General features: G+C 74.2%; 208 protein-coding genes, 5 tRNA genes and 1 pseudogene (2 of these 214 cut by a window edge). 90 read left to right on the forward strand and 124 right to left on the reverse strand.

Annotated features, from left to right (window positions below):
• The 3 genes from NLX85_RS02770 to NLX85_RS02780 all read left to right on the forward strand — a co-directional run.
• On the forward strand, positions 1-51 hold the end of the coding sequence (locus NLX85_RS02770; protein WP_254331449.1) for a polysaccharide deacetylase family protein. 942 nt of this gene lie to the left of the window's left edge; 51 of the gene's 993 nt are visible here — the last part of the coding sequence; its start codon lies off the left edge, out of view; it ends in the stop codon at positions 49-51.
• 111 nt (positions 52-162) lie between these two features.
• The gene (locus tag NLX85_RS02775; RefSeq protein ID WP_254333573.1) at positions 163-555 is read left to right on the forward strand and encodes a YciI family protein; all 393 of its coding nucleotides are present in this window, start codon (positions 163-165) and stop codon (positions 553-555) included.
• Positions 556-621: 66 nt separating this feature from the next.
• Positions 622-1,812, forward strand: a complete 1,191-nt coding sequence (locus NLX85_RS02780) for a DUF6596 domain-containing protein (RefSeq protein WP_254331450.1) — start codon at positions 622-624, stop codon at positions 1,810-1,812.
• 70 nt (positions 1,813-1,882) lie between these two features.
• On the opposite strand, the gene NLX85_RS02785 is transcribed toward NLX85_RS02780, so the two are convergent.
• Entirely contained in the window at positions 1,883-3,250 is a 1,368-nt protein-coding gene (locus NLX85_RS02785) for a cellulase family glycosylhydrolase (RefSeq protein ID WP_254331451.1), read from the reverse strand.
• A gap of 385 nt (positions 3,251-3,635) precedes the next feature.
• Here NLX85_RS02785 and NLX85_RS02790 point away from each other — a divergent pair, with 385 nt between their 5' ends.
• Together NLX85_RS02790 and NLX85_RS02795 are read left to right on the forward strand one after the other, a co-directional pair.
• Positions 3,636-4,598, forward strand: coding sequence for a TIGR03557 family F420-dependent LLM class oxidoreductase (locus NLX85_RS02790; protein WP_254331452.1), 963 nt, complete (start codon positions 3,636-3,638; stop codon positions 4,596-4,598).
• A complete protein-coding gene (locus NLX85_RS02795) occupies positions 4,595-5,440 on the forward strand; it encodes an alpha/beta fold hydrolase (protein WP_254331453.1) in 846 nt (281 codons plus the stop codon). The genes NLX85_RS02790 and NLX85_RS02795 overlap by 4 nt, the downstream gene beginning before the upstream one ends.
• 151 nt (positions 5,441-5,591) lie before the next feature.
• Here NLX85_RS02795 and NLX85_RS02800 read toward each other — a convergent pair whose 3' ends face one another.
• The 6 genes from NLX85_RS02800 to NLX85_RS02830 all read right to left on the reverse strand — a co-directional run bounded on the left by NLX85_RS02800 (position 5,592) and on the right by NLX85_RS02830 (position 10,892).
• The gene (locus NLX85_RS02800) at positions 5,592-6,395 is read right to left on the reverse strand and encodes an endonuclease/exonuclease/phosphatase family protein (protein WP_254331454.1); all 804 of its coding nucleotides are present in this window, start codon (positions 6,393-6,395) and stop codon (positions 5,592-5,594) included.
• 10 nt (positions 6,396-6,405) lie between these two features.
• Positions 6,406-7,896 carry a phosphatase PAP2 family protein gene (locus NLX85_RS02805; RefSeq protein ID WP_254331455.1) on the reverse strand — a complete coding sequence of 497 codons (1,491 nt, stop codon included), beginning with the start codon at positions 7,894-7,896 and terminating at the stop codon, positions 6,406-6,408.
• A 68-nt stretch (positions 7,897-7,964) separates the two neighbouring features.
• Positions 7,965-8,966: a YihY/virulence factor BrkB family protein gene (locus NLX85_RS02810; protein ID WP_254331456.1), complete on the reverse strand. Its 1,002-nt coding sequence runs from the start codon at positions 8,964-8,966 to the stop codon at positions 7,965-7,967.
• On the reverse strand, positions 8,959-9,966 hold the full coding sequence (locus tag NLX85_RS02815) for a diacylglycerol kinase family protein (protein WP_254331457.1): 1,008 nt from the start codon (positions 9,964-9,966) through the stop codon (positions 8,959-8,961). Before NLX85_RS02815 ends, NLX85_RS02810 begins: the two co-directional genes overlap by 8 nt.
• 114 nt (positions 9,967-10,080) lie before the next feature.
• Complete coding sequence (locus NLX85_RS33250) at positions 10,081-10,656, reverse strand: Clp protease N-terminal domain-containing protein (RefSeq protein WP_148431650.1); 576 nt, start codon at positions 10,654-10,656, stop codon at positions 10,081-10,083.
• Positions 10,656-10,892, reverse strand: coding sequence for an HTH domain-containing protein (locus tag NLX85_RS02830; RefSeq protein ID WP_073836364.1), 237 nt, complete (start codon positions 10,890-10,892; stop codon positions 10,656-10,658). Before NLX85_RS02830 ends, NLX85_RS33250 begins: the two co-directional genes overlap by 1 nt.
• 107 nt (positions 10,893-10,999) lie before the next feature.
• On the opposite strand from NLX85_RS02830, the gene NLX85_RS02835 reads away from it, so the two are divergent.
• The 6 genes from NLX85_RS02835 (at position 11,000) to NLX85_RS02860 (ending at position 17,572) form a co-directional block, all read left to right on the forward strand.
• Positions 11,000-11,800, forward strand: a complete 801-nt coding sequence (locus NLX85_RS02835; protein WP_254331458.1) for a PP2C family serine/threonine-protein phosphatase — start codon at positions 11,000-11,002, stop codon at positions 11,798-11,800.
• 77 nt (positions 11,801-11,877) lie between these two features.
• Positions 11,878-12,444: a TetR/AcrR family transcriptional regulator gene (locus tag NLX85_RS02840; protein ID WP_254331459.1), complete on the forward strand. Its 567-nt coding sequence runs from the start codon at positions 11,878-11,880 to the stop codon at positions 12,442-12,444.
• Entirely contained in the window at positions 12,441-13,265 is an 825-nt protein-coding gene (locus NLX85_RS02845) for an oxidoreductase (protein WP_254331460.1), read from the forward strand. Before NLX85_RS02840 ends, NLX85_RS02845 begins: the two co-directional genes overlap by 4 nt.
• A 67-nt stretch (positions 13,266-13,332) precedes the next feature.
• Positions 13,333-14,166 carry a universal stress protein gene (locus NLX85_RS02850; protein WP_254331461.1) on the forward strand — a complete coding sequence of 278 codons (834 nt, stop codon included), beginning with the start codon at positions 13,333-13,335 and terminating at the stop codon, positions 14,164-14,166.
• A gap of 128 nt (positions 14,167-14,294) precedes the next feature.
• Positions 14,295-16,697 carry a phosphoketolase gene (locus tag NLX85_RS02855; RefSeq protein WP_254331462.1) on the forward strand — a complete coding sequence of 801 codons (2,403 nt, stop codon included), beginning with the start codon at positions 14,295-14,297 and terminating at the stop codon, positions 16,695-16,697.
• Between the two features lie 8 nt (positions 16,698-16,705).
• On the forward strand, positions 16,706-17,572 hold the full coding sequence (locus NLX85_RS02860) for a universal stress protein (RefSeq protein WP_254333575.1): 867 nt from the start codon (positions 16,706-16,708) through the stop codon (positions 17,570-17,572).
• Between the two features lie 124 nt (positions 17,573-17,696).
• Here NLX85_RS02860 and NLX85_RS02865 read toward each other — a convergent pair whose 3' ends face one another.
• Positions 17,697-20,066 carry a heavy metal translocating P-type ATPase gene (locus NLX85_RS02865; protein WP_254331463.1) on the reverse strand — a complete coding sequence of 790 codons (2,370 nt, stop codon included), beginning with the start codon at positions 20,064-20,066 and terminating at the stop codon, positions 17,697-17,699.
• Positions 20,067-20,249: 183 nt separating this feature from the next.
• Here NLX85_RS02865 and NLX85_RS02870 point away from each other — a divergent pair, with 183 nt between their 5' ends.
• Together NLX85_RS02870 and NLX85_RS02875 are read left to right on the forward strand one after the other, a co-directional pair.
• Positions 20,250-21,257, forward strand: coding sequence for a nitroreductase family protein (locus tag NLX85_RS02870; protein ID WP_254331464.1), 1,008 nt, complete (start codon positions 20,250-20,252; stop codon positions 21,255-21,257).
• A gap of 90 nt (positions 21,258-21,347) precedes the next feature.
• The gene (locus tag NLX85_RS02875; RefSeq protein ID WP_254333577.1) at positions 21,348-23,018 is read left to right on the forward strand and encodes a GAF domain-containing sensor histidine kinase; all 1,671 of its coding nucleotides are present in this window, start codon (positions 21,348-21,350) and stop codon (positions 23,016-23,018) included.
• 24 nt (positions 23,019-23,042) lie between these two features.
• Here the strand turns inward: NLX85_RS02875 and NLX85_RS02880 are convergent, their stop codons facing one another.
• Positions 23,043-23,681 (reverse strand): response regulator transcription factor, encoded by a 639-nt coding sequence (locus NLX85_RS02880; RefSeq protein WP_091311481.1) that lies wholly within the window; start codon positions 23,679-23,681, stop codon positions 23,043-23,045.
• A 188-nt stretch (positions 23,682-23,869) separates the two neighbouring features.
• Here NLX85_RS02880 and NLX85_RS02885 point away from each other — a divergent pair, with 188 nt between their 5' ends.
• Positions 23,870-24,844, forward strand: coding sequence for a nitroreductase (locus tag NLX85_RS02885; protein WP_254331465.1), 975 nt, complete (start codon positions 23,870-23,872; stop codon positions 24,842-24,844).
• 41 nt (positions 24,845-24,885) lie between these two features.
• Here the strand turns inward: NLX85_RS02885 and NLX85_RS02890 are convergent, their stop codons facing one another.
• Complete coding sequence (locus NLX85_RS02890) at positions 24,886-25,887, reverse strand: NAD-dependent epimerase/dehydratase family protein (RefSeq protein ID WP_254331466.1); 1,002 nt, start codon at positions 25,885-25,887, stop codon at positions 24,886-24,888.
• A 549-nt stretch (positions 25,888-26,436) separates the two neighbouring features.
• Here NLX85_RS02890 and NLX85_RS02895 point away from each other — a divergent pair.
• Complete coding sequence (locus tag NLX85_RS02895; RefSeq protein WP_254331467.1) at positions 26,437-26,982, forward strand: hypothetical protein; 546 nt, start codon at positions 26,437-26,439, stop codon at positions 26,980-26,982.
• 64 nt (positions 26,983-27,046) lie between these two features.
• On the opposite strand, the gene NLX85_RS02900 is transcribed toward NLX85_RS02895, so the two are convergent.
• The 3 genes from NLX85_RS02900 to NLX85_RS02910 form a co-directional block, all read right to left on the reverse strand.
• Complete coding sequence (locus NLX85_RS02900; RefSeq protein WP_254331468.1) at positions 27,047-28,693, reverse strand: PKD domain-containing protein; 1,647 nt, start codon at positions 28,691-28,693, stop codon at positions 27,047-27,049.
• A 251-nt stretch (positions 28,694-28,944) separates the two neighbouring features.
• Positions 28,945-29,019 (reverse strand) — tRNA-Val (locus tag NLX85_RS02905).
• A gap of 51 nt (positions 29,020-29,070) precedes the next feature.
• Positions 29,071-29,143 (reverse strand) — tRNA-Gly (locus tag NLX85_RS02910).
• A gap of 183 nt (positions 29,144-29,326) precedes the next feature.
• Here NLX85_RS02910 and NLX85_RS02915 point away from each other — a divergent pair.
• Positions 29,327-29,566 (forward strand): DUF6458 family protein, encoded by a 240-nt coding sequence (locus NLX85_RS02915; protein ID WP_254331469.1) that lies wholly within the window; start codon positions 29,327-29,329, stop codon positions 29,564-29,566.
• A gap of 91 nt (positions 29,567-29,657) precedes the next feature.
• Here the strand turns inward: NLX85_RS02915 and NLX85_RS02920 are convergent, their stop codons facing one another.
• Positions 29,658-30,473, reverse strand: a complete 816-nt coding sequence (locus NLX85_RS02920) for an isocitrate lyase/phosphoenolpyruvate mutase family protein (protein ID WP_254331470.1) — start codon at positions 30,471-30,473, stop codon at positions 29,658-29,660.
• A gap of 69 nt (positions 30,474-30,542) precedes the next feature.
• Between NLX85_RS02920 and NLX85_RS02925 the strand changes: the two genes are divergently transcribed.
• The gene (locus NLX85_RS02925) at positions 30,543-31,514 is read left to right on the forward strand and encodes a helix-turn-helix domain-containing protein (protein ID WP_254331471.1); all 972 of its coding nucleotides are present in this window, start codon (positions 30,543-30,545) and stop codon (positions 31,512-31,514) included.
• Between the two features lie 52 nt (positions 31,515-31,566).
• Here NLX85_RS02925 and NLX85_RS02930 read toward each other — a convergent pair.
• The 3 genes from NLX85_RS02930 to NLX85_RS02940 all read right to left on the reverse strand — a co-directional run bounded on the left by NLX85_RS02930 (position 31,567) and on the right by NLX85_RS02940 (position 31,833).
• Positions 31,567-31,641: transfer RNA gene (locus NLX85_RS02930), tRNA-Val, on the reverse strand.
• 14 nt (positions 31,642-31,655) lie between these two features.
• Positions 31,656-31,726 (reverse strand) — tRNA-Cys (locus tag NLX85_RS02935).
• 34 nt (positions 31,727-31,760) lie between these two features.
• Positions 31,761-31,833 (reverse strand) — tRNA-Gly (locus tag NLX85_RS02940).
• A 283-nt stretch (positions 31,834-32,116) separates the two neighbouring features.
• On the opposite strand from NLX85_RS02940, the gene NLX85_RS02945 reads away from it, so the two are divergent.
• Positions 32,117-32,719 carry a TetR/AcrR family transcriptional regulator gene (locus NLX85_RS02945; protein ID WP_254331472.1) on the forward strand — a complete coding sequence of 201 codons (603 nt, stop codon included), beginning with the start codon at positions 32,117-32,119 and terminating at the stop codon, positions 32,717-32,719.
• On the opposite strand, the gene NLX85_RS02950 is transcribed toward NLX85_RS02945, so the two are convergent.
• Positions 32,640-33,881 (reverse strand): alkane 1-monooxygenase, encoded by a 1,242-nt coding sequence (locus NLX85_RS02950; protein WP_254331473.1) that lies wholly within the window; start codon positions 33,879-33,881, stop codon positions 32,640-32,642. The genes NLX85_RS02945 and NLX85_RS02950 overlap by 80 nt on opposite strands.
• A gap of 84 nt (positions 33,882-33,965) precedes the next feature.
• Positions 33,966-34,802 (reverse strand): hypothetical protein, encoded by an 837-nt coding sequence (locus NLX85_RS02955; protein ID WP_254331474.1) that lies wholly within the window; start codon positions 34,800-34,802, stop codon positions 33,966-33,968.
• Positions 34,803-34,998: 196 nt separating this feature from the next.
• Here NLX85_RS02955 and NLX85_RS02960 point away from each other — a divergent pair, with 196 nt between their 5' ends.
• The 4 genes from NLX85_RS02960 (at position 34,999) to NLX85_RS02975 (ending at position 38,660) form a co-directional block, all read left to right on the forward strand.
• Complete coding sequence (locus NLX85_RS02960; RefSeq protein WP_254331475.1) at positions 34,999-35,667, forward strand: methyltransferase; 669 nt, start codon at positions 34,999-35,001, stop codon at positions 35,665-35,667.
• Positions 35,668-35,676: 9 nt separating this feature from the next.
• Positions 35,677-36,840 (forward strand): cytochrome P450, encoded by a 1,164-nt coding sequence (locus tag NLX85_RS02965; RefSeq protein WP_374628049.1) that lies wholly within the window; start codon positions 35,677-35,679, stop codon positions 36,838-36,840.
• 69 nt (positions 36,841-36,909) lie between these two features.
• Entirely contained in the window at positions 36,910-37,842 is a 933-nt protein-coding gene (locus NLX85_RS02970) for an ABC transporter ATP-binding protein (protein ID WP_254331476.1), read from the forward strand.
• A complete protein-coding gene (locus NLX85_RS02975) occupies positions 37,839-38,660 on the forward strand; it encodes an ABC transporter permease (RefSeq protein ID WP_254331477.1) in 822 nt (273 codons plus the stop codon). Before NLX85_RS02970 ends, NLX85_RS02975 begins: the two co-directional genes overlap by 4 nt.
• Positions 38,661-38,676: 16 nt before the next feature.
• On the opposite strand, the gene NLX85_RS02980 is transcribed toward NLX85_RS02975, so the two are convergent.
• From NLX85_RS02980 to NLX85_RS02995, 4 genes are read right to left on the reverse strand one after another with little or no spacing between them, the layout of a single operon-like run.
• Positions 38,677-39,354 carry a response regulator transcription factor gene (locus tag NLX85_RS02980; protein WP_148427838.1) on the reverse strand — a complete coding sequence of 226 codons (678 nt, stop codon included), beginning with the start codon at positions 39,352-39,354 and terminating at the stop codon, positions 38,677-38,679.
• Entirely contained in the window at positions 39,351-40,988 is a 1,638-nt protein-coding gene (locus NLX85_RS02985) for a sensor histidine kinase (protein ID WP_254331478.1), read from the reverse strand. The genes NLX85_RS02980 and NLX85_RS02985 overlap by 4 nt, the downstream gene beginning before the upstream one ends.
• Before the next feature lie 54 nt (positions 40,989-41,042).
• A complete protein-coding gene (gene bioD / locus NLX85_RS02990; protein WP_148427842.1) occupies positions 41,043-41,771 on the reverse strand; it encodes a dethiobiotin synthase in 729 nt (242 codons plus the stop codon).
• A gap of 55 nt (positions 41,772-41,826) precedes the next feature.
• Complete coding sequence (locus NLX85_RS02995; RefSeq protein WP_254333580.1) at positions 41,827-42,963, reverse strand: 8-amino-7-oxononanoate synthase; 1,137 nt, start codon at positions 42,961-42,963, stop codon at positions 41,827-41,829.
• A gap of 168 nt (positions 42,964-43,131) precedes the next feature.
• Between NLX85_RS02995 and bioB the strand changes: the two genes are divergently transcribed.
• From bioB to NLX85_RS03010, 3 genes are read left to right on the forward strand one after another with little or no spacing between them, the layout of a single operon-like run.
• Positions 43,132-44,127, forward strand: coding sequence for a biotin synthase BioB (gene bioB / locus NLX85_RS03000; RefSeq protein WP_254331479.1), 996 nt, complete (start codon positions 43,132-43,134; stop codon positions 44,125-44,127).
• Between the two features lie 7 nt (positions 44,128-44,134).
• Positions 44,135-44,359: a hypothetical protein gene (locus NLX85_RS03005; RefSeq protein WP_254331480.1), complete on the forward strand. Its 225-nt coding sequence runs from the start codon at positions 44,135-44,137 to the stop codon at positions 44,357-44,359.
• A 1-nt stretch (position 44,360) separates the two neighbouring features.
• Complete coding sequence (locus NLX85_RS03010; protein ID WP_254331481.1) at positions 44,361-44,867, forward strand: GNAT family N-acetyltransferase; 507 nt, start codon at positions 44,361-44,363, stop codon at positions 44,865-44,867.
• Position 44,868: 1 nt separating this feature from the next.
• On the opposite strand, the gene NLX85_RS03015 is transcribed toward NLX85_RS03010, so the two are convergent.
• The 4 genes from NLX85_RS03015 to NLX85_RS03030 all read right to left on the reverse strand — a co-directional run bounded on the left by NLX85_RS03015 (position 44,869) and on the right by NLX85_RS03030 (position 51,624).
• Positions 44,869-45,393 carry a GNAT family N-acetyltransferase gene (locus NLX85_RS03015; protein ID WP_254331482.1) on the reverse strand — a complete coding sequence of 175 codons (525 nt, stop codon included), beginning with the start codon at positions 45,391-45,393 and terminating at the stop codon, positions 44,869-44,871.
• A gap of 43 nt (positions 45,394-45,436) precedes the next feature.
• Positions 45,437-45,967: a DUF488 family protein gene (locus NLX85_RS03020; RefSeq protein ID WP_254331483.1), complete on the reverse strand. Its 531-nt coding sequence runs from the start codon at positions 45,965-45,967 to the stop codon at positions 45,437-45,439.
• A 140-nt stretch (positions 45,968-46,107) separates the two neighbouring features.
• Positions 46,108-48,531, reverse strand: coding sequence for a non-reducing end alpha-L-arabinofuranosidase family hydrolase (locus tag NLX85_RS03025; RefSeq protein WP_254331484.1), 2,424 nt, complete (start codon positions 48,529-48,531; stop codon positions 46,108-46,110).
• Between the two features lie 225 nt (positions 48,532-48,756).
• Positions 48,757-51,624, reverse strand: coding sequence for a glycoside hydrolase family 9 protein (locus NLX85_RS03030; RefSeq protein ID WP_254331485.1), 2,868 nt, complete (start codon positions 51,622-51,624; stop codon positions 48,757-48,759).
• A gap of 367 nt (positions 51,625-51,991) precedes the next feature.
• Between NLX85_RS03030 and NLX85_RS03035 the strand changes: the two genes are divergently transcribed.
• The 3 genes from NLX85_RS03035 to NLX85_RS03045 all read left to right on the forward strand — a co-directional run bounded on the left by NLX85_RS03035 (position 51,992) and on the right by NLX85_RS03045 (position 55,220).
• Positions 51,992-52,762 carry an LPXTG cell wall anchor domain-containing protein gene (locus NLX85_RS03035; protein ID WP_254331486.1) on the forward strand — a complete coding sequence of 257 codons (771 nt, stop codon included), beginning with the start codon at positions 51,992-51,994 and terminating at the stop codon, positions 52,760-52,762.
• A gap of 100 nt (positions 52,763-52,862) precedes the next feature.
• Positions 52,863-53,387 carry an isochorismatase family protein gene (locus tag NLX85_RS03040; protein WP_254331487.1) on the forward strand — a complete coding sequence of 175 codons (525 nt, stop codon included), beginning with the start codon at positions 52,863-52,865 and terminating at the stop codon, positions 53,385-53,387.
• A gap of 267 nt (positions 53,388-53,654) precedes the next feature.
• A complete protein-coding gene (locus tag NLX85_RS03045; RefSeq protein WP_254331488.1) occupies positions 53,655-55,220 on the forward strand; it encodes an aldehyde dehydrogenase family protein in 1,566 nt (521 codons plus the stop codon).
• Positions 55,221-55,400: 180 nt separating this feature from the next.
• Here NLX85_RS03045 and NLX85_RS03055 read toward each other — a convergent pair whose 3' ends face one another.
• Positions 55,401-56,486 (reverse strand): GNAT family N-acetyltransferase, encoded by a 1,086-nt coding sequence (locus NLX85_RS03055; RefSeq protein ID WP_254331489.1) that lies wholly within the window; start codon positions 56,484-56,486, stop codon positions 55,401-55,403.
• 80 nt (positions 56,487-56,566) lie between these two features.
• Positions 56,567-57,271: an amino acid-binding protein gene (locus NLX85_RS03060; protein WP_254331490.1), complete on the reverse strand. Its 705-nt coding sequence runs from the start codon at positions 57,269-57,271 to the stop codon at positions 56,567-56,569.
• Positions 57,272-57,421: 150 nt separating this feature from the next.
• Here NLX85_RS03060 and NLX85_RS03065 point away from each other — a divergent pair, with 150 nt between their 5' ends.
• Together NLX85_RS03065 and NLX85_RS03070 are read left to right on the forward strand one after the other, a co-directional pair.
• Complete coding sequence (locus tag NLX85_RS03065; RefSeq protein ID WP_254331491.1) at positions 57,422-58,495, forward strand: phosphotransferase family protein; 1,074 nt, start codon at positions 57,422-57,424, stop codon at positions 58,493-58,495.
• Positions 58,495-59,706: an acyl-CoA dehydrogenase family protein gene (locus NLX85_RS03070; protein WP_254331492.1), complete on the forward strand. Its 1,212-nt coding sequence runs from the start codon at positions 58,495-58,497 to the stop codon at positions 59,704-59,706. The genes NLX85_RS03065 and NLX85_RS03070 overlap by 1 nt, the downstream gene beginning before the upstream one ends.
• A gap of 4 nt (positions 59,707-59,710) precedes the next feature.
• Here NLX85_RS03070 and NLX85_RS03075 read toward each other — a convergent pair whose 3' ends face one another.
• The 6 genes from NLX85_RS03075 to NLX85_RS03100 all read right to left on the reverse strand — a co-directional run bounded on the left by NLX85_RS03075 (position 59,711) and on the right by NLX85_RS03100 (position 66,388).
• Positions 59,711-60,757: a LacI family DNA-binding transcriptional regulator gene (locus NLX85_RS03075; protein ID WP_254331493.1), complete on the reverse strand. Its 1,047-nt coding sequence runs from the start codon at positions 60,755-60,757 to the stop codon at positions 59,711-59,713.
• Positions 60,758-60,840: 83 nt separating this feature from the next.
• Positions 60,841-62,274 (reverse strand): GH1 family beta-glucosidase, encoded by a 1,434-nt coding sequence (locus NLX85_RS03080; protein WP_254331494.1) that lies wholly within the window; start codon positions 62,272-62,274, stop codon positions 60,841-60,843.
• Entirely contained in the window at positions 62,271-63,134 is an 864-nt protein-coding gene (locus NLX85_RS03085; RefSeq protein ID WP_374628063.1) for a carbohydrate ABC transporter permease, read from the reverse strand. Before NLX85_RS03085 ends, NLX85_RS03080 begins: the two co-directional genes overlap by 4 nt.
• A gap of 41 nt (positions 63,135-63,175) precedes the next feature.
• Positions 63,176-64,159 (reverse strand): carbohydrate ABC transporter permease, encoded by a 984-nt coding sequence (locus NLX85_RS03090; RefSeq protein ID WP_254331495.1) that lies wholly within the window; start codon positions 64,157-64,159, stop codon positions 63,176-63,178.
• Positions 64,160-64,284: 125 nt separating this feature from the next.
• Entirely contained in the window at positions 64,285-65,598 is a 1,314-nt protein-coding gene (locus NLX85_RS03095; RefSeq protein WP_254331496.1) for an extracellular solute-binding protein, read from the reverse strand.
• 244 nt (positions 65,599-65,842) lie between these two features.
• Positions 65,843-66,388: a plasmid pRiA4b ORF-3 family protein gene (locus NLX85_RS03100; RefSeq protein WP_212837329.1), complete on the reverse strand. Its 546-nt coding sequence runs from the start codon at positions 66,386-66,388 to the stop codon at positions 65,843-65,845.
• A 150-nt stretch (positions 66,389-66,538) separates the two neighbouring features.
• Here NLX85_RS03100 and NLX85_RS03105 point away from each other — a divergent pair, with 150 nt between their 5' ends.
• Complete coding sequence (locus tag NLX85_RS03105; RefSeq protein ID WP_254331497.1) at positions 66,539-67,324, forward strand: pyrimidine reductase family protein; 786 nt, start codon at positions 66,539-66,541, stop codon at positions 67,322-67,324.
• Positions 67,325-67,409: 85 nt separating this feature from the next.
• On the opposite strand, the gene NLX85_RS03110 is transcribed toward NLX85_RS03105, so the two are convergent.
• A complete protein-coding gene (locus NLX85_RS03110) occupies positions 67,410-68,459 on the reverse strand; it encodes a sigma-70 family RNA polymerase sigma factor (protein ID WP_254331498.1) in 1,050 nt (349 codons plus the stop codon).
• Positions 68,460-68,531: 72 nt separating this feature from the next.
• On the opposite strand from NLX85_RS03110, the gene NLX85_RS03115 reads away from it, so the two are divergent.
• A complete protein-coding gene (locus NLX85_RS03115; RefSeq protein ID WP_254331499.1) occupies positions 68,532-69,362 on the forward strand; it encodes an alpha/beta fold hydrolase in 831 nt (276 codons plus the stop codon).
• Between the two features lie 121 nt (positions 69,363-69,483).
• Here NLX85_RS03115 and NLX85_RS03120 read toward each other — a convergent pair whose 3' ends face one another.
• On the reverse strand, positions 69,484-71,022 hold the full coding sequence (locus tag NLX85_RS03120; protein WP_254331500.1) for a M4 family metallopeptidase: 1,539 nt from the start codon (positions 71,020-71,022) through the stop codon (positions 69,484-69,486).
• A 341-nt stretch (positions 71,023-71,363) separates the two neighbouring features.
• Between NLX85_RS03120 and NLX85_RS03125 the strand changes: the two genes are divergently transcribed.
• Positions 71,364-71,774 (forward strand): hypothetical protein, encoded by a 411-nt coding sequence (locus tag NLX85_RS03125; protein WP_254331501.1) that lies wholly within the window; start codon positions 71,364-71,366, stop codon positions 71,772-71,774.
• A gap of 9 nt (positions 71,775-71,783) precedes the next feature.
• Here the strand turns inward: NLX85_RS03125 and NLX85_RS03130 are convergent, their stop codons facing one another.
• Positions 71,784-73,391 (reverse strand): hypothetical protein, encoded by a 1,608-nt coding sequence (locus tag NLX85_RS03130; RefSeq protein WP_256566329.1) that lies wholly within the window; start codon positions 73,389-73,391, stop codon positions 71,784-71,786.
• A gap of 263 nt (positions 73,392-73,654) precedes the next feature.
• Here NLX85_RS03130 and NLX85_RS03135 point away from each other — a divergent pair, with 263 nt between their 5' ends.
• The 9 genes from NLX85_RS03135 to NLX85_RS03175 all read left to right on the forward strand — a co-directional run bounded on the left by NLX85_RS03135 (position 73,655) and on the right by NLX85_RS03175 (position 84,437).
• Complete coding sequence (locus NLX85_RS03135) at positions 73,655-75,403, forward strand: ATP-binding protein (RefSeq protein ID WP_254331503.1); 1,749 nt, start codon at positions 73,655-73,657, stop codon at positions 75,401-75,403.
• 10 nt (positions 75,404-75,413) lie between these two features.
• A complete protein-coding gene (locus NLX85_RS03140; protein WP_254331504.1) occupies positions 75,414-76,562 on the forward strand; it encodes an exonuclease SbcCD subunit D in 1,149 nt (382 codons plus the stop codon).
• On the forward strand, positions 76,562-79,036 hold the full coding sequence (locus tag NLX85_RS03145) for an AAA family ATPase (protein WP_254331505.1): 2,475 nt from the start codon (positions 76,562-76,564) through the stop codon (positions 79,034-79,036). Before NLX85_RS03140 ends, NLX85_RS03145 begins: the two co-directional genes overlap by 1 nt.
• Positions 79,037-79,105: 69 nt before the next feature.
• The gene (locus tag NLX85_RS03150; protein ID WP_254331506.1) at positions 79,106-80,086 is read left to right on the forward strand and encodes a hypothetical protein; all 981 of its coding nucleotides are present in this window, start codon (positions 79,106-79,108) and stop codon (positions 80,084-80,086) included.
• Positions 80,086-80,943: a spermidine synthase gene (locus NLX85_RS03155; RefSeq protein ID WP_254331507.1), complete on the forward strand. Its 858-nt coding sequence runs from the start codon at positions 80,086-80,088 to the stop codon at positions 80,941-80,943. Before NLX85_RS03150 ends, NLX85_RS03155 begins: the two co-directional genes overlap by 1 nt.
• Positions 80,944-81,026: 83 nt before the next feature.
• Entirely contained in the window at positions 81,027-81,725 is a 699-nt protein-coding gene (locus NLX85_RS03160; RefSeq protein ID WP_305885012.1) for a sigma-70 family RNA polymerase sigma factor, read from the forward strand.
• On the forward strand, positions 81,722-82,510 hold the full coding sequence (locus NLX85_RS03165) for an anti-sigma factor (RefSeq protein ID WP_254331508.1): 789 nt from the start codon (positions 81,722-81,724) through the stop codon (positions 82,508-82,510). The genes NLX85_RS03160 and NLX85_RS03165 overlap by 4 nt, the downstream gene beginning before the upstream one ends.
• A 204-nt stretch (positions 82,511-82,714) precedes the next feature.
• Positions 82,715-83,359 carry a hypothetical protein gene (locus NLX85_RS03170; RefSeq protein WP_254331509.1) on the forward strand — a complete coding sequence of 215 codons (645 nt, stop codon included), beginning with the start codon at positions 82,715-82,717 and terminating at the stop codon, positions 83,357-83,359.
• A 163-nt stretch (positions 83,360-83,522) separates the two neighbouring features.
• Positions 83,523-84,437, forward strand: coding sequence for a DNA-3-methyladenine glycosylase (locus NLX85_RS03175; protein WP_254331510.1), 915 nt, complete (start codon positions 83,523-83,525; stop codon positions 84,435-84,437).
• Here NLX85_RS03175 and NLX85_RS03180 read toward each other — a convergent pair.
• Positions 84,431-84,976 (reverse strand): DUF1990 family protein, encoded by a 546-nt coding sequence (locus tag NLX85_RS03180; RefSeq protein ID WP_254331511.1) that lies wholly within the window; start codon positions 84,974-84,976, stop codon positions 84,431-84,433. The genes NLX85_RS03175 and NLX85_RS03180 overlap by 7 nt on opposite strands.
• A 68-nt stretch (positions 84,977-85,044) precedes the next feature.
• Between NLX85_RS03180 and NLX85_RS03185 the strand changes: the two genes are divergently transcribed.
• The gene (locus NLX85_RS03185; RefSeq protein ID WP_254331512.1) at positions 85,045-85,536 is read left to right on the forward strand and encodes a GNAT family N-acetyltransferase; all 492 of its coding nucleotides are present in this window, start codon (positions 85,045-85,047) and stop codon (positions 85,534-85,536) included.
• A 15-nt stretch (positions 85,537-85,551) separates the two neighbouring features.
• Here NLX85_RS03185 and NLX85_RS03190 read toward each other — a convergent pair whose 3' ends face one another.
• Positions 85,552-85,974, reverse strand: a complete 423-nt coding sequence (locus NLX85_RS03190) for an SRPBCC family protein (RefSeq protein ID WP_254331513.1) — start codon at positions 85,972-85,974, stop codon at positions 85,552-85,554.
• A 67-nt stretch (positions 85,975-86,041) separates the two neighbouring features.
• Positions 86,042-86,254: a hypothetical protein gene (locus tag NLX85_RS03195; protein WP_254331514.1), complete on the reverse strand. Its 213-nt coding sequence runs from the start codon at positions 86,252-86,254 to the stop codon at positions 86,042-86,044.
• A 136-nt stretch (positions 86,255-86,390) separates the two neighbouring features.
• Here NLX85_RS03195 and NLX85_RS03200 point away from each other — a divergent pair, with 136 nt between their 5' ends.
• Entirely contained in the window at positions 86,391-87,503 is a 1,113-nt protein-coding gene (locus NLX85_RS03200; RefSeq protein ID WP_254331515.1) for an ATP-dependent DNA ligase, read from the forward strand.
• A 34-nt stretch (positions 87,504-87,537) separates the two neighbouring features.
• Positions 87,538-89,124, forward strand: a complete 1,587-nt coding sequence (locus NLX85_RS03205) for an alpha/beta hydrolase (RefSeq protein WP_254331516.1) — start codon at positions 87,538-87,540, stop codon at positions 89,122-89,124.
• Positions 89,125-89,201: 77 nt separating this feature from the next.
• Here the strand turns inward: NLX85_RS03205 and NLX85_RS03210 are convergent, their stop codons facing one another.
• Positions 89,202-90,488 carry a YncE family protein gene (locus NLX85_RS03210; RefSeq protein ID WP_254331517.1) on the reverse strand — a complete coding sequence of 429 codons (1,287 nt, stop codon included), beginning with the start codon at positions 90,486-90,488 and terminating at the stop codon, positions 89,202-89,204.
• A gap of 173 nt (positions 90,489-90,661) precedes the next feature.
• Between NLX85_RS03210 and NLX85_RS03215 the strand changes: the two genes are divergently transcribed.
• A complete protein-coding gene (locus NLX85_RS03215) occupies positions 90,662-91,798 on the forward strand; it encodes a helix-turn-helix domain-containing protein (RefSeq protein WP_254331518.1) in 1,137 nt (378 codons plus the stop codon).
• Positions 91,799-91,817: 19 nt separating this feature from the next.
• Here the strand turns inward: NLX85_RS03215 and NLX85_RS03220 are convergent, their stop codons facing one another.
• Positions 91,818-92,321 (reverse strand): potassium channel family protein, encoded by a 504-nt coding sequence (locus NLX85_RS03220; protein WP_254331519.1) that lies wholly within the window; start codon positions 92,319-92,321, stop codon positions 91,818-91,820.
• Between the two features lie 73 nt (positions 92,322-92,394).
• On the opposite strand from NLX85_RS03220, the gene NLX85_RS03225 reads away from it, so the two are divergent.
• The 3 genes from NLX85_RS03225 (at position 92,395) to NLX85_RS03235 (ending at position 93,933) form a co-directional block, all read left to right on the forward strand.
• Entirely contained in the window at positions 92,395-92,847 is a 453-nt protein-coding gene (locus NLX85_RS03225) for a GNAT family N-acetyltransferase (RefSeq protein ID WP_254331520.1), read from the forward strand.
• Positions 92,848-92,865: 18 nt separating this feature from the next.
• Positions 92,866-93,324 carry a hypothetical protein gene (locus NLX85_RS03230; protein WP_254331521.1) on the forward strand — a complete coding sequence of 153 codons (459 nt, stop codon included), beginning with the start codon at positions 92,866-92,868 and terminating at the stop codon, positions 93,322-93,324.
• Between the two features lie 75 nt (positions 93,325-93,399).
• Entirely contained in the window at positions 93,400-93,933 is a 534-nt protein-coding gene (locus NLX85_RS03235) for a hypothetical protein (protein WP_254331522.1), read from the forward strand.
• On the opposite strand, the gene NLX85_RS03240 is transcribed toward NLX85_RS03235, so the two are convergent.
• From NLX85_RS03240 to ligD, 5 genes are all read right to left on the reverse strand, one after another.
• Positions 93,923-94,639 (reverse strand): ABC transporter ATP-binding protein, encoded by a 717-nt coding sequence (locus NLX85_RS03240; RefSeq protein WP_254331523.1) that lies wholly within the window; start codon positions 94,637-94,639, stop codon positions 93,923-93,925. The genes NLX85_RS03235 and NLX85_RS03240 overlap by 11 nt on opposite strands.
• Complete coding sequence (locus tag NLX85_RS03245) at positions 94,636-95,628, reverse strand: ABC transporter ATP-binding protein (RefSeq protein WP_254331524.1); 993 nt, start codon at positions 95,626-95,628, stop codon at positions 94,636-94,638. The genes NLX85_RS03240 and NLX85_RS03245 overlap by 4 nt, the downstream gene beginning before the upstream one ends.
• Positions 95,628-98,339: an FtsX-like permease family protein gene (locus NLX85_RS03250; RefSeq protein ID WP_254331525.1), complete on the reverse strand. Its 2,712-nt coding sequence runs from the start codon at positions 98,337-98,339 to the stop codon at positions 95,628-95,630. Before NLX85_RS03250 ends, NLX85_RS03245 begins: the two co-directional genes overlap by 1 nt.
• Positions 98,340-98,382: 43 nt before the next feature.
• Positions 98,383-101,556, reverse strand: coding sequence for an ABC transporter permease (locus NLX85_RS03255; RefSeq protein WP_254331526.1), 3,174 nt, complete (start codon positions 101,554-101,556; stop codon positions 98,383-98,385).
• Positions 101,557-101,666: 110 nt separating this feature from the next.
• Entirely contained in the window at positions 101,667-102,695 is a 1,029-nt protein-coding gene (gene ligD, locus NLX85_RS03260) for a non-homologous end-joining DNA ligase (protein WP_254331527.1), read from the reverse strand.
• A 47-nt stretch (positions 102,696-102,742) separates the two neighbouring features.
• Between ligD and msrB the strand changes: the two genes are divergently transcribed.
• On the forward strand, positions 102,743-103,153 hold the full coding sequence (gene msrB / locus NLX85_RS03265) for a peptide-methionine (R)-S-oxide reductase MsrB (protein WP_254331528.1): 411 nt from the start codon (positions 102,743-102,745) through the stop codon (positions 103,151-103,153).
• A 37-nt stretch (positions 103,154-103,190) separates the two neighbouring features.
• Here the strand turns inward: msrB and NLX85_RS03270 are convergent, their stop codons facing one another.
• Entirely contained in the window at positions 103,191-103,466 is a 276-nt protein-coding gene (locus NLX85_RS03270) for an isoamylase early set domain-containing protein (RefSeq protein ID WP_212837356.1), read from the reverse strand.
• Positions 103,467-103,622: 156 nt separating this feature from the next.
• On the opposite strand from NLX85_RS03270, the gene NLX85_RS03275 reads away from it, so the two are divergent.
• From NLX85_RS03275 to NLX85_RS03285, 3 genes are all read left to right on the forward strand, one after another.
• Positions 103,623-103,883: a Prokaryotic metallothionein gene (locus NLX85_RS03275; RefSeq protein ID WP_254331529.1), complete on the forward strand. Its 261-nt coding sequence runs from the start codon at positions 103,623-103,625 to the stop codon at positions 103,881-103,883.
• A gap of 31 nt (positions 103,884-103,914) precedes the next feature.
• Positions 103,915-104,364: a GNAT family N-acetyltransferase gene (locus NLX85_RS03280; protein WP_254331530.1), complete on the forward strand. Its 450-nt coding sequence runs from the start codon at positions 103,915-103,917 to the stop codon at positions 104,362-104,364.
• A 128-nt stretch (positions 104,365-104,492) separates the two neighbouring features.
• The gene (locus tag NLX85_RS03285; RefSeq protein ID WP_254331531.1) at positions 104,493-105,572 is read left to right on the forward strand and encodes a lytic polysaccharide monooxygenase; all 1,080 of its coding nucleotides are present in this window, start codon (positions 104,493-104,495) and stop codon (positions 105,570-105,572) included.
• Positions 105,573-105,618: 46 nt separating this feature from the next.
• Here NLX85_RS03285 and hemQ read toward each other — a convergent pair whose 3' ends face one another.
• From hemQ to hemE, 3 genes are read right to left on the reverse strand one after another with little or no spacing between them, the layout of a single operon-like run.
• Positions 105,619-106,320: a hydrogen peroxide-dependent heme synthase gene (gene hemQ, locus NLX85_RS03290; protein ID WP_254331532.1), complete on the reverse strand. Its 702-nt coding sequence runs from the start codon at positions 106,318-106,320 to the stop codon at positions 105,619-105,621.
• On the reverse strand, positions 106,317-107,726 hold the full coding sequence (gene hemG, locus NLX85_RS03295; RefSeq protein ID WP_254331533.1) for a protoporphyrinogen oxidase: 1,410 nt from the start codon (positions 107,724-107,726) through the stop codon (positions 106,317-106,319). Before hemG ends, hemQ begins: the two co-directional genes overlap by 4 nt.
• A gap of 13 nt (positions 107,727-107,739) precedes the next feature.
• Complete coding sequence (gene hemE / locus NLX85_RS03300; RefSeq protein ID WP_254331534.1) at positions 107,740-108,831, reverse strand: uroporphyrinogen decarboxylase; 1,092 nt, start codon at positions 108,829-108,831, stop codon at positions 107,740-107,742.
• Positions 108,832-108,992: 161 nt separating this feature from the next.
• Here hemE and NLX85_RS03305 point away from each other — a divergent pair, with 161 nt between their 5' ends.
• Positions 108,993-109,565 (forward strand): DUF3000 domain-containing protein, encoded by a 573-nt coding sequence (locus NLX85_RS03305; RefSeq protein WP_254331535.1) that lies wholly within the window; start codon positions 108,993-108,995, stop codon positions 109,563-109,565.
• Positions 109,566-109,684: 119 nt separating this feature from the next.
• Here the strand turns inward: NLX85_RS03305 and NLX85_RS03310 are convergent, their stop codons facing one another.
• A complete protein-coding gene (locus tag NLX85_RS03310) occupies positions 109,685-110,542 on the reverse strand; it encodes a hypothetical protein (RefSeq protein ID WP_254331536.1) in 858 nt (285 codons plus the stop codon).
• A 124-nt stretch (positions 110,543-110,666) separates the two neighbouring features.
• Positions 110,667-112,148, reverse strand: a complete 1,482-nt coding sequence (locus NLX85_RS03315; protein ID WP_254331538.1) for a S1C family serine protease — start codon at positions 112,146-112,148, stop codon at positions 110,667-110,669.
• Between the two features lie 227 nt (positions 112,149-112,375).
• Between NLX85_RS03315 and NLX85_RS03320 the strand changes: the two genes are divergently transcribed.
• The 4 genes from NLX85_RS03320 to NLX85_RS03335 all read left to right on the forward strand — a co-directional run bounded on the left by NLX85_RS03320 (position 112,376) and on the right by NLX85_RS03335 (position 118,304).
• Positions 112,376-113,698 (forward strand): ribonuclease D, encoded by a 1,323-nt coding sequence (locus NLX85_RS03320; protein WP_254331540.1) that lies wholly within the window; start codon positions 112,376-112,378, stop codon positions 113,696-113,698.
• A gap of 104 nt (positions 113,699-113,802) precedes the next feature.
• Positions 113,803-114,999, forward strand: a complete 1,197-nt coding sequence (locus NLX85_RS03325; protein WP_254331542.1) for a thiolase family protein — start codon at positions 113,803-113,805, stop codon at positions 114,997-114,999.
• Positions 114,996-117,062 (forward strand): 3-hydroxyacyl-CoA dehydrogenase NAD-binding domain-containing protein, encoded by a 2,067-nt coding sequence (locus tag NLX85_RS03330; RefSeq protein WP_254331544.1) that lies wholly within the window; start codon positions 114,996-114,998, stop codon positions 117,060-117,062. Before NLX85_RS03325 ends, NLX85_RS03330 begins: the two co-directional genes overlap by 4 nt.
• Positions 117,063-117,383: 321 nt before the next feature.
• A complete protein-coding gene (locus NLX85_RS03335) occupies positions 117,384-118,304 on the forward strand; it encodes a hypothetical protein (protein WP_254331545.1) in 921 nt (306 codons plus the stop codon).
• A 64-nt stretch (positions 118,305-118,368) separates the two neighbouring features.
• Here the strand turns inward: NLX85_RS03335 and NLX85_RS03340 are convergent, their stop codons facing one another.
• From NLX85_RS03340 to NLX85_RS03355, 4 genes are all read right to left on the reverse strand, one after another.
• Positions 118,369-118,755, reverse strand: a complete 387-nt coding sequence (locus NLX85_RS03340; protein WP_254331547.1) for a VOC family protein — start codon at positions 118,753-118,755, stop codon at positions 118,369-118,371.
• Positions 118,756-118,959: 204 nt separating this feature from the next.
• Complete coding sequence (locus tag NLX85_RS03345; RefSeq protein WP_254331549.1) at positions 118,960-121,500, reverse strand: malectin domain-containing carbohydrate-binding protein; 2,541 nt, start codon at positions 121,498-121,500, stop codon at positions 118,960-118,962.
• A 236-nt stretch (positions 121,501-121,736) separates the two neighbouring features.
• Positions 121,737-122,810 carry a cell wall metabolism sensor histidine kinase WalK gene (locus NLX85_RS03350; protein WP_254331551.1) on the reverse strand — a complete coding sequence of 358 codons (1,074 nt, stop codon included), beginning with the start codon at positions 122,808-122,810 and terminating at the stop codon, positions 121,737-121,739.
• On the reverse strand, positions 122,807-123,475 hold the full coding sequence (locus tag NLX85_RS03355) for a response regulator transcription factor (protein ID WP_107078369.1): 669 nt from the start codon (positions 123,473-123,475) through the stop codon (positions 122,807-122,809). Before NLX85_RS03355 ends, NLX85_RS03350 begins: the two co-directional genes overlap by 4 nt.
• 159 nt (positions 123,476-123,634) lie before the next feature.
• Here NLX85_RS03355 and NLX85_RS03360 point away from each other — a divergent pair, with 159 nt between their 5' ends.
• Entirely contained in the window at positions 123,635-124,870 is a 1,236-nt protein-coding gene (locus tag NLX85_RS03360) for a peptidase C39 family protein (protein WP_254331553.1), read from the forward strand.
• Positions 124,871-124,894: 24 nt separating this feature from the next.
• On the opposite strand, the gene NLX85_RS03365 is transcribed toward NLX85_RS03360, so the two are convergent.
• On the reverse strand, positions 124,895-126,184 hold the full coding sequence (locus tag NLX85_RS03365) for a PQQ-binding-like beta-propeller repeat protein (protein WP_254331554.1): 1,290 nt from the start codon (positions 126,182-126,184) through the stop codon (positions 124,895-124,897).
• A complete protein-coding gene (locus NLX85_RS03370) occupies positions 126,181-127,467 on the reverse strand; it encodes a PQQ-like beta-propeller repeat protein (protein WP_254331555.1) in 1,287 nt (428 codons plus the stop codon). Before NLX85_RS03370 ends, NLX85_RS03365 begins: the two co-directional genes overlap by 4 nt.
• A 95-nt stretch (positions 127,468-127,562) precedes the next feature.
• Here NLX85_RS03370 and NLX85_RS03375 point away from each other — a divergent pair, with 95 nt between their 5' ends.
• Complete coding sequence (locus tag NLX85_RS03375) at positions 127,563-129,398, forward strand: hypothetical protein (RefSeq protein WP_374628064.1); 1,836 nt, start codon at positions 127,563-127,565, stop codon at positions 129,396-129,398.
• A 6-nt stretch (positions 129,399-129,404) separates the two neighbouring features.
• Here the strand turns inward: NLX85_RS03375 and NLX85_RS03380 are convergent, their stop codons facing one another.
• On the reverse strand, positions 129,405-131,192 hold the full coding sequence (locus NLX85_RS03380) for a hypothetical protein (RefSeq protein WP_254331556.1): 1,788 nt from the start codon (positions 131,190-131,192) through the stop codon (positions 129,405-129,407).
• On the reverse strand, positions 131,150-132,949 hold the full coding sequence (locus tag NLX85_RS03385) for a hypothetical protein (protein WP_254333597.1): 1,800 nt from the start codon (positions 132,947-132,949) through the stop codon (positions 131,150-131,152). Before NLX85_RS03385 ends, NLX85_RS03380 begins: the two co-directional genes overlap by 43 nt.
• A gap of 239 nt (positions 132,950-133,188) precedes the next feature.
• On the opposite strand from NLX85_RS03385, the gene NLX85_RS03390 reads away from it, so the two are divergent.
• Both NLX85_RS03390 and NLX85_RS03395 read left to right on the forward strand, forming a co-directional pair.
• A complete protein-coding gene (locus NLX85_RS03390) occupies positions 133,189-134,373 on the forward strand; it encodes a hypothetical protein (protein ID WP_254331557.1) in 1,185 nt (394 codons plus the stop codon).
• A 440-nt stretch (positions 134,374-134,813) separates the two neighbouring features.
• Positions 134,814-135,458, forward strand: a complete 645-nt coding sequence (locus NLX85_RS03395; protein ID WP_254331558.1) for a hypothetical protein — start codon at positions 134,814-134,816, stop codon at positions 135,456-135,458.
• Between the two features lie 85 nt (positions 135,459-135,543).
• On the opposite strand, the gene dxs is transcribed toward NLX85_RS03395, so the two are convergent.
• From dxs to NLX85_RS03415, 4 genes are all read right to left on the reverse strand, one after another.
• Positions 135,544-137,490 carry a 1-deoxy-D-xylulose-5-phosphate synthase gene (dxs, locus tag NLX85_RS03400; protein ID WP_254331559.1) on the reverse strand — a complete coding sequence of 649 codons (1,947 nt, stop codon included), beginning with the start codon at positions 137,488-137,490 and terminating at the stop codon, positions 135,544-135,546.
• Between the two features lie 70 nt (positions 137,491-137,560).
• Positions 137,561-138,721: an anhydro-N-acetylmuramic acid kinase gene (locus NLX85_RS03405; RefSeq protein ID WP_254331560.1), complete on the reverse strand. Its 1,161-nt coding sequence runs from the start codon at positions 138,719-138,721 to the stop codon at positions 137,561-137,563.
• 13 nt (positions 138,722-138,734) lie between these two features.
• Entirely contained in the window at positions 138,735-139,973 is a 1,239-nt protein-coding gene (locus NLX85_RS03410; RefSeq protein ID WP_254331561.1) for a class I SAM-dependent RNA methyltransferase, read from the reverse strand.
• On the reverse strand, positions 139,970-142,033 hold the full coding sequence (locus NLX85_RS03415; protein ID WP_254331562.1) for an APC family permease: 2,064 nt from the start codon (positions 142,031-142,033) through the stop codon (positions 139,970-139,972). Before NLX85_RS03415 ends, NLX85_RS03410 begins: the two co-directional genes overlap by 4 nt.
• 158 nt (positions 142,034-142,191) lie before the next feature.
• Between NLX85_RS03415 and NLX85_RS03420 the strand changes: the two genes are divergently transcribed.
• Both NLX85_RS03420 and NLX85_RS03425 read left to right on the forward strand, forming a co-directional pair.
• Complete coding sequence (locus NLX85_RS03420) at positions 142,192-142,857, forward strand: TrkA family potassium uptake protein (RefSeq protein ID WP_212837381.1); 666 nt, start codon at positions 142,192-142,194, stop codon at positions 142,855-142,857.
• Between the two features lie 2 nt (positions 142,858-142,859).
• Positions 142,860-143,549 (forward strand): TrkA family potassium uptake protein, encoded by a 690-nt coding sequence (locus NLX85_RS03425; RefSeq protein ID WP_148428321.1) that lies wholly within the window; start codon positions 142,860-142,862, stop codon positions 143,547-143,549.
• 18 nt (positions 143,550-143,567) lie between these two features.
• Here the strand turns inward: NLX85_RS03425 and NLX85_RS03430 are convergent, their stop codons facing one another.
• From NLX85_RS03430 to dut, 4 genes are all read right to left on the reverse strand, one after another.
• The gene (locus tag NLX85_RS03430) at positions 143,568-144,242 is read right to left on the reverse strand and encodes a DUF3159 domain-containing protein (protein ID WP_374628050.1); all 675 of its coding nucleotides are present in this window, start codon (positions 144,240-144,242) and stop codon (positions 143,568-143,570) included.
• The gene (locus NLX85_RS03435) at positions 144,239-144,619 is read right to left on the reverse strand and encodes an OB-fold nucleic acid binding domain-containing protein (RefSeq protein WP_091311801.1); all 381 of its coding nucleotides are present in this window, start codon (positions 144,617-144,619) and stop codon (positions 144,239-144,241) included. Before NLX85_RS03435 ends, NLX85_RS03430 begins: the two co-directional genes overlap by 4 nt.
• A gap of 311 nt (positions 144,620-144,930) precedes the next feature.
• Entirely contained in the window at positions 144,931-145,584 is a 654-nt protein-coding gene (locus NLX85_RS03440; RefSeq protein ID WP_254331563.1) for a DUF3710 domain-containing protein, read from the reverse strand.
• Between the two features lie 25 nt (positions 145,585-145,609).
• Positions 145,610-146,107, reverse strand: coding sequence for a dUTP diphosphatase (gene dut / locus NLX85_RS03445; protein WP_254331564.1), 498 nt, complete (start codon positions 146,105-146,107; stop codon positions 145,610-145,612).
• Between the two features lie 86 nt (positions 146,108-146,193).
• On the opposite strand from dut, the gene NLX85_RS03450 reads away from it, so the two are divergent.
• Complete coding sequence (locus NLX85_RS03450; RefSeq protein ID WP_254331565.1) at positions 146,194-146,685, forward strand: DUF3093 domain-containing protein; 492 nt, start codon at positions 146,194-146,196, stop codon at positions 146,683-146,685.
• A 22-nt stretch (positions 146,686-146,707) separates the two neighbouring features.
• Here the strand turns inward: NLX85_RS03450 and NLX85_RS03455 are convergent, their stop codons facing one another.
• Both NLX85_RS03455 and NLX85_RS03460 read right to left on the reverse strand, forming a co-directional pair.
• Positions 146,708-147,415: a hypothetical protein gene (locus NLX85_RS03455; protein ID WP_254333605.1), complete on the reverse strand. Its 708-nt coding sequence runs from the start codon at positions 147,413-147,415 to the stop codon at positions 146,708-146,710.
• 303 nt (positions 147,416-147,718) lie between these two features.
• Complete coding sequence (locus tag NLX85_RS03460; protein WP_091269374.1) at positions 147,719-148,015, reverse strand: DUF4193 domain-containing protein; 297 nt, start codon at positions 148,013-148,015, stop codon at positions 147,719-147,721.
• Positions 148,016-148,448: 433 nt separating this feature from the next.
• On the opposite strand from NLX85_RS03460, the gene NLX85_RS03465 reads away from it, so the two are divergent.
• Positions 148,449-148,961: a LytR C-terminal domain-containing protein gene (locus tag NLX85_RS03465; RefSeq protein WP_254333607.1), complete on the forward strand. Its 513-nt coding sequence runs from the start codon at positions 148,449-148,451 to the stop codon at positions 148,959-148,961.
• A gap of 76 nt (positions 148,962-149,037) precedes the next feature.
• Here NLX85_RS03465 and NLX85_RS03470 read toward each other — a convergent pair whose 3' ends face one another.
• On the reverse strand, positions 149,038-149,859 hold the full coding sequence (locus NLX85_RS03470; RefSeq protein ID WP_254331566.1) for an inositol monophosphatase family protein: 822 nt from the start codon (positions 149,857-149,859) through the stop codon (positions 149,038-149,040).
• Between the two features lie 287 nt (positions 149,860-150,146).
• On the opposite strand from NLX85_RS03470, the gene NLX85_RS03475 reads away from it, so the two are divergent.
• Both NLX85_RS03475 and NLX85_RS03480 read left to right on the forward strand, forming a co-directional pair.
• A complete protein-coding gene (locus NLX85_RS03475; RefSeq protein WP_254331567.1) occupies positions 150,147-151,769 on the forward strand; it encodes an RNA polymerase sigma factor in 1,623 nt (540 codons plus the stop codon).
• A 245-nt stretch (positions 151,770-152,014) separates the two neighbouring features.
• Entirely contained in the window at positions 152,015-152,248 is a 234-nt protein-coding gene (locus NLX85_RS03480) for a hypothetical protein (RefSeq protein ID WP_107074857.1), read from the forward strand.
• A gap of 105 nt (positions 152,249-152,353) precedes the next feature.
• Here the strand turns inward: NLX85_RS03480 and NLX85_RS03485 are convergent, their stop codons facing one another.
• From NLX85_RS03485 to NLX85_RS03495, 3 genes are all read right to left on the reverse strand, one after another.
• Positions 152,354-154,087, reverse strand: coding sequence for a DEAD/DEAH box helicase (locus tag NLX85_RS03485; protein ID WP_254331569.1), 1,734 nt, complete (start codon positions 154,085-154,087; stop codon positions 152,354-152,356).
• A gap of 185 nt (positions 154,088-154,272) precedes the next feature.
• Entirely contained in the window at positions 154,273-154,923 is a 651-nt protein-coding gene (locus tag NLX85_RS03490; protein ID WP_254331574.1) for a trimeric intracellular cation channel family protein, read from the reverse strand.
• Positions 154,924-154,963: 40 nt separating this feature from the next.
• A complete protein-coding gene (locus NLX85_RS03495) occupies positions 154,964-155,182 on the reverse strand; it encodes a DUF3039 domain-containing protein (RefSeq protein ID WP_254331576.1) in 219 nt (72 codons plus the stop codon).
• Between the two features lie 88 nt (positions 155,183-155,270).
• Here NLX85_RS03495 and NLX85_RS03500 point away from each other — a divergent pair, with 88 nt between their 5' ends.
• Entirely contained in the window at positions 155,271-156,206 is a 936-nt protein-coding gene (locus NLX85_RS03500; protein WP_254331578.1) for a pseudouridine-5'-phosphate glycosidase, read from the forward strand.
• Positions 156,203-157,099, forward strand: a complete 897-nt coding sequence (locus tag NLX85_RS03505) for a carbohydrate kinase family protein (RefSeq protein WP_254331579.1) — start codon at positions 156,203-156,205, stop codon at positions 157,097-157,099. Before NLX85_RS03500 ends, NLX85_RS03505 begins: the two co-directional genes overlap by 4 nt.
• A gap of 36 nt (positions 157,100-157,135) precedes the next feature.
• On the opposite strand, the gene NLX85_RS03510 is transcribed toward NLX85_RS03505, so the two are convergent.
• Positions 157,136-157,492, reverse strand: a complete 357-nt coding sequence (locus NLX85_RS03510) for a DUF3099 domain-containing protein (protein ID WP_254331580.1) — start codon at positions 157,490-157,492, stop codon at positions 157,136-157,138.
• Positions 157,493-157,598: 106 nt separating this feature from the next.
• On the opposite strand from NLX85_RS03510, the gene NLX85_RS03515 reads away from it, so the two are divergent.
• Both NLX85_RS03515 and NLX85_RS03520 read left to right on the forward strand, forming a co-directional pair.
• Positions 157,599-157,910 (forward strand): hypothetical protein, encoded by a 312-nt coding sequence (locus tag NLX85_RS03515; protein WP_254331581.1) that lies wholly within the window; start codon positions 157,599-157,601, stop codon positions 157,908-157,910.
• Positions 157,900-158,211 carry a hypothetical protein gene (locus NLX85_RS03520; protein ID WP_107074827.1) on the forward strand — a complete coding sequence of 104 codons (312 nt, stop codon included), beginning with the start codon at positions 157,900-157,902 and terminating at the stop codon, positions 158,209-158,211. The genes NLX85_RS03515 and NLX85_RS03520 overlap by 11 nt, the downstream gene beginning before the upstream one ends.
• 4 nt (positions 158,212-158,215) lie before the next feature.
• Here the strand turns inward: NLX85_RS03520 and NLX85_RS03525 are convergent, their stop codons facing one another.
• The 7 genes and pseudogenes from NLX85_RS03525 to NLX85_RS03555 form a co-directional block, all read right to left on the reverse strand.
• On the reverse strand, positions 158,216-159,448 hold the full coding sequence (locus NLX85_RS03525; protein WP_254331582.1) for a low temperature requirement protein A: 1,233 nt from the start codon (positions 159,446-159,448) through the stop codon (positions 158,216-158,218).
• Positions 159,449-159,519: 71 nt separating this feature from the next.
• A complete protein-coding gene (locus NLX85_RS03530; RefSeq protein ID WP_254331584.1) occupies positions 159,520-160,719 on the reverse strand; it encodes a low temperature requirement protein A in 1,200 nt (399 codons plus the stop codon).
• A gap of 62 nt (positions 160,720-160,781) precedes the next feature.
• A complete protein-coding gene (locus NLX85_RS03535) occupies positions 160,782-161,366 on the reverse strand; it encodes an HhH-GPD-type base excision DNA repair protein (RefSeq protein WP_254331585.1) in 585 nt (194 codons plus the stop codon).
• An 87-nt stretch (positions 161,367-161,453) separates the two neighbouring features.
• Positions 161,454-161,921 (reverse strand): hypothetical protein, encoded by a 468-nt coding sequence (locus tag NLX85_RS03540; protein ID WP_254331586.1) that lies wholly within the window; start codon positions 161,919-161,921, stop codon positions 161,454-161,456.
• 152 nt (positions 161,922-162,073) lie between these two features.
• On the reverse strand, positions 162,074-163,453 hold the full coding sequence (gene tnpB / locus NLX85_RS03545) for an IS607 family element RNA-guided endonuclease TnpB (protein WP_254331587.1): 1,380 nt from the start codon (positions 163,451-163,453) through the stop codon (positions 162,074-162,076).
• A complete protein-coding gene (locus NLX85_RS03550) occupies positions 163,450-164,028 on the reverse strand; it encodes an IS607 family transposase (RefSeq protein WP_254333609.1) in 579 nt (192 codons plus the stop codon). The genes tnpB and NLX85_RS03550 overlap by 4 nt, the downstream gene beginning before the upstream one ends.
• A gap of 169 nt (positions 164,029-164,197) precedes the next feature.
• Positions 164,198-165,412 (reverse strand): annotated as a pseudogene (locus NLX85_RS03555) (S8 family peptidase); the annotation flags it as partial.
• Positions 165,413-165,596: 184 nt separating this feature from the next.
• On the opposite strand from NLX85_RS03555, the gene NLX85_RS03560 reads away from it, so the two are divergent.
• Both NLX85_RS03560 and dtd read left to right on the forward strand, forming a co-directional pair.
• Positions 165,597-167,081 carry a methyltransferase gene (locus tag NLX85_RS03560; protein ID WP_254331589.1) on the forward strand — a complete coding sequence of 495 codons (1,485 nt, stop codon included), beginning with the start codon at positions 165,597-165,599 and terminating at the stop codon, positions 167,079-167,081.
• Positions 167,081-167,503 (forward strand): D-aminoacyl-tRNA deacylase, encoded by a 423-nt coding sequence (gene dtd / locus NLX85_RS03565; RefSeq protein WP_254331591.1) that lies wholly within the window; start codon positions 167,081-167,083, stop codon positions 167,501-167,503. Before NLX85_RS03560 ends, dtd begins: the two co-directional genes overlap by 1 nt.
• Positions 167,504-167,584: 81 nt before the next feature.
• On the opposite strand, the gene NLX85_RS03570 is transcribed toward dtd, so the two are convergent.
• Entirely contained in the window at positions 167,585-168,373 is a 789-nt protein-coding gene (locus tag NLX85_RS03570) for a sporulation protein (RefSeq protein ID WP_254331592.1), read from the reverse strand.
• Between the two features lie 225 nt (positions 168,374-168,598).
• Between NLX85_RS03570 and sigB the strand changes: the two genes are divergently transcribed.
• Entirely contained in the window at positions 168,599-169,585 is a 987-nt protein-coding gene (gene sigB, locus NLX85_RS03575) for an RNA polymerase sigma factor SigB (protein ID WP_254331593.1), read from the forward strand.
• 127 nt (positions 169,586-169,712) lie between these two features.
• Here sigB and NLX85_RS03580 read toward each other — a convergent pair whose 3' ends face one another.
• The 3 genes from NLX85_RS03580 to NLX85_RS03590 are packed head-to-tail and all read right to left on the reverse strand — an operon-like array spanning position 169,713 to position 174,381.
• On the reverse strand, positions 169,713-172,268 hold the full coding sequence (locus NLX85_RS03580; RefSeq protein WP_254331595.1) for a bifunctional GNAT family N-acetyltransferase/acetate--CoA ligase family protein: 2,556 nt from the start codon (positions 172,266-172,268) through the stop codon (positions 169,713-169,715).
• Positions 172,269-172,293: 25 nt separating this feature from the next.
• Positions 172,294-173,475, reverse strand: a complete 1,182-nt coding sequence (locus NLX85_RS03585; RefSeq protein ID WP_254331596.1) for an acetoin utilization protein AcuC — start codon at positions 173,473-173,475, stop codon at positions 172,294-172,296.
• Positions 173,476-173,523: 48 nt separating this feature from the next.
• A complete protein-coding gene (locus tag NLX85_RS03590; RefSeq protein ID WP_254331597.1) occupies positions 173,524-174,381 on the reverse strand; it encodes a sulfurtransferase in 858 nt (285 codons plus the stop codon).
• Positions 174,382-174,479: 98 nt separating this feature from the next.
• Between NLX85_RS03590 and NLX85_RS03595 the strand changes: the two genes are divergently transcribed.
• Positions 174,480-175,166 (forward strand): metal-dependent transcriptional regulator, encoded by a 687-nt coding sequence (locus tag NLX85_RS03595; protein ID WP_091311877.1) that lies wholly within the window; start codon positions 174,480-174,482, stop codon positions 175,164-175,166.
• 27 nt (positions 175,167-175,193) lie between these two features.
• Here NLX85_RS03595 and NLX85_RS03600 read toward each other — a convergent pair whose 3' ends face one another.
• The 5 genes from NLX85_RS03600 to NLX85_RS03620 all read right to left on the reverse strand — a co-directional run bounded on the left by NLX85_RS03600 (position 175,194) and on the right by NLX85_RS03620 (position 179,177).
• Positions 175,194-175,742: a hypothetical protein gene (locus tag NLX85_RS03600; protein WP_254331599.1), complete on the reverse strand. Its 549-nt coding sequence runs from the start codon at positions 175,740-175,742 to the stop codon at positions 175,194-175,196.
• Positions 175,743-175,828: 86 nt separating this feature from the next.
• Positions 175,829-176,071, reverse strand: a complete 243-nt coding sequence (locus NLX85_RS03605) for a DUF5522 domain-containing protein (protein ID WP_254331602.1) — start codon at positions 176,069-176,071, stop codon at positions 175,829-175,831.
• Positions 176,072-176,107: 36 nt separating this feature from the next.
• Entirely contained in the window at positions 176,108-177,085 is a 978-nt protein-coding gene (locus NLX85_RS03610; RefSeq protein WP_308210648.1) for an asparaginase domain-containing protein, read from the reverse strand.
• On the reverse strand, positions 177,082-177,723 hold the full coding sequence (locus tag NLX85_RS03615; protein WP_254331603.1) for a class I SAM-dependent methyltransferase: 642 nt from the start codon (positions 177,721-177,723) through the stop codon (positions 177,082-177,084). Before NLX85_RS03615 ends, NLX85_RS03610 begins: the two co-directional genes overlap by 4 nt.
• 11 nt (positions 177,724-177,734) lie before the next feature.
• On the reverse strand, positions 177,735-179,177 hold the full coding sequence (locus NLX85_RS03620; RefSeq protein WP_254331605.1) for an alpha/beta hydrolase: 1,443 nt from the start codon (positions 179,175-179,177) through the stop codon (positions 177,735-177,737).
• Between the two features lie 165 nt (positions 179,178-179,342).
• Here NLX85_RS03620 and NLX85_RS03625 point away from each other — a divergent pair, with 165 nt between their 5' ends.
• The 3 genes from NLX85_RS03625 to NLX85_RS03635 all read left to right on the forward strand — a co-directional run bounded on the left by NLX85_RS03625 (position 179,343) and on the right by NLX85_RS03635 (position 182,289).
• On the forward strand, positions 179,343-180,599 hold the full coding sequence (locus NLX85_RS03625; protein ID WP_254331606.1) for an MFS transporter: 1,257 nt from the start codon (positions 179,343-179,345) through the stop codon (positions 180,597-180,599).
• Between the two features lie 95 nt (positions 180,600-180,694).
• Positions 180,695-181,036 carry a YciI family protein gene (locus NLX85_RS03630; RefSeq protein WP_254331607.1) on the forward strand — a complete coding sequence of 114 codons (342 nt, stop codon included), beginning with the start codon at positions 180,695-180,697 and terminating at the stop codon, positions 181,034-181,036.
• Positions 181,037-181,101: 65 nt separating this feature from the next.
• A complete protein-coding gene (locus NLX85_RS03635) occupies positions 181,102-182,289 on the forward strand; it encodes an RNA polymerase sigma factor (protein ID WP_254333613.1) in 1,188 nt (395 codons plus the stop codon).
• Positions 182,290-182,351: 62 nt separating this feature from the next.
• Here the strand turns inward: NLX85_RS03635 and NLX85_RS03640 are convergent, their stop codons facing one another.
• The 4 genes from NLX85_RS03640 to nrdR form a co-directional block, all read right to left on the reverse strand.
• Positions 182,352-183,071: a nucleotidyltransferase domain-containing protein gene (locus NLX85_RS03640; protein WP_254331608.1), complete on the reverse strand. Its 720-nt coding sequence runs from the start codon at positions 183,069-183,071 to the stop codon at positions 182,352-182,354.
• A gap of 153 nt (positions 183,072-183,224) precedes the next feature.
• Positions 183,225-184,160, reverse strand: coding sequence for a DUF2332 domain-containing protein (locus tag NLX85_RS03645; protein ID WP_254331610.1), 936 nt, complete (start codon positions 184,158-184,160; stop codon positions 183,225-183,227).
• A 112-nt stretch (positions 184,161-184,272) separates the two neighbouring features.
• On the reverse strand, positions 184,273-187,170 hold the full coding sequence (locus NLX85_RS03650; RefSeq protein WP_254331611.1) for a vitamin B12-dependent ribonucleotide reductase: 2,898 nt from the start codon (positions 187,168-187,170) through the stop codon (positions 184,273-184,275).
• A gap of 34 nt (positions 187,171-187,204) precedes the next feature.
• Positions 187,205-187,699 carry a transcriptional regulator NrdR gene (nrdR, locus tag NLX85_RS03655; protein WP_254331612.1) on the reverse strand — a complete coding sequence of 165 codons (495 nt, stop codon included), beginning with the start codon at positions 187,697-187,699 and terminating at the stop codon, positions 187,205-187,207.
• A 545-nt stretch (positions 187,700-188,244) separates the two neighbouring features.
• Here nrdR and lexA point away from each other — a divergent pair.
• Complete coding sequence (lexA, locus tag NLX85_RS03660) at positions 188,245-189,027, forward strand: transcriptional repressor LexA (protein WP_254331613.1); 783 nt, start codon at positions 188,245-188,247, stop codon at positions 189,025-189,027.
• Positions 189,028-189,077: 50 nt separating this feature from the next.
• Here the strand turns inward: lexA and NLX85_RS03665 are convergent, their stop codons facing one another.
• The gene (locus NLX85_RS03665) at positions 189,078-190,655 is read right to left on the reverse strand and encodes a hypothetical protein (protein ID WP_254331614.1); all 1,578 of its coding nucleotides are present in this window, start codon (positions 190,653-190,655) and stop codon (positions 189,078-189,080) included.
• Between the two features lie 50 nt (positions 190,656-190,705).
• Entirely contained in the window at positions 190,706-192,169 is a 1,464-nt protein-coding gene (hflX, locus tag NLX85_RS03670) for a GTPase HflX (RefSeq protein WP_374628051.1), read from the reverse strand.
• A 196-nt stretch (positions 192,170-192,365) separates the two neighbouring features.
• On the opposite strand from hflX, the gene NLX85_RS03675 reads away from it, so the two are divergent.
• The gene (locus tag NLX85_RS03675; RefSeq protein ID WP_254331616.1) at positions 192,366-193,838 is read left to right on the forward strand and encodes an NAD-dependent malic enzyme; all 1,473 of its coding nucleotides are present in this window, start codon (positions 192,366-192,368) and stop codon (positions 193,836-193,838) included.
• A gap of 91 nt (positions 193,839-193,929) precedes the next feature.
• On the opposite strand, the gene dapF is transcribed toward NLX85_RS03675, so the two are convergent.
• From dapF to NLX85_RS03690, 3 genes are read right to left on the reverse strand one after another with little or no spacing between them, the layout of a single operon-like run.
• A complete protein-coding gene (dapF, locus tag NLX85_RS03680) occupies positions 193,930-194,775 on the reverse strand; it encodes a diaminopimelate epimerase (protein ID WP_254331617.1) in 846 nt (281 codons plus the stop codon).
• 7 nt (positions 194,776-194,782) lie between these two features.
• A complete protein-coding gene (miaA, locus tag NLX85_RS03685; RefSeq protein WP_254331619.1) occupies positions 194,783-195,694 on the reverse strand; it encodes a tRNA (adenosine(37)-N6)-dimethylallyltransferase MiaA in 912 nt (303 codons plus the stop codon).
• A 49-nt stretch (positions 195,695-195,743) separates the two neighbouring features.
• Positions 195,744-196,463, reverse strand: a complete 720-nt coding sequence (locus tag NLX85_RS03690) for a hypothetical protein (protein WP_254331621.1) — start codon at positions 196,461-196,463, stop codon at positions 195,744-195,746.
• Between the two features lie 202 nt (positions 196,464-196,665).
• On the opposite strand from NLX85_RS03690, the gene NLX85_RS03695 reads away from it, so the two are divergent.
• Positions 196,666-197,874, forward strand: a complete 1,209-nt coding sequence (locus NLX85_RS03695; RefSeq protein WP_254331623.1) for a DUF349 domain-containing protein — start codon at positions 196,666-196,668, stop codon at positions 197,872-197,874.
• Positions 197,875-197,943: 69 nt separating this feature from the next.
• Here NLX85_RS03695 and NLX85_RS03700 read toward each other — a convergent pair whose 3' ends face one another.
• Together NLX85_RS03700 and NLX85_RS03705 are read right to left on the reverse strand one after the other, a co-directional pair.
• On the reverse strand, positions 197,944-198,177 hold the full coding sequence (locus NLX85_RS03700; RefSeq protein ID WP_254331625.1) for a VCBS repeat-containing protein: 234 nt from the start codon (positions 198,175-198,177) through the stop codon (positions 197,944-197,946).
• A complete protein-coding gene (locus NLX85_RS03705; protein ID WP_254333615.1) occupies positions 198,174-199,895 on the reverse strand; it encodes an FG-GAP-like repeat-containing protein in 1,722 nt (573 codons plus the stop codon). Before NLX85_RS03705 ends, NLX85_RS03700 begins: the two co-directional genes overlap by 4 nt.
• Before the next feature lie 348 nt (positions 199,896-200,243).
• Here NLX85_RS03705 and NLX85_RS03710 point away from each other — a divergent pair, with 348 nt between their 5' ends.
• Entirely contained in the window at positions 200,244-201,854 is a 1,611-nt protein-coding gene (locus NLX85_RS03710) for a cellulase family glycosylhydrolase (RefSeq protein WP_254331627.1), read from the forward strand.
• A 51-nt stretch (positions 201,855-201,905) separates the two neighbouring features.
• Here the strand turns inward: NLX85_RS03710 and miaB are convergent, their stop codons facing one another.
• From miaB to selD, 3 genes are all read right to left on the reverse strand, one after another.
• Positions 201,906-203,405: a tRNA (N6-isopentenyl adenosine(37)-C2)-methylthiotransferase MiaB gene (gene miaB / locus NLX85_RS03715; protein ID WP_254331629.1), complete on the reverse strand. Its 1,500-nt coding sequence runs from the start codon at positions 203,403-203,405 to the stop codon at positions 201,906-201,908.
• Between the two features lie 173 nt (positions 203,406-203,578).
• A complete protein-coding gene (locus tag NLX85_RS03720; RefSeq protein WP_148428061.1) occupies positions 203,579-204,058 on the reverse strand; it encodes a hypothetical protein in 480 nt (159 codons plus the stop codon).
• A 223-nt stretch (positions 204,059-204,281) separates the two neighbouring features.
• A complete protein-coding gene (gene selD, locus NLX85_RS03725) occupies positions 204,282-205,271 on the reverse strand; it encodes a selenide, water dikinase SelD (protein ID WP_254331630.1) in 990 nt (329 codons plus the stop codon).
• A gap of 198 nt (positions 205,272-205,469) precedes the next feature.
• Here selD and NLX85_RS03730 point away from each other — a divergent pair, with 198 nt between their 5' ends.
• The 4 genes from NLX85_RS03730 (at position 205,470) to NLX85_RS03745 (ending at position 208,789) form a co-directional block, all read left to right on the forward strand.
• Positions 205,470-206,225, forward strand: coding sequence for an amino acid ABC transporter ATP-binding protein (locus NLX85_RS03730; protein ID WP_148428065.1), 756 nt, complete (start codon positions 205,470-205,472; stop codon positions 206,223-206,225).
• 56 nt (positions 206,226-206,281) lie between these two features.
• Positions 206,282-207,148, forward strand: coding sequence for a glutamate ABC transporter substrate-binding protein (locus tag NLX85_RS03735; RefSeq protein WP_254331632.1), 867 nt, complete (start codon positions 206,282-206,284; stop codon positions 207,146-207,148).
• Positions 207,149-207,227: 79 nt separating this feature from the next.
• Entirely contained in the window at positions 207,228-207,902 is a 675-nt protein-coding gene (locus NLX85_RS03740; RefSeq protein WP_254331633.1) for an amino acid ABC transporter permease, read from the forward strand.
• Positions 207,902-208,789, forward strand: coding sequence for an amino acid ABC transporter permease (locus NLX85_RS03745; protein ID WP_254331634.1), 888 nt, complete (start codon positions 207,902-207,904; stop codon positions 208,787-208,789). Before NLX85_RS03740 ends, NLX85_RS03745 begins: the two co-directional genes overlap by 1 nt.
• Before the next feature lie 117 nt (positions 208,790-208,906).
• On the opposite strand, the gene rny is transcribed toward NLX85_RS03745, so the two are convergent.
• The 8 genes from rny to NLX85_RS03785 form a co-directional block, all read right to left on the reverse strand.
• Positions 208,907-210,673 (reverse strand): ribonuclease Y, encoded by a 1,767-nt coding sequence (gene rny / locus NLX85_RS03750; protein ID WP_254331635.1) that lies wholly within the window; start codon positions 210,671-210,673, stop codon positions 208,907-208,909.
• 749 nt (positions 210,674-211,422) lie between these two features.
• Positions 211,423-212,127, reverse strand: a complete 705-nt coding sequence (locus NLX85_RS03755; protein WP_308210653.1) for a 3-keto-5-aminohexanoate cleavage protein — start codon at positions 212,125-212,127, stop codon at positions 211,423-211,425.
• Positions 212,128-212,222: 95 nt separating this feature from the next.
• Positions 212,223-212,921, reverse strand: a complete 699-nt coding sequence (locus tag NLX85_RS03760) for a regulatory protein RecX (RefSeq protein ID WP_254331637.1) — start codon at positions 212,919-212,921, stop codon at positions 212,223-212,225.
• Positions 212,922-212,932: 11 nt separating this feature from the next.
• A complete protein-coding gene (gene recA, locus NLX85_RS03765) occupies positions 212,933-213,979 on the reverse strand; it encodes a recombinase RecA (RefSeq protein ID WP_254331638.1) in 1,047 nt (348 codons plus the stop codon).
• Between the two features lie 183 nt (positions 213,980-214,162).
• Positions 214,163-214,363, reverse strand: coding sequence for a DUF3046 domain-containing protein (locus NLX85_RS03770; protein WP_254331639.1), 201 nt, complete (start codon positions 214,361-214,363; stop codon positions 214,163-214,165).
• 3 nt (positions 214,364-214,366) lie between these two features.
• Complete coding sequence (locus tag NLX85_RS03775; protein ID WP_254331641.1) at positions 214,367-215,710, reverse strand: MFS transporter; 1,344 nt, start codon at positions 215,708-215,710, stop codon at positions 214,367-214,369.
• 70 nt (positions 215,711-215,780) lie between these two features.
• Positions 215,781-216,923, reverse strand: coding sequence for an acyl-CoA dehydrogenase family protein (locus tag NLX85_RS03780; RefSeq protein WP_254331643.1), 1,143 nt, complete (start codon positions 216,921-216,923; stop codon positions 215,781-215,783).
• Between the two features lie 50 nt (positions 216,924-216,973).
• On the reverse strand, positions 216,974-217,690 hold the full coding sequence (locus tag NLX85_RS03785; RefSeq protein ID WP_254331644.1) for a GNAT family N-acetyltransferase: 717 nt from the start codon (positions 217,688-217,690) through the stop codon (positions 216,974-216,976).
• A gap of 93 nt (positions 217,691-217,783) precedes the next feature.
• Here NLX85_RS03785 and NLX85_RS03790 point away from each other — a divergent pair, with 93 nt between their 5' ends.
• A complete protein-coding gene (locus NLX85_RS03790; RefSeq protein WP_254331645.1) occupies positions 217,784-218,437 on the forward strand; it encodes a 4a-hydroxytetrahydrobiopterin dehydratase in 654 nt (217 codons plus the stop codon).
• Here the strand turns inward: NLX85_RS03790 and NLX85_RS03795 are convergent.
• The gene (locus tag NLX85_RS03795) at positions 218,434-219,132 is read right to left on the reverse strand and encodes a UdgX family uracil-DNA binding protein (RefSeq protein WP_254331646.1); all 699 of its coding nucleotides are present in this window, start codon (positions 219,130-219,132) and stop codon (positions 218,434-218,436) included. The two genes, NLX85_RS03790 and NLX85_RS03795, sit on opposite strands and share 4 nt — an antisense overlap.
• Before the next feature lie 221 nt (positions 219,133-219,353).
• The gene (locus tag NLX85_RS03800; RefSeq protein WP_254331647.1) at positions 219,354-220,691 is read right to left on the reverse strand and encodes an aminotransferase class I/II-fold pyridoxal phosphate-dependent enzyme; all 1,338 of its coding nucleotides are present in this window, start codon (positions 220,689-220,691) and stop codon (positions 219,354-219,356) included.
• A 38-nt stretch (positions 220,692-220,729) separates the two neighbouring features.
• Here NLX85_RS03800 and NLX85_RS03805 point away from each other — a divergent pair, with 38 nt between their 5' ends.
• Entirely contained in the window at positions 220,730-221,977 is a 1,248-nt protein-coding gene (locus NLX85_RS03805) for a bifunctional pyridoxamine 5'-phosphate oxidase family protein/GNAT family N-acetyltransferase (protein ID WP_254331648.1), read from the forward strand.
• Entirely contained in the window at positions 221,974-222,642 is a 669-nt protein-coding gene (leuE, locus tag NLX85_RS03810; protein WP_254331649.1) for a leucine efflux protein LeuE, read from the forward strand. The genes NLX85_RS03805 and leuE overlap by 4 nt, the downstream gene beginning before the upstream one ends.
• 16 nt (positions 222,643-222,658) lie before the next feature.
• On the opposite strand, the gene NLX85_RS03815 is transcribed toward leuE, so the two are convergent.
• The 7 genes from NLX85_RS03815 to NLX85_RS03845 all read right to left on the reverse strand — a co-directional run.
• Positions 222,659-223,588, reverse strand: coding sequence for a sporulation protein (locus NLX85_RS03815; protein WP_254331650.1), 930 nt, complete (start codon positions 223,586-223,588; stop codon positions 222,659-222,661).
• A gap of 115 nt (positions 223,589-223,703) precedes the next feature.
• Positions 223,704-224,768, reverse strand: coding sequence for a hemolysin family protein (locus NLX85_RS03820; RefSeq protein ID WP_254331651.1), 1,065 nt, complete (start codon positions 224,766-224,768; stop codon positions 223,704-223,706).
• Positions 224,765-226,120, reverse strand: coding sequence for a hemolysin family protein (locus NLX85_RS03825; protein WP_254331652.1), 1,356 nt, complete (start codon positions 226,118-226,120; stop codon positions 224,765-224,767). The genes NLX85_RS03820 and NLX85_RS03825 overlap by 4 nt, the downstream gene beginning before the upstream one ends.
• A gap of 161 nt (positions 226,121-226,281) precedes the next feature.
• Entirely contained in the window at positions 226,282-226,611 is a 330-nt protein-coding gene (mnhG, locus tag NLX85_RS03830; RefSeq protein ID WP_254331653.1) for a monovalent cation/H(+) antiporter subunit G, read from the reverse strand.
• Positions 226,612-226,732: 121 nt separating this feature from the next.
• Positions 226,733-226,996, reverse strand: a complete 264-nt coding sequence (locus tag NLX85_RS03835; protein WP_254331655.1) for a monovalent cation/H+ antiporter complex subunit F — start codon at positions 226,994-226,996, stop codon at positions 226,733-226,735.
• The gene (locus NLX85_RS03840; protein WP_254331656.1) at positions 226,993-227,649 is read right to left on the reverse strand and encodes a Na+/H+ antiporter subunit E; all 657 of its coding nucleotides are present in this window, start codon (positions 227,647-227,649) and stop codon (positions 226,993-226,995) included. The genes NLX85_RS03835 and NLX85_RS03840 overlap by 4 nt, the downstream gene beginning before the upstream one ends.
• A protein-coding gene (locus tag NLX85_RS03845) for a Na+/H+ antiporter subunit D (protein WP_254331658.1) crosses the window boundary here: on the reverse strand, positions 227,646-229,107 show its 3' portion. 44 nt of this gene lie beyond the right edge of the window; 1,462 of the gene's 1,506 nt are visible here — the last part of the coding sequence; the start codon falls outside the window, past its right edge — the gene reads right to left on this strand; its stop codon occupies positions 227,646-227,648. Before NLX85_RS03845 ends, NLX85_RS03840 begins: the two co-directional genes overlap by 4 nt.

Here is a 229,107-nt window from a genome sequence, read left to right on the forward strand (position 1 = left end):
CAGCACAACGGCAACCGGACCTGGCCCACCGTCTCCTGTGTGGGAGGCTGACGCCGGAAAAATCTTCCCGGCGGATGTCGAGCGGCGGGGTGGCAGCTTCTACCGGAGGGTGGAAGCACCGACAATCGGTGCTCGGGCGTGAAGGAGCCAACCGTGAAGTACATGCTGCTGATGCAGTTCAGCGCCGCCGGGACCGACTTCCCCTCGATCGACACCTGGACGCCGGAGGAGATCCGGGCGCACATCGGCTTCATGCGGGAGGTCAACGCGAAGCTGGCCGCGGACGGGGAGTTCGTGCAGGGCGAGGGCCTGGGCGGGCCGCAGCAGGCGCGGATCGTCCGGGCCGGCGAGAACGGCGCGCCGGTGGTCACCGAGGGGCCGTTCGCGGAGACCAAGGAGTTCCTGGCCGGCTGGTGGATCGTCGACTGCGAGACGCCGCAGCGGGCCGTGGAGATCGCCGCCCACATCTCCACCGCGCCCGGGCCGGGCGGGCGACCGCTGAACATGCCGATCGAGGTGCACCCGGTCATGTCGGCGCCGTCGCAGGAGCTCTGACCCCTGGGCGTCCCGGACCGCACCGTCGAGGACCTGCTGCGCGAGCTGGCGCCGCAGGTCCTCGGCGTGCTCGCCCGCCGGTTCGGCGACTTCGCCACCGCCGAGGACGCCGTGCAGGAGGCGCTGCTCGCGGCGGCCACGCAGTGGCCCGTCGAGGGGCTGCCGGACCATCCGCGCGGCTGGCTCGTGCAGGTCGCGTACCGCCGGATGATCGAGCTGGTCCGGGCCGAGGCGGCCCGCCGGGACCGGGAGGACCGGGCCGCCCGGCGCGGCGGCGACGACCGGCGGACCGCGCCGGCCGCCGACGAGCCGCTGACCGCCGAGCGGGACGACACCCTGGTGCTGCTGTTCCTCTGCTGCCACCCCACGCTCTCGACGGCGTCGGCCATCGCGCTGACCCTGCGGGCGGTCGGCGGGCTCAGCACCGCCGAGATCGCCCGCGCCTTCCTGGTCCCCGAGGCCACCATGGCGCAGCGGATCAGCCGCGCCAAGCAGCGCATCAGCTCCTCCGGCCTGCCGTTCCGGATGCCGGCCGAGGAGGAGCGGCAGGCCCGGCTCGCCGCGGTGCTGCACGTGCTCTACCTGATCTTCACCGAGGGGCACACCGCCAGCCTCGGCGCCGACCTGCGCCGGGTCGACCTCTCCGAGGAGGCGATCCGGCTGACCCGGGCCATGCACACGCTGCTGCCGGCGGACAGCGAGGTGGCCGGGCTGCTCGCCCTCATGCTGCTCACCGAGGCACGGGCCGCCGCCCGGACCGGCCCGTCCGGCGAGCTGATCTCCCTGGCCGACCAGGACCGGTCCCGGTGGGACGCCGCCGCGATCGCCGAGGGGACCGCGCTGGTCACCCGGGCGATGGCCCGCGGGCCGGTCGGGCCGTACCAGCTCCAGGCCGCCATCGCCGCCCTGCACGACGAGGCGCCCACCGCGGAGCGGACCGACTGGCCGCAGATCCTCGCCCTCTACGAGGTGCTGGAGCGGCTGGCGGAGAGCCCCGTGGTGTCGCTCAACCGGGCGGTGGCCACCGCCATGGTGCACGGCCCGGCCGCCGGGCTGGACGCCCTCGCCGCGCTGGCCGCCGACCCCCGGCTCACCGACCACCACCGCCTCGACGCGGCCCGGGCCCACCTGCACGAGATGGCCGGCGACCGGGACGCGGCCGTGGCGCACTACCGCGCCGCCGCCGGCCGCACCACCAGCCAGCCGGAGCACGAGTACCTGCTCATGCGTGCGGCCCGCCTGGCGAACCCGGGCTGACCGCCGGGGCGTACCCGGAAAGTCGGTGGCCGGGTCCGCGCGGACCCGGCCACCGGTGGTGCGGCGGCGGTCAGCTCGCGGTGCAGGTCACCGCGGGGACCGCGTTGCTGCCGTTCCAGCTGCCGATGAAACCGAACGAGGTGCTGGCTCCGGCGCCGAGGCGGCCGTTGTAGTCGACGTTGCGGGCGGTGTACGCCGAGCCGCTGCTGCTGACCGTGGCGTTCCAGGACTGGCTGACGGTCTGGCCGTTGGCGAACGTCCACTTCGTCGTCCAGCCGGTGATCGCGGCGGCGCCCGCGGTCACCTTGACCTCACCCTGGAAGCCGCCCTGCCAGGAGTTGACGATGGTGTAGCTGGCGGTGCAGCCGGCCGGCGGCGGGGTGGGTCCGCCGGTCGGGCTGGTGGTCGGGCTCGGGCTGGTGGTGGGGCTCGTGGTCGGGCTCGGCGAGGTGCCGGCGAAGACCGACGCCTCCCGGGCGGTGGCCTTGATGCCGTTGGCCCCGTTGAAGATCCGCTGGCCCCAGCTGGTGAGCTGGTTCGGGTCGAAGTTGGTGACCATGTCGAGGTACTCGACGCCGCCGCCGTTGCCGCTCCACGACCAGCCGAGGTAGCCGATCCCGTTGGCCTGGCTGTAGGCCAGGATGGTGTCCTCGTCCGGGTTGCCGTCGGAGTGGTTGAAGCCGAACTCGCCGACCACGATGGGCAGGCCGGCGGTGCGGAACCGGCCCAGGTAGTCGGTGATCTCGGCGGCGGTGTCGAAGACGCCGTACATGTGGATCGAGAAGACGGTGTTCTTCTGCGGGTCGGCGGCGAAGACCGAGCCGGCGTTGTCGCGCATGGTGAAGGACCAGTCCTGGCCCCAGTTCGGGGCGTCCACCATGATCGTGTGGGTGAGGCCGCCGGCGCGCAGCCGCTTGATCGCGTTGGCGGTGTCGGTGGCCCAGGTGCCGTAGCCCTGGTTGCCGTACGGCTCGTTGCCGATGTTGACGATGACGTACTTCTCCTGGCCCTGCAGGGCACTGGCGATGCTGAGCCAGTAGTCGACCGCCCGGTCCAGGGTGATGGCGCCGCTCTGCTCGCCGTACCCGGTGGTGTCGTGCACCTCCAGGACGCAGATGAGCCGGTTGGCCTTGCAGAGCGAGATGACGTTGGCGACGTCGGCGGCGCTGTTCTTCGTCCAGCGGTCACCGCTGGCCAGCACCACCCGGACGGTGTTCGCGCCGAGCGCCTTGATGTTGGCGAACGAGGAGGTCTGCTGCGGGTACCACGTGTGCGCGTGGTTGACCCCGCGCATGACGAACTCGGTGCCGTTGGCGTCGTAGAGCTTGCCGCCCGCGACGGAGAAGCCGGCGGCGGCGTGCGCCGGCTGCCCGAAGGCGAAGACGGCGGCGAGGACCGTCAGCAGGGCGGCGCCCGCGACGGAGAGCAACTTCTTCATGGTTGTCCTCAGGGAGGTCTCCCCCGTGCCCAGGTGGGGGTGCGGTGATGGTGACGACGGCGCGTGGCGGCTGAGCCCGACAGCCGCCGCCCGACTCCCGGCGGACGCAGGCATCAGCGTAGGGCGATGGAACGCGGAAGGCAACCGGTTAAGCTGATCGGCCGTCCGGGGCGGCGTCCTGTGACGGCCCATGTCGCCACGGGCCGCCACAGGGGCGGTCATCCCCACCACAGGATGGTGCGCCACCCGGGTCTGAACCGGTTAAGCCGGACTGTAGGCAGCATCCCCGCCGGCGTCAAGGCGCCCGACCACCCGAAGCGGACACCAGGGTTGACCGCCGCTGCGCGGGGTATCCGGTGACGATCCGCCCGGAAGGAGATGTGCCATGGTCAACGTCGGCTACACCCTCATGTGCGAGCAGGCCGGCCCCAAGCAGCTGGTCGACCACGCCGTCCGCGCCGAGGCCGCCGGCTTCGACCACCTGGTCATGTCCGACCACTACTACCCGTGGCTGGACTCGCAGGGCCACTCCCCGTACGCCTGGTCGGTGCTCGGCGCGGTCGCCCACGCCACCAGCCGGGCCGAGCTGCTGTCCTTCGTGACCTGCCCGATCCGGCGCTACCACCCCGCCGTGGTGGCGCAGAAGGCCAGCACGGTCGGGGTGCTCTCGGACGGGCGGTTCACCCTCGGCCTCGGCGCCGGGGAGAACCTCAACGAGCACGTGGTGGGCGGCTGGCCGCACGTGCAGCAGCGGCACGAGATGTTCGAGGAGGCGCTCCAGATCATCCGGCCGCTGCTCAACGGCGAGACGCTCACCTTCTCCGGCAACCACTTCGACGTGCCCGACGCGTACGTGTGGGACCGGCCGGAGCGGCCCGTGCCGATGGCCGTGGCCGCCTCGGGCCGGCAGTCCGCCACCCTCGCCGCCGAGTACGCCGACGCCATGATCGCCACCGACCCGCTGTCGCACCTCGTCGAGATGTACGAGGACGCCGGCGGCGCGGGCCGCCCCCGCTACGGGCAGGTGGCCATCTGCTACGGCCCGGACGAGGCCGAGTGCCGCAAGATCGTGCACGACCAGTTCCGCTGGTTCGGCCTGGGCTGGAAGGTCAACGCGGACCTGCCCGGCCCGGACGCCTTCGCGGCGGCCACCCAGTTCGTCCGCGAGGAGGACGTGGCCGAGGGCATCCCCTGCGGGCCGGACACCGACCGGCACGTCGAGGCGTTCAAGAAGTTCGTCGACGCGGGGTTCACCCACGTGGCGCTGGTCCAGGTCGGCGGCGACACCCAGCCGGTGTTCCTGGACTGGGCCCAGGAGGAACTGCTGCCCCGGCTGCGCGAGCTGTGACCGGTCCCGCCGTGCGGCCGTCGCCACCGGGGCGCTTCGGGCCGGCGGAACTCCGGCTGGCCCTCGCGGCGCCCCGGCCGGCCGCCGGCCTGACCAGCGAGTTCCGGCTGGTCGGCGGGCTGCGGACGCACACCCGCCGGTCGGCCGGCCCGGGCGGCGACGCCACCCCGGTCGTGCTGGTGCACGGCCTGGCCGTCTCGCACCGCTACCTCACCCCGCTGGCGCTGGCCCTGTCGGACACCCACCCGGTCTACGTGCCGGACCTGCCGGGCTTCGGGCTGACCGAGCGCCCCGGCCGGGCGTACGACGTGTCCCGGCACGCCGCGTTCCTCGCGGAGTGGCTGGCCGCGTACCGGCTGGGGCCGGTCTGCCTGCTCGGCCACTCGTTCGGCGCGGAGGTGGCCGCGGCCCTCACGGCCCGCCGGCCCGACCTGGTCCGCGCGCTGGTGCTGGCCGGCCCGACCAGCGACCCGGCCGCCCGGTCCCGGCGCGGCCAGTTCGGGCGGTGGCTGGTGGGCACCCTGCGGGAGGCGAAGTGGCAGGTGCCCATCCTGCTCCGTGACGTCCTCGACGCGCGCCCGTGGCGGGTGTTCGCCACCCTGTCCCACTCGGTACGCAACACCATCGAGGCGGACCTGGTCCGAGTCACCGTGCCGACGCTGGTGCTGACCGGCGCCCGGGACCCGGTCGTCCCGGCCGGCTGGCGGGCGGAGGCGACCCGCCTGGTCCCGGACGCCCGGACGGCCGCCGTGCCGGGGGCCGCGCACAACGTCGCCACCACCGCGCCGGGCCCGGTCGCCGACGCGATCCGCGACCTGCTGGCGCCCGTCCTGCGAAGGTGAGTCCATGCGCATCGGAAACACGGAGATCCGGCCCGTCGGCGGTGGCCTCGGCTGCCTGCTGATGATCCTCTTCTCGATCCTCGCCTCGGTCGTGCTGACCGTGCTGCTGAACCTGCTCGTCTGAGGTCGGCGACCGCACGCCCGGGGCGGTTCAGCCGGGGGCCAGCGCCAGGTCGGCGACGACCGGGTAGTGGTCGGAGGCGCTGTCCGCGTCCCCGCCGCGGACCACCCGGACGGCGCGGGCCGTCGCGGCCAGCGCCGGGGTGGCGAGCAGGTAGTCCAGCCGCATCCCGGCGAACTCGGCCCCGCCGTGCCGGGTGGGCACGGTCAGCCCGTCCGGCTCGCCGCCGCCGGTGTGCGGCCAGAGGTCCACCAGGCCGGCGTCGCGCAGCCGGGCCACCGCGCGGGTGTCGACGGTACGGCCGTCGCGGCGCAGGTGACGCCGCCGGTAGAGGGCCGCCAGCCCGGCCAGGCGGGCGGTGTGGTCGACGGCCGGCTCCAGGGTGTTCAGGTCGCCGGCGAGCAGCGCCAGCTCTCCCCCGGTCCGCCGCACCGCCACCGCCAGCCAGTCGGCCTCCATCCGCCGCCGCCCGCCCGAGTACGGGTTCAGGTGGGTGCTGAACAGGGTCAGCGGGCCGGCACCGGTGGCCACCTGGACCCGGGCCGTGGCGTGGTGGAACGGGCGGCGTACCCGGCCGGAGCGGAGCACCCGCAGCGGCGGGCGGACCAGCACGGCCACCGGCTGCCCGAAGCAGGACCGGGCCAGGTGCGGCACCATCTCCGTCCGCTCCGCGAGGTCGGCCAGCCCGCCGCCCCGGTCCAGGCCGCGCAGCTCCTGGAGGGCCAGCAGGTCGGGGCGCTGCGCGGCGACCACGGCGACGATCCGGTCCCGGCGGTCGGTGCCGTCGCGGTCCCGGCCGCCGGTCCGGATGTTCCAGGTCATCACTCGCAGCATCGGCGCCCGGTCAGTCCTCCCGGCCGGCCTTCGCCAGCTCGTCGTCCAGCTCGTGCACCTGTTCCGACTCGATGGCCGGCCGGTTGCCCTGGGCCACGTCCGCGTTGGGGCGGACCACCCACCAGAGCAGCGAGAGCCAGAGCGCGCCGAGCAGGATCGCGCCCATGAAGTCGGTGGGGTGGTGCATGCCCCGGTACATGCGGGAGGTGGCCACCCCGACCGGCATGATCACGGCCATCGCCACGAAGAGCCAGCGCCACCAGCGGTCGGTGCGCGGCAGCACGATGATCGCCATGGCGGTCCAGAGGCAGATGGTCGCCGCGATGTGCCCGGACGGGAAGGACGAGGTGGGCATCTGCCCGTCCAGGTTCTCCACGGGCGGGCGGGGCCGCTCCACCACCCGGGCGCTGGCCAGGAAGAGGCTCAGCTCGCCGAACATGGCCAGCACCACGAAGAGCACCGGCCGCCAGCGCTTCCAGACCGCCAGCACGATCGGGCAGAACACCAGCGACACCAGCAGGATGGCGTGGGTGTCGCCGAACTTGCTCCACCACCAGCTCAGGTCGGTGAGCGCGTCGGTGTGCCGGGCGGCGAACCAGCGCGGGACCTCGGTGTCGAGGGTGTCGAAGATCGCGCCCTTGGCGTGGTAGCTCACGTACATGCCGAAGGCGTAGAGCGCGCCGAAGACGAGCACCCAGCCGACCAGCAGCTCGGCCACCGACGAGCGGGGGTGCTCCAGCACGCGCTCCTCGGCCGGCGCCGGTTTGATCTCCTCCCCCGCCTCGGGCTCCAGGCCCTCGGTGAGCGGGGGCACCGGCCGGCCGCGCTCGCGCCGCCACAGCCGGAAGGCGTACGCGGTGACGCCCAGCCAGGCCGCGCCGAGCAGCCAGCCGCCGAGCACGTCCGAGACGAAGTGCACGCCCAGCGCGATCCGGGTCAGCCCGACCAGGAAGACGAGCAGGGCGGCGACCGCGATGGCCGGCTTGCGCCAGCGCGGCGCCACGGCCGGCAGGAACACCAGCAGCAGCGCCCCGTACGCGACGAACGAGCCGAGCGCGTGGCCGCTGGGGAAGCTGTTGCCGGGTGCGCTGGCCACCGGCACGTCCACCACCGGGCGCAGCCGCCCGACCAGCGCCTTGAGCGACGGGTCGAGGATCAGCCCGCCCACGCCCGTGATGATCAGGTAGACGGCGAGGCGGGACTGGCGGCGGATCAGCAGGCCGACCACCGCGATGGTGATCAGCCAGATGAGCACCGGCCGGCCGCCCAGGTCGGTGACCGCCTGGAGCACGGTCACCAGCGGGTGGTGCGGCGCCACCAGGCCGTTGAACCACTCCGCCGCCTCGTGGTCGGCCTGGTAGAGCGGCCCCCAGTGGAACCGGACGAGCATGAGCAGCACACCGAACCCGACGCCGGCACCGGCCACGACGAGCAGCCCCGCCAGGCTCCGCTCGGCGAAGTGGCCGAGCGGACGGCGCGTCGCCTCCTTGACCGCGGTCACCCCGCACCTCCCTTGTCCTCTGCGAGGCGCGCTGTACCCGATTCCCGCTCCGCGTACACGCGGGGCCGTCAGAGGGCCGTCATGTCGCCGGTGTCGACCAGGTCCTCGCGCTCGGCCTCCGGCTCCCAGAGGTCGGGCTGGGCGGGCTCCTCCACGCCGATCCGCATGGCCTCCAGCTGGGCGGCGAAGGCCAACCCGCCGAAGAGCGCCATCCCGGTCAGGTTGGCCCAGAGCAGCAGGGCCATCATCCCGGTCAGCGCGCCGTACGTCTGGCCGAATCCGCCGCTGTACTTCACGTAGGCGGCGAGCAGCAGGCTGGCCAGCCACCACAGCGCGGTGGCGATGCCGGCGCCGAAGAAGAGCCAGGACAGGCCGGGCTGCTTGCGCCGGGGCGCGTGCCGGAACAGCACCGCCACGGCCAGCACGGTCAGGCCGAGGCTGAGCGGCCAGCGGATCACGTCCCAGGCGCCGTGGGCGATGTCTCCCCACTCGTAGTGCCGCTGCACCGAGTCGCCCATGGCCCGGCCGCCGACCAGGATCAGGAATCCGATCAGCGCGGGCACGCCGGCGAGGAGCGCCAGGACCGCGGCGCGCAGGTACTTGGGAAGCGCCGGCCGGTCCCGCTCGACGCCGTAGATCCGGTTCGCGCCCCGCTCGATCTGCGCCATGGTGGTGGTGAGCGCGACCAGGCCGGTCAGCAGACCGAGGGTCAGCGCCAGCTCGCCGGCCCGCTCGGTGCGCTCGGTGTCGGCCAGCAGGTCCTGCACCACCGACTCGCTCTGGCCGGGGGTGATCGCCAGCACCGTGTCGGCGACCACCTTGCCGCCCTCGTCGACGCCGAGGTCGGTGATCAGGCCGGTGAGCGCGATGAGGAACGGCACCACGGCCAGGCAGAGCTGCAACGCGAACGCGCGGGAGTGGCTGAAGCCGTCGCCGTAGCGGAACCGGATGAAGGCGTCCCGGAGCAGGTGCCAGCCGCCGTGCCGGCGCAGGGTGCGCCAGGCGTCGTCGGCGGAGAGTTCGTTCTCCGCCATGAGCCGGGTCTCGGGGACGAGCTTGGTGCTACTCACGGCGGCCCTCCTCGACCAGCCGCTCACCGCGCTCGGCGACGGCGTCGGCGTCCACCGACAGGTCGGGGTGGCGCTCCGGCCGCGGCACGCACAGCCAGAGCGACTCGGGCCGGATCTCGGCCTTCAGCGACCGGCCCGGCTCGATGAGGTCGCCGTCGAGCTGCCGCGGCTGGGCCCGGTTGCTGGTGATCACGACCTTGCGGCCCCGGAGCACCTCCATCCGGGGCACGCTGTCGCGCCGCCGCAGCACCGCCCAGCCCATGGCGAGCCAGTGGCGGAGCGTCCGCGGGGTCAGCACCGCCACGTCGAGCCAGCCGTCATCCGGCTCGGCGTCGGTGAGCAGGCGTACCCCGCCCTGGAGCCGGCCGACGTTGGCGATCAGCACCGAGCGGGCCCGCCGGCGCAGCGGCGGCCCGTCGTCGATGCGGATGGAGACCCGCATGGGCCGGTCCCGGAGGTGCTTGGCCGCCCCCACCAGGTAGGCCGGCCAGCCGATCCGCTTCTTGGTCGTCTCGGAGGTGGAGTCGAGCATCTGCGCGTCGAAGCCCATCCCGGCCATGACGGCGAAGCACTGGTCGCCGACAGCGCCCACGTCGAGGCGGCGCATGCCCCGCTCGACGGCGACCTCCAGCCCGGCGGCCAGGTCGTTGGAGAGGCCGAGGTTGGCGGCGAGCAGGTTGCCGGTGCCCTGCGGCAGCACGGCCAGGGCCACGTCGGTGCCGGCCAGCGCGGTGACGCAGGCCATCACGGTGCCGTCCCCGCCGCAGGCGAAGACGACCTCGGCGCCGGCCTCGACGGCCGCCGCGGCCTGGCCCCGGCCGGGGTCCTCGACCGTGGTCTCGTACCAGGTCGGCTCGGGCCAGCCGGCGGCGGCGAGAGCGCCGTCCACCGTCCGACGGAAATCGTCGAGATCGGTCACCTTGACCGGGTTGACCACCACGGCCGAGCGCGGCGTGTGATTGTCCGCGGTCACCGGGCGCTTGTCGTCTCCACCGTCCACGGCGCCAGTGTGCAGCACGCGGGGCGGGTCAGCGACCCGGCGGGCGCGGACGTTGCGAGAACCGCAAACAGGTTTGAACCCGGCCGGCCCCGTGACGGCGGCCGGCCGGATCGGTCAGGCCGCCGTGCGCAGCGCCGCCTCGACCCGGCGGCGCAGGTCGTCGAGGTCGGCCCCGGCCTCGGTGAGCACCAGCGCGGCCAGCCCGTTGCCCTCCCGCAGCAGGCCGAGCAGGATGTGCTCGGTGCCGATGTGGTGGTGGCGCAGCCGCAGCGCCTCCCGCAGGGACAGCTCCAGCACCTTCTTGGCCCGTGGCGAGAACCGGCCGTTGTCGGGGCGGCGACCCCACCACCGACGCGGGGCGGGGGCCGCCTCGCGCAGCGCGTCCGGGCCGAAGGACTCCTCGATCCGGGCGACGATCGCGGCGAGGTCGATGCCGATCTCGCGCAGCGCCGCCGCGTCCGCCGCGCCCAGACCGTCGACCCCGTGCGCGGTGTGCCGGGCCACCGCCGCGCGCAGGTCGTCGGCCCGGATGCCGCCGGCCGACAGCACCCGCACGGCCAGGTTGTCGCCGTCGGCGAGCACGCCGAGCAGCAGGTGCTCGGTGCCGACCGGGCGCCGGCCCTCGGTGCGCGCCTCGTCGACCGCGTGCCGCACCACCGCGCGGGCCCGGTCGGTGAACCGTTCGAACATCACGCCTCCCAGCTTCCGGGGACCGCCGGTCGCCCGGCGTGCTTCTTGTGGACCGCCTGCCGGCTGACCTCGAGGGCGTCGGCGATCTCCTGCCAGGACCAGCCCTGCCGTCGGGCGTTGTCCACCTGGACCACCTCCAGCCGTTCGAGCAGCCGGCGCAGGGCGAGCACCGCCCGCAGCCCGACCTTCGGGTCGGTGCTGCCGGCCGCTGCCGCGAGTTCCGTCGCCTGACTCATGCTGTCAACGTAGGTTGACGCGACCCGTTCTGTCAACCCCGGTTGACAGTCCGACACGTGACCCTGACCTGCCGATCCGCGGCCCGGACCGGTGTTACGGTCCGCAGGTGTTCCGCCGCCGCCCGCTGGACCAGCCGGTCCAGGCCCCCCGCCGGCTGGCCGTCGGCCGGCTCACCCTGGAGGTCGCCGGGGGCAGCGTGGTCGGGCACCGCTACCCGGAGAACTTCGACGTGCTGCACGTGGACCCGGAGCTGCCGCTGGTCGCGGTCGCCGACGGCATGGGCGACGGCGAGGGCAGCCGGGTCGCCGGCGCCACCGCGATGAGCACCTTCGTGGCGCAGGTCCACGCCGGCTGGCCGGCGGTCGACGCCGCCGGGCTGCGCGCCGCCACGGCCGAGACCCAGCTCCGGGTACGCCGGGCCGGGGCGGGACTGGCCGGGCTGACCGGGTGCACGCTCACCGCCCTGGTCGCCGAGCCGGACGGCGGGCAGGGCTGGCTCGTCCAGCTCGGCGACTCGCGGGCGTACCGGCTGCGCGACGGGCTGCTGGAGCTGATCACCGTCGACCACACCATGGCCTGGCTCGGCCTGCTGCACGGCTGGTGGCCGCCGGACTCGCCGGAGGCCGCGCGGGCCCGCTACCAGCTGCTGCGCTACGTCGGCCACCCGGACCGGCCCGAGCCGGACCTGCTCGCCGTGCCACTGCGCAGCGGGGACACCTGGCTGCTCTGCACCGACGGGGTGAGCGACCAGCTCGGCTACCACCGGCTGCGGGACCTGCTGGCCGCCCGGCGCGACCCGGCCGGGACCGTGCGGGCGCTGCTCGCCGCCACCCTGGCCGAGGGCGGCGAGGACAACGCGACCGCCGTGGTCGTCCGCGTCCACCCCACCCTGCCCACCCCCCGCTGACCCACCCCCGCGGCCCGGAAACGCGAGTGGGCGGAGACACGTATGACGGCCTGACATTCTGTGCAAGAATCGTCAGCATGTCGAACGACCGCGTGGAGACGATCCTGACCGCCGCGTACGAGTGCTTCACCCGGCACGGGATGCGGCGCACGACGATGGACGACATCGCGGCCGCCGCCGGCATGTCCCGCCCCGCCGTCTACCAGTACGTCCGCAACAAGGACGACGCCTACCGCCGGCTCGCCGAGCGGCTCTTCGACGGCTCGCTCGCCCAGGCCCGCCAGGCCGCCGCCACGCCCGGCGCCGACCTGGCGCGGCGGCTGCACGACGTGCTCGCCGCCAAGCTGGAACTCACCCTCAGGCTGCACCGGGAGAGCCGGCACGCCACCGAACTTCTCGACACCAGCACCAAGCTCACCGGCGACCTCGTCGAGGCGTACACCCGGGAGCTGACCGACGTGGTGGCCGGCGCGCTCGCCGACGCCGCCGGGCCACGGGCCCGCGCGGTGGCCGACGTGCTGGTCGCGCTCACCCGCGGCCTGGAGGCCGACCTCACCGACCCCGACCTGCCCCGGCGGCGGCTGCGCGACGGCGTCGCGCTTGTCGTCGCGGGCCTGCCCACCCACCCGGGAGACCCCGCATGACCACCGTCCTCATCACCGGCACCTCCTCCGGCATCGGCCGGGCCACCGTCCGCCGGCTCGCCCGCCGCCCCGACCTCACCGTGTACGCGACCGCGCGCAACCTCGACGCCATCGCCGACCTCGCCGACTCCGGCGCCCGGCTGCTCGCCCTCGACGTGACCGACGAGGACTCCATGCGCGCCGCGGTGGCCGCCGTCGAGGCCGTGCACGGCCACGTCGACGTGCTTGTCAACAACGCCGGCTACGGCGAGTACGGCCCCATCGAGGAGACCCCGCTCGACCGGGTGCGCGCCCAGTTCGAGACAAATGTCTTCGGGCTCGCCCGGCTCACCCAGCTCGTGCTGCCCGGCATGCGCCGGGCCGGCCGGGGCCGGATCGTCAACGTCAGCTCGATGGGCGGGCGGCTGGTCTTCCCCGGCGGCGGCTACTACCACGCCAGCAAGTACGCCGTGGAGGCGATCTCCGACGCCCTGCGCCAGGAGGTGCGCCCGTTCGGCGTGGACGTGGCGGTCGTCGAGCCGGGGCTGATCCGCACCGGTTTCGGCGCGGTGGCCTCCTCCTCCCTGGGCGCCGGCGCCGACCCGACCGGGCCGTACCGCCGGATGGTCGAGACCGTGGACGCGGTGATGGCCCGGTCGTACCGGAACCGGCTGCTCTCCGCCACCCCGGACACGGTGGCCCGGGTCATCGAGCGCGCGGTGACCGGCCGGCGGCCGCGCACCCGCTACCTCGTCACCGCCGCCGCCTGGGCGATGGTGCACACCCGCCGGCTGTTCGGCGCCCGCGTCTTCGACACGGTGAACCGGCTCCAGTTCCGCTGACCCGGTCCGGGCGCGCAACCACCCGACTACGGTGGGTGAGGAGAGCGCGGTCGGGAGGTGAGCCGGGATGCCCGCAACCACCCACGGCGCGGTGGTGGTCGGCGTGGGCAGCTCGACCGAGGACCTCCAGGTGGTCCGCACGGCCGCCGCGGAGGCCGCCGCGCACGACCGGCCGCTGCACCTGCTGCACGCCTTCAACTGGGCGGCGGCCCTGGAGTCGTTCTCGGTGAGCGGCCCGCGCGCCGCCGCCGAGGAGCTGCTGGAACAGGCCGCTCGGACGGCCGCCGAGGCCGCGCCCACGGTGCCGGTGACCGACGAGATCGTCGAGGGCTCCCCGGTCGAGGCTCTGATCCGGGCCTCCGACTCGGCGTTCCTGCTGGCCATCGGCGACGGCGGGATGGCGGGCTGCGCGGCCTGCGTACCGGCCGACGCGCCGGCCGTGCAGCTCGCCGCCCGGGCCGGCTGCCCGGTGCTGGTCGGCCGGCTCGAGCCGCCCCCGCCGGGGCCGCTGCTGGTCGGCTTCGACGCGTCGGAGAGCTCCCGCGCCACCCTCGGATACGCCTTCGACTGCGCCGGGAGCCGGGGCGCCCGACTGCTCGCCATCCAGGTGGTGGAGCCCAACCATGAGCCCGACGGCGTCGAGCACCTGCTGGAGGAGGCCGTCGCCCGGCACGCGGCCCGGCACCCCCGGGTGGCCGCCGAATGCCACACCGTCCGCGGCGACCCCGGCGCCGTCCTGTTGGAACAGTCGCGCTCGGCGCAGGTCGCGCTGGTCGGGGCGCGCGGCGACGAGCCGCTGCGGGGCATGCTGGGCGCGGTCAGCCAGACCCTGCTCTACCACTCGCCGGCCCCGGTGATCGTCGTACGTGGACTCGACCCCGATGACGAGGACGGGTCGTGACGCCCGCCCGGCCCGGGACCTACGGCCCTGACGCGTCCGCCGGCCGGAAGGCGAGGCTGGACGTGCCGGGGGCGGCGGATCCGCTCCCGGGTGGCAGAAGACCCCGAGCCGCGAGAGGCTAACGCAGCATGGACACCGCTCTGGACCTGCACAGCCCACTGACCGAAGACGAGCTGCGTCGGCTTGACGCCTACTGGCGGGCGGCGAACTACCTGACCGTCGGGCAGATCTACCTGCTCGACAACCCGCTGCTCCGCGAGCCGCTCAAGCCCGAGCACATCAAGCCGCGGCTGCTGGGCCACTGGGGCACCAGCCCCGGCCTCAACCTCCTCTACGCGCACCTCAACCGGGTCATCGTGGCCCGGGACCTGTCCGCCATCTTCGTCACCGGCCCCGGCCACGGCGGCCCCGCCCTGGTGGCCAACACCTGGCTGGAGGGCACGTACAGCGAGCTCTACCACCACATCCCCCGCGACGAGACCGGCATGCAGCGGCTGTTCCGCCAGTTCTCCTTCCCCGGCGGCATCCCCAGCCACGTGGCACCGGAGGTGCCGGGTTCGATCCACGAGGGCGGCGAGCTGGGGTACGCGCTGAGCCACGCGTACGGGGCCGCGTTCGACAACCCGGACCTGCTGGTGGCCTGCGTGATCGGCGACGGCGAGGCGGAGACCGGACCGCTGGCCGGGAGCTGGCTGTCCAACGTCTTCCTCAACCCGGCGCGCGACGGGGCGGTGCTGCCCATCCTGCACCTCAACGGCTACAAGATCGCCAGCCCTACGGTGCTCGACCGGATCCCCGCCGAGGACCTGCTCGAGATGATGCGCGGCTACGGCTACCAGCCGTACGTGGTCGAGGGCGACGACCCGGCCCGGGTGCACCAGACCCTCGCCGCGACGCTGGACCGGGCGGTCGACGAGATCGCCGAGATCCAGCGCCGGGCCCGCTCCGGCGGCGAGGTCGAGCGACCCCGCTGGCCGATGATCATTCTCCGTACGCCGAAGGGCTGGACCGGCCCGAAGGAGGTCGACGGCAAGCACGTCGAGGGCACCTTCCGCGCCCACCAGGTGCCCGTCTCCGAGGTCCGGGACAACCCGGCGCACCTGGCCGAGCTGGAGAGCTGGCTGCGCAGCTACCGGCCGGAGGAACTGTTCGACGCCACCGGCGGGCCGGTCGCCGAACTGGTCGAGCTGCCCCCGACGGGCGACCGGCGGATGAGCGCCAACCCGGTGGCCAACGGCGGGCGGCTGCTGCGCGACCTGGAGCTGCCGGACTTCCGTGACTACGCCGTCGACGTCAAGGAACCGGGCGCGCCCATGGCCGGCGCCGCCGGCGCGCTGGGCCCCTGGATCCGGGACGTGATCACCCGCAACCCGGAGACCTTCCGCCTGTTCGGGCCCGACGAGGTCGCCTCGAACCGGCTCGGCGCCGCCTTCGAGGTCACCGACCGGGCGTTCGTGGGCAGCCGGGTCCCGGGCGACGACCACCTCTCCCCCGACGGCCGGGTCATGGAGGTGCTCTCCGAGCACCTGTGCCAGGGCTGGCTGGAGGGCTACCTGCTGACCGGCCGGCACGGCCTCTTCACCAGCTACGAGGCGTTCATCCACATCGTCGACTCGATGGTCAACCAGCACGCCAAGTGGCTCAAGGTCACCCGGCACATCCCCTGGCGGCAGCCGGTGGCGTCGCTGAACTACCTGCTCTCCAGCCACGTCTGGCGGCAGGACCACAACGGCTTCTCGCACCAGGACCCCGGCTTCATCGACCACGTGGTCAACAAGAAGGCCGAAGTGGTGCGGGTCTACCTGCCGCCGGACGGCAACACCCTGCTCTCCACCATGGACCACTGCCTGCGCAGCCGGCACTACATCAACGTGGTGGTGGCCGGGAAGCAGCCCGCGCCCAACTGGCTGACCATGGACGAGGCTATCCAGCACTGCCGCCGCGGCCTGGGCATCTGGGACTTCGCCAGCACCGACGACGGCAGCGAGCCGGACGTGGTGCTCGCCTGCGCCGGCGACGTGCCGACCCTGGAGACGCTGGCCGCGGCCGACCTGCTCCGCCGGCACCTGCCCGACCTGAAGGTCCGGGTGGTCAACGTGGTCGACCTCATGCGCCTCCAGCCGCCGTCGGAGCACCCGCACGGCCTGCCGGACAACGAGTTCGACACCATCTTCACCCGCGACAAGCCGGTCATCTTCGCGTACCACGGCTACCCGTGGCTGATCCACCGGCTCACCTACCGGCGGACCAACCACGACAACCTGCACGTCCGTGGCTACAAGGAGGAGGGCACCACCACCACGCCGTTCGACATGGTGATGCTCAACGACCTGGACCGCTTCCACCTCGTCATCGACGTCATCGACCGGCTGCCCGGGCTGCGCTCGCGCGCCGCCCACCTGCGCCAGGAGATGCTCGACGCCCGCCAGGCCTGCCGCGACTACACCCGCCGGTACGGCGAGGACGACCCCCGGGTCGCCGAGTGGCGCTGGATCCGGGAGACCGACCCGGGTGTGCGGAGCGGACAGTGAACGCCAGGATGGACGGCGAGGAGATCCTGGTCGGCTACGACGGCTCCGCCGACGCGTCGGTGGCCCTGGACTGGGCGCTGGACGAGGCGGGGCGCTCGGGCCGGCCGGTCCGGCTGGCGTACGTCTTCGAATGGTTGACCGTGGCCGGCTGGATCGGTCCCGGGGTGGCCCCCGGCGTCTGGCCCGACGAGACGGCCCGGCGACAGGTCGAGGACCTGGTCCGCAAGGCGGCGGCGGACGCCGCCGCCGAGCGGCCCGGGCTCACCGTGCGGGGCGAGGTCTTCGACGGGCCGCCCGCATTGGTCCTGCAGGAGCGGTCCGCCGACGCGCAGATGCTGGTGCTGGGCAGCCGGGGCCACGGCGGCTTCGCCGGCCTGCTCGCCGGCTCCACCGCCGTCTCCGTCGCCGCCCACGCCCACTGCCCCGTCATCGTGGTCCGGGACGGCCAGTCGGCCACCTCCGGGCCGGTGGTGGTCGGCGTCGACGGCTCCCCGTCCTCCGTGCAGGCCGTCGGCTTCGCCTTCGAGCGGGCCGCGCAGCGGGACGTGCCCCTGCGTGCGCTGCGGGTGTGGGAGCCGCCCGGGGAGCGGTGGGTGCCGCCGGGCTTCGACCCGGAGGAGGCCAGCGCCACCGAGCGCGCCGCCGCCGAGGCGGACCTGGCCACCTGGCGGAAGTCCTTCCCGGACGTGCCGGTCGAGGTGGCCGCGAACCCGGGCAACCCGGCCGCGCTGCTGGTCGAGGAGAGCCGCGCGGCGCAGCTCGTGGTGGTGGGTTCCCGGGGCCGGGGCGGACTGCGGGGGATGCTGCTCGGTTCGGTCAGCCAGCAGCTCATCCACCACGCCGAGTGCCCGGTGGCGGTGGTCCGCGAACGCTGAACCCCGGCGTGGCGCGTCATACGGCACGCCCGCGGCGGCGCGTGCGGTACGGCGCGCCGCCGCCGGCACCCGCCGTGCGCCGGAGCGCCGCTGGGAGTGGAAGGACGACGACGGCACCGGTGGGTCAGCGGGTGTCGGGGCGGTCCTCGGCGGGGCTGACGGGGCGGTCCTCGGCGGGGCTGAGCGAGAAGTAGTCCTCCTCCTCCTGCGCCAGGTGCAGGCGGAGCACGGCGTCGAGGCCGTAGAGCGCGGCGAGCAGGTCGGGCACCTCGTCGGGGCGCAGCCGGCCGTCCGGGTGGGCCGCCAGGTGACCGCCGATCCGGTCCACCAGCCGGCTGATCTCCACGTGCGCCCGGCTCATCGTGGAGGTGGCCTCCTCGCTGCCGAGCGGGCCGGCCAGGGCCGGGTAGAGCTGCCGTTCCTCGGCCGCCTCGTGCGGCAGCACCTCGTCGACCAGCCGGCGGTGCACCTCCCGCAGCGCCGGCACGCACTCGGGCGCGGTCGGGTGGGTGGCCACCAGGTCGGCGGTGTCCCGGAGCCGGGCCAGCACGTCGCGGACGCCGCCGTGCTGGCCGGCGTACCGGTCGAGGAGTTCGCGGGTGTGCGGGGGCACGTCCCGGCGCCGCAGGCCGCCACCGAGGGCGCGCAGCGCGTTGAGGATCACCAGCACGTCGATGCCCTCCTGGAGGAACGCGCCGGCGACCGGGGGCAGCCCGCCGGCGGCGGCCACCACCATGGCCACCACGGCCAGGGCCATCCCGACGGTGGCGCTCTGCACCGCGATGCGGCGGGCGTACCGGGCGATCTCGACGGCGTCGGCGAGCCGGTCCAGCCGGTCCACGGTGAGGACGGCGTCGGCCACGTCGGCGGAGGCGGTCGCCCCGGTGGCGCCCATGGCCACCCCGACGTGCGCCTCGGCCAGCGCGGGGGCGTCGTTCACCCCGTCGCCGACCATGACCGTCACCGCGCGGGCGGACTCCGCCTTCACCCGGGCGACCTTCTCCCCCGGCGAGCACTGCGCGATCACGTCGTCCACGCCGACGGTCTGCGCGACCTGGTGCGCGGTACGCGGCCGGTCGCCGGTCACCATGACGAGCCGGTCCAGCCCGGCCTCGCGCAACCGCCGGACGGTACGCCGGGCGTCCGGCCGCACCGGGTCCTCCAGCAGGATCGCGCCGAGCGGGCCGTGCTCGTCGCTCACCCAGACGGTGGAGCGCCCGGCCAGTTCGGCGCGCTCGCGGATCCGGTGCGCCCACTCGGGCGGCTCGCCGGCGAGCTGGCCGACCCGGACCAGCCGGCCGTCGACCCGGCCGGTCACCCCGCGGCCCGGCTCCTCGGTGACCTCGGTCGGCTCGGCCAGCGGCAGCCCCTGGTCGCGGGCCTGCCGGACCAGGGCGGCGGCCAGCACGTGCGGGGAAAGCTGCTCGACGGAGGCGGCCAGCCGCAGCAGCTCGTCCCGGTCGCCGCCGGGGGCGACCACCGTCTCGGCGGCGCGCGGGCGGCCCGCGGTGAGCGTGCCGGTCTTGTCCAGCAGCAGCGTACGCGCGCGCCCGAGCAGCTCCAGCGACCCGCCGTCGCGGACCAGCACGCCGCGGCGGGCCACCCGGGACAGCCCGGACACGATGGCGATCGGGGTGGCCAGCAGCAGCGGGCACGGGGTGGCCACCACGAGCACCGCCACGGCCCGCAGGAACTCGCCGGAGAGCAGCCAGGCCAGCCCGGCCAGCACGAGGGTGAACGGCACGAACGCGGCGGCGTACCGGTCGGCGAGCCGGACCATCGGGGCCTTGCGCGCGGTGGCCTCCTCGGCCAGCCGGACGATCCCCGCGTACGTGCTCTCCGCCGCGCTCTTCCCGGCCCGCAGCCCGAAGCCGGCGCCGGCGTTGACCACGCCGCTGGCGACCTGCTCGCCGGCGGCGCGGGTGACCAGCTGCGACTCGCCGGTCACCACCGACTCGTCCAGCGTGGCGGGCTCCTCGGCGGTCCCGTCCACCGGCACCACGTCGCCGGGGCCGACCACCAGCCGGTCACCCACGGCGACCCGGTCCAGCGGCACCACCTCGATCCGGCCGTCCGGGGTGCGCCGCCGGGCCTGCCGGGGCGCCCGTTCCAGCAGCGCCCGCAGGTCGCGGGTGGCCCGGCGCTGGGCGTACTCCTCCAGGGCCCGGCCGGTGGCGACCATCACGGCGATCACCGCGCCGGCCAGGTACTCGCCGACCAGCAGCGCGCCGGCCAGGGCCAGCACCGCGATGACGTCCACCCCGAACTGCCGCCGCCAGACCTGCCGCAGCGTGGTCCAGACGGCCGGCACCAGCGCCACGAGGGTCACCGCCGCCCAGACCAGGTCGGCCGCCCCGCGCCGCCCGGCGAACCACAGCCCGGCGCCGGCCAGCACGGCCAGGGTGAGCAGGATCAGCGGGCCCCACTCCCGCACGTCCACCCGGCGGCGCCGCACCGGCTGCTCCGGTACGCACTCGCGCGGTTCGGCCCCCACGTGTGGATCGTCTCAGCGACCGTGCGGCCCGGGTAGGGCAAACGTGGGTAATGCGACGGGTCGAAGGGCCCGGACGGGCGGCGCATGCGGTCGGCCCGGACATGACCGAGGATGGAGCGGCATCCCCACCCGGGCGACCCGGGGCGTGGGGCACGATGGGGAGAAACAGGAAAGGTCGTGACGATGAGCCACGAGACGCCGGCTACCGATCGCCCGCTGACCACCGCGCTCGCGGAGGCCGCCGGAATGGCCGGCCACGCCCCTTCGGTGCACAACACCCAGCCGTGGAACTGGACCGTCCTCCCCGACTCGCTGGAGTTGCGGGTGGTCCGGGAGCGGCACCTCAGCGCCCTGGACCCGGAGGGCCGGCTGTTGGTGGTGAGCTGCGGCGCCGCGCTGCAGCACGCCCGGGTGGCGCTGGCCGCCGAGGGCTGGACGCCGGTGGTCGAACGCATGCCCGACCCCGGCCAGCCCGACCTGCTCGCCCGGCTCACCGGGCTGAAGCCCACCGGCGCCGACCCGGACGCCATGCGGACGGTGCAGTGCATGCAGGTCCGCCACACCGACCGCCGGCCGGTCAGCGACGAGCCGGTCCCGACCGCGGTGCTGGGCGAGATCGACCGGGCGGCCACCCGGGAGGGTGTCAACCTGCAGGTACTCGACGACGACCAGAAGATCGAACTGGCCGCCGCCGCCCAGCAGGCCGCCGCGGTCGAGAAGGGCAGCCCGGAGCTGCAGGAGGAGCTGGCGTACTGGACCAGCCGGGCCGCCGCCGGCACCGGGCTGCCGCCGGAGGTGCTGCCGGAGCAGGCACCCCAGACCACCGTTCCGGCCCGCGACTTCGGCCCGGGCACCCTGCCCGTCGGTGAGGGGCACGACCGGGCGGCCGTCTACGGGATCCTCTGGGGCGCCGAGGACGAGCCGGACAGCTGGCTGCGCGCCGGCGAGGCGCTCTCCGCCGCCTGGCTCACCGCCACCCGGCACGGCGTGTCCCTGGTGCCGCTCTCCGGCGTGGTGGAGGTCGAGAGCACCCGCCAGACGCTCCGGCAGATGCTCTCCGGCCTGGGCTTCCCGTACATCTCGATGCGCCTCGGCCTGGCCGACCCGACGCACGCCGGCCCCCCGCACACCCCGCGGCTGGAGACCGCCCAGACCGTCGACACCTCGGCGGTACGCGGCCAGCTCCCCTGAACGGATCTCGTTCCGCCGGCCACCGGGCGATAGCATCGTCCGGTGGCCAGCGCACCGAACCCCCGCAACGAACACACCCCGTCGCTGGGCCTGACCCCGCTGTCCCGGGTGCGCCTCGACGAGCTGCTCCAGGAGATGCTGGACCGGGTCGGCGAGGTGGTCACCAACCGGGAGCGGCTGCGGGCCCTGCTCGACGCGGTCGTCGGCATCGGCACCGACCTCGACCTGCGCAGCACCCTGCAGCGGATCGTGCAGTCGGCCTGCGAGCTGGTCGGCGCCCGCTACGGCGCGCTGGGCGTGATCGGCCCCGACCGGCTGCTGCACGACTTCATCGTCCACGGCATCAGCGACGAGCTGCACGCGCAGATCGGTGACCTGCCGCACGGGCGGGGTGTGCTCGGCCTGCTCATCGACGACCCGCGTCCGCTGCGGATGCCGGACATCACCCAGCATCCCCAGTCCTACGGCTTCCCGCCGAACCACCCGCCGATGCACAGCTTCCTCGGCGTCCCGGTGCGGATCCGCGACCACGTCTTCGGCAACCTCTACCTCGCCGAGAAGCAGGGCGCCGCCGAGTTCACCGAGGACGACGAGGAGATCGTGGTCGCGCTCGCCGCGGCGGCCGGCGTGGCGATCGAGAACGCCCGCCTCTACGCCCTGGCGCACCGGCGGGAACGCTGGCTGGCCGCGACCGCCGAGATCACCTCGGTGCTGCTCGGCGAGGTGCGCCGCACCGACGCGCTGACCCTGGTGGCCCGGCGGGCCCGGGAGGTCGCCGAGGCGGAACTGGCCCTCGTGCTCCTCTACGACGAGGACGAGCGCCAGTTCACCGTCGAGGTGGTCGACGGCGCCGACGGCAGCGCGCGGAAGCTGGTCGGCGAGGTGCTGCCGGCCGAGGAGACCACCTTCGTGGGCTCGGTCACCGAGCGCCGCCACGAACTGCTGGAGAACCTCGCCGAGGCGGCCCCCTGGTCGCACCCGGTGGTCGCCGGGCCGGCCGTGGTCTCCCCCCTCGCCGCAGCCGACACCCTGCACGGTGTGCTGGTCATCGCGCACCTGCCCGACCACGGTCCCGCCGCCGAGGACGACGTCGCCCTGTTGGGCAGCTTCGCCGGCCAGGCCGCGCTGGCCATGGAACGGGCCCGGGGTCAGGAGGAGCGGGAGCTGCTGGTGGTCCTGGAGGACCGCGAGCGGATCGCCCGCGACCTGCACGACGTGGTCATCCAGCGGCTCTTCGCCACCGGCCTGCAACTGCAGAGCGGGGCGATGAACGCCCGTCCCGAGGTGGCCAAGCGGATCAACCAGGCGGTCGATGACCTGGACGCCACCATCCGCGACATCCGCCGCACCATCTTCGAGCTGCGCACCCCGATGAGCGCGGCGCTGCGCACCGAGATCCGCGAGGCCATCGAGGTGGCCGCCGAGTCGCTGGGCTACCGGCCCGACCTGGACCTCGCCGGCCCGATCGACAGCGCCGTCCCGGACCAGCTGCGCCCCGAGCTCACGGCGGTGCTCCGGGAGGCGCTCTCCAACGCGGTACGCCACGCGCACGCCGACCGGGTGTCGGTGCGAGTGCAGGTCGACGCCGGGTGGGTGAGCGTCACGGTCACCGACGACGGCGTGGGTTGCGACCCTGAGGCGGCCCGCAGCGGCCTGGTGAACCTGCGCGAGCGGGCCGAGCGGCTGGGCGGCGACTTCCAGCTCAGCCGGGTCACCCCGCACGGCACCGAGCTGCGCTGGCGCGTCCCCCTGCTCGACTGACCGGGCGGGGGCGCGCCCCGCGCCTCAGTTCGTCTTGCCGAGCAGCCGGGTGGCCAGCACCGCCGCCTGCGTACGCCGTTCCAGGCCCAGCTTGGCCAGCACGCTGGAGACGTAGTTCTTCACGGTCTTCTCGGCGAGGAACATCTTGCCGGCGATCTCCCGGTTGGTGAGCCCCTCGGCCACGTACTCCAGGATCCGCCGCTCCTGCTCGGTGAGGGACTTCAGCTCGCGCGGCTGCTCGACGCCGCTGCGGATCCGCTCCAGCACCCGGGTGGTGATCGCCGGGTCGAGCAGCGACTGACCGGCCGCCACCCGCCGGACCGCGTCCACCAGGTCGGTGCCGCGGATCTGCTTGAGCACGTAGCCGGCGGCGCCGGCCATGATCGCCGCGAAGAGCGCCTCGTCGTCCTCGTACGAGGTCAGGATCAGCCCCTTGATCGACGAGTCGACGGCGCGGATGTCCCGGCACACGTCGATGCCGTTGCCGTCGGGCAGCCGGGCGTCGAGGATCGCCACGTCGGGACGTAGCGCCGGGATGCGGCGGGCCGCCTCCTGGGCGGAGCCGGACTCGCCGACCACCTCGATGTCGCCGCTGCTCTGCAGCAGGTCGGCAAGGCCACGGCGGACGACCTCGTGGTCGTCGAGCAGGAACACCCGGATCATCCGTCCTTTCTACCCGCCGCCCCGGCGTTCCGCACGGGCCGAAGGTCCCTACCGTCGCGCGCCGCGGCCGGGCAGACGGACCCGCCGAGGTGGGGACCTCCGGCCCTGCTCACGCACCCGCCCGGTGACGCACCGTGGGGATGGACCGACCGGCAGGGCGGCACCGCCCGCACGGAGGGAGCAACACCATGACCACGGGCTACACCGTCGAACAGCTGCGGGCCGCGGCCGCGGACGCGGTGCGCGCGCCGTCGCTGCACAACACCCAGCCATGGCGGTTCCGGCTGCGCGACGGCGGGATCGAACTCGCCGTCGACCCGCTGCGCCGGCTGCCCGCCACCGATCCGAGCGGCTGGGGCGCGCGGATCGCCTGCGGGGCTGCCCTGTTCAACCTGCGGCTGTCGCTGGCCGTGGCGGGTACGCCGGCCACGGTCCGGCTCCGCCCGTACCCCGGCGACCCGGACGTGGTGGCCCGGCTCGTCCCCGACGTGCCGCGCCGCCCCAGCCCGGCCGAGCAGAGCCTCTACGGGGCGATCGCCCGCCGGTTCAGCAACCGGGCGCCCTTCTGGCCCGACCCGGTCCCCGCCGACGCGCGCTGGCGTCTCGGCGAGGCCGCCCGCGCCGAGCAGTGCTGGCTGGAGCTGGTCATCGGCACCAGCGCGGTCAACGCCTTCGCCGAGATCGCCCGCAGCGCCCACCGGGTGCTGGAGCGCGACCCCGCGTACGTCACCGAGCGGACCGAGTGGATCCGCTCCGAGCCGTCCCCCGACGGGGTGCCGACGGCCGCGGGCGGGCCGCAGAGCGAACCGCAGGACCTGCTGCCGCAGCGCGGCTTCGGCGGCCGCAACCGGGCGCCCGGCCGGGACTTCGAACCGGAGCCGCTGGTCGCCGTGCTCGGGTCGGCCGGGAACACCGCCACCGACCAGATCGTCGCCGGGCAGGCCCTGCAACGGGTGCTGCTGACCGCCACCGACGCCGGGCTGGGCGTGTCGATGCTCTCCCAGCCGATCGAGGTGCCCGGGGCGCGGGAGGCGCTGCGGCTGTCCCTGGGCCGGTTCGGCACCCCGCAGATGGTGATGCGGATCGGGTTCGGCCAGCCCGGCCGCGCCACCCCGCGCCGCCCGGTCGACGAGGTGCTCGACCTGCCGGTGGTGCAGGCCTGACCCTCGCCGCGGCCGTCCCCGCGGGGCGGCGGGGCCGAGGGTCAGGCCGGTAGGGCGGCCAGGAGGGCGGCCTCGCGGTCCGGGGCCAGGCCGACCGCGGCCCGCGCCGGGCGTCCCGCCCGGGCCGGCACCCGGCCGACCTCGCGCAGCCAGCGCCAGGTGTCCGCGACCGTCTCGGCCACCGGCCGGCAGGTGAGGCCCGCCGCGTGGGCGCGCTCGACGTCCCGCTCCTGCAACCAGCGGTACTCGTGCCCGCGCGGGATCCAGATCGGCAGGTCGTTCCACGGCTCGACGCCCGCCGCCAGGAGCGCGTCCGGGTCCGTCCACCGCAGCGTCGCCGCCGCGCCGGTCGCCGCCACGGCCGCGTCGAGCAGCTCACCCATCGTCGTGTGCCCGGTCCGGCTGACCACGTTGTACGCCCCGCCGACGCCCTCGATCCCCCGGTCGAGCAGCCAGATCGCCAGGTCCCGCACGTCGACGTACTGCACCGGCAGGTCGCGCGGGCCCGGCGCCAGGACCTCCCCGCCCCGGGCGATCCGGTGCAGCCACCAGGGCAGCCGCCCGATGTCCTCGCCCGGCCCGAGGATCAGCCCGGCCCGCACCAGCAGCGCCCGGTCACCGAACACCTCCACGGCGGCCCGCTCCCCGCCCGCCTTGTTGTGCGGGTAGTCCCCGTCGGCCGCGTCCGCCTCGGCCGCGAAGACCGGCGCGTCCTCGTCGGTGCCCAGGGCGACCGGGGGCGCGTAGACCGAGCCACTGGAGACGTAGACGTAGTGCGGCACCGCCCCGGTCAGGGCACGTGCCGCGTCCCGGACCGCCCGGGGCGCGCCGTCCCAGGTGTCGACCACGAGGTCCCACTCACCACCCGCGAGGGCCGCCAACCCGTCCGGCGCGGTGCGGTCACCCCGCAACCGGTGTACGCCCTCGGGTGCGGCGCCGTGCAGCCCCCGGTTGAACACCGTCACGGACCAGCCCCGCCGTACCGCCTCGTTCACGACGGCCCCACCGACGAAGCCCGTACCACCCAGCATCAGCAGTCTCATGCGTCCCACCCTGCCCCGGGGCACCCGCCTCCGTGAGTGATGTTCACGGTGAGCGGATCTGCCCAGGGCAGAACCCACAGGGGGACACAGCGCCTCCATGGTGTTCCACCCCAGAGCTGCGGGACGTTGGGCGGAACGTCATGCAGGTCGCCGGCGCGGGGAGACCTACCTGACGTTCCACCCACACGGGCCGCGAGGCGTGGGTGGAACGTCATGGGTGTCTCGGACGTCCGGATACACCCATGCCGTTCCACCGACCGAGGTGAGCTGCGCCGGATGTCCGTTTCCGGGGTGGCTGGCGGCGGAATGGCCGGCGGGTGGGGGTCGTTGTATCCCCGTGAACGATCGAGGAGGACGGCCCGCCGACGCGGGTGTCCCCGGCCCGGAATGTTGGTGGGCCGCCGGTCGTTGTACATGGTCCCGGCGCGACGAAGAGGCCCAGCCCCGCACGCCGGATGATCCCCCAAGACTTTGTTGAGCGCCTGACGGTGCTTGCGCACGGCCGACCCCCATCGGCGTGGTGCGCCAACCCCCAAGGAGCTTTCCCTCATGAACACGATGCTGCGTAAGAGCGTTCTCGGTATTGCTGGTCTGGCCTTCACCGGTGGCATCTTCGCCGGTCCGATCGCCGCCCACGCCGCTGAGCCGGTGCACAGCACGAAGCCGGTCGCGGTGAGCGTGCAGGGCGCGCAGTCGAAGATCGACCTGAACGACGAGCAGACCGCCAACGCCAAGGCGATCATCGCCGCCACGAAGAAGGCCGGCCTGCCGGAGCGGGCGGCGGTCATCTCGATCGCGACCAGCCTGCAGGAGTCGAAGCTGGAGAACCTGGGCCACCTCGGCGACCGCAATGACCATGACTCGCTGGGCCTGTTCCAGCAGCGCCCGTCCTCGGGTTGGGGCACGCCGGAGCAGATCACCGACCCCGAGTACTCCACCCTGGCGTTCCTGAAGGGTCTGAAGCAGGTTGACGGCTGGCAGGACATGCCGCTGACCGAGGCCGCCCAGACCGTGCAGGTCTCGGCCTACCCGGACGCGTACGCGCAGTGGGAGCAGCAGGCCGCCGACATCGTCGCCCACAACTGGAACAGCTGACACACACAAACGAACGCTGGCCGGCACCCCGCAACACGGGGTGCCGGCCAGCGGCGTCTCCGGGTCAGGCCGGAGGCAGGACGAGGGTCCAGGTCGTGGTGGTCGTGCTGGCCGCCGCGCCCACCGCGGCCAGGCCGCCGTAGGTGCCCGTCGGCACGCTGCTGCCCGAGTCGGCGAGGAGCGCGGTCACCCGCCCGCCGCCGGTCTGGGAGCTGTTGCTGCGTACCTCCACGCCGGCCGGCGGGGTGAGCGCCGTGGACAGGCCGTCCCCGTGCATCCAGTACGACACGGCCCAGCTCTGGCCGGTGGTCACCGGCGCGGACGGGGTGATCCGGGTGGCGGTGCTGGCCGAGTCGGTGGCCCTGGCGAAGGCCGGTGCGCTCGGCGCGACCCCCCGGTACGCGGCCACGATCAGGTTGCCCTTGGACTGGGCGTCGAGGGCGACGCGTACCGCCGATCCGGCGTCTCCGGGGGCGGCGACCTTCCACCAGGCGGTGGTGGTGGCGAAGCCACCGTCGAGCCGGTCGAGGCGGGTCCAGCCGGTGACCCCGGTCGGCTCGCCGGTGCCGGTGTGGGTGTTCTGGCTGAGCAGGAGCAGCAGGGTGTCACCCGTTTGGACGGTCGACGGCACGGTGATGGTGTGGCTGGTCCAGTTGGCGTTGGCGGTGGCCTGCCCGACGAAGGAGATCCGCTCGGGCACCGGCGCGACGGTGACGTCGACGGTCGCGGTGCCGGTGGCGCCCCGGTCGTCGGTGACCGTGAGGGTGACCGGGTAGGTGCCGGCCGCCGCGTACGTGTGCGAGGTGGTCGGCACGGAGACGGTGTCGTCGGTGGACCCGTCGCCGAAGTCCCAGCGGTGGTCCTGGATCGCGCCGTCGGCGTCGGTGGAGCCGGCACCGGTGAAGGTGCAGACCAGCCCGGAGCAGGTCGGGACGAGCTGGACCACCGGCGGCTGGTTGGCGGCGCCGCCGGAACCCTTCAGGATCTTCACGTAGTCGATGTCGCCGGCGAAGTAGTCGCAGGTGACCTTCACGCCGTCGCACTGGCTCTTGCCGCCGATGGAGAGCTGCCAGTTGTTCGCGATGGTGCCGGTCGGTCCGGTGAGCCGGCTCATCCGCACCCCGTCGACGTACATCTCGACGTAGGTGGAGGTGCGGTTGCAGGTCACGGTGTGCCACTGGCCGTCGTTGATGGGCACGTCGGTGTAGCCGGTCCGGGAGGCGCCGTCGCCGCCGCGGAACAGGCACTTCGGCTTGCCGCCCGGCGCCTCGAACTTCCAGTAGCCGCCGGCGGTCGCGCCCTGTCCCTTCTGGAGGATGTTGCCGAAGGAGTACGTCGTCCGGTAGCGGATGGTGAACGAGAAGTCCCCGGCGTCCGGGTTGAACTCGGTGCTGTGCGGCACCAGGTTCACGTGGCCCGGGACGTACTCCTGGTCGGTGGGCAGGTGGGTGGCGAACCGGTGCCCGGTGGCGCCGGCGTAGCGGGCGCCGGTCACCACCTCGGCCCCGACGGCGCCGTCGCGGCCGTTGCCGCTGCTGTCCTTGAGCACGGTCGACCCGGCCGGCTCGTCCATGCTCCAGAACGCGACGGTGCGGGTGGCGGTGGCCTGCGCGGGCGCGGCGCCCAGCGCCACCCCCGTGGCCACGAACAGGGCGGCCACGCCCAGCCGGGCGGTTGTGCGCCGCCACCGTCCCTGCCTGACTGACCGCATACGATCGCCTCCCAGCTCCACGGGCCCCCACCCTGTCACGCTGCCGGCCAGCCGTTCCATAACCCGTTAAGCGGATCCGTACCAGGTCCTCCGTGCGGCCGGGCGACCGATGTGGCCAGTGGCCGGCGACCCGCTGGACGCCCGCACCGGGCGACCGGCCGGGCGGGCCCACCGAAGTCGGCGGGTGCGGGGTGCAAAACAGAAGGCCCGCCACCGCCTGCGGTGACGAGCCTTGTGTCGCTCGGTAAAGCTGGTGGGCGATACTGGGTTTGAACCAGTGACCTCTTCCGTGTCAAGGAAGCGCGCTCCCACTGCGCCAATCGCCCGGGCGCTCGCCGGATCACCGGCGACGGTCGGCCCGCAAGGGGCGGATCGCGAGCGGACGACGGGATTCGAACCCGCGACCCTCACCTTGGCAAGGTGATGCGCTACCAGCTGCGCTACGTCCGCGTTGTCGCCGGCTCGCGTCGGCGACGGGTGCAACTGTACCCGATGACAAGATCGCCGCGCGGTGGGGCCCCGGCGCGGCCGGGACCGCCTGGGTGACGGCCGTCACAGACGGGTGATTGCGCTGCTCGCCATGGGGGTACTGACTGCTGCGACAGCACAACCGTCCCCCCGAAGGAGGCTGTCGTGGGTATCGGAACGAGCATTTTCCTGATCGCGGTGGGCGCGATTCTCACCTTCGCGCTGGACGCCAGCGTCGGCGGGGTCAACCTGGACGTCGTCGGCTGGATCCTGATGGCGGCCGGTGTCCTGGGCCTGATCATGACGACGCTGGTCTGGGGTCGCCGCCGCGAGGTGGTCACCACCGCCGAGCCGGTCGAGTACCGGCGGGTCGAGGAGCGCCGGGACGTGGCCCCGCCGCTGTGATCGACGCCGGACCGGGCCGACGGAGCTGATCGGTCCCCAGTCGCGTGCGAAACGGGGGCGCCGCCCGGCGCCCCCGTTTCGCGTACCCCGGTCAGCGCATCAGCTCGTTCAGCGTGCCGTAGTCGAGCGCGTCGGCCAGCGCGCCGTACGTCCCGGCGGTGAACGCCTCCTCGGCGGCCCGTCGGGCCACCGCGTACGCGGCCTCGGCGACCGAGGAGCCGAGGCTCACCCGGGCCACCCCGAGCTTGGCCAGCGCCGCCACCGGCGGGGCGCCCGGCCCGGCCAGCACGTTCAGCGGGGCGGGGATCGCGGCGACCAGGGCGGCCACGGTGTCCGGGTCGACCACCCCGGGCACGAAGATCCCGTCCGCTCCGGCGGCCAGGTACGCCCCGGCCCGCGCCACCGTCTCCTCGATCCCGCCGACGCCGCGCAGGAAGGTGTCGACGCGCGCGTTGACGTACAGCGGGATCCCGGCCCGGTCCGCGGCGGACCGCACGGCGGCCAGCCGGGCGGACTGCTCCTCGACCGGGCGCAGCGGCGCGCCCTCGGCGTGCCGGGCGTCCTCGACGTTCACCCCGACGGCGCCCGCCGCGAGCACCGCGGCAACGGTCGTGGCGACCTCGTCGGCGGTGTCGCCGTACCCGGACTCGATGTCGGCGGTGACCGGCAGCGGCACCGCGGCGGCGACGCGGCGGACGACGTCGACGGCGGTCTCGCGGCCGAGGGCGTCGCCGTCCGGGACGCCGCGGCTCCAGGCGACGCCCGCGCTGGTGGTGGCGACCGCGCGGGCGCCGGCCGCGGCGACGATCCGGGCGCTCGCCGCGTCCCAGGCGTTGACCAGGACCAGCGGCTCGCCGGGGACGTGCAGGGAGCGGAAGTGCAGGGCTCGGGTGTGGTGTTCGTTCACCCGGCCAGTCTCCGGCGGCGGCGCCGGCCGCCGTAATGTTTCAGTCCTGGCTGAAACGAAGGGGACGGCGTGGTCGCGATCGGGCTGTCGGCGGGCGGCGTGGCGCGGGTCCGCTTCGCGCTCTCCTGCCTGTGGGAGGTGATGGCCGGCGTCCGGGTGCTCCGCGACCCGGGCCGGCACGCGATCCACCTGCCGTGGGCCAACCGGGTCCGGCCGCGGCTGGCCGAGGTAGGGCTGCTCGACGGCCTGCTCGGGCAGCTCGTCCCGCCCGCGCCGGGCTACCTGCCCGACTTCCTCACCCCACCGCCGGCCGGCCTCACCCCGGACCTGGACCAGGAGCTGGCGGTGCTCCGCGCCACCCCGCCGGAGACGGTCCGCACCCAGCTCGATCTCTGTCCCGGCCCGCGCCCGGCGGCGGTGGCCGACCTGTACGCCGACCCGGACGCCGGGCTGCGCCGGCTCGCCGAGGAGATCGGCACGTACTGGCGGCTGGCCGTGGCCCGCGACTGGCCCCGGATCCGGGCGGTGCTCGACGCCGAGGTGTTCCACCGGGCCCGGCGGCTGGCCGAGGACGGCGCGGCCGGGCTCCTCAACGACCTGCACGAGCGGGTCCGCTGGGAGGGCGACGCCCTGCTGATCAGCCAGCGCCACTGCGACGCTCCGGACGTGCCGGACGGCAGCGGGCTGGTCCTGGTGCCCTCGGTGTTCGTCTGGCCGTCGGTGCTCAGCATCGCGGCCGGCGACGTCCCGCAGCTGGCCTACCCGGCCCGGGGAGTCGGCGGTCTGTGGGAGTGCCCGGCGGAGGCACCGGACGCGCTGGGCGCGGTGCTCGGCCGGGGCCGGGCGCGGCTGCTCGCCGCGCTGGACGCGCCGCGGTCGACCACCGAGCTGGCCCGGCGTACCGGGCTGTCGCCGGCCGGGGTGTCGCAGCACCTCACCGCGTTGCGGGCGGCCGGGCTGGTGGTGACGCACCGGCAGGGCCGGTCGCTGCTGAGCAGCCGGACGGCCGTGGCGGAGGCGCTGCTGGGCGCGTCGGCGTGACCGGCCGGGACATGCGAGAGGCCGTGTCGAATGATCGACACGGCCTCTGCGCTGGTGGGCGATACTGGGTTTGAACCAGTGACCTCTTCCGTGTCAAGGAAGCGCGCTCCCACTGCGCCAATCGCCCTCGCTCAACTGCCGAGGTGGAGACGGGATTTGAACCCGTGTACACGGCTTTGCAGGCCGTTGCCTCGCCTCTCGGCCACTCCACCGAGGTTGCCCCCGACATGCGTGGCGGCAGCTCCGAGCGGACGACGGGATTCGAACCCGCGACCCTCACCTTGGCAAGGTGATGCGCTACCAGCTGCGCTACGTCCGCGTGCCCCCGGAGTTATCCGGTGACGGATGAGAACTTTAGCCGAGGCCGGGAAGGGTTGCCAAATCGGGTCCCCTTTCGGGCGCGTCCGGGTGACGGGGTTTCCGGCGCCCGGAGCTTCCTAGGAGCCTGGGTGGCGGGTGGAGGAGGGCCGAGCAGCCCGCCGACCTGCGGATCCGGCCTCCCGAACCGCCGTCGCGGCACTGTCCGGGATCCGACTGTCGTACGGCAGACCGGCCGCTTCGGTAACTCCTCGTGGTCAATCGGATGGGCTACGGTAACCAACGTGACGAGACGTGCCGCCGAGATCCGCCTGGACGCGCTGCTGCGCACGGCCTGTGAGGTGATCGCGGAACGGGGACTCGCCAACACCCGCACGGCCGACGTGGCCGAGGCCGCCGGGGTCAGCCAGGCCCTGGTCTTCTACCACTTCGCCACCAAGGACCGGCTGCTCGCGCAGGCGTTCGCCTACGCCGTCGAGCAGGACCTGAACCGGCTCGACACGGTGGTCCGCTCCAGCGCCCCGCCGCTGACCAAGCTCCGCCGGATGCTCCGCCTCTACGCCCCGGCCGGCCGGTCGACCTCCTGGTCGATGTGGATCGACGGCTGGGCGGAGTCGCTGCGCACCCCGGAGTTGGAGAAGCTCTCCCGCCGGCTGGACCTGCGGTGGCGACGCGACCTGGCCGCGGTGATCAGCGACGGGGTGGCCGACGGCACCTTCGACTGCCCCGACCCGGCTGGCGCGGCCTGGCGGATCAGCGCGGTGATGGACGGCCTCGCGGTGCAGCTCGCGGTGCACGAGCGGGTGATCACCCGCCGGCAGATCGCCGAGTGGGTCCGCCTCGTCGCGGCGCGCGAGCTGGGCCTGGAACCGGCCCAGCTGGACTGAACGCGGCCGGTCCGGAGGGGGTCGCGCGGCGCTGTCGCAGCCGGTCCCGGGCCGGCGGGTGGACGTTGGCCAGCTCCAGGTCGCCGCCGTAGTGGGCGAGCACCCGGTGGTCCATCACCCGCCGCCAGACCGGCGGCAGCAGCGCGGCGACCACCATGGTGGCGTAGCCGGCGGGCAGCTGCGGGGAGGCGTCGAAGCTGCGCAGCGCCTGGTAGCGGCGCAGCGGGTTGGCGTGGTGGTCGCTGTGCCGCTGAAGCTGGAAGAGGAAGACGTTGGTGACCGTCCGGTCGCTGTTCCAGCTGTGCCGGGGGTCGACCTTCTCGTAGCGGCCGGCGGCGGTGCGCTGCCGGGCCAGTCCGTAGTGCTCCAGGTAGTTGACCACCTCCAGCAGGGAGAAGCCGACCACCGCCTGGAGCGCGAGGAAGACCAGCACACCGGGGCCGAAGGCGACCGCCAGCACGGCGTAGAGCAGCACGGTCATGGCCCAGGCGTTGAGCACGTCGTTGCGCCAGGTCCACGGGGAACGGCCCCGCAGCCGCAACCGGCCGCTCTCCAGCCGCCAGGCCGAACGCAGGCTGCCCCAGACCGTACGCGGCCAGAACGCCCAGAACGTCTCGCCCAGCCGGGAGCTGGCCGGGTCCTCCGGAGTGGCGACGCGGGTGTGGTGGCCCCGGTTGTGCTCTACGTGGAAGTGCCCGTAGCCGGTCGGCGCGAGGGCGATCCGGGAGAGCCACCGTTCCGCCGTCTCCCGCTTGTGGCCCAGCTCGTGGGCGGTGTTGATGGCGATGCCGTCGACCACCCCGACGGTGGCGACCAGGCCGGCGGCGGCCGGCCAGGACAGCCCGCCGTACGTCCACACGGCACAGCACAGCACCAGGGCCGCGTACTGGGCGGGCAGGTAGAGGTAGGTGAGCCAGCGGTAGTAGCCGTCGGCCTGGAGCGCCGGGACCATCTCCTCCGGCGGGTTCTCCCGGTCGTCCCCGATGAGCAGGTCGACCACGGGGATGACGCCGAACACCACCGCCGGGGTGAGCCACCACGCCCAGCCGGCGCCGGTCGCGTGCCAGAGCGACCAGGCGATGAAGGGCAGCGCGGGAACGAGCAGGGCGAGCGGCCAGAGCGGCTTGCGGGTGTCCCGCCAGGGGACGGTGTCGGTGCCCATCGTCAGCCTCCGATCCGTGAACTCCTGCCCAGACTGTGGCAGCCGTCACGGCGTTTTACAAGAGGCAATGTTTTGTAAACCGATCTACCGCCGGCGCCCCCGGGCCGGGGGCCGCTCGAACGCCCACCCCGGGTCCTCCGGCGCCTCGGGGGCCGGGCGCAGCAGGCGCCGCATCCGCAGCAGCAGCCCCGCACCGAGGAAGACCAGCAGCCCGCCGAGGAGGAAGGCGCCCTGCACCACGCCGAAACCGCCCGAGGTGGACACCGGCCGGCCCGCCGCGCCGGGCGGCGGCGGCTCGACCACCGCCGCCTCGCTCGACGGCTCCTCGGTCACCGGCTCCTCGGTGGCCGAATCGGTCGGCTCGGCGCTGGACGGGCTGGGCTCCGGCGTCGCCTCGGTCGGCTCGGCCGTCGCCTCCCGCCCCACCACCCCGCGGGCGGCGGTCTGCCGGGCCAGCAGGCGCAACTCCGGGTCGTACGCCTCGGCGGCGAAGCTCACCCGCCCGCGGCCCACGTCCTCGGCGAAGGCCACCCGGTAGCGGGCCGTGACGGTGCGGCCCGGGCAGAGCAGGCCCGGGTCCAGGTCGCGGTCGGTGAGCCGGGCGGTGTCCCCCTCGGTACGGATCTCCAGCGGGAAGGAGCCGCCGTCCTCCACCCGGTCCACCTTGACCTGGTCCAGCCGCAGGCCCTGCACCCGCAGCAGCATCGACCAGCGCACCTTGACGCAGCCGCCCCCATCGGACCGGGACACCACGGCGGAGAGCGTCTCCACCCGGCCCCCGGCGGTGAACTCGTCCGGCAGGCCGCTCAGCTCGGTCGAGAAGGCGGCCGCCGCCCCGGCCGGCACGGCCGCGCCCAGCCCGGCCCCCGCCAGACAGGTCAGCACCACCCCGATCCGCAGCGCGCACCGCCACCCGCTCACCACCGTCTCCTCCCGTCGGCCGCGTCCACCCCGAAACGCTAGGAGCGCCACCGGCGCCCCGGTAGACGGGCGTGTTCGCACGAACCGCCAACACCGGGGTCGGTTGTCACCGAACGTGGTGAACCGGTCACGCCCGCGCCGCGACACGCCCGGGATCGCCCGCCGGCCCACGTCCGGGGTACGACAGAATCACCCGGTGTCCGACCTGTCCGCGGCCTTCGTCCGGCTGCACGCCCGGCTCACCCCGGTCGCCTTCGTCCCCGAGGTGCGGCTGCACCAGGCCGACGAGCCGATCGGCCTCTGGGAGCTGACCGAGGGCGAGTTCCACAGCGCCCAACCGCCGCCGTTCTGGGCGTTCGCCTGGGCCGGTGGCCAGGCCCTCGCCCGCTACGTCACCGACCATCCCGAGCTGGTCGCCGGCCGGCGGGTGCTCGACCTCGCCTCCGGCTCCGGCCTGGTCGCCATCGCGGCCGCCCGGGGCGGCGCGGCCACCGTCCGGGCCGTCGAGGTGGACGAGCGGGCCGTCGCGGCCGTCGCGCTCAACGCCGAGGCCAACGGGGTACGCGTCGTCGCCGAACTCGGCGACATCCTCGACGGCGACGCCGGAGGCGCCGAGGTGGTGCTGGCCGGGGACGTGTTCTACAGCGAGGCCATGGCCCGCCGGATGCTGCGCTTCCTGCTCCGGGCCGCCCGGTCCGGGGCCCGGGTGCTGGTCGGCGACCCCGGCCGGGCGTTCCTGCCCCGCGAGCGCTTCCACGAGCTGGCCGCGTACGAGGTGCCCGTGCCGGAGGCGCTGGAGAGCGTACGGGTGAAGCACACCACCGTGTGGGAGCTGGACCCGGCTCCGCCCGGAGCCGCCCGCTAGCGTGACGCCGTGCTGTTCCGGGGCTGGGGGGAGTCCGTCGACGGTCCGTGGCCCGACGCGGCCACCGTGGTCGACCACGTCGGCGTGCCACACCTGGTGGTGACCCGGCACGCGCTGGTCCGGCGGCTGCTCACCGACCCGGAGACGTTCCGGCCGGACAACGCCCTCGACGCGGTGACCCCGATCCCGGTGGCCGCGCTGCGGGTGCTCGCCGGGCACCGGTTCCGGCTGCCCCCGACGCTCGCCAACAACGCGTCGGCCAGCCACCCGGAGATCCGCGCGATCGTCGCCGAGGCGCTGCACCCGGACCGGGTGGCCGCCCAGCAGCCGTGGCTCACGAGCCTGGTCCGGGAGCGGGTGACCCGGCTCGCCGCCGCCCTCGCCGCGGGCGAGCCGGTCGACCTGTACGCCGGGCTCGCCGCCGACCTGCCGCTGCTGGTGCTGGCCCGGCTGGTCGAGCTGCCGGACGCCCCGGTCGGCGCGGTCAAGGACTTCGCCCGGGCCGCCCTGGAGCTGTTCTGGGCGCCGCTGGACGAGGCCCGGCAGCTCGCCCTCGCCGCCGAGGTGGGCCGGTTCCACACCGTGCTCCGCGCGTTCGCCGCCACCGGGGGCGGGCTGGCCGCCCGGCTGCGCGCCGCGGGGCACTCCCCCGACGTGGTGGTCGGCGCGCTGTTCTTCCTGCTGGTCGCCGGCCAGGAGACCACCTCGCAGTTCCTCACCCTGCTGCTGCACCGGCTGGCCGGCGAGCCGGCGGTGCGGGCCGGCCTGCGCGCGGGCGAGATCCCCGTCGCCGACGTGGTCGAGGAGGGGCTGCGGCTGGAGCCGCCGATCGTCACCTGGCGGCGGGTGGCCGCCGTGGACACCACCCTCGGCGAGGTCGAGGTGCCGGCCGGCACCAGCATCGTCGCCTGGCTGGCCCGGGCCGGCCGGGACCCGGCCGTGGTGGCCGCGCCCGGCGAGTTCCGGCCCGGGCAGCGCGGCTCCCGCCGGCACCTGGCCTTCGGGGCCGGCCCGCACCGGTGCGTCGGGGCGCAGCTGGCCCGGATGGAGGCGGCCGTCGTGGTGGCCGAGGCCGCGCCGCTGCTCGACGGGGTGACCGTGGTCCGGCCGCCGTGGTGCCCGGACAACCTCACCTTCCGGATGCCCGACGCGTTCATGGTCCGCCGGACCTGACGAAAGTCAGGGCCGACCGGTGCCCATCGGTGGCGGTGCGGCACCCCCTCCGCTCCCTACCGTCGGCGCATGATCACACTTCGTGGGTTGACGAAACGGTTCGGCGCGGCCACCGCGGTCGACGACCTGACCGTCGAGATCGGACCGGGGCAGGTGACCGGCTTCCTCGGCCCGAACGGCGCGGGCAAGTCCACCACCATGCGGATGGTGCTCGGGCTGGACCGGCCCACCGCCGGGCAGGCCCTGGTCAACGGCCGGCCGTACCGGGAGCTGCGGTACCCGCTGCACGAGGTCGGCGCGCTGCTCGACGCCACCGGCGTGCACCCGGCCCGCTCCGGCCGGGCGCACCTGCGGGCCATGGCTCGCAGCAACGGGATCCCGGCCCGGCGGGTGGACGAGGTGCTCGACCTGGTCGGGCTGGACGGGCGGGCCGCCGGCAAGCCGGGACGCGCGCTGTCGCTCGGCATGGGCCAGCGGCTCGGCATCGCCGGGGCGCTCCTCGGCGACCCGCCGGTGCTGCTGCTCGACGAGCCGGTCAACGGGCTCGACCCCGACGGGGTGCGGTGGATCCGCCGGTTCACCCGGGGCCTCGCCGACGAGGGACGCACCGTGCTGATCTCCAGCCACCTCATGAGCGAGATGCAGCAGACCGCCGACCGGGTGGTGGTGCTCGGCCGGGGCCGCCTGGTCGCCGACGCGCCGCTCGCCGAGCTGATCGCCGCCCGGCCGGCCAGCCCGGTCCGGGTACGCGGGCCCGAGCCGGCCGGCCTCGCGGCGCTGGAGGCTCGGCTGGTCACCGAGGGGGCGACGGTCGACCGCGACGAGGACGGGCTGACCGTCACCGGCGTCACGGCCGGCCGTGTCGGCGACCTCGCGTACGAGCTGGGGGTGCGGCTGCACGAGCTGACCCCGGTGGCCGCCTCCCTGGAGGAGGCGTTCCTGGAACTGACCGCCGGCAGCGTGGAGTACGCGGCCGGCCCGACCGGAGGCGAGACCCGATGACCGCGCTGCCCACCCGCACCCCGACCCGGCCCGCGTCCCGGCCCGCCCCGGCCGGCGGCCCGTTCACCGGGGCCGTGGCCGCCGAGTGGACCAAGCTCTGGTCGGTCCGGTCCACCTGGTGGACGCTGCTGGCCGCCGCGCTGACCATGGCGGCCACCGCCGGCCAGCTCGCCATCTACGCGGTCAACGCCAACACCGACGACGACCCGACCGTCAACCCCGGCATCGTCGACGTCGGCGAGGTGGTCGCCGGCGCGCTGGACCTCACCCAGTACGTGGTGCTCGCCCTCGGCCTCTTCGCGATCAGCAGCGAGTTCGCCACCGGCACGATCCGCACCACGCTGCGCTGCACCCCGTCGCGGGGACGGGTGCTGGCGGCCAAGGCGGTCGTGGTCGGCGTGGTGACGTTCCTGGCCGGGCTGCTGCTCGGCGCGGTCGGCGCCGCGGTCGCCCGGCCGGTGCTCGGCGAGTGGGGTCGCGCCCCGCTGGTCGGCACCGTGGGTGACGTGGTCGCGTCGGCCGCCTACCTGGCGCTGGTGGGCGTGCTGGCGCTGGGGCTGGCGGCGGCGCTGCGTGGCGCGGTGCTCACCCTGACCGTGCTGTTCGCGCTGCTGATGATCGTGCCGCTGTCGCTCCAGGAGCCGGGGATCACCGTGCTCACCCGGATCGCCGACGCGTTCCCCGGCGTGGCCGGCAACCACTTCCTCGCCGGGGACACCGAGCCCTACCCGGCGGCGGTGGGCCTGCTGGTGCTCGCCGGCTGGGCCGGGGCCGCGCTGGCGCTGGGCCGCTGGGCGCTGCGCCGCCGGGACGCGTGAGCGGGGGCGGGGCTGGTCAGCCGGTCGGCGGAACCAGCCCCGCCTCGTACGCGAGGATCGCCGCCTGCACCCGGTTGCGCACGTCCAGCCGGGTGAAGATGCTGGTCAGGTAGCTCTTCACGGTGCCCTCGACGAGGTGCAGCCGGCGGGCGATCTCGGCGTTGGACAGCCCGGCCCCGACCAGGGCGAGCACCTCCCGCTCCCGGTCCGTCAGCCCGGCCAGCCGGTCCCGGGCGTACGGGCCGCGGGCCAGCCGGCCGCCGCTGAGTTCGATGACCCGGCGCGCCACCCGCGGCGACAGGTACGCCCCGCCGTCGGCCACCGCCCGGAGGCCGGCCAGCAGCTCCCGGGGATCGCCGGACTTGAGCAGGAACCCGCTCGCCCCGTGACCGAGCGCCCGGGAGATCAGGTCGTCGTCGCCGAACGTGGTGAGCATGACGCTGGCGGTCTCCGGCACCAGCCGCCGGATCTCCGCCGCCGCGGCCAGCCCGTCCTGCCGGGGCATCCGGATGTCCAGCAGCGCCACCCGCGGCCGGTGTGCCCGCACCAGCTCCACGGCCGCGTGGCCGTCGCCCGCCTCGCCCACCACCTCGATGCCCGGGTCGGCGGCCAGGATGGCCCGCACCCCGGCCCGGACCATCGCCTCGTCGTCGGCGAGCACGACCCGCAGGGGGCGCCCGTGGTCGTCGGTCATCGCGCGATCTTCTCCTTGCTGACCAGCCGGCCGTCGGCGAAGCAGAGCCGCCAGGTCGGCTCGGCGAACGGGAAGTTCCCGTCGGTGTAGTACTCACAGCGACCCGGGGCGGCACCGGCCGGCGGGTCGGCCTGCCGGCGGGGCAACCCGAGGGCGTCCCGCTCCTCGCCCAGGCGCAGCCGCTCGTAGCCGGACCGGTCGAGGACCGCGCCCGCCGTGGCGAGCGGGTAGTAGACCAGCGCGAGCACCAGGGCGAGGCCGGCCGGCGCGCCGAACGCCACGAGCAGGCTCCGCCGGGCCCGCCGCCGCGCCTCCCGCAGCCGCCGTGCCGCGTCACCGGGGCGGTCTCCCGGCGCGGGGCCTGTCCCGTCAACGTCCCGGAGGCCGTCATCCGGCTCGGCGGCCGGGCTGGCGAGGCCGGTGGATCGACCGGGGCCGGCGCCGGCCGCGGTCGGCACGGCGAGGCCGTCGGGTCGGTCGACCCCGGCCGCGGCGGGCGCCGGGCCGGCCGTCAGCGGCAGGTGCGCCGTCACCGCGAAGCCTCCGCCCCGGGGGCCCGCGTCCAGCGCTCCCCCGGCCAGGCGGACCCGCTCGCGCAGGGCGACCAGCCCCGAACCGTGCGACGCCGGCCCGGGCAGCGGTCCGTTCGGCGCCGCCCCGTTGACGACCGACACCGCCACCTCACCGCCCGCCCGGCCGACGGTGACCGTGACCGGGGCGCCGGGGGCGTAGCGGGCGGCGTTGGTCAGCGCCTCGCGGACCACCCGGTGCACGGCGTGCGCGACGAGTGGCGGCAGGTCCGCGCCATCCGGGTCGGCGCGCAGCTCGACCGACAGCCCGGCGTCGCGGGCGCCCTCGACCAGCTCGGCCACCGTCTCGCCGGCCGGCCGCAGCGACCCGGACCGCTCCTCGCGGAGCACGCCGATGATGTCGTGCAGCCGCTCGGTGGCCGTGGCCACGCTGGCCCGCAGCTCGCCGGCCGCCGCCCGGTGCGCGGGTGGCAGGTCGGCGGCCAGTTCCAGCGCGGCGGCGCGCAGCGCGATGAGGCTCAGGTCGTGCCCGAGCGAGTCGTGCATGTCCTGGGCGATGCGGGCGCGTTCGCGCAGCCGTACCCGCTCCACCGCGGCCCGCCGCTCCCGCTCCTCGGCCTCGGCGTGGCGCGCCCCGGCCTCGGCGAGCGCCCGCTGCTGCCGCCGCAGCCGGCCGAGCAGCCAGGGGAACACCCCGGCGAAGAGCAGGACCGAGGCGAGCAGGAACCAGGTGGCCGGGTTGGTGCCGAGCAGCCCGAGGTTGACCGCGGTGCCGGCGACCGCGACGGCGGCGAAGCCGGCGGCCACCCGGCCGGCCCCGGCGCTGCGCCGGCCGGCCAGGTAGCTGAACACCGGGATGGCGAAGACGAAGTTGCCGTCGACGAGCGAGCCGAGCACCACGGCGAGCAGCGCCGCGAGGGGCCACCGGCGGCCGAACCCCACCGCGAGGCCGAGCAGCGCCAGCGAGCCGGCCAGCAGCGGCACGGCGTGGCGCGGCCAGGGCGGGGTGAGCCCGGCGTACGCCACCGGGGCGGCGACCACGGCCCAGAGCAGCAGGTCGCCGGCCCGGCGCCGGACGGCCGGCGGGGTTGGCTGCGCTTCCACGGCGGCCAGGCTACCCACGGCCGGGAGGGCCGGACACCGACGAAAGTCAGGTGCTCAGCTGATCTCCTCGGCCCAGGCGCGCCAGTCGTCGAGGACGCCGTAGAGCGCCGGGGTGAGCCAGCCCGGGGCGGACCGGCGGAACACGCCCGGGTCCATCCCGCCGGCGCCCATCGGCACCGCGCCCAGCAGGTTCGGCACCAGGTCGGACAGGTTGAGCCAGTGCACCAGCTCCGGCTCGGCCGGCCAGGCGCCGATCACCACGCCGGCCGGGATGGCCCGGCGTTCCAGGGCCTCCAGGGTCAGCGCGGTGTGGTTGAGCGTGCCCAGCCCGGCGCGGGCCACCACCACGGCCGGCGCGCCCAGCGACACCGCCAGGTCGGCCACCGTCCAGGGCTCGCCCGACGGGCGCAGCCCCATGGGTACGAGCAGCCCGCCGGCCCCCTCGACGAGCACCAGGTCGTGCTTGTCGGCCTCCTCGCGGACGGCGTCGACCGCGGTGTAGAGCTCCAGCGGCTCCAGCTCGGCGACCCGGGCCGCGGCGAGCGGGGCGAGCGGGTCCGGGTAGCTGGCCAGGGTCCGGCCGGTGAGCGGGGCGGCCAGCCGGGTCACCGAGTCGACGTCGCCGGGGTCGCCGGTGGCCGTACCCGTCTGGCCGGGCTTGACCACCGCGACCCGCAGCCCGGCGGCCTGCGCGGCGGCGGCGATCGCCGCGGTCACCACGGTCTTGCCCACCTCGGTGTCCGTGCCGGTCACCAGCACCGGCCCGGTCCAGCCGTTCGTCATGAGCCCTCCTCTGTTCGCGACTGCGGGGCTCGCAAACCCGGCTCACTCCTCGCGCTCACGGTGCACACGCCACGATCACGTCCAGGGCCCGTTCGAAGTCGGCCCGTTCGACCCCCGCGCTGATGGTCAGCCGGAGCCGGGACCGACTGTCCGGGGTGGACGGCGGCCGGAAGCAGCCCACCGCCACGCCCCGGTCCCGGCAGTCGGCCGCCCAGGCGGTCGCGGCCTCCGGACCGGGGGCGGTCACCGAGACCACCGCCCCGTCCGGGGCGGAGACCTCCAGCCCGGCCGCACCCAGCCGGCGCACCGCGAGGGCGGCCCGCTCGGCCAGTTCGGCGCGCAGGCCGTCGCCGGCCCGGGCCAGCCGCACCGCGGCGCGTACCCCGGCTACCACGGCCGGCGGCGGCGCGGTGTCGAAGATGAAGGTGCGGCCGGTCTCGACGAGGTGCCGGACGAACTCCGCCGGCCCGGCCACCACACCGCCGGCCCCGCCGAGCGCCTTGGACAGGGTCGCGGTCACCACCACGTCGGGCTCGCCGGCCAGCCCGGCCCCGGCCACCCCGCCGGCCCCGGCCGGGCCGGTGACGCCGAGCGCGTGCGCGTCGTCGACAAGCAGCAGCGCGCCGTGCCGGCGGGCCACGGCGTGCAGCGCCGCGAGGGGGGCGAGGTCGCCGTCGACGGAGAAGACCGACTCGGTCACCACCACGGCCGGGCGGCCCGGGGCGGCGGCCAGCGCCGCGGCCACCGCGTCGACGTCGCCGTGCGGAGTGACGATCGTCTCGGCGCCGGAGATCCGGCAGCCGTCGATCAGCGAGGCGTGGTTGTGGGCGTCGGAGACGAGCAGCGTACGCGGCTGCACCAGGCCCCGGACGGCGGCGAGGTTGGCCAGGTAGCCGGAGGAGAAGACCAGCGCCCGGTCGGTGCCGAGCCAATCGGCCAGGTCGTCCTCGAGGGCGTGGTGCGGGTCGGTGGAGCCGCGCACCAGCCGCGACCCGGTGGCGCCCAGCCCGTACGCCGACAGCGCCCGACCGGCGGCGGCGGTGACCTCCGGGTGGGTGGCCAGGCCCAGGTAGTCGTTGCCGGCCAGGTCGACCACGGCGTCGCCGGCGGCGCGCGGGCGCAGCGTGCGGGTGAGCCCCGCCTTCGCGCGCAGCTGGGCGCGGCGGTCCAGGGCCGCCAGCCAGTCCGCCACCGTCACGTCCCTCTCCCCGACCCGTCGCCCCGCCGGGCGCTTCCGCGGGGCGAAGTTACCACCCGCCCGGACGGGCCCGGCGTGGCGCGGTCCGGCTCGCCGGGCCTGCTCCCGGGGGCCGGACGCGGCCGTTTCCCGGCCCCGGAGGGGCCTTGTAGGGTACGAGCCATGCCAGAGATCCTCGACCAGGCCCGGACCCAGGTGCTGGAGAACGGCGTCGGCCTCGACGAGGCCGGCGTCCTCGCCGTGCTGAACCTGCCCGACGAGCACCTGCCCGCCGCCCTCCAGCTCGCCCACGAGGTGCGGATGCGCTGGTGCGGCCCGGAGGTCGAGGTCGAGGGCATCGTCTCGCTGAAGACCGGCGGCTGCCCCGAGGACTGCCACTTCTGCTCGCAGTCCGGCCTGTTCACGTCGCCGGTCCGCTCGGTCTGGCTGGACATCCCTGCGCTGGTCGAGGCGGCGAAGCAGACCGCGGCGACCGGGGCCACCGAGTTCTGCATCGTGGCCGCCGTGCGCGGCCCCGACGCCCGGCTCATGAAGCAGATGCGCGAGGGCGTGGCCGCCATCAGGGCGGAGGTGGACATCCAGGTCGCCGCCTCGCTCGGCATGCTCAGCCAGGAGCAGGTCGACGAGCTGGTCGAGATGGGCGTGCACCGCTACAACCACAACCTGGAGACCTGCCGCTCCTACTTCCCGAACGTGGTCACCACGCACTCCTGGGAGGAGCGCTGGGAGACCCTGAGGATGGTCCGCGAGTCCGGCATGGAGGTCTGCTGCGGCGGCATCCTCGGCCTGGGCGAGACGGTGGAGCAGCGCGCCGAGTTCGCCGCGCAGCTCGCCGAACTGGACCCGCACGAGGTGCCGCTGAACTTCCTCAACCCCCGCCCGGGCACCCCGCTCGCCGACCGCCAGGTGGTCGAGGGCAAGGACGCGCTGCGCGCCATCGCCGCGTTCCGGCTGGCCATGCCGCGCACCATCCTCCGGTACGCGGGCGGCCGGGAACTCACCCTCGGCGACCTGGGCACCCGGGACGGCCTGCTCGGCGGCATCAACGCGGTCATCGTCGGCAACTACCTGACCACTCTGGGCCGGCCGGCGACCGACGACCTGAAGCTGCTGGACGACCTGAAGATGCCGGTGAAGGCGCTCTCCGCCACCCTGTGAGGACGACGTGACCGAGCTTGTCGAGCCCGCGACGCCGGCCGGCGCCGCGCTGCCGCTCTGGTGCGACCGCTGCGGCGAGTCGGTGGCGGCGGGCCCGCACGGGGCGTGCGCGGCGGCCCGGGCGCTGGAGCCGCCGCGCTGGTGCGCGCACTGCCGGCGGCGGATGAAGGTGCAGGTCGTGCCGACCGGCTGGTCGGCGGTCTGCGTCGAGCACGGCGAGATCCGGGGCTGACGTGCTGCGGGGGCGTGCGGTGACGTTGCGGCCGGCGACCGACGCCGACGTGCCGGCGCTCGCGGCGATGCGGGCCACCCCGGAGGTACGCCGCTGGTGGCGCGGCGACGACGACCTCGCCGAGGCGGTCCGCGCCGACCTGGCCGACGACGACCTGACCGTCTACGCGATCGAGCACGACGGCAGGCTGGTCGGCGCGATCCAGTGGTACGCCGAGACCGACCCCGACTACCGCCACGCCAGCCTGGACATCTTCCTGGACCCGGAGGCCCGCGGCGCCGGCCTCGGCGGGGACGCCATCCGCACCCTGGCCCGGCACCTGGCCGACGAGTACGGCCACCACCGCTTCACCATCGACCCGGCGGCGGCGAACACCGCGGCCATCCGGGCGTACGCGAAGGTCGGGTTCCGGCCGGTCGGCATCATGCGCCGCTACGAGCGGGGCGCGGACGGCCGCTGGCACGACGCCCTGCTCATGGACCTGCTCGCCGACGAACTGGCCGACTGAGTCAGCGGGTACGGATCCAGTAGCGCCGGAGCCGGCCCAGCTCGGTGTCCCGGACGTCGTCCAGCACGCCGCCGTGCCGCTCGATGGTCCGGGCCGAGGCGGTGTTGCCGTCGTCGCAGGTGACCAGCACCGGGTCGATGCCCCGCCGGGCGGCCTCGGCGAGCGCGGCGCCGAGGGCGAAGGTCGCCACGCCCCGACGACGGGCCGATGGGCGTACGCCGTAGCCGATGTGGCCGCCGGCGTTGCGCAGGAAGTCGTTGAGCCGCAGCCGCAGCGAGATGGCGCCGAGCACCTCGTCGCCCTCGACGATCCACCAGTAGAGCGCCGGCACCATGCCCTCGGGCAGTCGGGACTCGTCCTCGCCGTCCCGCAGCCGACCCACCCAGTCGGCGAAGCCCGCCGGCGAGTCCACGTCGTCGGTGGGGCGCAGCCCGGCGCCGTCCTGGTGGACGCCGTGCCCCCACTCGTCGCGGGCGGCCAGCCAGGACCGGTGCAGGCGGGTGGTCGGGGTGATCAGCTCGGGCACGCGGGGAGGCTAGCGTGGTATCCGGCGCGGCAGCCACCGGTATTCAGCCCGCCCAGACCAGGTGGCCGTCGGGGCGGCGGCGGGCCCCCTCGGCCGGCCGGTGCGGGCTGAGCCGGCCGTCGGGCATCAGGTGCCGCACCGGTACGCCCCGGCCGAGCACCGCCACGTCGGCGATCAACCGCCGGTGGCAGCGCCACCAGACGCTCTCGCTGCACATCACCGCCGTTGTCCGCCGCGCCGCGTCGGCCAGCACCTCGACCAACGCGGTGTCGAACTCCGGCGTCCGGGTGTAGCCCGCGTACGCCCGGAAGGCCGCGACGGTCCACCAGGTGTCCGGCTCCGGTTCGCCGGCGCGGACGTGCCGGCGGCCACCGAGGCGCGGCTCCCAGCGGTAGCCGATGCCCCGCTCCGGCAGCCAGCCTTCCAGGGCCTCGCGCCGGACGTCCGGGTTGGTCCGGCTGGTCGGGTAGCGACGCACATCCACGACCAGGGCGATCCCCGCGCCGGCCAGCAGTTCCCCGAGTTGGTCCCGGTCGGCGGCCCCGTGCCCGACGGTCAGCAACTCGCGCTTCACCGGCTCAGCTTGCCCCGAGTCACCGCCGGCCGCCGGACAGCCGGGACGCAAACCACCAATGGGCGTGCCCGGCACCGCTGAAGTGCCGGACACGCCCCGGTGGTCAGCGAACGGGATTGGCCTGGGCCGAGCCCGTTCCCCTAGCGCTGCAGGGTCAGCACACCCGGCCGCCAGGGCAGCAGGTTGTAGTCGCCTCCCGCGCTGGGGTTCTTGCCCTGGTACAGGAACTGCAGGTTGCACGCGTCGATGGTCTTGGTCTGGTCGGGGTTGGTCCGGACCAGGTCACCGTGGCTGATGTCGTTGGTCCAGGTGGCGCCGCTGTTGGCCTTGCCCGCGAAGGGGTTGCTCTCGCTGGCGGCCTGCGGGGTCCACGAGCCGCTCAGGCTGTTGGACGTGAAGGAGCGGAAGTAGCGCCCCTGGCTCCCGATCGCCTCGACGATCATCAGGTACTGGTTCTGGCCCTGCACCTTGTAGACCTCGACCGCCTCGAACAGGTTGTTGGTCGAGTCGCTCATGATCGTCGTGTAGTTCGAGCCGAAGCTGCCCGGGAAGTTCCCGATCGGCATGCTCGAACGGTAGATCTTGCCGTTGTCCCCGGCGAAGAACAGGTACATGTTCTGGTCATCGCCGATGAGGGTTTGGTCGATCACGCCATACGGGGCGTCGGGGAGGCTGGCGGTGGAGAGCGTCTGTGCCGCAGACCAGCCGTTGGGGTTGGTCGGGTCGCTCGACGTCTTGTAGCTGAACGAGGTCGGTCCCCACTGGTACGCGAGCACCCAGATGTTCTTCGGGGCGAAGTACAGCAGCGTGGGCGCCACCGTGCCCTGGCTCATTCCGGTCTGGCTGGCCGAGGCCATGTCGGACCAGTTCATGAACAGGCTGAAGTTCATCGAGCCGTACGAGCCGCTGCTGTTGACGTTCGACGCGTAGACCAGGTGCTTGCCGTTGTAGACCACGTTGGTGAAGTCCTTGAGCGAGACCCAGCCGTTCTGCGGGTTCGCCAGCGCACCGGTCGACGACCAGCGGTAGGTCGACGGGAGCGCACAGCCACCCGGAGGGGGCGACGACGGGGGCGGCGAGGTGGCGCCACTGAACTCGGTCCGCCACTGCTGGTTGGCCTGTCCGTTGCAGTCGTAGATCTGGATCTGCTGGCCGTTGCCGGTGCCCCAGACGTCCAGGCACCGGCCGGACTGCACGCCGCTGATGGTGCCGTTGGAGTTGAGGTTCCATTGCTGGTTCGGCTGACCGTTGCAGTCCCAGATGATCACGGCGGTGCCGTTCGCCGTGCCCTGCCCGTTCGCGTCGAGACACTTGCTGCCGTAGACCATCAGCTGCTTGCCGGCGGTGTAGGTCCACTGCTGGTTCGCCTGCCCGTTGCAGTCGTAGAGCTGGACCCGGGTGCCGTTGGTCTGCGTGGCGTTGGGCACGTCGATGCACCGGCCTGACTGCACCCCGATGATCCGGCCGGTGCCGCTGCCCGGCGTCGAGGTCGGGCCCGAGGTCGGGCTCGAGGTCGGGCCGGCGGCGTTGAGGGCGTTGAGGACCGAGGTGTAGGCGGCCTTCTTGTTGCCGCCGCCGTCGAACAGCAGCGGGCTCTCGCTGGATCGCCAGGAGTCGCTGTCCCGTACGCCCCACACGGTGATGCCGACGCAGCGGGGCACGTTCATGCAGGCCTGGGTCAGGCCGGCGTACTGCGTGGTGGACGCGTTGGTGACGTCGACCTCGGTCAGGGCCACGTCGACGCCGAGGGCGGCGAAGCTGGACAGGGTGGTCTGGAAGTTGCTCGGCAGCGAGCTGCCGCCGGTGAAGTGGGTCTGCAGGCCGACGCAGTCGATCGGCACGCCGCGGGACTTGAAGTCCTGGATCATGCGGTAGACGCCCTGCGTCTTGCCGTAGGACCAGTTCTCGATGTTGTAGTCGTTGTAGCAGAGCTTGGTCGACGGGTCGGCGGTGCGGGCGGTGCGGAACGCCACCTCGATCCAGTCGTTGCCGGTGGCCTGCAGGTTGGACTGCCGGCGGCTGCCGTCCTCGTTGAAGGCCTCGTTGACGACGTCCCAGTAGGCGAGCTTGCCCTTGTAGTGGGCCATCACGCCGTTGATGTGATCGATCATCGCCTGGCGCAGGCTGCTGCCGCTGAGGCTCTGCATCCAGCCCGGCTGCTGCGAGTGCCACGCGAGGGTGTGACCGCGGACCTTCATGCCGCGCTGGGTCGCCCAGTTGTAGATCTGGTCGCCGGAGGTGAACGTGAACTGGCCCCGCTGGGGCTCCGTCGCGTCCGGCTTCATCTCGTTCTCGGCGGTCACCATGTTGAACTCGCGCCCGGCGATCGTGGTGTACGTCGAGTCGCCGAGCCGGCCCGCGGCGATCGCCGTGCCGAAGTAGCGGCCCGACTGTGCGGCCGCCGCGCCCAGGGTGCTCGCCGCGGCTTCCGCCGACGGCATCATCACCGCGGCCGCGGCCGCGGCCACTGTCACGACACTGACCGCGCCGGCGAGCAGCGCTCTGACGATCGGCGTTCGCTGCCGCACGCTCCCGCCACGATGAACGGATGGGCTCATGGCCACCTTGGCCTCCTCACTGGCCAACACCCGAGCCGTCTGGGCGAGGACGACTGGACGTCTTTGTTGGGAAATATATCGACTTCAATGCTCTCACCGGGCATCCCGTCGGGACAACAACTTCCGGAAAACTTTCGGAAACAATTCTGACGCCCGGATTCACCGGTGCGGCGACCCGGTGTGGCCGGTCACCCCGGTACGGTGACCGGCCACGCCCGCCGGACTCGGCGGTCAGGAGACGGTGCAGGGGCTGCCGTTGAGGGTGAACGCGGTGGGCTTCGGGTTGGTGCCGGTGTGGGTGCCGTTGAAGCCGAAGCTGGTCGACGCGCCCGGCGCCAGGGCTCCGTTGTAGGAGACGTTCGTCGCGGTGACCGCGGTGCCGGTCTGGGTGAAGTTCGCCGACCAGCCCTGGCCCACCTTCTGCCCGCTGCTGGGGAAGGTGAAGGCGAGCGTCCAGCCGTTGATGCCGCTGGTCCCCGTGTTGGTGATGGTGATGTTCGCGGTGAACCCGGTGTCCCAACTGCTCGTCGTCCAGGTCACCGCGCAGCCGCCGCCGGCCGGCGGGTCCGCGGTGGTGACGGTGAGCGGCGGCGACGCCGCCGAGACGTTGCCGGCCGCGTCCACCGCGACCACGGTGAAGGTGTACGCCGTGGCGGCGGTCAGCCCGCTGACCGCGAGGGTGGTGCCCGTGGCCGACCCGACGAGGACGTTCCCGGACCGGTAGACCCGGTAGCCGGTGACGCCCACGTTGTCGGTGGCCGGGCCCCAGGCGAGGGTGAGCCCGGTCGGGCCGACGGCCGAGGCGGTGGGCGTGCCCGGGGCGGTGGGCGGGGTGGTGTCCGGCGCCGGTGCGGCCGGGGTGGTCACCGTGAGGGCCGGCGAGGCCGCCGACCGGTTGCCGGCGCCGTCGCGGGCGCGCACCGTGAACTGGTACGTCCGCTCGGGCAGCAGCCCGGTCACCGCGAGGGTGTTGGTCGTGGCGTTGGTGAGCACGAGCGCGTCGCTGCCGGTCTGGGCGCGGGTGACCTCGTAGCCGGCCAGGCCGCTCCCGCCGGTGTCGGTGGAGGCGGGCCAGGTCAGGGTGAGGCCGGTGGCCGTGACGGCCGAGGCGACCGGGGTGCCGGGCACGGTCGGCGCGGTGGTGTCGGGGGTGGCCGGTCCGGGCTCCTCGCCCCAGACCCGCGTCCCGTCGGCGTAGAGGGGCACCTTCCGGTTGGGGCCGGCGGTGGCCTGGTACGACGGGTCGTTGGTGGGATCCCAGGTACCGCCCTCGGGCACGCCGACCTTGAACTGCACCTCCATCCGGTGCTGGGACTGCCCGGCCGGCGCGATGGTGTACCCGGTGCAGTCGACCTCGACGTACCAGATGTCGCCGGAGAACTGCCGGGCCGTGGTGGGTGACGGGCAGCCCTGGGTGTAGCCGGGGGTGACCTGCACCGGGCCGGTGCCGTCGGGGCGGAAGTAGTAGCGGAACTTCGCGGTGGTCAGCGCCCGGGCCGGGAAGGCGGACTTGTTGTAGATGATCGCCTTGAGCCCGGTGGCCCGGGTCTCGGCCTGCATCACCGTGGTCTCGACGGTCAGCTCGTCCAGGTCGGGCGTCTCGGCGGTCGGGAAGCCGGCGAGCGGGCTGCCGCCGTACTCGGAGGCCAGCCGGGCCAGGGCGGAGGTGAAGCCGGCGTTGTAGTCGGTGGCGACCTCGTTCATGACGTAGTCGGAGCGGCTGTCGGTGTACGCGTCGTTGGCCGAGGACGGCCCGCCGACCAGCGCGCCGTAGAGCACGTGGCGGGTCTCGGTGGGCACGGTCTGGCTGTCCCACCAGGAGCCGTGCGCGGTGCGGTGGTGCGGGTTCTTCGGGGAGTTGGCCCCGAAGCCGATCAGGTAGCTGGAGTTGCGCGGGTTGTCGCCGAGCGCGTAGTTGATCTGCCGGACGGCGAAGTCGTGGTAGCGCGCCTTGCGCGTGGCGTCGCTCGTCCGGTCGCTGTAGACCAGCGCGGCGAAGGCGGTGTTGGCGGCGTAGCGCAGGGAGCCCCAGGAGTCGAGGACGGCCTCACCGCCGGGCGAGTAGTTGACCCGGGAGCCGTTGACGCCGACGGTCCACCAGTCGAGCCAGCGGTTGGCGTCGTCGACGTAGCGCTGCTTGCCGGTCAGGTTGGCCAGCAGCACGTACGTGCCGAACTGCTTGTTGTCCCAGGCGATCGTCCACTTGTAGGAGCGGGTGGTGGACTGCGGCTCGGTGCCGAGCTTGTCGTACTCGCTCTCCGCCTTGGTCAGGTAGGCGGCGTCGCCGGTGGCCCGGTAGAGCCAGACGGCGCCCCAGACCAGCTCGTCCTGCCATCCGCTCCACGAGCGGTAGAAGCTCGTCGCGTCGGTGATGCACTCGTGGTAGCTCTTCCGCACGGTGTCGGCGAAGGCGTAGAGCTGCTTCGCGTGGCCGAGCAGCTTGTCGGCGTAGGCGGCGTCGGTGGGCCGGAACACCATCGACGAGGCGGCCATGGCGGCCGCCGTCTCCCCCGCCAGGTCCGCGCCGCCGCAGCTCGCATCGATCTTGTACGCGGGCCGCGCCATCGGCAGCACCTCGGCCGGGCCCCACCACTTGTGGTCGTCGTCGCCCTTGCCGACCTGGCCGTAGAGCACGTTGGGGGCGGGGTGCGCCTTCACGAAGTAGTCGTTCACCCAGCGCAGGTTGTTCAGCAGGTGCGGCAGTTGGCCGGAGGCGGTGTAGCCGTCGCGGTACTCGACCGCGCCCCAGGCCAGCATGGTGGTGCTGAACGCCATGGGGAAGCCGAACTTCACGTGGTCGCCGGCGTCGTACCAGCCGCCGGTGAGGTCGAGGCCGACGTCCGCCCCGTCGGTGAGGGCCGAGTCGCCCCGCCAGGAGACCCGGTTCCAGGCCGGCTTCTTTCCGGACTGCTGCGCCTCGTAGAAGAACAGCGACTTCTGCAACGCCTCGGCGTAGTTGAAGGCCGGCGCGGCGACGGCCGGCGCCGGAGGTGGGACGGTGACGGTCGCGGCCAGGCCGGCGGCCAGCGCGGCGCCGGTGGCGAGCAGCCGGCGGAGCCGGGACCGGCCACCACGGGGTGGCGGGGTCGGAAGGGGCATGGCGAGCTCCTGTGGGTGGCGCCGCGCGGCAGCCGGACCGGACGGGACGGCGTCGGCGGTCCGGGCTGCCGGCGGCAGTGGTGGTGGGGTGGGCCCAGAGGCGCGGGAGCGCTCCCATGGATAGTCGACAATGTAATCTCGACGTCGCGGGTTTGTGAAGACGGACCGGCCGCCGATCCGGCGGGCCCGCAGCGCCAGAGAGTCCGTCCGCGTTACGCCGACACGCCACGGAAGTGGCTCGATCTGGACCCGATTTCGATCCTCTAGCGGGACATCGTCGCAGCTCAGGCCGTTCGTCCGATGTCGCCAGAGGGGTCCCGTCATGCGATCATGTGCCGTCCCCTCTCCCGATCTCGGAGGATTCCTCATGCCACAGCGTCGGCACGTGGCGCGCGCGGCCCTCACCGCAGCCGCCGCCACGGCTCTCCTCGGGCTGGCAGCCGCCCCGGCCTGGGCGACCGGCAACCCGCACAACCCCAAGGGCGACAACGGCACCGTCAAGATCGACGGCGCCGAGTTCACCGACAAGGTCGACAACCAGCCGCACGTCACCTGCGACTTCGAGCTGGAGTTCTTCAACTTCGACCAGGACCAGAAGGCGAACATCACGCTCTGGGCGCAGGCGCCGTCGGCCACTCCGAAGGACAAGGTCGTCTGGTCGAAGAGCGACGTGCTGATCAGCGACGACCCGGCCTCGGGCGCGGAGAACGACCACGACGAGGTCATCAAGCTCTCCTCGAAGGACCTCGACCTCACGGGCCTGAACCTCCACCCGCAGCAGGGCTACCACATCAAGCTCGACGTGGACCTGACCGACGGCAAGGCGTTCGACGACAAGCACAAGGTCTTCTGGCTGACGCCGTGCGAGTCGACGCAGAGCCCGACGCCGACCCCGAGCACTCCGGGCGAGGAGACCCCGACCCCGACGCCGGGCGGCTCCGAGAACCCGTCGGGCACCCCGACGCCGGGGACCTCGGTCGGCGGCGGCGCGGGCGGCGGCAGCGGCACCGAGGGCGGCCTGCCGCTCACCGGCGTGGCGGCCACCAGCATCTCGCTCACCGGCCTCGCCCTGATCGGCGGCGGTGTCCTCCTGATGGCGCTGCGCCGCCGCCGGGACAAGATCACCTTCACCAGCTGAGCCGGACTCCGGCACGGAACCGGCCGTCGGACCTCGGTCCGGCGGCCGGTTCCGCCTTTCCGGGACCACCCCGGCGGTCCGCCCTCGATATGATCTTGGGGTGGACGCTCTCGACCCGACCCGCACCGCCGTCGTCCTGATCGACCTCCAGCGTCGCATCGTGGACCAGCCGACCGCCCCGCACACCGGCCCCGAGGTGGTCGAGCGCTGCCTCGCGCTCGCCGGGGCCGCCCGCGCCACCGGGGCGACCGTGGTGGTGGTCCGCGCCGACCGGCCCGGCCCCGATCCGCAGCCGGCGGGGAGCGAACTGCTTCCCGAGGTGGCGCCCCGGGAGGGCGACCTGGCGATCGTCAAGCACACCTGGGGCGCCTTCCACGAGACCGGGCTCGACGCGGCGCTGCGGGAGCGCGGGGTGGACACGCTGATGATCGGCGGGCTGGTCACCAACTTCGGCGTCGAGCAGACGGCCCGCATCGGAGACGAGATCGGCTACCGGGTGGTGCTGCCGCACGACGCGATGTCCGGGTTGGACGCGTACGCCCACGAGTTCGCGGTGGACTACGTCTTCCGCCGGCTCGGCACGGTCTGCACGACCGCGGAGGCGATCGCCGCGCTGGGCGGTTGAACCGGCCGGCGGATTGATCCGTACTGACGGGTAACCCGGTCGACGTCGCCCGGAGCTGGATCACATAATCGACGATCTTCAATAGCCTTCCCGCGTACCTCCAGGTCAAGGCCGTGGTGGTCGGGCCGCGACGTGTCGCGGCGGCGGGACGGGCGTCCTGGCATACGAGCGTACGGTTGCCCGCGCGCTCGGCCGCGCGGGACAGTACGCGACACCAGCGGTGCCATCGACGCCGCCGCTCCCCCGGACAACCCTGAGGAGATCGCGATGGCTCTCAGACTCGCCGACGGCACCTCCTGGTCCGACACCCTCGCCCGCGCGGTGGCGGCCGCGCCGGAAGCCTTCGGCACCACGCCCGACGGCGCCGCCACCCTGCACAACCTCGTCGAGGGCGGGTGGCGGGCGGTCGGCACGCCGAGCCCCGTACGCACCCCCGTCGACAACACCGTGCTGGTCAACCTGGCCCGCCTCGACGCCGAGGCGGCGCGCGGCGCGGTCGCGCACGCCGCCGCCGCGCACCGGGAGTGGGCGCAGACCCCGCTCGCCGAGCGCAAGGCCCGGGTCGACGACGCCCTGGACGCCCTCACCGCCCACCGGGACCTGCTCGCCATGCTGCTGGTCTGGGAGATCGGCAAGCCGTGGCGGCTGGCCTGCGCCGACGTTGACCGCGCGCTGGACGGCGTCCGGTGGTACGTGCAGGAGATCGACCGGATGCTCGCCGACGGCCGCGAGCCGCTGCCCGGCCCGGTCAGCAACATCGCCTCCTGGAACTACCCCATGAGCGTGCTCGTGCACGCCGAGCTGGTGCAGCTGCTCGCCGGCAACGCGGTGATCGCCAAGACCCCGTCGCAGGGCGGGGCGGTCTGCCTCACCGTGGCGCACGCGCTGATGCGCCGCGCCGGGCTGCCCGCCACCCTGCTGTCCGGCAGCGGCGAGGAGCTCTCCGAGGTCCTGGTCCGCGCCCCGGAGATCGGCGCGGTGGCGTTCGTCGGCGGCCGCTCCAACGGCGGCAAGGTGGCCGCGGCGCTGCTCGACTCCGACAAGCGGCACTTCATCGAGCAGGAGGGCCTCAACGCCTGGGGCATCTGGAACTTCTCCCAGTGGGACCTGCTCGCCGCGCACCTGAAGAAGGGCTTCGAGTACGGCAAGCAGCGCTGCACCGCGTACCCGCGGTTCGTGGTCCAGCGGGACCTGGTCGACGAGTTCCTCGACGTCTACCTGCCGGTGGTGCGCTCCGTCCGGTTCGGACACCCGCTCGCCGTCGGCGACGACTGGTCGGCCGGTGACCCGCTGCCCGAGCTGGACTTCGGCCCGCTGATCAGCGCGGCGAAGGCCGAGGAGCTGCGCCGCAAGGTCGACGAGGCGGTCCGCGGCGGCGCGGTGCCGCTGCACCGGGGCAAGCTCGACGGCGCGCCCTTCCTCGACGGGCAGGACACCTCCGCCTACGTGGCGCCGGCGGTGCTGCTCGCCCCGCCCGGGCGGTCCCGGCTCATGCACGCCGAGCCGTTCGGCCCGGTGGACACCATCGTCGTGGTGGACACCACCGACGAGCTGCTGGCCCAGATGAACGCCTCCAACGGCGCGCTGGTCGCCTCCCTCGCCTGCGACGACGAGGAGCTGGCCGGCAAGCTCGCCGTCGACCTCCAGGCGTTCAAGGTGGGCATCAACAAGCCCCGCTCCCGCGGCGACCGGGAGGAGCCGTTCGGCGGCCGGGGCGCGTCCTGGAAGGGCGCCTTCGTGGGCGGTGACCTGCTGGTGCAGGCGGTCACCGTGGGCGGCGACGGCCGGCTCTACGGCAACTTCCCGGACTACAGCAGCTACCCCGCCACCTGACCGGCCCGGACACGGGCAGGGCCCCCGCACCGGGGGCCCTGCCGTGTCACCGTCCCCCGCACCGGAGGTCGGCCCAGGTGGCGCCGGAGGACCCGGCGCCGGTGCGCGGTCGCCCGCCGGCCGTGGTCCCGCGCCGCGCCGTTGCGGCCCGGGGACGCGGCGCGACGCGCCACCGTGGAGTCAGTACGACCGCCGCGACCGCGCCGTCGCGTCGGCCTGCCTGGGCACCGCTGCCCGGCGGGGAGCCAGCGGCACCGTGACGGTCAGCACGCTGCCGTCCCGTTCCACCGACGTGGGCCGGTTCACGGCGCGTACGGTGCGCAGCATCGGGGTGTTCTCGGCCTGCACGTGCAGCAGCACGGCCGCGTAGCCGGCCCGGTCGGCGTGCCCGAGCAGGCGCCGCAGCAGGGCCGAGCCGAGGCCCCGGCGCTGCCAGTCGTCCCGCACCAGCAGCGCCGCCTCCGCCTCGTCCCCCTCGCCGAGCAGGTTGGCCATGGCCACGACCGGCGCCGCCGCCCCGCCGGAGCCGTCCGTGGCGACCAGGGTCAGCCCCCGTGCCGGTTCGAGCAGCCGGCGCAGCCGGGCCGGCGCCGGGTGCCCCGCCCCGCTCAGGTAACGCCGCTGCCGGCTCCGGTCCGAGCACCCCGCGTGCAGCTCCAGCACAGCCGGGAGGTCGTCGACGGTGGCCGGCCGTACCGTCACCTCGGCCGCGTCGGGCAGCACCAGGGTGACCCGGTCGGCGTCCCGGCGGGCCACCGTGGCGGCCAGCTCGACCAGGGCCTGGGCGCGGGCGTACTCGGCCGGGGTGAAGCTCGGCTCCCGGCGGCGCAGCTCGTACGAGCCGCCGGCCGGGTCGGCCAGCAGCATCGTGGTCTGGTCCACCCCGCCCGGCGGGGTGGCCGGCGTCGGCCGCCAGGTCACCGCGTCCGCGCCGAGCAGCACGCGCAGTGTCTCGCCGGCCGCGTCCGGGTCCCGGACCAGCCGGCCGGCCAGGCCGAGCACCCGGGTGGGCTGGTCGGCCAGCCCGCGCGCCTCGCTTCGCGCCACCCAGCAGTTCCGGCCGCGCCCCCGCTCGACGGCCGCGCGCAGGTCGGCCTCCGTGAGCCGGTCGGGCGCGTCGACCAGGAAGTCGTCGACCGCCCCCACCTCGGTGGTGTGCACCTGCACGGTGAGGATGTTGACCCCGCGCAACGCGAGGCTCGCCGTGAGCACCGACAGGTAGCCCGGCCGGTCGTCCACGGTGGCACGGATCCGCCACAGCGCCATGGTTCGCTCCCTTCCTCACCGTCGACCCTGCCGGCCGCCTGTTGCGCCCCCGTTGCCCACGGGTGAAACGGCGGGACCGGTCAGGTGATGGTGGTCACGGGCGGGGCGCCGACCAGGTCCAGGCGGTCGCCGAGAATCACCGCGCCGGCCCGGACCAGCTGGGCGAGCCGGTCCACCTCGGTGGAGTGGAACGCGGCAGCGGCGAGCGGCTCACTGTGGTCGCGCGCCACCACCAGCACCAGGCCGGCCCGGCCGAACGGCGCGACCGCGTAGTGGTGCCCGTCCGGGGTGGTCATGGCCCGGGCCCGCAGCGGGGTGACCTCCGGCAGCCGCGGCGGCACCGGGGCGCGCCAGCTCGCCTGCCCGACCGTCGGCTCGCCGCCGTCGCCGCTGCGCGCGGCCCAGTCCAGCGGCACCACGGCGGCCACCGCCCAGTCCGCGGCGAGCAGCCCCGGCACCGCGTCGACAAGGGTGGCCACCCCGTCGATCGGGTTCGCGGCGACCTGGGCGAGCAGTTCGGCGTCCTGGCCCGTGGTGGTCGGCGCGCCGATCGCCCGCCACACCCCGTCCACCCGGACGCCGGGGATCGCGGCGAGGCCGGCGAGCAGCCGCTCCACCCGGGCCGCGCCCGGCCAGACCACGGTGAAGTCGTCGACCGCCCGCCCGCCGAGCCGCTCCAGCACCACCACCTGGACGATGTCGGCGCCGGAGACGCCGAGCGTCCGGGCCACCTGGCCGAGCGTGCCCGGTCGGTCCGGCAGGGTCACCCGAACTCTCAGCAGCATGTCTGGTCCCTCCGCTCGGCGGGCCGGCCGTGGCGGCCGGCAGGCTGGGCCCCAGCCTGCCGGTTGACCATTTCGCCCCCGTTGCAGCGGCATGTCCCGCCGGGAACATCCCGCCTTGACAACAAAGCTGAGCTGCCATCAACTAACCGGATGACCGATCCGGCCGTCGACGCACCGCAGACCCCGACCGGTTCGGCCCCGCGCGGGCTCGACCTCGACCGGCTGGCCGCGTATCTGGCCGTGCACCGGCCGCAGCTGGCCGGGCCGCTGTCGGCCGAGCTGATCGCGGGGGGCAAGTCCAACCTGACGTACCTGCTGCGCGCCGGCGACCGTGCGGTGGTGCTGCGCCGGCCGCCGCTCGGGCACGTGCTGGCCACCGCCCACGACATGGCCCGGGAGTACCGGGTGCTCTCCGCGCTCGCCCCCACCGCCGTGCCGGTGCCCGAGGCGCTGCTGCTCTGCCCCGACCCCGAGGTGACCGGGGCGCCGTTCTACCTGATGGAGAAGGTCGACGGCGAGGTCTACCGGCGCCGGGAGCAGACCGACGCGCTCACCGCCGGCCAGCGGCGCGACCTGGCCATGGCGATGATGGACACCCTGGCCGAGCTGCACATGGTCGAGCCGGCCGCGGTCGGGCTGGCCGACTTCGGCCGCCCCGAGGGCTACCTGGGCCGCCAGGTCCGCCGCTGGTCCGGCCAGCTGGACCGCTCCCGCAGCCGCCCGCTGCCCGGCATCGACGAGCTGCGCGACGCGCTCGCCGGCAGCGTGCCCGAGGGCGCGAACGCCGGCCGGATCGTGCACGGCGACTACCGGCTGGACAACCTGCTCGCCACGGTCGAGCCGGTGGCGGTGCGGGCGGTCCTCGACTGGGAGATGGCCACCCTCGGCGACCCGCTCGCCGACCTGGGGCTGCTGCTGACCTACTGGGACGTGCTGGGCGACAGCGACAGCGCCGAGGGCAACCCGGTAGCCGACGGCATCGGCCCGCGGGCCGGCTTCCCCACCGGCGCCGAGCTCATCGACCGGTACGCCGGCCGCAGCGACGTCGACGTCGGGCCGCTGCACTGGCACGTGGCGCTCGGCTGCTTCAAGCTCGCGGTGATCTGCGAGGGCATCCACTACCGGCACGCCCTCGGGCAGACGCTCGGCGGGGGCTTCGACCGGATCGGCGAGATGGTGGCGCCGCTGGTCGAGCACGGCCTGCGCGCGGTCCGGGGGAAGTGATGGACTTCGCGTACGACGCCCGGACGGTCGAGCTGCGCGAGCGGCTCGAGGCGTTCCTCACCGAGTGCGTCCACCCGGCCGAGCCGGTGCACCACGAGCAGGTGCTCGCGGCCGGCGACCCGTGGGCCCGCCCGCCGGTGCTGGACGAGTTGAAGGCCGAGGCCCGCCGCCGGGGCCTGTGGAACCTCTTCCTGCCCGACCCGCGCTACGGCGCCGGGCTGACCAACCTCCAGTACGCCCCGCTGGCCGAGCTGACCGGGCGCAGCCCGCACCTGGCCCCGGAGGCGCTCAACTGCGCCGCCCCGGACACCGGCAACATGGAGCTGCTGGCCGAGTTCGGCTCCGCGGCGCAGCGGGAGCGCTGGCTGGAGCCGCTGCTGGCCGGGGAGATCCGCTCCGCGTTCTGCATGACCGAGCCGGAGGTGGCCTCCTCCGACGCCACTAACATCGCCACCCGGATCGTCCGGGACGGCGACGGGTACGTGGTCGACGGCCGGAAGTGGTGGTCGTCCGGGGCGATGGACCCGCGCTGCGAGATCTTCATCGTCATGGGCAAGACCGACCCGGACGCCGACCGGCACCGCCAGCAGAGCATGATCCTGGTCCCCCGGGACACCCCGGGCGTGACGGTGCGCCGAGGCATGACGGTCTTCGGCTACTCCGACGCCCCGCACGGCGGCCATGCCGAGATCGACTTCACCGGGGTGCGGGTGCCGGCGGAGAACCTGGTCGGCGCCGAGGGCGCCGGCTTCGCCATCGCGCAGGCCCGGCTGGGTCCCGGGCGGATCCACCACTGCATGCGGCTCATCGGCATGGCCGAGCGGGCCCTCGAACTGCTCTGCACGCGGGCCCTGGACCGGGTCGCGTTCGGTCGACCGCTGGCCGAGCAGGGGGTGATCCGGGAGTGGATCGCCGAGTCCCGGGTGCGCATCGAGCAGGCCCGGCTGCTGGTGCTCAAGACCGCCTGGCTCATGGACACCGTGGGCAACAAGGGGGCGCACACCGAGATCCAGGCCATCAAGATCGCCACGCCGGCGATGGCCGAGTGGGTGATCGACAAGGCCATCCAGGGCTACGGCGCGGCCGGCGTCAGCCAGGACACGCCGCTGGCCGCCCTCTGGGCGCAGGCCCGCACCCTCCGCCTGGCCGACGGTCCCGACGAGGTGCACCGGTCGTCGCTCGCCAGGCGGGAGCTGCGCCGCTGGGCCTGACCCCTCAGGCCGAGGCGCGGTGGATGAGCTTGGTGTCCAGCAGCACGTGCGGGCTGGACAGCTCCTCGCCGCGGATCCGCGAGACGAGCAGCCGGGCCATCTGCCGGCCCATCTCCTCCACCGGCTGGAAGACCGTGGTCAGCGGCGGCTCGGCCTGCCGGGCGATGGGGGCGTCGTCGAAGCCGATCACCGCCACGTCCTCGGGCACCCGGCGGCCTGCCTCGCGCAGCGCGCGGAGGGCGCCGAACGCCATCAGGTCGGAGGCGACGAAGACCGCGTCCAGATCCGGGCAGACCTCCAGCAGCCGGCGCATGCAGGCCGTGCCGCTGCCCTCGCTGAAGTCCCCGTACGCGATGAGGTCCGGGTTGAGGTCGCCGCCCGCGGCCCGGACCGCCTCCTTGTAGCCGGACAGCCGGGCCAGGCCGGCGCCCATGTCCTGGGTGCCGGCGATGGTGGCGACCCGCCGCCGGCCGCAGGCGAAGAGGTGCTCCACGGCCTGCCGGGCGCCACCGACGTTGTCCACGTCCACGAACCAGGCCGGCTGGGCGTTGGGGTGCAGCATCCGGGCCGGGCGGCCGCCGAGCACGGTGGGCAGGCCGCGCTCCTCCAGCAGGGTGGGCAGCGGGTCCGCGTCGTGCAGCGAGAGCAGCAGGACGCCGTCCACGTGCTGGTTGGTCAGGTGGTGCTCGACCCGTTCCCGCTCGATCTGGGACTGCGCCATGGCCAGCCAGAGCTGCATCGGGGTCTCCAGCAGCGCGGAGCTGACGCCCCGGACGATGCCGGCGAAGAACGGCTCGGTGAAGACCCGCTCCCCCGACTCGGAGACCACCAGCGCCACCGAGTCGGTCCGCTGGGTGACCAGGGCCCGCGCGGCCCGGTTGGGCACATACCCCAGCTCGGCGATGGCCGCCTGGACGGCGGCCCGGGCCTCCGGGCTCACCTGGGGCGAGCCGTTGACCACGCGGGAGACCGTGCCGCGGCCCACGCCGGCGCGGGCCGCGACCGCGTCGAGGGTCGGGCGCCCGAGCGACCGCGTGCGCTGCGTTGTCATCGTCTGTAGCTCCTCCGACGTCGGGCGGGCCCGGCACCTGTTGAGGCGTCGGCGCCGGGCCGCCCGTTACTGGCTGGCCCAGCCTATTGTGCGGCCAGGCCGTTGCGTCGGATCACATCGGCGTACCACCTGGCGCTGGACTTCGGGATCCGGACCTGGCTGTCGTAGTCGACGTAGACCATGCCGAAGCGCTTCGTGTAGCCCCACGCCCACTCGAAGTTGTCCATGAGCGACCAGGCGAAGTACCCCTTCAGCGGCACCCCGGCGCTGATCGCGGCGTGCGCGGCGCGCAGGTGCGCGTCGAAGTACGCCAGCCGGTCCGGGTCGTCGACCCGGCCGTCGACCACCGTGTCGACGAACGCGGAGCCGTTCTCGGTGACGTAGAGCGGCAGGTCGGTGTAGTCCCGGTGCACCCGCTCCAGCGTCTCCACCAGGCCCGGGGCGTCGATCTCCCAGTCCATGTCGGTCACCGGGACACCGCGGGTGACGAACCGGACGTCCTCGCTGCCCGGCCAGCACGACGGGGCCCGCCAGTACGCCTCCCGCTCGACGCCCTCGATCGGCGCGGCGACCACGTGCCGGCTGTAGTAGTTGACGCCCACCATGTCCAGCGGGGTCGAGATGACCGCCAGGTCACCGTCCCGGACGTGCCCGAAGTCGGTGACCTTCCGCAGGTCGGCGGTCAGGTCCGCCGGGTACGCCCCGCGCAGCACCGGGTCGAGGAAGAACCGGTTGGCCAGCCCGTCGATGCGGCGGGCGGCGTCGGCGTCCTCGGGCGAGTCGGTGGCCGGGGTGACCGGGTAGAGGTTGACCGTGATGCCGAGCTGCGCCTCCGGCCGGGCGGCCCGCAGCGCCTGCACGGCCAGCCCGTGCCCGAGCATGAGGTGGTGCCCGGCCCGGACCGCGTCCGCCCCGTCGGAGCGGCCCGGCGCGTGCACGCCGGAGCCGTAGCCGAGGAAGGCCGAGCACCACGGCTCGTTGAAGGTGGTGAAGTACTTCACCCGGTCGCCGAGGGCGTCGGCGACCAGCTGGGCGTAGTCGGCGAACCGGCCGGCGGTGTCCCGGGCCGGCCACCCGCCCGCGTCCTCCAGCGGCTGGGGCAGGTCCCAGTGGTAGAGGGTGAGCCAGGGCTCGATGCCGTGGCCCAGCAGCTCGTCCACCAGGCGCCGGTAGAAGTCCATCCCCTCGGAGTTGACCGCTCCGGCGCCGCCGGGCTGCACACGGGGCCAGGAGACGGAGAAGCGGTAGGACTTCAGCCCGAGGTCGGCCATCAGCCGCACGTCGTCCGGCATCCGGTGGTAGTGGTCGCAGGCCACGTCACCGGTGTGCCCGGCCACCGTCCGCCCCTCGGTGTGGCTGAAGGTGTCCCAGATCGACGGGGTGCGGCCGCCCTCGGTCGCCGCGCCCTCGATCTGGTACGCGGCGGTCGCCGCGCCCCAGAGGAAGCCGGGCGGGAAGGTCAGTGCCGCGCCCTGGTCGAGGACGCCGACGGCGGGCGGGCTGGCTGGGTTGCTCACGACTTGACGGCGCCTTCCATGATGCCGCCGATGATCTGGCGGCCGAAGATGATGAACACGATCAACAGTGGCAGGGTCGCGAGTGCGGTACCAGCGAAGAGCGCCACGTAATCCGTCTGGTACAGCCCGGACGAGAGGATCTTCAGGGAGTACTGCACCGTCGGGGTGTCCGGGGTGAGCACGATGAACGGCCAGAGGAACTCGTTCCAGGTCTGCATGAAGGTCAGCAGGCCGAGCACCGCCGCCGCCGGCCGCAGCGCGGGCAGCACGACGTTCCAGTAGATCCGCCAGGTGGAGCAGCCGTCGAGCCGGGCCGCCTCGATCAACTCGTCGCTGATCGCGGACATCGCGTACTGGCGCATCATGAACACGCCGAAGCCCTGCACCAGGAACGGCACGATGACCGCCTGCAGGGTGCCCGTCCAGCCGAGTTCCACCATCATCAGGTAGAGCGGGATGACACCGAGCTGGGTCGGCACCATCATGGTCATGATGATGATCAGCAGCAGCGCGTTGCTGCCCCGGAACTTGAGCTTGGCGAAGGCGAAGCCGGCCAGGCTGGAGAAGAAGATCACCGAGATGGTGACGATGGTCGACACGACGGCCGAGTTGACCAGGCCGTAGATGAACGCGGCGTCCTCGTTGGCGAGCATCCGGTCGATGTTGGTGAACAGCTGGTCGCCGGGGGTCGGCGGCATCTCGTAGACCGCGCTGTTGTCCCGCGAGGCGATGATGAACGACCAGATGATCGGGAAGATCGACAGTACGCCGCCGAGGATCAGCGCGAGGTAGGTCAGCGGGCTGGCCTGCCAGAGCTGGGCGCCGGGCAGCCGACCGCGGCCGCGACGGCGGGACGGCACCGGCGGCGGGGTGACCGAGCGCGGCAGGGTCTGCGTGGTGGTCACTTCTTGTCCCCCTTCACCGACCGGCGGACCAGCGCGAAGTTGATCAGCGCGAAGATGATGATCATCATGAAGAGCAGCCAGGACATCGCGGCGCCGTACCCGTACTCGGAGTTCCCGGTGAAGGTCTTCTCGTAGATGTACATGGCCAGCGTCTGGAACTGGTGGTCCACCCCGCCGCGGACCAGCCCGTTCCCGTACATCAGGGGCTCGGTGAAGATCTGGAAGCCACCGATGGTGGAGATGATGACCGTGAAGAGGATCGTCGGCCGGATCAGCGGAACGGTGATCGTCCAGAACTGCCGCCAGGTCGAGGCGCCGTCCAGCGACGCCGACTCGTACAGGTCCTTGGGGATGGCCTGCATGGCACCGAGATAGATCAGCGCGTTGTAGCCGGTCCACCGCCAGTCGACCATGAACGCGATGGCGAACCAGGAGGCGAAGCGATTGTCCCGCCAGGCGATGGGGTCGAAGCCCACCGTGCCGAGCAACCAGTTGATGAGGCCGTACCGGTCCGCGAAGATCAGCGCGAAGATGATGCCGACCGCGGCCACCGAGGTGATGTTGGGAATGACCACCCCCATCCGCAGCAGCGTGCGGGCCTTCATCTGCCGGTTCAGCAGGTTGGCGAGCATCAGCGCCACGATGAGCTGCGGCACGGTGCTGAGCAGGAAGATGCCGAGCGTGTTGTAGGCCGCGTTCCAGAACTGGGCGTCCTGCATCAGCAGGCGGTAGTTCTCCAGTCCGGCGAACTCCTTGGTCCCGCTCAGCAGCTCGTAGTCGAAGAGCGAGACGTAGACCGTGTAGAGGACCGGGAAGAGGCCGAAGACCCCGAAGAGGACGAAGAACGGGGTCACATACAGGTACGGGGAGTACTTGAGGTCCCAGCGGCCGAGCCGGTACGACCGGCGCCGGTGCAGCGGGGCGGGCGGGGGCGGCGAGGCGACGCGCGACGGTGGCGCCGCGCCGACAGTAGAACTCATTGCGGGTCCTTCCGGGGAGGTGGGACGGCGGCGACCGCGGCGCCCACACCCCTGGGGCGGGTGTGGGCGCCGCCGCCGAGCCCACGGGCAGCGGATCCCCGTGGGCTCGGCCGGTCACCGGCGACTCAGCTGGTCGCCTTCTTGGCCTCGTCCACCGCCTTCTTCCAGGCGGCATCCGGACTGAGCCGGCCACGCTCGGCCGCCTGCATCTGCGGCTCGAAGATGGTCTCCCAGACCTGCTGGTGCTTGGCGCCGAGGAAGACGGGCTTCATGTTCTTGACGCTCTCCCCGAAGATCTTGCCGGTGGGCGCGCCGCTGAAGTACTCGCTCGTCTTGTCCTTGAACGCCGGGTCCTCCAGGGCGGCGATGTCGGACGGCATCGCGCCCGCCTCCTTGAACGCCGCCAGGTGGCCCGCCTTGCTGGTCAGGTACTTGGCCAGCTCGTAGGCCTCCTTCGGGTGCTTGCTCTGCGCCGGGACGGCCAGGTAGGAACCACCCCAGTTGCCGCCGCCGCCGGGGATGTTGGCGATGTCCCACTTGCCGGAGTTCGCCGGGCCGGACTTCGGGGCGATGACACCCTCGGTCATCCACGACGGGCAGGGGAGGGTGGCGAAGGCGGAGTTCTTGAAAGCCCCGTCCCAGTCGGCGCTCCACCGCTGCGTCTTGGCGGTCAGCCCGTCCTTGGCCATCTGCAGGCCCATGTCCCAGGTCTGCTTGACCACCGGGTTGGTGTCGCCGATGAACTTGTTGTCCTTGTCGAAGAAGAAGGTCTCCGAGTTCTGCATGACGTACGGCTGCATCAGGCTGGTCGCGCTGTCCAGCCAGGCGGCCTTGACCTTGCCGCTGGCCTTGAACTCCTTGCCCAGCGCGATGTAGTCCTGCCAGGTGGTCATCCGCTTCGAGACCTCGTCCCGGTCGGTGGGCAGACCGGCCTGCTGGAACAGGTCCTTGCGGTAGCACATGGCCAGGCCACCGACGTCGGTGCCGAGCCCGATCAGCTTCTTGCCGTCCGGCGTCAGGGCGTTGTTCCACTTCCACTCGGGGAAGCTGGCCTTCAGCTCACCGGCGCCCAGGTCGAGCAGGTTGGCGAACTTGTCGGGGTTCTGGACGTACCCGAACAGGACGCCCTCCTCCAGACCGACCACGTCGCCGGCACCGCTGCCGGCCGCGAGCCACTGCACCAGCTTCGGCTGGAAGTCGCGCAGCTCGCCCATCTTCTGGTGCTCGACCTTGATGTTCGGGTGCGCCGCCTCGAAGTCCTTGATGGCCTGGTCGTAGCCGAAGTTCTGGAAGGTCTGCAGGACCAGCTTGACCTGGCCGCCCTCGCCGGTGGACCCCTCGTCGTCGTTCTTCTTGCTGCACCCGGCGCTGCCGAGAGCAAGGCCCGCGGCCAGCACGGCGGCCGCGGCAATTCGGAGGCGGCGCCTCATGACGCTCATCCCTGACCCCTCTCAGGTGGGTAACTCGTGTGGTGGGTTCTGACTCGCGCCCGCCCGTCGGCCGGGCGGGCGCATGGTGAGGCTCTGGTTCTGGGGCGCCGCCGCGACGAGCGATGTGGCTTGAGACACACGTCCGGGAGCGCTCCCATGAGATTGCCGGCACGTGTCAGGGGTGTCAATAGACCGATGGGAGCGTTCCCAGATCGTTACCGCGCCGACCCACGGCGCGCCGCCGGAGGCACGGTCAGCAGAAGCGACGCAGCAGGGTGGTGGCCCGATCGGCGGCGAAGAAGTCCGGCTCGAAGCCGGCGCCGGCCCACTCCCGCATCATCCGGTGCTCGGCGTGCCCGGGGTCGGCAAGCGCGGCCAGCAGGACGGCGTACCCGGCCGGGCCCCCGACGTCCTCCGGCGGGCAGGCGCGCTCCCCCTCGACGCAGGCCGGGTAGCGCTCGTCCGGGTCGGCGGTGCACACGTCCTCGACCACCAGGTCGTGCTCCCACCAGTCGCCGAAGTCGTAGGTGTAGCGGAACCGGTCGCCCTTGCCCACCACCGCGTCCAGGCGGACGTCCAGCTCGTCGCGGAGCGCCAGCTCGCCGTCCGGGTCGGGCTCGCCGTACTGGCGGCCGTCGATGTCGAACGAGTGCAGGTGGCAGTCCCGCCAGCCCATCGCGTGCTGGACCACCCGGTGCAGCCGGTCCAGGGTGTAGCCGCCGGGGACCAGCACCCGCCGCCACACCGGCGGCCGGACCCCGGCGAGGGAGACCTTCAGCTGGAAGATCTGACGCGACATGCTGTCCCATCCTTCCTCGGCATAGGCTGCCTACATGATCTGCCGAGCGTGCCGGGAGCGACGGCACGACGACTGTCCAGGCCGGAAGTGGTGCGACTGCCAGCACCGTACCCCCGAACCCACCCCTCCGGTCACCGGTCCGGCCGGCGAATGAGCGTCGGAAGCCCGATCGAACGGATCTGGCCGGCACCCGTCACCGGGCCGCTGACCGACCCGGAACTTGCCGCGCTCTACGGCCGCGCCCCGCACCCCCACCTGCGCGTGAACTTCGTGGCCAGCGCCGACGGCGCGGTCACCCTGGACGGCTACTCCGCCGGGCTCTCCGGCGAGCCGGACAAGCGGGTCTTCGGGCTGCTACGGATGCTCTGCGACGGCCTCGTGGTGGCCGCCGGCACACTGCGCCACGAGGGCTACCGGGCGGTCCGGCTCGGCGAGGCGCGCCGGGCCTGGCGCCGCGAGCAGGGCCTGGCCGAATATCCGACCCTCGTGGTCGTCTCCGGCTCGCTGGACCTCGACCCGGCCCAGGCGTGCTTCGCCGACGCGCCGGTCCGGCCGCTGGTGCTCACCGGCGCGACCGCCGAACCGCCGCCCGGGCTCACCGAGGTGGCCGACCTCGTCCGCTGCGGCGGGGAGCGGGTCGACCTGGCGGCCGGCCTGGCCGAGCTGCGCCGCCGCGGGCTGGGCCAGCTCCTCTGCGAGGGCGGGCCGCACCTGTTCGGCGCGCTCACCGCCGCCGACCTGGTGGACGAGCTCTGCCTGACGGTCGCGCCGCTGCTCGCCGGGGCCGGCCCCGGCCGGATCACCGCCGGGGACGGCAGCCCGCCCCGGCACCTGCCGCTGCGCCACGTGCTGGCCGCCGCCGACGGGGTGCTGATGCTGCGCTACGCCCGCGACCCGGGCGGGCCGCCGCCCGCCGGCGCCGCTCCGGCCGCCTGACCGCACCGTCAAGGGCGGAAAGGGATACGCGGGCAGCCTCTCCCGGCCGGGGCGGAGCGGGCGGCCGGCGGCCGGCGTGCACGGGTCAACGGACCGGCGGAACGGCCACCCCCGGCGGCAGTGCGTCCGGCAGCCCGAACGCCACGGCGTGTTCCGCGCCCAGGAACGAGGTGATGCCGGCGATCCGGTCACCCCGCAGCGTCAGCACGTCGACCGACCACGGCAGGTAGGGGCCGGTCCCGCCCCGGCGCAGGTAGCCGGCGACCGCGGGCTGGCCGTTCGCGCCGGTCGTCAGGTGCCGCCAGCTGCCGCAGGGGCCGAGCGGCGCCGACCGGGCGAAGTCCAGCACCGCCGCGAGGCCCCGGTACCAGTGCGGCATCGGCGGCATGGACCAGGTGACGTCCTCGGTGAGCAGGGCGACCAGGGCGTCGGCGTCGCCGTTCTCCAGGGCGGTGGCGTAGCCGCTGACCACCTCCCGCAGCCGGACGTCGTCAAGCATCCGCAGGGTGCGCTGCTGGGTGGCGGCGGGCGCCCGCTCCGCGAGCGACCGGCGAGCCCGCGCGAGCGCCGAGTTCACCGAGGTGGTCGAGGCGCCCAGCATGGCCGCGATCTCCGCGGCGGAGTAACCGAGGACGTCGAAGAGCAGCAGCGCGGCGCGCTGGTTTCCCGGCAGGTGCTGCACGGCGGCCACGAAGGCCAGCTCGACCGCCTCGCGCTGCTCGTACCGCGCGCCCGGGGCGACGGGGCCGGCCGCCAGGCCGGTGTGCGGGTAGGGGCCGAGCCAGGCGACGTCGTGGTCCGGGCGGCTGTCCGGCACGGCGCGGTCGCTGGCCGGGCCGAGGTCGACCGGCAGGGCCCGCCGGGCGCGGCCGGCGATGGCGTCGAGGCAGACCCGGGTCGCCACGGTGTAGAGCCACGAGCGCAGCGAGCCGCGTCCCGCGAAGGCCGGCAGCCCGCGCCACGCCCGCAGCAGCGCGTCCTGGAGGGCGTCGTCGGCGTCGTGGACCGAGCCGAGCATCCGGTAGCAGTGGGCGTGCAGCTCCCGGCGCAGCGGCGCGACGAGCGCCGTGAAGGCGGCCTCGTCGACCGGGGTCCGGTCCGGAGATCCGGCGGCGGTCGGGGAACTGACGCTCACGACCGACGATTCTGCCGCAGCGGCGGAGTCAGGAAGGTGAACGGCTCGCCCGTCACGACTCTGGAGGACCCGATGAGCAGCATGTCCACCGCGCCCGTCACCACCGGCACCCTGGCGGTGCCCGACGGGCGGCTGTACTACGAGGTGCGCGGGCAGGGGCCGCTCGTGGCCCTGGTCGCCGCCCCGATGGACGCGGACGCCTTCGCCCCGCTGGCCGATCTGCTGGCCGCCGACCACACCGTGCTGACCACCGACCCGCGCGGGATCCGCCGCAGCGTCCTGCACGACCCCCACCAGGACTCGACGCCCGAGCTGCGCGCCGACGACGTCACCCGGCTCCTCGCCCACATCGACGCCGGCCCGGCCGCCGTGCTGGGTTCCAGCGGCGGGGCGGTGACCGTCCTGGCCCTGGCCCAGACCCGTCCTCCGCGGGTGCACACGGTCGTCGCGCACGAACCGCCGCTGCTCGGCCTGCTGCCGGACCGGGAGGAACTGTTCGCCCGCGAGGCCGACATGATCGCCACCTACCGCGCCGGGGACCGGCTCGGCGCCGGGCGCAAGTTCCTCGCCAACGCGAACATCCACCTGCCCGAGGAGGTGGTCCTGGGCATGTTCGGCGGCGAGCCCGACCCGCAGGCGGCCGCCGACGAGCACTTCCAGTACCTGCACATGATCCGCGGGACGACCGGGTTCCGGCCCGACGTGGCCGCCCTGCGCGACGGCCCGACCCGGGTCGTCGTCGGCCTCGGGGAGCGGTCGACAGGTGAGGTGTGCGACCGCACCTCGCGGGCGCTCGCGGCCGAGTTGGGCACCGCGCCGGCGATGTTCCCGGGCGGGCACGTCGGCTTCGCCGAGGACCCGCCGGCCTTCGCCGCCCGGCTGCGCGAGGTGCTCGCCGGCTGACCCCTCCGACACGGCGACGGCGGGCGCGGGACGCCGGGGTGGCGTGCCCGCGCCCGCCGTGGCAGGGACGCGGCCGGCCGGCGCCGACGGGGAGGAGTCCGCCGACGCCGGGCCGGGTGGATCAGTTGACGCTGACGGCCGACCAGGCGGCGGCCACCGCGTTGTACTCGGCGCTGCCGCTGCCGTACAGGTCGGCGGCGGCCGACAGGGTGGCGGCACGGGCGCCGGCGTAGTCGGTCCGCGAGGTCATGTAGGTGGTGAGCGCGCGGTACCAGATGGCGCCGGCCTTGGCGTTGCCGATGCCGGTCACGGTGCTGCCGTTGCAGGTCGGGCTGTTGCCGTACGCCGACGAGCCGCTGCCCACGGCGAGCAGGTAGAAGAAGTGGTTCGCCACGCCGGAGGAGTAGTGCACGTCCAGCCTGCCCACCGACCTGCTCCAGCAGTCGGCGGAGGAGCCGTCCTTGGAGGGCTTGTCCATGTAGCGCAGCGGGGCGCCGCTGGTGCGCAGCTTCTCGCCGATCAGGTAGTCGCCCGGGTCCTTGCTGTTCGCCGCGTAGAACTCGACCAGGGTGCCGAAGATGTCGCTGGTGGCCTCGTTGAGACCGCCCGACTCACCGCTGTAGCGCAGGCCGGCGGTGTTGCTCGTGACGCCGTGGCTCATCTCGTGCCCGGCGACGTCCAGCGAGGTCAGCGGGTACCAGCCGGAGCCACCGTCGCCGTAGGTCATGCAGAAGCAGGAGTCCTGCCAGAACGCGTTGGCGTAGTTGGTGCTGTAGTGCACCCGGCTGTACGCGCCGACCCCGTCGTTGCGGATGCCGCTGCGACCGAACGTGTTCTTGTAGAAGTCCCAGGTCTCCTGCGCGCCGTACGCGGCGTCGGCCGCGGCGGTCTGCCGGTTGGCCAGGGTGCCGTCACCGAACACGTTCGAGGCGCTGGTGACCAGGGTGCCGGTGCCGCTGGTGCCGCCGTTGAGGTCGTAGGTCTTGTGGCCGCCCCGGGTGGCGTCGGCGAGCTGGTAGGTGCTGCCGGAGAGGGTGCTGCCCACGGTGACCGTGCCGGAGTGGAAGGTGTTGCCGGTGCCGTCGCGCTGCACACCCTCCCAGGAGTCGCGCACCTTGCCAGTGGTGGCGTCGACCAGCACGTGCAGCTCGCTGGGGGTGCCGTCGGCGTACGCCCCGCCCACGACGACCTCGTAGGCCAGCGTGGTGCCGGCGGCGTCCGCGTCGTGGACGAGCTGGCTGCCGTCGACGCGGCGGGTGGCGGCGGTGGAGGCGGCGAGCGCGACCCGGCCGGCGGTCGCGGCGCTCACCCGGGCCTTGGCGCCCCGGGTCGGCGCGGCTGCGAGGCTCTGGCTGGCGCCCTTCCAGGTGTTGCCCTTGCCCAGGTGGACGACGGTGTCGCCGCCGAGCACCGGCAGGCCGTCGGCGTAGCGGTTGAGCCGGACGTGCTCGGTGCCGTCGGCGTCGGTCTGCACGTTCTTGAGCGTGAAGCTCTGGCCGTCGGCGACCAGCGCGCTGCCCGAGTGGGCCTTGAGCTGGGCGACCGCCCGGGTGAACGCGTCGGTGGAGACGGGGGCGGCGGAGGCCGTCGCGGGCAGCGTGCCGGCGGCGGCGAGCAGCGCCGCCGTGGCCAGCCCGCCGAGGAGAGTGGTACGACGCATGAAGTTCCTACCTTCACTAGGACTGCCGGTCGGGGGGGTGCCGACCGACGGGTGACCCGCCGTGGGAGGGCACGCCGGATCAGCCGCGTTCGTGCAGGTCACACGGTGCGGCGGCGCACCAGGGATCGATGGAGGAAAGATCCTCGATGCGTTGTTGCACATTCTTGCCGGACGCGGCCCATGTCTGTCACGACTTTCCGCCAAGATTTTTTCCACGACTTTTCGCGTCCCGTTCACCACCCGGACCCTCGGAGCGGACGCCGCGCCGGGACCCGCGCCCCGCCGGGTCGGGCTGCGCCGACTCGCGAACCCGCCCACGACCAGCGCCGTAACCTCGGGGAATGCGTTCTCCGCAGGCGACCGGGACGGCGCCGGACCAGGCCGACCGTCCGCTGCTCGCCGGTGGGCTGCTGGTCGCCACCGGCCTGGCCGACGTGCTGTCCGCGTACGGCATGCTCCGCTCGAGGCCGTTCGTGGTGCTGAACGGGGGCGGCCTCTACCCGGTCGACATCACCGGCTGGGCCTGGCTGCACCTGGCGGTCGGCACCGCGCTGGCGCTCGCCGGCCTGGCGGCGGCCACCGGCCGGCGGGGCGCCGCCACCGTGGCGATCGGCTGCGCCGTGCCGGCGATCGCCCTGGAGCTGCTCATGCTGCCGTACGCGCCGATCCGGGTGGTCCTGGTGGCCGCCGTCGACGCCGCGGCGATCCGGCTGCTGCTCCGGCACCGCCGGGCGACCGGCCGGGCGGGGTGAGGCGACCGGTCAGCGGGGCTCGCAGATCCGGCCGGTCATCGCGGGGTCGCCCTCCCGGTCGGCCGCCCAAACGGGGTTGAGCGCCAGCGGGAGCGGCGGGGCCTGCCAGGCGGCGCCCAACCGCTGGAGCAGGCGGTACTCCCGGCGCGGCTCGTCGACCCGGCCGCCGGCCAGGAAGTCGACCACCCGCTCCTGGGCCTGCCGCTCGCCGATCAGCCCGCCGTGCAGGGCGGGCATCTGGAACACCGGGATCCGGCTGTACTCGCCGGGCGGCGCCTCCGCCGCGCTGACCGTCGGCAGGAAGGTGATCATGCGGACCCCGGCCACCGGGCAGAGCGTGCGGTTGCGGTAGAAGGGCGCGTTGACCAGCACCGACCGCACGAACGGCTCGTCCGGCCGGCTCTTCACGCTGCGGCCCAGGTTGGCCAGCCAGAAGATCCCGCGCAGCTCCCAACCGGCGGCCACGCCCCACCCGCTGTAGCCCGGGGGCGGGTAGTAGGCCCGACCGGGCTGGATGAGCGGGCTGAACAGCAGCACCGCCTCCACGGGCAGGGGCTGCGCCCACTTGTCCAGGTAGGTCCGCGCCACCATGGCGCCCTCGCTGAACCCGAGCAGGGCGATCGGCCGGCCGGTCCGGCGGTGCACCTCGTCGATCTGCGCGGCGAGCAGCACCGCGCTGGAGTCCAGGGACTGGTGGGTCGCCTCCGGCCCGTACGGCAGCGGCCGGCCCTGCCGATCGAGGCCCACGTAGGAGAAGCGCTCCACCCGGGGGTCCTCCGGTGCGCGACCGTTCCACTGCGAGTCGTGCCCGGCGATGGCGATCACCGCGTGCGGCACCCGGTCGGGCAGCCGCTCGGTGAGCACCGGGGGCAGCCACTCCGCCGGCGGGCCCGTCGCCAGGCCGACGAGGGACTGCGACGCGACCGCGGCGGCCATGGTGAGGACGATCGCCACCGGCGCCACCGGGGTGCGGGCCAGGCGGATGCGGGCCGGCAGCACGGCCGCCGCCACGGTGCGCTGCCAGAGCAGGCCGTTGGCCAGGCCGGCAAGCGCCGCCACCGGGACGCCCCACCAGCCGGACGTGCTGGAGATGACCGCGCCCGCGACGGTGAGCACGACGAAGTTGAGCACCGACCAGCCGAGCAGCTCGATCGTGGGCAGGCCCCGCCACCAGTTCCGGACCACCCCGGCGCGCTGGAGGAACGGGGCGAGCACCAGCATCGGGGCGAGCGAGGCGAACAGGTAGAGGGAGAGCGCGACCGCCGAGAAGGCGACCGAGATCGCGGCCCACGGCGAGATGATCACCAGGGCGAGGGCGGCCACCTCCAGGTTCCGCCGCACCAGCCAGCCGAACGACGGACGGGCCGCGCGCGCGGGCCAGGCCAGCGCGGTCAGCCCGGCGGTGAGCAGCCCGCGGAACACGGTGAGCCCCACCAGCCCGAGCAGGAAGTTCCCCCAGGAGTCGTGGAACACGAGCAGCCACCGCAGGTCGTGGAACGAGTCGTACGGCCAGACCGCGGTGACCTGCGGCGCGAGCCCGCGGGCGCCGTGGAAGCCGATGCCCACCAGCACCGTCTCCTGCACCACCGGCGGCAGCACGGCGAGCAGCAGCAGCATCGCCGTCCGGTTGCGGACTGCCTCCACCGCCGCTCCTCGCGCCTCGCGTCCTCGGGCCCCTTGCAGGATCTCCCGCGAGCCGGCCCGGCGGTGCCGGAATGGCCGACCAGGGCGTACGGAGAGTCAGCGGGCCGTGCCGCTGTGCAGGGTCGGCGGACCCGCGGGGTGGCGTCCGCCGCGTCGCGTGGCAACCTGTCGCATCCCTCGGGCAGGATGCACGACGTGCGCCGCGAACGGGACGACCAGCCGACCGGAGACCGCCGATGACCGACGACCTGCTCGACGGCCCCGGCGACGGGGTCGGCCGGGTGCTCGGCACCGCCGACGCCACCCCGCTCACCTTCTGGACCGCCGTGGCGCCCGGCAGCTACCTCCAGCTCGACGACGTGGTGGTGACCCGCCGCGAGCTGCCCGGCCGGGAGCCGGTCACCATCGCCGGCGTGGTCACCCAGGTGCGCGCCCGGCACGAGGGGGCGCAGTTCGACTCCGACGTGTTCGCCATCGCCGACGGCACCCTGCCGGCCCAGGTGCAGGAGGCCGCCGAGATCACCACCACCCGGGTCGACCCGGAGTTCTACGTGCCGCCCACCCCCGGCGCCGTGGTGCACCGGGCCGAGGGCGACGCCCGGGCCCGGGCACTGCACTTCGACCGGATGGAGCGGCGCATCCCCATGGGCATGGGCCGCGACGGCGTCCCGGTCTACCTCAACGCCGACTTCCTCGACGGCACCCGGGGCGCGCACGTCTCCATCTCCGGCATCTCCGGCGTGGCCACCAAGACCAGCTTCGCCACCTTCCTGCTCTACTCGGTGTTCCGCTCCGGGGTGCTCGGCGGCGACGCGGTCAACGCCAAGGCGCTGATCTTCAACGTCAAGGGCGAGGACCTGCTCTTCCTCGACCACCCCAACACCCGGCTCGACGACGCCACCCGGGCCGGCTACGCCAAGCTCGGGCTCGACGCGGGCGCCTTCCCCGACGTCCGGGTCCACGCCCCGCCCCGGGTCGGCGACTCCTCCGGCACGCCCGACGTGAGCAGCCGGCTCACCGGGGTGGACAGCTTCTACTGGACGTTGAGCGAGTTCTGCGCCGACCGCCTGCTGCCCTACGTCTTCGCCGACGCCGACGACGAGCGCCAGCAGTACACGATGGTGGTCCACTCGGTCGCCGCCCACCTGGCCCGGTACGCCCAGCCCGCCGACGGCGGGGTGAGCATCGACGGGGTCCGGCTGGGGTCCTACGCCGACCTGGTCGACCACGTCGTCGAGCAGCTCAACGACGACGAGACCCGGGGCGACTGGGCGGGCAGCGCGGTCGGCCTCGGCACGGTCAACGCGTTCGCCCGCCGGCTGATCGGCAGCAAGAAGGACCTGGGCCGGCTGATCCGGGGCGACCTGGCGACCCGCCGCCCGCACTCGATCAACACCGCCGAGTCCGCCCAGGTCACCGTGGTAGACCTGCACAACCTGCCGGACCGGGCGCAGCGTTTCGTGGTCGGCGTGACGCTCAAGAGCGAGTTCGAGCGCAAGGAGAAGGCCGGCACCGCCAAGCCGCTGCTCTTCGTCGTCCTCGACGAGCTGAACAAGTACGCCCCCCGGGAGGGCTCCTCCCCCATCAAGGAGGTGCTGCTCGACATCGCCGAGCGGGGCCGCTCGCTCGGGGTGATCCTGGTCGGCGCCCAGCAGACCGCCAGCGAGGTGGAGCGGCGGATCGTCACCAACTCGGCGATCCGGGTGGTCGGCCGGCTCGACCCGGCCGAGGCGTCCCGCCCGGAATACGGCTTCCTCCCGCCCGCCCAGCGCCAGCGTGCCCTGCTGGCCAAGCCGGGCACCATGTTCGTCAACCAGCCCGACATCCCGGTCCCGCTCTGCCTGGAGTTCCCCTTCCCGGCCTGGGCCACCCGGGTCTCCGAGGCCGGCCGGGCGCCCTCGGAGACGCTGCGCTCGATCACCCAGGCCGCCGACCCCTTCGCGGTGGTCGGCTCGGGCACCGCCGACGACGACATCCCGTTCTAGAGGGCCGACCATGAAGATCCTGCACACCTCCGACTGGCACGTCGGCAAGGTCCTCAAGGGGCAGTCCCGGGCCGACGAGCACAAGCAGGTGCTCGCCCAGGTGATCGACATCGCCCGGGTCGAGCGCCCCGACCTGGTCATCGTGGCCGGCGACCTCTACGACACGGCGGCGCCCACCCCGGAGGCGACCCGGCTGGTCACCCGGGCGCTGACCGCGCTGCGCCGCACCGGCGCCGACGTGGTGGCGATCGGCGGCAACCACGACAACGGCGCCGCGCTCGACGCGCTGCGCCCCTGGGCCGAGGCCGCCGGCATCACGCTGCGCGGCAGCGTCCGGGACAACCCGGCCGAGCACGTCATCGACGGCGTCACCCGCGACGGCGAGCGCTGGCAGGTCGCCGCGCTGCCCTTCCTCTCCCAGCGCTACGCCGTACGCGCCGTGGAGATGTACGAGCTGACCGCGGCCGAGGCCAACCAGACCTACGCCGACCACCTGGGGCGGGTGCTCGCCCGGCTCGCCGAGGGGTTCACCGAGCCGGACCGGGTGCACCTGGTCACCGCCCACGTCACCGTGGTCGGGGCGAGCACCGGCGGCGGCGAGCGCGACGCGCACACCGTGCTCGGCTACGCGGTGCCGGCCACCGTCTTCCCGGGCAACGCGCACTACGTGGCCCTGGGCCACCTGCACCGCTCGCAGCGGGTGATCGGGCCCTGCCCGGTCCGCTACAGCGGCAGCCCGCTCGCCGTCGACTTCGGCGAGCAGGAGAACGTCGGGTCGGTGACGATCGTCGAGGTGACCGCGACGACCGCCGCGCAGATCCGGGAGGTGCCGGTGCCCGGGGCCGTCCCGCTGCGCACCGTCCGCGGCACCCTGGCCCAGCTCGCCGAGATCGACGTGCCCGACGGCTGGCTGCGGGTCTACGTCCGCGAGCAGCCGCGCGCCGGGCTGCGCGAGGAGGTGCAGGAGCTGCTCCCCCGGGCGCTGGAGATCCGGATCGACCCGGAGCTGGTGCCGGCGCCGGGCAGCGGCACCCGCACCGCCCAGCGGGCCGGCCGCTCGCCGCGCGAGCTGTTCGCCGACTACCTGGGCAGCCGGGGCCACGCCGACGAGGACGTCCGGGAACTCTTCGACGAGCTGCTCGAGGAGGTGGAGCACTGATGCGGCCGATGCGGCTGGACATGGCGGGCTTCACCGTCTTCCGCGAGGAGACCACCGTCGACTTCACCGACGCGGACTTCTTCGCGCTGGTCGGGCCGACCGGCTCGGGCAAGTCGACGGTGCTCGACGCGATCTGCTTCGCCCTCTACGGCACGGTCCCCCGCTGGGGCGGCGCCCGAGGGCTGGCCAACGCCCTCGCCCCGTCGGCCACCGAGGCGCGGGTGCGGCTGGTCTTCGAGTCCGCCGGCGACCGCTACGTGGCCACCCGGGTGGTCCGCCGGGACGGCCGGGGCGCCGTGAAGACCGCCAACGCCGGGCTCCAGCTCATGCCGCCCGGGTTCGACGTGACGAAGCTCGACACCGGGCTCAGCCCGGAGGACCTGGGCGAGGTGGTGGCCGGCACCCCCGCCGAGATGGAGCAGGCGGTGCTCGACGCGGTCGGGCTGCCGTACGAGCAGTTCACCAGCTGCGTGGTGCTGCCGCAGGGGCAGTTCGCCGACTTCCTGCACGCCAAGCCGGCCACCCGGCAGCAGATCCTGGTGAACCTCCTCGGGCTGGGCGTCTACGAGGAGGTGCAGAAGAAGGCCACCGAGCGCGCCGGGCAGGCCGAGGCGAAGCTGGAGGCGGTCGACAAGATGCTCGGCGGCCTCGCCGACGTCGACGAGGAGAGCCTGGCCGGCGCCCGCGACCGGGTCGACCGGATGCGCGAGCTGGCCGGGGCGGTCGCGGCGGCCGTACCCGAGCTGGAGCGGGCGCGCGCGACGGCGCGCGAGCAGGCGACGGCGCTCGCGGCGCTCGACGCCGAGCTGACCGTGCTGGCCGGGGTCCGGCCGCCGGACGGGACCGCCGAGCTGGCCCGGGCGGTGGCCGCCGCGCGGACGGCCGCCGACGAGGCGGTCACCGCGGTCGGCCTCGCCGAGGAACGCGAGGAGAAGCTGCGCGGCGAGCTGGCCGCGGCCGGCGACGAGAGCGCGCTGCGCGTGCAGCTGAAGGCGCACGCCGACCGGGAGAGGCTGGCCGGCGACGCGGCGGCGGTCCGCGCGGCGGTGGACGCGGCGCAGGCCGAGCACGACGCGGCGGCCGGGGCGCTCGCCGCGGCCCGGGCCGAGGCCGAGCGGGCCGAGGTGGAGCTGGAGGCGGCGTTCCGGGCGCACGAGGAGGCGAAGGCCACCGACCAGGCGGTGGCGCTGCGGGCGCACCTGGTCGACGGCGGCCCCTGCCCGGTCTGCGAGCAGCCGGTGCCCCGGGTGCCGGCCGTGCCGAAGGGTTCGGCGGTCGCCCGGGCGCTCGCGGCCGGCAAGGCGGCCCGGGCGGCCAGCGAGGCCGCCAAGCGGGTGGTGCAGGAGCGCGACGCGGCCGCCCGGGAGCTGGACCGGGTGCTGCTGCGCGCCCGCGCCGAGCACGACCAGCTCGGTGCCCGGCTGGCCGAGCTGGACGGGCAGCTCGCCGGCGCCGCCACGCCGGAGGCGCTGCGCGGTTCGCTGGCCGAGCACGCCCGGCTGCGCCGGGCGCTGGAGGAGGCGGCGGGAGCGGTGCGCGCGGGCCGCGACGCCGCGCGCCGGGCCCGCGGCAACCTGGACGGCGCGCAGGAGCGGCTGCGCCGGGCCTGGCGGGACTTCGACACCGTCCGCGACGGGCTGGCCCGGTTCGGCCCGCCGGCCGCCGACCGCGACGACGTGGCCGCCGCCTGGACGGCCCTCGCCGGCTGGGCCGGCGAGCAGGCCGGGCGGCGGCGCGCCGACCGGGCCGGGCTGGCCGCCGCCGTCGACGCCGCGGAGGCCGCGGCCGGCGAGGTGGCGGAGCGGATCGGCGGGCTCTTCGACGCGGCCGGGCTGGCCGCGCCGGAGGACCCGCAGCGCGACGCCGCGGTGGCGGTGGAGCGGGCCGAGGCGGAGCTGCGCCGGCTGGAGGAGCGCCGCGAGCAGGCCGCGGAGCTGCGCGAGCAGCGGGCCGGGCACGAGCGGCAGGCCCGGGTGGCCCGCGCCCTCGCCGGGCACCTGCGGGCCAACAACTTCGAGCGCTGGTTGCTGGCCGAGGCGCTGGACCTGCTGGTCGACGGCGCCTCGCGGATCCTGCGCGAACTCTCCGGCGGCCAGTACGACCTGGTGCACGACAAGGGCGAGTTCTTCGTGATCGACCACCACGACGCCGGGCTGCGGCGCGGGGTGCGCACCCTGTCCGGCGGGGAGACGTTCCAGGCGTCGCTGGCCCTGGCGCTGGCGCTCTCCGAGCAGCTCGCCGGGATGTCCACGAGCGCGGCCAGCCTGGAGTCGATCGTCCTCGACGAGGGCTTCGGCACGCTGGACGCGGCCACCCTCGACACGGTGGCGGCCACCCTGGAGAACCTGGCCGCCCGGGGCGACCGGATGGTCGGCGTGGTCACCCACGTGCCGGCGCTCGCCGAGCGCATCCCGGTCCGCTTCGAGGTCCGCAAGGACGCCCGCACCGCCCGCGTGGAACGGACCGGCCTGTGAGCGCGAGGAGTGCAGCGCAGCGGAGCCCCGCAGTCGCGAACGAAGGGCAGGCACTGTGAGGAGCGCCGCGTGACGGGACCGTCGAGGGCGGGCGCCCGGTTCTTCGTCGACGCGTGGGACCCGGCGTACGGCGCGTCGTTCGAGGCGGCCGGCGGGGGCGGGCCGGCCGCGCCGAGCAGCGCCCAGGTCGACGCCGACGTCGAGCTGCCCGCCACCGACTGGCGGGCCGTCGACGTCCGGCGCGACGTCGCGGCCCCGGACGTGGTGCTGCTGGTCGACGGGGTGCGCCGGATCGACGCCAGCGTCTGGACGGCCGAGGACGACGGCAGCTCCTTCCCGGGCATCGCGGCCTCGTACGCCGCCGGGGTGGTCCGTTGCGACCTGGAGCGGGGCGCCGCGGAGCTGGCCGGCGCCCGGGTGGGCCGGGGGCTGTTCACCGCGAGCCCCTCGGCGCAGGACGTGGTGGCCGGCGCGATCCGCTACCCGGTGCACCGGGTGAGCGGCACCGGCGAGCTGAGCAAGCTCCCGGCCGCCGTGCAGGGCCCGCTGACCGCGCTGGAGGTGGCGGTCTCCGACGCGGTGCGCACCGACGGCGACCTGCTGGTGGTGGACGGGCCGCTGCGCAGCCGGCGGAACCTGCCCCGCACCCTGGGCTACATCAAGACCCAGCACAGTCAGTATCTGGACGGCCGGCTCACCGCGGTGGTCACGGGGCTGGCCCCGGGGCAGCGCTGCCCGGTGTTCCGGCTGGGCACCGCGTGGGGCGGCTACTCGTGGTATCTGCGGCTGCCGGTGGCCGGCGGCGCGCCCTGGGCGGGCGTCGTGCGGGTCGAGTGCTCCGCCGACCTGACCGAGGCCGAGGCGATCGAGCTGGCCGACCTGTCCCTGGTCACGCTGCCCCGGTTCGCCTCCACCCCGTACAAGGACCCGCGCGCCCCGCAGAACCTGATCCCGATCGCCGGCCTGGAGCGGCGGCTGCGCGGGATGCTCGGCGACGCCCGCCTGCTGCACCGGGTGCTCATCGCGGCGGCCCGGGGGATCCGGCGCTGATGGGCCGGCGACGCGGCGCGGACCGGGCGGTCGCGCAGGTCGACACCGGGCAGGCCGAGCTGGTGCCCGACCCGGACCGGCCGGGTTCCTGGACGCTGCTGCTCGACGGCGCGCCGCAGTCACATGTGGACCTCACCGACCCCACCCACCTGGAGTTCGAGTACGTCCGGCGGCTGGCCGCCGCGATCGACCTGGTGGCGCCGGCCGGCGCGCCGCTGCGGGTGCTGCACCTGGGCGGCGGCGCGCTCACCCTGCCCCGCTACGTGCAGGCCACCCGCCCCGGCTCCACCCAGCGGGTGTCCGAGGTGGACGGCGCCCTGGTGGACCTGGTCCGCCGGGAGCTGCCGTGGCCGGCCGACCCCCGGCTGCGGGTCCGGGTGGCCGACGCCCGGGCCACCCTGACGTCGAGCCGGGACGGCAGCTACGACGTGGTGGTCGCGGACGTCTTCGCCGGCGCCCGCACCCCCGCCCACCTGACCTCGGTGGAATACGCCGCCGAGGTGGCCCGGGTGCTCCAGCCGGACGGCTGCTACCTGGCGAACGTTGCCGACGGCCCGCCGTTGCGGCACGCCCGCGGGCAGGTCGCCACGGTACGCACGGTGCTGCCCCGGGCGTGCCTGGTCGGCGACGCAGCGGTCCTGCGCGGCCGGCGCTACGGCAACCTGGTGCTGGTCGCGTCCCGTGTGGAGCCGCCGGTGCCCGAGCTGACCCGGCGGGCCGCCGGCGACTGGTTCCCGGGCCGGGTGCTGGCCGGCGCCGAGCTGGACCGGTTCGCCGGGGGCGCGCCGGTGGTCCACGACGCCGATGCCACCGACTCCACCCCGCCTCCGCCCGGAATTTTTTCCGTCCGGCGTTGATCCGCTCGGCGGGCCGCTCCGTATCACCGGGCGGCCATGCCCGTGGGGGGTCGGCTGATGTCACAGGACACCGGAGGTCTTGCATGCACGCGGTGGCGGCCGGCTGGCACGGCGAGGTGGCGAGGCCTGAGTGGATGTTCGCCCGGGCACAGCCCCGGTCGCGCGAGTCGCGGTCGGGCCGGGGGGTCGACGGCCGTCCCGCGGATCGCCAGAATGACCCGGTGACGCCGCGACCGGCGCCCGGACGCCACCAGGCGACGTCCACCGAGGCGAGCCACTCCGACCAGCTGATCAGGCTGCTCTACGCCGAGCACGCCGGGCCGCTGCTGATGTTCGTGATGCGGCTGACCGGCGGGGACCGGCAGCGCGCCGAGGACATCGTGCAGGAGACGCTGCTGCGGGCCTGGCGCAACGCGCACCGGCTGGGGGTCCAGGGCCAGGGCTCGCTGCGCCCCTGGCTGGTCACGGTCGCCCGGCGGATCGCCATCGACGAGCACCGCAGCGAGCAGGCCCGCCCGGCGGAGACGTACGACCGGGACCTGACCGCGTTCGCCGAGGCGGACAGCACCGACCGGGTGCTGCGCACGATGACCGTGGCCGACGCGCTGCGTACGCTGAGCCAGTCGCACCGGGAGATCCTGGTCGCGACGTACTTCCGGGGGCGTACCGTGCCCGAGGCGGCCGAGGAGCTGGGCCTTCCGCTCGGCACCGCGAAGTCGCGGGTCTACTACGCGCTGCGCGCGCTGCGCACGGCTCTGCAGGAGAGGGGGGTGACGGAATGAGCCGGGCCGACCACATGGACGTGGCCGCGTACGCGCTCGGCGTGCTGGACCCGCAGGACGCGGAACGGTTCGAGGAGCACCTCGCCACCTGCTGGGCGTGCGCGGCCGAACTGGAGACGATGGTCCCGGTGGTGGGGATGCTCTCCGGCATCGACGGCGAGGCGATGGCCGCGCTGGAGCAGACGCACACCGATCCGGCGCTGCTGGACCGTACCCTCGTGGCGGTCCGCCGGGACCGGCGGCGGACCCGGATGCGGCAGGTCTTCGCCACGGCGGCGGCCGTCGTGGTGTTCGGGGGCCTGAGCGGCGCCGGCATGGCCGGGGTGTTCGGCGGCGACGACGGGAAGCGGATCCCGCAGGCCGAGCCGACCCTCACCGCGCCCGTCACCGCCCCGCCGAGCAGCGAGCCGTCCGACCCCAACGACCCGAACGTCGGCGGCGGCGAGCAGGAGGGCGACCAGCACAACGCGGTCGACCCGGGCACCGGCGTGAAGACCACGATGTGGCTGGCGTCGAAGGAGTACGGCACCCAGATCGACCTCCAGCTCACCCGCCTGCCCGGGCCGCGCACCTGCCGGCTTTTGGTGGTCCGGAAGAACGCCACCAGCGAGGTGGTCTCCACCTGGTCGGTGCCGGGCGGCGGCTACGGCACGAACACCAACCAGCTTCCGCTGGAGCTGAGCGCGTCCACCTCGGCGCCGCTGAAGGACATCGAGAAGATCCAGGTGCAGTCGGTCGACGTCAACGGGGTCGCCAGCCCGCTGGTGACGGTGGCCGACCTCTGATCCCGCCGGGACGCCGGCGCCGGGCAGCGAGACCGCCCGGCGCCGTTCCGTCGTGCCCGGGGTCGTCACCCCACGTGCTCCCCCACGCGCCGCCGGCCGGATCGGTTCAACGGATCCACTGTGAAATGGAGCACCCTTTTCCCTTCAACCTTGACAGCACACCGCCCGTACTACTCGGCGAACTGCCAAGAACGAGGAGGGCACGTGGCACACCTGAAGCGGACGACCGTCATCGTCGCGAGCGCGATGGTCGCACTAACAGCCTGCGCCCCCGCGGGCTACGACGGGGCGAACTCGAGCGCGGCCGAGCCGGTCGCCGTCGCCGCGGCCGAACCCACCGCGTCGGCCGAACCGGAAGCCTCCGCGTCCCCGGACGCGCCCGCCGACAAGGCGCCCCCGTCCGACGTGAAGCTCACCGACGAGCTGGTCGGCAAGAAGCTGCCCCGGATGGGCAAGGTCGTCACCGACCAGGACGGCTGGGTGCTGTACCGGTTCGACAAGGACTCGGCCGACCCGCCGCAGTCCAACTGCGTGGACAAGTGCGCCCAGGTCTGGCCGCCCGCGCTGACCGACGGCAACCCCCAGCTCCAGGGCGTCTCCGACGACAAGGTCGGCACGGTCACCCGCCAGGACGGCACCCGGCAGATCACCATCGGGGGCTGGCCGGTCTACCGCTACATCGGGGACAAGAAGCCGGGCCAGTGGAAGGGCCAGGGCGTCGGCGGCACCTGGTTCGTCGTCGACCCGAACGGCAAGAAGAACCTCACCTGCCTGCCCACCGGCACCCCGAAGGCGGTCGCACCGCCGGCGTCCGGCGACTCGGGCGGCGACTCGGGCTACTCGTACTGACGCGAACCCCGGACACGGTGGCCGGTCGCAGCCGGGGAGGGCGCGGCCGGCCACCGTCGTGAACCCGGGACAGCGGCGATCCGGCAGCCCCGCGTCCAGGGGACGGCGCCGGCCCGTACCGGGCCGGCGCCGTCACGGCGGGGGCACGTGGCAGAGTGGCGGGGTGACCTCCCCCGCCGCCCGCCGGACGCTGCGTCCCCCGGCCGGCTACCGACTGGCCGCCTCGGTCCGGGCCCTCACCTTCAGCCCGTACGACCCGTGCGCCCGGATCGCGGCCGGCAGCTTCTGGTGGGCCACCCGCACCCCGGCCGGCCCGGCCACCCTCGCGCTGCGCCCGGCCGCCGGTGAACTGCTCGCCGAGGGCTACGGCCCCGGTGCGGACTGGGTGGTGGAGCGGGCCGACGCGGTGGCGGGGCTCCGCGACGACCTGACCGGGTTCGCCGCGCTGGCCGGCGCGCACCCGCTGGTGGCCCGGCTGGCCCGCGAGCACCACGGGCTGCGGATGCCCGCCACCGGCCAGGTCTTCCCCCGGCTGTTGCGCGCCGTCTTCGAGCAGAAGGTCACCGGCAAGGAGGCGTACCGGGCGTACGCGGCGACCGTGCGGCACTTCCGGGAGCCGGCGCCGGGGCCGCTGCAACCGCTGCTGCTGCCGCCCGAGGCGGCCGCGGTGGCGGCCACGCCGTACTGGGTCTTCCACCCGTTCGGGGTGGAGCAGCGGCGGGCCGACACGCTGCGCCGGGCGGCCGCCGTCGCCGACCGGCTGGAACGCTGCGCCGACGCCGCCGAGGCCACCCGTCGGCTCACCGCGATCGCCGGCATCGGGCCGTGGACCGCCGCCGAGGTGGTCCGGATCGCCTACGGGGACCCGGACGCGGTCAGCGTCGGCGACTACCACGTCCCCAACACGGTGGCCTGGGCGCTGGCCGGGGAGCCGCGCGGCGACGACGCCCGGATGCTGGCGCTGCTGGAGCCGTTCCGGGGCCACCGCGGCCGGGTCTGCGTCCTGCTGGAGGCCGCGGGCATCCAGGCCCCGAAGTACGGGCCACGCGCCCCGATCCGCTCCTTCGCCGGCTACTGACCCGGCGTCGCCGCGGAACGACCGGCGCAGAGCCGGCGCAGCGTCCGCCCCAGCCACCAGGCGTACGCCTGCTGGACGGCCCGGGTGACCGGCCCGGCGGCGCGCACGTACCAGCGGCCCGGCCGGCTGAACGCGGTCACCTCGAACCAGACCCCGTCGGCGGCGCGGGTGACCAGGAACGCCTCCTCGCCGATCTCCGGGTGCCCGGGCAGGGTGCCGTAGCCGAACCCGGCCCGGTCCGGCTCGTCCACCGTCCAGACCACCTCGGTCGGGCCCCAGATCCGCAGCGGGCCGAGGCCGAGCCCCGGGGTGACCCGCACCCCGGCCGCGGCGCGGGGCGCGTCGGTGCGCATGACGACGCCCGCGGCCCGGTGCAGCCGCCAGCCGAGCACCGCGTCCGCGGCGGTCGCGAAGCCGCCGTCGGGCAGCCGGACCCGGTGGCGCAGGTGGTGGTAGTCGGCCGGCAGGCGTCCGTCGCGGGTCGCCCCCACCTCGGGGTACGTCAGCTCGGGCACGTCGGCCTCCTCCTCGCGGGACACCGACAGGGTACGGCCGGGCCGGGTGGCCCGCCCGGCGCCGGTCCGCGGGGCTGTGGTGGGCTTGCCGGGTGACCGACCAGCTGACCGTCGCCCCGGCCGGTGTCGCGGACGCCGGCGAGATCCTCACCGTGCAGCGCGCCGCGTACCTGGTGGAGGCGCAGCGCTACCGGGACGTGTTCCTGCCCCCGCTGACCGAGACGCTGGACGAGGTCCGCGCCGCCCTGGCCGGCCCGACCGTGGTGCTGGCCGCCCGGCTCGGGCCCCGCCTCGTCGGCTCGGTACGCGCCCGGATCGACGGCGACACGGCCCACGTCGGCCGGCTCGCGGTCGCACCCGACCAGCAGGGGCGCGGCATCGGTGGCCGGCTGCTGACCGCGGTGGAGGCCGCCTGCGCCGGCCGGGTGACCCGGTTCGCCCTGTTCACCGGCGCGGAGAGCGCCGAGAACCTGGGCCTGTACGCGCGGCGCGGCTACCGGGTCGTGGCGCACCGGCCGGACGAGAACGGCAACCGCCTGGCGGTGCTGGAGAAGACCGTCGAGCCGGCACGCGGGGACGGCTGAGCGGCGCGCCGGCGGTCAGCCACGCTCGCAGCGGCGGCGGAGCCCGTCGGCCTCCTGCCGCAGGTAGCGGCGGATGGTCCGGCCGAGGAGCAGCCCGACCGGCCCGGCCAGCGGACCGGTCTGCGCCATGACCAGCTCGGCGCGGACCCGGCCGTCGTCCAGCGGGACCAGCCGGTGCTCGCCCCGGCTGTGCACGCCCGGGCTGTCGGACTCCCAGACGAAGGCGTGCGGCGGGTCGATCTCGGTGACCCGCCAGACCGCCGGGCGCAGCCGGGGCTGCTCCAGCCGGGCCGACGAGCCGAGGGTGAGCGGCCCGGGCGACAGCCGGCGGGCAGAGGTGACCGACGGCGTCCACTCCGGCCAGCGCTCGATGTCGGTCTGCACGGCCCAGACCCGGTCGATGTCGGCGGCGATCTCGACGGACTCGACGAACCGCATGGCGCTCCCCTCCCCCGGGCACGATCAGGGTCAGGCTACGCCCGGTATCGACGGCGGGTGATCCCGGTCAGGCCGCCTCGCGGAGGTCGGCCAGGCCGACCGGGGCGTACCGGCGGAGCAGCAGCTCCAGCTCGGCCACCGAGGCCACCTCGCCGACGACGTTGGCGCCGCCGCCGTGCTCGGGCGGGTAGCGGTGCACCAGCCGGTAGCGGTAGCGCCCGCGGATCAGTTGCACGCTGACCCGCCAGCGCCCGCAGCATCCGCAACTCCACTCCGGCACGCGGCGAACCGTAGCGCTGACCTGCGGTTTCACCATCCGGTCGCGGGTGACGAACGGGCCTGGGACGGGACACGCCGCCGGCCACCGCCGGTGATCTGCCTCACGACCGTCGGTGGGGTCTGATTGACTGGTCGCCGTGGACCTGCCGATCAATCCGCCGGTCGAGCCGATGCTGGCGAAGAGCGTGCCCCAACTACCCACCGACCCCGGCCTGACCTACGAACCCAAGTGGGACGGCTTCCGCTGCATCATCTTCCGCGACGGCGACGAGGTCGAGCTGGCCAGTCGCGGCGGCAAGACGATGACCCGCTACTTCCCCGAGGTGGTGGAGCAGGCGCGCCGCCAGCTCCCGGAGCGGTGCGCGGTCGACGGCGAGCTGATCGTGATCCGCCGGGACGGCCCGGCGGGCCAGCCGCGGCTCGACTTCGAGCTGCTGGCCCAGAGGATCCACCCGGCCGCGTCCCGGGTGAAGCTGCTCGCCGAGACCACCCCGGCCGACTTCGTCGCCTTCGACCTTCTCGCCCTCGACGACGAGCTGCTCACCGACCGGCCCTACCCGGAGCGCCGGGGCCGGCTGGAGAAGGCGCTGGCCAAGGTCCGGCCGCCGGTGCACGTCACCCAGGTGACCACCGACCCGGAGACGGCCCGGCGCTGGTTCGACGTGTTCGAGGGGGCCGGGCTCGACGGGCTCATCGTCAAGCCGGCCGACCTGCCCTACGAGCCGGGCAAGCGGCTCATGTTCAAGGTCAAGCACGCGCGCACCGCCGACGCCGTGGTGGCCGGCTTCCGCTGGCACAAGTCCGGCCCGGTGGTCGGCTCGCTGCTGCTCGGCCTCTACGACGACGCCGGGGTGCTGCACCACATCGGGGTCAGCTCCTCGTTCACGGCGGCCCGCCGCAAGGAGCTGCTCGACGAGCTGGAGCCCTACCGCGAGGTCGGCGGCGACCACCCGTGGGTGCACGGCGACCACGAGCGGGGGCAGCGCATCCCGGGCGGGGTGAGCCGGTGGACCGGCGGGAAGAACCTGGAGTGGGAGCCGCTGCGCCCGGAGCTGGTCGTCGAGGTGGGCTACGACGCGATGGAGGGCGACCGGCTGCGGCACACCGCCCAGTTCGTCCGCTGGCGCCCCGACCGCGACCCCCGCTCCTGCACGTACGACCAGCTGGAGCGGCCGATCCGCTACGACGTCGACCAGGTGCTGCGCGGGGATCCGGCGGCGACCGTCGGCGACGGGCCCGGCCGGGCGTAGCCTGGCGGTCCACACGATCATGGAGGGCTCCCACGTGACCCGCTTCTCCGACCGGATCCGCCGCCGGCCCACCCTGGCCGGGTTCGTCGCGGCGCTGGTGCTCACCGCCGGCTGCACGCTGCCGGCGTTCGCCCCGCGGGCCGAGAGCGAGGGCGAGGCGGCCGCCCCGGGCACCGCGCCGACCTGGCGCGCCTGCCCCGAGGTGCCGAACGAGCTGGTCGGGCGGGGCGCGGCGGGCATGCGCTACGACTGTGCCCGGATCGCCGTACCCCGGAACTGGGGCACCGGGGCGGCGACCGGCGCGACCGCCGGGCCGGGCGCCGGGGAGACCTTCGAGATCGCGCTGATCCGGATCCGGTCGAACAAGCAGCACGACCGGATCGGGTCGCTGGTGGTCAACCCGGGCGGTCCCGGCGCGTCCGGCGTGGACACCGCGGTCTACCTCTCCTTCGGCCCCGGGTTCGGCGGGCTGCCGGCCGACGTGACCGACCGGTTCGACATCGTGGGCTTCGACCCGCGCGGGGTGGCCCGGTCCAGCCCGGTGAAGTGCATCCCCGACGCCGACCTGGACGCCAGCTTCGGCTACGACCCCGACCCGGAGAGCCAGGCGTCCTTCGACGGCTTCGTCGCCCTCAACCGGCGGGTCGGCCAGCGGTGCGGCGGGAAATACGGGGACCAGCTCCCGCTCTACGGCACCGAGCAGGCCGCGCGGGACATGGACGCCGTGCGGGCGGCCGTCGGCGACGACAAGCTGACCTACCTCGGCTACTCCTACGGCACCCTGCTGGGCGCCACGTACGCCCAGCTCTACCCGCAGCGGGTGCGGGCGCTGGTGCTCGACGGCGCGGTGGACCCGCAGCAGAAGCTCATCGCCGGCTCGGAGAGCCAGGCGAAGGGCTTCGAGCGGGCGTTCGACAACTTCTCCCGCTGGTGCGCGGCGAACGCGGGCCGCTGCCCGATCGCGCCGGACGCCCGGGCCGCGGTGACCACCGCCATCGACAAGGCCCGGGTCTCCCCGGTGCGCGGCAGGGACGGCCGGGAGGCCACCGCCGGCTGGGTGTTCTACGCGGTGATCTCCTCCCTCTACACCGAGCAGGGCTGGCAGGAGCTGGCCCGGGCGGTCGACGCGTTGCAGGGCGGCGACCCGACCGGCGTGTTCAAGCTCGCCGACGCGTACGCGGGCCGCGAGGACGACGGGCACTACTCCAACCTGTTCGACGCGAACATGGCGGTGAACTGCGCCGACGAGACCGAGAAGCCGACCCGGGAGCAGATCCGGTCGCTCCAGTCGCAGTGGCGGCAGAAGTACCCGCTGTTCGGCCCGGCGCTGGCGGTCGGGATGCTCGGCTGCGTCGAGTGGCCCGGCGGGCGGGACCCGTACCCGACCGGGAAGGCGGCCGGCGCGCCGCCGATCGTGGTGGTCGGCACCACCGGCGACCCGGCCACGCCCTACGAGCAGACCGCCGCGCTGGCCTCGATGCTGGGCGTGGGCCGCGTGCTCACCTGGGACGGTGAGGGGCACACGGCATACCCGCAGACCGCCTGTGTCACGGCGGCCGTCGACGCCTACCTCGTCTCACTCACCGTCCCCCGGGAGGGGCTGCGCTGCCCCGCCCGGTGACGGCGCCGTTCGCGCTGCCCTGACTGGTGACGGTGCGCGGGCCACGCGGGCCCGCCGGGTGACGGTGCGCGGGCCGGTCAGCCCGCCGCCGGGGGCGTCCAGTCGAGCGGCAGGTGCCCGACGCGGACCCGCTGCGGGTGGTCGCCGACCGGCACGCTGGCCACCTTCTGCCCGGTGGCGAAGCTGATCGCGGTGACCCGGTCGGCGCCGGACTCGGAGATCACGCAGTCCCGGCCGTCCCCGCTGACCGTGGCCCAGTACGGCTTGCTGGCCGGCACCAGGGCGCCCTCGCGCAGGGTGGCCCGGTCGACGACGGTGGCGTAGTCGTCCATGGTGCCGGCGACGCAGAGCCGGGCGCCGTCCGGGCTGACCGACAGGCCGTGGTGCCGCGAGTCGTTGACCCAGGTGGTGCGGTCCTCGCTGGTGGCGGGGTTCTTCGGCAGGGTGGTGACCCGGGTGACCCGGTCGGTGGCGACGTCGTACTCGACCAGGCCGTTGAAGAACGAGACCTGGAAGTAGAGCCTGCTCCCGTCGGGGGTGAAGACCGCCGGGCGGACGGCGTCGGAGAGGTCCCGGTGGCCGGCGGCGTCCAGCCGCGAGCGCATGTCGATCACCTTGACCACGTCGAAGGTGGTGGTGTCGGCGACGGTGATCCGCCGGTCCCCCTTGGTCCAGTCCAGCCAGGGGGCGTCCAGGTCGGTGTTCACCTCGCCGATGGACATGTTCCACAGCCGGCGGCCGCCGTCGGTGAAGATGTTCTCGTGCGGCTTGTCCCCGGTGGGGAACGAGCCGAGCTGCTGGCCGGTGCGGATGTCGAGCACGTGCACGGTGTTGCCGGTGGAGGCGGAGACGGCCACCCGGCTGCCGTCCGGCGACACGGCCATGTGGTCGGCGCGGTAGCCGGAGACCGGGAACCGCCAGCGGATCTGCCCGGTGGCCAGGTCGACGGAGACCACGTCGGCGAAGCTGGGCCGGGACACCACCAGGGCGGTCCCGTCCGGGGTGGTGTACATGTCGTCGACGAGCTGGTCGTGCCCCTCCCCCGGCCCCTGCCGGATGCCGAGGAAGAACGCCAGCCGCACCGGGTTCAGGTAGATCTCGCGCAGCCGCGCGTCACGGTCGGGCACGACGTTGATCCGGCCGAGCCGCGCGTAGTCGCCGCGGGACCGGATGACGTCGGCCGTCCCCTCCCAGTTGTTGCCGACGAACATCACCTCCTGGAGGCCCACGGCGGCCGCGGCCGCGGCCGGGCGGGGCGCCGCCGCCACCGGGGCCGGCACGGCCAGGGCGAGGGCGGCCAGGGCGGCGAGGCCGGCGCGGCGGCCGCGGGGACGGGACGGGCGGCGGGGCGGGACGGGGGTCATGGACGCCTCCTGGGAGCCGGTTGCTACATCGACGTTTCTCTCTGTGCCGAGCGGTGTTACCTTGCGGTAACAATCAGGAGAGCAACCGGCCGGCCGCACCGGATAGGGACCGGAGGCCAACACCCGGCCGGCCCGGTTGTGCCACGACGACAACGGGAGGCGGCGGGAAGCCGATGACCCGGACCACCTTCGGGGCGCTGCTGCGTGACCTGGCCGCCGACGCGGCCGCCGTCGAGGAGGTTGTCCGGGCCGCCCGCGCGCACTCGCCCGAGGTGGCCCGGCTCCCCGCGGCGGAGGTCCGCCGCCAGGTCGTCCTCCTGCTCACCAGTGGGCTCGGCGCGCTGGAGCGACGGGAGGACCCGGGTGGGCGCGACTTCGCCGAGGCCCGCCGGCTGGGCGCCGACCGGGCGGCGCAGGGCGTCTCCGTGGCCGGGCTGCTGTGCGGCGTGCAGGCCGGCCGGGACCGGGCGGTCGAGCTGGTGGTCCGGCACGGGCGGGCGGCCGGGATTCCCGACGAGGTGCTGCTGGAGGGGCTGCTCACCATCGGCCGCTACGCCGCGGCGGTGGAACGTGCCGTCGTCGACGGCCACCGGGCCGCCGAGCGGGACCTGGCCCGTACCGGCGCGCCGGCCCGCGCCCGGCTGCTGCGCCGGCTGCTGCTCGGCGGGCCGGCCGGCGACCGGACGGCGGAGCTGGCCCGGTTCGGGTTACGTCCCGACGGGCGCTACCACTGCCTGGTCGCCGAGCAGCCCGACCCGGTGCGGGCACACGCCCTGCACCGGCAGTTCGCCGGCTGCGGCGGCGTGCTCGGCACCGTCGACGACCGGCTGGCCGGCCTCACCCCCCGGCTGCCGGCCGCGGCGCCCGCCGACCTGCTGGTGGTGGTCGCCCCCCGCCAGCCACTGGCCCGGGCCCCCGCCATGTACACGCTCTGCCTCGCCGCGCTGCGGACCGCGGCGCACCGGCGGCTGCGCGGTCTGCGCCTGCTGACGGACCTCGCCGTCCCGACCGCGCTGGCCGCCCAGCCGGCCCTCGCGGAACTGCTCCGGGGCGCATTGCTGAGCGGCCTCGACCCGGCCGACGAGTTCCACCGGGAGCTGGCCACGACCGCGCTGGCCTGGCTGGACCACGGCCAGCGGCTGGACCAGACCGCCGCCGCCCTGCACGTCCACCCGAACACCGTGCGCTACCGGCTGCGCCGGCTGCGGGAACTCACCGGCGGGCCGCCCGTCGAGGAGGGGGCGCGGTGCCCGGTGCCGGACACCGTCCGGTGGTGGTGGGCGCTGCGTACCTGGCTGGACCCGCGCTGAGCGCCGGGGGCCGGCGCGGTCACCGGAGCCGGTGGCGCCGGTGCCGGCGTTCCCAGGGCGGCGCCGCGCTGCCCGGCCCGCCGGCCGGCTCGGGGCGGTCCGGCTCGGGCAGCACGATGCCCTGACGGCTGGCCATCTCCTCCACCAGCGCCCGCAGCCGCCGTACGTCCGCCTTCAGCTCCTCCTGCTCGGCGTGCTCGAAGGCGTCGTCGTCCACGATCAGCCGGCTGGCGAAGTGCGCGGTGATGAGCGGGATGACCAGCAGCACCATGGTGGAGATGAGCAGCGCGGCGAGGAACCGCCCGGCGAAGGACGTCGGGGAGATGTCGCCGTAGCCGACCGTGGAGGCGGTCACCACGGCCCACCACACCGAGTCCGCGGCGCTCTTGTGCTCGGCGTGGCTGTACAGCACGCCGGCCACCACGATCATCAGCAGGTACGAAATGATCAATGTGCGCGGCGAGTTGGCGAACCAGACCAGACCGCGGTAGATCCAGCGGAACGGCAACAGCAGGACGTCCATGGCGCACATGCTGCCCGGTGCCGGCAACCGGCGCGACGGCATCGCCGGGCGTGACTGTGGGAGGCTGCCCGACGTGACCGATGTGATCTTCCGGGAGGCGGTCCGGGCCGACCTCCCCGCCGTGATCGCCCTGCTGGCCGACGACGTGCTGGGCAAGGCCCGCGACTTCACCGAGGTGGACGAGGCGTACGAGCGGGCGTTCGCCGCCATCGACGCCGACCCGCGCAACCACCTGGTTGTCGCGGAGACCGGCGGCGAGGTGGTCGGCTGCTTCCAGATCACCTACATCCCGGGGCTGGGCCGGCACGGCGCCGAGCGGTCGCTGATCGAGTCGGTCCGGGTCCGCTCGGACCTGCGCGGCCGGGGGCTGGGTCGGGCCATGATGACCTGGGCGATCGACCAGGCCCGGGAGCGGGGCTGCGCGCTGGTGCAGCTCACCACCGACAAGAGCCGCGCCGACGCGCACCGCTTCTACCGCGACCTCGGCTTCGTGGCCAGCCACGAGGGCATGAAGCTGGCCCTCTGACGGGGTAGCTTGACGGCGATGGCCGCATCCGGTGCCCCACTGTCCCGCCGACGGCGGGTCGGGGTCGCCCTGCTCGGCGCCGGCCTGCTCGCCGTCCTCACCGCGGCGGCGCTGCCGGCCTGGCGCACCGTCTACCCGGACCGGGTCGCCCTGCGGTCAGGCCGGGAGTTGCTGTGGGTCGTGCTGCCGTGGGCGCTGGTGTGCGGCCTGGTCGCCGTGGTCGCGCTGGCCCGGGTCGGCCCGTCCCGCTGGCTGTGGCGCGACGTGAGCCGCGGGCTCCTGATCTCGACCGTGCTCGCCGGCGCCGCCGTCACCGCCACCTGGTGGTTGTTCTCCGCCACCGACGCGTACGCGCGGGAGGACGGGATGGTGTCGACCGGCCCCGGCCCGGGGACGTGGCTGGCGCTGCTCGGCTGCCTGCTCGTCCCGCTGGCGGGAGCGCTGCCCGACGACCCCTCCCCCGGCCGGGGGAGCTGACTCCCCGCTCGCGGGGAGGACCCGGGCCGGGCCGCTCGGCAGGCTGGAGGCAGTTTCCAGCACCGGGGAGGCCCGATGACCACCGACACCGTCCACCGCCGCGCCGCCCGTCCCACGCCAGCCTGGGCGGTCCGCGTCGCCCACCTGATCCCGCTCGTCGTCCTGCCGTCCGGGCTGTGGCGGATCGCCCTGGTCGCCGGCCTGCCGATCGGCGCGTCGGCGTACGGCGCCCCGGTCGATCCCGGCTTCGGCGAGAGCGTCTACATCGTCTCGCTGAGCCTGGTCTCGGAGGGGCTGGCGCTGCTCGCGTTCGGCCTGGTCCGCCCGTGGGGCGAGGTGTTCGCGGGCTGGCTGCCACTGGTCGGCGGCCGGCCGGTGCCACCCCGGTTCGCGGTCGCCACCGCCACGACGGGCGCCGTCGCACTCACCCTGATCTGGGGGTACGCCGCCTGGGGCGTGGTCGTGGACGGCAACGACCTGGCCTTGAGCCCACCCGGCTTCGCCCTCCTGCTGGCCTGCTACACCCCCCTCCTGCTGTGGGGCCCTCTCCTCCTCCTGCTCGCCTGGTCCTACCACCACCGCCACCGTGGCAGGGAGGTCAGTCGGTGACCAGTCTGCCGTCGCGGAGGGTCAGGGTGCGGTCGGCCATCTCGATCAGTGCCGGGTCGTGCGTGGCGACCAGGGCGGTCATGCCGCGGGCGTGCACCACGGCCCGGAGCAGGTCCATGATGGAGCGGCCGGTCTCCGAGTCGAGCTGACCGGTCGGCTCGTCGGCGATGAGCAGGTCCGGCTCGTTGGCCAGCGCCCGGGCCACCGCCACCCGCTGCTGCTGGCCGCCGGACAGCTCGTACGGGCGCTGCAACGCGTGCCCGCCCAGGCCGACCAGCTCCAGCAGCACGGCCACCCGCTGCTCCCGCTCGGCGGCCGGCACCTTGGCCAGCCGCAGCGGCACCCCGACGTTCTCGGCCGCCGACAGGATCGGGACCAGGCCGAAGGTCTGGAAGATGAACCCGACGGTGCCCCGGCGCAGCGCCAGCAACTCCCGTTCGCTGGCGGTCGTCACCTCGTGCCCGGCCACCCGCACCCGTCCGCTGTCCGGCCGGTCCAATCCGCCGACCAGGTTCAGCAGGGTGGTCTTGCCGGCACCGGAGCGGCCCCGGACCGCGACCAGCTCACCCCGGCCGGCCGCGAAGGACACGTCCCGCACGGCGTGGACGGCGTGCTCGCCCTTGCCGAAGGTGCGGCTCACCCCCTCGACCCGCACCACCTCGTCCACGGCGACACGGTTCGGCGGCACGGTCAGCTGCTCGGTCATCGCTCAGTCTCCTCGGCGTGCGCCCGGTCGCCCGGCCGCACCTCGACGTGGTCGGGTTCCAGGTTGAGCCGGACCCGGTCGCGCATGGACAGGGCGTCCACGAAGGACGCCGGCAGCTGCATCCGGCCGGACCGGTCGAGCACCGCGTACTCCTCGCTGACCAGCTCGGTGCTGCCGTCGGCGGCGACCCGGGCGGTGCGGTGGACCTCGGAGGCGGTCCGGCCGTCGCGGATCGAGACGGTCCGGCGGACCTGACCGGCCACGGCGTGGTCGTGGGTGACCACCACGATGGTGACGCCCAGCTCGGCGTTGATGGTGCGCAGCGCGGCGAAGACCTCGGCGCCGGTGGCCTCGTCCAGCTCGCCGGTCGGCTCGTCGGCGAAGAGCACCTCCGGGTCGTTCGCCACCGACACGGCCACCGCGCAGCGCTGCTGCTCGCCGCCGCTCATCTGGCCCGGGCGGCGGTCCGCGCAGTAGCCCACCCCGACCAGGTCGAGCAGCTCACGGGCGCGTTCCCGCCGGGCCCGCCCGGAGCGGCCACCGGCCAGCTTCATGGGCAGCTCGACGTTCTCCAGCGCGGTCAGGTACGGCAGCAGGTTCCGACCGGTCTGCTGCCAGACGAAGCCGACCACCTGGCGGCGGTAGGCGAGGCGGCGCCGGTTCGACAGGGCGAGCAGGTCGTAGTCGGCGACCCGGGCGACGCCGGCGGTCGGGGTGTCCAGCCCGGAGAGGATGTTCAGCAGGGTGGACTTGCCGGAGCCGGAGGCGCCGACGATCGCGACCAGGTCTCCCCGGTCGATGACCAGGTCGAGGCCCTGGAGGGCGAACACCTCCACCCCCTCGGTCTTGAAAATGCGCACCAGGCCGTCGCAGACGATGTGCCCGCGCAACCGGTCCTGGCCGCCGGCCCGCTCGGCCGCACGCTGGGCGGCCTGCCGCTGGAGCGCGGCCAGATCCGGCACGACGGTGGTGCCCGCGGTAGCGGTCATCAGCTCTCCTCTCCGAGCCGGAGCACCTCACCGAGGCGCATCCGGCGGTTGTTCAGGGCCTCGACGGCGATCGCGAAGCCGAGGGCGACCGCCCCGAGCAGGACGACCCCGGCGACCAGGCGCGGCTCGAACGCCACGCGGACGGGAGCACCGCCGGTGAAGGCGGACAGGCCGAGCACGGGGGTCAGCAGGAGCGGCAGCAGCGCGCCGACCACCGCGCCGGTGACCACCGCCACGGCGACCAGTGGACCCAGCTCCACCAGCAGGAGGCCGCGCCACTGCCCGCGGGACAGGCCGAGGGTCCGCAGCCGGGACAGCACCTGGCCACGGGCGCGGGCCCCGGCCAGCACGACGAACCCGATGGCCAGCAGGCCCAGCACCGTCCCCGCGACGGCACCGGCGACGAAGCCGAAGCCGAGCACGCCGTTCATGCTGCCCTCGCCCACCTGCCGCCGGACGTCGGCCCAGGTGAGCACCTCGACCTCGCGCGGCGGCGTGCGCCCGGCGAACGCGCCGTCCTGCTGGAAGCGGCGCTGGCCCTCGTTGCCGACCCGGCGCAGCTCCGCCACGTCGAGGTGGTCGCCCGCCACCAGGAATCCGGTCGGCACGGCGACGGTCGACCGGCGGGGCAGCCCCTGCCACGGCAGCACGACGAACCGGGTGTTGTCGGCCCGGAGCAGCGGGAAGGTCTCCGCCTGGCCGGCCACCCGGAACTCGTACCGCTGGCTCTGCACGCTGACGAAGGCCGAACGCTCGCGACCGGCGGCGGCCAGGTCCGCGGCGACGGCCGGGGAGACCACGGCCGGCAGCGGTCCGGCGGCGGCCGGGCCCACCAGCGCCTCGGGCACCGTCACGCGGACGCCGCTGTCCCGGACCAGCCCCGCGAGGGCGGGACCGTCCACCAGCAGCACGGTGACGTCGCCGGTACGCAGGTCGGTGCCGCGCTCGTCCGTGGCCAGCCGCTGGCCCGACTCCTGCAGCACGGGGGTGGTCCGCCGTACGCCGGGCAGGCGGGCCAGTTCGGCCTCGGTCTCCCGCGTGAACTGCTGGCCCTGGATCAGCGCGTCGGCCGGCACCCGCCGGCCGGCCACCTCGTCCCGGCTCACCGCCACGCCGGCGGTGACCACGGCGCAGAACGCCGCCGTGGCGACCGCCAGGACCACGACCACGAGCGGCGTGGTGACCACGGCGCGGGCGGCCCGGGCCGAGCCGAGGAAGGCGACACTGCCCCGGGTGCGGGCGGCGAGTCGGCCGAGCAGCCACAGCGGCCACGGGTAGAGCCGGACCGCCAGCACCGCCGCGGCGGTCGCGAGCAGCACCGGGACCGAGACCAGCAGCGGGTCCACCACGCCGGGGACCAGGCCACGGCGGCGCAGCAGCAGCACCGCGACCACGGCGAGCAGCAGCACGCCGGCCTCCACGGTGATTCGCCGGGTCGACGGGCGGAGCCGCACCAGGTCGCGCCGCCCGGCGACGCCGGTCGGCGCGGCGAGCGCGGCCACCGGCAGCGCCAGGACGATCAGTGCCGTGGCCACCACGGCGGCGGGCAGGGAGTCGGCCGCCGGGCCGGGGGCCAGGTTGCCCAGCGCCCAGCCGGCGGCTGCGGTGGGCAGCAGCACGAGCAACGACTCGGCCAGGCTGCGGGCCGCCACCGAGCCGGCTGTGCCGCCCCGGGCGCGCAGCAGGGTGAACTCGGTCCGTCGACGGCGCACGGTCAGCCCGGCCGCCAGAATCACCAGGCCGGCCAGGGCAGCCAGCACGCCGGCGGCGATCACCGCGAGGACGGTGCGGACGGCGGCCACCTGGCCCTGGAACTCGCGCAGCGGGATGTCGAGCCCCTGGTGGAAGCCCCGGCCCTGCGCCTGCCGGCTCATCCGCTGCAGGTCGCCGATGATCTGGTCCACGTCCACGGCGTGGATTCCGCTGGCGCCCATCCGGTACCGCCAGCTGAACCGCAGGCCCCACCCGTCGGCGGAGAGCCGGTCCAGCGCGGCGCCGTCGGCGACCCCGAGGGCGACGAACGGCTGGGCGTCCCCGGGCGGTTCGACCACGTGCAGGACCTGCGGCAGTCCCTGCCAGATGCCGTCCGCGCGGTCACGCGGCTCGAACACGCCCACCACGACGATCCGGACGGGATCCGGGGCACCCTCGGGCGACGCCGACGCGGGTCCGGCGAGGGTGAGCCGGCTGCCGACCCGCAGGTTCAGCTTGCGCGCCACCTCGCCGGCCAGCGCGACCTGCACCGGCTGGTCGGGCCGCGCTGCCGGGTCCGGCCAGCGTCCCTCGGTCAGGCTGCCGGCGTCAGCGATGCCGGGCAGGCTGCGCAGCCCGAGGTCGACCAGGAGGTTCTCCGCCGCCAGGTCCGGGCCGGTCAGCCGGCCGACGTCGGTCTCCGCGGCGAACCACCGCTGGTCGACGAGCGCCCGCACGTCCGGTGGCATCTCGGCCTCCAGCCGGGGCAGGTCGGCCGCGAACGCCTCCATCAACGAGGTGCCGTTGCCGGCGTTGAAGAGCGACTCGGTCCCGTACGTCACGTCCCGCGCCGCGGCCGGCTGGCCGGCCAGGAAGGTCCGCAGGCCCGCCTCGGCGCGCCCGTTCACCAGCCGGGGTACGCCGCCGATCAGTGCCAGTACGACCATCGCCAGCGCGGCGAGCAGCAGGAACTGTCCGCCGTACGCCCGAACCCGGCGGGCAACCGCGCCGATGCTCATCGCGCCGCCTCCCCGTCGCCGGTCGCCGCCGTGCTCCACCCGGTCACTGGTCTCCCCCGATCCGCAGCTGTGCCGCCGCCACCCGCTGGCGGATGCCGAGGGCGATGAACGCGCTGAAGGCCAGTGCCGCCAGCAAGAGGCCGAACGCGGTCGCCCCGACCGGCAGCCAGGGCAGGACGAAGGCCGCCTCGGGCACCGGTCTGCTGGCCGACGGGGTGAGGATGACCAGCGGCGCCATCGTCACGCCGACCACCGCGCCCAGCAGCAGCCCCACCCCGACACCGATCCCGGCCAGGAAGGTCTGCTCGGCGAGCAGGGCCCGGGCCAGCAGGCGGGGAGTCGCCCCGAGGGTGTGCAGGACGGCGAACTCGCCCAGCCGGTGCCGGGCCGTGGCCCACACGTCGACGAGCAGTCCGACGAGCGCCAGCAGCACCGCGCCCAGCGCGGCGACGAGCAGTCCGGTGCGGGCTCCCCGCCAGTAGGGGTCGGCCGCCGCCCGCTCGGCCAGTTCCCGGCGGTCCAGCACGGTGACACCGGCCAGTTCCCGGGCTGCCTGGTCGGCGGCCGGCCGCCCGTCGCCGTCGGCGCTCAGCCACCACTCCTGCACCGGACGGACGGTGCCGCGGTCACGGATCAGCCAGTCGGTCGCGGCGGGCATGTCCAGCAGCACGCCCTCCCCGGTGGTGGAGGGCACCGCGTCCACCTCACCGACCACCGTGACCGGCAGCGAGACGCCGGAGAGCGACAGGGTGACGGTCTCCCCCGGAGCCAGGCTCAGCGCCTCGCGTACCCGGGGGGTCATCAGCACGGGGACGGGTCGGTCGTCGCCGGTCGGCACCACCACGAACCGCGAGGAGTCCTGGTACGCGAACCGGCCGCCCGCCCGCATCAACACGGAGTTCTCGGCGACCAGCCCGGTGGGCGTGGGCGTGACGCTCAGGTTCCCGTCGGGCGTGCCGTTGGTCGCCTTCCAGTCCTCGCCCAGTGCTGCCGGCCGGGCCGTCCCGCCGGCGTCGACCAGGCGCAGGTCGGTCACCTCGAACCGGTACGCCGTGCCGGCCACGTCACCGCCGTCGATCTCGAAGCCGGCGAGCCGCAGCACGCCGGCGTCGGGCAGCGCCACGCGGAAGGGCGTCGGCCGGCCGGTGTCGTCGCCGGTGGCCACCGGCAGCCGCAGGGCGAGCCCGTCCGCACGGGTCAGCAGCAGCCACACGTCGATCCGTTGCGGGTTCACGGCGTCGCGCACGGAGGTGCGGACGGTGCCGTTGACCGACCGGGTGCCGGCGGGAAGTTCGACCCCGGCCGGGGCGCTCCGCGACCGGGCGAGCCGGTCGAACAGCGCCGGCACGGGCTCGTCGGTCAGCCGCTCGTTGAATCGGACGACCCCGGCGGCCCCCGCGGCGTCCAGACTCACCACGGTGGCGGGCAGATCCGCGCGACCCACCCGGATCTCGTCCCGCCAGCCGGGCAGGGCCGCCCGGACGCCGGGCAGGGCGGCGATCTCCCCCACCCGACCGGTCGGGGCGACCCCGTTGCCCTCGGTGAGCCGCAGGTCCGCGCCGACCGCGTGGTCGGCCTGGTCGACCTGGGACCGTTCGCCGGTGGCCACCAGCGACCAGGCCAGCGTGCTTCCGCCGACCGCGAGGGCGAGCAGCAGCACCGGGCCGGCGTGCGGACGGCGACCCGCCTGCCACATGCCGAGGATGGTGGCCGTCCATGGCCGGCGGTCGACGAACCGTTCGGCGAACCGCGTCGCGGGGGGCAGCAGCCGCAGCGCCACGACCGCGCCGGCCAGCACTCCGAGCGTCGGCGCGGCGACCAGCAACGGGTCCACGCCGAGCCGGCCGGCCGCGCCCGACACCGGGGAGGAGTACTGCCGCAGCTGGGTCCAGGCGAGCACCGCGAAGCCGACCAGCAGCAGGTCGACGCTGGCGCGCTGCACGCTGGCGGCCCGGGTGGGCCGCGACCGGGCCGCCATGTCCGCCACGTAGGTGCCGGCGCCGCGCAGCGTCGGGGCGACCATCGCGACCAGGCATCCGGCGGCGGTCACGGACGCCGCCAGCCAGAGCGGCGTCAGGCCGCCCTCGTCGGCCGAGCCACCGGCCTGGCTCAGCGCCGCGCCGGCGGCCAGCGGGCCGAGCAGGGCCGCCGGCAGCACGACCAGGGTCGCCTCCCGGGTGGCGAGGCCGGCCAGCTGCCGTCGGGCGGCGCCCCGGGCGCGCAGCAGGGCGGTCTGGTTCCGTCGGTCCTCGTGCAGCAGCGCGGCCACCAGCACCAGGGCGTAGCCGCCGAGGACCAGGATCAGCAGGACCGGGGTGGCCAGCGAGGACCGGCCGACCAGATCAGCCCCGGCCACCCGCCCGAGCAACCGGTCCATCGAGGTGACGACCTGGGCCGAGTCGCCGAGTCCGGCCTCGTCCGGCACCCCGGCGACCGCGGCGGGGAGCGCGTCGCGGACGTCGAGCAGCCGGCCCTGTCCGGCCACCGCGGCCAGGTCCGGCTGGACCACCCACCACGCGGAGACGGAGCCCGGAAACATCGCCGCGAAGTCCGCGGGATCCAGCACGAACGGCCCGTACGAGGTGTCGGAGGCCGCCGCGCTGCCGGTGCCGATCCCCGGCGCCAGCCGCCAGTACGCCCCTGCCGGGTCACGGGGCCGCCAGGTGCCGACCAGCACCACCTCACCGGGCCGGTCGGTGCTCCGGTCGAGCATCGGCACCCGGTCGCCCACGGCCATGCCGAGCGCACCGGCGACCTTCTCCGGCAGCGTCACCTGGCGCGGGCTGGAGCCCGCCGCCGGCCACGCCCCGGCGGTCAGCTCGGCGTGGGCCGGAAGGTCGTCGAGGGCCGCCAGGTTGGCGAAGACGGGATCGCCGTCCCGCGGCCGTGGGCCCAGGTCCCCGGTGAGCTCCCGGCCGGAGCCGTAGCGGGCGCCGTACACGGCGACCGGGGCGCCGCCGAGGCCGCGGGTGAAGCCGTCCCGGATCTTCCGGTCGCGCGCCGCCAGCTCGGCGGCGTCCTTGCCGGTGGAGCCGGTCACCAGCAGGCTGCGCTCCTCCAGCGGGGCTCCGGCGAGCAGCGCCCGCTGGCCGGATTCCACGGCCCGCCGGTTGTACTCGGTGAGACCGGCGACCAGAGCGATCGCGACCAGCGCCGCGGCGGTCGCGGCGAGCAGCAGCCCACGCGCGTTCCTGGCCCGCCTCCATACCAGTCTCATCCGGCCCCTCCCCTGGCCCCGGCGGGCCGACGACCAGGAAGACCCGCCAGGGACCGGAAAAGGTTCGCGCGCGTTACATGATCGTTATCCGGCCGGGTGGCGCCGGCTCGTCAGGCGCGGGGCCGGTCGCGGTCCTTGGAGGGCTGCACCCGCTTCGGCTCGCCGGGCATCTTCGGGTATTCCGGCGGGTAGGGCATGTCGCCCTGACCGGCGGCGGCGTCCCGCTCGGCCCACTCCAGCAGCGGGGTGATGTCCCACGGGGCGTCGTCGATGCCGGCGTGCGGGTCGCCCCGCTCGGCGAACCGGGCCGGCACGCTGCCCAGGTGGAAGTCGTCCGGGTCGACCTCGGTCAGCTCGTCCCAGTCGACCGGGGTGGACACGGTGGCCCGCCCGTTGGCCCGCAGCGAGTACGCGCAGGCGATGGTGCGGTCGCGGGCCATCTGGTTGAAGTCCACGAAGACCCGGGTGCCCCGCTCCTCCTTCCACCAGGCGGTGGTGACCAGCTCGGGGCGCCGCCGTTCCAGCTCCCGGGCCAGCGCGATGGTGGCCCGGCGCACCTCGACGAAGGTCCAGCGCGGCTGGATGCGCAGGTAGACGTGCACGCCCCGGCCGCCGGAGGTCTTGGGCCAGCCGGCCACGCCCAGCTCGTCCAGGAGCCCGCGCAGCTCACCGGCGGCGGTGACCGCGTGGCTGAAGTCGGTGCCGGGCTGCGGGTCGAGGTCGATGCGCAGCTCGTCGGGGCGGTCGACGTCGGTGGCGCGCACCGGCCACGGGTGGAAGACCACCGTGCCCATCTGCGCGGCCCAGGCCACGTGCGCCAGGTCGGCGGGGCACAGCTCGGCGGCCTTCCGGCCGCTGGGGAAGCTGATCTCCGCGGTCGCCACCCACGGGGGCACGCCCCGGGCCGGCACCCGCTTCTGGAAGAACGCCTCCCCCTCGATGCCCTCGGGGAAGCGCTGCAGGGTGGTGGGCCGGTCGCGCAGGGCCCGCATGATCCCCTCGCCCACCGACAGGTAGTAGTGGAAGACGTCCGCCTTGGTGAAACCGCGCTGCGGGAAGATCACCCGGTCGGGGCTGCTCAGCCGGACGGTATGCCCGGCGACCTCGATCTCCTCGACTGCGGCCTTGCTGCCAGCCATTGGGCGACCCTATGCGATGCCACTGACGGCCGACGTACCGTTGACCGGTGAGTCTTTCCGACAATGAACTGCCCCGCACCGAGGACGAGTGGCGGGTCCGGCTGAGCCCGGAGGAGTTCCGGGTGCTCCGCGAGGCCGGCACCGAACGCCCCTGGACCGGCGAGTACGTCGACACCAAGACCCCCGGCGTCTACCACTGCCGGGCCTGCGGGCTCGAACTGTTCCGCAGCGAGGACAAGTTCGACTCGCACTGCGGGTGGCCGAGCTTCGACGACGCCATCCCGGGCGCGGTCAAGGAGATCCCCGACAACACGCTCGGGATGCGGCGGGTCGAGATCCGGTGCGCCCGCTGCGACAGCCACCTGGGGCACGTCTTCGAGGGCGAGGGTTTCACCCCGAAGGACACCCGGCACTGCGTGAACTCGATCTCGGTCCGGCTGGAGCCGCAGCAGGGCTGACGGCGCCCGGGGTTGACGGCGCGACGCCGCCGGCCGGTCAGAGGAGCAGGCGGCTGCCCTGCTCGTCGACCGCGTCGGCGGCCTCGTCGTCCAGCCAGACACCGCCGGTGGCGAGGTAGCGGAAGCGGTACTCCCCCGGGCCGAGCCGCACGGTCACCGTCCGGGTGCCGTCGCGGCGGGCCACCAGCTCGTGCCGGCCGGGCTGCCAGTCGTTGAAGCAGCCGACCACGCTGACGGTGCCGGGCGGGGTGTCCCGGGGCAGGCAGAAGGTGACCCGGGTCTGGTTGCCGAAGAGCCTGTTGCGCTTGATCAAGGGGTTCCTCCGAGGTTCGAGGCGGTCACCGGGTCTAACGCGCGACACGCCGGGGGCGACTCGCCGTCGAGCCGGATCAGGTTCGCCGGTTTCGGTTGCCGGGGTGTGTCCGCTGGTCGACCCTGGGATGACGGGTCCGTTTTCGGGGGGTTTCGTATGGCTACCTGTGAGGTCTGCGGCAACGACTACTGGATGGCGTTCGAGGTGCGCACGGTCAACGGGGCCACGCACATCTTCGACTCCTTCGAGTGCGCCATCCAGAAGATGGCGCCGATCTGCGAGCACTGCCAGACGAAGATCGTCGGGCACGGGGTCGAGGTCTCCGGCCGGTTCTTCTGCTGCGCCCACTGCGCCCGCGCGGTCGAGGGCTCCCAGGGCGCCGAGGTCCGCGACGCGGTCGGCGCCCGCCCCGCCTGAGGGTCCGGAGGGACGGGCCTACCATCGCGGGATGCCTGTCGAGTCCCACCGGGCCAGCTTCGCCGAGCTGGACGCGCGCACCTTCCACGACCTGCTCCGGCTGCGCATCGACGTGTTCGTCGTCGAGCAGTCCTGCCCGTACCCGGAGCTGGACGGCCGGGACGTCGAACCCGGCACCCGGCACCTCTGGCTGACCCGGGACGACGTGGTGCTGGCGTACCTGCGGATCCTGGCCGACCCGGACGGCACGGCGCGGATCGGCCGGGTCGTGGTGGCGCCGGCGGCCCGCGGCGCGGGCCTGGCCGGCGCGCTGATGAGGGAGGCCCTCGCGGTGGTGGGCGGCCGGCCGTGCGTGCTGGAGGCGCAGACCCACCTGGTCGGCTTCTACGCCGGCCACGGCTTCGCGGTCAGCGGCCCCGGCTACGTCGAGGACGGGATCCCGCACACCCCGATGCGGCGGGAGGGCCGCCCCGCCGCCTGAGCAGACATTGACGGATACCGCTTTCCTGTGGCAGCGTGCCAGGCGGAGCCGTCACACGAGCCGCGGGAGGGGGCAACTCCCGCACCGTCCGGGCGTCGTACACCGACATCCCCACCCCGGAGGCTCACATGTCCACTCCGCACCGCCGCCGCGCCCCGCTCGTGGCGGCGATCCTGAGCGTCTGCGCGGTCGTCGCGGCGCTGCTCACCACCGCGCTGTCCGGCCCGGCCTCGGCGCACGGGTCGGTGGTCGACCCAGCGTCGCGCAACTACGGCTGCTGGCAGCGCTGGGGCAGCGACTTCCAGAACCCCGCGATGGCCACCCAGGACCCGATGTGCTGGCAGGCCTGGCAGGCCGACCCGAACGCCATGTGGAACTGGAACGGCCTGTTCCGTGAGGGCGTCGCCGGCAACCACCAGGCGGCCATCCCGGACGGCCAGCTGTGCAGCGCCGGGCACACCGCCAGCGGGCGCTACAACGCCCTCGACGCGGTCGGCGCCTGGAAGACCTCGCCGGTGACCAGCAACTTCCGGATCAAGCTGTACGACCAGGCCAGCCACGGCGCCGACTACATCCGGGTGTACGTGTCCAAGCAGGGCTACAACGCGCTGACCACGCCCCTGCGGTGGAGCGACCTGGAGCTGGTCGGCCAGATCGGCAACACCCCGGCCAGCCAGTGGACGCCGGAGTCGCAGGGCGTGTCGATCCAGGTGCCGGCGAACGCGCCGGGCCGCACGGGCCGGCACGTCGTCTACACCATCTGGCAGGCCAGCCACCTGGACCAGTCGTACTACCTGTGCAGCGACGTGGACTTCGGCGGCGGCTCGACCACGCCGCCCACCACGCCGCCGCCGACCACCACGCCGCCGACCACGCCGCCGCCGACCACGCCGAACCCGGCCGGGGCGTGCACGGCGACGTACCGGATCACCGGACAGTGGGGCGGCGGCTTCCAGGCCGAGGTGCAGGTGACCAACGGCGGGTCACCGGTACGCGGCTGGTCGGTGAGCTGGAACTACGCCAACGGCCAGCAGGTCAGCTCGGCGTGGAACGCCACGGTGAGCACCAACGGAACGCTGGTCACCGCGCGCAACGTGGCCTACAACGGCACCCTGGCCGCGGGGGCGAGCACCACGTTCGGTTTCGTCGGCTCGTGGAGCGGGAGCAACCCGGCGCCCGGGATCCTCTCCTGCACGACGGTCGCCTGACCGCCGTCCGGCCGGGGCCGCGGATCGCGGCCCCGGCCGGCACGGGTCAGACCAGGCAGGTGACGAAGTCGGCGATCGAGCGGCGGCGGCCCGTGTAGAAGGGAACCTCCTCGCGCACGTGGCGCCGGGCGGTGGCAGCCCGCAGGTCCCGCATCAGGTCGACGATCCGGTGCAGCTCGTCGGCCTCGAAGGCGAGCATCCACTCGTAGTCGCCGAGGGCGAACGAGGCCACCGTGTTGGCCCGCACGTCCGGGTACCCGCGGGCCATCTTGCCGTGCTCGGCCAGCATCTCCCGCCGCTCGGCGTCGGGCAGCAGATACCACTCGTACGACCGGACGAACGGGTAGACGCAGAGGTAGGCGCGAGGCTCCTCGTTGGCCAGGAACGCCGGGATGTGGCTCTTGTTGAACTCGGCCGGCCGGTGCAGCGCCATCTGCGACCAGACCGGGGTCAGCGCCCGGCCCAGGGTGGTGCGCCGGAACCGCAGGTACGCGTCCTGGAGCGCGTCGCTGGAGGACGAGTGCCACCAGATCATCAGGTCCGCGTCGGCGCGCAGGCCGGCCACGTCGTACGTGCCGCGGATGGTGACGTCCTTGCCGGCCAGCTCCTCGAAGAGCGACTCGACCTCGGCGACGACGTTCTCGCGCAGCGACGGGAGGGGGCTGGTGGCCCGGTAGACGGACCACATGGTGTAGCGGATGGTCTCGTTGAGCTCCCGCAGCCGGGCCGCGTTGGTCTGCTCCGTCATGCTGCCGATCCTCCCAGTGCAGTGATGATCTCTTCGGCCGCCGTCTCGCCGGAGCGGACGCAGACCGGGATGCCGACGCCGTCGTAGCCGGCCCCGGCCAGGGCCAGCGTCGGGTGGGCGGCGCGCAGCGCCGTCCGGGCCGCCGCCACCCGGCCGAGGTGGCCGGGGGTGTACTGCGGCAGGGCCCCGCCCCACCGCTGCACGTGCCGGGCCACCGGGGCCGGCAGCGGCGTGCCGAGCACCTTCGACAGCTCCCGGTGCACGGTGGCGACCAGGTCGTCGTCGGTGAGCTGGAGCGAGGTCTCGTCGCCGTACCGGCCGACCGAGGCGCGGACCAGGGCGAGCCCGTCGGGCCGGCGCAGGTGACCCCACTTCGTGGTGAAGAACGTGGACGCCTTGATCAGCAGCCCCTCGGTGGCCGGCACCAGGAAGCCCGACAGCTCCGGCAGCTCCGGCTCGGGCAGGGCCATGGTGACCAGCGCGACGCTGGCGTAGTCCAGCCCGCCGACGGCCGTCGCGACCTCCGGGGCCGGGCCGGCGAGCAGCCGGGCGGCCGGGCGCGCCGGCACGGCGAGCAGCACGGCGTCGGCCTCGACGAACTCCGGCTCCCGGGTGGGGCCGACGGTGAGGCGCCAGCCGGTCGGGGTGGGGTGCAGCTCGCGGACGGCGGCGTCCCGGCGGATCGTCGCCCCGCTCTCCCGCGCCGCCGCCTCGACCAGCGTGCTCAGCCCGCCGGCCAGGGTGCCGAAGACCGGTGCGCCGGGGGCGCGGGGCGCGGCGGCCTGCGCGGCGCGGACCGCACCGACCAGGGTGTGCTGGACCCGGGCCGCCCGGGCCAGCGCCGGCATGGTGGTGACCAGCGACAGGTCGTCGGCCCGGCCCGCGTAGACGCCGCCGAGCATCGGGTCGACCAGCCGGTCCACCACCTCGTCGCCGAGCCGGTCACGGACCAGCGCGCCGACCGACACGTCGGCGTCCGGCGGGAGCAGCGGCGCGCCGCCGTCCCGGTCGGCCGCCGCGGCCGGCTGCGCCACCGCCGCCACCCGGTCCAGATCCCCGGGTACGCCCACCAGGGTGCCGCCGGGGACCGGGCGCAGCCCGCCGTCGACCACCAGGGCGGCCTGCCCGACGGTGGGGTGCACGATCGACCCGGCCAGGCCGAGCCGGCGGATCAGGGTCACCGCGGCCGACTCCCCGCCGGCCGGGTCGCGCATGAGGAACGACTCGGCGCCGAACTCGACCGGGCCGCCGGCCAGCTCACCGGTGCGCAGCTTGCCGCCGAGGCGGCCGGACTGCTCGTACACGGTGATCTCGGTGCCGGTGGGGGCGCGGTCGCGCAACCGGACGGCGGCGGCCAGCCCGGTGATCCCGCCACCGACGATCGCCACCCGCCACGGTCGCGCCATGGTCGTCCCTCCCTTACGCGGCCGGCCGCGCGGACAGCTCGTGCACCAGCGCGACCACCCGGGTCAACACCTCGGGGTCGGTCTCCGGCAGCACGCCGTGACCGAGGTTGAACACGTGACCGGGGGCGGCCCGCCCCTCGTCGAGGATCCGGCGCACCGCGGCCTCCACCACCGGCCAGGGGGCCAGCAGCACGGCCGGGTCGAGGTTGCCCTGCACGGCCTTGTCCGGGCCGATCCGGCGGGTCGCGACGTCCAGCGGCGTACGCCAGTCCACCCCGACCACGTCGGCGCCGGCCTCGCCCATCGCGTCGAGCAGTTCCGCGGTGCCCACCCCGAAGTGGATCCGGGGGACGCCGGCGCCGGCCAGGCCGGCGAGCACGTGGGCCGAGTGCGGCAGCACGTAGCGGCGGTAGTCCGCCTCCGAGAGCGCCCCGGCCCAGGAGTCGAAGAGCTGCACCGCGGAGACCCCGGCGTCGACCTGCACCTGCAGGAACGCCAGCGTCACCTCGGCGAGCCGCGCGCAGAGCGCGTGCCACAGCTCCGGGTCGCCGTACATGAGCGCCTTGGTCTTCGCGTGGGTGCGCGACGGGCCGCCCTCGACCAGGTAGCTGGCCAGGGTGAACGGCGCGCCCGCGAAGCCGATCAGCGGGGTGTCGCCCAGCTCGGCGACGAGCAGCCGCACGGCCTCGTCCACGTAGGACACGTCGTCCCGGCCGATCGGGTTGATCCGCTCGACGTCGGCGGCGGTGCGGACCGGCTCGGCCACCACCGGACCGGTGCCGGGCACGATGTCCAGGTCGATCCCGGCGGCGGCCACCGGCACCACGATGTCGCTGAACAGGATCGCCGCGTCGACCCCGTGCCGGCGGACCGGCTGGAGGGTGATCTCGGTGACCAGTTCGGGGCGGCGGCACGACTCCAGCATCGGCACGTTGGCCCGGATCTCGCGGTACTCCGGCAGCGACCGGCCGGCCTGGCGCATGAACCAGACCGGGGTGTGCGGGCCCGGCTCGCGCCGGCAGGCGCGGACGAAGGGCGAGTCGGCCGGCCCGCCGCGGCGGGGTTCTCCGTCTCGGGCGGCAGTGCCCGTGGTGTCGGTGGTCATCGCGGCAATCGTGCCACGCGCCCGGGCGACCCCCGCCGCCACCGTCACCTTTTGTGACCGGCCACCCTCCGGTGTCCGGCGCGGCCCCGGCGCCCATGATCGTGACCGTCCGCCCGGCGCGCCGTCACGCCTCGGGGCGGGCCGCGGCATAGGCTGCCGTCATGGCCCCCCCGATCGCGCCCCCGGAAACGTTCGCCCGCGCGGTCGCGGGGTTGCGATCGGTGACATGCCGCCCGGAGATCGTCCTGGAGGAGGTCGGCGCCCCGCAGCGCCTGGCCCCCTACGCGTTCGCGCTCTCCGCCGGGGTGCTCCGCGACGGCGACGAGGTCGCCACCGGCCGGCTCATCCTGCTGCACGACCCGGCCGGGCACGAGGCGTGGCAGGGCACCCTGCGGCTGGTCACCTACGTGACCGCGGAGCTGGAGGTCGACCTGGCCAGCGACCCGCTGCTGCCCGGGGTGGGCTGGACCTGGCTGACCGACGCGCTCGACGCCCAGGAGGCTCGCTACCGGGCCATCGGCGGCACGGTCACCCAGACGCTCTCCACCCGGTTCGGCGAACTGGCCGGGCCGCCCGCCGCGGGCGACATCGAGATCCGCGCCTCGTGGACGCCGCTCGGCCCCGACCTGGCCCCGCACCTGCTCGGCTGGTGCACGCTGCTGGCCTCGACGGCCGGCCTGCCCCCACCCGGCGTGACGGCGCTGCCGACCCGCCGCCCCGCCGGCGCCGCCTGACCCGTCCCGCACCGTCTCGTCGCACCGTCTCGTCGCGCCGCCACCGCGGCGGTCGTCGCCGGCCGACACGGCGGCGGGCCGCCCCGGGGTGTCCCGGAGCGGCCCGTTGCGGAGCCGGATCAGAGGTAGTTCTCGGCCTCGTCGCAAACCTTGTCGAGGCCCTTGTTGGCCGCGTCGAAGGCCGCCTTGTCGCCCCGGGACGCCGCCGCGATGGCCGTGGTCAGCTTGTCCAGGCAGCTCGCGATGACCTTCTTCTGCCGGGCCTGCTCGTCCCGGTCGTTCTTGGTGCCGGTCAGGTCCTGCTGGGTGTCGGCGAGCTTGTCGCGGACCGTCTGGAGGTCGCCCTTGAGCTTGTCGATCTCCTGCCGGTTCGCGGTGATCGTGCCGTCCCGCTGGCTGACCTGCTGCTCGGCCTTGTGCAGCTTGCCGTTGGTGGTCACGTAGAGGCCGGTCATCACGCCGCCCAGGACCAGCAGCAGCCCGGCGACGATGCCCAGGATGAGGGCGGCCCGCCCCTTGCCGCCGCCCGCCGCCAGCGCGCCGTGGGGCGGAACCGGGCCGGGCGGCGCCGACATCGGGTAGCCCGGCGGGGCCGACATCGGGTAGCCCGGCGCGGAGGCCGGCGGGACCGACGTGGGCGGGGCCGACATGGGCTGCGGGTAGCCGGGCACCGGGCCGGCGCCGGAGACCGGCGGGACGGAGGTCGGCGGGGCCGACATGGGCTGCGGGTAGCCGGGCGCGGAGCCCGGGGCGCCCGGCGGCGGGACCGGGGCGGCGCCCGGCGCGTACTGCCCGGGGACCGGCGCGGTGGGCTGGGGCAGGGTGGGGTCGGGCTGGGGCGCCCCGTACTGCGGGGGCTCGGGCTGGGCCGGCCCGTACTGCTGGGACGCGGGCTGGCCCCCGTACGGGCTGCCGTACACGGTGCCCCCCGGCGGCTGGGGCGGGTAGCCGCCCGCTCCGGTCGGTGGCTGGGACATGTCTGTTCCTCCAGGTTTGCTGGTCCCCCGCGGGGTGGCCCGTCAGGGCCGGGGTCTGCGGTCGGCGTGGCCGGGCCAACGCCTCGACGGTGCGAGCCGGGGTCAGGTCACCGGCGCGCGCCGGTCAGCAGAGCTTGAACCGGTCGCACGCGGTCTTGATCGGCACGGCCAGGCCGATGCCCTCGGCGTCCCGGGCCTTGGCCGTGGCGATCCCGACGACCTCCTTGGAGCCGTTGATCACCGGCCCGCCGGAGTTGCCGGGGTTGATCGGCGCGTCGAACTGGATCACCGGACCCGAGCCGCCCTCGTCCTTACGGAACGCGCTCACCACCCCGGTGGTGACGCTGTCCTGGAGGCCGAGCGGCGCGCCGACCACCACGATCTGCTGACCGGACTTGACCGGCGTACGCGCCGCGACCAGGCCGGTGAACTTCGCGGTGGTGCGCAGATGGGCGAGGTCCTTGTCCTTGTCGACCTCGACGATGGTCGCCTCGAACCGCTGGTCGGTGCGCTCCAGGAAGACCTTGCGCTCGCCGGCGGCGAAGACCGACTCCACCACGTGGAAGTTGGTGAGCAGTGTGGTGCCGCCGCCGGAGGGGGCCTTGCCGATGGCGAAGGCCGTGCCGGTGAACTGGCCGGCCCGGACCCGGAACACGCTGGGCAGCACCGCGCTCGCCACGGCCTCCGGGTTGAACGCGGCGCCGGCCTGCTTCTCCAGGACTCCCGCGCGCTCCTCCAGGCCGTCGAGCCGGCCGGCGTCCGCGCCCTGCGCCTCGGCCAGCCGCCGGTCGGTGGCGGCGAGCCGGTCGTCCAGCCGGTGGATCTGGTACGCCTGCACGCCCGCGACCAGGGCCAGGACCCCGGCCAGGACGAGCGCCACCACCGGCAGCCGACGCCCCCGCCCGGCCCGCTCGGGCTGACCGCCGGCCGGCTGCCCGGGGTAGGCCGGGGCGGAGGTGGGCTGGCCCGGGTAGGCAGGGCCGGACGTGGGCTGGCCCGGGTAGGCAGGGCCGGACGTGGGCTGGCCCGGGTAGGCGGGGCCGGAGGTCGGTGCCGGGTAGGCCGCGCCGGGGGTGGGCTGGGTCGGGTAGGTGGAGCCGGGCTGGCCCGGGCCCGCGGCCGGGGCGGCGAGGGTCGAGGCGGGCGGGGCCGCGTGGGCCTGGCCGGCGAACTGCCCGGGGGTGGTCGGCTGCCCCGGTGCGGTGCTCGGCTGTCCGGGTGTCCAGCTGCCCGGGGTGCGCGGAGCGGGCGCGGCCGGGCCGCCCCACTGGCCGCTGTTCGGCGTGCCCGGCCAGGTGTCCCGGGCAGCCGACGGGTCGGCGCTCGGCGCGCCGCCGGGTGCGGCGCCGGAGCCGGTGCCGGGTGCGGAGCCGTAGCCCGCGCCGGGTCCGGTCGGCGGGAAGCCGGCGGCGGGGGCGCCCGGGAGGTTCGGGGTCGGTGCGGCGGGGTAGCCGGCCGGCTGGCCGGGGACCGCGGCGTGGCCGGTCGGCGGGACGATGCGCGGCGGCAGGGGCCCCGGCCGGTCGGCCCCGGCCCGCGCCTGGTCGGCCGTCTCGTCGCCGCCCTGCCCCGGCACGCCGTCACCGGCCCCGTAAGAGCCCGTCATGATCGCCTTGTCCTCCCCCGTGACCGCCCCACCGACGCCGCCGACAGCCTTCGAGGCCGTCCGCGGCTCGATGGACCGTACCTGCGTGAACGGGGTTTGTCTTCCCCGATGTCCGACCCTGCCATCCCGGCGCAACCCGACCCTGTCACGCCATCTCCCGGACATCCGGCCGACACGCGCCCGACCGGCTGCGCACACCGGATCGCCCGGCGCACTAGGGTTGTCAGGTGACCGACGAACCACCCCTGCGCCGTCGGGCCGCCGAAAGCCGCACGGAAGAGGCCTCGCCGCATCCGTCGTCGGCCGCGCCGGAGCCGGCGGACGCGGGGACCGAACCCGCCGCCGGCGGCCCTGTCCCGCTGACCGCCCCGCGCGAGGGCACGCCCGCGCCGGTGGCCGCTCCGAGCGCGCTCGACGAGGTCGTGGCGCGTTTCTCGGCCGGCACCGGCCCGGTGGCCCTGGACGCCGAGCGCGCCTCGGGTTACCGCTACAGCCAGCGCGCCTACCTCGTGCAGCTGCGCCGGGCGGGCTCCGGCACGGCGCTGATCGACCCGCTGCCGCTGCCCGACCTGTCGGCTCTCGACGAGGCGATCGCCGAGGCCGAGTGGGTGCTGCACGCCGCCAGCCAGGATCTCGCCTGCCTCGCCGAGCTGGGGCTGCGCCCGCGCCGGCTGTTCGACACCGAGCTGGCCGCCCGGCTGGCCAGCTTCGAGCGGGTGGGCCTGGCCGCGCTGACCGAGCAGTTGCTCGGCTACAGCCTGGAGAAGCACCACTCGGCGGCGGACTGGTCGAGCCGGCCGCTGCCGGAGTCCTGGCTGACCTACGCGGCGCTGGACGTGGAGCTGCTGGTGGACCTGCGCGACGCCCTCGACGAGGAGCTGGACAAGCAGGGCAAGTCGGCGTGGGCGGCGGAGGAGTTCGCCGCGCTGGTGCGCAACGGCGCCCGCCCGCCCCGGGTGCGCGCCGAGCCGTGGCGCCGCACCTCGGGCATCCACCGGGTGCGCGGCGCGCGGGCGCAGGCCCGGGTCCGCTCGCTGTGGTACGCGCGGGACCAGATCGCCGCGCGGCGGGACGCCGCCCCGGGGCGGGTGCTGCCGGACTCGGCCATCGTGGCCGCCGCCGAGCTGGACCCGAAGGACGAGAAGACCCTGCTCACCCTTCCCGGTTTCGGTGGCCGTTCGGTGCGCCGGCTGGCGCGTACCTGGTTGGCGGCCCTGGACGAGGCGCGCGAACTGCCCGACGACGCGCTGCCGGTGACCCCGGTGGTGGAGGGGCCGCCCCCGCCGCACCGGTGGGCGGAGCGGGACCCGGTGGCCGCCGGCCGGCTGGCCCGCTGCCGCGAGGTGGTCGTCGGCACCGCCGCCGCCCACCACCTCCCCGCGGAAAACCTGATCGCCCCGGACTACATCCGTCGCCTGGCCTGGCAGCCCCCCGAGGAGATCACCGACGACACGGTCGCGGAGACCCTGCGCACCTTCGGCGCGAGAGAGTGGCAGCTGGGCCTCCTCCTGCCCGCCCTGACCCGGGCCCTCCACCTCCCCGCGTCCTGACCCCGCCTCCCGGTGTGGGGTTGGCCACACGGGGGGTGGTGTCGGCGTTGGTTACTGACGAGTAGCATCCGGGGAAACGCCAGTGCCGGCTAGGGAGGCTCTCAGTGCCCCGTGAAGTTCGTGATGTCGTCTTCGTCGACGGCGTCCGCACCCCGTTCGGCAAGGCGGGTGGCATGTACGCCAACACCCGCGCCGACGACCTGGTGATCCGCTGCATCCGCGAGCTGATGCGGCGCAACCCGCAGCTGCCGCCGGAGAAGGTGGAGGAGGTCGCCATCGCGGCCACCACCCAGATCGGCGACCAGGGCCTGACCATCGGCCGCACCGCCGCGCTGCTGGCCGGCCTGCCCAAGACGGTGCCCGGCTTCGCCATCGACCGCATGTGCGCCGGCGCGATGACCGCCGTCACCACGGTGGCCAGCGGCATCGCCATGGGCGCCTACGACGTCGCCATCGCCGGCGGCGTCGAGCACATGGGCCGCCACCCGATGGGCGAGGGCGTCGACCCCAACCCGCGGATCATCGCGGAGAAGCTGGTCGACCCGTCCGCGCTGGTCATGGGCGCGACCGCGGAGAACCTGCACGACCGGGTCCCGCACATCACCAAGGAGCGCACCGACGCGTTCGCGCTCGCCTCGCAGCAGAAGACCGCCAAGGCGTACGCCAACGGCAAGCTCCAGGGCGACCTGGTGCCGGTGGCGATCCGCGACCCGGAGGCCGGCTGGGGCCTGGCCACCACCGACGAGGCTCCCCGGGAGACCTCGCTGGAGAAGCTCGCCACCCTGAAGACCCCGTTCCGCCCGCACGGCAAGGTCACCGCGGGCAACGCGGCCGGCCTGAACGACGGCGCCACCGCGGCGCTTGTGGTCGCCGAGGAGACGGCCCGCGAGCTGGGCCTGCCGATCGGCATGCGGCTGGTGTCGTACGGCTTCGTGGGCGTCGAGCCCGAGGTGATGGGTGTCGGCCCGATCCCGTCGACCGAGAAGGCGCTGCGCATCGCGGGCCTGAGCATCGACGACATCGGCCTGTTCGAGCTGAACGAGGCGTTCGCCGTGCAGGTGCTGGCCTTCCTCGACCACTTCGGCATCGCCGACGACGACCCGCGGGTCAACCCGTGGGGCGGCGCGATCGCCATCGGTCACCCGCTCGCCTCCTCCGGCGTCCGGCTGATGACCCAGCTCGCCCGGCAGTTCGCCGAGCACCCCGAGGTCCGCTACGGCGTCACCGCCATGTGCATCGGCATCGGCATGGGCGGCACCGTGATCTGGGAGAACCCGCACTGGGAGGGTGGAGACAAGTGAGCGCGCTCGCCGCACCGAACGAGGTCGTCACCAGGGCGCTGCTGCGCCAGGTGAACGTACCGGGGCTGGACCGTCCCGTCGCCCTCATCACCCTGGACAATGGTTTCGACCACACCAAGCCGAACAGCTTCGGCCCGGGCGGCCTGACCAGCCTGGACGAGGCGATCACCGCCGCCCTGGCGGCGAACCCGGCGTTCGTCGCGGTCACCGGCAAGCCGTACATCTTCTGCGTGGGCGCGGACATCACCAGCCTCCCGCAGCTGGAGAACCGCGAGCAGGCGCTGGAGATCGGCCGGCTCGGCCACCGGGTCTTCGCCCGGCTCAAGGACAGCGAGGTCCCGACCTTCGCCTTCGTCAACGGCGCGGCGATGGGCGGCGGCCTGGAGCTGGCGCTGCACTGCCACTACCGGACCCTGTCGGCGGGCGCGGCGGCCCTGGCGCTGCCCGAGGTCTCGCTCGGCCTGGTCCCCGGCTGGGGCGGCACCCAGCTGCTGCCGAACCTCATCGGCATCCCGGCGGCGACCCAGGTGATCCTGCAGAACCCGCTCATGAAGAACAAGATGCTCAAGCCGAAGCAGGCGGCCGAGATGGGCATCGCGGACGTGCTGCTGGAGCCGGCCGACTTCCTGGAGCGGTCCCTGGAGTGGGCCGCCGGCGTCGTCAAGGGCGAGGTCACCGTGACCCGGCCCGAGGTCGACAAGGACATGTGGGCGGGCGTGCTCTACTTCGCCCGGCAGACCCTCGACCAGCGGCTGCACGGGGCGGTCCCGGCCGCGTACAAGGCGCTGGACCTGCTGGAGACCGCGAAGGACGCCGACTTCGCGACCGGCACCGCGGCCGAGGACGAGGCGCTGGCCGACCTGGTCTTCTCCGAGGAGCTGCGCAGCGGCCTGTACGCCTTCGACCTGGTGCAGCGGCGGGCCAAGCGGCCGGCCGGCGCGCCGGACAAGGGCCTGGCCCGCCCGGTCACCAAGGTGGGCATCGTGGGCGCCGGCCTGATGGCCAGCCAGCTCGCCCTGCTCTTCGCCCGCCGCCTCCAGGTGCCGGTCGTCATGACCGACCTGGACCAGTCCCGGGTGGACAAGGGCGTCGGCTACGTGCACACCCAGATCGAGAAGGCCGTCAGCAAGGGCCGGATGGACAAGGGCACCGCGGCCAAGCTGTACGGCCTGGTCAGCGGCTCGGTCGACAAGTCCGTCTTCGCCGACGCCGACTTCGTCATCGAGGCGGTCTTCGAGGACCTCGGTGTCAAGAAGCAGGTCTGGGCCGAGCTGGAGAAGATCGTCAAGCCGGAGGCGGTGCTCGCCACCAACACCAGCTCGCTGTCGATCACCGAGATGGCCGCCGACCTGGAGCACCCCGAGCGGGTGGTGGGCTTCCACTTCTTCAACCCGGTCGCCGTGCTGCCGCTGCTGGAGATCGTCCGCGGTGAGCGGACCGACGACGCCACCCTGGCGACCGCCTTCGCGGTCGGCAAGCAGCTCAGAAAGTCCAGCGTGCTGGTCAAGGACGCCCCGGCGTTCGTGGTCAACCGGCTGCTGACCCGCTTCCTCGGCACCGTCTTCGCCGCCGTCGACCAGGGCACCCCGCTGGACGTGGCGAACAGCGCGCTGGACCCGCTGGGCCTGCCGATGCGCCCGCTCGCCCTGCTCCAGCTGGTCGGCCCGGCCGTGGCGTACCACGTGGGCGGCACCCTGCACGCCGCCTTCCCGGAGCGGTTCGGCGTCAGCGAGAACCTCAAGCGGATCGCCGACTCGGGCCAGCCGATCGTGGTCGACGAACAGGTCAACGAGGACGTCGCCAAGCTGCTCGTGGTCGGCGACCAGCCGCTCACGGCCGAGCAGGTCCGGCAGAACGCGCTGGACGCGCTGGCCGAGGAGATCCGGCTGATGCTCGACGAGGGCGTCGTCGCCGAGGCGCAGGACATCGACCTGTGCATGATCCTCGGCGCCGGCTGGCCGTTCCACCTGGGCGGCGTCACGCCGTACCTGGACCGGACCGGCACCTCCGAGCGGGTCACCGGCAAGCGGTTCCTGCCCCGCGGGGTCGCCAGCCTGCGGTGACGCCTCCAGCTCGGCGCGTCTGACGCCGCGCCGCGACCTGGCGCCGTCAGGCTGACCCCCCGCCGTTCCACCCTGATCGCGGTGGCCGGTCGTCCCTCCCGGACGGTCCGGCCACCGCGATCGGCGTTTCCGCCCGGACCGGTCACGACGGGCCACCGGGTCGTCACCGGCCGGACACCCTGCGCTCACCGCCGGGACACCGCCCGGCCGGCCCGGTCACGACCCGGTTCCGGTTTCGTCACGTCGGCAGCGGCCGGACGATGCCGTGTCGGTGTCGCTCGCTACGATCACGCGTCCGGATTTCTTACAGGAGCTGACACCATGTCCCAGCCGCCGTCCAGTCCCTACCCCGGTTCCTACCCCCCGCCCCAGCAGCAGCCCGGCGGCTACCAGCCGCCGCAGCAGCCCTCCCACGGCGGCGGCTACCCGCCGGCTCCCCAGCAGCAGCCGCAGTACGGCGGCGGCTACCCGCAGAGCAGCCAGCCCGGCCAGCAGTACGGCGGCGGCTACCCGGAGAGCAACCAGCCCGGCCAGCAGTACGGCGGCGGCTACCCGGAAAGCGGCCAGCAGTACGGCCAGCAGCCCGGCCAGCAGTACGGCGGCGGCTACGTCGAGACCGGCCAGCCCGGCTACGGCGCGCCGGCCCCGCTGCCGCCGAAGAAGAAGTCGAGCGCCGGCAAGATCGTGCTGATCGTGCTGGCCGTCGTGCTGGTGCTCTGCGTGGGCGGTGGCGCCATCGCCTTCTTCGCCACCAAGGACAAGGTCGGTGAGGTGGTCACGGCCACCAAGACCCGCCTGGTCGAGCCCCCCACGCTGGCCGGCCGGCCGAAGGTCTCCGAGCCGCAGCTCCAGCAGGCCGCCACGCAGATGAAGTCGGAGATCGCCAAGGACGTCCCGAACGCCACCAGCACGGTCGGCGCCTTCTACGGCGAGCCGGAGAAGAAGGACCTGGTCATGATCGCCGGCGCGTCCGGTGTCATCGCCGACCCCAAGAAGGAGATGGCGGACGCCATCACGGCGATCACCCCCGAGCTGGGCGCCAAGGAGTTCAAGACGGTCAACGCCGGCCCGCTGGGCGGCGACGCCAAGTGCGGCGACGGCAAGACCGAGGACATCCCGGTGGCCGTCTGCATCTGGGCCGACAAGGGCAGCCTGGGCATGGTGGTGGTCTACTTCAAGTCCGCGGCCGAGATCCAGTCGCAGTTCGTCACGATGCGCGGCGAGATCGAGAAGCAGGGCTGAGCCCCCGCAGACCCGGAGGACCGGGCCCCCGCCCTGCGGCGGGGGCCCGGTCCCGTTTCACCGGTCAGGCCGACGCGGCCCGCTCGGCCGGGCTGCGGCAGACGCAGAACTCGTTGCCCTCGGGGTCGGCGAGCACCACCCAGCCGGTGCCGTCCGGCCGGCGGCGGTCGGCGACCAGGCTGGCTCCGAGGTCGCGCAGCCGCGCCACCTCGTCGTCCCGGGTCCCCTCGGCCGCGTGCACGTCGAGGTGGAACGCGCCCTTGCCGTGCCGCTCCCCCACCGAGACGAAGAGCAGGTCGGGGCCGTGGCCGTCGGGCGCGGCGAGGACGGCCTCCGGGTCGCCCGGGTGGTCGTCGTCGTTCAGCTTCCGGTCGAGCACCCGGGCCCACCAGCTGGCCAGGGCGTACGGGTCGTCGGTCTCGACGGTGACGCAGTGGATCTGTGCACTCACGGTGCTTCCTCCTGGATCGGAGTGCGCCCCGCGGGAGTGAAGAAGGTCAGCGGGGGTCGCGGGGCGCGGATCGGTTGACGGTGAACATCGACCACACCCCCTTCCACACGTCGGGCTGACGGAGACGATCATGCCACCACCCCGAGGGCGGGGACAAGCCGGCCCGGCCCCGCGAGGCGGGACCGGGCCGGCAGGAAACCCGGGTCACGGGCCGACGAAGACCGCCTTCGCCCGCCAGTCGACGCCGTCGACCGCCGGACCGCTGCGCACGGTGAACGCCGCGACGGGCGCACCGCCCGCCCAGTCCGTGGCGGACAGCTCGCCGGTGCTGCGGTTGACCTTGTAGAGGGTGCTGCCGGCCAGGAAGACCGACCCGGCGTCGGCGAAGCCGCTCGCCCCGGCGACGGTGAACTTCTCCGCGCCCACCACGCCGCTGTCCGGGGTGAACCAGCGCCAGAACAGGCCGCCCTGCCCGGCGAGCGTGTAGTAGAGCCGGCCGCCGCTGTAGAACATGCCGGTGACGTTGGGGATCTCGGGATAGAAGTTGTTCGTCACTCCCGCGTACGTCTGGCCGGCCGGGCCCGAGTCCGTCTCCACCGCGTCCCAGTAGGCGTCGTGGTAGGGGTCGACCGCCGACGCGGGGCCGAAGGTGGACCCGTCGAAGGTGCGCCGCCACAGCGACCCGTTCATCCCGTAGAAGAGCGTGCCGCCGACCCAGAACGCGCCCCGCGCGGTGGACCAGGCGGTGCCGTCCGGGACCGCCACCGGGCTGGCCGCGCCGACCGTGGCGACCCCGTCGTACGACCGGACCTGCACCTCGTCGCCGGTGCCGGCCGGCGGGGCGCCGGTCTTGACGATCTCGATGCCGTCGACAAGCGGGTTCTCCACGACGTGCCGGAAGTCCAGGTCGATGGAGCCGTCGCTGACCACGGTGAACGACCGCATGGTGCCGACGTTGTGCCCGACGCTGGCGGAGAGGTCGAGGTCATCCAGGACGGTCGTCCCCTCCAGCGCCACGTCGAAGACCCGGGAGCCGGCGGCGGCCGTGCCGTCGTACCGGTTGGCCAGGTAGAGCCGGACCTGCACCTCGGTGCCCGCGGGCACCGGGAACTGCCAGCTCATCTCCGGGTCGCCGGCGGGGTCCCAGCGCTCGTCGCTGTAGAGCGCGGCCGGCGTGCCGGCCGGCACGGTGGCGTCCACGGAGCCCACCGCCGCGAAGCCGGCCGTGCTGCTGCCGGCGTTGTGGTACGGGCTGGGGTTGCCGCCGTCGTCGGCCGCCCAGTCCGGTCCGCTGTCCGTCGAGGCAACCAGCGGGCCGCCGGCGTTGACCCGGTGCAGCACGTTCGTGGGCGCCGGGACACCGGCCTGGTAGACGTTCCCCGGGAGGGTGGCCGTGGTGGTCGGGTGCGGCGCCGCGCCGCCGGTCAGCGGGAAGAACGCGATCCGCTCCCGCCGGTACTGGAAGTTGCCGATCCACGAGGTGTCCGAGCCGACCCAGAGGCCGGCCGGGGTGACAAGCATCTCGGAGGCGCCGATGCCGCGCGGGTGCCGGCCCGGGTTCCAGGACAGCGGCAGGCCGGTGCGCGGGTCGAGGGCCGCGATGCTGGCCCGGCCGACCGCGCCGGCCTGGGCGGAGTCGCCGCCGAAGCTGTTGTTCAGCCAGCGGAAGTGGCCGCCCACGTAGACCGCCTGCTCGCTGATGCCGACGGAGAGGTAGGTGTCGCCGCCGGTGTAGTCGACCCAGGTCGGCTGGAGGTCCGTGCCGGTGGCGCCGGCCTCCCAGCGGGCGGCGGCGTCGCAGAGCGTGCCGCCGTTCGGCGCGCCGGTGGTCACCACCACGAAGTAGCTGCCGTCCGGGGCGAAGGCGAGGTCCCGCATGTACGAGTCGAACGCCCACCAGGCGCAGCGCGGCGTGTACCGGTTGGTGTTCCAGTCGGCCACGGTGGCCGCGGTGGCGCCCAGGTCCAGCTTGACGATCTGGTCGTGCAGCACCCCGTCGGCCTTCTTGAAGTTGCCGATCACGACGAGCTTCGTGCCGTCCGGGGACACGGCCAGCTTCTCGGCCCCGACGCCGGCGTTCGCGCCGCTGACCCCGTCGTAGTTGTGGTGCTCGGTGAGCGCGGTGGTGAGGTAGCTGTCCACCGCCCCGGTGCTCGCGTTCAGCGAGGCGAGGCCGCCGCGCGGGTTGGTGTTCCCGGCCGTGGTGAAGATGCCGCCGACCAGCAGCCGGCCGCCGACCAGGGCGACGTCGTTGACCAGCCCGTTGAACGCCGGGCCGGCGAAGCTGGTGACCACCGCGCCGGTGGCGACGTTGAGCAGGGCCACCTTGCGCCGGGTGACCCCGTTGACGGTGTTGAACTTGCCGGCCACGAAGACCGTCCCGGCGGTGGGTCCGGCGACCACCGCGTACACCTCGTTGTCGACGGTCGGCGCGAAGGCGGTGTCCACCGTGCCGGTGGCCTTGTCGAAGGCGAGCAGGTAGTTGCGGGTGATGTCGACATCGGACCCGCGGTTCTGCACCCGGGTGAACGAGCCGGCCACGATGATCTTCGTGCCGGCGTCGTGGATCGCGTCGACCGTGCCGTCCATGATGTCCGGCGAGGCGGTGGAGGGTGCCACCTTGACCAGCGTGCTGTGGTCGGGCGCGGCGCCGGCGGGACCGGCCGGGGCCAGCCCGGCGGCGGTGAGCGCGACGGTGGCGAGGGCCACGAGGACACGGCGCCCGAGGGCCGAGGGGTTTGTCACTGGCAGCTCCGGAGGATGGTGCGGACAGGCGTGTCGCAGCACTCACCCTGGGGCACCCGTCACGCGCCGTCCAGCGGAGCGCACGCTTTCTGCCCGACCACCGCGCCGCTCCCGCCCGACCACCCGGGACGGGCGGACGGGACAGCCGGGCCGGCCGCACGAACAGGTGGCCCCCCATGGTGGTTCGGCGGCGCGGCGCGTACCGTCGGGCGGCCGCGCGGACGCCGATCGGCCCCTCAGGTGGCCGTGGGGGCGTCAGCCGACGGCAGGGTGACGGTCACCTCCAGGCCGCCGCCCGGCTGGGCGACCGCCTTCACGGTGCCGCCGTGCGCGTCGCACACCGCGCGCACGATGGACAGTCCGAGGCCGGAGCCGCGGGCGCCGGTGCGTTCCTGCCCGCCGCGCCGGAACGGCTCGAACAACCCCGGCACGTCGGCGGGGGCGACCTCGAAGCCGGTGTTGCCGACCACCAGCCAGGACCGCTGCCCGTCGGCGCCGGTCCGCACCCAGAGCCGGCCGTGCAGGTGGTTGTAGCGGACCGCGTTCTCCACGAGGTTGCCGGCGAGCCGGTCGAGCAGGCCCGGATCGCCGACCACCGGGGCGGGCCGCAGCGAGGTGTGCACCTTCAGGCCGATCCGCTCGACCTCGCGGGCCATCGCGGAGAGCGCGTTGGCGGTGCCCACGGCCAGGTCGAACTCGGTGCGGCGAGCCAGCCGGCCGCCCGTCTGCGCCTCGCTGCGGGCCAGCACCAGCAGCGCGTCGACCAGCCCGTTGGCGCGCTCCGACGCCTCCCGGACCACGCTGGCCATCCGGCGGTACTCGGCGAGGTCCGCATCGTCGTCGCTGAGCGTCACGTCGATCTCGGTGCGCATCACCGCGAGCGGGGTCCGCAGCTCGTGCGAGGCGTTGGCCACGAACCGCTTCTGCGCCTCGAACGCGGCGCTGATCCGGTCCAGCATGGCGTCGAAGGTCTCGGCCAGCTCGGCCACCTCGTCGTTCGCGCCGGACCAGCCGATCCGCTCGTCCAGGGTGGTCTCGCCGAGCCGGCGGGCGGTGGCGGTGACCTGGTGCAGCGGGCGCAGCGCCCGGCCGGCCACCGCGTACGCGCCGGCGACCCCGACCATGCCGATGCCCACCAGCGCCACCAGGGCCTTGACCAGCAGCTCCCGCTCGTCGGCCGGGCGCAGCGCGTCCCGGACCAGCAGCCAGGCCAGCAGCACGAGGATCGCTCCGGCCCCGACCAGCAGCACCCCGTTGAGCAGGGTGAGCCGCAGCCGCAGGGTGGGCCGCAACCGGGTACGCCCGGTCATGCGGGAACCTCGCCGATCCGGTAGCCCGCGCCGACCACCGTCTCGATGAGCGGCGGGTCCCCGAGCTTCTTGCGCAGCGTCATCACGGTGACCCGGACGATGGTGGTGAACGGGTCGGTGTTCGCGTCCCAGACCCGCTCCAGCAGTTCCTCGCTGGAGACCACCGCGCCGCGCGCCTTGATCAGCTCGGCCAGCACACCGAACTCCTTGTTGGTGAGGTCGACCGGCTCGCCCCGGCGGCTGACGACCCGGCGGGCCGGGTCGAGCACCAGGTCGGCCACCTCCAGCACCGGCGGGGCGGCCGGGGTGGCCCGCCGGCCCAGCGCCTGCACCCGGGCGACCAGTTCGTCGAAGGCGAACGGCTTGGGCAGGTAGTCATCGGCGCCGAGCTGCAACCCCTCCACCCGGTCGGCGACCGTGCCGCTGGCGGTCAGCATCAGCACCCGGGTGAGCGCCCCGGAGGCGACCAGGTCGGCGCAGATCCGGTCGCCGTGCACGCCGGGCAGGTCCCGGTCCAGGATCACCACGTCGTAGCGGGTGACGAAGGCGGCCTCGTGCCCGGCGTCGCCGTCGTAGGCGACGTCGACGGCCATCCCGCGTTTGCGCAGCCCGCGCGCGATCGCGTCGGCGAGGTTCCGCTCGTCCTCGACCACCAGTACCCGCATCCCCGGCCTCCCGCCTCGTGACCTCCCACAAACTAGTGCGGGCCGCCAAGCCTCCCGCGCCCGCCGTCGTTGCAAAAAATCTTCAGGTACGCGATGCTCGCCGGCAGCGAGCGACAACCGCCCGGCCACCGGCCCGGGTCCGAGCCGACGGGAGCCCGCATGACCGCTGTCGACCCCGGCCGGGACGTGACGTACCACCGCTTCCGCTTCCCGGCGGACCTGCACCTGGGCAGCGCCGACGGGGTGGCCGCCGGCCGGGACGGGCTGGTGCCCGCCGCGCCGGCCGACCGGGTGGAGCACACCGACCCGCACTCCGGCGACACGGCCGGGTACGACGCCGCGACCTGGACCTCCCCCGTAGTGCCGGTCGGCTTCGCCGCCGCCGAACTGGTCCCCTCGTGGACCGCCGACGCCCCGCCCGGCTGCTGGCTGCGGGTGGAGTTGCGCGGCTGGGCCGGGGACACCGCCACCACCGGCTGGTACGAGCTGGGCCGGTGGGCCGCCGACGACACCGTCATCCACCGCTCCTCGGTGCCCGGCCAGGCGGACGGCGCGGCCCGGGTCGCGGCCGACACGCTGCTCGTGACGGGCGCGACGGTCACCGGCTGGCAGGTCCGGGTCACCCTGCTGCGCCGCCCCGACGCCCCGGCCGGCCCGGTGCTGCGCACGCTCGGCGTGGTCGCCTCGGCCGGCGACACCCCCGGCACGCCGGCCACCCGGACGGGCGCGCCCGGCGGTCCGGTCACCCCACCGGCCCCGCGTTCCGGAGCGACCGGCGACGCCCGGGGCCGGGTGCTGGACGTGCCCCGCTACGCGCAGCGGCTGCACGCCGGCGGGGAGACCCGCTGGGGCGGCGGCGGGGACTCCTGGTGCAGCCCCACCTGCGTCTCGATGGTGCTCGACTTCTGGGGCGCCGGCCCCACCCCGGACCGGTACGCCTGGGTCGCCCCGCCCGGTCCCCGGCCCGTGGTGGTGCACGCCGCCCGGCACTGCTACGACCACGCGTACGCGGGGGCCGGGAACTGGCCGTTCAACACCGCGTACGCGGGGCTGCACGGGGTGGACGCCTTCGTCACCCGGCTGCGTTCGCTGGCCGAGGCGGAGCGGTTCGTGGCCGCCGGCATCCCGCTGATCGTCTCGGCGGCCTTCACCCGGGGGCAGGTGCCCGGGCTGGACTACGACACCCGGGGGCACCTCATCGTGCTGGTCGGCTTCACGGCCGACGGCGACCCGGTGCTCAACGACCCGTACGCCCCGGACGACGAGGGGGTCCGCCGGACCGTGCCCCGGTCGGCGTTCGAGGCGGCCTGGCAGGGCGGCAGCGGCGGGATCGTCTACGTGGTGCGGCCGGAGTCGGTGCCGCTGCCCCCGGCGCCCGCGCAGGCCAACTGGTGACCCCGCCGCGGGCCACCGGGTAGGTCAGGGGCCGACCGGCCAGACCATCAGCCCGCCGGACGGGCGCAGGCAGACAAGCGCCGTGCCCGAGTCGGCGCAGTCGTCCCAGGAGCCGGGCAGCACGGCCCGGATCCGGGCCTCCCCGGCCGCCACGTCCAGCGTGCCGACAAGCGTACGGTCGCCGGGCAGGCGGCGCAGGCCGAGCAGGCGGCTCGGGTCGCTCTCGAAGCCCGTGGTGCGCCAGCGACCCAGCCGGGCCAGGGACCGGCCGGTCGCCGGGTCGAGCACGACCAGCTCCAACTCCAGCCCGACGCCGGGCTCGGCGCCCAGCAGCCGGTCGCCGACCGGCGCCATGCCGACCCAGTGGTCGTCCACCCAGGTCGGATCGCCGGTGGCCGGGTCGAGGGCGCGCACCCCGCCGGTCTGGTCGCGGATGCAGAGCATCCCGGCGCACTCGACGAACCAGGTCCCCGCCCGCGACTCCACCGGCACGGTCCAGCGCCGGTCCAGCCGGTCCAGCCCGTACGCGGTGGCCGTGCCCGGCGCGCCGTCGACCAGCAGCAGGTCGCCCACCACCTGGGCGAACCGGTAGGACACCCCGTCCACGGCGGGCGGCACCCGGCCGGCGTGCACCAGCGCGCCGGACTCCGCGTCGTGCACCGCCACCCGGCCGTCCGCGGTGATCAGCACGATCTGGGTGACCCCCCGCTTCCCCGTCCGGTACGCCACCCCGTTCGCGGGGAGCGGCAGCGACCAGCGCACCGCGCCCGTGACCGGGTCGGCGGCAAGCACGGTGCCCGTGCCGGCGGCGCGCGGCGTCTCGAACAGCACCCCGCCGGACCCGGTCGACACCGGGTAGCCCGTCTGCCGCCAGCGCACCGCGCCGGTGGCCGGGTCGAGCAGGGTCGAGACGGTGTCGCCGGCGCCGGCCGGGCTGCTCGTCACCAGCAGCCCACCGGCGAGGGTGCTCACGTGGAGCACGTGGTCGCCGGCCGGCAGGGTGAACCGCCACAGCGGCTCCCCGCCGGGCAGCCGGTGCCCGGTCACCACGCGGCCGCCCCGGCCGATCAGGCCCGGCCCGTCGGCCACCACGAGCCGGCTCCCCACGACCAGGAAGGCGGCACCCTGGGGAGCGGGCACCCGGACTCCCGCCGGCTGCCGGGCCGGCGGGGCCGCGCCGGCCAGGGTCAGCAGCGCGAGGCAGCCGGCCGCCACCACCCGGGCCAGCCGGCCCGGGGGTCGGACCGGCGCGGGAGCCGGGCCGTCGGCGTCCTCGTCGTGCCGCATCTCCCCCAGCTCGATGACCGGACTCACGGCAGCCGCCACAGCCCGAACCCGCCGTTGGTGTGGCGGCAGACGACCAGCTTCGCGCCCACCCGGCAGTCGCCGACGGCGCCGACCAGCACCTCGCGCACCTCGGGGCGGCCGGCGGCCGGGTCCAGCTCCACGAGCACCAGCCGGCTGTTTCGGATCCGACGGACGCCGAACAGCCGGCCGTCGTACTCGTCCTGCTGCACCACCTCCCAGACGCCGAGGTCGGCCACCAGCCGGCCGGTGGCCTCCTCGATGACCGCCAGGCCGGTTCCGGCCCCGGTGTCCGGGGCGATGCCTGCCGCGACCAGGAGCCGGCCGCCGGCGGCCGACAGACTCCCCGCCCACCGGTCGTCGGTCCACCGCACCGCGCCGGTGGCCGGGTCGAGCGCCCACATCCCGCCGGTCTGTTTGCTCGCGCAGAGCAGGCTGCCGCACCGCTCCGCGTAGCCGACCAGCGGGAGCGCGGCCGTCCAGCGCCGCTGGAGGGTGTCCAGGTCGTAGCCGGTGACGGTGCTGCCCGCGTCCCCGATCACCAGCAGCATCCCGGCGGCGAGCAGGGTGCGCTGCCGGGTGGGCAGGTCGCCGGGGCGCAGGTCGCGGGCGACCAGCCGGGCGCCGCTGACCGCGTCGTAGACGGCGGTCTGACCGGCCGCCGGCAGGTAGACCAGCCGATCCACGCCGGACGGGCCGAAGCTGAGTTCGACGTCGTCCGGCGTGCCGGGCGCCGACCACAGGGTCCGGCCGTCGCTCACCGCCACCCGGCGGATCGGCTGCCGGCCCGTCACCTCGGGCACCTGCATGAGCAGGGCCTCGCCGGCCGGGAAGCCCACCCCCGGCTGGGTCCAGTTCACCCGGCCGGTGCGGGCGTCGAAGCCGACCGTCTCGTACACGGAGTCTGCGGCGGTCCGCCCGACGAGCAGGACGGTGCCGTCCTGCTCCCACACCGCGGTGGTCGCGCCCGCTCCCGGCAGCAGGGTCCGCCACAGTGTCCTGGGTGGACCCGAGCCGGCCCGGTACGCGACGAGCTGCCGGCTCACCCCGCCCTGCGGGGCGGCCGGCTCGACCACGTACACCCGGTCGCCGGAGACGAACGCGGCGGCCGCGGGGCCGCCGGCCAGGGTGCGCCCGGCGGGCCGTGCCGGCGGCGACGCGGCGGCGAGCGTGACCAACGCCACCAGCAGCACCACGATGCTCCGGAACGGACGGCCGGCGGCCCGCGGACGGCGGCGCCGCGGGTCCGGCGGGGCGTCGTCGCGCAGCTCACCCAGATCGATGACGGTCACGGCCACCCCCTCCCCACGCCGCGCCCCGGCGGTCTCGGCCGAAACCGGTACGAGACGTGCCGCCTGTACGATGGCGCGTCGTGGCCGTGCCGGTGGTGGACCCCTCGCTGAACTCCTCGCCCGTCGAGGCCGAGCCCGTCGTGGCGGACCCGCCGCGCCGGATCCGACGCCGGCCGGCCCGCGCCGACGTGCTGGCCATCGGAGCCTATGCGGTGCTCGGCGTTCTCGTCTGCCTCAACTATTGGGGCGACGTGCAACACCGGGTCTCCTCGCACCTGCCGACCGACCACAGCTGGTTCGAGTGGCTCTTCGCGCACGGCGCGTACTCGGTGCGGCACCTGGAGAACCCGCTGTTCACCGCCCGGCAGAACGCGCCGGACGGGGTGAACATGATGGCGAACACCTCGCTGCTCGGGGTCACCCTGCCGCTGGCGCCGCTCACCCTGCTGCTCGGCCCGCAGGTGATGTACGCGCTCTACCTCGGCGCGGCGCTCTCGGCGACCGCGGCCACCTCCTACTGGGTGCTGTCCCGGCACCTGGTCCGCTCGCGCGGGGCGGCCTTCGTCGGCGGCGCGTTCCTCGGCTTCGCGCCGGGCGTCGTGCACCACGCCAACGGGCAGCCGAACTTCGTCTCCAACTTCCTGCTCCCGCTGATCGTGGCGCGGGTGCTGCGGCTCGGCGAACCGGGCCGGTGGCGGCGCAACGGGATCGTGCTGGGCCTGCTCGTGGCGTACCAGATCTTCATCAACGAGGAGATGCTGCTGCTGACCGCGCTGGCCTGCCTGGTCGTCGTGGTGGCGTGGGTGGTGCAGCGGCCGCGCGCGGCGCGCGAGCGGGCCGGCACGTTCCTCGCCGCCGTCGGCGTGGGCGGCGGGGTGGCCCTGCTGCTGGCCGCGTACCCGATCTGGTTCCAGTTCAACGGCCCGCAGTCCTACCGGGGCCTGCAGGGCGGGGTCTTCCACAACTGGGGCGAGGACCTGATGGCCTTCGTCACCTTCGCCCGGGACACCGTGGCCGGCGACGAGGCGGTGGAGAAGACCATCGGGCTGACCGAACAGAACACCTGGTTCGGCTGGCCGCTGGTGCTTGTCGCGCTGGTCGCCCTGGTGCTGCTGGTACGCCGCTCGCTGCCGGCCCGGATCGTGGCCGTGCTCGTGGTGGTCTTCTCGGTCGCCGCGATCGGCCCGAAGGTGCGCTTCGACGGGGTGGAGACCGCCGTCGACGGCCCCTGGGCGTACGTGCCGGACGACCTGCCGCTGGTCGAGATGATGATGCCGACCCGGCTGAGCCTGGTGGTGGCCGCCGCCGTCGGCGTGCTGCTCGCACTGGCCTGGGACGCCCTGTCGGGGCGCGGTCGCCCGCCGGTGCCCGCCCAGCGCACCGGGTCGGCCCCCACCGGGTCGCGTCGGCGCTGGCTGCGCCCCGTCGGGTACGCCGCCGTCGTGGCCGCCCTGCTCCCGCTGTTCCCCCGCCCGCTGCCGGCGCAGCAGATCGACCCGCCGCCGCACTTCATCACGGCCGGCGGCTGGCGGCCGTACGTGCCGGACGGCCGGACCCTCGTGCCGGTGCCGATCCCCAGCAACGTGCACGGCCTGCCCACGCTGCGCTGGAGCGCGCTGACCCGGCAGGAGTTCCCCATCCCGGGCGGCTACTTCATCGGGCCGAACGAGGCGGGCGAGGGGGTCTTCGGCGCGCCGAACCGGCCGACCAGCACGCTGATCTACTCCACCATGGACGCGAACCGGGTCCCGCCGCTCACCGACGAGAACCGCCGCCAGGCCGTCGACGACCTGCGCTTCTGGAAGGCGTCGGTGGTGGTGCTCGGCGCGAACCCCCGCGAGGCGGTCCTCCGCGAGCTGATGACCCAACTGCTCGGCGAGCCGCAGCGCGTCGACGACGTCTGGCTCTGGGACGTCCGCGACCGCGTCTGACCCCGGTCAGCCCACGAGGGGGCGGACGTCCCAGAGGTGCGCGCCGGGGACGTCGCGGCCGGGGCCGACCAGCGCGTCCACGGTGGCGCGGACCGGGTCGCCCGGCGTCGAGTCGGCCTGCACCAGCACCGCAGCCCGCCAGTGCCGCAGGTCCGCGACGGCCTGGCGGCGTTCCGCGTCGCCGATCGGCGGCACCTGGCCGGTCTCGGCGGCCCGGCGCAGCAGCAGCGAGGTGGGCAGGTCCGGCGCGCCCCAGTGCGCGGCCGGGTCGGCGGCGGAGCGGGGTCCGATGAAGTAGCCGCCCGGCGCGTCGAAGGCCAGCCCGGTCCGCGCCGACCAGAAGGTGGCCGGGCTGACCCCGGACCCGGTGACCGGCGGCACCGGCACGAGCGTCCGCCCCGGCGGCACGTACGCCCGCCAGCCGCCGTCGGCCACGAAGGCCGGCACCGGCATGGCCGGCACGGTGCGGATCGGGGTCGGGGTGAGCGGCAGCAGCGCGGCGGCGACGGCGCCGGCCCAGGGCGCCCAGGTGCGGGCGGCGCGGTGCCGGACCCGGTCGAGGGCGAGGGCCAGCAGCACCCCGAGCACCGGCACGCAGACCAGCGCGAACCGGGCCGGCACCACGAGGTCGAGCAGCGGCACCCCGGCGAGCAGCCGGTACGGCCCGGGCACCCCGGTGTCGTGCCGGTTCACGACGATCGTGGTGCCGAGCGACAGCAGCGCGAAGAGCAGCCCGCAGGCGGCGAGGGCCCGGACGAGGGGCCGCCGCCACAGCCGGACCACGATGAGCACCGCCAGCAGCGGCAGGAACGGCCCGAAGAACGAGTTCTCCTCAGTGGCGTTCGGGGAGAGCAGCCCGGCGTGGTGGGCGTCCCCGGCGACGGTCTGCCGGGCGGCGGTGGCGTAGGAGGCCAGGTCCAGCCGGTAGCCCCGGGCGTAGAACGGCATCCCGCTGTAGTGGCCGGGGCCGTGGAACTGGAACTGGAACGGGTACGCCAGCAGCACCCCGGCGACCAGCGCGCCGATCCCGAGCCGGCGCGCCACCACGGGCGCCAGCCGACGCGCCGCGCCCCGGTCCGCGAGGGCGTACGCCCCGGCGAACACCCCGGCCGCGAGGGCCAGGAAGACCAGCACCTCCTCGCCGAGGAAGACCTGGTACGCGACGGCGAGCCCGAGCAGCACCCCGTCCCGGCGGATCCGGTCGTGGGCCGGCCGGAACACCAGCCCGAGGATCACCGGGATCAGGAACTGGGCGGCCATGTGCAGGTGCGCCCCGGCCTGCGACACGAGGCCCGGGGCGAAGCCGCAGAACAGCCCGCCCACCGCCGCGGCGGCCCGGGAGCGGACCAGCCGGCGGGCGAGCAGCGCGTACCAGGCGGTGGCCGTGCCGGCGAGGCAGAGCACCACGGCCACGAGGAAGGCCACCTGGGAGCCGAACAGCGCGGTGACCGGGGTGAGCGGCACGCCCAGCCCGAGCACCGACGTGTTGGCCATGAGGTTGACCCCGTCCGGCACGTTCAGGGCCGTGCTGTGCAGCGGGTTCTCCCCGCCGGTCACCGCCCGGGCGGCCCGGGACAGCATCCACTCGAAGAGCATCTGGTCGCCGGCCTGGTGGAACAGCCGGTCCGGCCGGCCCCACTGGCGGGCGGTGAGCAGCACGGCCAGGCCCAGGTAGCCGGCGACCACGAGCGCGTCGACCGGGCGCGGCCGCCACCGGCGCCGGGGCGCGGGCCCGGGGCGGTCCGGGCCGGTCAGGCGGACGGGCTGGTCAGTGTCCGGACGTCCCACAACCACACGTCCATCTCCTGCCGGGCGGGCCCGACCAGCTGCTCCACGGTGCGGCGCAGCGGCTCGGCGTTCTGCTCGGTCAGCGGCAGCACCACGATCGCGGCCCGCCAGTGCCGCAGCTCGTCGAGGAAGCGCCGGCGCTGCCGGTCGTCGAGCTTCGGCGTACGCCCGGTGGCCTCGACCTCGGCGAGCAGCTCACCGATGCCGCTGGGCCGGCCGCCGAAGCGGCCCGGGTCGCCGGTGACCCCGTTGCGCGGGGCGAGGAAGTAGCCCCCGGGGATCTTGAAGGCCAGGTCGGTGCTGGCCGCCCAGCGCATCGGGTCGGTGTTGCCCATGGCCGGCACCGGCACGGCGACCAGCGTCTGGTCCGGGCCCACGTAGTGCCGCCACCGGTCGGCCGTGATGAACTTCGGCACGGCCGGGCGGGTGGTGACCCGCAACGGCATGGGCGCGATCGGCAGCAGCGCGAACACCAGACCGGCGGCGGTCAGGGTACGCACGGTGCGCCGCTCCACCACCCGCAGCGCCGCCGCCCGCTCGACGGCCAGGGCCAGCAGCACCCCGATGACCACGGTGGTGATGAGGCCGAACCGGGTCGGCACCACGGCGTCCAGCAGCGGCAGCCGGACCAGCAGCTCCCACGGGCCGGTGACCAGGTCCCGGTCCCACCAGGAGACCCGCTCGCCGAGGGAGAGCACGGCGAAGAACAGCCCGGTCGCCCCGAGGGCCCGAACCACCACCTCCCGGCGCAGCCACACCACGATGCCGACGGCCAGCAGCGACAGGCTCCAGCCGAAGAAGGCGTTCTCCTCCGAGTAGTTCGGGGCCAGGTTCACGTTGGCCCGCTCGTTGCCGCCCAGCGTGGTCGAGCCCGGGGTGAAGAACGCGGCGATGTCGTTGCCGTAGTCGCGGACCGTGTCGCTGAGCCCGTGGTACGCCATCGGCCCCGCGAACTGCACCCACAGCGGGTACGCCAGCAGCGCCCCGGCGAGCACCGCGCAGACGCCCAGCCCGACGCCCAGCGGCCGCCACGCCGCGGCCCACCGCTCGCGCTGCTGCACCACCACGGCGAACAGGAACACCCCGCAGGCCAACGCCGTGAAGAGCAGGATCTCCTCGTTGACGAACGCCTGCGCGGTGACCAGCAGGGCGAGCAGCGCGCCGTCGCGGACCGGCCGGGTGGAGCGGGTCAGCACCAGCACCCGCCACACGATGAACGGCAGCAGGAACTGGCTGATGATGTTCGGATGCCAGTTGGCGTGCGACAGCATGGCCGGCGAGAACCCGCAGAACCAGCCGCCCACGGCGGCGGCCAGCCGGTTGCGGACCAGGTGCCGGGAGAGCACCCGGTACCAGGCGGCGGCCGTGCCGGCGAGGCCCAGGGTGACCAGGGTGACGAAGGAGACCGCCGGTCCGAACAGGAGGGTCACCGGCACCATCGGGATGCCGAGGGCCAGGATGGCGGTGTTCGCCATCAGGTTCACGCCGTCCGGATAGTTGAACTGGTCGGTGTAGAACGGGTACTCGCCGTGCAGCACCACCCGCACCGAGTGGGCCAGGAAGAACTGCACCTGCGCCGGGTCGCTGCTGTAGAGCGCCGCCACCCGGCCGGCCGGGTCGGCCCAGATCCCGCTGGTCACCCAGAGCGCCGCGAGCAGGAAGACCCCGTACACGGCCAGGTTCTGCCGGCGCGGCGTCCACCGCCACCGCCGCCGCGCGGCCGGCTCCGGGTCGCCCGCGGTGACCGGGGGTTCGTCCACCATGACGGACAGCGGTCCGCCCGGGGCGTCGGCGTCCGGCGTCGAGTCACCACGGGGCTCGGCAGGCGTCACAGTCGGCGGAGTCTACCGGAGCAGGTCACCGGCGTCCGAATCGCCGCTCACCGTCCTTTCTGGTCGGTGCTGTGCCGGGTCGAGGTGGGCGCGGCCCGCCGGCCGGACATCTCGTACCATGTGTGCTTCCGGACACGACCGGTGAAGACGGGATTCAGGGGGCGTACAGGGTGGTTTCAGTCCGTCGACGCGGCACGACGGCCACCGCGCTGCTGGCCCTGCTGCTGACCGGCTGCGGCCCCGTCGCCGGGCGGCAGCCGGCCGCGCTGCCGGTCGGCTACGACAGCCTCGACGGCACCCTGAAGGTCTGGCCGGCGCGGGGCAACCTGGCTCGCGACGCCGCCGCGACCGCCGGCATCACCGCCGCAGTCCGCGACTGGCGCTCCCCCGTCGACGACCGCGCCCACCTCGCCTCCTCCGGCATCCTCTACTCCGGGGAGGTCGCCGGGTCGCCGCTCGCCCTGGTCGCCGCCGACGTGCCCGGCGAGGCCGCCTCCTGGCTGCTGCAACTCGACCGCGACGGGCAGCGCTGGCGGATCGCCCACGCCACCGAGTACACCGACCCCGGCTACCTGGTCTACTCCGACGTGCTGCCCGTCCAGCAGCCCGCCGGCCGCCGCTACCTCACCTCCGCGCGCGTCGAGCGCCTGCTCGGCCCCGACGGCAAGGCCCTCCCCGCCGCCGACGGCATCACCGAGCCGGTCGCCGTGCCGCCGTGCCAGGCCGTGGCCGTGACCGCGACCCTGCGGCCCACCCGCTCGCTGCCGCGCGGCCGGGCCGCGGACCGCGTCCTCGACCTGGGTACGGCGACCTCCGCGCCCCGCTATCCGCTGGTGCGGGACGAGACCGGGTCGGGGAAGCGGGCGCTGACCGGGCTGGACACGTGTGTGCTCGCCGGTGAGCGGGGGCCGTTCGGGAGCGTGCCGCGGCGGATCGGGGACCGGCAGGCGCCCCTGTCGGTGCCGGAGTCGTGGCCGATGGCGAAGATCTCCGTGCGGTCGCTCGGGTCGATTGCTCTTGGCGGTGGCGAGCCGGGTGAGTTGGAGCAGCTCACCTGGGAGAGCGCCACCGGGACGATGACCGCGGTGGTCTACCGGCCGGCCGGTGGTGGTTCTCCCGTGGTGTCGCCTGCCGACCGGTCGACGACCTTGCAGGCTTACTACCTGCCGGTGCCGGGGCAGCCGCTTGCCGTGTTGAGTTGGCGGGGTCGGGATGCGTCGTTCGCGGCGCCGCCGGGGACCACGCGGCTGGTGGACCGGCCTGGTCTCGTGGTGGTGGCGCAGCCGGACCGGAAGCAGACGTTCAGCCTGGCGGGTACGGAGAAGACCTGGTACCGGTCCGTCGGCGGCCGCTGAGACCGTCCGTGGTCGCGGTGGTGGGGGTTCGGTGCAGCCGGTGAGTTGCGGCGTTCGTTCGTCGTCGCTGGAGATCTTGGTACGAAGTGGCCCCTATAGGGGCCTTTTCCTACCAAGATCTTCTCGCCGGGTCCTGGCTCAGCCCTCCTTCCGGGGAGGAGTGGGGCCGTCGCACGATGGGGCGTCAACTCAAGCCGCATGTTGATGTACTTGGAGTTGTCCGGCCGTTCCCGGAATTTCCCGTCCGGCTTCCAGCCGTGTCTGGTGTAGAAGGCTCGCGCGCGGAAGGTGCTGCCGATACCCTTCCGGCAACTGCCGCGGACGACATGAATCTGGTACAACTGGCCCACCGTAGCGCCGAACCGGAGTGGCTCGACTGAGGTGGACAGACAGAATCGGCGCACCCCCGCAGGCGTTGCGCCTGCGGCTACCCTCGCTCGGTGAGTTTCGGCACGTACGCGCGGAAGGTCCGTGACAGATCTCTGCCCTACGGCCTCCGCGTGTCGGCTCTGCGGTCCTGCGTGCAGCTCTACCGACCGATCGGCTTCCACGCGACGTTGGCCTTCCTGGAGGAGGTCGCGGGCCCGTTTCAGCGTGACGAGGACGCGCTCCTGAAGGCGCTCGACGCGATTGAGGCAAGTCGCACCCAGTGGCATGCGGACATGCGGGACTACGCGCACAGACGCCGGCAGGCCAAGCAACGTGGCCAACGGATTCCGCGCGCTCAGGATCGCAACCCGAACGGCTTCCCACCGATCTGGTACGGCGCGGCCAGGTCGGCGGCCTTGTCCGCCCTGCGGTATTGGAGTCGCCGGCGCCTTCCCGCGTTGAGGGTGACAGCTGACGGTGCTGGCAACACGATTGACGTCCTCGTTACCGCCGCTCTGTCGTCGGGTGGCGATCTGACATCGGAGCAACGGCAGCTTCTGGTTCTGGCTGTCGCGGAGCTTGAAGGACGTATGCGGCCTGATCTCTGGTCCGACGACCCAGTCGCCTACTTCCGCGCCCGGGACCTGTTGAAGGTTGCGCGCCTGCTGGAGACCGCGAGCGACGATGGACAGCCTCAAGCATCGGCGGATCGTTAGCCGAGGGTGCTCAGGCCCAGCCGGGTCACCGACGCGAACGGGCGGCCCCGCGCAAGGCAGGACCGCCCGTTCGGCGTAGCTGAGATCAGTTCTTGGCGGTCGCCTCGTCGGCGGCGGGGTCGACCGACTGCGCGTCCAGCCCCGAGATCCACCCGGTCACGTCCCGAGCCACGTCCTGAGCCGTCAACCCGAGGTCGGCAAGGATCTGCGCCCGGGTCCCGTGCGGGTGCCAGTCCGCCGGCACGCCCAGGTCCTTCACCGGCACCCGAACGTCAGCGTCCCGCATGGCCTGAGCGAGGGCGGAACCGACACCGCCCACCCGGACCCCGTCCTCGACGGTGACCACGAGCCGGTGACCAGCCGCCAGCTCGACGAGCTCGGCCGGCACGGGCCGGACCCACCGCGGGTCGACGACGGTCACGCCGTAGCCCTGCTCGGCGACCCGGGTGGCGACCTCCATGCCGAGGCCGGCGAAGGAGCCGACCGCGACCAGCAGCACGTCGGTACGCGCCGACTCGGCCAGCACGTCGACCGGGCCGACCCGGCGGACGGCCGGCAGGTCGGCGGCCACGGTGCCGGTCGGGAAGCGCAGGATGGTCGGCCCGTCGTCGACGGCGACCGCCTCGCGCAGTTCCTCGCGGAGGGTGGCCGAGTCGCGGGGCGCGGCGATCCGCAGGCCGGGCACCACGCCGAAGACCGACATGTCCCAGACGCCGTAGTGGCTGGGGCCGTCGGGGCCGGTGATGCCGGCCCGGTCGAGCACGAAGGTGACCGGCAGCTTGTGCATGGCCACGTCGAGCAGGACCTGGTCGAAGGCGCGGTTGAGGAAGGTGGCGTAGACGGCGACGACCGGGTGCAGGCCGCCCATGGCGAGGCCGGCCGCCGAGGTGGCGGCGTGCTGCTCGGCGATGCCCACGTCGTACACCCGGTTGGGGTACTTGCGGGCCAGGGTGGCGATGCCGGTGGGCTCGGCCATGGCGGCGGTGATGCCGACCACGTCGGGGCGCTCGTCGGCGATGGTGACCAGCTCGTCGGCGAAGACGTGGGTCCACTTCACCGACGGCGCGGCGAGCAGCTTGCCGGTCTCGATGTCGAATGCGCCGCCCGGGCCGTGCAGGCGGTCCGCCTCGTCCTCCTCGGCAGCGCGGTAGCCGTAGCCCTTGCGGGTGACCGCGTGGACTATCACCGGGCCGCCGAAGTTCTTGGCGGCGCGCAGCGCCGACTCGATGGCGGGGACGTCGTGGCCGTCGACCGGGCCGACGTACTTGATGCCGAGGTCCTCGAACATGGCCTGCGGGGCGACCGCGTCCTTGATGCCCTTCTTGACCGCGTGCAGCACCTCGTACATCGGCTTGCCAACCAGCGGGGTGGAGCCGAGGGCGTCCTTGACGGTGTCGAGCACCTTCTCGTAGCCGGGGTTGAGCCGCAGCGAGGAGAGGTGGTCGGCGAGGCCGCCGATGGTCGGCGAGTAGGACCGGCCGTTGTCGTTGACCACGATGACGAGGGGGTTGCCGGCGGTGGCGATGTTGTTCAGCGCCTCCCAGCACATGCCGCCGGTCAGGGCGCCGTCGCCGACCACGGCGACGACGCTGCGCTTCTCGCCGCGCAGCGCGTACGCCTTGGCGAGGCCGTCGGCGTAGGAGAGCGCGGTGGAGGCGTGCGAGTTCTCGATGAGGTCGTGCTCGCTCTCCGCCTGGCTGGGGTAGCCGGAGAGGCCACCGCGCTGGCGGAGCTTGTCGAAGCCCTCCTGCCGGCCGGTGACGATCTTGTGTACGTAGGCCTGGTGGCCCGTGTCGAACAGGAGCCGGTCGCGCGGCGAGTCGAAGACCCGGTGCATGGCCAGGGTGAGCTCGACCACGCCCAGGTTGGGGCCGACGTGCCCGCCGGTGCGGGAGACCTTGGCGATCAGGAAGTCCCGGATCTCGGCGGCGAGGATGTCCAGCTGCTCGGCCGTCATCCGCTTCACGTCCTGCGGGCCGCGGACGGTGCCCAGCAGCCGACCGTGGTTGGCCGTGCCCTCTTCAACACTCATGACCGAAGAGTCTATCGGCCACCCGACAGCCCGCAGCGCGGCCGTGGATCTCCCCAGGTCAACCCACCGATCAGGGGGTGACGACCAGCCGGCGGGGCGCCGTGGCCGGGGTGGCGGCGAGCGGAGGGCCGGAGGGGGTCCAGGAGCCCAGCACGGCGGCCCGGGACGCCCCGGTGACCGAGGGGATGGCCCCGGGCAGCCCGTGCCAGGAGAGCCACCCCAGCAGGGCGAACGCGTACGCCTCCTTGGCCTGGGCCGGCACTCCCAGCTCGTCGGTGGTGCGCAGCCGCCAGCGCCCCTCGGCGAGTTCGACCAGCCGGGCCCGGAGTGTGGGGTTGCGCACTCCCCCGCCGGCGGCGATGACCTCGGTCACCCCGTGCCCGTCGCAGGCGTCGGCGACGGTCCGGGCGGTCAGCTCGGTGAGCGTGGCCAGCACGTCGTCGGCGGCCACCGGCTCCCCCAGCGCGACCAGCCGGTCGTCCAGGTAGCGGCCGTGGAACAGCTCCTTGCCTGTCGACTTGGGCGGGGGCGCGGCGTAGTAGGGCTCGGCGAGCAGCAACCCCAGCAGCCCCTCGTGCACCCGGCCGGCCGCCGCGCGGGCCCCGTCGAGGTCGCAGGGGCGGTCCAGGAAGCGCCGGGCCGCGGCGTCCAGGAGGGCGTTGGCCGGGCCCACGTCGTACCCGAGGACCGGCGTCCCGGGGGCGACCACGGTGAGGTTCGCGATCCCGCCCAGATTGAGCGCCGCCCGCGGCCCGCCGGCCGCGTCGAGCAGCAGCGCGTCGAAGGCCGGGACCAGCGGCGCGCCCTGGCCGCCGGCCGCCACGTCCGCCGACCGCAGGTCGTGCAACACGGGTACGCCCACCCGGGCGGCCACCCGCGCCGGCGCGCCGAGCTGGAGGGTGCCCCGCACCCGGCCCGCCTCGACCCAGTGGAAGACCGTCTGCCCGGGCGAGACCACCGCGTCGGCCGCGCCACCGGCCAGCTCGACGCCGGCCGCCGCCGCGTCGGCGAAGACCTCCCCGAGGCGGTTGTCCAGCCGGCAGACCGCCTCGATGGTGGTGGCCGCCGGGGGCAGCAGCGCGCCGATCTCGGCCCGCAGGTCGTCGGGGTAGTCCAGGCTGCGGTGCCCGAGCGGCCGCAGCCGCAGCGTCTCCCCGTCCCGGGTGAACTCGGCCGCCACCACGTCCACCCCGTCGTACGAGGTGCCCGACATCAGCCCGACGATCTTCATCGGGCCAGGCTAGTCACTCCCCCGGAGGCAGGAACAGCCCGACCAGCTCGACGTGCTGGGTCATCGGGAACAGGTCGAAGCCGCGCAGCGCGGCGAGGCGCCAACCGAGCCCGGTGAAGGTGCGCACGTCCCGGGCGAAGGCGGCCGGGTCGCAGGCCACGTACGCGACCGCGCGCGGGCCGGCGGCCACGATGTCCCGCACCACCGGGGCGCCCGCGCCGGAGCGCGGCGGGTCGAGCACCACCACGTCGACGGGGCCGGTGACCCGGCGGCGGGCCAGCGCGGTCTCCACCCGGGCGGGAACCACCTCGACCCGGGGCAGGTCGGCCAGGTTGGCCCGGGCCGCGTCCACCCCGTCCTGGCTCGACTCGACCAGGGTGACCCGGGCGTCGCCGACCCGGCCGGCGAGGGCCGCGGCGAACAGTCCGGCGCCGCCGTAGAGGTCCCAGGCGGTCTCGCCGGGGCGCGGGTCGAGCAGGTCGAGGACCGCCCCGACCAGGGTGTCCGCGGCGGCCGGGTGCACCTGCCAGAAGCCGGACGCGGGCAGCGTCCAGTCGCGGCCGGCGGCCACCTCGCGGACCTCGGCCGGACCGCTCACCGGGGTGGGCGCCCCCTCGGCGAAGGCCACGACGCTGACGTCGCCGCCGGTGGAGGCGACCGTCTCGACGGCGTCGGCGTCCGGCCAGGAGGCCCCGCTGGGGGCCAGCACGGGCAGGTCCTGGATGGCCGGGTGGGCGATCCGGCAGCGGTCGATCGGCACGACCTCGTGCGAGCGGTGCTTGAGCAGCCCGGCCCGGCCGGCGGCGTCGACCGCGTAGCGGACCCGGGACCGCCAGCCCAGCGGCCCGCCGGGCAGCGGCTCGACCCGGACGCCGAGCGCGTCGATCTGGTCGTCGGTGAGCCCGCCCAGCCGGGTGAGCTGCTCGCGCACCACGGTGGCCTTCCAGTCGAGCTGGGCGGCCGGGGTGACGTGCTGGAGGTCGCAGCCGCCGCACCGGCCCGGCTTCGCGTACGGGCAGGGCGGCTCGACCCGGTCCGCCGACGCGGTCAGGATCTCCACGGCGTCGGCGCGGGCGAAGCCCCGGTGCAGCTCGGTCACCTCGGCCACCACCCGCTCGCCGGGCAGCGCGTGCCGGACGAAGACCACCTGGCCCTCGACCCGGGCCACGCAGTGCCCGCCCGGGGCGACCGCGTCCACGGTCAGCTCGACCCGCTGCGCCTCCTCCAGCCCGGTCCGGGCGGGCGCGGTCACGGGCGCTCCCCCGAACCGCTCTCGCCGGGCGGCGCGGAGACCACCGGCGGGACGGTGGGCGGCAGGGTGCTGCGCGGGGCCACCCGCGGCCCGCGCGCCGGGCCGCGGGTGAGCGTGGCGTCCAGCCGGTCCAGGTTCTTGCTGGCGGTCGAGGCGAGCTGCCAGGGCACGCTGGTGACCATCACGCCCGGTTCGAACAGCAGCCGCCCCTTGAGCCGCAGCGCGCTCTGGTTGTGCAGCAGGTTCTCCCACCAGCGGCCCACCACGTACTCGGGGATGAAGACCGTGACCACGTCGCGGGGCGACTCCCGGCGGGTCGACGCCACGAAGTTGAGGATCGGCCGGGTGATCTCACGGTACGGGGAGTCGATCACGGTCAGCGGCACCGGCAGCTCGCGCCGCTCCCAGTCGGCCTGGAGGTCCCGGGTGTCCTTGTCGTCGACGTTGACCGTGACGGCGGTGAGCGTGTCCGGCCGGGTCGCCCGGGCGTAGGCGATGGCCCGCAGGGTGGGCTGGTGCAGCTTGCTGACCAGCACGATGGCGTGGTTGCGGGCGGGCAGCACGGCCCGCTGCTCGGTCGGCTCCAGCTCCGCGGCGATCCGGTCGTAGTGCCGGCGGATGGCCAGCATGAGCAGGTAGATCACCGCCATGGCGGCGATCGCGATCCAGGCGCCCAGCAGGAACTTGGTGATCAGCACGATGACCAGCACCACGCCGGTCATCACCATGCCGAAGGCGTTGATCGCGCGGGAGCGGACCATCCGGGCCCGCGCCTCCGGGTCCCGCTCGGTGCGCAGGTGCCGGTTCCAGTGCCGGATCATGCCGGCCTGGGAGAGCGTGAACGAGACGAACACCCCGACGATGTAGAGCTGGATGAGCCGGGTCACCTCGGCCTGGAAGCCGATGATCAGCACCACGGCGGCGACGGCCAGGAAGATGATCCCGTTGGAGAAGGCCAGCCGGTCGCCCCGGGTGTGCAGCTGGCGGGGCAGGTAGCGGTCCTGGGCCAGGATCGAGCCGAGCACCGGAAAGCCGTTGAAGGCGGTGTTGGCGGCCAGGAACAGGATCAGCGCGGTCATCCCGGCCACCACGTAGAGCAGCACCGAGCCGTTACCGAAGACAGTCTCGCCGAGCTGCGCGGTGACGGTCTTCTGCACGTAGCCGTCCGGCCCGGAGACGATCTGCGCCGGGTCCTCGACGAACTGGAGGCGGGTCAGCTTGGCCAGCCAGATGATGCCGACCAGCATGCTGACCGCGATGGTGCCGAGCAGCAGCAGGGTGGTCGCCGCGTTCTTCGACTTCGGCGTCTTGAACGCCGGCACGCCGTTGGAGATCGCCTCGACGCCGGTGAGCGCCGCGCAGCCGGAGGAGAAGGTGCGCAGCAGCAGGAAGATCAACGCGAAGCCGGTCACGCTGTGCTCGGCGTGGATCTCCAATCCGGCGCTCGGCGCCCGCAGGTCCTGGCCGAGGATGAAGATCCGGACCAGCCCGGTCAGCAGCATGCCGCCGATGACGATCACGAAGCCGTAGGTGGGGATGGCGAACGCGGTGCCCGACTCGCGCAGGCCGCGCAGGTTCATGGCGGTGAGCAGCACCACCGCGCTGACCGCGATGAGCACCTTGTGGGTGGCCACGAACGGCACCACCGAGCCCAGGTTCGCCACGCCCGAGGAGACCGACACCGCCACGGTCAGCACGTAGTCGACAAGCAGCGCGCTGGCCACCGCGAGCCCGGCCCGCGGCCCGAGGTTGACCGTGGCCACCTCGTAGTCGCCGCCGCCGGAGGGGTAGGCGTGCACGTTCTGCCGGTAGCTGGCCACCACGGTCAGCATCACCACGACGACCGCGAGCGCGATCCACGGCGAGAAGAAGAAGGCCGACGCCCCGGCGATGGAGAGCGTCAGCAGGATCTCGTCCGGGGCGTAGGCGACGCTGGAGAGCGCGTCGGAGGCGAAGACCGGCAGCGCGATGCGCTTCGGCAGGAGGGTGTGCTGGAGACGGTCGGACCGGAACGGTCGACCGAGGAGGAGTCGCTTCAGCAGCGAGGTGGGTCTGGCCACAACCGCAAAGAGTACGACCACCTCGCGCCGGGCGGTGGGGGTGGCCGATCGCCCCGTGCGCGCCCGCGCGGTACGGTTCGATCCCCCGCCGGCAGCGGGGACGTGGCAGGCTCGCAGACGACGGGTCGGCGGGCGGCACCGTGGGAGGAGCGGACACCGTGCATGTCGTGATCATGGGCTGCGGCCGGGTCGGGTCGACCCTGGCCCACGGCCTGGAGTCCCGGGGGCACTCGGTGGCGGTGATCGACCAGGACGCGGACGCGTTCCGCCGTCTCGGGCCGGACTTCGCCGGCATCACGGTCACCGGCGCCGGCTTCGACGGCGAGGTGCTGCGCCAGGCCGGCATCGAGCGCGCCGACGCCTTCGCCGCGGTCTCCAGCGGCGACAACTCCAACATCATCTCGGCCCGGCTGGCCCGGGAGACCTTCGGCGTGTCCCGGGTGGCCGCCCGGATCTACGACCAGCGCCGCGCCCAGGTCTACGAGCGCCTCGGCATCCCCACGGTGGCCACCGTGCGGTGGACGGCCGAACGGATGCTGCGCCACCTGGTCCCCGAGGGCAACGTGGAGATCTTCCGCGACCCGACCAGCACCGTCTCGATCATCGAGGTGCCGGTGCACAAGGACTGGATCGGCCGGTCGCTGCGGCACCTCGAGGAAGCCGCCGGCGCCCGGGTGGCCTACCTGATCCGGTTCGGGATCGGCACCCTGCCGACCGCCTCCACCGTGGTGCAGGAAGGCGACCAGGTCTTCATGCTGGTGACCGACGACATCGCCGCCTCGGTCACCTCGGTGGCGGCCGTGGCACCCGAAGGGGGGCAGTGAGCATGCGCATCGCCATCGCCGGCGCGGGCAACGTGGGCCGGTCGATCGCCCAGGAGCTGATCGACAACGGCCACCAGGTGATGCTGATCGAGCGGCAGCCCAAGATGCTCCGGCCCGACCGGGTGCCGGCCGCCGACTGGGTGCTCGCCGACGCCTGCGAGCTGGCCAGCCTGGAGGAGGCCAACGTGGCCGGCTGCGAGGTGGTCGTCGCGGCCACCGGGGACGACAAGGTCAACCTGGTGGTGTCGCTGCTCGCCAAGACCGAGTTCGCGGTGCCCCGGGTGGTGGCCCGGGTCAACCGCGCGGAGAACGAGTGGCTCTTCACCGAGCAGTGGGGCGTGGACGTCGCGGTGAGCAAGCCGCGGGTCATGGCCGCGCTGGTCGAGGAGGCGGTCACCGTCGGCGACCTGGTCCGGCTCATGACCTTCCGGCAGGGTGAGGCGAACCTCGTCGAGATCACCCTGCCGCCCACCGCGCCCTACGTGGGGCAGCCGATCCACGCCGTGCCGCTGCCCCGGGACGCCGCGCTCGTGGCGATCCTGCGCGGCAAGCGGGTGCTGGTGCCCAGCCCGGACGACCCCATCGAGGCCGGCGACGAGCTGATCTTCGTGTGCACGGCGGCCGTGGAGGACGAGGTCCGGGCGGTGATCCTCGGCCCGGACAGCGTCGGGCGCAACCGCGAGCGGTCCTGACCGCGTGGCGCCGGGGGCTCAGGCCCCCGGCAGCGGCGTCGGCTCGGGCTCCCGGGTGACCCGGCGCACCACCCAGACGGTGATCAGCAGCAGCAGGGCGTACGGCGGGTAGCCCAGGGCGAGCCGGGCCACGCCCAGCGCCGTGTCCTGGTGGGCGAGGTAGAGCCCGGCCTGCACGCCGACCTTGGCCAGCCACACCACGCCCCAGAGCACGGTGAGCTGGGTGAAGGTGCGCACCAGCTTCGGGTCGTCGCGCCACTCGGAGCGGCCCTTCGCCACCAGCACCGACCAGATCCAGCCGACCAGCGGCTGCTTGATGGCCGCCGAGAGCAGCAGGGCCAGGCCGTAGCCGATGCCGTAGAGGATGCCGGGGAGGTAGAAGTCGCGCTCGTCGCCGGTGCGCCAGGCGATGGCCGCGCCGATGGCGATGCCGACCAGGCCGTTGACGGCGTGCCGCACCGGCCGGCGCTGGGCCAGCCGCAGCCCGGCGATCAGCAGCGCCACCGCCACCGAGGCGATCACGGCGGGACGCAGGTCGCCCACCACGTTGGCGATCACGAAGACCACCACGGGAATGCTCGACTCGACCAGGCCCCGCCAGCCGCCGAGCTGGTCGGCCATCTGCTCGGCCATGCTGGGCAGCCGCTCGTCCTCCGGCCCGAGTTCCGGCTCGGTGTGCTGTCCGGTCGTCACTTCGGCGACTCCAGCTCGTAGTACGGGTTGTAGATCACCTTGCGGTCGTCCCGTACGGCCACCCGGCCCCGGGCGGTGAGGTGCCGGCCCGGCTCGATGCCGTCGATGTGCCGCCGGCCCAGCCAGACCAGGGTGACCACGTCGCTGCCGTCGTAGAGGTCGGCCTCCAGCGTGGGCAGGTTGGTCCGGGGCGTGTAGACCACCGTGCGCAGCCGCCCGGTGACCGACACCACCTGGCCGCGCGTGCACTGGCGGGCCGGCATGCCGCCGCACTCGGCGCTCTCCCGTTGCAGCTCCTGCGCCTCGATCTCGGCCTCGCTCGCGGTGAGCCGTTGCAGGAACCGCCGCAGCGACACCCGGCTCTCGTCGGTCGTCATGACCTCCGCGTCACCCTCTCCACGCCGGCCGGCTCCCGCCGGCTCTGGGTAGGCCCCGGATTGCCGGAACCGTCCCGCCAGCGTACGCCGATCCGGCCCGGCGGCGGGACCGGCGTCGGAGGGCGTACCCCCGGGGCCGGACACGCGACGGGCCCGGCGTCGTCGACGTCACGCCGACTCCGACCGGGCCCGGACCACGGTGCTCGGACCTCAGCCTCGCGCTGCTGCGGCGCGGGGGCTCGGACCTCAGTCTCGCGCTGCTGCGGCGCGAGGACTCAGGTCTCAGTCTCGCGCTGCTGCGGCGCGAGGACTCATGCCTCGCGCTGCTGCGGGGCGCCCTCCTGCTCGGCCTGCTGCTCGGACATCTCGCGGGGCAGCCGCAGCGGCAGCGGCTCGCGGACCGGCTTGGCCTCGTGGCCGCGGTCGACGACCAGCCCGTCGAGGCAGGCCGTGAGGGGGCCGGCGGCGACCGGGTTGGTGGCGGCCTCGCCCTGGTAGACCCCGCGCACCATCCAGCGCGGCCCGTCGATGCCGACGAAGCGCAGGTCGGTGATGCCGTCCGGGGTGCGGACGCGGGCGCGCAGCTCGGTGCCGTACTCCCCCTCGACCTCCTGGGCCGCGGCGCCGTCGTTGAACAGCGACTGCCGGATCTCCTCGCGCACCTCGTCCCAGATGCCGTCGGAGCGGGGCGCGGCGAAGACGCCGAGCTGCAGGGCGTTCGGCCCGTGCACCAGCACCACCTGCTGGATCACGCCCTGCGGGTCGGCCTGCACCCGCACCTCGACCTCCGGCACCGCCGGGATCTGCAGGCTGCCCAGGTCGAGCCGGGGCGCGTCCGGCGCCTCGGACACGTCGTACGGGCCGCGGGCCGGCGGCTGCGGGGTCTCCTCGGTGTCGAGGACCCCGGCGTCCCGCTCGTCACGCGCGTGCCGCGCGCCCTCGGCCCGCTTACGGGAGAAGATCACTGCGCCCACCCTCCGCTGTTCGCACTCACCCTGCCACCTCTTCCGTCCGCCCGCCCGCCGGAGCGGGGACCAGCCCGGCGTGCCCGCCGGTGGAGCCGTGCCCGCCGGTCCCGCGCCGGGACGCGGGCAGCTCGACCACCGGCTGGAACTCGGCCCGGGCGACCCGCTGGACCACGAGCTGCGCGATCCGGTCACCGCGGCTGATCTTCGCCGGCGTCTCCCGATCATGATTGATCAGGTTGACCAGGATCTCACCCCGGTAGCCGGCGTCGACCGTACCGGGCGCGTTGAGCACCGTCACGCCGAGCCTGGCCGCCAGCCCCGATCGGGGGTGCACCAGGCCGACGTACCCCTCCGGCAGCGCCACGGCCACGCCGGTCGGCACCAGGGCCCGCCCGCCGGGCGGCAGCTCCACGTCCGCGGCGGCCACCAGGTCCGCGCCGGCGTCGCCGGGATGGGCGTACGCCGGCAGTGGCAGCTCCGGGTCGAGCTGCCGTACGGGCACGGGTACGACGTCTGTCACGGTCATCCTCTTCCGTCCGGTCCTTGCGGGGGTGACCCTGCCATCCTGCCGGTTCGCCGGCCGCCGGCGCGCCGTACCCTCGGACTGTGCGTCAGTCGTCATCCTCGACCGCCCCCGTGGCCGCCACCGCCGGATACGCGGAGCGCCTCGGGCTGCCCTGGTGGGCCTGGCCGGCCGGCCTGGCCGCCGCCGGGCTGCTCGCCGCCGAGCTGTGGATGGGCGCGAGCGGTGTCCGGGCCTGGCTGCCGTTCGTGCTGCTGCTTCCCGCGGCGGCGGCCACGCTCTGGTGGCTGGGCCGGATCCGGGTCACCGTCCGGGCCGGCGAGCTGCGGGTCGACGACGCCCGCCTCCCGGTGCGCTTCGTCGCCGACGCGGTGCCGCTGGACGCGGCCGGCCGGCGTGAGGTGCTCGGCGTCGGCTCCGACCCGCTCGCCTTCGTGGTGCAGCGCCCCTGGGTCGGCGGCGCGGTGCAGGTGGTGTTGAACGATCCCGACGACCCGACCCCGTTCTGGGTGGTCAGCACCCGCCACCCGGTCGAGCTGGCGACCGCCCTGCTCGCCGCCCGCGACGCCGGCTGACCTGCCCCGACGGTCCCCCGGTTCAGGGGTGCTTGCCGGGCAGCGCGCGGGCCTGGTGGCGGAGGTCCTTGCGGAGCTGGTCGCCGAGGGTGCGGGTGGCCCGCCGGTTGAGGTAGCCCGCCACGGCGGCGCCGGTCAGGAACGGGCCGAGCGTGGTGAGGTTGCGGCCGAAGCGGCGCAGCAGGCTGTCGCGCAGTTCCCGGCGGGCGGCGGTGCCCAGCACCGCGCTGACCCCCACGCCCGGCATCATCGGGTTGACCCCGCGCTGGGTGGCCCAGGACTGCACCAGCGACACGGCCCGCTGCGCGCCCCCGGCGGGCAGCGGCACCCGGTGCACCTCGTGCAGCTCGCCGATCAGCTTCAGCTCGATCGCCACCACGGCGACCGTCTCGGCGGCCAGCAGCACCGGGGCCGAGAGCAGGGTCGGGGTGATCGCCCACTCGACCGCGGCGACCCCGCCGCCGGCCGCGCCGACGCCGGCGGTGGCCCGGGCCGCGTTGCGGATGAGCCGGTCGGCGAGGGCGTCGTCGTCCAGGCCGGGGAAGTGCTTCAAGAGCGTGGCCCGGTCGCGGATCGGCACGCGCGGGGCGATCTCGGCGACGGTGTCGGCCATCCAGCGGATCGCGGCCTTCGGCTTGTACAGGTCGGTGATGCCGCGGGCGCGGGCCTGGCCCACCAGCCGGGTGAGCAGCTGCCGGCGGCGGGCCACGGGAAGGTCGTCCGCGGTCAGCTCGGCGACGGTCGCGCCGAGCTGGTCGGCGTCCGTGGTGGGCCGGTCGGCGTCCGTGGTGGGCGGTGCCGGCTCGGCGGAGGCTTCCGCGGGTGGTGTCCTCCCGGTCGACCGGTCGGCGCCGCCCCCGTCGGCGTCCGGCCCGTCGGCCCGCTCGCTGCGCTCGCTCACCCGTCCGCCCTCCTGCTCCGCGCGGCGTGACAGCCGCCGGTACGAGTCAAGCAGCTTCCCGCCACCGGCGCACGGCGGCTCGATAAGCGGCGGCCCCGTCGAGGAGGCCGCCGCCGGTGTCTCGTGTCGGGGTCAGACGCACTCGCGGCAGATCAGCTCGCCGTTGCGCTCGACCGCCAGCTGGCTGCGGTGGTGGACCAGGAAGCAGCGGGCGCATCGGAACTCGTCCTGCTGCATCGGTAGCACCTTGACCGTGAGCTCCTCGTCGGCCAGGTCGGCGCCGGGCAGCTCGAAGCTCTCGGCCACCTCGGCCTCGTCGACGTCCACGGCGCCCGACTGTGTGTCGACGCGCCGGGCCTTGAGCTCTTCCAGGCTGTCCTCGCCGAGGTCGACCTCGTCGCGACGCGGGGCGTCGTAGTCGGTGGCCATCGGTTTCACTCTCCCATATCGATATGGTCGCTTCCGGTTGTAACGCCGGACGACGCTGTTTCGGTTCCGCTGGCCGGCCACCAAATGTGTCGGTCACCCGACCCGACCGTCGGAGCCGGGCCGCCAGGAAGGAACTCCCCCAGCGAGCGCGGAACCTTACCCCCCCTTTGGGCGAGGCATGTATACCGCCCTCGTGGCAGAGATGTACGCCCCTGCGCCCGAAGTTGTTCCCAATGTGACTCAGGCGACACGAAGATAGGGGTAGTAGTACCCGTTCCCCCGGTGGCGCGCCGGCATGTCGGGCTGTTTCCACGCGACGGCCGGACAAGCGTTAACCTCAGCGGCGTACTCGACGCCGGCGGGGCGGACCGACCGCCGGCGGCCGCCGCCACCCAAACACCGTCCGGGAGCGCCCAGAATGAGTTTTGCGCGAGTGCGGGCACTCGTTGTCGTCGGACTGCTGGCGGTCACCGCCCTGGTCTTCGTGGTCGTCGCGCTGGTCCGCGACACCCAGGGCACGGCCAGTTCCGCCGAGGACTGCCCGCAGGGCTGGCCGGTCGCCGACCTGCGCCTGCGGGAGCAGAAGGACGTCAAGATCAACGTCTACAACGGCAACCCGGACGAGGTCGGCCTGGCCGGCAGCGTGGCGGACGACTTCCGCAACCGCAAGTTCCAGGTGAAGAAGGTGGGCAACGCCAAGCCCGTGGACACGGTGGCGGTGCTGCGCTACGGCCCCAAGGGCGTCGGCTCCGCGCACCTGCTGCGCGCCTACTTCCTCAACCAGGCCAAGCTCGAACCCGACCTGAAGCGCAAGGACGACACGGTCGACGTGGTCCTCGGCAACGGTTTCCAGCAGTTGGCCACCACCACCGAGGTCAACCAGTCCCTCGGCGACCTCGGCTCGCCGGAGGCGCCGGCCGGCACCTGCGCGGGCCCGGTCCGGTAGCGGTCGACTCCCGTAAAGAGTGGCCTCCCCTGACGGGATGGCCACTCTTTCCGCATCCGGGGCCGGGCGGGACCGGTCACGGTCCGCCGGAGGCGTCCAGGGCGGCGAGCCGGGTGTGCAGCGGCTCGTACAGCGCCGGCGGCGCGGCGAGCACCAGGTCCGGGCCGGCCGGCCGGCCCGACAGGCCGGTCACCAGCAGCCCGGCCTCCCGGGCGACCAGCCCGCCCGCGGCGAGGTCCCAGGCGGCCAGCCCCTTCTCGTAGTAGGCGTCCACCCGGCCCTCGGCGGCCAGGCAGAGGTCGAGCGCGGCGGCGCCCATCCGGCGGATGTCGCGCACCTGCGGGATCAGTTCGGCGACCACCCGGGCCTGGTGCGCCCGGCGTCCGGCGTCGTAGCCGAACCCGGTGGCGACGAGCGCCTGCCCGAGGTCGGTCTCGGCGGAGCAGCGCAGCCGCTGCCCGTCCCGCCAGGCGCCGCCGCCCGCGGTGGCCGTCCACTCCTCGCCGGTGACCACGTTGCGCACCACCCCGGCGACCACCTCGCCGGCCACCTCGGCGGCCAGGGAGACCGCGCAGTACGGCAGCCCGTAGAGATAGTTGACCGTGCCGTCGATGGGGTCGACAATCCAGCGCACCCCGCCCTCGGCGGCCGGGGCGGCCTCCCCCGCGCCGTACTCCTCGCCCAGCACCGCGTCGCCGGGGCGCAGGGTCCGCAGCGCGGCCAGCACCTGCCGCTCCACCGCCCGGTCGGCGGCGGTGACCACGTCGGTGACGGTGCTCTTGGTCGCGGCGACCGAGACCCCCTCGGCCCGCATCCGGTGTGCGGTGGCCGCGGCGTCCCGGGCCACCTCGACGGCGATCGTGAGCAGTTCCTGCGGCGTGGGTGCCGAGGCGGTCATGTTCGTCCCCTTCCGGCACGGCCCGGACCGGCCGGTTCGTGCGCGGGTATCATCCTTACAAAGTCCACAACTGCGTCTAATCGGCGGTCCGTACGGCCGGTCCACCGTGCGGCGCAGGATGATCGCCGCAGACGGCGTTACAATTCACCCTGCCCCACGCGCCACGGACCGCCAGCCACCGGTCGGCCCGGGACACGGGGGTCCCTCAACGACATCGCCCGGCACGGCGGCCCGTGCTGCGCCGGACGACCCGGCCGTGCTCGCTCTTCGCCTCCGGAAGGTCATTCGTGACAGAACCACGCCAGACCGGCGCCGACGTTCGCTCGCTCACCGACACCCTGATCGCCCACGCGCAGAGCGCCGGCGGCCAGCTCACGTCGGCCCAGCTCGCGCGCACCGTCGAGTCCGCTGAGGTGACCCCGGCCCAGGCCAAGAAGATCCTCCGTGCGCTCTCCGAGGCGGGCGTGACGGTGGTCGTGGACGGCTCGGCGAGCACCCGCCGCCGGGTCGCCGCCGCCCGGTCCGCCACCCCGGCCTCCCGGGCCACCACCGCCAAGACCACCAAGAAGGCCGCCGCGCCCGCCCCGAAGCAGGCGCCGGCCGCCGAGGAGGCCCCGGCCCCCGCCCCGCGGAAGGCGACAGCGCGCAAGGCCGCCGGCGCCACGACCGGCACCACCGCCGAGGTGGCCGCCAAGGCCGCCGCCCCGGCGAAGGCCACCAAGACCACCCGCGCCACCAAGGCCACCGTGGCCGCCAAGAACGCGGCGGCGAAGCCGGCCAAGGACGGCGCGAAGGGCGAGGGCGCCGAGGGCGAGATCTCGCCGGAGGAACTGGCCGCCGAGATCGAGGACGTGGTGGTCGAGGAGCCGGCCGAGCTGACCCAGGCCGCCGAGGCCGACGCGGCCAGCTCCGCCACCGACAACGACTTCGAGTGGGACGACGAGGAGTCCGAGGCGCTCAAGCAGGCGCGCCGGGACGCCGAGCTGACCGCCTCCGCCGACTCCGTCCGGGCCTACCTCAAGCAGATCGGCAAGGTGCCGCTGCTCAACGCCGAGCAGGAGGTCGAGCTCGCCAAGCGGATCGAGGCCGGCCTCTACGCCGCCGAGCGGCTGCGCGCCGCCGACGAGGGCGAGGAGAAGCTCACCCGCGACATGCAGCGCGACCTGATGTGGATCTCGCGGGACGGCGAGCGGGCCAAGAACCACCTGCTGGAGGCGAACCTCCGGCTGGTCGTCTCGCTGGCCAAGCGCTACACCGGCCGCGGCATGGCCTTCCTCGACCTCATCCAGGAGGGCAACCTCGGCCTGATCCGCGCCGTCGAGAAGTTCGACTACACCAAGGGCTACAAGTTCTCCACGTACGCCACCTGGTGGATCCGCCAGGCCATCACCCGCGCCATGGCCGACCAGGCCCGCACCATCCGCATCCCGGTACACATGGTCGAGGTGATCAACAAGCTCGGCCGGATCCAGCGCGAGCTGCTCCAGGACCTGGGCCGCGAGCCCACCCCGGAGGAGCTGGCGAAGGAGATGGACATCACACCGGAGAAGGTGCTGGAGATCCAGCAGTACGCCCGGGAGCCCATCTCGCTCGACCAGACCATCGGTGACGAGGGTGACAGCCAGCTCGGCGACTTCATCGAGGACTCCGAGGCGGTCGTCGCGGTCGACGCGGTGTCGTTCTCGCTGCTGCAGGACCAGCTCCAGCAGGTCCTCCAGACGCTGTCCGAGCGGGAGGCGGGCGTGGTACGTCTGCGCTTCGGCCTCACCGACGGCCAGCCGCGCACCCTGGACGAGATCGGCCAGGTGTACGGCGTGACCCGGGAGCGCATCCGGCAGATCGAATCCAAGACCATGTCCAAGTTGCGGCACCCCTCGCGTTCCCAGGTGCTCCGCGACTACCTGGACTGACCGCCACGCGTCAACCAGCCGTGTCGGTTTGATCACCAGCCGTAGAACACTCTCCGGTGACCTGACGGTTGCCCGTTTGTGATCGTTGACGTGGCACCCTTGGTGCACGGCACACTGTCTTCCACGCCAGGTGTGACCTCCGTCCCCGACGGGCACACAGGGAAGGCAGGGCCCGAGAAGGGTGTTGCACGATAGGTGAGCAACCGAAGAGAGTGTTCATCGGTGACGACCAGAGGAGGAAGGCGATGACCCCGACCCTCACGCCGCCGCCCGAGACGGTGAGCCCCCCGGCCGCCGATGAACGGTGCGACCGCTGCAATGCTGCAGGCAAGCTCCGGATCACTCTGGCGGGTGGGAGCGAGCTGGTGTTCTGTGGGCACCACGCGAACAAGTACGCGGAGGATCTCGTGAAGATCACCGTGCGGTTCGCGTCGGACCCGGAGTTCAGCTGGCGTGGCGCCGATCTGATGGCGAACTGAGTACGAGGAATCCGCAACGCGACATAAGCCGGCCGGAGGTCCCTGGGGACCTCCGGCCGGCTTTTCGTACACCCACCCCAGCCGTCGAGCCGGGGCCCAGACCGGTCAGAGGGTCTGGACGGTGGCGATGCGCTCTTCGAGTTGTTCGATGGTGGCCTGGGCGCTGGGCGGGCCGCCGCAGAGGCGGCGCAGCTCGGCGTGGATCTTGCCGTGCGGCTGGCCGGTGCGGTGGTGGCGGGCCGCCACGAGGGCGTTCAGCTGCCGCCGGAGGGCCACCCGGCGCTGGGCGGCACTCATCGGCTGCGTGGGCGCTGTCGGGGCCGCAGCGGCCGGCTCAGCGGCCCGCTGGGTGGCCCGGCGCCGCTGCGCGGCGAGCTGCTCGGCCTGCCGCTTGGTGAGCAGCATCGAGACCTGGTCGGCGGTGAGCAGCCCGGGCAGGCCGAGGTATTCCTCCTCCTCCGGGGTGCCCGCCTGGGCGGCCGTGCCGAACGACGCCCCGTCGAAGATCACCTGGTCCAGCTCGGCGGTGGCGGACAACGCCGCGAACCGCTTCTCCAGCTCGCCGCTGGCCTGGTCGTCCCGCTGGGCGCGCTCCAACAGGTCGTCGTCGAGCCCGTCGGAATCCTTCGGCTTGCCGAGCACGTGGTCCCGCTCGGCCTCCATCTCGCTGGCCAGGCCCAGCAGGTGCGGCACGCTGGGCAGGAAGACCGAGGCGGTCTCGCCGGGCCGGCGGGCCCGGACGAACCGGCCGATCGCCTGCGCGAAGTAGAGCGGGGTGCTGGCGCTTGTCGCGTAGACGCCGACGGCCAGCCGGGGGATGTCGACGCCCTCGGACACCATCCGCACCGCGACCAGCCAGCGCTGCTCGGAGGCCGCGAACGTCGCGATCCGCGCGGACGCGCCCTGGTCGTCGGAGAGCACCACGGCGGCCTTCTCACCGGTCACCTGCTCCAGCAGCTTGGCGTACGAGCGGGCCACCTGCTGGTCGCTGGCGATCACCAGGCCGCCGGCGTCGGGCATGCCGTTGTTGCGCAGCACGGTCAGCCGGGCGTCGGCGGCCCGCAGCACCTGCGGCATCCAGTCGCCGGCCGGGTCCAGCGCGGTGCGCCACGCCTGCGCGATGAGGTCCTGGGTCATCGGCTCGCCCAGCCGGGCGGCCAGCTCCTCGCCCGCGTTGGTGCGCCACCGGGTCTCCCCCGAGTACGCCAGGAAGAGCACCGGCCGGACCACGCCCTCGCGCAGCGCGTCGGAGTAGCCGTAGACCGAGTCGGCGCGGGAGCGGAGCAGCCCGTCCCCGCCCCGCTCGTAGCTCACGAACGGGATCGGGTTGTCGTCGGAGCGGAACGGCGTGCCGGTGAGCATCAGCCGGCGTACCGCGGGCTCGAAGGCGGCCTTGACCCCGTCGCCCCAGGTCCGCGAGTCGCCCGCGTGGTGGATCTCGTCGAGGATGACCAGGGTGCGCCGGGTCATGGTGCGCCGCCGGTGCACCTGCGGCGCCATGCCGACCTGGGCGTACGTGACCACGGCGCCGTGGAAGTCGGCCGCGGAGTGCAGGTCGGCGTTGCGGAAGGCGGCGTCGAGCTGGATGCCGACCCGGGCGGCGGACTCCGCCCACTGGGTCTTCAGGTGCTCGGTCGGGGCGACCACGGTGACCGCCTCGACGGTGCCGTCGTTCAGCAGTTCGGCGGCGATCCGGAGGGCAAAGGTCGTCTTACCGGCACCGGGCGTGGCGACCGCTGTGAAGTCGTCGGTGCGGCGGCGCAGGTACTCCACCATCGCCTTGCGTTGCCAGGCACGCAGGGGTGGGAACGTGTCGAGCGCCGGCAACCGCGGTGCCACGCGTAGCTCCTCTCCGCTCGCAGGCGGCGACGGGCCCCGCCCGGCCGAGGGCCACGGGTACCGCCGCCCATGAAAACGCCCTCGCGCATGGGTGCCGCGAAGGCCGACTCAGCATAACCAGCGGGGGCCTCACGCCCCACTCGACGCCACGCTGGTCACATCCGCCCACCCCGGCGCGGCTGGGCTCAGACCTGCGGTCCCCGGGCGCCGGTGCGCGGCGGCCGCAGCGCCGGCACCGGGGCCGACCAGCGCCGCCGCAGCGCGATCAGGCGCAGCGCGAAGACGAGGACGGCGGCGGCGGTCAACGGCACCGTGGTCGCCAGGCCGTACGTCGAGAGCAGCGCCACCGCGATCGACCCGACGAGCGCCGCCACGGCGTAGATCTCGCGGCGCAGCACCACCGGGATCTCGCCGGTGAGCAGGTCCCGGCCCAGCCCGCCGCCGATCGCCGTGAGCATGCCGATCATGCAGGCGCCGACGGCCGGCACGTGGGCGTCGAGGGCCTTGAGCGTGCCGGTGACGGTGAACAGGGCGAGTCCGGCCGCGTCGAGCACCAGCACGGTGGTGCGTAGCCGGGCGAACTGGGGATGCAGCCAGAAGATGGCGGCGGCGGTGACCGCCGCGGTGACCGCGTACCGCCAGTCGGCGAAGGCCAGCGGCGGCACCTCGTCGATGACCAGGTCGCGGAAGATCCCGCCGCCGAGGGCGGCGACGACGCCGACGAAGACCACCCCGAAGAGGTCGAGCCGTTTGGCCACCGCCGCGGAGGCGCCGGAGGCGGCGAAGACCGCCACGCCGGTGAGGTCGGCGAGGAGCAGCGGGGTGGAGGTGGTCACCGCCGCAGGTTACGTGGGCGGCCGGGGAGGCCGCCCGGGATCACTGGGCGTACGAGTCGTAGATCTCCTTGCACTTGGGGCAGACCGGGGAACCCGGCTTCGCCGCCTTGGTCACCGGAAAGGTCTCGCCGCACAGGGCCACCACGAAGGTGCCCATGACGGCACTCTCCGCGATCTTCTCCTTGCGGACGTAGTGGAACATCTCCGGGCCGGTGTCGGCGTCCTTCAGCTCGGGACGCTCGAGAACCTCTGTACTCACGTCTACACCTCCAACGGTCCAGTTTTGCAGGTCGATCCGGCCCGGTCCACCTGGGCCCGCGCGGGGAGCGGCCCGTACCGTAGCCGAAGTGACCAACTTTCACATCAGTCTCGGCACCGAGGTGGCCGACGCCCTGCGCGACGGGCGTCCGGTCGTCGCCCTGGAGAGCACCATCGTCTCGCACGGCCTGCCCCGACCGGACAATCTTCGCGTCGCGCGGGAGATCGAGCAGGCGGTCCGGGACGCCGGGGCCGTGCCGGCCACCATCGGCATGGTCGCCGGTGAGCTGATCGTGGGGCTGGACGACGCCCAGCTCACCCGGCTCGCCACGGTCGACGGGGTGAGCAAGCTCTCGGTGCGCGACCTGGCCGTGGCGGCGGCGACCGGCGCGGACGGCGCCACCACGGTGGCGGCGACAAGCGCGGTGGCCGCGGCGGCCGGGATCGGCGTCTTCGCCACCGGCGGGCTCGGCGGGGTGCACCGGGAGGCCGCGCAGACCTTCGACGAGTCGGCCGACCTGGTCACCCTGGCCCGGACCCCGATCGCGGTGGTCTGCGCCGGGGTGAAGTCGATCCTCGACGTGGGCGCCACCCTGGAGCGGCTGGAGACCCTCGGGGTGAGCGTGGTCGGCTACCGCACCCGCCGCTTCCCCGGCTTCTACCTCACCGACGCCGGCTTCGACCTGGACTGGTCGGTGGAGTCCCCCGAGCAGGCCGCCGACGTGCTGGCCGCCCGCCGGGACCAGGGCGTGCACCACGGCGGCCTCATCGTGGCGAACCCGCTGCCGGTGGACGAGCAGCTCGACCCGGCGCTGCACGACCGCACCCTGACCACGGGCCTCGCGCTGCTGGCCCGCGACGGGGTGACCGGCAAGGCGGTGACCCCGTTCCTGCTGGCCCACTTCCACTCGGCCACCGAGGGCGCCAGCCTGGCGGTGAACGTCCGGATCATCCTGCGCAACGCCGACCTGGCGGCACGGATCGCGGTCGCCTCGGCGGCCCGCCGCACCGCACCCTCGGCATGAGCCCCGCGCCCCGCATCATCGTCGTCGGCGACGTGATCACCGACGTGCTCGCGGTGCTCTCCGGCCCCCTGGCCACCGGCTCGGACACCGCGGCCGGGATCCGGTTCAGCGGCGGCGGCCAGGCGGCCAACACCGCGGCCTGGCTGGCCGGCCAGGGGGCGGCCGTCACCCTGGTGGCCGCCGTCGGCGACGACGAGACCGGCCGCGAGCGGGTCGCCGAACTGGAGCGGGTCGGGGTGACCTGCGCGGTGGAGCGCCACGAGGGCTACCCGACCGGCACGGTCATCGTGCTCACCCACGACGGGGAGCGCACCATGGTCAGCCAGCGGGGGGCGAACCTGCGGCTCACCGCCGGACACGTCGACCGGACCGTGGCGGCGGCGCCCGACGCCGGGCACCTGCACCTGTCCGCGTACACCCTGCTCGACGTGGGGTCGCGCGGCGCGGGCCTGCGCGCGCTGGCCGCGGCCCGCGAGCGCGGGCTGACCACGAGCGTCGACGCGGCCTCCGCGGCGCCGCTGCGGCGGGTCGGCACGGCCTTCCTGACCTGGGTACGCGACGTCGACCTGCTGCTGGTCAACACGGACGAGGCGACGGTGCTGGCCGGCGGGCTGGACCCGGCGGCGCAGGCGCGGGCGCTGACCTCGGTGGCCCGGCGGGTGGTGGTGAAGCGGGGCGCGGCCGGCGCGGTGTGGGTGGACCGGACGGGCCTGGTCGAGACGGCCCCGGCGCCCGGGGTGGCCGTGGTGGACGTGACCGGGGCGGGCGACGCCTTCGCCGCCGGCCTGCTCACCGCCTGGCTGTCCGGCGCGGACCCGCGTGCGGCGCTGGCCCGGGCCGGCGACCTGGGCGCCCTGGCGGTCACGACGGTGGGCGCCCGCCCCCAGCCCTGACGGTGGTCGGTCCGGGCGGGCCGCCGCCCGGACCGGTCAGGGTTCGGCGTCGATGACCTTGTGGGGGCGCTCCTCCGCGGAGAGCGCCATGGGCGGGGTCTCGTCGCGGTTGCGGTGCTGGAACTTCCCGGCCAGCCGGTGCTCTTCCTTGGGCGGGCGGTCGTTGGCCAGCAGCACGGCCAGCCACGGGATGAGCACCATCCCGAGACCGCAGAGCGGCAGCCAGAGCCAGAGCAGCGGTGCCTTGACAACGACCAGGACCGCACCGATCACCAGGCACGCGACCCGGATTCCCATCATCAGCACGTAGCGCTTCTGCCGGCTGGTGAGCTGGTCGTCCTGGCTGCGCGAGGCGTCGGTGATCAGGATCGGCTGATACGCCTGACGCTTCACCACGGACCTCCTCGAGGGGATTACGACCCATCCTGTCACTCCCGACGGATGATCGGCGAGAATCGTGACAAGGTAGCGCGTGTTACGCCCGTGGTACGCTCGCCCCGTGGGCAACCGGTTCAGCTTCTCCGACGAGGCGTTGGGCAACCTGCGGGTCTACGACGTCACGCCGGGGGAAGTCTGGGAGGCCCTGCACAGCACCCGGCGGGTCATCCGCCACCTCGGGGACGACGTCATGGTGGTCTACGCGACGGACCACCGGGGGCGACGCCTCGCGGTGCTGCTGGCCGAGGCCGACGGCACCGACAACGACTGGGACATCCTCTCCGCCCGCGAACTGAGCGACGTCGAGGCCAAGCGCTACGACGACGCGGTGCGGAGGTCACGCCGACGAGGAGGCGGTCACGATGCACCGTAACGACGCGACCAAGCGGTTCCACGACGGCGGCGACGCGCTCGCCGACCTGATCGACGACACCCAGCCCGCGGAGCTGCCCACCCCCGACACCGACGTGCCGATGGTCAGCCGCTCGGTGCGCCTGCCGCTGGAGACGTACGAGCGGGTCCGGGCGGCCGCCGAGACGCGCGGCATCGGGGTGACCACGCTCATGCGCCAGTGGATCGAGGCCGGCCTGGCCGACCTCGACGACTCCGCCACCGTCTCCCTGGCCGACGTCCGCCGGGCCCTGGCGGCGCTCTCCCGCCCCACCGCCGCCTGAGCCCTCACGCCTCCGGGCCGCCGGTCTCCGGCCCCGTTCGCCCGATCGGCGAGGCCGACATCTCCGGCGGGCGGCCCCGGCTGCGCCACGCGTCCGCCAGCGCCACGCCGGCCAGCACGGCGGCCACCAGCCACAGGGCCCGCACGGCGGGACCGCGCGCCAGAAGCGGGACGAGCAGGAGCAGCACGCCCCCGCCGAGAATCCGGGGCAGCGAGACGCGGCCGAAGATCTCGTACTCGAAGCGGGCCCGGCCGACCAGGAAGAGCAGCGGCCCACCCACCACGAACAGCAGCAGGGCCGCGTCGGACCGGTGGAACGGCTCGGCGATGACCACCTCGTAGCCGACCGCCGTGGTGAGCACCCCGAGCACGATGACCAGGTGGGTGATCGTGGCCGACGTGCCGAGCCGGCCCGGCACGCGGGCCAGCCGCAGCGCCTCGCCCAGGAGGCGCCCGGCCCGGTGGAAGTAGATCCGCCAGAGCAGGGCCGTGGTGACGAAGGCGACCACGAAGGCCCCGGCGCCCTCGGCCGAGAACTTCTCGCTGCTGTACGTCACCCCGATGACCAGGATCGACTCGCCCAGCGCGATGAGGAAGATCTGCTGGTATCGCTCGGCCAGGTGCTCACCGGCGATCCGCCAGCCCAGGGTCGGCGAGGATCCGAGCCGCGGCACCGGCCAGCCGGTGAACAGGGCGGCGTAGTCGACGGTGAGCGCGAGGGCCCAGAGCGGCAGGCGCATCTCCTCCGCGCCCAGCGCGCCGCCCAGCCAGAGCGGCGCGGTCGCCCCGGCCCAGGCGGCCAGCCGGAGCGGCACCAGCCGCCGTGGATGGCCGTGCAGCGCGGCGGCGATCACCAGCGGCCGGCCGAGCATCACCGCCACGTACGCGGCGGCGAACGGCAGCGCGCGCTCCTCCAGGGCCCGCGGCAGCGCCACCCCCATCACCAGGCTGGCGAACATGGTGCCGACCACCACCGCCTGGATGACGGCCTGCTCCGGCTCGTAGCGGCTGGTCACCCAGACGGTGATCGTCCAGACCATCCACAACGCCAGGAAGAGCAGCACGGTACGGCCCACCGCGGCGGCCAGCGTCCAGCCGGTGGCGGGCAGGCTGTTGATCAGCCGCTGGGACACCCGGGTCAGCGCGAAGACGAAGACCAGGTCGAAGAAGAGCTCCAGGAAGGTGGCGCGCGCGGAACTCATCGGCGGGCGCAGCAGCGCCGCAGCCCGTTCGTCCACCGTGACCCCCCGTCCGCCGTCCTGCCTCCCAACGACGCGGCCACCGCGCCGGTTGCGTGCCCCCGGGCGGGTCACATGGGCGAGGCGGGGCGTTCCGGCGGGCGGCCCCGCGCCCGCAGCGCGTCCGCCACGGCCATCCCGGTCAGCACCGCCGTGACGCCGAAGGCGATGTCGAGCAGCGGCAGCCGGGCCAGCAGCGGCACGCCGAGGACCAGGAGCAGCAGGCCGATCACGCGGGACCGGGAGACCCGGCCGAACACCTCGTACTCGAACCGGACCCGGCCGATCACGAAGAGCGCCGGGCCCCCGACGATGGCCGCCACCCGCACCACGTCGGCGTGACCGACGGGCTCGGCGATGGCCACCTCGTAGCCGACCGCCGCGGTGACGATGCCGGCGATCATCGTCAGGTGGGTCCAGGTGGCCGACAGGCCGAGCCGGGCCGGCTGCCGGGCCTCGGCCACGGCCTCGGCCAGCACCGAGCCGGCCCGGTGGAAGTAGATCCGCCAGAGCAGCACGGTGGTGGCGAAGGCGTCCACGAGGGCGATCCAGCGCAGCAGTGAGAAGTCGCTACCGCTGAACCCGACGCCCGCCACGAAGATCATCTCGCCGAGCGCGATGATGGTGAACTGCTGGTAGCGCTCGGCCAGGTGCTCGCCGGTCACCGTCCACGCCGTGGCCGACGCCCGGCCGAGCCGGGGCACCGGCCAGCCGATGACCAGGCCCAGGTAGTCGATCGCCAGGGCCAGCCCCCAGCAGAGCAGCCGCAGGTCCTCCCCCACCAGGCCACCGACGAGCCAGGGCACGGCCGAGACGGCCGACCAGACCAGGATCCGGCTGGACAGGTGCCGCTGGGAGTGCCGGCGCAGCGCCACCGTCAGGTAGACCGAGCGGCCCAGCTGGATGGAGACGTACCCGGCGGCGAAGCTCAAGCCGTGCGGGCCGTACGCGTCCGGCACCGAGACCGCCATCACCAGGCTGCCGAACATGGACCCGACCATCACCGCCTGGATGGGCGGTTGCTCGGGGTCGTAGTGGCTCGTGGCCCAGGCGGTCAGCGACCAGACCATCCAGAGCGCGAGCAGCAGGAACAGCGTCTGCGCCAGCTCCAGCGGGAGGCGTTCGCCGCCGGACGCCACGTCGACGATCAGGCGCTGCGAGACCCGGGTGAAGGCGAAGACGAAGACGACGTCGAGGAAGAGCTCCAGGAAGGTCGCGCGATGGCTGCCCCCGCCGCCGCGCAGGAGTTCCGCCCCCCGCTCGTCCGTCATCACCCGCCCGCCGTCACCGCCTTGACGATCATGACAACGAGCCAGGGTGGACGCCGGTTGCGTCAGCCCTTCGCGGCCTTCGCCTCCGCCTTCATCCGCTGCTTGTACTCGCGCACCCGGCGCAGCGACTCGGGATCGGTCACGTCGGCCACCGAGCGGTACGCGTCCACGTCGCCGTAGCCACCGGCCGCCTCGCGCCACCCGTCCGGGGTGATCCCGAACCGCTTGCCGAGCAGGGCGACGAAGATCTGCGCCTTCTGCTTGCCGAAGCCGGGCAGCTCACCGACCCGGCGCAGCAGCTCCCGGCCGTCGGCCGCCTCGGACCAGAGCCGGGTTGGGTCGCCGTCGTAGCGCTCGACCAGGGCCCGGCACACCTCCTGCACCCGGGCCGCCATGGCCTTGGGGAACCGGTGCAGGGCCGGCGGCTGGGCGAAGATCTCGACCAGCGCCTCCGGGGGGTGTTCGGCCAGCTCCCGGGCGTCCGGCTCGTGGCCGAGCCGCTGGGCGAGCACGTAGGGAGAGGAGAACGCCTTCTCCATCGGCACCTGCTGGTCCAGCACCATGCCGAGGAGCAGCGCCAGCGCATTCCGACAGAGAAATTCGTTGGCCTCGGGATCGATGGGCAGTGACAGCGTCATGGGGACCATCCTGCCGTCGATCGGGCGGCTGCGGGCACATCCTTGCCCCGACGGCGCGTGATGTCTCGTCAGTGCGCGAAGGGAGACGATCGATGGCTAGTAGTGTGCGAGGATCTGCGCGACCGGGTGACCCAGAAGGTCGGCCACGCGGGCCAGTTCGTTGGGGTCGAGTTCGTATCCCGCCCTGGTCGCGTTCAAGGCGCTCACCTCGAAGCGAGCGAAGCCGATCGGCTCCTCGTAATGCAAGGTGTGCAACCCCACGACGGCACCGCAGCAGGGCACTGCCACGTCCAGGTGGTCGAAACCCATGCCGTTCTCGCGGACCAGGTCACCGAGCCAGTCCAGGCTAATGACTCCAACACAGCGCGGGCAGGTGATCCGCTCCGTGTACATGCCGGCGTCTATCAAGGTCACTCGGTCGTAGAAGGTCTGTTTCACCTCGTCGACAGCGTCACCGGGCCCGGAGAACAGGCTCGCCACGTAGGCGACGACGGCGGCTGCGGCTTCAGGATCCGGCTGCCAGTTCGGATCCGTGGGCACCAGGCGGATGTAGTCATCGCTCACCGGCTCAGTCTGCCCCTTGTGCTCTGGACGTCTCCATGGTCAACGCACCTGCTGGTCCAGCACCATGCCGAGGAGCAGCGCCAGCGGGCTGCGCGCCAGCAGCTCGTTGGCCTGCGGGTCGATGGGCAGCGAGAGCGTCATGCCGTTACCTTTCAGTGCGCTTTACTGAGCACACGATCGGTCGCCCCGCCTTGCGGTGGGGCGGTCCCGGTCTTGCCGGCGGATGCCGTGCCGGGTTCACGCTTCACAGCCACCTGCCCGCGTGCGCGGGTCTTCTGGTCGGCTCCACGTGCTGCCACCGAGCCACTCCCGGCGGTGTTGAACTCAGCCGCCAGGGCGGCCAGGTTGCGTGCGGCGTTGCGGTCACGGTCGACGACCAGCCCGCACGCCTCACATTCGTACTCACGCTCGTGCAGGGCGAGCTTGGCTTTCACCGCGCCGCAACCCGAGCAGATTTTCGAGGACGGATACCAGCGGTCGGCCACGAGCAACCGGCCGCCGTTCCACCCGGTCTTGTATGCCAACTGACGGCGGATCTCGGCGAAGCCGGCATCAGCGATGTGCCGGGCCAGCCGCCGGTTGCGTAGCATGCCCGCGACGTTCAGGTCTTCGACAACGATGCTGCCGTGTTCGTGTGCCAGCCTGGTGGTGAGCTTGTGCAGCCCGTCGCGGCGCAGGTTCGCGACTCGAGCGTGGGCACGCCCAAGTCGGTTCGAGGCACGCTGCCAGCGGTTCGAGGGCCGGCAGCCGGTGCGCCGGTCGGGCCCGGACTTTCGCGCGCAGGCCCGACCGAGCGCCCGCAGTCGGGCCTGCCCGGCGACGAGGTGGCGCGGGTTGTCGACCAGCTCGCCGGTGGACAACACCGCAAGGTGCTTGATCCCGACATCCACACCCACCACCGAGCCGGGCCGGGCCGGTTGCCGTTCGGCCCGCTGCACCTCAACGGTGAACGAGACATGCCACCGTCCGCCGTCGCGGCGCACGGTGGCGGACATGATCCGCGCGGTGTCGTTGTCGACACGGCGGGCGAGCTTACGGGCGGATTCGTGCAGCTTCAACCGGCCCAGCCTCGGCAGCACCACGTGCCTGCGGTCGGGCTCGACGCGGATCGCGCCGGTGGTGAACCGCACCGAAGGTGTGGCACGGCGGCGCGACTTAAAGCGGGGGAAACCGACCGGCCTGCCGGCCCGCCCGCCCTTACGGGAGTCAGCCCAGTTCTTCAAGCCGCGGGCGAGAGCGTCCAGGCCCGTGTTGAACGCCTCTTTGGACACCTCGCCCCACCACGGCGCCGCCTCGGCCTTCGCGGCGTTCCACGCCTTGCGCAGCCCGGCCAGCGACCACGGCAGCGACGGCGTCAGCAGCTCATCGGGCACGCCATAGGAACGCTCCGCCGCGCGCTGGTCCATGACCGCCTTGACCCGGGCGAGCGCCCAATTGTGCGCGACTCGCGCAGCCCCGACGTGCGCCTTCACGGCGCGTTCCTGGCCCGGGTTGAGGTCAAGGGCGAATCGGTACGCCTGGATCGTGCTCACGTCGAGTCCTCCGTGGCCGCCTCGACCGCCCGGCGGACACGGCTCGCAGCGGCGTCTCGGCCGTATAGGCGGGCGCACAGCGACGTCAGGATCTCAGTCACATCACGCACCAGGTCGTCGTCGACCTCCGCCGGGTCTACGACCAACAGCCGGCGGCCCTGCGCGCACAGCGCAGCCTCGACGTACTCGGCTCCGAACCGGGCGAACCGGTCCCGGTGCTCGACCACGATCGTCGAAACGGCCGGGTCACGCAACAGGGAGAGCAACTTCTTGCCGTGCCCGTTGAGCGCTGAGCCGACCTCGGTCACCACCCGATCGACGGCAAGTCGCTGACCGGTGGCCCACACCGTCACCCGGGCGACCTGCCGGTCCAGATCCGGCTTCTGATCGGCCGAGGACACCCGGGCGTACACCACGACCTGCCCGGCGTCCGGGGCCGCGCCGGTCACTGGTTCACCGACCATGATCAGCCGGCCGAGCCGGTAGGCGGGAACGGGCAGCGTTCCAGACTCGTACCGCCGCCGCGCGGTCGCGTACGAGATGCCAGTGGCCGCTGCCCATTCCTTCAAATTCACACCATCACCATAGCTGACTGTTGGGCACTCCTGACCACCAACGAGCCAGCAGTTATTGGCCCCCATCCTGCCGCGCCCGGCACGCCGACTCCCCGGAGACGGGCGCGACACGGCCCGGTGGACAGGGGCGGGTCCACCGGGCCGTGGGGCCGCCCGATCGTCAGTTGACGACGAAGAGCAGCCGGTTCGGCGAGCCGGAGCCGGGGTTGGTCACCTTGCCGGTGGTGGCGTTGGTGGTCAGGTAGCTGGCCACCTGCGCCGGGCTGTACGACGGGTTCGCGCCGAGCACCAGCGCCGCCGCGCCCGCCACGTGCGGCGAGGCCATCGAGGTGCCGCTCAGCGTGCTGCTGGCGGTGTCGCTGGTCCGGTACGCGGAGACGATGCTCGACCCGGGGGCGAAGATGTCCACGCAGGAGCCGTAGTTGGAGAAGGACGAGCGGGCGTCGCTGCTGGTGGTGGAGCCGACGGTGATCGCGGCGGCGGCCCGGGCCGGCGAGTAGTTGCAGGCGTTGGCGCTGGAGTTGCCGGCCGCGACCGCGTACGTGACGCCGGAGTTGACCGAGTTGGTCACCGCGTTGTCGATCGAGCTGCTGACGCCGCCGCCGAGGCTCATGTTGGCCACCGCGGGCTTCACCGCGTTCGAGGTGACCCAGTTGATGCCGCTCACCACGCCGGTGGTGCTGCCGCTGCCGGAGCAGTTGAGCACCTTCACCGCGATCAGCCGGACGCCCTTGGCCACGCCGTAGGAGGTGCCGCCGACGGTGCCGGCCACGTGGGTGCCGTGGCCGTTGCAGTCGGTGTTGTTGGTGTCGACGGTGTTGGTGCCCCAGGTGGCCCGGCCGCCGAAGTCGGTGTGGGTGGTCCGGATGCCGGTGTCGATGATGTACGCCCGGACGTTCGAGGCCGTGTTCGGGTAGGTGTAGCTGGAGTTCAGCGGCAGGTTGCGCTGGTCGATCCGGTCGAGGCCCCAGGACGGCGGGTTGGTCTGGGTGGCCTGGGTGGTGACCACCCGGTCCTGCTCGACGTACGCGACGGCCGGGTCGGCGGCCAGCCGGCGGGCCTGGGCGGGGCTCAGCTTCGCGCTGTAGCCGGTGAGGGCGGAGGTCCACACCGTGCCGACGCTGCCGCCGTAGCGCTTGGCCAGGCCGGCGGCCCGGTCCGGCACGGCGGTCCGGGCGGCGAGGCTGTTCGCGGCGCCGACGGTGTCGCTCTTCAGCACCACCAGGTAGCTGCCGCTGACGGCGTCGGGGGCGGAGGCGTAGCGGACGTCGCCGGTCGGCGCGGCGAGGGCGGGGGTGGAGGCGGCGGCGGCGAGGGCCGCGGCGGCGGCCGTGACGGCGAGCGCGCGCAGCGCACGCCGCCGGGGAACGGACACGTCGGACATCGTCTGGCTCCCTACCGGGCGCTCCCGGGCTCGTGGCCACCGGGACGCCCATCGACGGATGTTGGCGCAGATGCTAGTCATTCATCGATGAACATGAAAGAGATAACAGCCGATACAGTGAGCTGACGGTATGGATCCGCCGGGTGCCGGCCGGGCGGGCGCCCCGGGGAGGCAGGATGACGACGTGGACCGTCACGACATGCTGCTCTCCCCCGCCGGGGTCGACGCGCTGCGCGCCGCGCTGACCCGGGCGCGCTTCACCGCCAACGGCATCGCCGACCGGCTCGGCCCGCGCGCCACCGGCGCGGTCGCCCGCAACGACTACCGGGCCGCGCTGCGCGCCACCGAGGACCGGGACCCGCTCGGCACCCTGATCCGGGTGTTCATCTGCGACCAGACCGAGCCGGAGCCCGTGGTGGCCGCCGCGCTCGCCCCGCTGACCGTCGAGGAGGCGCTCGCCGGGGGCCTCGTCGAGCGGCACGGCGAGGGGCTGCGCGCCGGCGTCGACCTGGAGCCGTACGGGGACGACTGGTTCGTGCTCGCCGACGTGCCGGCCAGCGCCCGCCCCGGCCGCCCGCTGCACGCCGAGCACGTGCTGGGCATCGGCGGGGCCACCCAGACTCTGATCGGCGCGACCGTGCGCCGGCCGGTGGAGACCGCGCTGGACCTGGGCACCGGCTCGGGCGTCCAGGCCCTGCACCTGTCCACCCACGCCCGTCGGGTGACCGCCACCGACGTCTCCGAGCGGGCGCTGCGCTTCGCCGCCACCACCGCCGCCCTCAACGGGCAGGACTGGGAACTGCTCCGCGGCGACCTGGTCGCCCCGGTGGCCGGCCGCCGGTTCGACCTCGTGGTCAGCAACCCGCCGTTCGTGGTCGGGCCCGGCACCACCACGCACGTCTACCGGGACTCCGGCCGCGTCGGCGACGCGATCGGCGCCGAACTGGCCGCCGCCGCCCCGCACCTGCTCACCGAGGGCGGGACCATGCAGTACCTGGCCAACTGGGTGCACGTCACCGGCGAGGACTGGGCCGAGCGGGTGACCGGCTGGTTCGCCGGCACCGGCCTGGACGCCTGGGTGATCCAGCGCGAGGTGGCCGACCCGATGGCGTACGTCAACCTGTGGCTCACCGACGTCGGCGAGACGGCCGACCCGCAGCGGATGGCGGCCTGGCTGGACTGGTTCGACGCGCACAAGGTGGAGGCCATCGGGTTCGGCATCGTCTCGCTGCGCCGCGCCGGCCACGACGAGCCGATCGTCCGGGTGGAGGACCTGCGCCAGCGGGTCGAACCGCCACTGGGCGACCGGGTCGGCGAATGGTTCGACCGGCAGGACTGGCTGCGGGCCCGGGACACCGACGGGCTGCTGGCCGCCCGCTACCGGGCCGCCGACGGGCTCCAGCTGCGCCAGGAGGCCACCATGGGCGAGGAGGGCTGGGCGGTGGACCGGCAGGTCCTCGCCATGCCCCGCGGGCTGCGCTGGTCCGAGGAGATCGACCCGCTGGTGCTCGCCCTGGTCGGCGGCGCGGACGGCCGGCTGCCCCTGCGCGACCAGCTCGCCCTGCTCGCCGCCGCGCACGACGTCGCTCCGGACGAGCTGGCCGAGGCGGCCGGGCCGATCGTGGCGCACCTGGTCGAGCGGGGCATCGTCGAGCCGGTGGCGGACTGATGCGGGCCGTGGTGCAGACCGTCGGCCGGGCCGCCGTGACGGTCGACGGGGAGGTGGTCGGCGAGATCGCCGACGGCCTGCTGGTGCTGCTCGGGGTGACCCACACGGACACCCCGCAGGTGGCCGCCACCATGGCCCGCAAGATCCACGAGCTGCGCATCCTGGACGACGAGCGCAGCGCCGCCGACACCGGCGCCCCCGTCCTCGTGGTCAGCCAGTTCACCCTCTACGGCGACGCCCGCAAGGGCAGAAGACCGAGCTGGACCGCCGCCGCCCCGGCAGAACTGGCGGAACCCCTGGTGGACGCGGTGGTGGAGGCACTGCGCGCCCGCGGGGCCAAGGTCGAAACCGGCCGCTTCCGCACCCACATGCTTGTCGAAAGCGTCAACGTGGGCCCCCGCACCCTCCTCCTGGACCTCTGACCCACCCCGTCGATCAAGAGGTTCGCGTCAGGAACCGGCCCTGCCGAGACGCGAACCTCTTGATCGACGAGAGCGGACCGGTCAGGAGAAGAGGCCGCGGCGGGACAGGGACTGGCGGAGCCAGCCGTCGAGCTGGGCGGTCCAGTCGGTGCGGTCCGCCGTGGCGTGGTCGACCGTGAAGCGGCCGAAGGCGTCGCGGCCCTCGGTGAACAGGCCGCCGCGCTTGTCCAGCTCCAGCACCACGTGCATCTGGTGCGGGTCGGTGACGAAGGTGAGTTCGAGCTGGTTCATGGCGCGGGCGTACTGGGGCGCCGGGTGGAACTCGATCTCCTGGTAGAACGGCAGGCTCTGCCGCAGGCCGTAGATGTGGCCACGCTCCACGTCGGCCCGGGCGAACCGGAAACCCAGCCGCAGCAACGCCTCCAGCAGCCGCTCCTGCGCCGGCAGCGGGTGCACCGCCACCGCGTCCAGGTCGCCCTTGTCGACCGACCGGGCCACCTCCAGCTCGGTCCGCAGCCCCATGGTCATGCCGTGCAGGTGCTGGCCGTACAGGTCGGTGAGCGGGGTCTCCCAGGGTACCTGGAAGCGGAACGGCACGTCGTACCGCTGCCCCGGGTCCAGCCGGAACGCGCCGGTCACCTGGGCCCGACCGAACTCCTGGGTGGTGTCGTACTCCGAGTCGCCGCTCTCCACCTCGACCCGGGTGACCAGACCGAGTGCGACGTAGCTCACGTCCACCGGGTGGTCCCCGCCGACCACCTGGATCCGGCCCTCCAACTGGCCGCCGGGACGGCAGTTCGGGTTGGCCAGCACCGTCTCCACCGACGGTCCACCCACACCCATCGCCTGCATGAGCCGCTTGAAGACCACCACGTCCTCCGTTCGCCTGTGCGTGCCGAGCCTCGCTGGCCGGCCGCTGGCACGGTAACCGGGCCCGGCAAGGCACAGCCGAGGTTCCGCCCGGATTGCTGTCGGGTCCCCGATCGCCTCACTCCCGTTTCACGCCCCGCCCGCCAAGCTGTTCATCACCGGCACCACCGCGTCGGCGGACGACACGGAACCGGTACGGCACGACGGACACGGGGAGAAAACGAGATGGCCCAGCAGATGATCGAGCACCAGGACATGGACGTCACCCTGACCGACCTGGACGCCACCGACGAGCGCGGCGTCTCCACGGACCTGGTGCGGGCGTACCTGAACGGCATCGGCCGCACCAAGCTGCTCACCGCGGCGCAGGAGGTGGAGCTGAGCAGGCGGATCGAGGCCGGCCTCTTCGCCGAGGAGAAGCTGTCCACCTGCACCCCGGTCTCCGCCGAGCTGCGCGCCGACCTGGAGCTGATCGCGGCCGAGGGCCGCGCCGCCAAGGACCACCTGCTGGAGGCGAACCTCCGGCTGGTGGTGAGCATCGCGAAGCGCTACACCGGCCGCGGCATGGCCTTCCTCGACCTCATCCAGGAGGGCAACCTCGGCCTGATCCGCGCCGTCGAGAAGTTCGACTACACCAAGGGCTACAAGTTCTCCACCTACGCCACATGGTGGATCCGCCAGGCCATCACCCGCGCCATGGCCGACCAGGCCCGCACCATCCGCATCCCGGTGCACATGGTCGAGCAGGTCAACCGGATGGTCCGGGTCCGCCGCGAGCTGTCGGTCACGCTGGGCCGGGAGCCCACCGTCGCCGAGGTGGCCACCGCGCTGGAGATCCCGGAGTACCAGGTGATCGAGCTGATCTCGTACGACCGGGAGCCGGTGAGCCTGGACCAGACGGTCGGCGAGGACGGCGAGAGCGCGCTGGGCGACTTCGTCGCCGCGGTGGACCCCAACGCGGAGCCGGGCGACGCCGCCGGCGACGGCGAGCTGCGTAACGAGGTCCGCATCGTGCTGGCCACCCTCTCCCAGCGGGAGCAGGCGGTGATCCGGCTGCGGTTCGGCCTGGACGACGGCCGGCAGCGCACCCTCGACGAGGTGGGCCGCGAGTTCGGGCTGTCCCGGGAGCGGATCCGGCAGATCGAGAAGGTGACGCTCCTGAAGCTGCGCGCCCCGGAGCGGGCCAACCGGCTGGAGGCGTACGCCTGCTGACCTCGCACCGACCCCGACAGGCCCCGGCGGTTCGCCGGGGCCTGTCGCGCTTCGGAGCGGCGACCACGTCACCGACCCGGACGACAGAGCCGGGGCCGCCCGGCGGATCCCCCGCCGGGCCTGAGCCTCACAGCCGGCGCGGGCCGGTGTCGGGGCGGGAGGTCTCGGCGCCGGTGCGGACGGTGGCGTGCAGCACCGAGATGCCGTCCGGCCGGGCCAGCACCGGGTTGAGGGTGAGCGACCGCACCCGGGGCTGCTCGTCGGCGAGCCGCCCGACCCGCAGCAGCAGGTCGACCAGGGCGGCCCGGTCCACCGGAGCGGCGCCCCGGTGCCCGCGCAGCAGCGGCGCGGCCCGGGGCTCGTCGACCAGCTCGGCGGCGTCCCGGTCGGTCAGCGGCACGGCCCGCCAGGCCCGGTCGCCGAGCAGCTCGGTGGCCACGCCACCCAGGCCGAAGCCGACCACCGGCCCGAACGCCGGGTCCTCCACCAGCTCCACCACGCAGGCCACCCCCGGCGGGACCATCGGCTGGACCAGCACGTCCGCGCCGAAGACCGGGGCCATCTCGGCGTACGCGCGGCGCAGCGCGGCGGCGTCGGCCAGGTCGAGCCGGACCGCGCCCAGGTCGAGGCGGTGCCGCAGCCCGGGGGCGGCCGCCTTGAGCGCGACCGGCCAGCCGAGCCGCCCGGCCGCCGCCACCGCCTCCTCGGCCGAGCGCGCGGGCGCCGACTCCACCACGTCGATCCCGTACGCGCGCAGCAGCGCCGCCGTCTCGGCCCCGTCGGGCCGCAGCGCGGCCTGCCCGGCCGACCGGTCGACCCGGTCCAGCTCGGGCAGCACGCCGGGCGGGCGGCGCAGCCAGTCGGCGTACGTGGTGACCCGGGCCAGGGCCCGGACCGCCTCCTCCACGCTCGGGTACGCGGGCACCCCGGCGGGCACCCGGCCGGCGAGGAAGGTGGCCACCACCGGCTTCCCGGTGGTCCGCGCGTCGGGCAGCGCGGCCGTGAAGTCGCCCTCGGGGTCGGTGAGCTGGCCCGGCAGCGGCGGCGCGAAGACCGCCACCACGGCGTCCACCCGCTCGTCGGCGGCGGACGCGGCGAGCGCGGCGGCGTACTCGGCCGCGGTGGCCCGGGGGCCGACGTCGTGCGGCCAGCCGTCGGCCACGGTGAGGCCCTGGGCGGCGCAGGCCGTGGCGGCCAGCCCGGTCAGCGCCGAGGAGTTGCCGACCACGGCGACCCGGCGGCCGGCCGGCAGCGGCTGGTGGGCCAGGAGCACGCCGACGTCGAGCAGTTCCGCGACGGTGTCCACCCGGATCACCCCGGACTGGGCGAAGAGCGCGCTGACCGCGGCGGCGTCCAGGGCCGGGGCGTCGCCGACCCCCGGCGGGCGGGCCAGCGAGGCCAGCGCCACCACGGGCTTGCTCCGGCCGATCCGCCGGGCCAGCCGGGCGAACTTGCGCGGGTTGCCGAACGTCTCCAGGTAGAGCGTGATGACGTCGGTGCCGGGATCGTCCTGCCAGTACTGGAGCAGGTCGTTGCCGGAGACGTCGGCCCGGTTTCCGGCGGAGACGAAGCTGGACAGGCCGAGGCCGCGCCGGGACGCCTCGGCGAGCAGGGCCACCCCGAACGCGCCGGACTGGCTGAAGACGCCGACCCGGCCGGGGGCGGGCAGCACCGGGGCGAGGGTGGCGTTGAGGCGTACCGCCGGGTCGGTGTTGGCCACGCCCAGGCAGTTCGGGCCGACCACCCGCATGCCGGCCAGGTGGGCGGCGCGGACCAGGGCGCGCTGGGCGGCCGCCCCGGCCGGGCCGGACTCGGCGAACCCGGCGGAGATCACTACCAGCCCGTGCGCGCCGGCCTTCGCGGCGTCGGCGACCACGTCGGTCACCGCCTCGGGGGCGACGGCCACCACGGCCAGGTCGATGTCCGCGCCGGCGTCGGCCGCCGACGGGTACGCGGGCAGCCCCGCCACGGTGGCCGCGGTCGGGTGCACCGGGACGACCGCGCCGGTGAACCCGCCGTCGCGCAGGTGCCCGAGCAGGGCCGCGCCGACCCCCTGGCCGGTGGTGCTGGCGCCGTAGACGGCGATGCCGCGCGGGGCGAGCAGCCGGGCGATCGAGCGGGCCTCGGTGCGGTGCTCCCGGCCGCGCTGCACCTCCAGGGTCGCCTCGGTGGGGGCGATCGGGAAGTTCAGGTGCACCACGCCGTCGGCGTACTGGCGCTGGACCTGGTAGCCGAAGTCGGAGAAGACCCGCAGCATCGTGCCGTTGGCCGGCAGCACCTCGGCGACGAAGTGCACGATGCCGTAGCGCCGGGCCGCGTCGGCCAGGTGCTCCAGCAGCACCGAGCCGATGCCCCGGCCCTGGTACGCGTCCTCCACCACGAAGGCCACCTCGGCCTCGGGCGAGGCGGGGCCGAGCCGCTCGTACCGGCCGACGGCGACGATCCGGTCGCCGGCCAGCACCACGAACGCCTCCCGGTCGCGGTGGTCGACGTTGACGAACCGTTGCAGGTCCCGCTCCGGGATCCGCGGGTACGGCGAGAAGTAGCGCAGGTAGCGGGTGCGCTCGGAGAAGCGCGAGTGCATCGCCACGATCGCGGCGGCGTCGTCCGGGCGGATCTGCCGCAGCTGGACGGTCGTGCCGTCGCTCAGCAGCACGTCCACCGGTTGCTCCACGGTGGTCACCGGTCGGTCCTCCCCACCCGGCGGCTCAGTCGCGCGGGTCGTGCGGGTCGAGCCCGAGCAGCGGGAAGACCGCCTTGCGGGTCGCCGCGATCGCCCGGTCCACCGCGGTCGGCTCGCCGCTCGGCTGCCACGGCTGGTACGAAGGGTCGACGTCGTCGGTCATCCGCAGCGGCACCTCGTGCCCGGGTCGCCGCCGCGCGGCCAGGTCCCGCCAGCCCGGCGGGGTGAGCGTGGCCGGGTCCAGCGGTTCCCCGGTGGCCACCGCGAGCAGGTGCGTCCAGGCCCGCGGCACCACCTCGACAAGCGCGTACCCGCCCCCGCCGGTGGCGACCCAGCGGCCGTCGCACAACTCGTCGGCGAGCGCGCGCAGCGCCCGGTAGGTGGCCCGCTGCCCGTCGACGGACAGGTGCAGGTCGGCCAGGGGGTCGAGCCGGTGCCCGTCCGCCCCGCACTGGGTGACCAGCACCTGTGGCCGGAACGCCCGCAGCACCGACGGCACGATGGCGTGGAACGCCCGCTGCCAGCCCGCGTCGCCGACCCCGGGCGGCAGCGGCACGTTGACGGCCGAGCCCTCCGCTCCCGGCCCGCCGGTCTCGTCGGGGAACCCGGTGCCGGGAAACAGCGCCAGCGGCGTCTCGTGCAGGCTGACCGTGAGCACCCGCGGGTCCCGGTAGAAGATCTCCTGCACGCCGTCGCCGTGGTGCACGTCCACGTCCACGTACGCGATCCGCTCCGCGCCGAGGTCGAGCAGGCGGGCGATGGCCACCGCCGGGTCGTTGTAGACGCAGAAGCCGGCGGCCCGGGCCGGCATGGCGTGGTGCAGCCCACCGGCCACGTTGACCGCCCGCAGCGCCTCGCCCCGCCAGACCGCCTCGGCCGCGGCCACGCTCGCCCCGGCGATCAGCGCGCTCGACTCGTGCATGCCCTCGAAGACCGGGTTGTCGGAGGTGCCCAGGCCGAAGCCGGCGAACAGCGGGTCCCGGGGCGCGGCCCGCACGGCGTCCAGGTAGCGCGGATCGTGCACCCGGGTCAGCAGCGCGTCGTCGGCCGGCGCCGGCTTCACCAGCCGGACCCCGGGCCGGTCCAGCACCCCCAGCTCGCGGGCGAGCGCCATGGTCAACTCGACCCGCACCGGGTCGAGGGGATGGTCGCCCATGTCGTACCCGAGCAGGGCGTCGTCCCACACCACCACCGTGTCGTCGGCCATGGGGCCATCGTCGCACGGGGGTCGGGACCCGCCCACCGCACGCGCGGCTCAGCGGCCGGATGTCTCCCCGGTGGCCACCGGACGGTCCGGGTCGGCCACCCAGTTGCTCCACGAGCCGATGTACAGGGCGGCGTCCGGGCGGCCGGCCAGGTGCAGCGCCAGGACCGCCTGGGCGGCGGTCACCCCCGAGCCGCAGTACGCGCCGACCGGCGCGCCCTCGGCCACCCCGGCGGCGGCGAACCGCTCGCGCAGCGCCTCGGCGGCGGGGAAGCGACCTTCGGCGACGTAGCCGGGGGCGGGCAGGTTCACCGCGCCCGGGATGTGCCCGGCGACCGGGTCGATGGGCTCGGTCTCGCCCCGGTAGCGGGGCGCGGCACGCACGTCGAGCAGCACCCCGGCGTCGGCGGCGGCCAGCCGGGCGGCCTCCCCCGCGTCCAGCACCGGCAGCTCGTCGGGGGTGACCGTGACGTCCCCGGGCGGGGGCGCCGGCGCCTCGGTGGACAGCGGCAGGCCGGCCGCGGCCCAGGCCGGGAAGCCGCCGTGCAGCACCCGGACCGCCCGGTTGCCGGCCCAGCGCAGGGTCCACCAGGCGCGGGCGGCCGACATGCCGTCGCCGCCGTCGTACACCACCACGGGGTGCCCGGCGCGGACGCCGGCGGCCCGCAGCGCGGCCTGGAGCGCGGCGGGGTCGGGCAGCGGGTGCCGGCCGGCGGCGCCCGGCCGGCCGCAGAGTTCGGTGTCCAGGTCGACGAAGACCGCGCCGGGCAGGTGACCGGCCAGGTAGTCCTCCCGGCCGGGCGGCCCGGCGAGCCGCCAGCGGACGTCGAGCAGGGTGGGCGGGTCGGCGCGGTCGAGCTCGGCGGCGAGCCGGTCGGGCTCGACCAGCAGGTCTTCGGTTCCGGACATGCGGTCCAGTCAACACCATCCGGGCAGCGACCTCCCGGTTCGGCGGCCGATGATCGTCGGGGGTCCGGGGTAGCATCGGACGCCGGAGGGCCGCTGACGTGAAGCATGACCTGGTCGACACGACCGAGATGTACCTGCGCACCATCCTCGAGCTGGAAGAGGAGGGGGTGCCGCCGCTGCGTGCCCGGATCGCCGAGCGGCTGAAGCAGAGCGGTCCCACCGTCAGTCAGACCGTCGCCCGGATGGAGCGCGACGGCCTGCTCACCGTCGAGGGCGACCGGCACCTGACGCTCACCGAGCTGGGCCGCGGCACGGCGGTTTCGGTCATGCGCAAGCACCGGCTGGCCGAGCTGCTGCTGGTGAACGTGATCGGGATGCCCTACGAGGAGGCCCACGAGGAGGCCTGCCGGTGGGAGCACGTGATGAGCGACGCGGTCGAGAAGCGGGTCTACGACCTGCTCAACCGCCCGACCCGCTCGCCCTACGGCAACCCGATCCCGGGCCTGGAGGAGCTGGGCGACCCGGGCCTGCGGGAGGCCGAGACCGCCGAGGGTGAGCGCAACCTGGCGTTCCCGGGCCTGTCCGGGCCGGTCGTGGTGCGGCGGATCTGCGAGAGCGTGCAGACCGACGCGGACGTGCTCCGGCAGTTGCACGCGGCGGGCGTCGACCCGGGCGCCACGGTCACCGTGGCCCAGGAGCGTGACGGCGTCTCCATCGACCGCTCCGGTGACCGGGTGCGGCTGCCCCGCGAGGTGGCCTCCCGGGTCTTCGTCGCGGCCCGCTGACCCGCCCGGTCCCGCCCCGCCCGGCGGTCAGAGCTGCCGGGTGTCGATCACCTTGGCGAGGGTGACCAGCTTCCCGGCCACCTTGTCGGCCTCGGCCGTGGCCGTGCCGCGCGGGCTGGTCCAGCGCAGCGTGGCCAGCCGCCCCTCGCTGGCCAGCCAGCCCACCTCGGCCGTCGGGCCGACCTTCGCGGTCTTCGGCAGCGTGTGCCGGTAGCCGATCTTCCCGAGCTTGGTGACCTTCTTCGCGCCCCGGGGCAGCACGTCCAGGGTGAAGGTCGACGTGTCGATCGACGTGTCGGTCACCGTGAGGGTCAACTCCGGCAGCACGGCCTGCTCGGCGCGGACCACGCAGGTGTGGGTGTCGCCCTTGTCCATGGCGGCGGCCACGTCGAACCTGCCGCCGGTGTGCTTGGCGATCACCGCGAAGTCGAGCAGCCGGCACGCCCCGCCCGACGAGGCCGCGGAGACCTCGACCGCCCTCGGTTCCGCCGCCGGCGCCGCCACCGGCGGGACCTCCCTGGCGCAACCGGCGGTCAGCAGTACGGCCGAAGCGGCCAGCCAGGTACGGGCGCGCACGTGGAGACCTCCGCAGTCGCCGGCGGGAACCGCCCGCCGGATGTCCGTCGGACACCGTACGGGCTGCCCGCCGGGGACGGAAGACCTCAATCGTCCACATACGGACAGTGCCGGCATCCTCGCCCGCAGCACGTGCCGCGGCGGGCCAGGAAACCGGCGCTGAGCACGAACAGTCCGGTCGCCGGGTCCAGGTAGCCGGCCTCGCCGGCGGCCAGGGCGGCGGCGTGCGCGGCCAGGATCCGCTCCCGTTCGGGGTGGTCGGGCGGCAGCCGCGACGGGTGCGGCTCGGTCAACGGCCGGCCCGCGAGGGGTCGTCGCTCTCCGGTCACCGGGCGAGTCTACGGAGCCCGCTGAAGGGCGCCGGTTCAGCCGTGCCGGGCGAACGCCGCTTCGACCGCCGCCCGGTCCGCACCGCCGGCCAGCAGCATCCGGAGCAGCACCTTGGCCTTGTACGGGTCGAGCAGCCCACCGCAGACCAGCCCGCGCCGCCGCAGGTCGGTCTCCGAGCCGACCGCACCGTAGGTGTCCCGCAACACCGAACCCGCCCCCGTCCGCGAGGCGAGCACCACGGGCATCCGCACGGCCAGCCCGCCCAGCGCCGGGGCGAATTGGGGCGGCACGTGCCCCACCCCGAAGCCGGCCACCACGAGCCCGTCCAGGCCGGGGGCGAGCGCGTCGAGCAGCGCCAGGTCGTCGTCGAGGGTGACCGTGTGCAGCGCCACCCGGGTGGCGGCGAGCCGGTCCCGGTCCACCGGCGGCAGTGGCGCGTGCCGGGGCGGGCGGGTGAGCAGGCGTGCCGCGCCCTCGATGACGTGCCCGAGCGGGCCGGCGTTGGGCGAGGCGAAGGTCGCCGTGCTGGTGCTGTGGGTCTTGCGGACGAAGCGGGCGGCGTGGACCTCGTCGTTGAACGCCACCAGCACGCCGAGGTCCCGCGCGGCCGGCGCGGCGGCGACCCGGGCGGCCGCGAGCAGGTTGGCCGGGCCGTCAGGGCCGGCCAGGGTGGGGTTGCGCATGGCGCCCGTGAACACCAGCGGCTCCGGGTGCGGCCAGACCAGGTCGGCCAGGAACGCCGTCTCCTCCAGGGTGTCGGTGCCCTGGGTGACCACCACGCCGGCCGCCCCGTCGGCGACCGCCGCGCCGGCCGCGTCCACCAGGTCCAGGATCTGCCGGTACGCCAGGGCGGCGCTGGGCACCGCCTCGACGTCCCGCACGTCGAGCGGGATGCCGGCGAGCCCCGGTACGGCGGCCGTGAGGTCGGCGCCGGTGAGCCGGCTGACCACTCCCCCGGAACCGGTGCCCGCCATGGCGATCGTGCCGCCCAGGGTGAAGAGCGCGACGGTCACCGGTCGGCCTTCCGGGCGAGCAGGAACGCCTGCGGTCCCCGGTCGAGTTCCTCCGCTTCGCGGACCAGCGTGGCGTGCACGGCCAGACCGGCCGCCGTGAGCTGCTCGGCCAGCCGTTCCGGCGGCAGCCAGTACACGTCGTACGAGACGGTGTGGCCGTACGCCTGCTCCAGCCGGATCCGCTGGTCGCCGGCCTTGACGGCGACCAGCAGGTGACCGCCCGGGGCGAGCACCCGGTGGAACTCGGCGAACACCTCGGGCAGCAGTTCCGGCGGCAGGTGGATGATCGAGTACCAGGCCACGAGGCCGGCCAGCGCCGCGTCGGGGACGTCCAGCGCGGTCATCGAGCCGACGTCGAAGGACAGCTCCGGATAATTCCGGCGGGCCACGTCGAGCATGCCCGGGGAGAGGTCGACCCCGGAGATGTCGAGCCCGAGACCGCGCAGGTGGGCGGTGATCCGGCCGGTCCCGCAGCCCGCCTCCAGCACCGGCCGGCCGGGCCCCACCAGCTCGGCGAACGCGGCCAGCATCCCCCGGTCGAGCGGGCCCTCCAGCACCTCGGGGATCAGCCGTGCGTAGTCCACGGCCACCGTGTCGTAGGCGGCGCGCGTCTCGGTGAGCCAGTTCGGTTCGATCATGACGGTCGACCCTAGTCGCCGGCCGGCCCCGCGTCCGCCCGCACCCGGCCCAGGTAGGCCACGAACGCCTCCGGCCGCTCGAACAGCGACCGGTGGCCCGCCCCCGGGATGACCAGGTGGTCCTTGCGCGGGGCCTGGAGCTGGGCGTACCACTCGTCGAAGAGACGCAGCCGGCCGGGCACCTCGTGCGCGCCGTCCACGAACCACACCGGCACCCGCAGCTCCCGGACGTCCCGGCGGAAGTCCAGATCCTGCATCCGGGGATAGAGCACGTCCCAGCCGTCGAGGAAGCCGAACAGGTGCACCTTCTCCAGGGGGCTGTATTCCGGCACGCCCAGGTTGCCGATCGCCCCGGTCTCGTCCTCGCCCGCCCCGGTGCGGTCGAACGCGAACGCGCCGGCCTCGTTGGTCAGCAACGGCTCGTAGGCCCAGATGTCCCGGTAGGGCGGCGGACCCTGGGCCGCCATCCGCGCGGCGAGGTCGTCGCGGCCGGTCCGGCGGGCCCAGGCGAGGGTGTCGGCGTACTGGCTGCGGTCCGCCTCGCGCAGGCTCACCACCTGCCCCACCCCCACGTAGCCGGCGAACAGCTCGGGATGGCGCCGCACGGCGAGCAGGCCGGGAACGGTGCCGCCGGAGTGGGCGAGCAGGTGGATCCGGTCGCGGCCGAGCCGCTGCCGCAGGTGCCGGGTCACCGCCAGCAGGTCGTCGACCTCGTCCTCCAGGCTCCAGTCCGCCGCGGAGCGGAACCCCGACCAGGAGCGCGGGCCACCCGACCGGTCCCAGACGGCCACCACGAACTGCCGTTCCAGGGCGGCCAGGTGCCGGCGGACGGAGCCGACCTCCGAGCCGCCGGGCGGGCCGGGCACCACAAGCAGGACCGGGGCGTTCCGGTCCGTACCGCGGATCAGCAGTCCCAGGTCGCGCCCGGCGGACGCCACGGTGTCGAAGCGGGCGATCCCACCGGGGATCGGGTCGGTGCGGCCCGGCACCGCCGCGCCGACGGTGACCAGGGCGAGGAGGGCCGCGAGCAGGCCGACGCCGGCACGCCCCGACCACCGTGGCAGTGGCCGGCGGGGCGCCGTGCCGTCGAGCCGGCGGGCCAGCCCGGCGCCGTAGGCCGCGCCCACGAGAAGCGGCAGCAGGGTGAACAGCCCGTGCACGCCCCGCCCGGCCAGCAGGGCCGCCACGCCGAGGCCGGTGAGGTGCGGCCGGTCGACGGTCGGCCCGCGCAGGCCGAGCCGGACCAGTTCGACGGCGAGCGCGAAGAGCGCCGGCGCGGCCACCATCGCCCAGCGGGAACGGCTCGACCAGCCGGCCAGCAGCCCGACGGCGAGGCTGACCACGATCGAGGCGAGGGCGGTGCCGACCGTGCCCGGCCCACGCGGGGTCCACCAGCCCGCCACCACTCCCCAGACCGCCGGCAGGGCCGCCGCGAGAAGGATCCGCATCCGCATGGTGATCTCCCCTCGTCCCGGACCGTCCACCCTAGCCAGCACGAGCGCGCTGCGTGGTCCCGCGACCACGGGTGGTGCTCGGGGAGAAATACCGCGCCGGACGCCGGACCGGCGGGATACCGTGCCCGGTCGCGACCCGTGACCCCGACGGACAGGCCCTCAGCGGTGACCCAGCAACTGACGCCCCCCACGACCGGAACCCGCACCTCGCTGTGGCGGAGCCGGGACTTCCTGCTGCTCTGGAGCGGCCAGACGGTCAGCGAGGTGGGCACCCGGATCTCCGGGGTGGCGGTGCCGCTGCTCGCCGCGGGCGTGCTCGACGCCACCGTCTTCCAGGTCTCGCTGCTCACCTTCCTGGCCTGGTTGCCGTACCTCTTCTTCTCGCTCCCGGCCGGGATGCTGGCCGACCGGGTCGACCAGCGGCGGCTCATGATCGGGTGCGACCTGGGTCGGGCGGCGCTGCTGCTGTCGGTGCCGGTGGTCGCCCTGGTCGGCCACCTCACGCTGGCCTTCCTGTACGCGGTGGTCGGGCTCTCCGGCGTGCTGACCGTGGCGTTCACCGTGGCGTACCGGAGCCTGCTGCCCGCGCTCGTCCCGGCGGACGGCCTGACCTCCGCGAACGCGCGGCTGGAGGTGAGCGAGAACCTGGCCCAGCTGGCCGGGCCGAGCGCCGGCGGCGTGCTCGTCGGGCTGCTCGGCGCGGCCCGGACCTTCGTGGCCGACGCCGCCAGCTTCCTGGCCAGCGCGGTCACGTTGCTGCTGGTCCGGCACCGCCCGGTGCCGCACGCCGAGGGCCGGGTGCCGGTCCGGGCGGCGCTCACCGAGGGGCTCGGTTTCATCCGCCGGCAGCGCATCCTCGCCCTGGTGCTCGCCTGCACCGCCACCTCGAACTTCTTCGTCATGGCCGCCCAGGCCATCGAGGTGCCGTACCTGCTGCGCGTGCTGCACGCCGCCCCGGCCACCATCGGGCTCCTGTTCAGCCTGGGTTCGGTCGGCGGGTTGCTGGCCGGCGTGCTGGCCGGCCGGGTGGCCGCGCTGCTCGGCGGCGCGCGCACCATCTGGGTGTCGATGGCCGCGCCCGGCCCGCTCTACCTGCTGATGCCGCTGGCCCGGCCCGGCTGGGGCACCCTGCTCTATGCGGTCGGCACGGCGGCGTTCGCGGCCAACGCGGTGCTGTTCAACGTGGCGGCCATGTCCTACCGGCAGCGGGTCACCCCGGCCCGGCTGCTCGGCCGGGTCAACGCCGCGTTCCTCTGGATCTGCTACGGCGTGATCCCGCTCGGCGCCCTGCTGGGCGGCGCCCTCGGCACCCGGCTCGGGCTGAGACCGGCGCTACTGGTCTGCGTGCTCGGCATGTGGAGCGCGGCACTGTTCGTGGTCTGCTCCCCGCTGCGCCGGATGCGGGACTTCGCGACCTCCTGAGAAGAGGCAAGATTTTTCCCGGGCCGCTGTCGAATCCGGCCGCGCCCGTCCGTCGGTGAGACGGAAGAGGGAAACGACAACCCGAGGAGAGACCGATGGCCCAGTACGCAGTTCTCGTCTACTCGCCCGCGCCGGCCGACCCGATGGACCTGACCCCCGACTACGTGGCCCTGCTGGAGCGGTACGGGTCCCAGGTCGCCGAGCTGGGCGGCCAGATCCTCACCGGGTTCGCGCTCCAGCCGAGCACCACGGCCACGGCGATCCGCGGCGACGTGGTCACCGACGGCCCGTTCATCGAGGCCAAGGAGGTCGTCGCCGGGTTCTTCATCCTGGAGGCGCCCGACCTGGACGTGGCCCTGAAGATCGCCAAGCTGAACCCGGCCACCATCGACGGCGGCGTCGAGGTCCGGCCGCTCTTCCAGCCGCCGGCCGAGTGAGCGACGCGGCCACGGTCGCCGCCGAACGCGCCGTGGCGGACGCGCACCGTCGCGAGTGGGCCTTCGTGCTCGCCGCGACGGCGCGCGTCGCCGGCGACCTCGACGTGGCGGAGGAGTGCGTGCAGGACGCGTACCTGGCCGCGCTGGCCGCCTGGGCGCGGGACGGCGTACCCGACAAGCCGGGCGCCTGGCTGACCGCCACGGCGAAGCGCAAGGCGCTCGACGTGCTGCGCCGGGAGAAGGTCTTCCGGTCGAAGATGCCCCTGCTCGTCGAGCCGGCGGAGGCCGAGATGACGGAGGAGCCCGACGGGGACGCGGTCCCCGACGACCGGCTGCGGCTGGTGTTCACCTGCTGCCACCCGGCGCTGGCCCGCGAGGCCCAGGTGGCGCTGACCCTGCGCCTGGTCTGCGGGGTGGCCACCGGCGACATCGCCCGGGCCTTCCTCGTCACCGAGACGACCATGGCGGCCCGGGTCACCCGGGCCAAGAAGAAGATCGCCGCGGCGCGGATCCCGTACCGGGTGCCGGACGCCGCCGAGCTGCCCGAACGGCTCGACGCCGTGCTCACCGTGATCCACCTGCTCTTCACCACCGGGCACACGGCACCTACCGGGGCCGGCCTGGTCCGCGCCGACCTGGTCGACCGGGCGGTGCACCTGACCCGGATGCTGCTCGCCCTGATGCCCGACGAGCCGGAGGTACGCGGGCTGCTCGCCCTGCTGCTGCTGACCGACGCCCGCCGGGCCACCCGCACCGGCGCCGACGGGCGGCTGCTGGTGCTGGAGGAGCAGGACCGGTCCCGCTGGGACCGGGCCGCCATCGCCGAGGGCAACAACCTGGTCCTCGGCGCGTTCCGCACCGGCCGGGTCGGCCGGTACGCCATTCAGGCCGCCATCGCCTCGCTGCACGCGGTCGCCCCCAGCTACGCCGCCACCGACTGGCCCCAGGTCGTCCGCCTCTACGACGAGCTGCTCAAGCGCTGGTCGTCCCCGGTGGTGGCGCTGAACCGGGCGGTGGCGGTGTCCATGGTCGACGGCCCGGCGGCGGCCCTCGCGGAGGTGGATCTTCTCACCGAGGACGCCCGGCTGGCCGGCTACCACTACGTGCCGGCGATCCGCGCGGACCTCCTCCGCCGCCTCGACCGGCCTGAGGAGGCGGCCGACGCCTACCGAACGGCCCTGGCCCTGGTCGACAACGAGGCCGAACGCGCCTTCCTGACCGCCCGCCTCACCGAGGTCGCCCCACCCTGTTGATCATGAAGTTATCGCCCGCCGCTCCGGCGTGTCGGAGCAATAACTTCATGATCAACGCGGTTTCAGGTCGGGCGGCGGGCCTGGCGCACCGTGCGGCGGGTGTCGCGCCAGGCGATCAGGGCGGTGCGGAGGCGGGGGGAGGTGACCGGCTGGCCCCCGCGGCGGGCGCGGAGCTGGTTGATCAGCCAGGGCGGGGCGGCGGCCGCCTCGACCGCTGCGGTCTTGGTCAGCAGGTTGCCGTGGTGGAGCGCGTGGCGGCCGCGGGCCATCGAGGTGAGACCGAGGTCGGCGAGGGTGGGATCCAGCCACAGCCACGGTCGCCGGGCGGCCCAGGCCCAGTAGCCGGTGAGTTCGGCGCGGGCGGCGGCCCGCACGTCGTCGTCGCTCACCGGCGGAAAGGTGTCGCCGGGTGGGCGGCCGACGACGGCGTGGCCGTGCCGGACCAGCTCCGCCCGGGTGATCCCGGACAGGATGCGCTGGACGAGCTGGCCGTGCGTCCACGTCGGATGCTTCCGGTGGACGTCCGGGATGGTGGCGCTGTCCACGTAGACGCAGCCCAGGTGCAGCCCGGCGGCGCTGCCCGCGTCGAGGCGACGGTGCAGCGTGGCGAGCGCGGCCTCCCGCCGGGCGTCGACCGGGCCGCCGGTCAGCGCGACCAGGTCGAGATCGCTGACACCGGGCCGGTAGTCGCCCGTCGCGAGCGACCCCGCGACCAGCAGGTCGGAGACCCAGCCGAGCGCCGCGAGTTCAACGGCGAATTCCTCGACGACCCGGAGCCTCACCATGACCTCCCTCTCCGGCGCGGCAGGCCCGGCCGACCACCGGGTCGGCAGCGCGGAACCGGGCGGCCGGGTCCTCGGCCGGTGAATCCTGGCAACCTACCGTTCACCACGAACGGCAAGTGTCCAAGATCTGCTGGTGCTGCGACACGGGGTCTACCCGAACCAGGTGATCGCCTGGCCGTGTCCCCGGGTCCAGGCGAACGGCTTCCCGTCCAGCGCCAGCACGTTGTGGAAGCCGCCGGGCGGCTGCTCGGGCAGCGCGGGGTAGCGCAGCACGTCGGGGTCCTCGTTGGCGATCCAGTGCCCGGGCAGCCCGCGTACCACCTCGGCGAACGCCTCCCGCCGGGGTGGCGGCACCTGGTACAGCACCGAGGTGTGGAACACCACCAGCGTCGCGTCCCGGGGCGCCCGCGCGGCCAGCGCCGGCAGGTCGTCCACGAGGTCGCCCCGGACCAGCCGCGGCGGGTCGGCGGCGGCGACGGCCGACGCTGCCTTCAACCGCTCGCGGCGGTGCCCGTGCTCCGGCCAGATGAGCGCGTCCAGCCACGTCACGTCGGCCGGGTCGGTCACGTCGAGCGGGTTGAGGTCCAGGCCGGCCCGCCACACCACCTCGGGCCGGCGCTCTGGCACCGCCGTCCCGCTGATCGCGCAGTCGAGGACCGGCTCACCCGTGCCGAGCCGGTGGTCGCCGTAGCGGTAGGCGTACCGGTCGGGGTAGAGATTCAGGCCCGCCGAGGCGCCGACCTCCAGCAGGGCGAGGGGCTGCGGCAGCGACGCCAGCACCGGCAGGAGTACGGCACACCGGCCCGGCTCGTTGGTCTGCGTGGCCCGGACCCGCAGCTCCGCCTCGACGGCCGGCCAGTTCGCCAGCGCGTACTCCCGGAAGGCGGCCGGATCGGTGACGGGGCCACCGAGCAGCCGGACCACGGCGAAGAGCAGGTTCGGCTGGCGCTTGGCCGGCGGCAGGGTGTCGATCCGGGCCAGCAGCTCGTCGTCGCGGGCGACCGCCTCCGACAGCCGCTCGTACGCGGGCGACACCCCGCGCGCTTCTCGGCCGGCGAAGGTGGCGTAGCGGTCGGCGGTGGTCATGGCCCGAGCCTCCCAGCCGGACGCGGTCCCGCGCGACGTGAGCTTCGTCCCGCCCGGAAGAAGCCGCGAGCGCGGCAGGGAGATCCCTGCCGCGCTCGCGAACGGTCGTGCGTCAGCTGCAGCCGCTGGTGGAGCCGCAGCCCTCGCAGACGTAGCAGCTGCCGGCGGGCCGCATCTTCGTGCCGCAGGTGAAGCAGAGCGGCGCGTCCGCGGCCTTGCCGATCACGGCCTCCAGCAGTTCGGTGCTGGAGCCCACCGACGGCGCCGGCTTGACGGCGGCCACGTCGGCCAGCTCCTGCGCCGGCTGGGCCACCGGGCCGGTCTTCGGCTCGGGCGCCTCGACCGGGGCGGAGGAGGCCATCGCGGTGAGGTCCGCACCGCTCGCCTCCGCCTCCGCCTCGGCCGCGAGCTGGGCGGCCCGCTCCTTGGCCGTGAAGATGCCCAGCTCCGCGCGGCGCTCGTACGGCAGGAAGTCCAGGGCCAGGCGACGGAAGATGTAGTCCATCACCGAGGCCGCCATGCGCACGTCCGGGTCGTCGGTCATGCCGGCCGGCTCGAAGCGCATGTTGGTGAACTTGCTGACGTACGTCTCCAGCGGGACGCCGTACTGGAGACCGATGGAGATGGCCACCGAGAAGGCGTCCATCACGCCGGCCAGGGTCGAGCCCTGCTTCGACATCTTGAGGAAGACCTCGCCGAGGCCGTCGTCGGGGTACGACGAGGCGGTGAGGTAGCCCTCCGCGCCGCCGACCGAGAACGAGATGGTCTCCGACGGGCGCTTCTTCGGCAGGCGCTTGCGCACCGGCCGGTATTCCACGACCTTCTCCACGACCTTCTCGACCCCGGCAGCCGGGGCCTGGGTCTCGGCGGCGGTCTTGTTGGACTTGGCCACCGAGAGCGGCTGGCCGACCTTGCAGTTGTCCCGGTAGATCGCCAACGCCTTGAGGCCGAGCTTCCAGCCCTCGAAGTAGATCTTCTCGACGTCCTCGACGGTGGCCTGCTCCGGCATGTTGACCGTCTTGGAGATGGCGCCGGAGACGAACGGCTGGATCGCCGCCATCATCCGCACATGCCCCATCGGGGCGATCGACCGCTCGCCCATGGCGCAGTCGAAGACCGGGTAGTGCTCCGGCTTCAGGCCCGGGGCGTCCACCACGTGGCCGTGGTCGGCGATGTGCTCGACGATCGCCTCGACCTGCTCCTCCGGGTAACCGAGGCTGCGCAGGGCGCGCGGCACCGTCTGGTTGACGATCTGCATCGAGCCGCCGCCGACCAGCTTCTTGAACTTGACCAGCGCCAGGTCCGGCTCCACGCCGGTCGTGTCGCAGTCCATCATGAAGCCGATGGTGCCGGTCGGCGCGAGGACGCTGGCCTGCGAGTTGCGCCAGCCGTTCTTGTCGCCGATCTTGTTGCCGAGCGTCCACTGCCTGGTGGCCTCGCGCTGGACGGCGGTGGCCACGGTGCCGGTCGGCTTGATGGCGTCGTTGGCGGCGGCGTGCTTGCGCATGACCCGCTTGTGCGGCTCCGCGTTGCGGGCGTAGCCGTCGTACGGGCCGACGACGCCGGCCAGCTCGGCGGAGCGGCGGTAGGCGGTGCCGGTCATGAGCGAGGTGATCGCCGCGGCGACCTCCCGGCCCTGCTCCGAGTCGTACGGCAGGCCGGAGGCCATCAGCAGGGCGCCGAGGTTGGCGTAGCCGATGCCGAGCTGCCGGTAGGCGCGGCTGGTCTCACCGATCTTCTCGGTCGGGAAGTCGGCGAAGCAGATCGAGATGTCCATCGCGGTGATGACGAACTCGACCGACTTGACGAACTTCTCCACCTCGAAGCCGCCGTCGGCGCGCATGAACTTCATGAGGTTCAGCGAGGCCAGGTTGCACGAGGAGTTGTCCAGGTGCAGGTACTCCGAGCACGGGTTCGACGCGGTGATCCGCCCGGTCTCCGGGCAGGTGTGCCAGTCGTTGATGGTGTCGTCGTACTGCAGGCCGGGGTCGGCGCACTCCCAGGCCGCCTGCGAGATGCTGCGGAACAGCTTCTTGGCGTCGATCGTCTCGATGACCTGGCCGTCGAGCCGGCCGCGCAGGTCGAAGCCGCCGCCGTTCTCCACCGCGGTCATGAACTCGTCGGAGACCCGGACCGAGTTGTTGGCGTTCTGGTACTGCACGCTGACGATGTCGGCGCCGCCCAGGTCCATGTCGAAGCCGGCGTCCCGCAGCGCGCGGATCTTGTCCTCCTCGCGCGCCTTGGTGACGACGAACTCCTGGATGTCCGGGTGGTCCACGTCGAGGATGACCATCTTGGCCGCCCGCCGGGTGGCGCCGCCGGACTTGATGGTGCCGGCGGAGGCGTCCGCGCCGCGCATGAAGCTGACCGGGCCGGAGGCGTTGCCGCCGGAGGACAGCAGCTCCCGGGAGGAGCGGATCCGGGACAGGTTGACGCCGGAGCCGGAGCCGCCCTTGAAGATCAGCCCCTCCTCCTTGTACCAGTCGAGGATGGAGTCCATCGAGTCGTCGACGGCCAGGATGAAGCAGGCGCTGACCTGCTGCGGCGACGGCGTGCCGACGTTGAACCAGACCGGCGAGTTGAAGCTGAACACCTGGTGCAGCAGCATCCAGGTCAGCTCGTGCGCGAACACCTCGGCGTCGGCCGGGGTGGCGAAGTAGCCGTACTCCTCACCGGCGGTGCGGTAGGTGCCGACCACCCGGTCGATCAGCTGCTTGAGCGACCACTCCCGCTCCGGGGTCCCCACCGCGCCCCGGAAGTACTTGGTGGTCACGATGTTGGCCGCGTTGACCGACCAGGACTCGGGGAACTCCACCCCACGCTGCTCGAAGTTGATCGAACCGTCCCGCCAGTTCGTCATCACGACGTCGCGGCGCTCCCAGGTGACCTCGTCGTAGGGATGCACCCCCTCGGTCGTCCAGACGCGCTCGATCTTCAGCCCTGTCCCGGCCTTGTTCCGTGACTTGCTGGTCGTCACGCCCTCGCCCCCCTCGTCAGCGCGGTCACCCACCGCGCGTCGTCAAACTGTCAGAAATCCGTGAAACTCAACTGGTCGCGCCGGCGGCCTCGACGGCCCCGGCACCCTCCCGCGCCCGCGCGGCGGCCCGCAGCGTCTCGATCTCGCGCTCGAAGTCGGCGAGCGAGTCGAAGGAGCGGTAGACGCTGGCGAACCGCAGGTACGCCACCTCGTCGAGGTCGCGCAGCGGCCCGAGGATGGCCAGCCCGACCTCGTTGCTGGGGATCTCGGCGGCCCCCTTGGCCCGGACGGTCTCCTCCACCTTCTGCGCGAGCAGCGCGATGGAGTCGTCGTCGACCGGCCGCCCCTGGCACGCCTTGCGCACCCCGCCGATGATCTTGATGCGACTGAACGGCTCGGTCACCCCGCTGCGCTTGACCACCGCGAGCACCGCCTCCTCGACGGTGGTGAACCGCTTGCCGCACTCCGGGCAGGACCGCCGCCGCCGGATGAGCTGGCCGTCGTCGGCCTCCCGCGAGTCGACCACCCGGGAGTCGGCGTACCGGCAGTACGGACACCGCATCGCCTGACCTCCTTCATCGACCGCGGCCCACCGCCCGCCTCCGGGCACGCGTCACCGCGACGGCACCATCTCTCGATGGTCGCCGCCGGGTCGGCGGTGCGGGAGTGCGGTCGGTAACCGGACCCAACCTGTAGGCGACTTACGCCCGTGTAACCACAACATCTAGGGGTCGACCGTATGTCGTCGCACTAGCGAGGTCAAGTTGGCCGGCGTGTCCGGCGCGTCATCAGAATCACTCACCCGTGCCACCCCGTCCCCGGCGTACCGAGGAGCCCAACGGCCGGGCGCCGCCGGGGTCACGGGCCGCCGGGATGGAACATGCGTTCGAGAGCGACGTACCATTTATCAGAACAGGCGTTCGGAAATCCAGGATTTCGGGGCGACACGCCGACAACAGGTCGTACAGATGTTTGAAAATGGCCGATCTCACCTATACGGTCAACAACGACCGGGCGCGGCGGATCGCCGCGGACCGGTCGGGAGCACCACCTGAGCACGCACCACGAGCCGACGAGGCACCCAGCGCCGACCAGGGAGGGACGGACGTGACCGAGGACCGGGCCAGCCGGCAGAGAAACCCGCAGCCGATCGACGGGGCGGGTCCGCCGGCGACCCGTCGACCCCGCACCGCGCGCAGCCGGGCAGTCCAGCCCGCCGTGCGTCCGGTCACCCCGGTGGTCAGCAGCTTTCCCGACCCGACCACGGTCGACCTCACGGCCCGGCAGCGCCGGATCCTGGAGTTCATCCGCACCTGGGTGGAGCGCCACGGCTACCCGCCGAGCGTGCGCGAGATCGGCGAGGCGGTCGGCCTGGTCTCCCCGTCCAGCGTCGCCTACCAGCTCAAGGAGCTGGAAAAGAAGGGCTTCCTGCGCCGCGACCCGAACCGGCCGCGCGCCGTGGACGTCCGGGCCCCGGGCGACGTCGACGACGAGGCGGCCCGGGCCCAGCGCCCCACCCCGGCGTACGTGCCGATGCTCGGCCGAATCGCCGCCGGTGGCCCGATCCTCGCCGAGCAGGCGGTGGAGGACATCTTCCCCCTCCCCCGCGAGCTGGTCGGTGAGGGCGAGGTCTTCATGCTCCAGGTCAAGGGCGACTCGATGCTCGACGCGGCGATCTGCGACGGCGACTGGGTGGTGGTCCGGCAGCAGCCGACCGCCGAGGTCGGCGACATCGTGGCGGCCATGCTCGACGGCGAGGCGACCGTGAAGACCTACCGGCGGCGCGACGGGCACGTCTGGCTGATGCCGCAGAACCCGGCCTTCGACCCGATCCCGGGCGACGACGCCACCATCATGGGTCGCGTGGTCGCCGTGCTCCGCCGCATCTGAGACCACGGGAAAGGGGGGTGACCGGCGCGGTCACCCCCCTTTTCGTGCGCTCAGTAGCGGTCGCCCCGGTACTCCCGGCCGCCGCCGGAGAACTGGCCGTACTGCTGGCCCCGGTCGCCGTAGCCGCCGTCGCGACGGCCCTCCCGCGGATCCCGGCGGTCGTGCTCCCGGCGCGGCGGTTCGGCCCGCCCCGGGCCATAGCCGCCACCGCCGCCCGGCCGGCCGCCGTAGCCGCCACCGCCCGGGGCTCCTCCGCCGTAGACGCCACCGCCCTGCGGGCCGCCGCCGTAGACCCCGCCCCCGCGACCGCCGCCGCCCTGCGGTCGGCCGCCGCCGTAGACGCCGCCGGCCGGGCGGCCGCCGTTCGCCGGGGCGCCACCGTAGACCCCGCCCTGGCCGCCACCGCCGCCGTAGACCCCGCCGCGCGGCGGGACGTCGGGCCGGTTGGCCGGCGGATAGCCGGGGTTGCCCGGGAACCCGTCGTCGCGCTCGTCGGTGGGCTCGGCCGGCGGCGCCGGCTTGCGCCGGGCCTTCAGGATGCCGAAGATGCCCGCGCCGACCATGAGCAGGCCGAGCACGCCGACCGCCGCGATCAGGTACGTGATCTCGTCGAGGCTCAGCCCTTCGATCCAGGACTTCTCCGCGGCCGGCTTGGTGACGTCCTTGCCGGCGTTGGGCAGCGCCTCGACCCCGGTGGTGGCCGGGGGGTAGCTGAGGATGTCGATCGGGTCCGTGGCGTCCAGGAGGCCGCCGTCGGAGACGGTGACAAAGGACTTGCCGTCCGCCGTGTAGGAGATGGCCTCACCGAACGGGTCCGCGAGGGGGGTCACCCGGGGCTTGACGGTGGTCAGCGCGGCGACGATGTTGCCGCCCGTCACGTCGAACTCGAAGGCGTCGCCGTACGTGCGCAGCACCACCTTGCTGCCGTCGGGCGAGCGGGCCGCGCCGGTGACCAGCAGCCGGCCGGGGCCGCCCAGCTTGTTCTCGGTGTTGGTCTTGGGGAGGGTGACCTCGCCGACCTTCTTCAGCGGGATGGCCTCGGGGTCACCGCCGCTCTTGAACTTCGCCGTGGGCGTGAAGATCTCCGACTTGCCGGACAGGTCCTTCGTGATGACCAGCGGCAGGTTGTCGTCGCCGACGAGCAGCGCCTCGGCGTCGTGCGGCTCGTTGCCCGGGTAGGTCAGGCGGTGCAGCACCGGCTTCGACCCGGTCAGCGGCATGGTCCAGATCGCGACCCGCTCCCGGCGGGTCTTGGCCTCGACGTTGTCGCCGGTGTCGGCGATCCAAAGGGTCTTCTTGTCCGGCCCGACGGCCAGGTCCTCGGTGTCGCGGGGCCCGGGGTCCGGGTACCGGACCGGGTCCTTGGCGATCCCGCACTTGGTGTCGAGGAAGAAGATCCGCTCGCGGCTGTCGTCCTCGGTGCCGTCGTTGATCACGACGTAGCCGGTGCTGGTGGCGACGATGCCGGACAGTTCCCGGAGTCGCTTGTCCTCGATGGTGCACTTCTTCTTGGGAACCGCGGCCAGCACGGGGGCCGCGGCGGGTGCCGCCAGGGCGACCCCGGCCGGCGCCACGACCGCGCCGACGAGGCTCAGCGCGATCGTGACCGAGGAGACAGCGTGCCGCATGGCGCCAAGTGTCGCACGACCCGCGTTTCCGGCGGGTGACGCCGGACGGCTCACCGCCCGGCGCCCACCGGTTCCTCGCTGGTGAGCCGGTCCCCCGCCCGGTACGGCGCGAGTTCGGCGGCGAGCGCCTGACCCACCCGGACGTGCAGCAGGGTGCCCTCGGGCAGGTGCGCGGTGCTGAGCACCTCGCCCTGCCGGTGCACCCGGGCCACCAGGTCACCCCGGTCGTACGGGAGCACCGCCCGAACCTCGACGGCCGGCCGCGGCAGCCGCTGCTCGATCGCCTCGCGCAGCCCGTCGATCCCGCGCCCGCTGTGCGCGGAGACGAGGACCGCCTCCGGCCAGAGCCGCTTGAGCCGCAGCAGCGTCTCCTCGTCGGTGGCGTCGGTCTTGTTGATCACCAGCAGCTCGGGCAGCCGGTCGGCGCCCACCTCGGCGAGCACCTCGCGGACCGCGCGGACCTGCTCCTCCGGGTCCGGGTGGGTGCCGTCGACCACGTGCACCACCAGGTCGGCGTCGCCGACCTCCTCCAGCGTCGAGCGGAACGCCTCGACGATCTGGTGCGGCAGGTGCCGGACGAACCCGACCGTGTCGGAGAGGGTGTAGAGCCGGCCGTCGGAGGTGGTGGCCCGGCGGGTGGTCGGGTCCAGGGTGGCGAACAGCGCGTTCTCCACCAGCACACCGGCCCCGGTGAGGCGGTTGAGCAGGCTGGACTTGCCGGCGTTGGTGTAGCCGGCGATGGCCACCGCGGGCACCGCGTTGCGGGAGCGGCGGGCGCGCTTGGTCTGGCGTACCGTCGTCATGCTCTTGATCTCGCGGCGCAGCCGCGCGATGCGGTGCCGGATCCGGCGCCGGTCGGTCTCGAGCTTGGTCTCACCGGGACCGCGCAGGCCCACGCCGCCGCCGGCGCCACCGCCGCGGCCGCTACCACCGGTCTGCCGGGAGAGGGTCTCACCCCAACCGCGCAGTCGCGGCAGCAGGTATTCGAGCTGGGCAAGCTCGACCTGCGCCTTGCCCTCGCGGCTCTTGGCGTGCTGGGCGAAGATGTCGAGGATCAGGGCGGTCCGGTCGACCACCTTGACCTTGGTGCGCTGCTCCAGGTTGCGCAGCTGCGACGGCGACAGCTCACCGTCGCAGATGACCGTGTCGGCGCCGGTGGCGAGCACCACCGCGCCCAGGTCGTCGACCTTGCCCCGACCGATGTAGGTGGCCGGATCGGGCCGGTTGCGCCGCTGGATCAGCCCCTCGAGCACCTGCGAGCCGGCCGTCTCGGCCAGCGCCGCCAGCTCGGTGAGGCTGTTGTCCGCGTCGTCCTGGGTCCCCTCGGTCCAGACGCCCACGAGGACGACCCGCTCCAGCCGGAGCTGGCGGTATTCGACCTCGGTGATGTCGGTGAGTTCGGTGGAGAGGCCGGGGACCCGCCGCAGCGCCTGCCGCTCCGACAGCTCGTACTCGCCCGTGGTGGCTTCGAGCTCGTCGTCCTCGTAGGGAAGGAAGGTCTCCTGCTCTCGCAAACCGCGACTCCTGTCCGTTATGTCTTTTGTCGGGGCATTTCCCGCTCGCATGAGCATCCTGACATGTACCAACGCGCGACGCACCTGCTATATGCCCGTGGCGCTACTAACCGGTAGCGGGGCCGGATGCCGGCCGACCAGGGTGGGCGAGTAGAAATGCCAGGCGAGCCGCTCAGCGCTGACGGAGGAGTTCTACGTGGCCAACACCCGACTGCCGAGTGCCGGATTCTCGATCACGATCCGGATCGCGGTGCCCGCGGACGCCTCCTCCATCGGGCGGCTGACCACCGCGGCGGGCGAGGCCGGCGCCATCGTCACCGCCCTGGACGTGGTCGACTCCGACCCGGCCCACGTGATCGTCGACCTCACCTGCGACACCGCCGACTCCAACCACGCCGACCAGGTGGTCGGCGTGCTGACCGCCCTCGACGGGGTGGACGTCCGCAAGGTCTCCGACCGGACGTTCCTGCTGCACCTCGGCGGCAAGATCGAGGTCAGCTCCAAGGTCGCGCTGCGCACCCGCGACGAGCTGTCCCGCGCGTACACCCCGGGGGTGGCCAGGGTCTGCCAGGCGATCGCCGAGAACCCGGCCGACGCCCGCCGGCTCACCATCAAGCGCAACACCGTGGCCGTGGTCAGCGACGGCTCGGCCGTGCTCGGCCTGGGCAACCTCGGGCCGGCCGCCTCGCTGCCCGTCATGGAGGGCAAGGCCGCGCTGTTCAAGCGCTTCGGCGGGGTGGACGCCTGGCCGGTGGTGCTGGACACCCAGGACACCGACGAGATCGTGCAGATCGTCAAGGCGATCGCGCCCGCGTACGGGGGCATCAACCTGGAGGACATCGCCGCGCCGCGCTGCTTCGAGATCGAGGCCCGGCTGCGCGAGGCGCTGGACATCCCGGTCTTCCACGACGACCAGCACGGCACCGCGATCTGCGTGCTGGCCGCGCTGACCAACGCGCTGCGGGTGGTGGGCAAGCAGCTCTCCGACGTCCGCGTCGTGGTCTCCGGCGCCGGCGCGGCCGGCACCGCGATCATGAAGCTGCTGCTGCGGCAGGGTGTGGGCGACATCATCGCGTACGACCGGCAGGGCGCCCTGCACCGCGGGCTGCCGGACCTCAACCCGGCCTGGCAGTGGCTGGCGGAGCACACCAACAAGGAGAACTACTCCGGCGACCTGCCCGGCGCGATCCGGGGCGCGGACGTGTTCATCGGGGTGAGCGCCCCGAACCTGCTCACCGGCGACGACATCGCCGGCATGGCCAAGGACGCCATCGTCTTCGCGCTGGCCAACCCCGACCCCGAGGTGGACCCGCGGGAGGCCCGCAAGCACGCCGCGGTGGTCGCCACCGGCCGGTCCGACCAGCCGAACCAGATCAACAACGTGCTCGCCTTCCCGGGCGTCTTCCGGGGCATGCTCGACGCGCACGCCGAGGAGTTCACCGAGGAGATGGCGATCGCGGCGGCCCGGGCCATCGCGGACGTGGTCGGCGAAGACAAGATCAACCCGACGGTGATCGTGCCGAGCGTCTTCGACTCGCGGGTCGCCCCTGCGGTCGCCGCCGCCGTCCGCGCCGCCGCCCAGAACCCGGCCATGACGCCTCCGCCGGCCGCCGACCCGGGCCCGGCCGACCTCCCCGAGATCGCCGCGAACGCCAGCGCCACCCCCTGACGGTCGCCCTCGGTGTTGATCAAGAAGTTTGCGCCGGGAACGGGCCCGCTTCAGACGCGAACTTCTTGATCGACTCGGCGAGGGGCGGTGGTTACGCCTCCAGGGCGGGCACTGTGATCTGGCCGGTCGCGACCAGCACGGCCGGGCCGGAGAGCCAGCAGGTGTCGTCGGTGACCGTGACCGTGAGGCGGCCGCCGGGCACGTCGACGGTCATCGTGCCGGTCTCCCGGCCGGCGTCGCGTAGGGCCACCGCGGCCACCGCGCACGCGCCGGTGCCGCAGGAGAGCGTCTCGGCCGAGCCCCGCTCGTAGACCCGCATGAGCACGTGCCCGTCGGTGCCCTCGACCGGCTCGCCGGGGGCGATGAACTCGACGTTCACCCCGGACGGGAAGACGGACGGGTCGACGTCGGGCGCCCTGGTGAGGTCGAGGATGTTCAGGTCCAGGCTGGCGGGCAGCGCGCAGACCAGGTGCGGGTTGCCCACGTCCACCGCCGCGCCGATCAGGGTGAGCCCGCCCACGGTGGCGGTGGCCGTGTCGTGGAGCCGGGGACGGCGCATCTCGACGGCGACCTCGGCGCCCTCGACCCGGGCGCGGACCAGGCCGGCCCGGGTGGCCACCGGCAGCGCCGCGCCGGACGGGGTGGCCAGCCCGGTCTCCAGCAGGTAGCGCACGAAGACCCGGGCGCCGTTGCCGCACATCTCGGCGAACGAGCCGTCGGAGTTCCAGTAGTCCATGAACCACTCGGCCTCGCCGGCCAGTGCCACGCCCTCCGGGTGCTTGGCGGCGCGTACCACGCGCAGCACGCCGTCGCCGCCGACGCCGCGCCGCCGGTCACAGAGCGCGGCGACCAGGCCGGGCGTCAGGTCGAGCGCCCCGTCCGGGTCGGGCAGGATGACGAAGTCGTTGCCGGTGCCGTGGCCCTTGGTGAACTCCACGCCTCCATCATTCCCGATTGTCGGCGACCACCCGCAGCGCAGTGTCGACAAACGCGGGCGAGGCCGAGTCCAGCCAGTGGATCCGCGGGTCGCGGCGGAACCAGGAGCGCTGCCGGCGGACGAACCGCCGGGTGGCCCGGACGGTCTCCTCGTACGCCTGCGTCTCGGTCAGCTCCCCGGCCAGGAAGCGCAGCACCTGCTGGTAGCCGAGGGCCCGGCTGGCCGTACGCCCCTCGGGCAGGCCCTCGCCGACAAGCGTCCGCGTCTCGGCGACCAGGCCGTCGGCCCACATCCGGTCCACCCGCAGCGCGATCCGCTCGTCCAGCAGCGCGGTGTCCAGGTCGACGCCGAGCTGCACCGACGGGTAGTACGGCGTCGGCGCGGGCAGCGACGCGGTGAACGGGGCGCCGGTCAGCTCGACGACCTCCAGGGCCCGGACGATGCGCCGGCCGTTGCTCGGCAGGATGCCCGCCGCGGCCACCGGGTCGGCCTCGGCCAGCCGGGCGTGCAGCGGGGCCGGGCCGACCGTGGCCAGCTCCGCCTCCAGCCGCTCCCGGACCGCCGGGTCGGTCCCGGGGAACTCGAACTGCTCCAGCACCGCCCGGACGTAGAGCCCGGAGCCGCCGACCAGCAGCGGCACCTTCCCCCGAGCCAGGATGTCGTCGACCGCCGCGCGGGCCAGCCGCTGGTATTCGGCGACGCTGGCCGGCTCGGTGACGGGCCAGATGTCGAGCAGGTGGTGCGGCACGCCCTCCCGCTCGGCCGGGGTCAGCTTGGCGGTGCCGATGTCCATGCCCCGGTAGAGCTGCATCGAGTCGGCGTTGACCACCTCGCCGTCGAGGGCGTGCGCCAGGGCGATGCTCAGCGCCGACTTGCCCGCCGCGGTCGGCCCGACCACGGCGACGACGGTTCGACTCACTGCCGCTCTCCGTTCGCGACTGCGGGGCTCGCGAGCTCACTCCTCGCGCTCACACCTTCTCCCAGTTCGCCACGAAGTAGGCAACGCCGTAGGGGGCCTGGTGGTAGCTCACGTCGCCGCGCCAGTCGCCGCCCGCCGCGCGGGCCGCGCCGGCCAGCACCTGCCAGGGCGCCCGCCCGGCGGCCCTCAGCTCCGCCGACAGCACCGGGTCCAGGCCGAGCAGGGCCTCGGCGTCCGCGCCGGCCAGGGCCGTGGCGACCCCCTCGTCGTACGCGGGCGCGCGCGGGTCGTCGTAGCCGGGCGCCTTGACGCCCCGGCAGGCCGACCCGTCCCCGAGCACCAGCAGCGCGATCCGCCCGTCCGCCTCCGCGGTCAGGTCGGCGCCGAGGGCGGCGCACTCGGCCGGGGCGGCGTCGGCGGCGACCGCCCGGGCCAGCCGGGGCAGCTCGGTGCCGGACCGGTTCACCAGCCAGGCGCCGATGGTCAGGCTCAGCGGCAGGCGGTCGCTCCCGGCGCAGTTGACCTTCCAGAGCCGGACGTGCCGGTCCAGCCCGAACGGGCGCAGCGAGCCGTGGTCGGCACTGTTGAACCGTTCCGTCGCCGGCCCGGCACCGAGCAGCAGGATCGCCTCGGGGGCGGCGGCGAGCAGCCGGGCCACGGCCGCGTCGGCGGCGGCGCGGAGGTCGTCCAGCTCGGGCGCGGCGGCGCCGGCCAGCTCGGGCACGATCAGGGGCGGGTGGGGGCAGACGGCGGCGGCGACCAGGGGCACCGGTCCAACCTATCCGTATCCCCCGGTGCGTCCCCGCGCCGATCCGGTCATCGAGGCGCTACGACACCGTATGGTCACGGTCGACGACAGGCGCTCGACACGGACCGGGTCGGACCTGTGACAATGCCGGGAGAACTTTGCTGCGCCGTGGCGGCGATCGCGGGAGTAGTCCCGTCGACGCCGGGAGAACGAGGATGGGCACATGAGCGACTGGACTGCCTTCGGACGGGTCGACGAGGACGGCACCGTCTACGTCAAGACCGCCGAGGGCGAGCGGGTGGTCGGATCCTGGCAGGCGGGGGCACCGGAGGAAGGGCTCGCCCACTTCGCCCGGCGCTTCGCCGACCTGGTGACGGAGGTGGACCTGACCGAGGCCCGGCTCAACTCGGGCGCGGCCGACGCAGGCCACTCGCTGACCACCATCCGGCGGATCCGCGCCTCGCTGCCCGAGGCACACGTCGTCGGCGACATCGACGCCCTGGCCGCGCGCCTCGACAAGCTGGCCACGGTGGCCGAGGAGAAGGCCGGCGAGGCGCGGGCGGCCCGCGACGCCGCCCGCGGCGAGGCCCTCGCGCGCAAGACCGCCCTCGTCGAGGAGGCGGAGAAGCTGGCCGCCGAGTCGACCGGCTGGAAGACCGCCGGCGACCGGCTCAAGGAGATCCTCGACGAGTGGAAGACCATCCGCGGGGTCGACAAGAAGGCCGACGGTGAGCTGTGGAAGCGGTTCGCCGCCGCGCGCGACGGCTTCACCCGCCGCCGGGGCGCCCACTTCGCCTCCCTGGACCAGCAGCGCAAGCAGGCGCAGGGGGTCAAGGAGGAACTGGTCGCCGAGGCCGAGAAGCTCAAGGAGTCGACCGACTGGGGCGCCACCGCCAACCAGCTCAAGGACCTGATGGCCCAGTGGAAGGCCGCGCCGCGCGCCTCCAAGGAGGCCGAGCAGAAGCTGTGGGAACGGTTCCGGGCGGCGCAGGACGAGTTCTTCACCCGGCGTAGCGAGGTCTTCTCGGCGCGGGACAACGAGCAGCGCGGCAACCTGGAGCGCAAGCAGGCCCTGCTCGCCGAGGCCGAGGCGCTCGACATCGACGCCGACCCGAAGGGCGCGCAGGCGAAGCTGCGCGAGATCCAGGCGCAGTGGCACGAGGCCGGCCGGGTCCCCCGCGAGGCCGCCGCCGGGCTGGAGCGCCGGCTGCGCGCCGTGGACGACAAGGTCCGCGAGGTCATGGATTCGGCGTGGCGGCGCACCTCCAAGGAGGACAACCCGCTGCTGGCCCAGATGCGGGCCCAGGTCGCCGAGGCCGAGGACCGGCTGGCCCGGGCCCAGGCGGCCGGCGACACCCGCCGGATCAAGGAGGCCGAGCAGGCGCTCGCCTCGAAGCGGCAGTTCCTCCAGTTGGCCGAGCAGGCCGGCTGAGCCGAGCAGCACCGCAAGCCCCCGGTCCCGCCTCGGGACCGGGGGCTTCCGCGTCTCCGCCCGCGATGTTCAGACCTGCGGCAGCACCACGAGCCCGCTGTTGTAGTCGGCGAGGACCAGGTCGGGCCGGCCGTCGCCGGTGAGGTCGCCGACGGCGAGGCCCCGGCCGGGGTAGCTGGTGGCGTAGGGCAGGCCCCACAGGCGCTCGCGGCCGAGCTGGCCGTCGGGGCGCTGCAACGAGACCCCCGCCGCCTGCCAGCCGCCGTGCGCGGTCACCGCGTCGAGCAGGGCGTCCCCGTTCACGTCGGCCAGCACGAGGGGTTGGGGGATGTCGTAGTGCGGGTAGGCGACGGTGCGCCGAGGGCGCCGCCGGTCTGCGGGAACACCAGGAGCCGGGAGGCGGGCTTGTTACCGCCCGCCGTCACCGCGACGTCCGCCCGCCCGTCACCGGTCAGGTCACCGGCCGCCATCGACACGACGCCCCGGGCGGTCCCGTCCGGCACCGGGTACGCGCCGGCGCGGGCGAAGCCGCCCTCGGCGGTCTGGGTGAAGACCTCCAGTGTCGCCGTGGTGTTGGTCAACTGGACGATGTCGCGGCGGCCGTCGCCGTCGAGGTCGGCCGTGTCCACCAGGCCCCGGTCGTAGCCGTCGTCGACGAGGACCGGCGGGGCGAAGGTCCGGCCGTCCACGCTGGTGTGCACGGTCAACCGGTCCTGCTCGGCGACCACCAGGTCGGCCCGGCCGTCCGCATTGAGGTCGGCCAGCCGCAGGTCGGTGGGACGGGTCGCCAACGGCAGCAGGACCGGTGCGGCCAGGCCGCCGGCCTGCTGCACGAACACGTCCACCCCGGAGTCGGCGATCGCCGCGACGTCGGTGTCGCCGTCGCCGTCCACGTCGCCGGTGGCGAGGACGACCGTCCCGTTCGGGTAGCCGTGCGTGGCGAGGACCTGCGGCGGGGCGAGGGTGCCGTCGGGCCGCTGGGCGAGTACGAGCAGCTTGCAGTTGTCCGCCGGCAGCTCCGCGTACGTGTAGGTGCCCATCAGCAGGTCGCCCCGGCCGTCGCCGGTCACGTCCGCCACGGCCACGCTCGACGGGATTACCGTGCCGAAGCCGTAGGTGCGGTAGGAGCCGTAGTTCACCTGGCCGTACGCGGGCACGACGGTGTGCGCGACGGCGGCCGAGGCACTGGCGCCGACGGCCGGTGTCTGGCTGCCGGCGAACTGGGCGTGCAGGGTGTGGGCGCCGACCGGCAGGCTCGTGACGATCTCGGCACGGCCGGAGGAGTCGAGCCAGGCGCCCTGGAGCGCCTGGCCGTCGGCGTAGAAGTACACGCCGCCGAGGAACGTCGGGGTGTCCGGGTCGGCGGCGACGACCTTCGCGGTCAGCAGCGCGCCCTGCCCCGCCTCGGTACGCGCCGGGGAGACGGTCAGGGTGATGCTGCTCGGCGCGCCGACCCGGGCCCAGACCTCGGCGGACTCGTTGCTCGACGCGGCCGAGACGGCCCGGACCCGGTAGAGGTACTCGGGGCCGGTGGTCACCGCGGTGTCGACGAAGCTCGTGCCCGTGGTGTCGCCCCGGCTCTCGTAGCTGCCGTTGTTCCAGCGCAGCACCGTGTAGCCGGTCGCGCCCGGGCTCGGCTCCCAGGACAGCGTGATCCGGTCGGGCACGCCGGTGGCCCGGACGCCCCGCGGCGGGTTGATCCAGGTCGTCGCGCTCGCCTCGCGGGACGGCCGGGAGGCCAGGGTGCCGCTCGTGCTCACCACGACGTACCAGTAGCGGGTGGCCGCCGTGAGGCCCGCGTCGGTCCACTCCCGCTGGTCGGTGGACGCGATCTGCTGGTAGGGCCCGCCGCTGCTGCCGGACCGCAGCACCCGGTAGCCGGTGGCGCCGGTGCCCGCCGTCCAGGTGAGCCGGATCTGGTCGTGGGAGAGCGCCGTCGCGGTGACGGTCTTCGGCGCGGACAGCCCGAGCGCCAGGGCCGGCGCGGCCGGCGCCAGCACCGCCACGAGGGCGAGCAGCACCAACGCTGCCAGTGTTCGTCGGTGGTCCCTGTTCCCGGCAGTCACACGCATCGTTGATTCCCCCGTTCCCGGCGCTCCTGCGGCTGCCGCCCCATCGTTGGCCGGGAACCCGAGCGCCGCCCGGCAGCCATGACCGAAGACGCAAAAGGTGAACGGGGGTCCAGGCAGGACGGCCGGGAGCGGAATTGACGGTCCGATCGACGGCGATCAGAATGGGGCGCGGAGCCAGGGCAGCACCACCACGCGAGCGGTCACGGGGCCGTACCCCCGCAGCCGAGCCGTCCCCGCACGGCCACCTCCCCCACATCTCGTGGTCCGGGCCTGACCCTCCGAAACGGAGCTCCGGCAATGCCTTCTCGTCCGACCGCCTTCGGCGGCGCCCTCGCGGCGCTCGCCACCGCCGCCGCCGGCGTCCTCGTCGCCGCCGCCGTCAGCACCACACCGGCCGCCGCCGCCACCGGCGGCACCGGCACCGGCTACCTGCACACCAGTGGCAACAAGATCGTCGACAGCACGGGGGCCACGGTCCGGCTCACCGGCATCAACTGGTTCGGCATGGAAACCGACAACAAGACCTTCCACGGTCTGTGGTCGAGCAACCCGTGGCGCGGCCAGCTCGACACCATGGCCCGGCTGGGCTACAACACGCTGCGCATCCCCTACTCGAACGACGCGCTGAAGCCGGGCGCGACGGCCACCGGCATCAACGACTTCGTCAACCCGGACCTGGTCGGCCTGTCCCCGTTGCAGATCCTCGACAAGGTGATCGACTACGCGGGCAGCAAGGGGATGCGGGTCATCCTGGACCGGCACCGGCCCACCTCGGCCGGGCAGTCGCCGCTCTGGTACACCTCGACGGTCTCCGAGGCGACCTGGATCGCCGACTGGAAGATGCTCGCCCAGCGGTACGCGAACAACCCCACGGTGATCGGCGCGGACCTGCACAACGAGCCGCACGCCGAGGGCACCAACCCGGCGGCCACCGGCGCCTGCTGGGGCTGCGGCGACACCGCGCGGGACTGGCGGCTGGCCGCCGAGCGGGCCGGCAACGCGATCCTCGGGGTGCAGCCGAACTGGCTGATCTTCGTGGAGGGGGTGAGCTGCCCGAGCGGCGGCCTGTCGAACGTCTGGGACAACGACCCGAGCAACGACGAGGACTGCGGCTGGTGGGGCGGCAACCTGTCGAAGGCCGGGCAGTTCCCGGTGCGGCTCAACGTGGCCAACCGGCTGGTCTACTCCCCGCACGAGTACGCGACCTCGGTCTACCACCAGGCGTGGTTCGACGACCCGACCTACCCGGCGAACATGCCGGCGATCTGGGACAAGTACTGGGGCTACCTCTACAAGCAGAACCTCGCCCCGATCATGATGGGCGAGTTCGGCACCACGCTCCAGGACCCGAAGGACAAGGTCTGGCTGCAGAACCTGATGGCGTACACCGGGACCGGCGTGAGCGGGATGTCCTTCACCTACTGGTCGTGGAACCCGAACTCGGGTGACACCGGCGGCATCGCCAACGACGACTGGACCACCATCAACCAGGCCAAGCAGGACATCCTCCAGCCCTACCTGATCCCGCCGGTGGGCGGGGGCACCACCAGCCCGTCGCCGACGGGCACCCCGAACACGTCGCCGAACCCGACCACGCCGGCACCGACCGGCGGCTGCACGGCCACGTACAAGCAGGTCAACGCGTGGCAGGGCGGCTTCCAGGGCGAGCTGACCGTGAAGAACAGCGGCACGGCCGCGGTCAACCCGTGGTCGGCCACCTGGACCTGGCCGTCCGGGGTGACCCTGGCCAGCGGCTGGAACGCCACCGTCACCCAGTCCGGCACCACGGTCACCGCGGCCGCACCGACCTGGGCGTCGTCGCTGGCGCCGGGCGCCTCGGTCGGCTTCACGGCCAACGGCACGGCCGCCGCGCCGGGCGCCGTGAAGCTCAACGGCACCGCCTGCTGAAACGGCGACGGCCGGGGCCGCCACGGGGCGGTCCCGGCCGTCGGCCGTCGGTCAGTGCGCGGCGCAGCCGCCGGTGGGGGCGGGCACCGCGGCCGGCGCGCCGATCGTCGGCAGCCCGAGCAGCACCCCGGGGGTACGCGGGGCGCGCCCCGCCTCGGCCGCGTCGCCGGCCCGGGTGCGCCGGTGCGACAGCGGCTCCCCGTCGGCGTTCAGGTGGTGCGGGGCGGCGTAGGTGACCGTGGTGTGGACGATGTCGCCGGGGCGGATCTGCCCGGCCAGCGACCCGGCGTCGAAGTGCACGAGCCGGCCGTCCCGCGCGCGGCCGGACAGCCGGCCGGTGCGCTCGTCCTTGCGCCCCTCGCCGACCGCGACCAGCACCTCGACGGTCTCCCCGACCAGCTTCCGGTTCTCCGCCCAGGTGATCTCCTCGACCGTGGCGATGAGCCGCTCGTACCGCTCCTGCACGACCTGCTTGGGCAGCTGGCCGTCCATGGTCGCGGCCGGGGTTCCGGGGCGCTTGGAGTACTGGAAGGTGAACGCGGACGAGAAGCGGGCCTCCCGGACCACGTCGAGGGTCTTCTCGAAGTCGGCGTCGGTCTCGCCGGGGAAGCCGACGATGATGTCGGTGGTGATCGCCGCGTCGGGCATGGCGGCGCGGACCTTCTCGATGATCCCCAGGTACTTCTCCGACCGGTACGAGCGGCGCATGGCGCGCAGCACGTCGTCGGATCCGGACTGGAGCGGCATGTGCAGCGAGTGGCAGACGTTCGGCGTCTCGGCCATCGCGGCGATCACGTCGTCGGTGAAGTCCTTCGGGTGCGGGCTGGTGAACCGCACCCGCTCCAGGCCGTCGATGTCGCCGCAGGCGCGCAGCAGCTTGCCGAAGGCGTAGCGGTCGCCGAACTCGACGCCGTAGGAGTTGACGTTCTGCCCGAGCAGGGTCACCTCCAGCACGCCCTCGTCGACCAGGGCGCGCACCTCGGAGAGGATGTCGCCGGGACGGCGGTCCTTCTCCTTGCCGCGCAGCGAGGGCACGATGCAGAACGTGCAGGTGTTGTTGCAGCCCACCGAGATCGACACCCAGCCGGCGTACGTCGACTCGCGCCGGGTCGGCAGCGTCGAGGGGAAGACGTCGAGGGACTCCAGGATCTCGACCTCGGCGGCGGTGTTGTGCCGCGCGCGCTCCAGCAGCACCGGCAGCGAGCCGATGTTGTGCGTGCCGAAGACGACGTCCACCCAGGGCGCCTTGCGGACGATCTCGCCGCGGTCCTTCTGGGCCAGGCAGCCGCCGACGGCGATCTGCATCCCCGGGTGCTTGTCCTTCACGGGGCGCAGGTGACCCAGGTTGCCGTAGAGCCGGTTGTCGGCGTTCTCCCGGACGGCGCAGGTGTTGAACACCACCACGTCGGGCTGCTCGTCGGCCTCGGCGGCGCGCACGTAGCCGGCCTGTTCGAGCAGGCCGGAGATGCGCTCGGAGTCGTGCACGTTCATCTGGCAGCCGTACGTGCGCACCTGGTAGGTGCGCGGGCTGCCCGCGGCTGCGGTAGTCATGACCCGGACAGCGTATCCGGGCGGAGCTGGTCGGACCGAACGAGGAGGAGCCGTGTGCCGAGGCACTCGGCGAGCGTCGGCCGAGGCCCGATCGCTGACGCGAAAGCTGCGCGACAGCCCGGACCCCGCATCGCTGGGGCGTCGACGATCGCCGCGCCCGCCGCGAGGTCCGGTCAGGCGGCGGCGAGGGCCGGGGCGACCGAGTCGGGGGCCCACCGGGAGCGGTGGCACTGCGACCAGCCCCGGCAGCGGGGGTCCGCCACGGTGCAGAGCCGCTGGTCGCTGAGGACCTCGCCGTCGTCGGTCTCCACCACGTCGAAGTGCACCGGGCGGATCGTGCCGTCCGGGGCGACCAGCAGGTGCCGTCCGGCGTCGAGGGTGTCGTCGCGCATCAGGCAGTTGCGGTCCAGCAGCCGGGCCAGCGCCGCGATGCTGGGCAGCTCCGGCAGGCGCTCGGGCACGCCGTAACAGTCGACCACGGTCCCGTACGCCCCGGGCGCCTCCCACACGTCGCACACCACCGCGTACGCGGGGAGTCGGGCCGGGTCGGCGACCGCGAGGGGCATCACCACCCGGCCGAGCGCCTCGGCCAGCGCCGGGTAGACCTCCACGGGCGCCGCGCCGTCGATTCTCCAGTTCCACAGCTCGGTCATGCCGCCTCCTCGCTGCGCTCGTCCCACCGGCCTCCGGATCGGGCCTTACTGACGATGGTGGGGTGCATATGACCTCAGCCGGGCGCAAGTTACCGGTCTGTGACCATTCTGGGCAAAATTTCCCCGGGCGGCATTGCCCAGAGTAGCGGGAAGATGACAGTTTATCGGGTACGGTGCCGGCTCCGCCGCACGAATCACCGGGCGGTGGCGCCCGCCGCGGCTGTCAGCGCACCCGGATCAGGTGCTCGCTCGCCGGCAGCAGCTCACCGACCACCGTGCCGCCCGGCACCTCGCCCGCGACCAGCAGCCCGCCCGAGGTCTGCGCGTCGGCCAGCAGCAGCCGCTCCCCCTCGTCGACCCCACCGAAGTCGGTCCACGGGGTCACCCAGTCGAGGTTGCGCCGGGTGCCACCGCTGACGTACCCGTCGCGCAGCGCTTCCCGGGCGCCGGGCAGGTACGGCACCGCGGCCGCGTCGATCGCCACGGTGAGCCGGCTGGCCCGGGCCAGCTTCGAGGCGTGCCCGAGCAGCCCGAAGCCGGTCACGTCGGTGCCGCAGCGGATCCCGGCCGCGACCGCCGCCCGGGCCGCGTCCCGGTTGAGCCGGGCCATCGAGGCGACCGCCTCGGCGAACCGCTCCCCGGTCCGCTTGTGCCGGGTGTTCAGCACTCCGACGCCGAGCGGCTTCGTCAGCGACAACGGCAGGCCGGCCCGGCCGGCGTCCAGGGTGATCAGCTCCTCGGGCCGAACGACGCCGGTGACCGCCAGGCCGTACTTCGGGCCGTCGTCGTCGACGCTGTGCCCGCCGGCCAGATGGCAGCCGGCCTCCCGGGCCACGTCCTGACCGCCGCGCAGCACCTCCCGGGCCAACTCCAGGGGCAGCACCTCGCGGGGCCAGCAGAGCAGGTTGAGCGCGACGAGCGGGGTGCCGCCCATGGCGTACACGTCGGACAGCGCGTTGGCGGCGGCGATCCGCCCCCAGTCGTACGCGTCGTCGACCACCGGGGTGAAGAAGTCCGCCGTGCTGACCAGGCCGGTGCGCTCGTCCAGCCGGACCACCGCGGCGTCGTCGCCGTGCTCCAGACCGACCAGCAGGTCGGCGGCGCCGGTGGCCGGACCGAGGCCGGCGACCATCTTCTCCAGCTCGCCCGGCGGAATCTTGCAGGCGCAGCCGCCGCCGCGGGCGTAATCGGTCAACCGGAGCGGCACTGTCATCCCCACATGATCTCCGCGAACCCTCGTGGCCGCCACTCGGACGCCCCGTTCCGTGACGGAATTCGGACTCACGGGTACGGCGGTGACCGGTGTTACCGCTCCGTGACCATTCGAGTTGCGTTCCGCCACATCACCCCGCCTACAGTGGCCCAACCGGGGGTCTCGCGACCCCACTTTTCCGTACGGACGACAGGGACGGTGGACGACGTGACGACGGGCGAACCGCTGATCGTGCTGGACGGGGTGAACAAGTGGTTCGGCCCCCTGCACGTGCTGGACGACGTCTCGCTCTCCGTCGGCAGGGGCGAGGTGGTCGTGGTCATCGGCCCGTCCGGCTCCGGCAAGTCGACGCTGTGCCGCACGATCAACCGGCTGGAGCCGATCAACTCGGGCACCATCACCTTCGACGGCACCCCGCTGCCCGCCGAGGGGAAGGCGCTGGCCAAGCTGCGCAGCGAGGTCGGCATGGTGTTCCAGTCGTTCAACCTCTTCGCGCACAAGACCATCCTGGAGAACGTCACCCTCGGCCCGGTCAAGGTACGCGGGGAGAAGCCGGCCGCCGCCCGCGAGCGCGGCCTGGCCCTGCTCGACCGGGTCGGCATCGCCAACCAGGCGGACAAGTACCCGGCGCAGCTCTCCGGGGGCCAGCAGCAGCGGGCGGCGATCGCCCGCGCGCTGGCCATGCAGCCCAAGGCGATGCTCTTCGACGAGCCCACCAGCGCGCTCGACCCGGAGATGGTCGGCGAGGTGCTGGACGTGATGACCTCCCTCGCGCGCGACGGCATGACCATGGTCGTGGTCACCCATGAGATGGGCTTCGCCCGGCACGCGGCCAACCGAGTGATCTTCATGGCCGACGGCAGGCTCGTCGAGGACGCGCCCCCGGCCGAGTTCTTCGCCAACCCGCGCAGCGAGCGGGCCAAGGACTTCCTCTCCAAGATCCTCACGCACTGAGCGTCCGTAGTGGAGCGCGCCGTCCCCCGGCGGCTCCGTCGAAGAAGGAGAAGAGTATGCGTATGAAGCGCGTGGCGGCGGTCGCCGCGGCGGCGACCTTGGCGCTCGGCATGAGCGCCTGCGGCGGCGACGGGGACGGCGGCTCCAGCAGCAGCGGGGCCAAGGGCATCATCGGCAAGGCGCAGAGCCAGAAGAAGCTGGTCATCGGCGTGAAGGCCGACCAGCCGGGCCTCGGCATCCAGACCGGCAGCCAGTACGAGGGCTTCGACGTGGAGATCGCCAAGATCGTGGCCAAGGGCCTCGGCGTGGACGCGAACAACATCGAGTGGAAGACCACCGTCTCGGCCAACCGCGAGCCCTTCATCCAGCAGGGCACCGTCGACCTGGTGGTGGCCACCTACACCATCAACGACGAGCGCAAGAAGAAGGTCAACTTCGCGGGCCCGTACTTCATCGCGGGCCAGGACCTGCTGGTGAAGGCGGACTCGACGCTGGCCGGCCCGGAGGCGCTTGACGGCAAGACGGTCTGCTCGGTGACCGGCTCCACCCCGGCCAAGCGGATCCAGACCGACCACCCGAAGGCCAAGCTGCAGCAGTTCGACTCGTACTCGAAGTGCCTGCCGCTGCTGGAGAGCGGCAAGGTCGACGCGGTGACCACCGACGACATCATCCTCGCGGGCTACGCCGCGCAGTCCCAGTACGCCGGCAAGTTCAAGGTCGTCGGCAAGCCCTTCTCCACCGAGCCCTACGGCATTGGCCTGAAGAAGGACGACAAGGACGGCTGCGAGAAGGTCAACGAGATCCTCAAGACCGCCGCCTCGGACGGCTCCTACAAGGCCGCCTGGGACGCCACCCTGGGCAAGAGCGGCAAGGCCGCGCCCGAGCTGGACACCACCAAGCTGACCAACTGCGGCAGCGTCTGACCGGTTCCGGGGCCGGCATCCCTAGGGGTGCCGGCCCCGGCCTGTCGCGACGCCGACGACGTGCCCCGGGAGTCGACGCATGCACGTATTCGCTGATCCGACCAACCTCGACGCGTACCTGTCGGGCTTTCTCTGGATCCTCAAGCTGACCGGCGCGTCGGCGGTCCTCGCGCTGGCGCTCGGCGTGCTCCTCGCCGCGTTCCGGGTCTCCCCGGTGCCGGTGCTGCGGGGCTTCGGCGCGGCCTGGGTCAACATCTTCCGCAACACGCCGCTGACGCTGATCATCTTCTTCTGCTACTTCGGCCTCTACACGACGCTCGGGCTGACCCTGTCGGACGACCTCGACCTGAACAACTACTGGCTGGGCGTGGTCGGCCTGTCGGTCTACACCGCCGCGTTCGTCTGCGAGGCGGTGCGCTCCGGCGTCAACACCGTGCCGGCCGGGCAGGCGGAGGCGGCCCGCGCGATCGGGCTGACCTTCTTCCAGACCCTGCGCATCGTGATCCTGCCGCAGGCCGGGCGGGCCGTGGTGGCCCCGCTGGGCAGCGTGCTCATCGCGCTGTGCAAGAACGCCACGATCGTCGGCACCATCGGCCTGATCGAGGCGTCCAGCGTCATGAAGGACCTGATCAACAGCAACGGCGACGCGGTGATCCCGATCTTCCTGGTGTTCGCCGGCACCTTCGCCGCGCTCCTGATCCCGACCGGCTACTTCTTCGGCTGGCTGGCCAACCGACTGGCGGTGAAGCGCTGATGAGCACGACCACGGTTCTCTACGACCACCCGGGGCCGCGGGCTCGTGTGCGCAACGCGGTGCTCAGCGTCGTCTTCGGCGTCGGCCTGGCCGCCCTGCTCTGGTGGGTCTACGCCAAGTTCGACCAGGCCGGGCAGTGGGAGGGCAACCTCTGGAAGCCGTTCACCGAGGCGCCCACCTGGACCCAGTTCATCTGGCCCGGCCTGCGGCAGACCCTGCTCGCCGCGGCCACCGGCATGGTGCTGTCGCTGGCCTTCGGCATCCTGTTCGCGGTCGGCCGGCTCTCCGACCACTGGTGGGTCCGGGTCCCGGCGGGCGTGGTCGTGGAGTTCTTCCGCGCCGTCCCGCTGCTCCTCATGATCTTCTTCATCTTCTACGGCGTGCCGTTCCTCATCCAGGGGCCGGTCCCGGCGTTCTGGGCCGTGGTCGTCGGTCTCACCCTCTACAACGGGTCGGTGCTGGCCGAGGCGTTCCGCGCCGGCATCCGCTCGCTGCCCGGCGGGCAGTCCGAGGCCGCGTACGCCGTGGGCATGCGGAAGAACCAGGTGATGCGGCTGATCCTCGTGCCGCAGGCCGCCCGGGCCATGCTGCCGGTGATCGTCAGCCAGCTGGTCGTGCTGCTCAAGGACACCGCGCTCGGCTACATCGTGGCCTTCCCCGAGCTGCTCCAGCGGGGCGTCAACGACCTCTCGGCCAACCGGGGCAACGTGGTCGCCGCCGCCATCGTGGTGGCCGCCATCTACATCGTGATCAACTCGCTGCTCACCACGCTGGCGAACTGGCTGGACCGGCGTACCCGGCGGCGGGGCTTCCGGGTCCCGAGGCAGACCGCGGCGCCGGACTCGACCCCGGCCGGCGGCGCCACGGTGGCCGAGCCGCAGGGCTGATCCACCCGCCCGTCGCGAAGGGCCGGCCCGGTGATCCGGGCCGGCCCTTTCGTCGTTCCCGCCGTCGTTCCCGCCGTCGCCTCGTCGGTCTCGCCGTCGCTCTCCGCCGTCGCGTCGTCAGCGGGCGATCTCGGTGACCCGGGACTCGCGGACCACGGTCACCCGGATCTGACCGGGGTAGGTCAACTCCTCCTCGATCTGCTTGGCCACGTCCCGGGCCAGCACCGCCGCGCCGATGTCGTCCACGTCCTCGGGCTTGACCATCACCCGGATCTCCCGGCCGGCCTGCATGGCGAAGACCTTCTCCACGCCGAGCTTGCCGGCCGCGATCTCCTCGATCCGCTCCAGCCGCTTTACGTACGCCTCCAGGCTCTCCCGCCGCGCCCCGGGCCGCCCGCCCGAGCAGGCGTCCGACGCCTGGGTGAGCACCGCCTCGATGGTCTGCGGCGGCACCTCGTTGTGGTGCGCCTCGATGGCGTGCACCACGTCCTCGCTCTCCCCGTACTTGCGGGCCAGGTCGGCGCCGATGATGGCGTGGCTGCCCTCCACCTCGTGGGTGAGCGCCTTGCCGATGTCGTGCAGGAAGGCGCAGCGCTTGATGGTGGGCACGTCCAGCCGCAGCTCGGCGGCCATGATCCCGGCGATGTGCGCGGTCTCCACGAGGTGCTTGAGCACGTTCTGCCCGTACGACGTCCGGTAGCGCAGCCGGCCCAGCAGGGTGACCAGCTCCGGGTGGATCTCGGTGATGCCGACCTCGACCAGGGCGTCCTCGGCGGCCCGGTGGCAGAGCTCCTCCACCTCGTGCCGGGCCAGGTCGTAGACCTCCTCGATCCGGTGCGGGTGGATCCGGCCGTCCAGCACCAGCTTCTCCAGCGTGAGCCGGCCGACCTCCCGGCGTACCGGGTCGAAGCAGGAAAGCAGGACCGCCTCGGGGGTGTCGTCGATGATCAGGTTGACCCCGGTGACCGATTCGAAGGCGCGGATGTTGCGCCCCTCCCGGCCGATGATCCGCCCCTTCATCTCGTCCCCGGGCAGGTGCAGGACGCTGACCACGCTCTCCGCGGTCTGCTCGCTGGCCACCCGCTGGATGGCGTCGACCACGATGTGCCGGGCGCGCTGCTCGGCGGTGCCCCGCGCGTCGGCCTCGATCTCCCGGACCAGCAGCGCGGCCTCCCGCTTGGCCTGCCCCTCGATCGACTCGACCAGCTCGGCGCGGGCCGTGTCGGCGGTCAGCCCGGCCACCCGCTCCAGCTCGCGGCGGCGCTGCTCCTCCGCCTCGGCGAGCGCCTGTTCCCGCTCCACCAGGGCGGCCTCCCGGGTGGCGAGCGCGGCGCTGGCGGCGGTGAGCTGCCGCTCCCGCTCGGCGAGCCGCTCCACCTCCTCGGTGTGCAGCCGCTCCCGCTCGTCCATCCGGGCGGCCCGCCGCTCGACCTCGGCGGCCTGCTCCCGGGTGGTCGCGGCGAGCACCGCCACCTCCCGTTCGCCGCTGCGCCGGGCCGTGGCGCGAAGCTGCTCGGCGTCCGCCTCGGCCTGCTTGTGCGCCCGTTCCAGCACCGTGTCGGCCTCGGCCCGGGCGTCGTCGAGCACCCGCCGCGCCTCGGCCCGGGCCGCCTTCGCCTCGGCCTTGGCGGCGGCCGCCTCGGCGCGGGCCGCGGCGGCGGCGGACTTCGCCACGTCGATGGTGCTGTTCGCCTCGTCGGCGGCGCTGCGCAGGGCCGCCAGGGACTGCTCCTGGCGGTCCTTCTCGGCGATGAAGGCCGGATCCTCCGGGGCCGGCGCGAGGCTGAGCCGCCGCAGGGTACGCACGCCGAACAGGACGGCGCCGACCACCACGACGACGAGCAGCAGCACCACCACGAGGATGACGACGTTGAAGGCGGTCATGCGGCCGCTCCGAGCCGGTGCGCGCCCGCTGCGACCCGGGTCGGGCAACCACCCGGCGAGGAGCGGCCGGCAGCGCCTGGAAGACCGCCGGTGAACCTGTGCCGCCCCGCCATGGCCGCCTCCCCTGAACGTCGGCGCCGCAGGCGGCGTGCGACTGGGCACGCACCTGCGACTCTGGACGCCCGACCGGAGCGGCTGGCTGTGGGTAGCTTTCCGTCGACGGTGCCCACGCGAGGACATCGCCGGCGGCCGGTTGCAGTTGTCGGTCCGCTCCGGACCGGCCGTCCGGAGCTTGCCGTCAAAGGCCGGTGAAGCTGGCCAAAAGTGATGCTGTTCTGTTACGCGATCTATGTTGTGCGCTTAGCCTGCGCTGGTCGGGCAAAGTGAGCCTGTATGGCGAGGCTAGGTCTCCGGGGGCCGTTCGGTCAAGAACTCATGATCAAACCACCCGGACGGAGAGAAGTTGCGGCGTCACGCAGAGGTGTCCAGATGCCGGACACGGACGGACAAATTTCCCCCGCTCCGGCCGCCTCGGTCACGTTCCCGACCTGCTCAGAGCCGCAACGCGACCGTCACCAGCCGCCGCTCGGGGTGACCTGCCGCCGCCCTCGGCAGGCCGGCAACTTTCCGCAAAGGTGACTCACGTTGCACCGACCGCTCGCTCCCCCGGCCGCTCTCACCCCACCGCCCCCTCTTCCCGTTCCCCCCACCCGGCCCGCGGTCCTGATGTCGCTCACCGACGCTGCCGCTCAGCGAGCGCCGAGGGTGTGCGCCGCGCTCACCAGCGCCGGGTTGTCCGGGGCGACGGCGCCGTCCGGCAGGACGAGGGTGTCCTCCAGGCCGATCCGGGTGTCCAGGCCACGGCGGACCGCCTCGGCCAGCACCGGCCACGTGGCGGGGCCCTCGCCGTGCAGCAGCACCGGCGGGCGGTCGGTGGGCAGCGCGGCGAGGATGGCCGCGGCGTCGGCGAGGGCCGCGTCGACCTGTTCGGCCAGGCACTCGACGAGGACCCGCCCGGTCGGCACCGGCCAGCGGCGCCAGGCGTCGACCGCCGCCACCGTCCAGAGGCCGGCCTCGACCATGACGCCCCGCTCGTGCAGGGCGGCCGCGACGGCCGCCGCACCGGGCTCGTGGGCGTTGACCGAGGCGAAGTCGGGCAGCACCGTCCAGGCGCGTACGGCGGCGACCCGGTCGGCGGGCTCGGGGGCGATCCAGGCGCCGGTGCTCACGCCGACGGGCAGACCGGGCCGGGCGGCCCGGATCGCGGTGACCGCCGCGGCGATCACGGCCGGGTCGAGGGACTCGGCGCCGCCGGCGTCGCGCGGGTGCACGTGCACCGCCGCCACCCCGGCCGCCGCGCACCGAACGGCGTCGGCCGCCACCTCGTCCGGCGTCACCGGCACGGCGGGATGCTCGACCCTCCGGCGCCCCCCGTTCAAACACGCCTTCAACACGGCCGCACACCTCCCCAGGGGTCGATCATGATGTTGTTGCCCGGGGCGTCGGCGTGTCGGGGCGACAACTTCATGGTCATCAGCGCGGTCGGGGGTCAGTCGAGGGGGCGGGAGGCCGGGTCGAGGTCGTTCTCGGCGTCGGCGAGGGCGTCGGCGTCGATGTGTTCGGCGAACTCGGCCGCCTCCGCGCTCTGCGCGGCCAGCCCGTCCTTGACCGCCCGGATGGCCACGCCGGCCGGGTAGCCCTTGCGGGCCAGCATGCCCACCAGGCGACGGAACACGGCGTCGGGCTCGCCCCGGGCCGAGCGCAGCTTCCGGTCCACCAGGGCCCGGGCGGTTTCCGCCTCGGTCTCCTCGTCGATCTCGTCGAGGGCCTCGCCGGCCACCTCGCCGTCGACGCCGTGCTGGCGCAGCTCGTTGGCGAGCGCCCGCCGGGCCAGCCCGCGGCCGGTGTGCCGGCTGCTCACCCAGGCCCGGGCGAAGGCGGCGTCGTCCACGATGCCGACCTCGTCGTAGCGGTCGAGGACCTGGTCGGCGACCTCCTCGGAGATGCCCCGCTTCGCCAGGGCGCCGGCCAGCTCCGCGCGGGTGCGCGGCCGGACCGCGAGCTGCCGGAGGCAGATCTCCCGGGCCACCTCGGCCTCGTCGCGGGGCGGCGCGGGCGTCGCCTCGGTATCGGGCTCCTCGGCCCGGCCCCGGCGGCCGCGACGGGGCCGGGGTGGAGTGGTGGCGTCACCCGTGCGGGGCGGGCTGGCGTCCCAGCCCCGCCCCGTACGGGCGCGTCGTCCTGCCACGGGTAAGCGGATCAGAAGTCGACCGGCGGCAGGTCCGGCCCGCCGGCGGCGTCGCCCGCGCCGGTGCCGACGCCGAGCTTCTCCAGGATCTTCTTCTCGATCTCGGCCGCCACGTCCGGGTTCTCCCGGAGGAACTCGCGGGCCTTCTCCTTGCCTTGGCCGAGCTGGTCGCCGTCGTAGGTGTACCAGGCGCCGGACTTGCGGATGATCGCCTGCTCCACGCCGACGTCGATCAGCGAGCCCTCGCGGGAGATGCCCTTGCCGTACATGATGTCGAACTCGGCCTGCTTGAACGGCGCGGCGACCTTGTTCTTCACGACCTTGACCCGGGTGCGGTTACCGACCACGTCGGTGCCGTCCTTGAGGCTCTCGATGCGGCGCACGTCGAGCCGGACCGAGGCGTAGAACTTCAGCGCCCGACCACCGGTGGTGGTCTCCGGGCTGCCGAACATCACGCCGATCTTCTCGCGGAGCTGGTTGATGAAGATCGCCGTGGTGCCGGTGTTGTTGAGCACGCCGGTGATCTTCCGGAGCGCCTGGCTCATGAGCCGGGCCTGCAGACCCACGTGGCTGTCGCCCATCTCGCCCTCGATCTCGGCGCGCGGCACCAGGGCGGCCACCGAGTCGATCACGACGATGTCGATCGCGCCGGAGCGGACCAGCATGTCGGTGATCTCCAGCGCCTGCTCGCCGGTGTCCGGCTGGGAGACCAGCAGGGCGTCGGTGTCGACGCCGAGGGCCTTCGCGTAGTCCGGGTCGAGCGCGTGCTCGGCGTCGATGAAGGCGGCGATGCCGCCGGCCCGCTGGGCGTTGGCCACCGCGTGCAGGGCGACCGTGGTCTTACCGCTGGACTCGGGACCGTAGATCTCGACGACCCGGCCGCGGGGCAGACCGCCCACGCCGAGCGCCACGTCGAGCGCGATCGAGCCGGTGGGGATCACCGAGGTCTGGATGACCGGCCGCTCCCCCAGCCGCATCACCGAACCCTTGCCGAACTGCTTGTCGATCTGAGCGAGAGCAAGGTCGAGTGCCTTCTCCCGGTCGGGCCCTGCCGCCATCGTTGCCACCCCTGCCTTCGCCGGCGTCTTTCCTGAGCTTCGCGTCACGCGGACACGCTAGGCGCTGGGTCCGACAGAAAACCAGCCGACGGGCCGCGAGCTGTGGACGAGCACCCCGCTGTGGACAATAGCCGAACAGGTGTACGACTCGGCAAGCGACACGCGGAACCGGCGAAAGACTGCTCAGCGTAGTCGCGCGGGCACCCGGTCGGGATACGCGGCGACGACCGCACGCCACACCACGTGCGTCTCCTCACCCCCCGCGAGGGCCTGCTCGATGGTCCGCCCACCGAGCTGGGACAGCACCTGGTCGCTGGCGATGCTGGCCGCGTAGCCCGGCCCGAACGCCTCCTCCAGCCGTGTCCAGAAGTCGGTCAGCCGCACGTGTCACTCCTCCTTGTCGGGCACCTCGTCCGCGGGACGCCGGAGTTCCTCCGGCGCACCGACCGGCGCCGGACGCAACGCTAGCGCCACCAGCGGCACCACCGCGATCGCCGCCAGCAGGGTCAGGGTCGGATAACCCACGGCCCGCATGACAAACCCGCTCGCCGCCGCCGCACCCGCCCCGGCCAGCCCCATGACCAGGTCGGACAGGCCCTGCACGCCGGGCCGGTCGGCGGTGGGCACCGACTCGGACAGCAGCGTCGAGCCGGCCACCATGGTGCCCGACCAGCCCAGCCCGAGCAGGGCCAGACCCACCGAGAGCAGCGGCGTGTGGTGCCCGGCGGTACCGGCGACCGCGCAGGCGGCCAGCAGCAGGGCCACCCCGCCGAGGATCACCGGACGCCGGCCCAGCCGGTCGGTGAGCCAGCCGACCAGCGGGGAGAGGGCGTACATGCCGGCGATGTGGAGGCTGAGCACGATGCCGACCACCCGCAGCACGTCCGCGTCGGAGTGCGACTCGCCCAGGCGTACCGGGGTCATCGACATCACGGCGACCATCACGAGGTGGCCCACGGCCACGGCGGCGATGCCCAGGCGGGCGGCGGGCCGGTCGCGTACCGTGCGCCAGGCGGCGACCATGCCCGCGCGCCGCCGGGCCGACGAGCCCGACGCCGAGCCCGGGTCGGCCGGGCTCTCGGCCGCCGCCAGCCGGCGCGCGGTGAGCAGCGGGTCCGGCCGGAGCAGCACCGCCAGCACGACGGCGGCCAGCACGAACGCGGCGGCGCTGAAGGCGAACGGGCCGGCCAGCGCCGGCAGGCCCCAGCCGCGGGTGGTGGCGTCGGCGAGCGCGGCGAAGTTCGGCGCGGCCACGGCGCCGATGGTGGTGGCCCACACCACGAGCGAGAGCTGGCGCCCCCGGCGGGCCGGCTCGGCCAGGTCCACGGCCGTGTAGCGGGCCTGGAGGTTGGCCGCGGTCCCGCCCCCGAAGAGCAGCATGCCGACGAAGAGCAGCGGCACCAGGTGCAGCACGGTGGAGACCACCACGAGCACGCCACCGACCGCCCCGACCAGGTACGCGGTGACCAGCCCCGGCCGCCGCCCCCGGGCCGCCATGATCCGGGTGACCGGCACGGCGAGCAGCGCGGCGCCGACCACGCCGGCGCTCTGCGCCACCCCGGCCAGCGCGGTGCCGGCGATCCGGGCGGCGAGCAGCGCGCCGACCGAGATGCCGATGGTGACGCCGATGCCGCCGATGATCTGGGTGAGGAAGAGCAGCCGGACGGTGCGCCGCTGGATCGGGGCGACGTCGAGCCGGCTCGGGGCCGGCGTGGTCAGGTCGGTGGCCATGACGGGTGCTCCTCGGGTAAGGGGTGACCCATCCTCCCGCACCCGACCGGTTCACCGGCACCCGGTTTCGCTACAGGCCGAGCCCCCGGCCGATGATCTCCTTCATGATCTCGGTGGTGCCGCCGTAGATCGTCTGTACCCGGCTGTCCAGCCAGGCCTTCGCCACCGGGTACTCCAGCATGAAGCCGTAGCCGCCGTGCAGCTGCACGCAGCGGTCGGCGACCTTGTTCTGCAGCTCGGTGGTCCACCACTTGGCCTTCGCCGCGTCGGTCACCGAGAGCCGGCCGGCGTTGTGCTCGGCCACGCAGTGGTTGACGAACGTCCGCGCGATGGTGACCTCGGTGTCCAGCTCGGCCAGGAGGAACCGGTTGTGCTGGAACCGCCCGATCGGCCGGCCGAACGCCTCCCGGGAGCGCGCGTAGTCGAGGGTGAGCGCGAGCAGCTTCTCCGCCGCCGCCACCGCGGCCACCGCGATGCTCAGCCGCTCCCGGGGCAGGTTGCCCATCAGGTGGTAGAAACCGTGGTTCTCGGTGCCGATCAGATTGTCCGCCGGCACCCGGCAGTCGTCGAAGAACAGCTCCGCGGTGTCGTTGGCCTTCAGGCCGACCTTGGCCAGCCGCCGGCCCCGGCCGAAGCCCAGCGTGCCGGTCTCCACCACGATCAGGCTCACCCCGTGCGCGCCCTGGTCGGGGGCGGTCTTGGCGACCACCACCACGAGGTCGGACAGCTCGCCGTTGGTGATGAACGTCTTCTGCCCGTTGAGCACCCAGCTGTCGCCGTCGCGGACCGCGCTCGTGCGGATGCCGGCCAGGTCGCTGCCCGCGCCCGGCTCGCTCATCGCGATGGCGGTGACCAGGTCGCCGGAGCAGAAGCCCGGGAGCCAGCGCTTGCGCTGGTCGTCGGTGGTCAGCTCGGTCAGGTACGGGGCCACCACGTCGTTGTGCAGCCCGAAGCCCAGCCCGCTGCAGCCGGCCGCGACGATCTCCTCGTCGAGCACCGCGTTGAACCGGAAGTCCCGCTGCCCGCCGCCGCCGTGTTCGGGGTCCACGTCCATGCCGAGCAGGCCGGCCGCGCCCGCCTTGCGCCACACCTCCCGGTCGACGATCCCGTCGGCCTCCCAGCGGTCGTGGTGCGGCACGGCCTCCCGGGCGAGGAACTGGCGGCACAGGTCCCGGAACTCCTGGTGGACGGGCTCGTAGAGATGCTGCTCCATGGCGGCCAGTCTGGCACCGCTCACCCGCCCTGCCCAGAGGCGAACCGTGCTCAGCTCCACCAGGTGGCGTCGGTGACCGGGACGAAGCCGAGCGAGTCGTAGAGCGGGCGGCCTGCGCGCGCCGCGGTGAGCGTCATCGGCACCTCGCCGAACCGGCCGAGGACGCCGTGCAGCAGGGCCCGCCCCACGCCGCGCGAGCGGTGCTCGGGCAGGCTGGTCATCCAGTAGAGGCCGACGCCCTCGTCCCGCACGGTCAGGCAGGCGCCGGCCGGCGCACCGCCCGAGTGGACCAGGAAGAACCGCACCTCGGGCCGGTCCAGCAGGGCGGCCGGGAACGCCTCGCCGGGGCGGCGCGGCCGGAGCGGTTCGAGGGGGAAGCCGCGCACCACCACGTCCTCGACGGTGTCGAGCTGGTCGGGGCGCTCGACCTGGGTGACCGGCAGGGACGGGGCGGGCGGCGGAACGGGCCGGCGGACCAGCACCGGCAGGCTGCGCGGGGTGAGACCGAGGTCGGTGAGGTCCAGCGCGGCGTACTGGTCCTCGACGGTGACCGGGCCGACCCGCCGGCGGACCAGGTCGGCCAGCGCGGCCCGGTCGTCGGGGGCCGGATCCGGGGCGCGCAGCAGGATCCGCAGCCCGGTGCGGGGGCTGCCGGTCACCGCGAGGAAGCCCGGCCGGCGTACCAGCCCGTGGCCCCGGGCCTCGGCGAGGGCCGTCCAGAGGGCGGCGGCGTTGCGCACGGACAGCTCAAGATCAGCGGCGGTCATGCCGCGACGGTACGGCCCGCGCCGTCCGCGGTGCAGGTCCATTCCGCCGCCGCCGCGCTGGTCCAGCGGCCCCGGGTACGCCAGCATGGCGGGATGAGCACGCTGACCGGAGCACAGATCGCCGACGCCGCCCTGGACGGGTGGACCTATCTGCTCGGCGCCCTGCAGACCCGCATCCGTACGCCCCACTTCGCCGCCGGGCTGGCGCTGGTGAACGCCATCGGCGCCGAGGCCGAGCGGCGGGACCACCATCCCGACCTGGACCTGCGCTACACCCACGTCGACGTACGGCTCTGGTCGCACGACGCGCGCGGGGTCACCGACCGCGACGTCCGGCTGGCCCGGGCCATCTCCGCGCTCGCCGCCGAGGCCGGCCTGTCACCGGCGCACACCGGCGTGTCCCGGCTCGAACTCGCCCTGGACAGCCCCGACTTCGCCGCCGTGCTGCCGTTCTGGCGGGCGGTGCTGGCCATCGAGCATCTGGCCGGGCCCGGGTTCGGCGACGAGCTGCGCGACCCGGCCGGCACGCTGCCCACGGTGTGGTTCCAGGAGTCCGGCCGCGACGAGCCCCGCCAGCGCTGGCACCCGGACGTGTGGGTGGACCCGGTCGAGGTCCAGCCGCGCATCGAGGCCGCGCTCGCCGCAGGCGGGACGCTGGTCAGCGACGCGGAGGCGCCGCACTTCTGGGTGCTCGCCGACTCCGACGGCAACCGGGTCTGCCTCTGCACCTGGCAGGGGCGTGACTAGCGCAGCGCGCGGGCGGCCACCTTCAGGTCCTTGACCAGCCCGTCGTACGCGACGTCCTGGTTGTCGGCGCGCAGCACCGCGGAGGGATGGATGGTGGCCAGCAGCCGGGCCGCCGGGGCGTCGGCGACCTTGCCGGCGCTGTCCACCGGGACCCGGGCGAAGTCCTCCGGGTGCTGGGCGGCGGCCGGCCAGGGCAGCAGCTCGCCGCGCTGCTTCGTCACCCGGAAGGTGGGGCCGAGCAGGGCCTTGGCGGCGGTGGCGCCGAGCACCACCACGATCTCCGGGTGGAGCCGGGCGAACTCGGCCACCAGCCAGGGCCGGCAGGCCGTGATGTGCACCCGGTCCGGCGTCTGGTGGATCCGCCGCTTGCCGCGCAGCTCGAAGCGGAAGTGCTTGACGGCGTTCGTGAGGTAGATGTGGCCGGTGTCGATGCCGGCGTCGTCCACCGCCTTGCGCAGCAGGCGGCCGGCCGGGCCGACGAACGGCAGCCCCTTCTGGTCCTCCAGGTCGCCGGGCTGTTCACCGACGAGGACCACCCGGGCGCTCTCGTCGCCCCGGCCGAACACCGTCTGCGAGGCGTCCCGGTAGAGCTCGCAGCCCTGGCAGCCGGCCGCGGCGGCGCGCAGCTCGTCGATGGTGTCCGCCTGCGGCGGGATGAACTCCTGGGCTCCGGGGGCGCTCTCGGTCTCGGCCATGCCTGCTTTATATACCGGTTTCGGCATCGAGGCCGGATGCGCCGGGGTCAGTATCCGGAGCCGCCGCCCCCGCCGCGCGAGGCCAGCGCGATCGCGATGATCACCAGGATGATCACCACCGCCGCCACGCCGATCCAGAGACCGGTCCGGGATCCGTTCGAAGCCATGGCTCGCACCTCCGGGCAGGCGGTTACCCGCCGCAGGCCGGGCCATGCCGCGGTTCAGGCGCTGAAGCCGGCGGGCGAGGGTCGGACCGCGCGGGCCACCGCGTCGGCGAGCGGGCCGAGGTCGGCCTCGTCGAGCGTGCTGACGGTGATGCGCACGCCGGGCGCGGCGGCGATCCGGTTCAGCGCGCCGGGGGCCACCGACCAGCCGGCGTCCCGCAGGGCGGTGACCGCGACCGTCTCGTCGGGCACCGGCACCCAGACGTTGATGCCGGTCCGCCCGTGGGCGGCCAGCCCGCGCGCCGCGAGGGCGTCGACCAGCCCGTCGCGCCGCCGCTCGTAGCTCTGCGCCGCGCGGCGCACGAGGCCGGCGGTGGCCGGGTCGCGCCAGAGCGCCAGGACCAGGCGTTGCAGCACGGTGGAGACCCAGCCGGCGCCGACCCGGGCCCGGCCGGCGACCCGGGCCACGGTGGCCTCGTCGCCGGCGAGCACCGCGAGCCGCAGGTCCGGGCCGTAGGGCTTGCTCACCGACCGGACGAAGGCCCACGCGGGGGTCGCCCCGGCGAGCGGGTGCAGGGGTACGCGGGCCAGCTCGGCGGCGTGGTCGTCCTCGATCAGCAGCAGGTCGGCGCGGCCGGCGAGGAGCGTACGCAGCTCGGTCGCCCGGTCGACGGAGACGGCGGCGCCGGTGGGGTTCTGGGCCCGGCTCGTGACGATCAGCGCGCGGGCACCGGCGGCCAGGGCGGCCCGGACCCCCGGCGCGGTGGGGCCCTCGTCGTCCACCGGCACCCCGATGGCGCGCAGCCCGAGCGCGGCGACCAGGTCGAGCAGGTTGGCCCAGCCGGGGTCCTCGACGGCCACCGCGTCGCCGGGGCGCAGGTGGGCGGCGAGCAGCCGTTCGATGCCGTCGAGCGCGCCACCGGTCACGGTGATCTCGTCGGCCGGCACCCCGTCGGCGGCGAGCCGGTCCCGGGCGGCGGCGGCCAGCTCGGGCAGGACGGCGCTGGCCGCGTAGCCGCCGGGTGCGCGGAACTCGGCGGCCAGCGCGGCCAGGTGCGGGCCGAGCGGCGGCAGCAGCCGGCTGTCGGGATTGCCGGCGGAGACGTCGCGGGCGCCGGGCAGCGGCGGGGGCCTCAGCGCGGAGCGGCGGCTCGCCACGGGCGGGCGGGGGCGGACCCGGGTGCCGTGCCGGCCGGCGGTGACGACCAGGCCGCGCTGCCGCAGCTCCTGGTACGCCTTCGCGACGGTGGCCGGGCTGACGCCCAGCTCGGTGGCGAGGGCGCGGACGGCGGGCAGGGCGTCGCCCGGGGCGAGGTCGCCGGCCCGGATGCCGCTTTCCACGCTCGCCGAAATCGCCGCCGACGAGGAGCCAGTGATCTGATAACGTGCTGCCACAGTTCGGAGATTGTACTAGAACAAAGGTGGGATGTTGCATGTACCCCCGGACCGAGCGGACCACCGCCACCCGCACCCGTGACCGGATGCACTACGACCGGGAGACCGCCCACGCGCTGCTCGACGAGGCGTACCACTGCGCGCTCGGGTTCACCGTGGACGGCGAGCCGCGCGTCCTGCCCACCCTGGTCGTACGCGTCGACGACACCCTCTACGTGCACGGTTCCACCGGCAGCCGGCCGCTGCTGGCCGCCAGGGGCGAGGACGGGCTCCCGGTCTGCGTCGCGGTCACCCACCTCGACGGCCTGGTGTTCGGCCGCTCCCAGTTCCACCACAGCGCCAACTACCGGTCGGTGGTGGCGCACGGCACCGCCCGGCTGGTCACCGACGAGCGGGAGAAGGCCCGCGTGCTCACCGCGCTCGTGGAGAAGCTGGGCGCCGGGCGCAGCGCGGACAGCCGGCCGCCGACCCGCCGGGAGCTGGCGGAGACGGCCGTGCTGGCGCTGCCGCTGCGCGAGGTGTCGGTCCGGATCCGGGCCGCCGGGGTGAGCGACGAGCCGGCCGACTACGACCTGCCGTACTGGGCCGGGGTGGTGCCGCTGCGGCTCACCGCCGGCGTGCCCGAGCCGGACGCCGGGGTCACCGCACCGCTGCCGGCGTACCTGCGGGCGGCGCCGTCGCCCTGGCTGGAGCCGGTGGTGCTGCGCGGCAAGCACGTCGTGCTGGAGCCGCTCGACGAGTCCCACGCCGAGGAGCTGTACGCCGCCCTCGACGACGAGGAGGTCTGGCGGTACGTCGGCAGCCCCCGCCCGGGCGGCGTCGAGGACATGGCGGCCTACGTCCGGGCCGCGCTCGACGCCCACCGGCGCGGGGTGCGGATGCCCTGGGTGCAGCGCTGCGCGGTCACCGGCGCGGTCGTCGGGACCACCTCCTACTACCAGCCGGACCCGGAGCTGCGCACCGTGGAGATCGGCTACACCCAGCTCGGCCGGCCGTGGTGGCGCACCGGGATCAACACCGAGGCGAAGCTGCTGCTGCTCACCCGGGCCTTCGAGGACCTGGACGCCATCCGGGTCACCTGGCAGACCAGCTCGCTCAACGAGCGCTCGCAGCGGGCCATCGAGCGGCTCGGCGCGGTCCGGGAGGGGACCCTGCGGTCCAACCGGCGGCGCGCCGACGGCACCTGGCGGGAGTCCGCGCTCTACTCGATGCTCGCCTCGGAGTGGCCAAACGCACAGGTCACGCTGCGGGAACGGCTTCGCCCGGCGGTGCCCGCGGCGTCATGATGACCGGCGTGCTGGGGATCACCGACATCTGGACGTACGTGCTGGGCACCGTGGCCATCGTGCTGCTGCCCGGGCCGAACTCGCTCTTCGTGCTCTCCACGGCGGCGCGCCGTGGCGTGGCGGCCGGCTACCGGGCCGCCGGAGGCGTGTTCGTCGGCGACTCGGTGCTGATGTTCCTCTCCGCCGCCGGGGTGGCGTCGCTGCTCAAGGCGTACCCGGCGCTCTTCCTCGTGATCAAGTACGCCGGCGCCGCGTACCTCGGGTGGTTGGGCCTGGCCATGCTGCGCGGCGCGTGGCGGCGCTGGCGCGACCGCAACGACCCGGCGACGCCGCGGCTCATCGACGCGGCGGAGCCGGCGGCCGTGCGCAGCCCGTTCCGGCGGGCGCTGGTGATCAGCCTGCTGAACCCGAAGGCGATCCTCTTCTTCATCTCCTTCTTCATCCAGTTCGTCGACCCCGGCTACGCCTGGCCGGCGCTGTCCTTCCTGCTGCTCGGGCTGATCGCCCAGGTGACCAGCGCGCTCTACCTGACCGCGCTGATCCTCACCGGCACCTTCCTGGCCGCCCAGTTCCACCGCCGGCAGCGGCTCGCCGCGACCGGCACCACGGCCATCGCGGTGCTCTTCCTCGGCTTCAGCCTGAAGCTCGCCACCGCCTCGGTCTGATCAGCGGCGGCCCCGCTCAGGTGCCGTCGCCCCCACCGCCACCGCCGCCGACGCCCGCGCCGCCGGCCGTGCCGCCGAGGCCGTAGCCGGGAGCGACCGGCTCGTCGGGCGGCCGGCTGACGTGCGCGGACTCACTGATCCTGCCGGACCAGTCGGCGTGTGCGGCGGCCGCCGCGTGCCGGTCGATGGCGTGCCGCAGCCAGCCGTCCACGACGGTCACCCAGTCCCGCCGGTCGGCGCCCGCGTGCCAGGCCCGGAACCGGCTGATGCTCTGGTGGGTGATCCCGGCCAGGGAGAGCCGGCGGTCCATCCAGAGCAGCACCTCCAGCCCCGCCGCGTTGGTCACGAAGATCACCTCCAGCTCGGTGATCGGGCCGGCGTAGAGCGGGGCCACCCAGTAGCCCAGGCGCTGGTGGAACGGGAGCGCCTGCTCCACCCCGGGCAGCCGCCCCTGCTGGAGACCGGCCTGCCGCATGACGAAGCCGAGGGTCTCCAGCGCGGCGAGGACGTGCTGCTGGGTGGGGATCGGGTGCACGAAGACCGGCACCATGGCGCCCTGGTCCAGGTCCGGGTCGACCGACACCTCCGTACGCAGCCCGGTGCGCAGGCTCATCAGCGGCACCCCGCCGAAGATGGTCACCGGGGTCTCCCACGGCAGCGGGATCGCGAAGTCCACGGCCCGCCGCCGGTCCGCCGGCACCACGAACCGGCCGGCGATCGGCACCTGGTGGTACTGGACCAGCCGGCGGGGCGACTCCGGGTCCTCCGGCTCGACCTGGGCGATCAGCCCGAGCCGGATGTGCCGGACGGCGACGGGGTTGCCGCCGGCGGCCAGGGTGACCCGGCCGGGGAGGCGCAGGCCGGGGCGGGTGCTCGGGTTGGGCAGCGTGGTGCTCACCGACAGCCCGGTCCACACGGACTCCGACGACACCCCGGTCAACCGCATGCCGCCGGCATTCCCGCTGCCCGCTCCCCCATTCGCCGGCTCTGCGGGCGTGGGCCGCCGGATCCGGGTGCGTCTGTTGCTGCCGGAGCGACAACAGACGCACCCGGAGCGGGCGTCAGCGCATGCGGCGGCCCCGAGGCACAGGGTCGGTCTCGTCGTCGAACTCGCCGATGACCTCCTCGAGGAGGTCCTCCAGCGCGACGAAGCCGATCGGCCGGGTCGGGCCACCGCCGTTGCTGACCAGCGCCAGCTGGGCCTGGCGGCCCCGCATGGCCGCCACCGCCTCGGTGACCGACGCCTCGCCGGGCAGGGTGAACGCCGGCGTCATCAGCTCCTCGGCGTTGGCCGGCCGGCCGGTGGTGACCGCGCGGACCGCCTCGCGGACGTGGACGAGGCCGCAAACCTCGCCGCCGGCGTCGACCACGGCCAGCCGGGACCGGCCGCTGTCCCGGGAGACGTGCTCGATCCGCTCAGCGGTGTCGTCCCGGCGTACCGTGACGATCCGGTCGAACGGCTCCATCACCTGCGCCACGCTGGTGCCCTGCAACTCCAGCATGCTGGTCAGCATCTGGTGCTGCTCGGCGCCGAGCAGCCCGTGCTCGCGGGACTGCTCCAGCAGGATCCGCAGCTCGTCCGGGCCGTGCACCTGGGCGAGCTGGTCCTGCTGGCGGACGCCCACCAGCCGCAGCACGGCGTTCGCGAGGGCGTTGAGCGCGGACAGCAACGGGCGGGCGACCCGGGCGAAGGCCCGGAACGGCAGCGCCAGCAGCATGGCCGAGCGCTCCGCGTCGGTGATCGCCCACGACTTCGGGGCCATCTCGCCGACCACCAGGTGCAGGAAGGTCACCAGTGCCAGGGCGAACAGCAGCCCGACCAGGTGGCTGACCGCGTCGGGCAGCCCGACCGCGTGCAGCAGCGGGCTGAGCAGGTGCTCGATGGCCGGCTCGGCCAGCGCGCCGAGGCCCAGGGTGCACAGGGTGATGCCGAGCTGGGCGCCGGCCAGCATGAGGCTCAGCTCGCGGACGCCGTCCAGCGCCGCGCGGGCCGCCCGGCCGCCACCGACGGCCAGCTGTTCCAGGCGGTACCGCTTCGCCGCGACCAGCGCGAACTCGGCAGCCACGAAGAAGCCGTTGAGCGCCAGGAGCACCACGGAGAAGAAGAGCGCGAAGCCGGGGCTCATGCCGCCTCCTCCCCGTGCGCGCCGGCGGTCGTGCGGAGCCGGACCGAGTCGGCCACGTGCCGGTCCACGGCCAGCACCTCGACGAGGGCGCGCGGCTCGGCGTCCGGCTCGTCGCCGTCGACGGCGAGGGCGATCTCCAGCCGGTCGCCGACCTCGGGCACCCGGCCCAGCTCCCGCATCACCAGGCCGGAGAGCGTGTCGTACTCGGGCGCCTCGGGCAGCGCGATGCCGGTGCTGTCGGCGACCTCGTCGATCCGCCAGCGGGCCGGCACCACCCAGGAGCCGTCGTCCTGCCGGGCCGGGGCCCGCTCCGGCGGGTCGTCCTCGTCGCGGATCGGGCCGACCAGCTCCTCGGCGATGTCCTCCAGCGTGATCACGCCGGCGAAGCCGCCGTACTCGTCGACCACGCAGGCGAGCTGCCGGTGCCCGACCCGGAGCCGGTCCAGCACCGTCGGCAGCGGCAGCGTCTCGGGCACCAGCAACGGGGGTACGGCGACCGCGTCGACCCGGGTGGTCGGCCGCTCGGCCGGCGGCACCCCGAGCACATCGGCGATGCCGACCACGCCGACGAGGTCGTCGACGCCCTCGGCGCCGCGCACCGGGAACCGGGAGTGGCCCGTGTCGAGCAGCTCGACGACCCGGCTGACCGGCTCGTCGGCCCGTACGGTGTGCACGTCGACGCGGGGGACCATGGCCTCCCCGGCGGTCAGCTCCCGGAAGTCGAGCCCCCGGTCGAGCAGGTCGGACATCTCGGCGTCGAGGTGCCCCTCCTCCCGGGACTCGGCGATGATCTGTTCGAGGTCCTCCGGGGTGGCGCCGCTGGGCAGCTCCTCGATGGGCTCGATGCCGATTCGGCGGAGCAGCCGCACGGCGGCCCGGTCGAAGAGGGTGATCACCGGTCCGGCGATCCGCAGGTACATGAGGGTGGACCCGGCGAGCGCCCGGGCGAGCGGCTCGGCGCGGGCGATGGCCAGGTTCTTCGGGGCCAGCTCGCCGAGGACCATCTGCACCACGGTGGCGATGAGCAGGGCGAGCACCACCGACAGCGGAAGCGCCAGCCCGCTGGAGACCCCGGCGACGCCGAGCAGGTCGGCCAGCCCGGCGCCCAGGTACGGCTCGGCGGCGTAACCGACCAGCAGGGCGGTCACCGTGATGCCGAGCTGGGCTCCGGAGAGCATGAACGAGAGCCGGCCGGTCACCTCCAGGGCCCGGGCGGCGGCGCGGTCGCCGCCGTCGGCGAGCTGCTTGAGCTTGCCCCGGTCCACGGCGACGTAACCGAACTCCTGGGCCACGAAGTAACCGGTGGCGGCGGTGAGCACGATGATGAGGACGAGTCCGACGAGGATCAACACGGGAGGTTCAGGGCTCCCGGGGCCGTCGGGTCCAGAGGTTGCCGGGCACGACCCGGCTGGCTACTGCTGCCCTCCTGGGCAGAGGAGTCGATCATGCCGCCATTTTATCGGCGGCGGCTGGACGTTCGCTGAGGGTGCCCGAAGGCTCCCCGCTGTCCGGTTCACCGCCCGGCCAGCTCGTCGGCGTCCAGCAGGTCCCGGTCGATCCGCCCGGAGCGGTAGGCGGCCCGGCCGATCATCTGCGCGGCGACCGGCGCGGTGGCCAGCTGGAAGATCGCCACCAGCGCGATCATGCCCAGGTCCGACGGCGTACGCAGGCGCAGCGCCAGGCCGACGAGGAGCAGCAGCACACCGAGCACCTGTGGCTTCGTGGCGGCGTGCATCCGGTCCAGCACGTCCGGGAAGCGCAGCACGCCGATCCCGGCGACCAGGCTGAGCAGCGCCCCGGCCAGCAGACAGAGGCCACCGAGCCAGTCCGCGAGCGCGCTCACGCTGTGCCTCCTTTCGTTCGCGACTGCGGGGCTCGCAAACCCGGCTCACTCCTCGCGCTCACGCTGTGCCTCCTTTTCGTTCGCGACTGCGGGGCTCGCAAACCCGGCTCACTCCTCGCGCTCACGCTTCCTCCCGGATGGCGAAGCGGACCAGGGACACCGAGCCCACGAAGCCGAGCAGGGAGAGCACCACCAGCACGGGCAGCGTGGTGGCGTGGCGGTTGACCGCCGCTTCCGCGCCCACCGCGCCCAGCATGGTGGCGAGCAGCAGGTCGGCGGCGACGACCCGGTCGAGCAGGGACGGGCCGCGGTAGATCCGGGCCAGGGCGAGCAGCGCGGTGACCGAGAGCAGCACGGTCAGCGCGACGGCGAGGAGCGCGGTCACGGATGGTTCCTCCGATCGACGGGTTCGAGTTCGAGGTGGCGTACCTCCGCGGGGGAGCCGACGGCGCGGATAATGCGCCGTTCGACGGCGAGGATCCGCTCCCGGCTGCCGGTGATGTCCTCCGGCCCGCGGACGTCGAGGACGTGCACGTAGAGCACCCCGTGGTCGCGGTCCACCTCGAGGATCAGGGTGCCCGGCACCAGGGAGATCACCTCGGCGGTGAGCGCCAGGTTGAGGTCGGTGCGGACCCGCAGCGGCACCGCGATGATCGCCCCGCGCGGGCGGTAGCCGGGGCGCAGCGCGACGGCGGCGACGTGCAGGCTGGCGCTGACCAGTTCGCCGGCGAAGGTGACCGCGAGGACCAGCAGCGGGCCCGGGCGCAGCCGCCCGCCGAAGGTGACCGGCGGGAGCGGGAAGAAGAGCAGCACGGCCGCGCCGACCACGAGGCCGGCGAGCAGGTTGCCCCAGGACAGGTCGCCCCAGAGCAGCAGCCAGATGGCCACCAGCCAGCCGAGCGCGATGGCCTGGTCGCGCCGCCGCCCGCCCCGGCCCACGGCGGGCGCGGGTGCGTCGGGCGCCGGGCCGGGCGGCGGCGGGCCGTCCGCCGGCTCCCCGTCGCCGGCCGCCCGGCGCGCCGGCAGGTCGTCGGTCACGGCACGTCCACCGGCAGGACCGCCCGGACGTACGGGGTGCGCTGGCGCAGGTCGGTGGCCGCGTCCGCGGTGACCCGGAACAGCGGCCCGGCGGCCAGGGTGAGTGCCAGGCCGAGCACCACCAGGGCGGCGGTGGCCCCGACCATCAGCCCGGGCAGCCGGACGGCCGGGCCGGCGGTGGCCAGCCGGGGCGCCCGCCAGAACGCGATGTTCCACACCCGGGAGGCGGCATAGAGGGTGAGCAGGCTGGTCAGGGCGCCCGCACCGACCAGCACGGCGGGCAGCGTCCCGCCGGCCGCCACGCCGGCCTGGAGCAGGCCGAGCTTGCCCAGGAAGCCGGAGAACGGCGGGATGCCGGCCAGGTTCATGGCCGGCACGAAGAAGAGCACGGCGAGCAGCGGGGCGATCCGGGCCAGCCCGCCGAGCCGGCGCAGGTCGGTGCTGCCCGCGCGCTCCTCCACGAGGCCGGCGACCAGGAACAGCGTGGTCTGGATGGTGATGTGGTGCACCACGTAGAAGATCGCCCCGGCCAGGCCGGCCACGCTGCTCAGCGCCACCCCGAAGATCATGTAGCCGATGTGGCTGACCAGGGTGAACGAGAAGAGTCGCTTCATGTCGGACTGGGCCGCCGCGCCGAGGATGCCGACCACCATGGTGAACCCGGCCACCACCATGAGCAGGCCGGAGACCTGGCCGCCGGGGAAGAGCAGGGTCTCGGTGCGGATGATCGCGTACACGCCGACCTTGGTGAGCAGGCCGGCGAAGACGGCGGTGACCGGGGCGGGGGCGGTCGGGTAGCTGTCCGGCAGCCAGGCGGAGACCGGGAAGACCGCCGCCTTGATGGCGAAGCCGAGCAGCAGCGTGAGCTGCAACGCCAGGCGTACGCCGGGCGACAGGGCGTCCAGCCGGCCGGCGAGCTGCGCCATGTTCAGGGTGCCGGTGGCCGCGTACACCAGCCCCACCGCGGCCAGGAAGATCATCGACGACAGGATGCTGACCACCACGTACGTCGAGCCGGTGCGGATCCGCGTCTCGGTGCCGCCCAGGGTGATCAGCACGAAGCTCGCGGCCAGCAGGATCTCGAAGCCGACGAAGAGGTTGAACAGGTCCCCGGCCAGGAAGGCGTTGGTGACGCCGGCGGTGAGCACCAGGTAGGTGGGGTGGTAGATGCTCACGGGCGCCGTCTCGCTGGTCTCCCCCCGCCCCTGGCCGATCGAGTAGAGCAGCACGCAGAGGGTGACCGCCGACGAGACCACCAGCATGAGCGCGGCCAACTGGTCGGCGACCAGCACGATGCCGACCGGCGCCGGCCACCCGCCCACCCGGACCACCACGGGCCCGTGCCGGTACGCCTCCAGCAGCAGCGCCACCGCCACCACCAGGGTGGTGGTCAGCCCGATCACGCTGACCAGCCGCTGCAACCGGGGCCGGTTGGTCAGGATCAGGGTGAGCGCCGCG

Source organism: Micromonospora sp. A3M-1-15 (genome assembly GCF_024213425.1).
In the GTDB taxonomy this organism is placed as follows: Bacteria; Actinomycetota; Actinomycetes; order Mycobacteriales; family Micromonosporaceae; genus Micromonospora; species Micromonospora chersina.

Coding starts and splice junctions, on each gene's coding strand:
- NLX85_RS02775 (WP_254333573.1), top strand. CDS start 163: ATGCTGCTGATGCAGTTCAGCGCCGCCGGGACCGACTTCCCCTCGATC.
- NLX85_RS02785 (WP_254331451.1), bottom strand. CDS start 3,250: ATGAAGAAGTTGCTCTCCGTCGCGGGCGCCGCCCTGCTGACGGTCCTC.
- NLX85_RS02790 (WP_254331452.1), top strand. CDS start 3,636: ATGGTCAACGTCGGCTACACCCTCATGTGCGAGCAGGCCGGCCCCAAG.
- NLX85_RS02800 (WP_254331454.1), bottom strand. CDS start 6,395: ATGCTGCGAGTGATGACCTGGAACATCCGGACCGGCGGCCGGGACCGC.
- NLX85_RS33250 (WP_148431650.1), bottom strand. CDS start 10,656: ATGTTCGAACGGTTCACCGACCGGGCCCGCGCGGTGGTGCGGCACGCG.
- NLX85_RS02830 (WP_073836364.1), bottom strand. CDS start 10,892: ATGAGTCAGGCGACGGAACTCGCGGCAGCGGCCGGCAGCACCGACCCG.
- NLX85_RS02840 (WP_254331459.1), top strand. CDS start 11,878: ATGTCGAACGACCGCGTGGAGACGATCCTGACCGCCGCGTACGAGTGC.
- NLX85_RS02845 (WP_254331460.1), top strand. CDS start 12,441: ATGACCACCGTCCTCATCACCGGCACCTCCTCCGGCATCGGCCGGGCC.
- NLX85_RS02850 (WP_254331461.1), top strand. CDS start 13,333: ATGCCCGCAACCACCCACGGCGCGGTGGTGGTCGGCGTGGGCAGCTCG.
- NLX85_RS02855 (WP_254331462.1), top strand. CDS start 14,295: ATGGACACCGCTCTGGACCTGCACAGCCCACTGACCGAAGACGAGCTG.
- NLX85_RS02860 (WP_254333575.1), top strand. CDS start 16,706: ATGGACGGCGAGGAGATCCTGGTCGGCTACGACGGCTCCGCCGACGCG.
- NLX85_RS02870 (WP_254331464.1), top strand. CDS start 20,250: ATGAGCCACGAGACGCCGGCTACCGATCGCCCGCTGACCACCGCGCTC.
- NLX85_RS02880 (WP_091311481.1), bottom strand. CDS start 23,681: ATGATCCGGGTGTTCCTGCTCGACGACCACGAGGTCGTCCGCCGTGGC.
- NLX85_RS02885 (WP_254331465.1), top strand. CDS start 23,870: ATGACCACGGGCTACACCGTCGAACAGCTGCGGGCCGCGGCCGCGGAC.
- NLX85_RS02890 (WP_254331466.1), bottom strand. CDS start 25,887: ATGAGACTGCTGATGCTGGGTGGTACGGGCTTCGTCGGTGGGGCCGTC.
- NLX85_RS02895 (WP_254331467.1), top strand. CDS start 26,437: ATGAACACGATGCTGCGTAAGAGCGTTCTCGGTATTGCTGGTCTGGCC.
- NLX85_RS02900 (WP_254331468.1), bottom strand. CDS start 28,693: ATGCGGTCAGTCAGGCAGGGACGGTGGCGGCGCACAACCGCCCGGCTG.
- NLX85_RS02950 (WP_254331473.1), bottom strand. CDS start 33,881: ATGGGCACCGACACCGTCCCCTGGCGGGACACCCGCAAGCCGCTCTGG.
- NLX85_RS02970 (WP_254331476.1), top strand. CDS start 36,910: ATGATCACACTTCGTGGGTTGACGAAACGGTTCGGCGCGGCCACCGCG.
- NLX85_RS02975 (WP_254331477.1), top strand. CDS start 37,839: ATGACCGCGCTGCCCACCCGCACCCCGACCCGGCCCGCGTCCCGGCCC.
- NLX85_RS02980 (WP_148427838.1), bottom strand. CDS start 39,354: ATGACCGACGACCACGGGCGCCCCCTGCGGGTCGTGCTCGCCGACGAC.
- bioD (WP_148427842.1), bottom strand. CDS start 41,771: ATGACGAACGGCTGGACCGGGCCGGTGCTGGTGACCGGCACGGACACC.
- bioB (WP_254331479.1), top strand. CDS start 43,132: ATGCCAGAGATCCTCGACCAGGCCCGGACCCAGGTGCTGGAGAACGGC.
- NLX85_RS03030 (WP_254331485.1), bottom strand. CDS start 51,624: ATGCCCCTTCCGACCCCGCCACCCCGTGGTGGCCGGTCCCGGCTCCGC.
- NLX85_RS03035 (WP_254331486.1), top strand. CDS start 51,992: ATGCCACAGCGTCGGCACGTGGCGCGCGCGGCCCTCACCGCAGCCGCC.
- NLX85_RS03045 (WP_254331488.1), top strand. CDS start 53,655: ATGGCTCTCAGACTCGCCGACGGCACCTCCTGGTCCGACACCCTCGCC.
- NLX85_RS03055 (WP_254331489.1), bottom strand. CDS start 56,486: ATGGCGCTGTGGCGGATCCGTGCCACCGTGGACGACCGGCCGGGCTAC.
- NLX85_RS03060 (WP_254331490.1), bottom strand. CDS start 57,271: ATGCTGCTGAGAGTTCGGGTGACCCTGCCGGACCGACCGGGCACGCTC.
- NLX85_RS03065 (WP_254331491.1), top strand. CDS start 57,422: ATGACCGATCCGGCCGTCGACGCACCGCAGACCCCGACCGGTTCGGCC.
- NLX85_RS03070 (WP_254331492.1), top strand. CDS start 58,495: ATGGACTTCGCGTACGACGCCCGGACGGTCGAGCTGCGCGAGCGGCTC.
- NLX85_RS03075 (WP_254331493.1), bottom strand. CDS start 60,757: ATGACAACGCAGCGCACGCGGTCGCTCGGGCGCCCGACCCTCGACGCG.
- NLX85_RS03090 (WP_254331495.1), bottom strand. CDS start 64,159: ATGAGTTCTACTGTCGGCGCGGCGCCACCGTCGCGCGTCGCCTCGCCG.
- NLX85_RS03095 (WP_254331496.1), bottom strand. CDS start 65,598: ATGAGCGTCATGAGGCGCCGCCTCCGAATTGCCGCGGCCGCCGTGCTG.
- NLX85_RS03100 (WP_212837329.1), bottom strand. CDS start 66,388: ATGTCGCGTCAGATCTTCCAGCTGAAGGTCTCCCTCGCCGGGGTCCGG.
- NLX85_RS03105 (WP_254331497.1), top strand. CDS start 66,539: ATGAGCGTCGGAAGCCCGATCGAACGGATCTGGCCGGCACCCGTCACC.
- NLX85_RS03115 (WP_254331499.1), top strand. CDS start 68,532: ATGAGCAGCATGTCCACCGCGCCCGTCACCACCGGCACCCTGGCGGTG.
- NLX85_RS03120 (WP_254331500.1), bottom strand. CDS start 71,022: ATGCGTCGTACCACTCTCCTCGGCGGGCTGGCCACGGCGGCGCTGCTC.
- NLX85_RS03125 (WP_254331501.1), top strand. CDS start 71,364: ATGCGTTCTCCGCAGGCGACCGGGACGGCGCCGGACCAGGCCGACCGT.
- NLX85_RS03130 (WP_256566329.1), bottom strand. CDS start 73,391: ATGCTGCTGCTGCTCGCCGTGCTGCCGCCGGTGGTGCAGGAGACGGTG.
- NLX85_RS03135 (WP_254331503.1), top strand. CDS start 73,655: ATGACCGACGACCTGCTCGACGGCCCCGGCGACGGGGTCGGCCGGGTG.
- NLX85_RS03140 (WP_254331504.1), top strand. CDS start 75,414: ATGAAGATCCTGCACACCTCCGACTGGCACGTCGGCAAGGTCCTCAAG.
- NLX85_RS03145 (WP_254331505.1), top strand. CDS start 76,562: ATGCGGCCGATGCGGCTGGACATGGCGGGCTTCACCGTCTTCCGCGAG.
- NLX85_RS03155 (WP_254331507.1), top strand. CDS start 80,086: ATGGGCCGGCGACGCGGCGCGGACCGGGCGGTCGCGCAGGTCGACACC.
- NLX85_RS03160 (WP_305885012.1), top strand. CDS start 81,027: ATGCACGCGGTGGCGGCCGGCTGGCACGGCGAGGTGGCGAGGCCTGAG.
- NLX85_RS03165 (WP_254331508.1), top strand. CDS start 81,722: ATGAGCCGGGCCGACCACATGGACGTGGCCGCGTACGCGCTCGGCGTG.
- NLX85_RS03190 (WP_254331513.1), bottom strand. CDS start 85,974: ATGCGGTTCGTCGAGTCCGTCGAGATCGCCGCCGACATCGACCGGGTC.
- NLX85_RS03210 (WP_254331517.1), bottom strand. CDS start 90,488: ATGACCCCCGTCCCGCCCCGCCGCCCGTCCCGTCCCCGCGGCCGCCGC.
- NLX85_RS03215 (WP_254331518.1), top strand. CDS start 90,662: ATGACCCGGACCACCTTCGGGGCGCTGCTGCGTGACCTGGCCGCCGAC.
- NLX85_RS03220 (WP_254331519.1), bottom strand. CDS start 92,321: ATGGACGTCCTGCTGTTGCCGTTCCGCTGGATCTACCGCGGTCTGGTC.
- NLX85_RS03230 (WP_254331521.1), top strand. CDS start 92,866: ATGGCCGCATCCGGTGCCCCACTGTCCCGCCGACGGCGGGTCGGGGTC.
- NLX85_RS03235 (WP_254331522.1), top strand. CDS start 93,400: ATGACCACCGACACCGTCCACCGCCGCGCCGCCCGTCCCACGCCAGCC.
- NLX85_RS03240 (WP_254331523.1), bottom strand. CDS start 94,639: ATGACCGAGCAGCTGACCGTGCCGCCGAACCGTGTCGCCGTGGACGAG.
- NLX85_RS03245 (WP_254331524.1), bottom strand. CDS start 95,628: ATGACCGCTACCGCGGGCACCACCGTCGTGCCGGATCTGGCCGCGCTC.
- NLX85_RS03250 (WP_254331525.1), bottom strand. CDS start 98,339: ATGAGCATCGGCGCGGTTGCCCGCCGGGTTCGGGCGTACGGCGGACAG.
- NLX85_RS03255 (WP_254331526.1), bottom strand. CDS start 101,556: ATGAGACTGGTATGGAGGCGGGCCAGGAACGCGCGTGGGCTGCTGCTC.
- ligD (WP_254331527.1), bottom strand. CDS start 102,695: ATGGCTGGCAGCAAGGCCGCAGTCGAGGAGATCGAGGTCGCCGGGCAT.
- NLX85_RS03275 (WP_254331529.1), top strand. CDS start 103,623: ATGGCTACCTGTGAGGTCTGCGGCAACGACTACTGGATGGCGTTCGAG.
- NLX85_RS03280 (WP_254331530.1), top strand. CDS start 103,915: ATGCCTGTCGAGTCCCACCGGGCCAGCTTCGCCGAGCTGGACGCGCGC.
- NLX85_RS03285 (WP_254331531.1), top strand. CDS start 104,493: ATGTCCACTCCGCACCGCCGCCGCGCCCCGCTCGTGGCGGCGATCCTG.
- hemQ (WP_254331532.1), bottom strand. CDS start 106,320: ATGACGGAGCAGACCAACGCGGCCCGGCTGCGGGAGCTCAACGAGACC.
- hemG (WP_254331533.1), bottom strand. CDS start 107,726: ATGGCGCGACCGTGGCGGGTGGCGATCGTCGGTGGCGGGATCACCGGG.
- hemE (WP_254331534.1), bottom strand. CDS start 108,831: ATGACCACCGACACCACGGGCACTGCCGCCCGAGACGGAGAACCCCGC.
- NLX85_RS03305 (WP_254331535.1), top strand. CDS start 108,993: ATGGCCCCCCCGATCGCGCCCCCGGAAACGTTCGCCCGCGCGGTCGCG.
- NLX85_RS03310 (WP_254331536.1), bottom strand. CDS start 110,542: ATGTCCCAGCCACCGACCGGAGCGGGCGGCTACCCGCCCCAGCCGCCG.
- NLX85_RS03315 (WP_254331538.1), bottom strand. CDS start 112,148: ATGACGGGCTCTTACGGGGCCGGTGACGGCGTGCCGGGGCAGGGCGGC.
- NLX85_RS03335 (WP_254331545.1), top strand. CDS start 117,384: ATGTCCCAGCCGCCGTCCAGTCCCTACCCCGGTTCCTACCCCCCGCCC.
- NLX85_RS03350 (WP_254331551.1), bottom strand. CDS start 122,810: ATGACCGGGCGTACCCGGTTGCGGCCCACCCTGCGGCTGCGGCTCACC.
- NLX85_RS03355 (WP_107078369.1), bottom strand. CDS start 123,475: ATGCGGGTACTGGTGGTCGAGGACGAGCGGAACCTCGCCGACGCGATC.
- NLX85_RS03360 (WP_254331553.1), top strand. CDS start 123,635: ATGACCGCTGTCGACCCCGGCCGGGACGTGACGTACCACCGCTTCCGC.
- NLX85_RS03385 (WP_254333597.1), bottom strand. CDS start 132,949: ATGGTGGACGAACCCCCGGTCACCGCGGGCGACCCGGAGCCGGCCGCG.
- dxs (WP_254331559.1), bottom strand. CDS start 137,490: ATGAGTGTTGAAGAGGGCACGGCCAACCACGGTCGGCTGCTGGGCACC.
- NLX85_RS03405 (WP_254331560.1), bottom strand. CDS start 138,721: ATGAAGATCGTCGGGCTGATGTCGGGCACCTCGTACGACGGGGTGGAC.
- NLX85_RS03425 (WP_148428321.1), top strand. CDS start 142,860: ATGCGCATCGCCATCGCCGGCGCGGGCAACGTGGGCCGGTCGATCGCC.
- NLX85_RS03435 (WP_091311801.1), bottom strand. CDS start 144,619: ATGACGACCGACGAGAGCCGGGTGTCGCTGCGGCGGTTCCTGCAACGG.
- NLX85_RS03460 (WP_091269374.1), bottom strand. CDS start 148,015: ATGGCCACCGACTACGACGCCCCGCGTCGCGACGAGGTCGACCTCGGC.
- NLX85_RS03470 (WP_254331566.1), bottom strand. CDS start 149,859: ATGACCGCCTCGGCACCCACGCCGCAGGAACTGCTCACGATCGCCGTC.
- NLX85_RS03480 (WP_107074857.1), top strand. CDS start 152,015: ATGACCCCGACCCTCACGCCGCCGCCCGAGACGGTGAGCCCCCCGGCC.
- NLX85_RS03505 (WP_254331579.1), top strand. CDS start 156,203: ATGAGCCCCGCGCCCCGCATCATCGTCGTCGGCGACGTGATCACCGAC.
- NLX85_RS03520 (WP_107074827.1), top strand. CDS start 157,900: ATGCACCGTAACGACGCGACCAAGCGGTTCCACGACGGCGGCGACGCG.
- NLX85_RS03530 (WP_254331584.1), bottom strand. CDS start 160,719: ATGACGGACGAGCGGGGGGCGGAACTCCTGCGCGGCGGCGGGGGCAGC.
- NLX85_RS03535 (WP_254331585.1), bottom strand. CDS start 161,366: ATGGTCCCCATGACGCTGTCACTGCCCATCGATCCCGAGGCCAACGAA.
- dtd (WP_254331591.1), top strand. CDS start 167,081: ATGCGGGCCGTGGTGCAGACCGTCGGCCGGGCCGCCGTGACGGTCGAC.
- sigB (WP_254331593.1), top strand. CDS start 168,599: ATGGCCCAGCAGATGATCGAGCACCAGGACATGGACGTCACCCTGACC.
- NLX85_RS03585 (WP_254331596.1), bottom strand. CDS start 173,475: ATGGCCGACGACACGGTGGTGGTGTGGGACGACGCCCTGCTCGGGTAC.
- NLX85_RS03590 (WP_254331597.1), bottom strand. CDS start 174,381: ATGTCCGGAACCGAAGACCTGCTGGTCGAGCCCGACCGGCTCGCCGCC.
- NLX85_RS03615 (WP_254331603.1), bottom strand. CDS start 177,723: ATGATCGAACCGAACTGGCTCACCGAGACGCGCGCCGCCTACGACACG.
- NLX85_RS03620 (WP_254331605.1), bottom strand. CDS start 179,177: ATGCGGATGCGGATCCTTCTCGCGGCGGCCCTGCCGGCGGTCTGGGGA.
- NLX85_RS03630 (WP_254331607.1), top strand. CDS start 180,695: ATGGCCCAGTACGCAGTTCTCGTCTACTCGCCCGCGCCGGCCGACCCG.
- NLX85_RS03645 (WP_254331610.1), bottom strand. CDS start 184,160: ATGACCACCGCCGACCGCTACGCCACCTTCGCCGGCCGAGAAGCGCGC.
- nrdR (WP_254331612.1), bottom strand. CDS start 187,699: ATGCGGTGTCCGTACTGCCGGTACGCCGACTCCCGGGTGGTCGACTCG.
- NLX85_RS03665 (WP_254331614.1), bottom strand. CDS start 190,655: ATGCGGCACGCTGTCTCCTCGGTCACGATCGCGCTGAGCCTCGTCGGC.
- NLX85_RS03695 (WP_254331623.1), top strand. CDS start 196,666: ATGAGCGACTGGACTGCCTTCGGACGGGTCGACGAGGACGGCACCGTC.
- NLX85_RS03710 (WP_254331627.1), top strand. CDS start 200,244: ATGCCTTCTCGTCCGACCGCCTTCGGCGGCGCCCTCGCGGCGCTCGCC.
- miaB (WP_254331629.1), bottom strand. CDS start 203,405: ATGACTACCGCAGCCGCGGGCAGCCCGCGCACCTACCAGGTGCGCACG.
- NLX85_RS03720 (WP_148428061.1), bottom strand. CDS start 204,058: ATGACCGAGCTGTGGAACTGGAGAATCGACGGCGCGGCGCCCGTGGAG.
- selD (WP_254331630.1), bottom strand. CDS start 205,271: ATGACAGTGCCGCTCCGGTTGACCGATTACGCCCGCGGCGGCGGCTGC.
- NLX85_RS03735 (WP_254331632.1), top strand. CDS start 206,282: ATGCGTATGAAGCGCGTGGCGGCGGTCGCCGCGGCGGCGACCTTGGCG.
- NLX85_RS03740 (WP_254331633.1), top strand. CDS start 207,228: ATGCACGTATTCGCTGATCCGACCAACCTCGACGCGTACCTGTCGGGC.
- NLX85_RS03745 (WP_254331634.1), top strand. CDS start 207,902: ATGAGCACGACCACGGTTCTCTACGACCACCCGGGGCCGCGGGCTCGT.
- rny (WP_254331635.1), bottom strand. CDS start 210,673: ATGACCGCCTTCAACGTCGTCATCCTCGTGGTGGTGCTGCTGCTCGTC.
- recA (WP_254331638.1), bottom strand. CDS start 213,979: ATGGCGGCAGGGCCCGACCGGGAGAAGGCACTCGACCTTGCTCTCGCT.
- NLX85_RS03775 (WP_254331641.1), bottom strand. CDS start 215,710: ATGGCCACCGACCTGACCACGCCGGCCCCGAGCCGGCTCGACGTCGCC.
- NLX85_RS03780 (WP_254331643.1), bottom strand. CDS start 216,923: ATGGAGCAGCATCTCTACGAGCCCGTCCACCAGGAGTTCCGGGACCTG.
- NLX85_RS03785 (WP_254331644.1), bottom strand. CDS start 217,690: ATGACCGCCGCTGATCTTGAGCTGTCCGTGCGCAACGCCGCCGCCCTC.
- NLX85_RS03790 (WP_254331645.1), top strand. CDS start 217,784: ATGAGCACGCTGACCGGAGCACAGATCGCCGACGCCGCCCTGGACGGG.
- NLX85_RS03795 (WP_254331646.1), bottom strand. CDS start 219,132: ATGGCCGAGACCGAGAGCGCCCCCGGAGCCCAGGAGTTCATCCCGCCG.
- NLX85_RS03805 (WP_254331648.1), top strand. CDS start 220,730: ATGTACCCCCGGACCGAGCGGACCACCGCCACCCGCACCCGTGACCGG.
- leuE (WP_254331649.1), top strand. CDS start 221,974: ATGATGACCGGCGTGCTGGGGATCACCGACATCTGGACGTACGTGCTG.
- NLX85_RS03815 (WP_254331650.1), bottom strand. CDS start 223,588: ATGCGGTTGACCGGGGTGTCGTCGGAGTCCGTGTGGACCGGGCTGTCG.
- NLX85_RS03820 (WP_254331651.1), bottom strand. CDS start 224,768: ATGAGCCCCGGCTTCGCGCTCTTCTTCTCCGTGGTGCTCCTGGCGCTC.